General features: G+C 72.1%; 195 protein-coding genes, 5 tRNA genes and 4 pseudogenes (2 of these 204 only partly in view). 147 read left to right on the forward strand and 57 right to left on the reverse strand.

Translation table 11 applies throughout. The features are described from left to right. The 11 genes from B7R87_RS24140 to B7R87_RS24190 all read left to right on the forward strand — a co-directional run. Positions 1-626: the 3' portion of an ATP-binding protein gene (locus B7R87_RS24140; RefSeq protein ID WP_130585201.1), read on the forward strand. The gene continues 166 nt to the left of window position 1, outside the view; 626 of the gene's 792 nt are visible here — the last part of the coding sequence; its start codon lies off the left edge, out of view; it ends in the stop codon at positions 624-626. A 106-nt stretch (positions 627-732) separates the two neighbouring features. Further along, on the forward strand, positions 733-1,548 hold the full coding sequence (locus tag B7R87_RS24145; protein ID WP_006346427.1) for an enhanced serine sensitivity protein SseB: 816 nt from the start codon (positions 733-735) through the stop codon (positions 1,546-1,548). A gap of 382 nt (positions 1,549-1,930) precedes the next feature. Beyond that, positions 1,931-2,710 (forward strand): enhanced serine sensitivity protein SseB C-terminal domain-containing protein, encoded by a 780-nt coding sequence (locus B7R87_RS24150; RefSeq protein ID WP_006346426.1) that lies wholly within the window; start codon positions 1,931-1,933, stop codon positions 2,708-2,710. Between the two features lie 603 nt (positions 2,711-3,313). Beyond that, positions 3,314-4,318, forward strand: a complete 1,005-nt coding sequence (locus B7R87_RS24155) for an ABC transporter permease (protein WP_040914067.1) — start codon at positions 3,314-3,316, stop codon at positions 4,316-4,318. Positions 4,319-4,446: 128 nt separating this feature from the next. Then, positions 4,447-6,219, forward strand: coding sequence for an ABC transporter substrate-binding protein (locus tag B7R87_RS24160; RefSeq protein WP_040914066.1), 1,773 nt, complete (start codon positions 4,447-4,449; stop codon positions 6,217-6,219). A gap of 195 nt (positions 6,220-6,414) precedes the next feature. Then, complete coding sequence (locus B7R87_RS24165; RefSeq protein WP_006346423.1) at positions 6,415-7,389, forward strand: ABC transporter permease; 975 nt, start codon at positions 6,415-6,417, stop codon at positions 7,387-7,389. After that, positions 7,386-8,564, forward strand: a complete 1,179-nt coding sequence (locus B7R87_RS24170) for an ABC transporter ATP-binding protein (RefSeq protein ID WP_006346422.1) — start codon at positions 7,386-7,388, stop codon at positions 8,562-8,564. Before B7R87_RS24165 ends, B7R87_RS24170 begins: the two co-directional genes overlap by 4 nt. After that, complete coding sequence (locus tag B7R87_RS24175; protein WP_006346421.1) at positions 8,561-9,865, forward strand: ABC transporter ATP-binding protein; 1,305 nt, start codon at positions 8,561-8,563, stop codon at positions 9,863-9,865. Before B7R87_RS24170 ends, B7R87_RS24175 begins: the two co-directional genes overlap by 4 nt. A gap of 51 nt (positions 9,866-9,916) precedes the next feature. Next, positions 9,917-10,576 carry a trimeric intracellular cation channel family protein gene (locus tag B7R87_RS24180; protein WP_006346420.1) on the forward strand — a complete coding sequence of 220 codons (660 nt, stop codon included), beginning with the start codon at positions 9,917-9,919 and terminating at the stop codon, positions 10,574-10,576. A 66-nt stretch (positions 10,577-10,642) separates the two neighbouring features. After that, positions 10,643-11,488 carry a thioesterase family protein gene (locus tag B7R87_RS24185; protein ID WP_006346419.1) on the forward strand — a complete coding sequence of 282 codons (846 nt, stop codon included), beginning with the start codon at positions 10,643-10,645 and terminating at the stop codon, positions 11,486-11,488. 149 nt (positions 11,489-11,637) lie between these two features. Then, entirely contained in the window at positions 11,638-12,801 is a 1,164-nt protein-coding gene (locus tag B7R87_RS24190; protein WP_006346418.1) for a cysteine desulfurase family protein, read from the forward strand. Between the two features lie 241 nt (positions 12,802-13,042). Here the strand turns inward: B7R87_RS24190 and B7R87_RS24195 are convergent, their stop codons facing one another. Beyond that, entirely contained in the window at positions 13,043-13,696 is a 654-nt protein-coding gene (locus B7R87_RS24195) for an N-acetylmuramoyl-L-alanine amidase (RefSeq protein WP_130585218.1), read from the reverse strand. Positions 13,697-14,005: 309 nt separating this feature from the next. Between B7R87_RS24195 and mnmA the strand changes: the two genes are divergently transcribed. Continuing rightward, a complete protein-coding gene (gene mnmA, locus B7R87_RS24200) occupies positions 14,006-15,148 on the forward strand; it encodes a tRNA 2-thiouridine(34) synthase MnmA (protein ID WP_078902118.1) in 1,143 nt (380 codons plus the stop codon). Between the two features lie 62 nt (positions 15,149-15,210). On the opposite strand, the gene B7R87_RS24205 is transcribed toward mnmA, so the two are convergent. After that, positions 15,211-16,008, reverse strand: a complete 798-nt coding sequence (locus tag B7R87_RS24205; protein ID WP_130585200.1) for an alpha/beta fold hydrolase — start codon at positions 16,006-16,008, stop codon at positions 15,211-15,213. A gap of 179 nt (positions 16,009-16,187) precedes the next feature. Between B7R87_RS24205 and B7R87_RS24210 the strand changes: the two genes are divergently transcribed. The 9 genes from B7R87_RS24210 to gatB all read left to right on the forward strand — a co-directional run bounded on the left by B7R87_RS24210 (position 16,188) and on the right by gatB (position 27,351). Next, the gene (locus B7R87_RS24210; RefSeq protein WP_006346415.1) at positions 16,188-16,724 is read left to right on the forward strand and encodes an LOG family protein; all 537 of its coding nucleotides are present in this window, start codon (positions 16,188-16,190) and stop codon (positions 16,722-16,724) included. 230 nt (positions 16,725-16,954) lie between these two features. Further along, on the forward strand, positions 16,955-17,653 hold the full coding sequence (locus tag B7R87_RS24215; protein ID WP_006346414.1) for an SDR family oxidoreductase: 699 nt from the start codon (positions 16,955-16,957) through the stop codon (positions 17,651-17,653). 75 nt (positions 17,654-17,728) lie between these two features. Then, positions 17,729-18,748 carry a methionine synthase gene (locus B7R87_RS24220; RefSeq protein ID WP_006346413.1) on the forward strand — a complete coding sequence of 340 codons (1,020 nt, stop codon included), beginning with the start codon at positions 17,729-17,731 and terminating at the stop codon, positions 18,746-18,748. Positions 18,749-18,899: 151 nt separating this feature from the next. Further along, complete coding sequence (gene ligA, locus B7R87_RS24225) at positions 18,900-21,086, forward strand: NAD-dependent DNA ligase LigA (protein ID WP_040914064.1); 2,187 nt, start codon at positions 18,900-18,902, stop codon at positions 21,084-21,086. Positions 21,087-21,421: 335 nt separating this feature from the next. Next, positions 21,422-23,596, forward strand: a complete 2,175-nt coding sequence (locus B7R87_RS24230) for a putative bifunctional diguanylate cyclase/phosphodiesterase (protein WP_130585199.1) — start codon at positions 21,422-21,424, stop codon at positions 23,594-23,596. A gap of 192 nt (positions 23,597-23,788) precedes the next feature. Continuing rightward, entirely contained in the window at positions 23,789-24,085 is a 297-nt protein-coding gene (gene gatC / locus B7R87_RS24235) for an Asp-tRNA(Asn)/Glu-tRNA(Gln) amidotransferase subunit GatC (RefSeq protein ID WP_006346410.1), read from the forward strand. A gap of 7 nt (positions 24,086-24,092) precedes the next feature. After that, on the forward strand, positions 24,093-25,586 hold the full coding sequence (gene gatA / locus B7R87_RS24240; protein WP_006346409.1) for an Asp-tRNA(Asn)/Glu-tRNA(Gln) amidotransferase subunit GatA: 1,494 nt from the start codon (positions 24,093-24,095) through the stop codon (positions 25,584-25,586). Beyond that, positions 25,583-25,822, forward strand: a complete 240-nt coding sequence (locus B7R87_RS24245; RefSeq protein ID WP_006346408.1) for a hypothetical protein — start codon at positions 25,583-25,585, stop codon at positions 25,820-25,822. The genes gatA and B7R87_RS24245 overlap by 4 nt, the downstream gene beginning before the upstream one ends. A 17-nt stretch (positions 25,823-25,839) precedes the next feature. Beyond that, positions 25,840-27,351 carry an Asp-tRNA(Asn)/Glu-tRNA(Gln) amidotransferase subunit GatB gene (gene gatB, locus B7R87_RS24250; RefSeq protein WP_006346407.1) on the forward strand — a complete coding sequence of 504 codons (1,512 nt, stop codon included), beginning with the start codon at positions 25,840-25,842 and terminating at the stop codon, positions 27,349-27,351. 830 nt (positions 27,352-28,181) lie between these two features. Here the strand turns inward: gatB and B7R87_RS24255 are convergent. Continuing rightward, complete coding sequence (locus tag B7R87_RS24255; RefSeq protein WP_006346406.1) at positions 28,182-29,081, reverse strand: hypothetical protein; 900 nt, start codon at positions 29,079-29,081, stop codon at positions 28,182-28,184. Positions 29,082-29,421: 340 nt separating this feature from the next. On the opposite strand from B7R87_RS24255, the gene B7R87_RS24260 reads away from it, so the two are divergent. The 5 genes from B7R87_RS24260 (at position 29,422) to B7R87_RS24280 (ending at position 36,887) form a co-directional block, all read left to right on the forward strand. Next, positions 29,422-31,716 carry an MMPL family transporter gene (locus B7R87_RS24260; protein WP_130585198.1) on the forward strand — a complete coding sequence of 765 codons (2,295 nt, stop codon included), beginning with the start codon at positions 29,422-29,424 and terminating at the stop codon, positions 31,714-31,716. 2 nt (positions 31,717-31,718) lie between these two features. Then, complete coding sequence (locus tag B7R87_RS24265) at positions 31,719-32,303, forward strand: GNAT family N-acetyltransferase (RefSeq protein WP_040914058.1); 585 nt, start codon at positions 31,719-31,721, stop codon at positions 32,301-32,303. A 59-nt stretch (positions 32,304-32,362) separates the two neighbouring features. Next, positions 32,363-33,319, forward strand: coding sequence for a GNAT family N-acetyltransferase (locus tag B7R87_RS24270; RefSeq protein ID WP_006346402.1), 957 nt, complete (start codon positions 32,363-32,365; stop codon positions 33,317-33,319). Positions 33,320-33,531: 212 nt separating this feature from the next. After that, complete coding sequence (locus B7R87_RS24275; protein ID WP_006346401.1) at positions 33,532-33,714, forward strand: hypothetical protein; 183 nt, start codon at positions 33,532-33,534, stop codon at positions 33,712-33,714. Positions 33,715-33,806: 92 nt separating this feature from the next. Continuing rightward, a complete protein-coding gene (locus B7R87_RS24280; protein WP_130585217.1) occupies positions 33,807-36,887 on the forward strand; it encodes a helix-turn-helix transcriptional regulator in 3,081 nt (1,026 codons plus the stop codon). A gap of 100 nt (positions 36,888-36,987) precedes the next feature. Here B7R87_RS24280 and B7R87_RS24285 read toward each other — a convergent pair whose 3' ends face one another. The 3 genes from B7R87_RS24285 to B7R87_RS24295 form a co-directional block, all read right to left on the reverse strand. Beyond that, complete coding sequence (locus B7R87_RS24285) at positions 36,988-37,239, reverse strand: DUF6191 domain-containing protein (protein WP_130585197.1); 252 nt, start codon at positions 37,237-37,239, stop codon at positions 36,988-36,990. Positions 37,240-37,308: 69 nt separating this feature from the next. Continuing rightward, on the reverse strand, positions 37,309-38,481 hold the full coding sequence (locus B7R87_RS24290) for a PQQ-dependent sugar dehydrogenase (protein ID WP_100249077.1): 1,173 nt from the start codon (positions 38,479-38,481) through the stop codon (positions 37,309-37,311). 237 nt (positions 38,482-38,718) lie between these two features. After that, positions 38,719-39,732 carry an aldo/keto reductase gene (locus tag B7R87_RS24295; protein WP_040914045.1) on the reverse strand — a complete coding sequence of 338 codons (1,014 nt, stop codon included), beginning with the start codon at positions 39,730-39,732 and terminating at the stop codon, positions 38,719-38,721. 277 nt (positions 39,733-40,009) lie between these two features. On the opposite strand from B7R87_RS24295, the gene B7R87_RS24300 reads away from it, so the two are divergent. The 6 genes from B7R87_RS24300 (at position 40,010) to serA (ending at position 50,115) form a co-directional block, all read left to right on the forward strand. Further along, positions 40,010-40,945, forward strand: a complete 936-nt coding sequence (locus tag B7R87_RS24300) for a 2-hydroxyacid dehydrogenase (protein ID WP_006346396.1) — start codon at positions 40,010-40,012, stop codon at positions 40,943-40,945. 490 nt (positions 40,946-41,435) lie between these two features. Further along, on the forward strand, positions 41,436-44,273 hold the full coding sequence (locus B7R87_RS24305) for a putative bifunctional diguanylate cyclase/phosphodiesterase (protein ID WP_006346395.1): 2,838 nt from the start codon (positions 41,436-41,438) through the stop codon (positions 44,271-44,273). A gap of 369 nt (positions 44,274-44,642) precedes the next feature. Continuing rightward, entirely contained in the window at positions 44,643-46,502 is a 1,860-nt protein-coding gene (locus tag B7R87_RS24310; protein WP_040914036.1) for an acetolactate synthase large subunit, read from the forward strand. 29 nt (positions 46,503-46,531) lie between these two features. Further along, entirely contained in the window at positions 46,532-47,059 is a 528-nt protein-coding gene (gene ilvN / locus B7R87_RS24315; protein WP_006346393.1) for an acetolactate synthase small subunit, read from the forward strand. A 149-nt stretch (positions 47,060-47,208) separates the two neighbouring features. Next, entirely contained in the window at positions 47,209-48,210 is a 1,002-nt protein-coding gene (ilvC, locus tag B7R87_RS24320; RefSeq protein ID WP_006346392.1) for a ketol-acid reductoisomerase, read from the forward strand. 300 nt (positions 48,211-48,510) lie between these two features. Beyond that, positions 48,511-50,115: a phosphoglycerate dehydrogenase gene (gene serA / locus B7R87_RS24325; protein ID WP_006346391.1), complete on the forward strand. Its 1,605-nt coding sequence runs from the start codon at positions 48,511-48,513 to the stop codon at positions 50,113-50,115. A gap of 124 nt (positions 50,116-50,239) precedes the next feature. On the opposite strand, the gene B7R87_RS24330 is transcribed toward serA, so the two are convergent. Then, positions 50,240-51,811, reverse strand: coding sequence for an MFS transporter (locus B7R87_RS24330; protein WP_040914038.1), 1,572 nt, complete (start codon positions 51,809-51,811; stop codon positions 50,240-50,242). A 122-nt stretch (positions 51,812-51,933) separates the two neighbouring features. Here B7R87_RS24330 and B7R87_RS24335 point away from each other — a divergent pair, with 122 nt between their 5' ends. After that, on the forward strand, positions 51,934-52,527 hold the full coding sequence (locus B7R87_RS24335; protein WP_006346389.1) for a TetR/AcrR family transcriptional regulator: 594 nt from the start codon (positions 51,934-51,936) through the stop codon (positions 52,525-52,527). Positions 52,528-52,581: 54 nt separating this feature from the next. On the opposite strand, the gene B7R87_RS24340 is transcribed toward B7R87_RS24335, so the two are convergent. Continuing rightward, positions 52,582-53,805, reverse strand: a complete 1,224-nt coding sequence (locus tag B7R87_RS24340) for a PucR family transcriptional regulator (protein ID WP_130585196.1) — start codon at positions 53,803-53,805, stop codon at positions 52,582-52,584. Positions 53,806-53,995: 190 nt separating this feature from the next. Here B7R87_RS24340 and B7R87_RS24345 point away from each other — a divergent pair, with 190 nt between their 5' ends. The 4 genes and pseudogenes from B7R87_RS24345 to B7R87_RS33195 all read left to right on the forward strand — a co-directional run. Further along, a complete protein-coding gene (locus tag B7R87_RS24345; RefSeq protein ID WP_040914018.1) occupies positions 53,996-54,922 on the forward strand; it encodes a proline dehydrogenase family protein in 927 nt (308 codons plus the stop codon). A gap of 47 nt (positions 54,923-54,969) precedes the next feature. Next, positions 54,970-56,610: an L-glutamate gamma-semialdehyde dehydrogenase gene (gene pruA / locus B7R87_RS24350; RefSeq protein ID WP_006346385.1), complete on the forward strand. Its 1,641-nt coding sequence runs from the start codon at positions 54,970-54,972 to the stop codon at positions 56,608-56,610. Positions 56,611-56,844: 234 nt separating this feature from the next. Beyond that, entirely contained in the window at positions 56,845-56,985 is a 141-nt protein-coding gene (locus B7R87_RS34430) for a hypothetical protein (protein WP_006346383.1), read from the forward strand. Between the two features lie 139 nt (positions 56,986-57,124). After that, positions 57,125-57,547 (forward strand): annotated as a pseudogene (locus B7R87_RS33195) (site-specific integrase); the annotation flags it as partial. Between the two features lie 36 nt (positions 57,548-57,583). Here the strand turns inward: B7R87_RS33195 and B7R87_RS24365 are convergent. Then, entirely contained in the window at positions 57,584-58,576 is a 993-nt protein-coding gene (locus B7R87_RS24365) for a GlxA family transcriptional regulator (protein WP_006346381.1), read from the reverse strand. Positions 58,577-58,628: 52 nt separating this feature from the next. Between B7R87_RS24365 and B7R87_RS24370 the strand changes: the two genes are divergently transcribed. Further along, the gene (locus B7R87_RS24370; protein ID WP_006346380.1) at positions 58,629-59,024 is read left to right on the forward strand and encodes a cupin domain-containing protein; all 396 of its coding nucleotides are present in this window, start codon (positions 58,629-58,631) and stop codon (positions 59,022-59,024) included. A gap of 150 nt (positions 59,025-59,174) precedes the next feature. On the opposite strand, the pseudogene B7R87_RS34435 reads toward B7R87_RS24370, so the two are convergent. From B7R87_RS34435 to B7R87_RS24400, 7 genes and pseudogenes are all read right to left on the reverse strand, one after another. Continuing rightward, positions 59,175-59,610 (reverse strand): annotated as a pseudogene (locus B7R87_RS34435) (Tn3 family transposase); the annotation flags it as partial. Then, the gene (locus B7R87_RS33775; RefSeq protein ID WP_006346379.1) at positions 59,573-60,031 is read right to left on the reverse strand and encodes a DUF4158 domain-containing protein; all 459 of its coding nucleotides are present in this window, start codon (positions 60,029-60,031) and stop codon (positions 59,573-59,575) included. The pseudogene B7R87_RS34435 and the gene B7R87_RS33775, both read right to left, overlap by 38 nt. A gap of 201 nt (positions 60,032-60,232) precedes the next feature. After that, the gene (locus B7R87_RS24380; RefSeq protein WP_040914026.1) at positions 60,233-60,547 is read right to left on the reverse strand and encodes an ArsR/SmtB family transcription factor; all 315 of its coding nucleotides are present in this window, start codon (positions 60,545-60,547) and stop codon (positions 60,233-60,235) included. 115 nt (positions 60,548-60,662) lie between these two features. After that, the gene (locus B7R87_RS24385) at positions 60,663-61,187 is read right to left on the reverse strand and encodes an SRPBCC family protein (RefSeq protein WP_006346377.1); all 525 of its coding nucleotides are present in this window, start codon (positions 61,185-61,187) and stop codon (positions 60,663-60,665) included. A 211-nt stretch (positions 61,188-61,398) separates the two neighbouring features. Then, a pseudogene (locus B7R87_RS34305) lies at positions 61,399-62,191 on the reverse strand (lysophospholipid acyltransferase family protein); the annotation flags it as partial. Beyond that, positions 62,188-63,051: a phosphatidate cytidylyltransferase gene (locus B7R87_RS24395; RefSeq protein WP_130585194.1), complete on the reverse strand. Its 864-nt coding sequence runs from the start codon at positions 63,049-63,051 to the stop codon at positions 62,188-62,190. The gene B7R87_RS24395 and the pseudogene B7R87_RS34305, both read right to left, overlap by 4 nt. Continuing rightward, entirely contained in the window at positions 63,048-63,623 is a 576-nt protein-coding gene (locus B7R87_RS24400) for a CDP-alcohol phosphatidyltransferase family protein (RefSeq protein WP_130585193.1), read from the reverse strand. Before B7R87_RS24400 ends, B7R87_RS24395 begins: the two co-directional genes overlap by 4 nt. Before the next feature lie 100 nt (positions 63,624-63,723). On the opposite strand from B7R87_RS24400, the gene B7R87_RS24405 reads away from it, so the two are divergent. From B7R87_RS24405 to B7R87_RS24460, 13 genes are all read left to right on the forward strand, one after another. Then, positions 63,724-64,290, forward strand: a complete 567-nt coding sequence (locus B7R87_RS24405; protein ID WP_006346374.1) for a GNAT family N-acetyltransferase — start codon at positions 63,724-63,726, stop codon at positions 64,288-64,290. Positions 64,291-64,649: 359 nt separating this feature from the next. Beyond that, positions 64,650-64,781, forward strand: a complete 132-nt coding sequence (locus B7R87_RS34175) for a hypothetical protein (RefSeq protein ID WP_006346373.1) — start codon at positions 64,650-64,652, stop codon at positions 64,779-64,781. A gap of 96 nt (positions 64,782-64,877) precedes the next feature. Beyond that, positions 64,878-65,918, forward strand: coding sequence for a 3-isopropylmalate dehydrogenase (locus tag B7R87_RS24410; protein WP_006346372.1), 1,041 nt, complete (start codon positions 64,878-64,880; stop codon positions 65,916-65,918). Between the two features lie 272 nt (positions 65,919-66,190). Then, positions 66,191-67,273, forward strand: a complete 1,083-nt coding sequence (locus B7R87_RS24415) for a branched-chain amino acid aminotransferase (protein WP_006346371.1) — start codon at positions 66,191-66,193, stop codon at positions 67,271-67,273. Between the two features lie 208 nt (positions 67,274-67,481). Next, on the forward strand, positions 67,482-68,009 hold the full coding sequence (locus B7R87_RS24420) for a tetratricopeptide repeat protein (protein ID WP_040914011.1): 528 nt from the start codon (positions 67,482-67,484) through the stop codon (positions 68,007-68,009). 163 nt (positions 68,010-68,172) lie between these two features. Next, positions 68,173-68,853, forward strand: a complete 681-nt coding sequence (gene ureA / locus B7R87_RS24425; protein WP_006346369.1) for an urease subunit gamma — start codon at positions 68,173-68,175, stop codon at positions 68,851-68,853. Beyond that, positions 68,850-70,562, forward strand: a complete 1,713-nt coding sequence (locus B7R87_RS24430; RefSeq protein WP_006346368.1) for an urease subunit alpha — start codon at positions 68,850-68,852, stop codon at positions 70,560-70,562. Before ureA ends, B7R87_RS24430 begins: the two co-directional genes overlap by 4 nt. 28 nt (positions 70,563-70,590) lie before the next feature. Beyond that, positions 70,591-71,631, forward strand: coding sequence for an agmatine deiminase family protein (locus B7R87_RS24435; RefSeq protein WP_006346367.1), 1,041 nt, complete (start codon positions 70,591-70,593; stop codon positions 71,629-71,631). Positions 71,632-71,690: 59 nt separating this feature from the next. Continuing rightward, positions 71,691-72,728, forward strand: coding sequence for a hypothetical protein (locus tag B7R87_RS24440; protein ID WP_006346366.1), 1,038 nt, complete (start codon positions 71,691-71,693; stop codon positions 72,726-72,728). A gap of 125 nt (positions 72,729-72,853) precedes the next feature. Further along, positions 72,854-73,492, forward strand: a complete 639-nt coding sequence (locus tag B7R87_RS24445; protein ID WP_006346365.1) for a TetR/AcrR family transcriptional regulator — start codon at positions 72,854-72,856, stop codon at positions 73,490-73,492. Positions 73,493-73,643: 151 nt separating this feature from the next. Beyond that, positions 73,644-75,002, forward strand: a complete 1,359-nt coding sequence (locus tag B7R87_RS24450) for an MFS transporter (RefSeq protein ID WP_006346364.1) — start codon at positions 73,644-73,646, stop codon at positions 75,000-75,002. A gap of 295 nt (positions 75,003-75,297) precedes the next feature. Continuing rightward, positions 75,298-76,902 carry a citramalate synthase gene (cimA, locus tag B7R87_RS24455; protein ID WP_006346363.1) on the forward strand — a complete coding sequence of 535 codons (1,605 nt, stop codon included), beginning with the start codon at positions 75,298-75,300 and terminating at the stop codon, positions 76,900-76,902. A gap of 170 nt (positions 76,903-77,072) precedes the next feature. Next, positions 77,073-77,654: a DUF6309 family protein gene (locus B7R87_RS24460; RefSeq protein ID WP_006346362.1), complete on the forward strand. Its 582-nt coding sequence runs from the start codon at positions 77,073-77,075 to the stop codon at positions 77,652-77,654. On the opposite strand, the gene B7R87_RS24465 is transcribed toward B7R87_RS24460, so the two are convergent. The 3 genes from B7R87_RS24465 to B7R87_RS24475 form a co-directional block, all read right to left on the reverse strand. Then, positions 77,641-77,922 carry a DUF397 domain-containing protein gene (locus B7R87_RS24465; protein WP_006346361.1) on the reverse strand — a complete coding sequence of 94 codons (282 nt, stop codon included), beginning with the start codon at positions 77,920-77,922 and terminating at the stop codon, positions 77,641-77,643. The genes B7R87_RS24460 and B7R87_RS24465 overlap by 14 nt on opposite strands. After that, complete coding sequence (locus B7R87_RS24470; RefSeq protein ID WP_006346360.1) at positions 77,919-78,740, reverse strand: helix-turn-helix domain-containing protein; 822 nt, start codon at positions 78,738-78,740, stop codon at positions 77,919-77,921. Before B7R87_RS24470 ends, B7R87_RS24465 begins: the two co-directional genes overlap by 4 nt. Positions 78,741-78,901: 161 nt before the next feature. Then, positions 78,902-79,501 (reverse strand): YceI family protein, encoded by a 600-nt coding sequence (locus B7R87_RS24475; protein WP_006346359.1) that lies wholly within the window; start codon positions 79,499-79,501, stop codon positions 78,902-78,904. A gap of 227 nt (positions 79,502-79,728) precedes the next feature. On the opposite strand from B7R87_RS24475, the gene B7R87_RS24480 reads away from it, so the two are divergent. The 3 genes from B7R87_RS24480 to B7R87_RS24490 all read left to right on the forward strand — a co-directional run bounded on the left by B7R87_RS24480 (position 79,729) and on the right by B7R87_RS24490 (position 84,074). Continuing rightward, positions 79,729-82,056: a polysaccharide lyase 8 family protein gene (locus B7R87_RS24480; RefSeq protein ID WP_006346358.1), complete on the forward strand. Its 2,328-nt coding sequence runs from the start codon at positions 79,729-79,731 to the stop codon at positions 82,054-82,056. A gap of 154 nt (positions 82,057-82,210) precedes the next feature. Further along, positions 82,211-83,794 carry an acyl-CoA carboxylase subunit beta gene (locus B7R87_RS24485; protein ID WP_006346357.1) on the forward strand — a complete coding sequence of 528 codons (1,584 nt, stop codon included), beginning with the start codon at positions 82,211-82,213 and terminating at the stop codon, positions 83,792-83,794. A 61-nt stretch (positions 83,795-83,855) separates the two neighbouring features. After that, positions 83,856-84,074, forward strand: a complete 219-nt coding sequence (locus B7R87_RS24490) for an acyl-CoA carboxylase epsilon subunit (RefSeq protein WP_006346356.1) — start codon at positions 83,856-83,858, stop codon at positions 84,072-84,074. Positions 84,075-84,228: 154 nt separating this feature from the next. On the opposite strand, the gene B7R87_RS24495 is transcribed toward B7R87_RS24490, so the two are convergent. The 8 genes from B7R87_RS24495 to B7R87_RS24530 all read right to left on the reverse strand — a co-directional run bounded on the left by B7R87_RS24495 (position 84,229) and on the right by B7R87_RS24530 (position 95,668). Then, positions 84,229-84,810, reverse strand: coding sequence for a GTP-binding protein (locus B7R87_RS24495; RefSeq protein ID WP_130585192.1), 582 nt, complete (start codon positions 84,808-84,810; stop codon positions 84,229-84,231). Beyond that, positions 84,791-85,603: a DUF742 domain-containing protein gene (locus B7R87_RS24500; protein ID WP_078902113.1), complete on the reverse strand. Its 813-nt coding sequence runs from the start codon at positions 85,601-85,603 to the stop codon at positions 84,791-84,793. The genes B7R87_RS24495 and B7R87_RS24500 overlap by 20 nt, the downstream gene beginning before the upstream one ends. 112 nt (positions 85,604-85,715) lie before the next feature. Then, positions 85,716-86,129, reverse strand: a complete 414-nt coding sequence (locus B7R87_RS24505; protein WP_006346354.1) for a roadblock/LC7 domain-containing protein — start codon at positions 86,127-86,129, stop codon at positions 85,716-85,718. A gap of 10 nt (positions 86,130-86,139) precedes the next feature. After that, positions 86,140-89,664 (reverse strand): nitrate- and nitrite sensing domain-containing protein, encoded by a 3,525-nt coding sequence (locus B7R87_RS24510; RefSeq protein ID WP_040914003.1) that lies wholly within the window; start codon positions 89,662-89,664, stop codon positions 86,140-86,142. Positions 89,665-90,001: 337 nt separating this feature from the next. Beyond that, entirely contained in the window at positions 90,002-90,586 is a 585-nt protein-coding gene (locus tag B7R87_RS24515) for a GTP-binding protein (RefSeq protein ID WP_130585191.1), read from the reverse strand. Next, positions 90,567-90,968, reverse strand: a complete 402-nt coding sequence (locus tag B7R87_RS24520; RefSeq protein ID WP_040913992.1) for a DUF742 domain-containing protein — start codon at positions 90,966-90,968, stop codon at positions 90,567-90,569. Before B7R87_RS24520 ends, B7R87_RS24515 begins: the two co-directional genes overlap by 20 nt. Positions 90,969-91,093: 125 nt before the next feature. Next, positions 91,094-91,507, reverse strand: a complete 414-nt coding sequence (locus B7R87_RS24525) for a roadblock/LC7 domain-containing protein (RefSeq protein WP_006346351.1) — start codon at positions 91,505-91,507, stop codon at positions 91,094-91,096. Positions 91,508-91,516: 9 nt separating this feature from the next. Next, on the reverse strand, positions 91,517-95,668 hold the full coding sequence (locus B7R87_RS24530; RefSeq protein WP_130585190.1) for a sensor histidine kinase: 4,152 nt from the start codon (positions 95,666-95,668) through the stop codon (positions 91,517-91,519). 612 nt (positions 95,669-96,280) lie between these two features. Here B7R87_RS24530 and B7R87_RS33200 point away from each other — a divergent pair. The 9 genes from B7R87_RS33200 to B7R87_RS24570 all read left to right on the forward strand — a co-directional run bounded on the left by B7R87_RS33200 (position 96,281) and on the right by B7R87_RS24570 (position 100,185). Then, positions 96,281-96,454, forward strand: coding sequence for a hypothetical protein (locus B7R87_RS33200; RefSeq protein WP_164516019.1), 174 nt, complete (start codon positions 96,281-96,283; stop codon positions 96,452-96,454). A gap of 164 nt (positions 96,455-96,618) precedes the next feature. Beyond that, positions 96,619-97,404 carry a fumarylacetoacetate hydrolase family protein gene (locus B7R87_RS24535; RefSeq protein ID WP_006346348.1) on the forward strand — a complete coding sequence of 262 codons (786 nt, stop codon included), beginning with the start codon at positions 96,619-96,621 and terminating at the stop codon, positions 97,402-97,404. Beyond that, positions 97,397-98,884: a glutamate--tRNA ligase gene (gltX, locus tag B7R87_RS24540; RefSeq protein ID WP_040913980.1), complete on the forward strand. Its 1,488-nt coding sequence runs from the start codon at positions 97,397-97,399 to the stop codon at positions 98,882-98,884. Before B7R87_RS24535 ends, gltX begins: the two co-directional genes overlap by 8 nt. A 9-nt stretch (positions 98,885-98,893) precedes the next feature. Further along, positions 98,894-99,610 (forward strand): HAD family hydrolase, encoded by a 717-nt coding sequence (locus tag B7R87_RS24545; RefSeq protein WP_006346346.1) that lies wholly within the window; start codon positions 98,894-98,896, stop codon positions 99,608-99,610. 88 nt (positions 99,611-99,698) lie between these two features. Further along, a tRNA-Gln gene (locus tag B7R87_RS24550) sits at positions 99,699-99,770 on the forward strand. Between the two features lie 21 nt (positions 99,771-99,791). After that, positions 99,792-99,864 (forward strand) — tRNA-Glu (locus B7R87_RS24555). A gap of 63 nt (positions 99,865-99,927) precedes the next feature. Then, positions 99,928-100,000, forward strand: a tRNA-Glu gene (locus B7R87_RS24560). A gap of 16 nt (positions 100,001-100,016) precedes the next feature. Continuing rightward, a tRNA-Gln gene (locus B7R87_RS24565) sits at positions 100,017-100,088 on the forward strand. A 24-nt stretch (positions 100,089-100,112) separates the two neighbouring features. Next, positions 100,113-100,185, forward strand: a tRNA-Glu gene (locus B7R87_RS24570). Between the two features lie 181 nt (positions 100,186-100,366). Here B7R87_RS24570 and ndgR read toward each other — a convergent pair. Next, positions 100,367-101,083 carry an IclR family transcriptional regulator NdgR gene (ndgR, locus tag B7R87_RS24575; protein WP_006346345.1) on the reverse strand — a complete coding sequence of 239 codons (717 nt, stop codon included), beginning with the start codon at positions 101,081-101,083 and terminating at the stop codon, positions 100,367-100,369. A gap of 143 nt (positions 101,084-101,226) precedes the next feature. On the opposite strand from ndgR, the gene leuC reads away from it, so the two are divergent. The 4 genes from leuC (at position 101,227) to B7R87_RS24595 (ending at position 104,416) form a co-directional block, all read left to right on the forward strand. Further along, on the forward strand, positions 101,227-102,660 hold the full coding sequence (gene leuC / locus B7R87_RS24580) for a 3-isopropylmalate dehydratase large subunit (RefSeq protein ID WP_006346344.1): 1,434 nt from the start codon (positions 101,227-101,229) through the stop codon (positions 102,658-102,660). A 5-nt stretch (positions 102,661-102,665) separates the two neighbouring features. Beyond that, positions 102,666-103,259, forward strand: a complete 594-nt coding sequence (gene leuD, locus B7R87_RS24585) for a 3-isopropylmalate dehydratase small subunit (RefSeq protein WP_006346343.1) — start codon at positions 102,666-102,668, stop codon at positions 103,257-103,259. 114 nt (positions 103,260-103,373) lie between these two features. Further along, entirely contained in the window at positions 103,374-103,601 is a 228-nt protein-coding gene (locus tag B7R87_RS24590; RefSeq protein WP_006346342.1) for an SCO5555 family protein, read from the forward strand. Positions 103,602-103,765: 164 nt separating this feature from the next. After that, positions 103,766-104,416, forward strand: a complete 651-nt coding sequence (locus B7R87_RS24595; RefSeq protein ID WP_006346341.1) for an HU family DNA-binding protein — start codon at positions 103,766-103,768, stop codon at positions 104,414-104,416. Between the two features lie 176 nt (positions 104,417-104,592). On the opposite strand, the gene B7R87_RS24600 is transcribed toward B7R87_RS24595, so the two are convergent. Both B7R87_RS24600 and cofC read right to left on the reverse strand, forming a co-directional pair. After that, entirely contained in the window at positions 104,593-104,796 is a 204-nt protein-coding gene (locus B7R87_RS24600) for a hypothetical protein (RefSeq protein ID WP_006346340.1), read from the reverse strand. A gap of 9 nt (positions 104,797-104,805) precedes the next feature. Next, entirely contained in the window at positions 104,806-105,489 is a 684-nt protein-coding gene (gene cofC / locus B7R87_RS24605; RefSeq protein WP_006346339.1) for a 2-phospho-L-lactate guanylyltransferase, read from the reverse strand. A gap of 181 nt (positions 105,490-105,670) precedes the next feature. Here cofC and B7R87_RS24610 point away from each other — a divergent pair, with 181 nt between their 5' ends. From B7R87_RS24610 to B7R87_RS24620, 3 genes are all read left to right on the forward strand, one after another. Further along, positions 105,671-106,423 carry a lysophospholipid acyltransferase family protein gene (locus tag B7R87_RS24610; RefSeq protein WP_006346338.1) on the forward strand — a complete coding sequence of 251 codons (753 nt, stop codon included), beginning with the start codon at positions 105,671-105,673 and terminating at the stop codon, positions 106,421-106,423. After that, the gene (locus B7R87_RS24615) at positions 106,420-107,451 is read left to right on the forward strand and encodes an NAD(P)H-dependent glycerol-3-phosphate dehydrogenase (RefSeq protein WP_006346337.1); all 1,032 of its coding nucleotides are present in this window, start codon (positions 106,420-106,422) and stop codon (positions 107,449-107,451) included. The genes B7R87_RS24610 and B7R87_RS24615 overlap by 4 nt, the downstream gene beginning before the upstream one ends. A gap of 160 nt (positions 107,452-107,611) precedes the next feature. Then, entirely contained in the window at positions 107,612-108,769 is a 1,158-nt protein-coding gene (locus B7R87_RS24620; protein WP_006346336.1) for a D-alanine--D-alanine ligase family protein, read from the forward strand. Between the two features lie 30 nt (positions 108,770-108,799). Here the strand turns inward: B7R87_RS24620 and B7R87_RS24625 are convergent, their stop codons facing one another. Further along, positions 108,800-109,321 carry a DUF3515 domain-containing protein gene (locus B7R87_RS24625; protein WP_006346335.1) on the reverse strand — a complete coding sequence of 174 codons (522 nt, stop codon included), beginning with the start codon at positions 109,319-109,321 and terminating at the stop codon, positions 108,800-108,802. A gap of 20 nt (positions 109,322-109,341) precedes the next feature. Then, complete coding sequence (locus B7R87_RS24630) at positions 109,342-109,575, reverse strand: Lrp/AsnC family transcriptional regulator (RefSeq protein WP_006346334.1); 234 nt, start codon at positions 109,573-109,575, stop codon at positions 109,342-109,344. A 339-nt stretch (positions 109,576-109,914) separates the two neighbouring features. Between B7R87_RS24630 and B7R87_RS24635 the strand changes: the two genes are divergently transcribed. Together B7R87_RS24635 and thiD are read left to right on the forward strand one after the other, a co-directional pair. Then, positions 109,915-110,877, forward strand: a complete 963-nt coding sequence (locus B7R87_RS24635) for a thiamine-phosphate kinase (RefSeq protein WP_006346333.1) — start codon at positions 109,915-109,917, stop codon at positions 110,875-110,877. 32 nt (positions 110,878-110,909) lie between these two features. After that, entirely contained in the window at positions 110,910-111,725 is an 816-nt protein-coding gene (gene thiD, locus B7R87_RS24640; RefSeq protein ID WP_040913971.1) for a bifunctional hydroxymethylpyrimidine kinase/phosphomethylpyrimidine kinase, read from the forward strand. A gap of 152 nt (positions 111,726-111,877) precedes the next feature. Here thiD and rpmB read toward each other — a convergent pair whose 3' ends face one another. Beyond that, positions 111,878-112,063, reverse strand: a complete 186-nt coding sequence (gene rpmB, locus B7R87_RS24645) for a 50S ribosomal protein L28 (protein WP_003957616.1) — start codon at positions 112,061-112,063, stop codon at positions 111,878-111,880. 256 nt (positions 112,064-112,319) lie between these two features. Between rpmB and B7R87_RS24650 the strand changes: the two genes are divergently transcribed. The 9 genes from B7R87_RS24650 (at position 112,320) to mutM (ending at position 121,920) form a co-directional block, all read left to right on the forward strand. After that, the gene (locus B7R87_RS24650) at positions 112,320-113,945 is read left to right on the forward strand and encodes a DAK2 domain-containing protein (RefSeq protein ID WP_233169084.1); all 1,626 of its coding nucleotides are present in this window, start codon (positions 112,320-112,322) and stop codon (positions 113,943-113,945) included. A gap of 49 nt (positions 113,946-113,994) precedes the next feature. Beyond that, positions 113,995-116,223: an ATP-dependent DNA helicase RecG gene (gene recG, locus B7R87_RS24655; protein ID WP_006346329.1), complete on the forward strand. Its 2,229-nt coding sequence runs from the start codon at positions 113,995-113,997 to the stop codon at positions 116,221-116,223. A gap of 646 nt (positions 116,224-116,869) precedes the next feature. Further along, positions 116,870-117,472 carry a 16S rRNA (guanine(966)-N(2))-methyltransferase RsmD gene (rsmD, locus tag B7R87_RS24660; protein WP_006346328.1) on the forward strand — a complete coding sequence of 201 codons (603 nt, stop codon included), beginning with the start codon at positions 116,870-116,872 and terminating at the stop codon, positions 117,470-117,472. Between the two features lie 26 nt (positions 117,473-117,498). Further along, complete coding sequence (coaD, locus tag B7R87_RS24665; RefSeq protein WP_006346327.1) at positions 117,499-117,978, forward strand: pantetheine-phosphate adenylyltransferase; 480 nt, start codon at positions 117,499-117,501, stop codon at positions 117,976-117,978. 107 nt (positions 117,979-118,085) lie between these two features. Further along, positions 118,086-119,042, forward strand: a complete 957-nt coding sequence (locus B7R87_RS24670; protein ID WP_130585188.1) for an ATP synthase F0 subunit B — start codon at positions 118,086-118,088, stop codon at positions 119,040-119,042. Positions 119,043-119,220: 178 nt separating this feature from the next. Then, a complete protein-coding gene (locus B7R87_RS24675; protein WP_045852844.1) occupies positions 119,221-119,877 on the forward strand; it encodes a YceD family protein in 657 nt (218 codons plus the stop codon). Between the two features lie 2 nt (positions 119,878-119,879). Continuing rightward, positions 119,880-120,053 carry a 50S ribosomal protein L32 gene (rpmF, locus tag B7R87_RS24680; protein WP_003957604.1) on the forward strand — a complete coding sequence of 58 codons (174 nt, stop codon included), beginning with the start codon at positions 119,880-119,882 and terminating at the stop codon, positions 120,051-120,053. Positions 120,054-120,072: 19 nt separating this feature from the next. Further along, a complete protein-coding gene (rnc, locus tag B7R87_RS24685; RefSeq protein WP_006346323.1) occupies positions 120,073-120,930 on the forward strand; it encodes a ribonuclease III in 858 nt (285 codons plus the stop codon). A 135-nt stretch (positions 120,931-121,065) separates the two neighbouring features. Next, entirely contained in the window at positions 121,066-121,920 is an 855-nt protein-coding gene (gene mutM, locus B7R87_RS24690; protein WP_006346322.1) for a bifunctional DNA-formamidopyrimidine glycosylase/DNA-(apurinic or apyrimidinic site) lyase, read from the forward strand. 22 nt (positions 121,921-121,942) lie between these two features. Here the strand turns inward: mutM and B7R87_RS24695 are convergent, their stop codons facing one another. After that, on the reverse strand, positions 121,943-122,806 hold the full coding sequence (locus B7R87_RS24695) for a CAP domain-containing protein (protein ID WP_006346321.1): 864 nt from the start codon (positions 122,804-122,806) through the stop codon (positions 121,943-121,945). Between the two features lie 195 nt (positions 122,807-123,001). Here B7R87_RS24695 and B7R87_RS24700 point away from each other — a divergent pair, with 195 nt between their 5' ends. From B7R87_RS24700 to B7R87_RS24715, 4 genes are all read left to right on the forward strand, one after another. Further along, a complete protein-coding gene (locus B7R87_RS24700; RefSeq protein WP_045852843.1) occupies positions 123,002-123,283 on the forward strand; it encodes an acylphosphatase in 282 nt (93 codons plus the stop codon). Between the two features lie 405 nt (positions 123,284-123,688). Beyond that, on the forward strand, positions 123,689-123,907 hold the full coding sequence (locus tag B7R87_RS24705; protein ID WP_006346319.1) for a hypothetical protein: 219 nt from the start codon (positions 123,689-123,691) through the stop codon (positions 123,905-123,907). 377 nt (positions 123,908-124,284) lie between these two features. Continuing rightward, positions 124,285-127,866 carry a chromosome segregation protein SMC gene (gene smc, locus B7R87_RS24710; RefSeq protein ID WP_130585187.1) on the forward strand — a complete coding sequence of 1,194 codons (3,582 nt, stop codon included), beginning with the start codon at positions 124,285-124,287 and terminating at the stop codon, positions 127,864-127,866. 479 nt (positions 127,867-128,345) lie between these two features. Then, positions 128,346-129,767: a sugar porter family MFS transporter gene (locus B7R87_RS24715; RefSeq protein WP_006346316.1), complete on the forward strand. Its 1,422-nt coding sequence runs from the start codon at positions 128,346-128,348 to the stop codon at positions 129,765-129,767. Here the strand turns inward: B7R87_RS24715 and B7R87_RS24720 are convergent. Next, a complete protein-coding gene (locus B7R87_RS24720) occupies positions 129,680-130,762 on the reverse strand; it encodes an LLM class flavin-dependent oxidoreductase (RefSeq protein WP_006346315.1) in 1,083 nt (360 codons plus the stop codon). The two genes, B7R87_RS24715 and B7R87_RS24720, sit on opposite strands and share 88 nt — an antisense overlap. Positions 130,763-130,874: 112 nt before the next feature. On the opposite strand from B7R87_RS24720, the gene B7R87_RS24725 reads away from it, so the two are divergent. Continuing rightward, positions 130,875-131,423 (forward strand): DUF4231 domain-containing protein, encoded by a 549-nt coding sequence (locus B7R87_RS24725; RefSeq protein ID WP_107069927.1) that lies wholly within the window; start codon positions 130,875-130,877, stop codon positions 131,421-131,423. A 420-nt stretch (positions 131,424-131,843) separates the two neighbouring features. On the opposite strand, the gene B7R87_RS24730 is transcribed toward B7R87_RS24725, so the two are convergent. Then, on the reverse strand, positions 131,844-133,094 hold the full coding sequence (locus B7R87_RS24730; RefSeq protein WP_006346313.1) for a GNAT family N-acetyltransferase: 1,251 nt from the start codon (positions 133,092-133,094) through the stop codon (positions 131,844-131,846). 296 nt (positions 133,095-133,390) lie between these two features. On the opposite strand from B7R87_RS24730, the gene ftsY reads away from it, so the two are divergent. Then, positions 133,391-134,611, forward strand: a complete 1,221-nt coding sequence (gene ftsY, locus B7R87_RS24735) for a signal recognition particle-docking protein FtsY (RefSeq protein WP_130585186.1) — start codon at positions 133,391-133,393, stop codon at positions 134,609-134,611. A 66-nt stretch (positions 134,612-134,677) separates the two neighbouring features. On the opposite strand, the gene B7R87_RS24740 is transcribed toward ftsY, so the two are convergent. After that, positions 134,678-135,385, reverse strand: a complete 708-nt coding sequence (locus tag B7R87_RS24740; protein ID WP_006346312.1) for a bifunctional DNA primase/polymerase — start codon at positions 135,383-135,385, stop codon at positions 134,678-134,680. A gap of 481 nt (positions 135,386-135,866) precedes the next feature. On the opposite strand from B7R87_RS24740, the gene nsdA reads away from it, so the two are divergent. The 23 genes and pseudogenes from nsdA (at position 135,867) to B7R87_RS24855 (ending at position 160,493) form a co-directional block, all read left to right on the forward strand. Next, on the forward strand, positions 135,867-137,375 hold the full coding sequence (nsdA, locus tag B7R87_RS24745) for a transcriptional repressor NsdA (protein WP_040913948.1): 1,509 nt from the start codon (positions 135,867-135,869) through the stop codon (positions 137,373-137,375). Positions 137,376-137,808: 433 nt separating this feature from the next. Next, positions 137,809-139,203, forward strand: a complete 1,395-nt coding sequence (locus B7R87_RS24750; protein ID WP_006346310.1) for an ammonium transporter — start codon at positions 137,809-137,811, stop codon at positions 139,201-139,203. Then, positions 139,200-139,538: a P-II family nitrogen regulator gene (locus tag B7R87_RS24755; RefSeq protein ID WP_006346309.1), complete on the forward strand. Its 339-nt coding sequence runs from the start codon at positions 139,200-139,202 to the stop codon at positions 139,536-139,538. Before B7R87_RS24750 ends, B7R87_RS24755 begins: the two co-directional genes overlap by 4 nt. A gap of 93 nt (positions 139,539-139,631) precedes the next feature. After that, positions 139,632-142,190, forward strand: coding sequence for a [protein-PII] uridylyltransferase (locus tag B7R87_RS24760; RefSeq protein ID WP_130585185.1), 2,559 nt, complete (start codon positions 139,632-139,634; stop codon positions 142,188-142,190). Positions 142,191-142,331: 141 nt separating this feature from the next. Further along, the gene (gene ffh / locus B7R87_RS24765; protein ID WP_006346306.1) at positions 142,332-143,882 is read left to right on the forward strand and encodes a signal recognition particle protein; all 1,551 of its coding nucleotides are present in this window, start codon (positions 142,332-142,334) and stop codon (positions 143,880-143,882) included. Positions 143,883-144,068: 186 nt separating this feature from the next. Continuing rightward, positions 144,069-145,997, forward strand: coding sequence for an ATP-dependent zinc metalloprotease FtsH (gene ftsH / locus B7R87_RS24770; RefSeq protein WP_006346305.1), 1,929 nt, complete (start codon positions 144,069-144,071; stop codon positions 145,995-145,997). 595 nt (positions 145,998-146,592) lie between these two features. After that, the gene (locus B7R87_RS24775) at positions 146,593-147,186 is read left to right on the forward strand and encodes a hypothetical protein (RefSeq protein WP_040913943.1); all 594 of its coding nucleotides are present in this window, start codon (positions 146,593-146,595) and stop codon (positions 147,184-147,186) included. A 205-nt stretch (positions 147,187-147,391) separates the two neighbouring features. Beyond that, positions 147,392-147,829, forward strand: coding sequence for a 30S ribosomal protein S16 (gene rpsP / locus B7R87_RS24780; protein ID WP_006346303.1), 438 nt, complete (start codon positions 147,392-147,394; stop codon positions 147,827-147,829). A gap of 2 nt (positions 147,830-147,831) precedes the next feature. Further along, entirely contained in the window at positions 147,832-148,071 is a 240-nt protein-coding gene (locus B7R87_RS24785) for an RNA-binding protein (RefSeq protein ID WP_005311361.1), read from the forward strand. Between the two features lie 209 nt (positions 148,072-148,280). After that, the gene (gene rimM / locus B7R87_RS24790; RefSeq protein WP_006346302.1) at positions 148,281-148,880 is read left to right on the forward strand and encodes a ribosome maturation factor RimM; all 600 of its coding nucleotides are present in this window, start codon (positions 148,281-148,283) and stop codon (positions 148,878-148,880) included. Then, the gene (gene trmD, locus B7R87_RS24795; RefSeq protein WP_006346301.1) at positions 148,880-149,701 is read left to right on the forward strand and encodes a tRNA (guanosine(37)-N1)-methyltransferase TrmD; all 822 of its coding nucleotides are present in this window, start codon (positions 148,880-148,882) and stop codon (positions 149,699-149,701) included. Before rimM ends, trmD begins: the two co-directional genes overlap by 1 nt. Positions 149,702-149,829: 128 nt before the next feature. Continuing rightward, positions 149,830-150,180, forward strand: coding sequence for a 50S ribosomal protein L19 (gene rplS, locus B7R87_RS24800; RefSeq protein ID WP_006346300.1), 351 nt, complete (start codon positions 149,830-149,832; stop codon positions 150,178-150,180). Positions 150,181-150,269: 89 nt separating this feature from the next. After that, the gene (lepB, locus tag B7R87_RS24805; protein WP_130585184.1) at positions 150,270-151,214 is read left to right on the forward strand and encodes a signal peptidase I; all 945 of its coding nucleotides are present in this window, start codon (positions 150,270-150,272) and stop codon (positions 151,212-151,214) included. Beyond that, positions 151,207-152,325 (forward strand): annotated as a pseudogene (gene lepB, locus B7R87_RS24810) (signal peptidase I); the annotation flags it as partial. The gene lepB (B7R87_RS24805) and the pseudogene lepB (B7R87_RS24810), both read left to right, overlap by 8 nt. Continuing rightward, positions 152,246-153,400 carry a signal peptidase I gene (gene lepB, locus B7R87_RS24815; RefSeq protein WP_130585216.1) on the forward strand — a complete coding sequence of 385 codons (1,155 nt, stop codon included), beginning with the start codon at positions 152,246-152,248 and terminating at the stop codon, positions 153,398-153,400. The pseudogene lepB (B7R87_RS24810) and the gene lepB (B7R87_RS24815), both read left to right, overlap by 80 nt. A 104-nt stretch (positions 153,401-153,504) precedes the next feature. Next, positions 153,505-154,245: a signal peptidase I gene (gene lepB, locus B7R87_RS24820; RefSeq protein WP_006346297.1), complete on the forward strand. Its 741-nt coding sequence runs from the start codon at positions 153,505-153,507 to the stop codon at positions 154,243-154,245. Continuing rightward, positions 154,235-154,801, forward strand: a complete 567-nt coding sequence (locus B7R87_RS24825) for an NUDIX hydrolase (RefSeq protein WP_006346296.1) — start codon at positions 154,235-154,237, stop codon at positions 154,799-154,801. The genes lepB (B7R87_RS24820) and B7R87_RS24825 overlap by 11 nt, the downstream gene beginning before the upstream one ends. Before the next feature lie 55 nt (positions 154,802-154,856). After that, entirely contained in the window at positions 154,857-155,165 is a 309-nt protein-coding gene (locus B7R87_RS24830; protein WP_003965949.1) for a DUF2469 domain-containing protein, read from the forward strand. A gap of 269 nt (positions 155,166-155,434) precedes the next feature. After that, on the forward strand, positions 155,435-155,797 hold the full coding sequence (locus tag B7R87_RS24835) for a YraN family protein (protein WP_006346295.1): 363 nt from the start codon (positions 155,435-155,437) through the stop codon (positions 155,795-155,797). Beyond that, positions 155,797-157,410: a YifB family Mg chelatase-like AAA ATPase gene (locus B7R87_RS24840; RefSeq protein ID WP_006346294.1), complete on the forward strand. Its 1,614-nt coding sequence runs from the start codon at positions 155,797-155,799 to the stop codon at positions 157,408-157,410. The genes B7R87_RS24835 and B7R87_RS24840 overlap by 1 nt, the downstream gene beginning before the upstream one ends. Further along, positions 157,407-158,651, forward strand: a complete 1,245-nt coding sequence (dprA, locus tag B7R87_RS24845; RefSeq protein WP_006346293.1) for a DNA-processing protein DprA — start codon at positions 157,407-157,409, stop codon at positions 158,649-158,651. The genes B7R87_RS24840 and dprA overlap by 4 nt, the downstream gene beginning before the upstream one ends. A 377-nt stretch (positions 158,652-159,028) precedes the next feature. Beyond that, positions 159,029-159,865 carry an RNA polymerase sigma factor WhiG gene (gene whiG / locus B7R87_RS24850; RefSeq protein ID WP_040913937.1) on the forward strand — a complete coding sequence of 279 codons (837 nt, stop codon included), beginning with the start codon at positions 159,029-159,031 and terminating at the stop codon, positions 159,863-159,865. A 70-nt stretch (positions 159,866-159,935) separates the two neighbouring features. Beyond that, positions 159,936-160,493, forward strand: a complete 558-nt coding sequence (locus tag B7R87_RS24855; protein ID WP_006346291.1) for a TetR/AcrR family transcriptional regulator — start codon at positions 159,936-159,938, stop codon at positions 160,491-160,493. Between the two features lie 140 nt (positions 160,494-160,633). On the opposite strand, the gene B7R87_RS24860 is transcribed toward B7R87_RS24855, so the two are convergent. Continuing rightward, positions 160,634-161,233 (reverse strand): M23 family metallopeptidase, encoded by a 600-nt coding sequence (locus B7R87_RS24860; protein ID WP_006346290.1) that lies wholly within the window; start codon positions 161,231-161,233, stop codon positions 160,634-160,636. Between the two features lie 259 nt (positions 161,234-161,492). Here B7R87_RS24860 and rpsB point away from each other — a divergent pair, with 259 nt between their 5' ends. From rpsB to B7R87_RS24905, 9 genes are all read left to right on the forward strand, one after another. Beyond that, on the forward strand, positions 161,493-162,407 hold the full coding sequence (gene rpsB, locus B7R87_RS24865) for a 30S ribosomal protein S2 (RefSeq protein ID WP_130585182.1): 915 nt from the start codon (positions 161,493-161,495) through the stop codon (positions 162,405-162,407). A 188-nt stretch (positions 162,408-162,595) separates the two neighbouring features. Further along, on the forward strand, positions 162,596-163,432 hold the full coding sequence (tsf, locus tag B7R87_RS24870) for a translation elongation factor Ts (RefSeq protein ID WP_006346288.1): 837 nt from the start codon (positions 162,596-162,598) through the stop codon (positions 163,430-163,432). Between the two features lie 250 nt (positions 163,433-163,682). After that, a complete protein-coding gene (gene pyrH / locus B7R87_RS24875; protein ID WP_040913936.1) occupies positions 163,683-164,489 on the forward strand; it encodes a UMP kinase in 807 nt (268 codons plus the stop codon). A 157-nt stretch (positions 164,490-164,646) separates the two neighbouring features. After that, positions 164,647-165,204: a ribosome recycling factor gene (gene frr / locus B7R87_RS24880; protein WP_006346286.1), complete on the forward strand. Its 558-nt coding sequence runs from the start codon at positions 164,647-164,649 to the stop codon at positions 165,202-165,204. Further along, positions 165,204-166,442: a phosphatidate cytidylyltransferase gene (locus B7R87_RS24885; protein WP_130585181.1), complete on the forward strand. Its 1,239-nt coding sequence runs from the start codon at positions 165,204-165,206 to the stop codon at positions 166,440-166,442. The genes frr and B7R87_RS24885 overlap by 1 nt, the downstream gene beginning before the upstream one ends. A gap of 178 nt (positions 166,443-166,620) precedes the next feature. Continuing rightward, positions 166,621-167,727, forward strand: a complete 1,107-nt coding sequence (gene rlmN, locus B7R87_RS24890) for a 23S rRNA (adenine(2503)-C(2))-methyltransferase RlmN (RefSeq protein WP_006346283.1) — start codon at positions 166,621-166,623, stop codon at positions 167,725-167,727. Between the two features lie 269 nt (positions 167,728-167,996). Next, positions 167,997-169,106, forward strand: coding sequence for a thiamine ABC transporter substrate-binding protein (locus tag B7R87_RS24895; RefSeq protein WP_006346282.1), 1,110 nt, complete (start codon positions 167,997-167,999; stop codon positions 169,104-169,106). 62 nt (positions 169,107-169,168) lie between these two features. Next, positions 169,169-170,854 carry an ABC transporter permease gene (locus B7R87_RS24900; protein ID WP_391119251.1) on the forward strand — a complete coding sequence of 562 codons (1,686 nt, stop codon included), beginning with the start codon at positions 169,169-169,171 and terminating at the stop codon, positions 170,852-170,854. Next, the gene (locus tag B7R87_RS24905; RefSeq protein WP_006346279.1) at positions 170,854-171,882 is read left to right on the forward strand and encodes an ABC transporter ATP-binding protein; all 1,029 of its coding nucleotides are present in this window, start codon (positions 170,854-170,856) and stop codon (positions 171,880-171,882) included. The genes B7R87_RS24900 and B7R87_RS24905 overlap by 1 nt, the downstream gene beginning before the upstream one ends. Before the next feature lie 43 nt (positions 171,883-171,925). On the opposite strand, the gene B7R87_RS24910 is transcribed toward B7R87_RS24905, so the two are convergent. From B7R87_RS24910 to B7R87_RS24930, 5 genes are all read right to left on the reverse strand, one after another. Continuing rightward, positions 171,926-172,372 (reverse strand): nuclear transport factor 2 family protein, encoded by a 447-nt coding sequence (locus B7R87_RS24910; RefSeq protein ID WP_006346278.1) that lies wholly within the window; start codon positions 172,370-172,372, stop codon positions 171,926-171,928. Positions 172,373-172,461: 89 nt separating this feature from the next. Further along, the gene (locus B7R87_RS24915) at positions 172,462-173,595 is read right to left on the reverse strand and encodes a hypothetical protein (protein ID WP_130585180.1); all 1,134 of its coding nucleotides are present in this window, start codon (positions 173,593-173,595) and stop codon (positions 172,462-172,464) included. Next, positions 173,577-174,311, reverse strand: a complete 735-nt coding sequence (locus B7R87_RS24920) for an ABC transporter ATP-binding protein (protein WP_006346276.1) — start codon at positions 174,309-174,311, stop codon at positions 173,577-173,579. Before B7R87_RS24920 ends, B7R87_RS24915 begins: the two co-directional genes overlap by 19 nt. A 222-nt stretch (positions 174,312-174,533) precedes the next feature. Then, a complete protein-coding gene (locus tag B7R87_RS24925; protein ID WP_040913933.1) occupies positions 174,534-175,919 on the reverse strand; it encodes an aspartate aminotransferase family protein in 1,386 nt (461 codons plus the stop codon). Next, positions 175,904-176,419 carry an Lrp/AsnC family transcriptional regulator gene (locus tag B7R87_RS24930; protein ID WP_040913932.1) on the reverse strand — a complete coding sequence of 172 codons (516 nt, stop codon included), beginning with the start codon at positions 176,417-176,419 and terminating at the stop codon, positions 175,904-175,906. The genes B7R87_RS24925 and B7R87_RS24930 overlap by 16 nt, the downstream gene beginning before the upstream one ends. 202 nt (positions 176,420-176,621) lie before the next feature. Here B7R87_RS24930 and B7R87_RS24935 point away from each other — a divergent pair, with 202 nt between their 5' ends. After that, the gene (locus tag B7R87_RS24935; protein WP_006346273.1) at positions 176,622-178,058 is read left to right on the forward strand and encodes a gamma-aminobutyraldehyde dehydrogenase; all 1,437 of its coding nucleotides are present in this window, start codon (positions 176,622-176,624) and stop codon (positions 178,056-178,058) included. Positions 178,059-178,207: 149 nt separating this feature from the next. Here B7R87_RS24935 and B7R87_RS24940 read toward each other — a convergent pair whose 3' ends face one another. From B7R87_RS24940 to B7R87_RS24970, 7 genes are all read right to left on the reverse strand, one after another. Then, entirely contained in the window at positions 178,208-179,458 is a 1,251-nt protein-coding gene (locus B7R87_RS24940) for a serine hydrolase domain-containing protein (protein ID WP_130585179.1), read from the reverse strand. 236 nt (positions 179,459-179,694) lie between these two features. Further along, positions 179,695-180,396 (reverse strand): response regulator, encoded by a 702-nt coding sequence (locus tag B7R87_RS24945; protein ID WP_130585178.1) that lies wholly within the window; start codon positions 180,394-180,396, stop codon positions 179,695-179,697. Beyond that, positions 180,393-181,574, reverse strand: coding sequence for a sensor histidine kinase (locus B7R87_RS24950; protein WP_420341120.1), 1,182 nt, complete (start codon positions 181,572-181,574; stop codon positions 180,393-180,395). Before B7R87_RS24950 ends, B7R87_RS24945 begins: the two co-directional genes overlap by 4 nt. Positions 181,575-181,592: 18 nt before the next feature. Continuing rightward, positions 181,593-182,423 (reverse strand): SAM-dependent methyltransferase, encoded by an 831-nt coding sequence (locus tag B7R87_RS24955; RefSeq protein WP_006346271.1) that lies wholly within the window; start codon positions 182,421-182,423, stop codon positions 181,593-181,595. Positions 182,424-182,543: 120 nt separating this feature from the next. Next, positions 182,544-183,314: a glycerophosphodiester phosphodiesterase gene (locus B7R87_RS24960; protein ID WP_006346270.1), complete on the reverse strand. Its 771-nt coding sequence runs from the start codon at positions 183,312-183,314 to the stop codon at positions 182,544-182,546. 19 nt (positions 183,315-183,333) lie between these two features. Continuing rightward, entirely contained in the window at positions 183,334-184,368 is a 1,035-nt protein-coding gene (locus tag B7R87_RS24965) for an adenosine deaminase (protein ID WP_006346269.1), read from the reverse strand. A 331-nt stretch (positions 184,369-184,699) separates the two neighbouring features. Further along, on the reverse strand, positions 184,700-185,287 hold the full coding sequence (locus B7R87_RS24970; protein WP_063838380.1) for an NADAR family protein: 588 nt from the start codon (positions 185,285-185,287) through the stop codon (positions 184,700-184,702). 248 nt (positions 185,288-185,535) lie between these two features. Here B7R87_RS24970 and B7R87_RS24975 point away from each other — a divergent pair, with 248 nt between their 5' ends. The 8 genes from B7R87_RS24975 to B7R87_RS25010 all read left to right on the forward strand — a co-directional run bounded on the left by B7R87_RS24975 (position 185,536) and on the right by B7R87_RS25010 (position 195,747). Further along, positions 185,536-187,041, forward strand: a complete 1,506-nt coding sequence (locus B7R87_RS24975; protein ID WP_006346267.1) for a gamma-aminobutyraldehyde dehydrogenase — start codon at positions 185,536-185,538, stop codon at positions 187,039-187,041. A gap of 43 nt (positions 187,042-187,084) precedes the next feature. Beyond that, positions 187,085-188,332, forward strand: coding sequence for a polyamine ABC transporter substrate-binding protein (locus tag B7R87_RS24980; RefSeq protein WP_006346266.1), 1,248 nt, complete (start codon positions 187,085-187,087; stop codon positions 188,330-188,332). Positions 188,333-188,510: 178 nt separating this feature from the next. Then, a complete protein-coding gene (locus B7R87_RS24985) occupies positions 188,511-189,680 on the forward strand; it encodes an ABC transporter ATP-binding protein (RefSeq protein ID WP_006346265.1) in 1,170 nt (389 codons plus the stop codon). Further along, positions 189,677-190,627: an ABC transporter permease gene (locus B7R87_RS24990; RefSeq protein WP_006346264.1), complete on the forward strand. Its 951-nt coding sequence runs from the start codon at positions 189,677-189,679 to the stop codon at positions 190,625-190,627. Before B7R87_RS24985 ends, B7R87_RS24990 begins: the two co-directional genes overlap by 4 nt. Continuing rightward, positions 190,624-191,454: an ABC transporter permease gene (locus B7R87_RS24995; protein ID WP_006346263.1), complete on the forward strand. Its 831-nt coding sequence runs from the start codon at positions 190,624-190,626 to the stop codon at positions 191,452-191,454. The genes B7R87_RS24990 and B7R87_RS24995 overlap by 4 nt, the downstream gene beginning before the upstream one ends. A 37-nt stretch (positions 191,455-191,491) precedes the next feature. Then, positions 191,492-192,940 (forward strand): NAD(P)/FAD-dependent oxidoreductase, encoded by a 1,449-nt coding sequence (locus B7R87_RS25000; RefSeq protein ID WP_006346262.1) that lies wholly within the window; start codon positions 191,492-191,494, stop codon positions 192,938-192,940. Between the two features lie 151 nt (positions 192,941-193,091). Beyond that, a complete protein-coding gene (locus tag B7R87_RS25005) occupies positions 193,092-193,610 on the forward strand; it encodes a bifunctional DNA primase/polymerase (protein ID WP_130585177.1) in 519 nt (172 codons plus the stop codon). Positions 193,611-193,890: 280 nt separating this feature from the next. Then, positions 193,891-195,747 carry a chitinase gene (locus B7R87_RS25010; protein ID WP_006346260.1) on the forward strand — a complete coding sequence of 619 codons (1,857 nt, stop codon included), beginning with the start codon at positions 193,891-193,893 and terminating at the stop codon, positions 195,745-195,747. Here the strand turns inward: B7R87_RS25010 and B7R87_RS25015 are convergent. Continuing rightward, entirely contained in the window at positions 195,732-196,454 is a 723-nt protein-coding gene (locus B7R87_RS25015; RefSeq protein WP_332903360.1) for a phosphatase PAP2 family protein, read from the reverse strand. The genes B7R87_RS25010 and B7R87_RS25015 overlap by 16 nt on opposite strands. 530 nt (positions 196,455-196,984) lie before the next feature. Continuing rightward, a complete protein-coding gene (gene gabT, locus B7R87_RS25020) occupies positions 196,985-198,319 on the reverse strand; it encodes a 4-aminobutyrate--2-oxoglutarate transaminase (protein ID WP_006346258.1) in 1,335 nt (444 codons plus the stop codon). A 492-nt stretch (positions 198,320-198,811) separates the two neighbouring features. Here gabT and B7R87_RS25025 point away from each other — a divergent pair, with 492 nt between their 5' ends. The 11 genes from B7R87_RS25025 to B7R87_RS25075 all read left to right on the forward strand — a co-directional run bounded on the left by B7R87_RS25025 (position 198,812) and on the right by B7R87_RS25075 (position 216,961). After that, positions 198,812-201,133, forward strand: coding sequence for an ATP/GTP-binding protein (locus B7R87_RS25025; protein ID WP_233168920.1), 2,322 nt, complete (start codon positions 198,812-198,814; stop codon positions 201,131-201,133). Positions 201,134-201,333: 200 nt separating this feature from the next. Next, positions 201,334-202,953 (forward strand): PucR family transcriptional regulator, encoded by a 1,620-nt coding sequence (locus B7R87_RS25030; RefSeq protein ID WP_130585175.1) that lies wholly within the window; start codon positions 201,334-201,336, stop codon positions 202,951-202,953. 288 nt (positions 202,954-203,241) lie between these two features. After that, on the forward strand, positions 203,242-204,225 hold the full coding sequence (locus B7R87_RS25035; RefSeq protein ID WP_006346253.1) for an EamA family transporter: 984 nt from the start codon (positions 203,242-203,244) through the stop codon (positions 204,223-204,225). Between the two features lie 185 nt (positions 204,226-204,410). Next, a complete protein-coding gene (locus B7R87_RS25040; protein WP_006346252.1) occupies positions 204,411-205,856 on the forward strand; it encodes an aldehyde dehydrogenase family protein in 1,446 nt (481 codons plus the stop codon). A gap of 281 nt (positions 205,857-206,137) precedes the next feature. Beyond that, positions 206,138-208,087, forward strand: coding sequence for an acyl-CoA dehydrogenase family protein (locus tag B7R87_RS25045; protein ID WP_006346251.1), 1,950 nt, complete (start codon positions 206,138-206,140; stop codon positions 208,085-208,087). A gap of 469 nt (positions 208,088-208,556) precedes the next feature. Next, entirely contained in the window at positions 208,557-209,813 is a 1,257-nt protein-coding gene (gene dxr / locus B7R87_RS25050) for a 1-deoxy-D-xylulose-5-phosphate reductoisomerase (RefSeq protein WP_006346250.1), read from the forward strand. Then, complete coding sequence (locus B7R87_RS25055) at positions 209,810-211,111, forward strand: M50 family metallopeptidase (RefSeq protein WP_040913925.1); 1,302 nt, start codon at positions 209,810-209,812, stop codon at positions 211,109-211,111. Before dxr ends, B7R87_RS25055 begins: the two co-directional genes overlap by 4 nt. Before the next feature lie 177 nt (positions 211,112-211,288). Then, the gene (gene ispG / locus B7R87_RS25060; RefSeq protein WP_006346248.1) at positions 211,289-212,446 is read left to right on the forward strand and encodes a flavodoxin-dependent (E)-4-hydroxy-3-methylbut-2-enyl-diphosphate synthase; all 1,158 of its coding nucleotides are present in this window, start codon (positions 211,289-211,291) and stop codon (positions 212,444-212,446) included. 1,235 nt (positions 212,447-213,681) lie between these two features. Then, the gene (locus B7R87_RS25065) at positions 213,682-214,527 is read left to right on the forward strand and encodes a GNAT family N-acetyltransferase (protein ID WP_040913924.1); all 846 of its coding nucleotides are present in this window, start codon (positions 213,682-213,684) and stop codon (positions 214,525-214,527) included. Between the two features lie 92 nt (positions 214,528-214,619). After that, entirely contained in the window at positions 214,620-215,189 is a 570-nt protein-coding gene (locus B7R87_RS25070; RefSeq protein ID WP_006346246.1) for a GNAT family N-acetyltransferase, read from the forward strand. A gap of 74 nt (positions 215,190-215,263) precedes the next feature. Then, positions 215,264-216,961 carry a proline--tRNA ligase gene (locus tag B7R87_RS25075; protein ID WP_006346245.1) on the forward strand — a complete coding sequence of 566 codons (1,698 nt, stop codon included), beginning with the start codon at positions 215,264-215,266 and terminating at the stop codon, positions 216,959-216,961. A gap of 738 nt (positions 216,962-217,699) precedes the next feature. On the opposite strand, the gene B7R87_RS25080 is transcribed toward B7R87_RS25075, so the two are convergent. Genes B7R87_RS25080 through B7R87_RS25090 form a run of 3 tightly spaced genes read right to left on the reverse strand, consistent with a single transcriptional unit; the run spans position 217,700 to position 219,625 of the window. Continuing rightward, the gene (locus B7R87_RS25080) at positions 217,700-218,602 is read right to left on the reverse strand and encodes an aminoglycoside phosphotransferase family protein (protein WP_006346244.1); all 903 of its coding nucleotides are present in this window, start codon (positions 218,600-218,602) and stop codon (positions 217,700-217,702) included. 37 nt (positions 218,603-218,639) lie between these two features. After that, positions 218,640-219,095 (reverse strand): ferritin-like domain-containing protein, encoded by a 456-nt coding sequence (locus B7R87_RS25085; RefSeq protein WP_130585174.1) that lies wholly within the window; start codon positions 219,093-219,095, stop codon positions 218,640-218,642. Next, entirely contained in the window at positions 219,092-219,625 is a 534-nt protein-coding gene (locus B7R87_RS25090; RefSeq protein ID WP_408647310.1) for a hypothetical protein, read from the reverse strand. Before B7R87_RS25090 ends, B7R87_RS25085 begins: the two co-directional genes overlap by 4 nt. Positions 219,626-219,860: 235 nt before the next feature. On the opposite strand from B7R87_RS25090, the gene rimP reads away from it, so the two are divergent. The 8 genes from rimP to B7R87_RS25130 all read left to right on the forward strand — a co-directional run bounded on the left by rimP (position 219,861) and on the right by B7R87_RS25130 (position 228,054). Beyond that, positions 219,861-220,358, forward strand: coding sequence for a ribosome maturation factor RimP (gene rimP, locus B7R87_RS25095; protein WP_006346242.1), 498 nt, complete (start codon positions 219,861-219,863; stop codon positions 220,356-220,358). A gap of 2 nt (positions 220,359-220,360) precedes the next feature. Further along, a complete protein-coding gene (gene nusA, locus B7R87_RS25100; RefSeq protein ID WP_006346241.1) occupies positions 220,361-221,374 on the forward strand; it encodes a transcription termination factor NusA in 1,014 nt (337 codons plus the stop codon). A 184-nt stretch (positions 221,375-221,558) separates the two neighbouring features. Further along, positions 221,559-221,846 (forward strand): YlxR family protein, encoded by a 288-nt coding sequence (locus tag B7R87_RS25105; protein ID WP_078902105.1) that lies wholly within the window; start codon positions 221,559-221,561, stop codon positions 221,844-221,846. 148 nt (positions 221,847-221,994) lie between these two features. Next, positions 221,995-225,117 carry a translation initiation factor IF-2 gene (gene infB / locus B7R87_RS25110; RefSeq protein ID WP_130585172.1) on the forward strand — a complete coding sequence of 1,041 codons (3,123 nt, stop codon included), beginning with the start codon at positions 221,995-221,997 and terminating at the stop codon, positions 225,115-225,117. Between the two features lie 141 nt (positions 225,118-225,258). Then, positions 225,259-225,552, forward strand: coding sequence for a DUF503 domain-containing protein (locus B7R87_RS25115; RefSeq protein ID WP_006346237.1), 294 nt, complete (start codon positions 225,259-225,261; stop codon positions 225,550-225,552). A 60-nt stretch (positions 225,553-225,612) separates the two neighbouring features. Next, a complete protein-coding gene (gene rbfA / locus B7R87_RS25120; RefSeq protein ID WP_006346236.1) occupies positions 225,613-226,110 on the forward strand; it encodes a 30S ribosome-binding factor RbfA in 498 nt (165 codons plus the stop codon). Continuing rightward, positions 226,107-227,006, forward strand: a complete 900-nt coding sequence (truB, locus tag B7R87_RS25125) for a tRNA pseudouridine(55) synthase TruB (RefSeq protein WP_006346235.1) — start codon at positions 226,107-226,109, stop codon at positions 227,004-227,006. Before rbfA ends, truB begins: the two co-directional genes overlap by 4 nt. A 106-nt stretch (positions 227,007-227,112) precedes the next feature. Beyond that, positions 227,113-228,054: a bifunctional riboflavin kinase/FAD synthetase gene (locus B7R87_RS25130; RefSeq protein ID WP_006346234.1), complete on the forward strand. Its 942-nt coding sequence runs from the start codon at positions 227,113-227,115 to the stop codon at positions 228,052-228,054. A gap of 801 nt (positions 228,055-228,855) precedes the next feature. Here B7R87_RS25130 and B7R87_RS25135 read toward each other — a convergent pair. Further along, positions 228,856-229,821, reverse strand: a complete 966-nt coding sequence (locus B7R87_RS25135; RefSeq protein WP_130585171.1) for an ABC transporter ATP-binding protein — start codon at positions 229,819-229,821, stop codon at positions 228,856-228,858. A gap of 58 nt (positions 229,822-229,879) precedes the next feature. Next, positions 229,880-230,686, reverse strand: the 3' portion of a protein-coding gene (locus B7R87_RS25140; protein ID WP_130585170.1) for an ABC transporter ATP-binding protein. It continues 228 nt past the right edge of the window; the window shows 807 of its 1,035 coding nt (coding positions 229-1,035); its start codon lies beyond the right edge, outside the window; its stop codon occupies positions 229,880-229,882.

A 230,686-nucleotide genomic window follows, 5' to 3' on the forward strand; every position in this document is an offset into this window, starting at 1 on the left:
TCGTGGTGGTCTCCGGGCTGCCCGGCAGCGGAAAGTCCACCCTGATCAAAAGGGCGGTCGCCGCGGCGGGAGCCCGCCCGGCCGCCGGTTCCGGTTCGGGTTCCGTTTCCCCGGGCGGACCGGACGCTCCGGAGGGATCCGATACCGGGGCCGGTCCCGGTATCGCGACGGAAGCCGGTCCGGCCTGCGGAATCGACTCCCAGGACACCCGGGACCGCTGGGACGCGGCCGTGCCCCGCCTCCTCCCGTACGCCCTCTACCGCCCCTTCGTCCGCCTCGCCCACTACGCCGGGCTGCGCCGGGCGCTCCGGTCCGGCCGGTCCGTCGTGGTCCACGACTGCGGCACCCAGGCCTGGGTCCGGCGCTGGCTGGCCCGCGAGGCCCGCCGCAGAGGCACCGGACTCCATCTGATGCTGCTCGACGTCCCGCCCGAGGTGGCCCGCCAGGGCCAGCGGGAGCGCGGCCGCGGGGTGTCCGGATACGCCTTCGCCCGCCACCGGCGGGCCGCGGGCCGGCTGATCGCCGACGCCGAGGCCGGCCGGGCCCCGGCCGGCTGCGCGTCCGTGATCCTGCTGGACCGCCCCGCCGCGACTGCGCTCGACCGGATCGGCTTCACCGCGGGCTGACCCGCCCGGAGCCCTCTTCCGCCGCCCGTACCTCGTTCCCGTACCACTAGAGTCGTCGGCACACCGAGCGGGGACCCGGGGGGCCGGGGGGAGAGGGCGAACAGGGATGAACGTGGCGGAGCAACCGGACTCGCGACCGTACGGAGGGGCGCCCGGCAGCCCGTACGCGCCCTGGCCGGTCAACGAGCTGGAGGAGACCCTCGCCGCCTCCCTGGGCGACCCGGGCGCGGGCGCCCGGGTCGTCGAGGTGCTCGGCCGCAGCCCCGTCTGGGTGCCGCTGCCCAACGGCGGCGGGCCCGAGAGCAGGGAACTCGACCTGCCGATGGTCGAGATCGACGGCGCGGCCTACGTCCCCGTCTTCAGCTCCGAGGAGCAGTACCGGGCCTGCGTCGGCGAGCTGATGTCGTACACGGTCGCACCCGCCCGTGACTTCGCCCGCGGACTGCCGCCGCAGGTCGGCATCGTGCTCAATCCGGACGGGACCGTCGGGGTCCCGCTGCCGCCGGCCGCCGTCGCCGAACTCTGCAGGGCCGGGCACAGCCCGCTGGACGGCCCGGCGAGCGGCGGCCGGGTCCGGCTCTCCGAACCCGACTGGCAGGACGATCCGGTGGACTTCCTGGCGGCTGCGTCGGAGGAGTTCGGGGCGGTGGGCGTGGTGGCCACCGCGCGCCGGGCTCTGGCCTCCGTCGAGGGCGACGACCCCGCGCTCTTCATCGGCGTCCAGCTCTTCCCCGCCGGAACCCCGGAGGCCGTACTCGACGCCCTGGGCCGCGCCCTGGGCCGCTGCGCGGTTCGCTGGCCGGTGAACACGATCTTCCTGGACCTGACCGACGATCCGGTGGCCGACTGGTTCCGTACCTCGGTACGGCCCTTCTTCGAGGGCGAACTCCGTCTCCGCGGCGGCGCGGGGGCCCGTCTCTAGGCCGTGTCTGACAAATAGCGTCGTCCGCCCGTAGGGCGGGGCCTGCGGCGGTCGGTGCGTGCAATCGCAAGGCGGAGGGTTTCCCTCGTACTGGACGTACTCGGGAAATCCCGACAACGCTGGGGGCACCTCCCGTGCCCGAAGGGCACAGGGGGAGAGTGTGCGTGCCGGGCGTCGCGGGCCAGACGGGATTTGTCAGACACGGCCTAGATCCTGTCGGGGCAGCAGAAGGCCCCGCCGTACGGTCCGCGGGGAACCGGCCGACGACCCCGCCGCGTCGCGGAGGACGCCACCAAACGAAGGGGCGCGCCGTAAGCTGGGGGCGGTCCGGGCCGCGGCCCGGGGGTACGGACGACCGTTGGGACAAGAGGGGCGGGACAGGGTGAGCGCGTCAGGCACGGCCGCGGCCGGGCAGATCGAGCACATGCTCCGCCAGGTGACGCCGGGGCGCTACGACGCGTACGAGGCGCTCCTCTCGGCCCTCGCCGATCCGGCCGGCGGCCGGATCTGGATGCTGCTGTGGAACGGCCGTCCCGGCACGCCGGACGCCCAGTACGGCAATCTGGAGGTCGACGGCCACGGCTACGCGCCCGCCGTCACCTCCGCCCAGGAACTCTCCGCGTCGGGCTGGAGCCGTGCCCACGAGGTGGTCAGCGGGCTCGACATCGCCCGCGCCCTCTACCCCGACCGCTGGGGCATCTGGCTCAATCCGCATGCCCCCGGCGGCGGGGTCGGCATCCCGTGGACCGATCTGCGGCGGATCGCGACCGGGCTCGACCGGATGCCCGCAGGCCCGCTGCGGCTCTCCGAACCGGCGATCGACATCCCCCAGTTCTACGCCCTGCTGGCACGGAACGCCCAGCAGACCCCGGCGGTCCGCTCGCTGCGGCGAGCCTGGGTGCAGCCCGCGCTCGGCGCCCCCTATCTGGCCATCGGGCTGGACCTGTACGACACCAGCCGTCCGTCCGTGGACGCGGTGCGGGCCATGATGCAGCAGTCCATCGCGGCGGTGCCCGACGGGCTGCCGGTGTCGACGGTCGCGCTCTCCGACGAGTACGACCCGGTGGGGATGTGGCTGCTGGCCCATGCCCGGCCGTTCTACGACCGCGAGGCCCAGGCCGCCCCCGCCGGCTACGGCTACCCGCCCGCCGCCGGTCGCTGATCCCGTCTCCTCCACGGCGGTATGCCCGCCGGCTCCTCCGCGCTGCCGGGCTCCGGTCGGTGACCATACGGCCGGAGACCGTCCGGAACCCCCATCCTGCGACCGTTCCGGCCATCCGACGGGTGGCCGGTACACCGTGACCGGCCTGCGGACGGCCGAATGTCGCGCACCTGTTCGGGGAGCGCCGGAGTCCGCCGACCCGCCTAGGGTTTCCCCTCAAGATCAGGTTCATGGCAAGGAAACTGCGGATACGGCTTCCGGGGCGCCTTGGATTCTCAGGACCTCAACTGTCCGATAATCGGAAACTGGCTCAACTGCCCTGGGTACCAAGGGAGATGGCGTCCCGCTCAGCCGCCGATACCGTCCGGATAACGGATTCCCTCGCCATGCATCACGTTTGGGCAACCATTGGCCGGGAGGTCTGGCGAGTGATCGCAGCACCGTTGAAGACTCCCGCAGCAGGGGGACATTCGTCCCCGCGTGCCGCCGGGTCGAACGTACTTCTTGTACCAACTGCTCCACGTGCACCAGATGTTGTGAAAGAAGCCGCTACAGCGGCGGGTACGGGCCGGTCACCTCCGGCCGAGAGGGGTCCCCACCACGATGACGGCACCAATGCACGACACGAGCGCGGACGCGGAGAAGACCGCGACCGGCGAGGTCGCGGCGGCTGTAGTCAAGAAGTCTGTCGAAGGGCGGTCTCTGCGGCAGATCGCCTGGTCCCGGCTGAAGCGGGACAAGCTGGCGCTGGCAGGCGGCATCGTTGTCATCTTCCTCGTGCTCGTCGCGGTCTTCGCCCCGCTGATCGTCGACCTCTTCGGCCATCCGCCGAACAAGTTCCACCAGGACAAGCTGGACCCGCTGTTCAACACCCCGAAGGGCGACTTCGGCGGCATCAGCTCCGAGCATCTGCTGGGCGTCGAGCCGAACACCGGGCGCGACGTCTTCAGCCGGGTGGTCTACGGGGCCCGGATCTCGCTGCTGGTGGCCTTCCTCGCCGCGGTCGTGGCCGTGTTCCTCGGCACCCTCTTCGGCATCGTCGCCGGTTACTTCGGCGGCTGGGTCGACGCGATCATCAGCCGGGTCATGGACATGCTGCTCTCCTTCCCGCAGCTCCTCTTCATCATCTCCCTGGTCGCGGTGTTGCCCAACGACCTGTTCGGACTCACCGGGTCCAGCGTCAGAATCGCCATCCTGGTCGCGGTGATCGGCTTCTTCGGCTGGCCCTACGTCGGGCGCATCGTGCGCGGCCAGACCCTGTCGCTGCGCGAGAAGGAGTACATCGAGGCCGCCCGCAGCCTGGGCGCGGGCCGCCGCTACGTCCTCTTCAAGGAACTGCTGCCCAACCTCGTGGCCCCGATCACCGTCTACGCGACGCTGATGATCCCGACCAACATCCTCACCGAGGCGGCGCTCAGCTTCCTCGGGGCCGGTGTCCGCCCGCCGACCGCGTCCTGGGGCCAGATGCTCTCCACCGCGGTCAAGACCTACGAGTCCGACCCGACCTTCATGGTGATCCCCGGCCTGGCGATCTTCATCACGGTGCTGGCCTTCAACCTCTTCGGCGACGGCGTGCGGGACGCGCTCGACCCCAAGGGCACCCGGTGAGCACCCCCGGCGGCCCCGCCCGGCCGCCGCAGACAACAGAACGTGCCCCTGCCACACCTGTCAGGCGGCTCCCCGATGGTTTCCCGGCGTCGAGCAGGGACCGCGCTACTCCGGAGGTTGCAACAACCATGACTCCCCAACGTTCGTCGAGGCCCGGGCGTATCGCCGTGGCGGCCCTGGTCGTGGCCGCCCTCACGGCCACCGCGGCGTGTGGTGGCGGTGGCGACGACGACAAGGCAGGCGGCAAGGGCGCCGGCTTCAACGCCGGCGCCAAGGGCATCGCGAACCCGTCCACCAAGACGGGCGGCACCCTGAAGTTCATCGGCAAGCAGGATCTGGACTCGGCCGACCCGACCCGCCAGTACTACGGCATGGCCTGGGACTTCTCCCGCTTCTACTCGCGTCAGCTCGTCAGCTACGCCACCAAGCCGGGCGCCGCCGGTGCCGAGCTGGTGCCGGACCTGGCCGCCGGGAAGGCCGTCATCACCAACGGCGGCAAGACCTACACGTACAAGCTCCGGGACGGGATCACCTGGGAGGACGGCACCCCGATCACGTCCAAGGACATCAAGTACGGCATCCAGCGCGTCTGGGCGACGGACGTCCTGCCCGGCGGCCCCGCCTACCTGCGCCAGGTCCTCGACCCGGCCGGTGCCTACAAGGGCCCGTACAAGGACACCACCCCGGACAAGCTCGGTCTGAAGGCCATCCTGACGCCCGACGACAAGACCATCGTCTTCAACCTGCCCAAGGCCAACGGCGACTTCGAGCAGATGCTCGCCATGCCGGCCGGCTCCCCGGTGAAGCGGGAGAAGGACAACGGCGCGCAGTACCAGCTGAAGCCGTTCTCCTCCGGCCCGTACAAGTTCGAGAAGTACGAGCCGAAGAAGAGCATCAGCCTGGTCCGCAACGACAAGTGGAACAAGGCCTCCGACCCGATCCGCCCGGCCCTGCCGGACAAGATCACGGTCACCATCAACTCGAACATCGAGGCCATCGACGAGCTGCTCATCAAGGGCGAGTACGACGTCGACCTGAACGCCACGGGCATGGGCCAGGCCGGCCGTACCAAGGCGCTCAAGGAGCACAAGGACAACGTCGACAACATGACGACGAGCTTCGTCCGCTACGTCGACATCGTCAGCACCCTGGCGCCCTTCAACAACATCGAGTGCCGCAAGGCGGTCATCTACGCGACCGACTTCGCCTCCATCCAGCAGGTCCGCGGCGGCCCGCAGGCCGGTGGCGACATCGCGCCCAACATGCTGCCGAAGGACGTCAAGGGCTCGGACGACTACGACCCGTTCGGCGTGCTGGCGCGCAAGGGCAAGCCGGACACCGCCAAGGCCAAGGAAGCCCTGAAGGCCTGTGGCAAGCCGGAGGGCTTCTCCACCAACATCAGCGCCCGCAGCAACAACCCGGGTGAGGTCCAGGCCGCCGAGGCCCTCCAGGAGTCGCTGTCCGCGGTCGGCATCAAGACCCAGGTCGACCCGATCGACGGCGCCGAGTCGTCGAGCATCACCGGCTCGCCCGCGGTCGTCAAGCAGCGCAACCTCGGTCTGATCATGACCGGCTGGGGTCCGGACTTCCCGACCGGCCAGGGCTTCTCGCAGCCGATCATCGACGGTCGTTTCATCGCGGACAACGCGAACTACAACATGTCGCAGACGAACGACCCGAAGATCAACAAGTTCTTCGACGACGCGCTGCTGGAGACCGACCCCAACAAGGCCGGTGAGATCTACAAGCAGATGAACCACGCCGTCGCGGACCTCGCCGTCCAGATGCCGCTGGTGTACGAGAAGAACATCACCTGGCGCAGCTCGCGGCTGACCAACGCCTACTCCACCGCGGCGTACAGCGGTCGCTACGACTACGTCACCCTCGGCGTCGTCAAGTAGTCCACCGCACCCGAGGATCCCGGTGGTGACCCGCAGCCTCACGGCGCGGGTCACCACCGGCACCACCCCACCATCGCCCAACCCGCCAGTCCCGAAGGGCAGGTGATGGCCTCGGGCGGCGGCCGCGGAGTCCGAAACCCGGACCCCGCGGCCGCCGCCGGGCCGCGCACAGTGCTTGCTTACGTCATCCGGCGATTGTTCGCCGTCGCCATGATGCTGTTGGTCGTGACCCTGACGACCTTCGTCATCTTCTTCGTGCTCCCCAAGTGGGCCGGTTCCGATCCGGCGTATCTCTTCGCCGGAAAGCAGGCCGACCCCGCCGCGATCGAGGGCATCCGGAAGAAGCTGGGCCTCGCCGATCCGGTGCTGGTGCAGTTCTGGAACTTCGTCCAGGGCATCTTCGCCGGCCGGGAGTACGCCAACGGCACCGATGTCACCAAGTGCCCTGCCCCCTGCTTCGGCTACTCCTTCCGTACCGAACAGGCCGTATGGCCGCAGCTCACCGAGGCGATCCCGGTCACCCTGTCGCTCGCGGGCGGCGCCTGTCTGCTCTGGGTCGTCGGCGGTGTCGCCGCCGGTGTGGTCTCCGCACTGCGCCGCGGCACCCTCTGGGACCGGGCCGCGATGACGGTCGCCCTGGCCGGTGTCTCCCTCCCCATCTACTTCACCGGTCTGATCTCGCTGGCCGTTTTCAGCTGGCAGCTGGACTGGGTCAGCGGGGAGTACGAGGCCCTGGCGGACGACCCCGCCCAGTGGTTCCAGAGCCTGATACTGCCGTGGATCACCCTGGCCTTCCTGTACGCCGCGATGTACGCCCGGCTCACCCGCGCCACCATGCTGGAGATCATGGGCGAGGACTACATCCGGACCGCCCGCGCCAAGGGACTGACCGAGCGGGTCGTCATCGGACGGCACGCCATGCGCTCCACCTGGACGCCCGTCCTCACCCTGCTCGGACTCGACCTCGGGGCCCTGCTCGGCGGCGCCGTGCTCACCGAGTCCACGTACAACCTGCCCGGGCTCGGCAAGCTCGCCATCGAGTCGATCAGCTCCAAGGACCTTCCGCTGATCCTCGGCGTCACCCTCTTCGCCGCCCTGTTCATCTGTGTCGCGAACCTCGTCGTGGACATGCTGTACGCCGTCGTCGACCCGCGAGTGAGGATCGGATGACCGAGTCGAAGAAGTCCGAGGCCACCGAAGCCCCGACCACCGAAGCCGCGGCCGCCGAAGCCCCGACCACCGAAGCCGCGGCCGCCGAAGCCCCGGCGACCGCGCCCGGTGAGGTGGCCCCCGCGGGAGCTCCCGCGCCCACCGCGTTCCTGGAGGTCCGGGATCTGCGTGTGCACTTCCCCACCGACGACGGTCTGGTCAAGTCCGTCGACGGGCTGAGCTTCCGGCTGGAGAAGGGCAAGACCCTCGGGATCGTCGGCGAGTCCGGCTCCGGGAAGTCCGTCACCTCGCTGGGGATCATGGGCCTGCACACCGCGGGCCAGCACGGCCGCGGCAAGGCCCGGATATCCGGCGAGATCTGGCTGGACGGTAAGGAACTCCTGAGCAGCGACCCGGACGAGGTGCGCAAGCTCCGCGGCCGGCAGATGGCGATGATCTTCCAGGATCCGCTGTCCGCGCTCCACCCGTACTACACCATCGGCCGTCAGATCGTGGAGGCCTACCGGGTCCACCACGACGTCGACAAGAAGGCCGCCAGGACCCGGGCGATCGAAATGCTCGACCGGGTCGGTATCCCCCAGCCCGACAAGCGGGTCGACAGCTATCCGCACGAGTTCTCCGGCGGGATGCGCCAGCGCGCGATGATCGCGATGTCGCTGGTCAACAACCCCGAACTGCTGATCGCCGACGAGCCGACGACCGCGCTCGACGTGACCGTGCAGGCGCAGATCCTCGACCTGATGCGCGACCTCCAGAAGGAGTTCGGCTCCGCGGTCGTCATCATCACCCACGACCTCGGCGTCGTCGCCGAACTCGCGGACGACATCCTGGTGATGTACGGCGGACGCTGCGTCGAGCGCGGACCGGCCGAGCAGGTCTTCTACGAGCCGCAGCACCCCTACACCTGGGGTCTGCTGGGCTCCATGCCGAGGATCGACCGGGACCAGACCGAGCGGCTCATCCCGGTCAAGGGCTCCCCGCCCAGCCTGATCAACATCCCCGACGGCTGCGCCTTCAACCCGCGGTGCCCGTACGCCGACGTACCCAAGGACAATGTGACGCGCACCGTCCGCCCCGAACTCCAGGAGGTGGGCGGACGGCACTTCTCCGCCTGCCACATGTCCAAGGAGGAGCGGACGCGGATCTGGACCGAAGAGATTGCGCCCAAGCTGTGAGTGACAACGTGAAGATTCCCCAGCAGGCCGACCGGACCGGAGCGGACGACCGGCCCGAGGCACTGCTCCGGGTCGAGGGCCTGGTCAAGCACTTCCCGATCCGCAAGGGGCTGCTGCGGCGGCAGACCGGGGCCGTCCAGGCGGTCGACGGGCTCTCCTTCGACGTCCGTCCCGGCGAGACCCTGGGCGTCGTCGGCGAGTCCGGCTGCGGAAAGTCGACCATGGGCCGGCTGATCACGAGGCTGCTGGAGCCGACCGGCGGGCGCATCGAGTTCCAGGGGCACGACATCACGCACCTCGGGGTCGCGGGCATGCGTCCGCTGCGCCGGGACGTCCAGATGATCTTCCAGGACCCGTATTCGTCGCTGAACCCCCGGCACACCATCGGCACCATCGTCTCGGCGCCGTTCCGGCTCCAGGGCATCGAGCCCGAGGGCGGGGTCAAGAAGGAGGTCCAGCGGCTGCTGGGGCTCGTGGGGCTCAACCCCGAGCACTACAACCGCTATCCGCACGAGTTCTCCGGCGGCCAGCGCCAGCGCATCGGCATCGCCAGGGCGCTGGCCCTGAAGCCGAAGCTGGTGGTCGCGGACGAGCCGGTCTCGGCGCTGGACGTGTCGATCCAGGCCCAGGTGGTCAATCTCCTGGACGACCTCCAGGAAGAGCTGGGCCTCACCTATGTGATCATCGCCCACGACCTTTCCGTGATCCGTCATGTCTCGGACCGGATCGCGGTGATGTACCTGGGCAAGATCGTCGAGCTGGCGGACCGCAAGTCGCTCTACGAGTCGCCCATGCATCCGTACACCAAGGCACTGCTGTCGGCCGTTCCGGTGCCGGACCCGCGGCGGCGGGGTGTCAAGAGCGACCGGATCCTGCTCAAGGGCGATGTCCCCTCGCCGATCGCGCCCCCGCCGGGCTGCCGCTTCCACACCCGCTGCTGGAAGGCGACGGAGCTGTGCCGGACGCAGGAGCCGCCGCTGGTCGAGCTGCGCCCGGGGCAGCAGGTCGCCTGCCACCACCCGGAGAATGCGGAGGATGCCGAGAACGCAGCGGGCACCGGCGGGTCGACTCCCGGCGACAAGCTCCTGACGTCGGCGCGGGAGGCGGTCGAGATCGTCAGCGCGGTGCCGAAGGCGGCTGAGGGCAAGGACCCGGAGGCCGGAACCGGAACGGACCCCGGGGCCGGAGCCGCGACCGGCGGGACCACGGACGGGACCGCGGCCGGGACTGCGGCCGGGACCGAGGAGGAGACCACCGGCGGGACGGCCGCCGCCGACGGTCCGGAGGACACCGGGAAGTAGTCCGCGGCAGCGGAACCGAGCGGGCGCCGGACGAGGCGGCACAATCGTCCGGTGCTCCAAGAACTGTTCACGCCCTCCGTCCAGCATGCGCTCGACCTCGCCGGAATCTTCGTCTTCGCGATCTCCGGCGCCCTGCTCGCCGTCCGCAAGAACTTCGACGTCTTCGGTATGGCGGTGCTCGCCGAGGTCACCGCGCTGGGCGGGGGGCTGCTGCGTGATCTGATCATCGGGGCCGTACCCCCGGCCGCCTTCACCGACCTCGGGTACTTCTTGATGCCGCTGGTCGCCACGGTCCTCGTCTTCTTCCTCCATCCGGTCGTGGAACGCATCCAGGCCGGGGTCAATGTCTTCGACGCCGCCGGACTCGGTCTGTTCTGTGTCACCGGCACCACCAAGGCGTACGAGTACGGGCTGGGCCTCACCTCCTCCGCCGTCCTGGGCGTGGCCACCGCGGCGGGCGGCGGTGTGCTGCGGGACGTCCTGGCGAACGAGGCGCCGTCGCTGCTGCGCTGGGACCGCGATCTCTACGCGGTGCCCGCGATCGTGGGCGCAACGATGGTCGCGCTCTTCATCCGCTTCGACAGCCTGAACGCCTTCACCAGCTCACTGGCCGCGCTGACCGCCTTCGCCATCCGGCTGCTGGCGATGCGCTTCCACTGGCGGGCCCCGCGCGCCTGGAACCGCCGCTCCACGGCGACGGAGGAGATCTGAGCCGCCCTCCACCCACACCCGAAACAAAAGCTACCGCTTAGTATTGCCTTGCGGTACGGTGCGGCCATGGCACAGGCAGCACAGGCAGCGATAGGCAACAGCGAATTCGACCGCGACACCGCGGTGGTCCTGCGGGAACCCGGTGTCTACGACGCCCTCCTCTCGCCGGGCTGGACGATCCTGCACGCCGTCAACGGCGGCTATCTGCTGGGGCTGCTCGGCCGCGCCCTCGGCGACGCCCTGCCCCACTCCGATCCCTTCACCCTCTCCGCCCATTTCGTCAGCGCCTCCACCCCCGGCCCCGCGGTGATCCGGACCCAGACCGTCCGCACCGGCGGCACGCTCTCCACCGGGCAGGCCTCCCTCTGCCAGACGGACGCGGACGGCCGGGAGGTCGAGCGGATCCGGGTGCTCGCCACCTACGGCGATCTCGACGGTCTGACCGGAGACATCCGCACCTCCGCCATCCCGCCGGCCCTCCCTCCCCGTGAGCAGTGCGTCGGCCCCGCGGACGCCCCGGGCCTCGACCTCTCCCGGACCTGGGCGATTCTGGGCCGCCTCGACATCAGGCTGGACCCGGCCACCGTCGGCTGGGCGCTCGGGGCCCCCTCCGGCAAGGGCGAGGTGCGCGGCTGGTTCTCCCTCGCCGACGGCCGCGACCCCGACCCCCTGTCCGTGCTCGCCACGGTGGACTTCTTCCCGCCCACCTCCTTCGACCTGGGCCTCCCCGGCTGGACCCCGACCGTCGAACTCACCGCCCATATCCGCTGCCGCCCCGCCCCCGGCCCGCTGCGGGTCGCGATCTCCACCCGCAATCTGGCCGGAGGCTTCCTGGAGGAGGACGCCGAGGTCTGGGACAGCGCGGACCGGCTGGTGGCCCAGTCCCGCCAGCTGGCGAAGGCGCCCCGCTGAGCCGCCCGGACCGCCCCGGGAGCCCCCGGCGTTCCGGTCCGGAACGCCCCGGGCCGGCCGCCGTTCCCCGGCCCGGGGGGCCGTGCCGCCCCGCATACCCCTACGCGCCGCAGATGCACCCCCTCCCGTCCTCGTAGAATCGGGCCACCATGGCCTACCTCGACCACGCCGCGACCACTCCGATGCTGCCGGAAGCCATCGAGGCGATGACTGCCCAGCTCAGCGCGTTCGGCAATGCGTCCGCGCTCCACGCCGCCGGGCGACGGGCCCGCCGTACCGTCGAGGAGGCCCGGGAGGCCCTCGCCGACGCCCTGGGCGGCCGCCCCAGCGAGGTGGTGTTCACCTCGGGCGGGACCGAGGCGGACAACCTCGCCGTCAAGGGCCTCTACTGGCAGCGGCGCGACGCCGACCCCGCCAGGACCCGCATTCTGGCGAGTCCCGTCGAGCACCACGCCGTTCTCGACGCCGTCGACTGGCTGGGCGAACACGAAGGGGCCACCGTCGAGTACCTGCCCGTCGACGGCTACGGGCGGGTCCACCCCGAGGCCCTGCGCGAGGCCGTCGAGCGCAACCCCGACGACGTCGCCCTGGCGACCGTCATGTGGGCCAACAACGAGATCGGCACCGTGATGCCGGTCGCCGGACTCGCCGCCGTGGCTCATGAGTACGGCATCCCGATGCACTCGGACGCGGTCCAGGCCTTCGGCCAGCTCGATGTGAGCTTCGCCGAATCCGGGCTCGCGGCCATGACGGTCTCCGGCCACAAGATCGGCGGCCCCTACGGCATCGGCGCGCTCCTCCTGGGCCGCGACTACGCCCCGGTCCCCGTACTGCACGGGGGCGGCCAGGAGCGGCACGTACGCTCCGGGACGCTGGACGTTCCCGCCATCGCCTCTTTCGCAGTGGCCGGACGGCTGGCCGCCGAACGCCGTGAGGAGTTCGCGCGACAGATCGGCTCCCTTCGGGACCAGCTCGTCCGGGCCGTACTCGACGCGGTGCCGGACGCCGTCCTCGGTGGCGACCCCGAGGACCGGCTCCCGGCCAATGCGCATTTCTCCTTTCCCGGTTGCGAGGGCGACTCGCTGCTGCTGCTCCTGGACGCACAGGGCATCGAGTGCTCCACGGGGTCGGCCTGCACCGCCGGGGTTGCCCAGCCCAGCCATGTCCTCCTCGCCACCGGCACCGACCCCGACCTGGCGCGAGGGACCCTTCGCTTCACCCTCGGCCGCACCTCCACCACGGCGGACGTGGAGGCACTTGCGAAGGCGATCGGGCCGGCGGTCGACCGGGCCCGTACGGCGGGTCTGAGCTGAGCATCCCCCGCACCGCGGCCGTTCAGCACCGATTGGCGACCACACGCCACGACATGGCGACCCCACGCCACAACCGGAACAGGAACCCCCGCCCCCGCTGCCCCCGCACGGGGCCGGTTGCCCCCGCCCGGGCCCCGGGCCCGGGGCGGCCGACCCCGAACCGCCCGGGCTCAAGCCGCCCGGGCGCCCCGCCCGGGCCCCGGGCCCAAACCGTCCCGGGCCCGGGCGGAAGCCGTACCGGCTACTTCCCTGCCTCGGCCGCCCGCTGCGCCCGGGCCTCGGGCAGCGCCGCGCTCACCAGCTTCAGATAGCGCTCCCAGTCCCAGTGCGGCCCCGGGTCGGTGTGATCCGTCCCCGGCACCTCCACATGCCCGATGATGTGTTCGCGGTCCACGGGCAGCGCGTACCGGACGCAGATCCCCGCCGTCAGCTTCGCCGACGCCGCGTACATCTTGTCCGTGAAGTCCTGCGGCCGGTCGACGAAGCCCTCGTGCTCGATGCCGATACTGCGTTCGTTGAAGGAACGATTCCCCGCATGGAAGGCCACATCCAGCTCGCGGATCATCTGGGCCACCTTCCCGTCCTTGCCCACCACATAGTGCGTCGCGGCCCCGTGACCGGGGTTCTTGAAGACCCGCAGGGCCGTGGGGAAGCTCCCCTGCACCACATGGATGATCACGCGGTCGATGCGGTAGTCGTCGGGCCGGTCCGCGAGCCGCCAGTTCGCCCGCGCCGCGGCGGTCCACTGCGCGCCCGCGTGATCCAGCTCACCCTCCTTGCGCGGTTTCGTCATCCCCGGCACCCGCCACCACAGCCGGGCCAGCGAATCCTGTGCCAGCACTCCGCCGCCGACCAGCACGGCCGCGCCCCCCAGCAGCAGTCCCCGCCGCCCGATCCGGCGGCCCCCGCCGTCCCGGCCGTCGGCACCGCCCCCGCCTTCCGCCCGCCGGCGTCCCTCCGTACGGCGACGGCGCCCACGGCCGCCCGGCCGGTTCCCGCCGTCGCCACGCCGTCCGTCCGCCGCTTCGGCCGAGGCCGCCGCGGTCTCGGCGCCCCCGGCCGACGGTCCACTGCCGCGGCCCGTGCCGTCGTGACCACTGCCACTGCCGGGACGTCCGTTCTCGGGCTCTGCTTCGCTCTCCATGTCTCCTACGACGCATACTCGCGAGCTCTCGTTTCACGAGGACCGTACCCTGGTAGGGCTATGACTCAGACGACTCCTCATCGCCCCCTCCGGGTGCTCGCCGCCATGTCGGGGGGCGTGGACTCCGCCGTTGCCGCCGCCCGTGCCGTCGAAGCAGGTCACGACGTGACCGGCGTGCATCTCGCGCTCTCCGCGAATCCGCAGTCCTTCCGCACCGGCGCCCGTGGCTGCTGCACCATCGAGGACTCGCGCGACGCCCGCCGTGCCGCCGATGTGATCGGTATCCCCTTCTACGTCTGGGACCTCGCGGAACGTTTCCGCGAGGACGTCGTCGAGGACTTCATCGCCGAATACGAGGCGGGACGCACCCCCAATCCGTGTCTGCGCTGCAACGAGAAGATCAAGTTCGCCGCGCTGCTCGACAAGGCGCTGGCCCTCGGCTTCGACGCGGTGTGCACCGGTCACTACGCCACTGTCGTCACCGGCGCGGACGGCGGCCGCGAGCTGCACCGCGCCAGCGATATGGCCAAGGACCAGTCGTACGTCCTCGGAGTGCTCGACGAGCGCCAGCTCGCCCATGCGCTGTTCCCGCTGGGCGACACCCTCACCACCAAGGACGAGATCCGCGCCGAGGCCGAGCGCCGGGGTCTGGCCGTGGCGAAGAAGCCGGACAGCCACGACATCTGCTTCATCGCCGACGGCGACACCCAGGGGTTCCTCGCCGACCGTCTGGGCCGGGCGGAGGGCGATATCGTCGACGAGTCCGGCGCCAGGCTGGGCACCCACGACGGCGCTTTCGGCTTCACCATCGGCCAGCGCAAGGGGCTGCGCATCGGGCATCCGGCGCCCGACGGCAAGCCGCGGTACGTCCTCGACATCTCGCCGGTCAACAACACCGTCACCGTCGGCCCCGCGGAGGCGCTGGACGTGACGGAGCTGACCGCGATCCGCCCGCGCTGGTGCGGCGCGGCCCCCGAGGGCCCCGGCGCGTACACGGCCCAGTTGCGCGCCCACGGCGGCGAGACCCCGGTGACGGCCGTCGCCGTCGACGGTGAGCTGCGGGTCGTCTTCGCCGAACCGGTCCGGGGCGTCGCCCCCGGCCAGGCGATCGTGCTGTACGACGGCACTCGCGTGGTCGGCTCGGCCACGATCTCCGCCACCCGCCGGACCGCCGCCTCCGCCTCAGCCGCCCCCGTCGGCTGAGGCACCCCGGCCCCGGGCGCCCTGAGACCGGGCCGGGCACACCGCCCGTGCCCGGCCCGGTCTCAGGGCGCGAAGAACGTCTCCAGGACGGGGGCGAGCACATAGGGCGACACCTCGTCCGTCTGCCCCGTCAGCGTCCGGTGGTGGCCCCGCGGCAGCGCATCGGCCACCAGCTTCGCCGCCTCGCGCACCGGCCCGGGGCTGGCGCCGCCGTCCGCGACCATCACCCGTACCGGCACCTGCTGCAGCAGACGGTGCGGCACCGAGCCGTCGCCCGTGACCGCGTCGTCGTACGGAAGGGTGTGCGCCACCGCCTCCAGCCCGGACCACAGCGGCGAGCTGCGCATCCGCGCCACCAACTGGTCCGGCGTCCCGGTCCTGCGCAGATGGAGTGCCAGCGCGGCCCCCGCCTGCCCCCGGGCCACCAGCTCCCGGGTGCGGGCCACATGCGCGCCCGGCGCACGCCCGGGTCGTACGGCCGGATCGTACGGCGGCTGGTACACCGACAGATGGGCCACGGGTACGCCCGCGGCCGCCGCCCGCAGGGCCAGCGCGCCCCCCGACGCCGTACCGTGCACCCTGGCCCTGCCGCCCGCCGCTTCGATCACGGCGGCCAGATCTTCGATCTCCCGCTCCACGGCGTATCCCGCACGGTCTTCGCTGCCGCCCCGCCCGCGCCGGTCGTAGGTGAGGACGGTGAAGCGCGCCGCCAGCAGTTCGGCCAGCGGCGCGTCGCTCGCCGCGGTCGCCAGGGCGCCGCCCACCAGTACCAGCGGGGGGCCGTCGCCGCGCCGCTCGTACGCGAGCAGTGTCCCGTCCGCCGACCGCGCCCGTTCGAGCGTCCGGATCGTCTTGTCCATGCGAGTGCTGACCGGGCGGCGGCGTCCGACTCATCGCTGCGCGGAAAGTTTTTCCACGTCTTCTTCGACGGGCCTCCACCGGCACCCGGTATCAAGGCATTTGTGCGTTCTGTGCCTGCAGGCCGGGATGCCGGGGGAGCAGGGGAAAGCCCTGCCGGGGCGTCCCGTACGGTGACGCCATGAGAATCTGCGTCTTCCTCTCCGCGGCCGATCTCGACGAGCGGTACACGCGTCCGGCCCGCGAGTTCGCCGAACTGCTCGGCAAGGGGGGCCACACCCTGGTGTGGGGCGGTTCCGAGAGCGGACTGATGAAGGTCGTCGCCGACGGTGTCCAGGAGACGGGCGGACGGCTCGTCGGGGTCTCGGTCGACTTCCTCGCCGCCACCGCGCGGGCCGGTGCCGATGAGATGGTGATCGCCCGGGATCTGGCCGAGCGGAAGGCGCTGCTGCTGGCGAAGGCCGACGCCGTGGTGGTCATGGTGGGCGGTACCGGAACCCTCGACGAGGCGACGGAGATTCTGGAGCTGAAGAAGCACGGCCGTCAGAACAAGCCGGTGGTGCTGCTGAACACCGCGGGCTTCTACGACGGGCTGAAGACCCAGTTCCACCGCATGGAGGCGGAGGGTTTCCTTCCGGTGCCCCTTGCCGATCTGGTGTTCTTCGCCGAGGAGCCGGTCTCCGCGCTCGCGTACCTGGAAGAGGCACTCGGCCACTGACCAGGAGGCGTACGGAACCGGCCGGTCCCATCGGGCGTACGGAACCGACCGTTCCGCCGGGTGTACGGAACCGGCCGCCGACGTCAGGGGTACGGAACCGGGCACGGGCGCCGGGTGTACGGAACCGGGCACGCGCGTCAGGTGTACGGAACCGGCCGGTCCCGTCGGCGCAGGCAGGCGCGTGGAGCCGCTCCGGCGCCGGTGGCCCGGCCCGTCCGCGGAGTGCGAGCATGACCGTCATGACCACGCACCTGATCACCGGGGCCGGCTCGGGCATCGGCGCCGCCGTCGCCCAGCGGCTCCACGACCGCGGCGACGAACTCGTCCTGCTGGCCCGCGACGCCGGGCGCGCCCGCGAGATCGCGGCCCGCTACCCCGGCGCCCGCACCCTTGTGGCCGATCTCTCCGACCCCGACCGCATCTCCTGGGCCCTGTCGCACCAGGAGGTGCCGGACCGGATCGACACCCTGCTGCATATCGCGGGCGTCGTCGACCTCGGCCCCGTCGGAGAACTCACCCCCAAGGCCTGGCACCACCAGCTCAACACCAATCTGATCGCCCCGGCCGAACTGACCAGGCAGTTCCTGCCGCAACTGCGCATCACGCAGGGGCACGTCGTCTTCGTGAACTCCGGCGCCGGGCTCAACGCGCACGCCGAGTGGGGCGCGTACGCCGCCTCCAAGCACGGACTGAAGGCCCTTGCCGACTCGCTGCGCGCCGAGGAGCACGGCAACGGCGTCCGGGTGACCTCCGTCTACCCCGGCCGCACCAGCAGCCCCATGCAGGCGAAGGTCCACTCCCAGGAGGGGCGGGAGTACGACCCCGACCGCTGGATCGCCCCGGAGTCGGTGGCCACCACGGTCCTGACCGCGATCGACCTGCCCCGGGACGCCGAGATCAACGATCTGACCGTCCGCCCCGGCCGCTGAACCACGACCGGGCCCCGCCCGCCCCGGCACCGGTCCGGGGCGGGCCCGGCCCGCGCGGGCACGTACCCTTCCGGGGTGAGTGAGAAGAGTTCCGGAGTCAGCGACCAGAGCGGCCTCCCCCGGGGTGCCGCCACCGGAGTGGGATCCCTGCCCGGCGGCGACGCCCGCGAGGCGGCGAAGACCGTCACCGGGTCCTTCGAGGACTTCCCCCATCTGCCCGAACTGCCCGCCCGCGGCCCCGGCGCCGACATGATCGGCCGGACCATCGGGCTGCTCGTCGAGATGTACGCCCATGTCGAGCCCAGTGGCTGGCGGGTCGGTGACCGTCCCGGCCGGGACACCCGGCGGGCCCGCTCCTGGCTGGGCGAGGACCTCGACGCCCTGGAGGAGTTCACCCAGGGGTACGAGGGGCCGCTCAAGGTGCAGGCCGTCGGCCCCTGGACGCTCGCCGCCGCGCTGGAACTCCGCAACGGCGAGTCCGCGCTCGGAGACCCCGGTGCCTGCCGCGATATCGCGGACTCCCTGGCCGAAGGGCTCCGCGGGCATCTGGCGGAGGTACGCCGCCGGATCCCGGGCGCTCGGGTCGTGCTCCAGCTCGACGAACCCTCCCTCACCGCCGTACTGCGCGGCCGGGTCCGTACCGCCAGCGGCTACCGCACCCACCGGGCCGTGGACCGGCAGCTCGTGGAGGCCGGCCTGCGCGAGGTGATCGGGGGGGAGTCCGTCGTGGTCCACTCCTGCGCCCCGGACGTCCCCGTGGCCCTGCTGCGCCGGGCCGGGGCCGCGGGTATTTCCCTGGACTTCGGGCTCCTCACCGAGCGTGACGAGGAGGCGATCGGGGAAGCCGTGGAAGGCGGTACGACACTCTTCGCGGGCGTCGTGCCCTCCACCGACACCGGATTGTCGGACCCGGCAGGTAGCGTCATGGGTGTCAGGACGCTGTGGCGCAGGTTGGGGCTGAATCCGGGGACGCTGAGCGATTCCGTGGTCATTACCCCGACCTGTGGTCTGGCGGGTGCCTCACCGGCGTACGCCCGGGCCGCGCTCGCCCACTGCGCCCGGGCCGCGCGTTCGCTCGCGGACCACCCTGAGTGACGAAACGGGGGTGCCGGGGGCGGTCGCGCGCAGCGTGACGGGTGACCGGCCAGAGCCGGCGAATCGGGAGGACACGACGGTGACGGGCATCGAGCGGACGCAGCAGCCCGCGGACGGCGGCGCAGAGGACGCCTCGCGGGAGGGTACGGCCCTGGCGGAGGTGCAGGAGGGCTCCGGCCTGCCCGCGCAGGCGCGCGAGGAGCATGCGCGGCTCGCCGGGGAGATCGACGAGCACCGCTTCCGGTACTACGTGAAGGACCAGCCCGTCGTCAGCGACGGGGAGTTCGACGCACTGATGCGGTCCCTGGAGGAGCTGGAGGAGCGGTATCCGGCGCTGCGGACCCCCGACTCGCCGTCCCAGAAGGTGGCCGGCGCCTATGAGACGGACCTGGCGAAGGTCGAACACCGGGAGCGGATGCTCTCCCTCGACAACGCCTTCGACGAGGAGGAGCTGGCGGCCTGGGCCGAGCGGATCGCCCGTGACGTCGGCACCCCCGACTTCCACTTCCTCTGCGAACTGAAGGTCGACGGGCTCGCCGTCAACCTGACGTACGAGAAGGGGAAGCTGGTCCGCGCGGCGACCCGCGGCGACGGCCGCGTCGGAGAGGACATCACGCCCAATATCCGCACCATCACCGATATCCCCGAGCGGCTCCGGGGGGACCGGGTCCCCGAGCTGGTGGAGATCCGCGGCGAGGTCTACTTCCCCATGGACGCCTTCGAGGAGCTGAACGCCCGCCGGGTCGCCGCCGGGGAGCAGCCGTACGCCAACCCCCGCAACTCCGCCTCCGGTTCGCTGCGGCAGAAGGACCCCCGGGTCACCGCGACCCTGCCGCTGCACATGGTGGTCCACGGGATCGGGGCCCGGGACGGCTTCACCATCGACTGCCTCTCCCACGCCTACGAACTGCTGCATGAGTGGGGCCTGCCGACCGCCCGTCACAACAAGGTCGTCGACTCCCTCGACGGCGTCCGCGAGTTCATCGCCCACTACGGCAAGAACCGCCACTCCATGGAGCACGAGATCGACGGGGTCGTCGTCAAGCTCGACGAGATCCCGCTCCAGGGACGGCTGGGCTCCACCTCGCGCGCCCCGCGCTGGGCCATCGCCTGGAAGTATCCGCCGGAGGAGGTCAACACCAAGCTCGTCAACATCCGCGTCGGAGTGGGCCGCACCGGGCGGGTCACGCCCTACGCCCAGGTCGAGCCGGTGAAGGTGGCCGGGTCCGAGGTCGAGTTCGCCACCCTCCACAACCAGGACGTGGTGCGGGCCAAGGGCGTCCTCATCGGCGACACGGTCGTGCTGCGCAAGGCCGGTGACGTCATCCCGGAGATCCTCGGCCCGGTCGCGGACCTCCGGGACGGCTCGGAGCGGGAGTTCGTGATGCCCGCCGAATGCCCCGAGTGCGGTACGGCGCTGCGCCCCATGAAGGAGGGCGACGTCGATCTGCGCTGCCCCAACGCCCGTTCCTGCCCGGCCCAGCTGCGCGAGCGGCTGTTCTACCTCGCGGGCCGCAAGGCCCTCGACATCGACCACTTCGGCTATGTGACGGCCGCCGCCCTCACCAGACCCCTGGAGCCGGCCGAGCCGCCGCTGAAGGACGAGGGCGATCTGTTCGGCCTCGGCGTCGAGCAGCTGCTGCCGATCGTGGCGTACGTCCTCGACCAGGACAGCGGTCTGCCCAAGCGGGACCCGAAGACGGGCGAGGAGAAGACCGCCACCGTCTTCGCCAACCAGCAGGGCGAGGCCAAGAAGAACACCCTGGCGCTGCTGGAGAGCATCGAGGCGGCCAAACAGCGGCCCCTCGCCCGGATCCTCACCGGACTGTCGATCCGCCACGTCGGTCCGGTCGCGGCGGAGGCGCTCGCCCGGGAGTTCCGGTCGATCGACCGCATCGAGCAGGCCGGCGAGGAGGAGCTGGCCGCCACCGAGGGCGTCGGGGCGATCATCGCGGCCTCCCTCAAGCAATGGTTCGCCGAGGAGTGGCACCAGGAGATCCTCCGCAAGTGGCGGGCGGCCGGGGTGCGGATGGAGGAGGAGGGCTCCGACGAGGAGCAGGGCCCGCGGCCCCTCGAAGGCCTGACCGTCGTCGTCACCGGAACCCTGGAGAACTACACCAGGGATGGCGCGAAAGAAGCCCTCCAGAGAATCGGCGCGAAAGTGACCGGATCCGTTTCCAAGAAGACGGCGTTCGTGGTGGTCGGGGAGAACCCCGGCTCCAAGTACGACAAGGCGATGCAGCTCAAGGTCCCCGTTCTGAACGAGGACGGCTTCGTCGTCCTCCTGGAGCAGGGGCCCGATGCGGCTCGTGAGGCGGCAGTGCCGCAGGAGGCGTGATACGGGGGGCGTGCCGGGGGCGCGCGCTGGGCGCCCGCCTCCGGACGCACCGGGCGCACCCGGTGGGAACAAGACGTTCCGTGCACCGCAGGAACGACCGGTAACAGTCACCCGTTCAGCGCATAGCAGATGGATAAGGGTGACCCGGTCGCATTCGGGCAAGAGCAGGAGAGCGCCGCTCGTCGGAGCCCGCCGCGCCCTACTGTTGAGACGTGCGCCTGTCGTGCACGGCCGAGTGATGGGATTTCAGTCGTCGTGGCATGAGAACGGATTCCACGGGAATCACCGGAACCATCGCGTAACGATCGGCACCGCCGGCTGTGAGAGGGACGGGAATGGAACCGACCGAGAGCGCCGCCCCGGTCCCGAGGCTGCGGGGGATCGCCGCCCTGGCGGGTGGTCCGGCGGGCCTGTCGCCCGGACTGCCCGCGGCCACCGTGGCCGGTGCCGGAATCGTCGTCTGCGCCGGGGTCTTCGCCGCCGTGCGGGACGGCCGGGCGCTCTTTCCCGGCTCCACCGCCGGCTGGTCCCTCGCCGTTCTCACCGGAATCGTCGTCGGCCATCTCGTCGCCCTCGGCCGCGACCGCTCCTGGGGCGGTACGGGCTCCGGCGCCGCACTCACCCTCGCCGTGCTCCTCCTCTACGGCTGGGTCCCCGCCGTACTGGTCAGCCTCGCCGTCGTCGGGCTGGTCGGCGCGGTCCGGCGCAACCGGCGGCGGCCCGGTCTGCTCCACGGCTGCGCCGATGTCCTCGGCGTCGGGGCCGCGGGGTTCGTCCTCGCCCTCCTCGGCCGTCAACCCAGCGTGGAAACCCCCTGGTCACCGCTTGACTGGGGGATCGGGGCCGCGGTGGAAGTGGTCCTCGCTGCCGCCGCCTATCTCGCCGTCACCCGGCTGCTGCTGTGGTACGCGCGGATCCCGCAGGTGCAGGGAGTGCCCACGGTCGCCAGGACGGCGCTGCTGCGTCAGGGCCTGCTGGCCGTCGCCCTGCTGGGCATCGCCCCCCTCGTCTGTGTGGTCGCCGTCTCCCGGCCCCTGCTGCTGCCGCTGTTCGCGGTGCCGCTGATCGCCCTGGACTCCGCGCTCCGGATCGCCCGGCTGCGGGCCGAGGAACAGCTCAGGGACCCGCTGACCGGCCTGCCGAACCGCCAGTGGCTGCTGGAGCGCACCTGGACCGCCCTGGAGGACGCGGAGAGCAACGGTTCCCGGGCCGCCCTCGTCCTGATCGACCTCGACCGCTTCCGCTCCGTCAACGACACCCTCGGCCATCTCGCCGGGGACCGGCTGCTGCTCCAGATAGCGCAGCGGCTCCGGCCCGCACTGCCCCGCGGGGCCGAGGCCGCCCGGCTCGGCGGCGACGAGTTCGCGGTGCTGCTGCCCGTGACGGACTCCATCACCAGCGCCCAGCGGGTCGCCCGGCAGCTCGCCGCCGAGCTGTCCTCCCCGCTCGACCTCGACGGGCTCACGCTCGTCCTGGAGGCGAGCGCCGGGGTCGCCGTCTTCCCCGACCACGCGCGGGACGCGGAAGGGCTGCTGCGCCGCGCCGACGTCGCGATGTACCAGGCCAAGCGGGACCGGACCGGTGTCGAGGTGTACGAGTCCAAGCGGGACAGCAACACGCCCGACCGGCTGGGGCTCCTCGGCGATCTGCGCCGGGCCCTGGACGCCCGCGAAGTGGAACTCCACTACCAGCCCAAGGTCCGCTTCGACGGCCATGTCGCCGGACTGGAGGCGCTGGTCCGCTGGGTCCATCCCGACCGGGGGCGGGTGCCGCCCGACGAGTTCATCGCGATTGCCGAGTCCTCCGGTCTGATGCCGCTCCTCACGGAGTACGTCCTCGACACCGCGCTCGCGCAGGTGGCCAAGTGGCGTGCCCAGGGGCTGAACGTCCCCGTCGCCGTCAACGTCTCGCCGCGCGACGTCCACACCCCCGGGTTCGCGGGTCTCGTCGCCGCGCGCCTCGCCTGCCACGGGGTGCCCGCAGGGGCGCTCCAGCTGGAGATAACGGAGCATGTGCTCCTGGAGGATCCCCAACGGGCCGCCGACACCCTCGCCGGGCTCACCGACCACGGGGTGCGGATGTCCCTCGACGATTTCGGCACCGGCTACTCCTCCCTGGTCCATCTGCGCCGGCTCCCGGTCAGCGAGCTGAAGATCGACCGCTCGTTCGTGGCCCGGCTCGCCGTCGACACCCAGGATGCGGAGATCGTCCGCTGCACCGTCGACCTCGCGCACTCCCTGGGGCTGCTCGTCGTCGCCGAGGGCGTCGAGGACGACGAGACCTGGGAGCGGCTGCGGGACCTGGGCTGTGACGCCGTACAGGGCTGGCTGGTGGCCGCTGCGATGCCGCCGCACGAGACGACGGCCTGGCTGCGGGCCCGCGGCGAGCGCGGCTGGCACCGCCAGCGCGATACCGCCGACCCGGCGCCCCCGCCACCCGCCCAGCCTCCCGCCGAGACCCCGGCGGCCGCGAACGCCGGCCGGCGCCCCGGTGAGCCCCTGACCCCGTAGACCCGCGCCGAGGCCATGGGCCCACCGGGCCGGCGGGCGCCCGCGCGGCCCTCGGCAGCCCGGGTGTGCCCCGGTGCCCGGCCGGGGAAACACCCGGGTCACGCGATGCTCGTCAAACCGTTTCGTGAGCATGGGGCGCCGCCCCATAGGATTGGGCCAAACACCCACACTCACCCTGATGAGGATCTCCGCATGCCTGGCATCACGCGCGAGGAGGTCGCCCACCTCGCCCGGCTGGCACGTCTGGAGTTGTCCGGCGAAGAACTCGACCACTTCGCAGGTCAGCTGGACGACATCATCGGCGCGGTAGCCCGTGTCGCCGAGGTCGCCGACCAGGACGTACCCCCGACCTCCCATCCGCTGCCGCTGACGAACGTCATGCGCGCGGACGAGGTCCGTCCGTCGCTCACGCCCGCGCAGGCGCTCTCCGGCGCCCCCGCCCAGGAGCAGCAGCGTTTCAAGGTGCCGCAGATCCTGGGGGAGGACTAAGAACGTCATGACGGACATCATCAAGCTCACCGCGGCCGAGATCGCCGCGAAGATCGCCTCCGGCGAACTGACGGCCGTCGAGGTCACCGAGGCCCATCTGGCCCGGATCGACGCGGTCGACGAGAAGGTCAACGCCTTTCTGCACGTGGACCGGGAGGGCGCGCTCGCCCAGGCCCGGGCGGTCGACGCCAAGCGCGCGGCCGGGGAGAAGCTCGGCCCCCTCGCGGGCGTCCCGCTGGCCCTGAAGGACATCTTCACCACCGAGGGCATCCCGACCACCGTCGGCTCCAAGATCCTCGAAGGCTGGATCCCGCCGTACGACGCCACCCTCACGCGCAAGCTGAAGGAAGCGGACGTCGTCATCCTCGGCAAGACGAACATGGACGAGTTCGCCATGGGCTCGTCGACCGAGAACAGCGCCTACGGCCCGACCGGCAACCCCTGGGACCTCACCCGGATCCCCGGCGGCTCCGGCGGCGGCTCCAGCGCCGCCCTCGCGGCCTACCAGGCCCCGCTGGCCATCGGCACGGACACCGGCGGTTCCATCCGCCAGCCCGCCGCCGTCACCGGCACGGTCGGCGTCAAGCCCACCTACGGCGGGGTCTCCCGCTACGGCATGGTCGCCTTCTCCTCCTCGCTGGACCAGGGCGGTCCCTGCGCCCGTACGGTGCTGGACGCGGCCCTGCTCCACGAGGTCATCGCGGGCCACGACCCGCTGGACTCCACCTCCATCGACGCCCCGGTGCCCCCGGTCGTCGAGGCCGCCCGCAACGGCAGCGTCGCGGGGATGCGCGTCGGCGTGGTCAAGCAGTTCCGCGGCGAGGGCTACCAGGCCGGGGTCGTCCAGCGCTTCGACGAGTCCGTCGCCCTCCTCAAGGAGCTGGGTGCCGAGATCGTCGAGCTGGACTGCCCCTCCTTCGACCTCGCCCTCTCGGCGTACTACCTGATCGCGCCGTCCGAGTGCTCCTCCAACCTGGCCCGCTTCGATGCCATGCGCTACGGACTGCGCGTCGGTGACGACGGGACGAAGTCGGCCGAAGAGGTCACCGCCCTGACCCGTGAGGCGGGCTTCGGCGACGAGGTCAAGCGCCGGATCATGCTCGGCACGTACGCCCTCAGCTCCGGCTACTACGACGCGTACTACGGCAGCGCCCAGAAGGTCCGCACCCTGATCACCCAGGACTTCGAGAAGGCGTTCGAGCAGGTCGACGTGATCGTCTCGCCGACCACGCCGACGACCGCGTTCCCGATCGGGGAGCGCGCCGACGACCCGATGGCCATGTACCTCGCGGATCTGTGCACCATTCCGACCAACCTGGCCGGGAACGCCGCGATGTCCCTGCCGTGCGGACTGGCCCCCGAGGACGGTCTGCCGGTCGGCCTCCAGATCATCGCCCCGGCGATGAAGGACGAGCGCCTCTACCAGGTCGGCGCCGCCGTCGAGGCCGCGTTCGTGGAAAGGTGGGGACACCCACTGCTGGAGGAGGCACCGTCGCTGTGAGCGCATTCAGTAAGGCCAAGGGCTTCAAGAAGTCGAAGGCGGGCACGTACCTGTCCATCGGCACCACGGCGTTCGGCGTGCTCGGCGTCGTCAAGCAGGTGCGGAGCGCCCGCGACGAGCACGACACGCTGCGCCTGGTGGACGCCGTGATCACCGGCGCCGCCATCGTCACCGGCATCGCCCTGCTGGTGCGCGAGCTGAAGCGCATCGGCGACGACGACGTCCTGCTGGGCTGAGAGGGAAAGTTTCTCCTGTGACCATCACCGAACTGGTCTCGTACGACGCGGCCCTCGCCGCGTTCGACCCCGTCATGGGCCTGGAGGTCCATGTCGAGCTCGGTACGAAGACCAAGATGTTCTGCGGCTGCTCGACCGAGCTCGGCGCCGAGCCCAATGCGCAGACCTGCCCCACCTGTCTCGGCCTGCCCGGCTCCCTCCCGGTCGTCAACGCGATCGGGGTCGAGTCGGCCATCAAGATCGGCCTCGCACTGAACTGCGAGATTGCCGAATGGTGCCGCTTCGCCCGGAAGAACTACTTCTATCCGGATATGCCGAAGAACTTCCAGACCTCGCAGTACGACGAGCCGATCGCCTTCAACGGCTATCTGGACGTCCAGCTGGAGGACGGCGAGGTCTTCCGCGTGGAGATCGAACGCGCCCATATGGAGGAGGACACCGGCAAGTCGACGCACGTCGGCGGGGCCACCGGCCGGATCCACGGCGCGTCCCACTCGCTGCTCGACTACAACCGGGCCGGCATCCCGCTCATCGAGATCGTCACCAAGCCGATCACCGGTGCCGGGGAGCGGGCCCCCGAGGTCGCCCGCGCGTACGTCGCGGAGCTGCGCGAGCTGATCCGCGCGCTCGGGGTCTCCGAGGCGCGCATGGAGATGGGCCAGATGCGCTGCGACGTCAACCTGTCGCTGATGCCCAAGGGCACCTCCGTCTTCGGCACCCGCTCGGAGACCAAGAACGTCAACTCGCTGCGCTCGGTCGAGCGGGCCGCCCGGTTCGAGATCCAGCGGCACGCCGCCGTACTGGAAGCGGGCGGGACGATCATCCAGGAGACCCGGCACTTCCACGAGGAGGACGGCTCCACCACCTCGGGCCGGGTGAAGGAGGAGGCGGAGGACTACCGCTACTTCCCCGAGCCCGATCTGGTGCCGGTCGCTCCGGCCCGGGAGTGGGTCGAGGAGCTGCGGGGCACCCTGCCCGAGCTGCCGCGGCTGCGCCGCAACCGGCTCCGTGAGGAGTGGGGTGTCTCCGAGCACGATATGCAGTCCATCCTGAACGCGGGCGCGGTCGAGCTGATCGTGGCCACGACGGACGCGGGCGCCCCCGCGGACCAGGCGCGCAAGTGGTGGATGGGCGAGCTCGCCCGGAACGCCAACGAGTCGGGCCGGGCCCTGGACGAGCTGCCGATCACCCCGGCGCAGGTCGCCCGGGTGGCCGCGCTGGTCGCCGCCGGTGACCTCAACGACAAGCTGGCGCGCCAGGTCATCGAGGGTGTCCTCGCGGGCGAGGGCGACCCGGACACGGTCGTCGAGAAGCGCGGTCTGAAGGTCGTCTCCGACGACGGCGCGCTCGGACAGGCCGTCGACGACGCCATCGCCGGAAACGCGGCGATCGCGGAGAAGATCCGCGGCGGCAAGGTGGCGGCGGTGGGCGCGCTGGTGGGCGCGGTCATGAAGGCCACCCGCGGCCAGGCGGACGCGGCCCGGGTCAAGGAGCTGATCCTCGACCGGCTCGGCGTGACCGAGGGCTGACGGGCGCTGCCGCGCCGGAGCGGGTTTTCTGCGGAGGAGAAGGGCGGTCCCCCTCCAGGGACCGCCCTTTCGCCTGCCGCTGGGCGAGCGGGGGTACGGCCCCGGGCCCCGCCCGCGGGCCCCGGGCCCGTGCCGGGCCTGGAGGCCCGCCGGGCCCATGCCTGCGCCGGGCCCCGGCCCGCGGGCCCGTGCCGAGCCCCGCTGGTGCCGGGCCCGGAGGCCCGCACCAAGCCCGCGGGCCCGTGCCCGTGCCGCGCCTGCCGGCCCCGGCCTGTCGGGTCCATGCCTGCGCACGGCCCTGCGGGCGCCGGGACCCGCAGGCCCGTGCCCGTGCCGGTACTTGCAGGCCCGTGCCTGCGCCGGGCCTGCCGGGTCCATGCCTGCGTACGGCCCTGTCGGCGCCGGGACCCGCAGGCCCGCAGGCCCGGTTCCGTGCCGTGACCAACTGGCCCGTGCTCGCGGACCCGCCGGGTCCGTGCCCGCGCCGGGATCCGCTGGCGCCATGCCCGCAGGCCCGCCGGGCCCAGCATGCGTCGGACCCGTCCGTGTCAGGTCTGTGGGCCCGCAGGCGTCCGGGCCCGTGGTGGACCGGTTCGCTCCCCACGCCCGCGGGCCGTCCCGGGCGGCCGGGTGCCGGGGCCGTACCGGCGCGGTGCCCGTCCCCTCCGTGAGACGGGGGCCGGTCCCGGGCGTGCCTCACCGGGCCTCCGGCCGCCTGCCCGTGCTGCCGCAGGCCCGCGGGCCCTGGGCGGCCGGGTGCCGGGGCTGTACCGGCGGCGGTGCCCCCTCGTGACGCGGACCTCGTGACGCGGACCCCGTGACGCGGAGCGTCAGGTGCGGACGCCCAGGCCCGGGAGGAGCAGTGTGCCGCGGTCGCGGCAGCTGGCGTCGCGGACCCGGAGCTGGGACGGGGCCGAAGTGCCGCGGGCGTACAGCTCGGCGAGGACGGTCCGCGCCGCCTCGGCGGTATGAGGGCGGTCCGGATCGGGGAACTCCGCCTGCCACCAGCCCCGGTCGTGCGAGTGCCAGCCGCGGGAGCGCATCAGGTCACCGCGCTCCGGGGAGTCCCCGCCGTCCCGGTCGTCGACGGAGACCAGCAGGCCGTCCCCGCGGGCGTACGAGAGATGGAAACGGCGGCCCCGGTCCGCCGAACTGGTCAGCGTGAACGCGGCCCAGTCGTCGCCCACCTGCACCGGGAGCTGCTCCACCCAGGCAGCGAGCAGCAGTTCCAGGGCGCTCGCGAAGTGGTCGAGCCCGGCCACCGGCCGCCCGGTCGGATAGTCCGCCGGGGGCTCCCCGGGGCCGCTGCGGTCCAGACGCCACAGATACGGCAGCAGCCCGACGTCGTGCGGTTCGGCCGGGGACCAGGCGCCGCCCCAGTCGAACGAGCGCCGCTCGGCCGCTTCCAGCAGATCGGTGTCGTGGACGGAGAGCAGGGCCCAGGTCCCCGCCCCGCTCAGCAGCACCGTCCGCCGGGGGTCGCGCCAGCGGATGTCGGGCCCGCGCGCCGAACCCCCGTGGAGCGTCGGCTCACCGGTCCGGGCCACGATCGCCCCGTACACCGCGCCGAAGGCCTCCCGGCGGTCCCGGAGCGATGCACCCGGCTCGAAGGAGAGCACCGGCACCGGATCGCGGCCGATGAAGTCCCCGGGCGTCTCGTGCAGCGCACGGGCGAACGCGGCGGCCGTGCCCGGGTCCCGGATCAGCTGGTTGCCCCCCGTGGTCTCCATACCACCCATCGTGCCAGTCGCCGCCGACAGCGGCGCCGCCGCGCCCCGGTCCAACGGCCACCGCGCGCCCCGCCGTTCGCCCCCGGGGCCGACGGGCATCGGGTCCGTACCCGATGAACCGCGGCCGCGGAGGGACCCGGGAAGGGCGCCGGGGCAGCCGACGCTGTGAGGAAGCCCACGAAAAGTGCCCCAAAGGGGCAAACGATCACGTTTGGCTGGCAGAGTGCCCTCAAGGGCAGGGCCCGTTGCCCCGCCCGGACTTCTGTGAGCTTCTTCGCGTTCTTTGCGGGCTGTTCCCTCTCCCGGCCAAAGATCCACGAACCACCAGGGAGCACGTCCGTTGGCAGCCATCGCCCGGTGGTGCATCACGCACCGTCTCGCCGCCGTCCTCCTGTGGCTCGCCGCCTTCGCGGGCGTCGCCGCGGCCGCCGCCGTCGCCGGAACCGCGTACTCCACCGACTACGACGTCCCCGGCACCGAATCGAGCCGGGCCGTCGCGCTCGTCGAGGAGGGCTTCCCGGGCCCGACCGGCGAGGGCGACACCGTCGTCTGGCACAGCGAACGCGGCAGTGTCCGCGCCCCCGCCGTCCGGGAGCGGATGTCCGGTCTGCTCGACGAGGTCTCCGCCCTCGACGGTGTGGCCGCCGTCAACAGCCCGTACGCCGCCGACGGAGCGGACCGGATCAGCCCCGACGGCCGTACCGCCTACGCCGGGATCGTCTTCGACCGGCCCGCGGGCGACCTGCCCCGCTCCCAGATCACCCAGGTGCTGAAGGCCGCCGAAGCCGCGTCGGGGGACGGCCTCCGGGTCGAGGTCGGCGGCCCCGCCGCCGGGCTCACCGAATCGTCCCCCGGGCATCTGGCGGAGGCCGTCGGCGTGGCCGTCGCCGCGGTGGTGCTCTTCCTCGCCTTCGGCTCCCTCGCCGCCAGCCTGCTGCCCATAGCCACCGCGCTGGTGTCGGTGGGCACGGCGTACGCGGGCATCGTCCTGCTCGGCCATGTCATGACGGTGGCCGATTTCGCCCCCATGCTGGGCATGCTCATCGGTCTGGGCGTCGGCATCGACTACGCCCTCTTCATCGTCACCCGCCACCGCAGGGGACTGCGGTCCGGACTGCCCGTCGCCGAGGCGGCGCGGAATGCCGTCGCCACCACCGGCCGGGCCGTCGTCTTCGCCGGGGCGACCGTCTGCATAGCCCTCCTCGGCATGCTGATACTCCGGCTGGGCTTCCTCAACGGCGTCGCGATAGCCGCCGCGCTCACCGTCGTCCTGACGGTGGCCGCCTCCGTGACCCTGCTGCCCGCCCTGCTGTCGTACATCGGTCCCCGGGCCCTGAGCGGACGCGAACGGCGGCAGCTGGCCGAGCACGGTCCGCGCCCGGAGCTGCCCACCGGCTTCGCGGCCCGCTGGGCGGTCTTCGTGGAGCGCCGCCCGAAGCTGCTGGGGGTGGTGGCGCTCGTGGTGATGGCCGTACTGGCCCTGCCCGCGTTCTCCCTCCACCTCGGCACCTCCGACCAGGGCAACAACCCGGCGTCCTCGACCACCCGCCAGGCCTACGACCTGCTGGCACACGGCGGCCCCGGCCAGGGCGGGGGCGGCGGCTTCGGGCCCGGGGTCAACGGCCCGCTGACCCTGGTCGCCCGGATCGACGGCGGCGCCGACCGGGCGGCCATGGACCGGCTCCCGGAGGCGCTGCGTGGCGCGCAGGGCGTGGCGTCGGCGGGCCCGGTCGTGTACAGCGGGAACGGCGGTACGGCGGTCCTCACCGTCGTCCCCGACTCGCCCCCGCAGTCGAAGGCCACCAGCGAACTGGTCGACCGGCTCCGCACGGACCTGCTGCCCCGGGCGACCGCAGGAACGTCCCTGTCCGTCCTGGTCGGCGGGGTGACCGCCGGATACGACGACTTCGCCGAGGTCATCGTCGGCAAACTGCCGCTCTTCGTGGGCGCGGTCGTCGCCTTCGGCTGTCTGCTGCTGCTCCTCGCCTTCCGGTCCGTCGGGATCCCGCTGAAGGCGGCCGCGATGAACGTGGCGGCCGTCGCCTCGTCCTTCGGCGTGGTCGTGGCGGTCTTCCAGTGGGGCTGGGGCAGTGAACTGCTGGGGCTCGGCCGGGCCGGACCCATCGAACCCTTCCTGCCCGTGATCATGGTTTCGGTGCTCTTCGGCCTCTCCATGGACTACCAGGTCTTCCTGGTCAGCCGGATGTACGAGGAGTGGCTGGAGACCGGCGACAACCGGCGGGCGGTACGGGTCGGGCTCGCCGAGACCGGCCGGGTCATCAACTCGGCCGCGGTGATCATGATCTCGGTCTTCCTCGCCTTCGTCCTCAGCGGCGACCGGGTGATCGCCATGTTCGGCATCGCGCTCGCCGTCGCGGTCGCGCTGGACGCCTTCGTCCTGCGGACCCTGCTGGTGCCCGCGCTGATGCACCTGCTCGGCGGCGCGAACTGGTGGCTGCCCGGGTGGCTCGACCGCGCACTGCCCCGGATCACTATTGAGGGGCCGGATCTGCGCCGCCGTGCGAAGATCCCCGGGCAGCCGGACGTGCGGGCCGGAGCGGGGCGGCAGCCTGCCCACCCGGCTTCCGGCGCGCACGCGGGCGGCCCGTACGACGTACCACGAGGGAACGGATGATCATGTTTGCGATACCCCTTCAGGCCCGGGAGGGCGAGACGGCCGAGCTGCGGCCCCTGGAGCCGTGGCAGGCCGAGGAGTTCCTCGCCCACGTCGACCGGGGACGGGACTTCATCGGCCGGTACATCGGCTTCGCGGACGCCGCCGGGGACCTGGCGGGCGCCCGGACGCTGCTCCAGCGGTACGCGGACCGGCAGGCGGCCGACGGCGGCCGGATCTTCGGCATCTGGCTGGACGGGACCCTCGTCGGCGGGGTGCTCTTCGTCTCCCTCGACAGCGGTACGGGCACCTGCGAGGCCGGCTGCTGGCTGGAGCCCGCGGCCGTCGGGCGGGGGCTGGTGACCCAGGCCGCGCGGATCCTCGTCGACTGGGCCGTCGACGTGCGCGGTATCCACCGCGTCGAATGGGTCGCCGCGTCCGTGAACACGGCCAGCGTGAACGTCGCCCGGCGGCTGGGGATGCAGCGGGACGGCGTGCTCCGCGAGTCCTTCGTCCACCGCGGCGAGCGGTACGACATGGAGGTGTGGTCGGTGCTCGCGCCGGAGTGGCGCGAACTGCGCGCCGCGAAGGCGACGGCGGAGGGCTGAGCGGGGCCGTCCCCGTAAACCCGGTGGAGGGGCGGCCGGGCCGGTGCTGCAATGGGCGGATGACGCGTACCGCCCCCGCAGACAACACAGACAACACAGACAACACAGGCGGCACGGAAGACACAGACAGCGCAGACAACACAGGCAACGCAGACCCCGCCGGTCATCGCGCTGATGAGGCCGATGACGCCGATCATGCCGCCGGGGAACCCGGTCCGGCCGCCCTGCTCGACCTCTTCGACCGCCGGCTGCGCCGGGACGCCGTCGACGACACTCCGGGCTGCCGGATCGAACGTGTCGGGGAGGTCGTACGCCGGACCGGGCCCGACTGGAACGGCGTCCTGTGGTCGGCGCTCGACGAGAACACCGCCGACGCGGCGATCGCCGACGCGGCCGCCCACTTCGATGCCCTCGGAGTGGAAGCCGAGTGGAAGCTCTACTCCCACGACCGGCCCGCCGACCTCGCGGACCGGCTGCTCGCCGCGGGCTTCGTCCCGGAGGAAGAGGAGACCCTCATGGTCGCGGCCGTCGCCGGGCAGCCCCGGGAGGCCGTTCTGCCCGACGGCGTACGCCTCGTCGATGTCACCGACCCCGGGGGCGTGGAGCTGATGGACCGCGTCCACCGGGCCGCCTTCGGCGGGTCCTGGGACGGGATGCGCGAGCAGCTCCTGGGGCAACTGGGACGGGACACCACGGTGATGACGCTGGTGCTCGCCGGGGACGTACCCGTCTGTGCGGCCCGGATGGACCTGCACCCCGGCACCGGCTTTGCGAGCCTGTGGGGCGGCGGCACCCACCCCGACTGGCGCGGCCGGGGTATCTACCGCGCCGTCGTCGCCCACCGCGCCGGGACCGCCGCGGCCCGGGGCTACCGGTGGCTCCAGGTCGACGCGGGCCCGCAGAGCCGCCCGATCCTCGAACGCCTGGGCTTCCGGGCGCTGTCCACCACCACGCCGTATCTCCGCCCGGCGCCCCCTGCCCGGGCGGCCGCCACCGGGTCCCCGGCCGCAGACTGATACGACCCGAGAAGACCTGAGGAGCGCTGAGGGGTGCTTCTGAGGGGGTGCTTAGGGCCGGGACCCCCTCGGCCCGGGGCGGTCAGGGCCCTTCTAAGGCGTACGGCGCCCGGGGATACCGCAGTCGCCCGATGCGGCGGCACCGGCTGGGACCGGAGAGTAGTGGCACGGCGGAAAACCGCCGGAACCACCACCCGCAGAGGGAGCACCCCGTGTCCGATTACCTCTTCCACACCCACCCCGCCCTCCAGGCATCGGCGCTGCACCGCCAGGAGCTGATCCGCCGGGCCGAAGAGCACCGCCTCGCCCGGCGCGCCCGCCGCGCGGCCAGACAGGCTGCCAAGGACGAGGAGGGCCGGGTGACAGCGGCCGCCCGATTCACCGTCGCCGCCTGAGCAGCCGTCCGGTGACCGGGCGCAACTCCACCCCCGGTGGGCTGTCCACAGGGCAGCCCACCAGGGGTGTCTCCGTATCGGACGACTGTGCGATGCTCGGCGGCGTGGAGACCAGGTACGTCAGTCCGGTGTTCGTAGGCCGCGCCGGTGAGTTCTCGCTGCTCACCGGCGCGCTGAGCCGTGCCGCTGGGGAGGGCGGCGGGCCGCCCGGCGGGGATCCGCAGGCCCTGCTCGTCGGCGGTGAGGCGGGCGTCGGCAAGACCCGGCTCGTCGAGGAGCTGTGGGGGGAGGCCTGCCGCAGGGGAGCGGCCGTCGCCGTCGGTGGCTGTATCGAGATCGGCGCCGACGGACTGCCGTTCGCCCCCTTCTCGGCCGCGCTGCGCTCCCTGCGCAGGCTGATGCCCGAGGAGATGGCTGCCGCGGCCGCAGGCCATGAACAGGAGCTGGCCCGGCTGCTGCCCGAGCTGGGAGGGGCCCCGCGCGGCGAGGGCGGCCGTCACGGCGACGAGGAGCTGGCCCGGCTGTTCGAGCTGACGACCCGGCTGCTGGAGCGGATCTCCGCGGAGCGCACGGTCGTCCTCGTTCTGGAAGATCTGCACTGGGCGGATGCGTCGACCCGCCATCTGATCACCTATCTCACCCGCACGCTGCGCCGGGGCAGGCTCCTCTTCCTGGTGACGTACCGCTCCGACGACATCCACCGCCGCCACCCCCTGCGGCCGTTCCTCGCGGAGCTGGAGCGGACCCGGACGGTGCAGCGCATCGAGCTCACCCGGTTCAACCGGGCGGAGGTACGGCGCCAGCTCATCGGGATACTCGCCGCGGAGCCCGAGCCCACGATGGTGGACAGCATCTTCGAACGCTCCGACGGCAATGCCTTCTTCGTCGAGGAGCTGGCCCGCAGCCTGGCCCAGGGCAGCCCCTGCGGACTGCCCGACTCCCTCCGCGACATCCTGCTGGTCCGGGTCGAGGCGCTGCCCGAGCGCGCCCAGCGGGTGGTGCGGATCCTCGCCGAAGGCGGCTCCACCGTGGAGTACGGACTGCTGCTCGCCGTCGCCGGACTTCCCGAGGACGATCTGATCGAGGCGCTGCGGGCCGGCGTCGAGGCCCGTATCCTCCAGCCCACGGCCGACGGCACGGGATACCGCTTCCGGCACTCCCTGGCCCGGGAGGCCGTCAGCGACGATCTGCTGCCGCCGGAGCGCTCCCGGCTCAACCGGGCCTACGCCCAGGCCCTGGAGGCCGATCCGGCGCTGGTCCCGGAGGAGGAGCGGGCCATGCGGCTCGCCGGATACTGGTACCACGCGCACGATGCGGCGAAGGCCCTGCCCGCCGTGCTCGGCGCGGCCGTCGAGGCCCGTCGCCGCCACGCCTACTCGGAGCAGCTGTGGCTGCTGGAGCGGGCGATGGAGCTGTGGGACACCGTGCCCGACGGCATCCGGGACGAACTGCGCCCCATGGACTACGCGGAGGCGTATCCGCCGTGCGGCTGCGACCCCGAGAGCAAACCCCTGCGCTTCCTCGATCTGATCGCGGAGGCGACCGTTGCGGGGACGCTCAGCCGGGACCGTGAGCGGGCGCTGAAGATCGCCCGGCGGGGCCAGCGGCTGGCGCTCGGCGAGGGCGATCCGCTGCGCGCCGCGTGGTTCTGTATCCAGCGGGCGAAACTGGTGTCGGTGCTCGGCCGCGGCGACGGCCACCCGGAGCTGACCGAGGCCCAGGAACTGGTGCGCGGGCTGCCGCCGTCGGTGGTGCACGCCCAGGTCCTCACGGCGGTCGCCCACTGGTGCCGGGCGCACGCCCCCGGGCACGACGGCCTCGCCACCGCCGAACGGGCTGTGGAGTACGCACGGATGGTCGGTGACGAGGAGACCGAGCTGTCGGCCCGGCTCTCTCTCGGCGGCTTCCTCGCCGACGCCGGGCATATCGAGGAGGGCCTCGCCGAGATGTACGCGGTCAAGGACCGTGCCCTGGAGCTCGGCCTCCCCCATCTCATCGCCGGCAGCCATGCGAACCTGCCGCACACCCTGGAGAGCGTCGGGCGCTCCCAGGCCGCCGTGGCCCTGCTGAAGGAGGGCCTGGAGGTGGCCTCCCGCCACGGGCTGCTCGGCACCGAGGCCTGGGTACTGGTCAATCTCGCCGAGTCCTACTACACCCTGGGCCGCTGGGACGAGGTCCGTACCGCCGCCGAACGGGCCCTGGAGGTCGGCAACGGTCCCAAGCCCCGGGGCTGGGCCGCCTTCGTCCTCGCCCTGCTGGAACTGGGCCGCGGGGACATCGCCTCCGCGTCCCGGTGGATTCAGGAGGCCAGGTCCCACTTCGGTACCGAGGGCCCCACCCCGCAGAGCGGCCTCGGGATCGACACGGTCGCGATCGGGGTCGCCGCGGCGGAGGCCCGGATCGCCGACGCCCGGGCGCTCTTCTCCGCCGTCCCCGCGCAAGGTTTCGCGCCGGGCTCCTACCGCTACGCCTGGCCGCTGCTGCGGGCCGTGGCCACGATGGAGGCCGACGCCCGCGGGCTGCCCGCCGCCGAGGAAGGCCGGGAGGAGAGCCTCGACCGGATCGACGCTCTGGCCCGGGGGCTCGCCGCCACCGTCCCCCTCTGGATGGGCCATGAGCGCTGGGTCCGCGCCGAAGCGCGCCGCGCCCGGGGCGAGGACACCCCCGAGGACTGGGAGGAGGCGGGCACGGCCTTCGAGGAGGCCGGCTTCCCCTACGGGCTGGCGATGGTCCGCCACCGCTGGGCCGAGGCCCTGCTGCCCGCGGACCGCGACCGGGCCGCGCAACTGCTGCGCGCCGCCGCCCGCACGGCCGCCGAGCTCGGGGCGCGCCCGCTCACCGAGGACATCGCCCTGCTCGCCCAGCGCGCCCGGATCGGTCTCTCCCCGGAGCAGCCCACCGGGTCGCCGGGCGCCGATCCCGCCCCCGGGGCGCTGCTGGGACTCACACCCCGCGAGGAGGACGTCCTCCGGCTGGTCGCCGCGGGCCGCAGCAACCGCCAGATCGCCGAGGCGCTCTACATCTCCCCGAAGACGGCGAGTGTCCATGTCTCCAACATCCTGGGGAAGCTGGGCGTCTCGGGCCGCGGCGAAGCGGCCGCGGTGGCCCACCGACTCCGCCTCTTCCCACCGGAGCCGGAGCCGGAGCCTGAGCCGGTACCGGCAGTCGGCTGACCCACCCCGGGGCAGCGGTCCGCGGAGGAAGCCGGTCCGGCCGCGGGGGACTCCGGAGTCGGCCCGGCCCCCCGGCCACGGACGTCTCCCGGCGGTCGCTTCAGCGGGGCGACGGCGGGCGCTGACCGTCCGGGCGGGGGCTGCCGGGGCTGCCGGGCTCTGCCGCGGCCGGTGCCGCCCCGTCCGACGCTGTGCCGGGGAGACGTACGGTCACCCTGCCGGAGGCCAGGTCTATCGGACCGCGCGCGGGGTCCGCGGCACCCACGTCGACCCGGGTCAGCTCCAGTCTCTTCTGCTCGTCGTCGGTGTGCTTTCTCCCGGGCGCGAAGATCTGGTCGAGGATATTGAGCACGGTCGGTCCGTCCTTCCCTTTCCCGTCCCTTGCCTGTTCCGGCGGGCCCCTGCCCCGCACCGACCGGTGTCAGCGCACCTCCAGTCTCAGCACGCGATCGTCCCCCGACTTCGGTGAACCCCGGCCGTCCGTCTCACTGGTGATCAGCATCAGCTGGGCGCCGCCCGTCGCCAGAACGGTGCGCAGCCGGCCGTACTTCTCTTCGAAGAACGGCTGGGGGTCGGCGGAGGGTTCCGCTCCGGCGAGGGGGATGCGCCAGAGCCGTTCACCCCGGAGCCCGGCCATCCAGAGCGAACCCCGGGCGTAGGCGAGACCGCTCGGAGACGCCTCGTCCGTCTTCCACTGGGCGGCCGGGTCGACGAACGCCGGATCACCGGCCTTGCCTTCGACCTTCGGCCAGCCGTAGTTCTTCCCCGGCCGGATCAGATTCAGCTCGTCCCAGGTGTTCTGCCCGAATTCGGAGGCCCAGAGCCGTTTGCCGTCGTCCCAGGCCAGGCCCTGCACATTGCGGTGGCCCAGCGAGTAGACCAGCGACCCGGGGGTCGGATTGCCGGGGGCGGGCCGCCCGTCGGGAGTCATCCGCAGAATCTTGCCGCCCAGGGACTTCGGATCCTGGGCCAGCCCCGTCTCCCCGACCTCGCCCGTGCCCGCGTACAGCATCTTGTCCGGGCCGAAGGCGATCCGGCCGCCGTTGTGCACGACGCCCTTGGGGATGTCCCGCAGGATGGTGTCGGGGGCGTCGAGCTGCTGGCCCGCAGGTCTGCGCTCGTCGTACCGCAGACGGGCGATGCGATTGTCGGATTCGGTGGTGAAGTAGGCGTAGACCCGGCGGTCGGCGGCGAAGGAGGGCGAGAGCGCCAGCCCGAGCAGTCCGCCCTCGCCGCTGGCCGCGACACCGGGCACCTTACCGATCTCGGTCACCTTCCCCGTCTCCACGTCGACCCGGCCGATCGTCCCCTCGTCGCGCGAGGCGACCAGCAGATCGCCGTCGGGCAGCGCGACCGCGCCCCACGGCGACTTCAGCCCCGTCGTGACCGTCGCCACCACGGTCGCCGCCCCCTTGGCAGGGGGTGCCGGGGGCCCGGACGGCGAGGCGCTCGCGGCCGCACCCGGCGACGAGGCGCCCGGGGGTCCGGTCGTGTCCCTCGGGCCGTCCACCGGAATGCCGCCCGAGGAGGAGCACGCGGTGCCCGCCAGCAGTACGGCTGAGGCCAGCACGGCCCTCACACCAGCACGTCGCACGATTCCGATCCCTTCGACGGGCTCCAGCGGAGCGGGGGTATCTACCTTTCCTACACCGCCCGCGCCTCAGGGGTTCCCGATCTTCGCCCCCTCTTTTCTTCACGACCCCGACCGGCCCCGGCTGCCCCCGGCCACCCCTGCCCCTCCCCGACCACCGCTGCCTCTCCCCGGCCACCCCTGCCCCGCCTCGGCCGCTCCGTCGACTGCCCCGGGCCCGCCTCCCCGCACCCTCCCGGATCAGTCCCAGGACCCCAGGGCCGCCGGCAGCCCCCGGATCTCCGCCTCGTCGCGTTCCGTGAGCCGTACCCCCACCGCACCGGCGTTCTCCAGCGCCCACCGCTCCCGCTTCGCCCCCGGTACGGGCACCACGTGCCGCCCCCGCGCCAGCACCCACGCCAGAGCCACCTGCGCCGGAGTCGCCCCCGGCCCATGCCGTCCGGCTATCCGCCGCAGCCCGGCCACCAGCGGCTGGTTCGCCGCCATCATCTCCGCCGTGAACCGCGGGTGGCGGGCCCGCGGATCGTCCGGCTCGAAGCCGCCGCCCGGCGTGAGCGTGCCCGTCAGATAACCGCTGCCCAGCGGTCGCGCGGCCAGAAAACCCACGCCGCGCGTCTCGCACCACGGCAGCAGCTTCACCAGCGCCTCCGGCGACCAGACCGACAGCTCCGCCTGGACCGCGCCGACCGGGAACACCTGCTGGAGCCGTTCCAGCAGCCGGATCGTCGCCTCGTACGGATCACCGGGCACGGCACCGCGCCGGGGCCCGTGCGCCGCCCGTGCGTCCGCCGCGCACAACCCGAGCGCCCGCACCTTCCCGGCGGTCACCAGCTCCGCCATCGCACCCCAGGTCTCGTCGACCGGCACCTCCGGATCGGGCCGGTGCAGTTGGTACAGGTCGATCACATCGGTCTGGAGCCGCCGCAGCGACGCGTCACAGGCCCTGCGGACATACCCGGGACGCCCATTGGCCACCACATGCCCGTCGCCGACCAGCAGCCCGACCTTGGTCGACACAAAAGCATCCGCCCGGCGCTCTTTCAGGGCCCGGCCGATCAACAGCTCATTGGTGAACGGGCCGTACATATCGGCCGTGTCCAGCAGGGTGGAACCCGCGTCCAGTGCCGTGTGAACCGTCCGTACGGACTGGTCCCCGCGCCGCTGCGAGGCGGTGTACGCCCAGCTCATCGGCATACACCCCAACCCCACCGCACCCACCCGCAACGCCGCCGCGCCGATCGTCCTGCGCTCCACCCGCCCGTGCCCTCCGCTTCCCCTCGTCCGCCGCCGGACGCCCACCAAACTAACCAACTCCCTTGCCGGGCCTCCGCGCGCCGTCCCGGACCGGCCGCCCGGCGGCCGGATCCCGGCCCCGGCAGCGCGCCCCGCACCACCCCGAAGAACCCCCGGGGCGCCGGCCACCACAGGGCGGGTTCCACCGCGGACGGCAGCGCGAGCGCGCGTGCCGGGCCCCGGCCGGTCCCACGTGATCGGCCGGACACGTCCTAACCTCGTGACCATGACTGCTGATGTGTGGCTGCCCATACCTGCCGACGAGATCGACGGCCTGCCGCCCACCGGATCCTCCGGCCTCGTCTACCGCCACTGGGACGGCGAACAGGACTATCCGGCGGACCCAGCCGACTGTGTCTTCTACACGGTCCCCTATATGAGCGGGACGGAGACCGCGGTCCTGCCGATGCCCGCGATGTCGTCCGTCAAGGTGGTCCAGACACTCTCCGCAGGGACCGACCATGTCGAGCCGGGGCTCGGAAGCCTTCCCTCCGGCGTACGCCTCTGCAACGCCCGCGGGGTGCACGAGGCGTCCACGGCGGAGCTGGCGCTCGGCCTGACCCTGGCGTCCCTGCGCGGTATCCCCGGCTTCGTCCGGGGCCAGGACACCCAGGAATGGCGGGCGGGCTTCTATCCGGCACTCGCGGATCGCACCGTGATGATCATCGGCTACGGGTCCATCGGCGCGGCGATCGAAGACCGGCTCGCGCCCTTCGAATGCGCGCGGATCCTGCGCATTGCGCGCTCCGCCCGCACCTCCGCGCGCGGTCCGGTGCGCCCGTTCACCGATGCGGCCGCCCTGCTGCCCGAAGCCGATGTGGTGATCCTCTCCACCCCGTTGAACGAGCGGACGAAGGGGCTGGTGGACGCCGCCTTCCTGGCCCGGATGAAGGACGGCGCGCTGCTGGTGAACGTCGCCCGCGGCCGGGTGGTCGACACCGAAGCCCTGCTGGCCGAGGTACGGAGCGGACGGCTCACCGCCGCACTCGACGTCACCGACCCCGAACCGCTGCCGCCGGGCCATCCGCTGTGGCAGGCGCCGGGCGTGCTGATCAGCCCTCATGTCGGCGGATCCACCTCGGCGTTCCTGCCCCGGGCCAAGAAGCTGCTGGCCGCTCAGCTGACTCGGTTCGCGGCCGGTGAACCGCTCGACAACGTCGTTCTCACCCTCTGAAAGCCCGCCGGAACTCACCCGGAACTCTCCCGGGAATCGCCGAAATCGCCGAAATCGCCGTCCCGGCGGCGTCCCACCGTCCCCGGCCCCCCGGCCGGGGACCCCTCCGACCGGTGATAACCCGCCACCCCCATCCGGCCCGCCCCCGCCGTACTTGACGTCACAGCCGGAAACACTGCGAAGTCATCCGATCGCTCCGCGCGTCCTCACCCTCGTATGCAGTCACTGAGAGTAGAGGCGCTATGTCCCTGAGTGACGATCCTGGTGTAAAGTCCCGACTTGGGGGCCGCACCCGCATGGGGTGGTGCAGCGTGACGGCCCGACTGCCGAACGGATTTCGAGGGGGGCGACGGGCGATGTACGGCCAATGGCGACGGACCACGGATCCAGCACGGCGGGGGCGCCGGCGACGACCTTCGGCAAACGGCCCCGCACACCTCCCGGCTCCGGTGCCGGTTCAGCTGCCGGTGCCCGTCCCGGGAGTGGGCCGGTGACCGCCGGGGAGGCGGTGGCGGCCCCCCGGACGGGCCCCGTCGCGGGCGGTGTCGCCGCCCCCCTCCTCCTCGCCGTCGTCTGCGCCGGATACGCGGTCGGCGCGGTCCTCGGCTGGGGCTCCCGGGAACTGGCCCTGTTCATGGGCGATTTCGGACTGAGCGCCGCCGCGCTGGTCGCCGCGGTCTCCTGCTTCTGTTACGCACGCCGGCTGCCGTCCCGGCTCCGCCCGGCCTGGCTGCTGTTCGCGCTCTCCTCCCTCATGGCGGCGATCGGGAACGGCGTCTGGGGCTGGTACGAGGTGGTCCTGGACCGGCCGGTGCCCAGCCCGTCCGCCGCCGACGTGTTCTTCCTCTGCTTTGCGCCGCCCGCGATCGTCGGCCTGCTCGTCCTGGCCAAACGGCCGGTCACCCGGGCCGGCTGGTTCTGTCTCGCGCTCGACGCCTGGCTCATCGGCGGCTCCCTGCTCACCATCTCCTGGAGCCTGGCCCTCGCCCACACGGCACACGCCCAGGGGCAGAGCGTGGCACCCGCCGCGCTCGCCCTCGCCTATCCGATGCTGGACATCGTCCTCGTCAGCATGGTCCTGGCCCTGCACTTCCGGCGCTCCGGCGGCAACCGCTCCGCGGTCAACACCGCCGTCGCCGCCTTCGCCCTGACCGTCGTCTCCGACGCGCTGTTCACCTCACCGCTGCTCCGTGAGACCTACCGTTCGGGCCAGCTGCTGGACGCCGGCTGGTTCGCCGGTTCGCTGCTGCTCGCGTACGCGCCCTGGGGCGTGCGCAGACCGGCTGAGCCGCCGCGCCCGCCGCGCGGCCCGCTCCAGTCGACCCGGCCGGTCGCGGGCTCGCTGTCCGCGCTGACGCCCTATCTCGCCGCCGCCGTGTGCACACTGGGAATCCTCTACCACGTCGTCGAGGAGCGCCGGGTCGACCGGGTCGTGGTCATCACCGCCTGTACGGTCGTGCTCGCCCTGGTGGTACGCCAGGGGATCATGCTCGTCGACAATGTCTCCCTCACCACCGAGCTGGCCCAGAAGGAGAACCACTTCCGCTCCCTCGTCCAGGGCTCCAGCGACGTCATCATGATCGCCGCGCCCTCGGGAGTGCTGCGGTACGTCAGCCCCGCCGCATCCGGTGTCTACGGGCGCGACGCCGAGGAGCTGATCGGCTCCGAGCTGGCCTGTCTGCTCCACCCCCAGGACCTCGGCCGGGTCGTCCACGAGGTACGGCGCTTCCTCGCCGCCTCCCCGGCGGACGAGCCGACGATGCGGATCGAATGCCGCTTCCGCTCCGGCGGCGGCGAATGGCTCCACGTCGAATCCACCGTCAACCGCCACCAGGGCGGACTGATCTTCAACTGCCGGGACGTCACCGAGCGGGTCAGACTCCAGGCCCAGCTGCAGCACAGCGCCGAGCACGACCCGCTGACCGACCTGCCCAACCGGGCGCTGTTCACGGAGCGGGTCCGCCGGGGCATCGGCGGCCGCCGCTCCGGCGACACGGGCACCGCCGTGCTCTTCATCGACCTCGACGGCTTCAAGGGCGTCAACGACCGGCTCGGCCACCAGGCGGGCGACGAACTGCTGATCGGCGCCGCGCACCGGCTGGCCGAGTCCGTGCGGTCCGGGGACACCGCAGCCCGGCTCGGCGGTGACGAGTTCGCCGCCCTCATCCTGGGCGACGGCGCCCGGGACCGCGCCTCCCGGGAGGCCCAGGTCCTTGAGATCGCCGAACGGCTGCGCCTCACCCTCTCCCAGCCGTACCGCATCGACGGCCAGGACGTCCGGGTCGCCGCCTCCATCGGGGTGGCCTTCGCCGAACCGGGTATCGGGTCGTCCGATCTGATGCGCAACGCCGACCTCGCCATGTACCGGGCCAAGGCGGGCGGCAAGGACCGGGTCGAGCTGTACGCCCCCCAGATGCAGGCCGAAGTCGTCCGCCGCACCGAACTCGCCGCCCGGTTGCGCACCGCCCTCCACGAGGGCGAGTTCGCCCTGCTCCACCAGCCCGTGGTGAGCCTGGCCAGCGGCCGTATCGAATCGGTCGCCGCCCAGGCCCGCTGGCGCTCGGCGCACGGCATCCTCTTCACCCCCGGCGAATTCCTGCGGGTCTCCGGCGACGCCGACCGCGCCGACGAGCTGGGCCGCTGGCTGCTGGAGGAGTCCGTCGCCCAGGCCGCGGAGCGGGGCAGACTCGGACACCACACCCCGGTGACGGTCCGGGTCTCCAGCCGCCGCCTCCTCGACCGCTCCCTGCCTCCCGGCGGCATCGAGCGGATGCTGGCCCGGCACGGCCTGCCGTCCCGTGCGCTGATCGTCGAACTGTCCGACCCCGACCCCCGGCTCCGCCAGGACTCCCGGTCCTCCTTCGACGAACTGGAGCAGCGGCTGATGGCGCTGCGCAGAATCGGCGTCCGGATCGCCCTGGACGGCTTCGGCAGCGGCCACGGTGCGATCGACGCCCTGCGCCGGCTCCCCGTGGACATCCTCAAACTGGACCGCGGGCTGGTCGACGGGATCGTGGAGTCCTCCCGGCTGCACAAGATCACCAGCGGGCTGCTGAGAATCGCCGGCGATCTCGGGATGGAGTCCGTCGCCGAGGGGGTGGACCTGCCGGAGCAGGTGCTCGCCCTGCGGGCGATGGGCTGCACCCACGGCCAGGGCGCGGCCTTCTCCGGCGCCCTGGACGAGTACAGGCTGCGCCGTGCCCTGGTCAGAGACGACTGCCCGGTGCCGGGCGGGGCCGCCCTGCCGGTGCTGACGGGGGGTGCGGGCGGTGGCTCGTTCCGCATGCGCACCGGCTCACATAATGAGACGCGCGTCCCACCGGCTTGACAGTGACAGCGCGTCGGGGAGAGGGTCAGTGCCATGCGCACCCGAATTCTCGTACTTGGACAGCGCGTCGGCTGAGCGGGTTCTCCACCAGGACCCGTGGACACCTCCCGACGCGCTCCCCTCGCTTGCCTCACGGCACGAGGGGTTTTTTGTTGCACGGGCACCGGGCGGCGAACCGGAGCCAAGCGGCAGAAGGCCGAGCAAAACACCCTCGATACCGGCACCACCCCGCGACAGTCACCACCCCGAGACACTCCGCACCACCGAGACACTCCGCACCACCGTCTCGCCACCGCACCACCGTCTCACCAGCAGCACTCAGCAGCATCCCGCAGCACCCTTCAGCGAATCCTCCGCTTCGAGAAGAGAATGCCGATGACCGAGCAGGCCACCGGGGCCCCCCATCCCCAGCCGCGCGCCCGTACGGGCGGACAGCCGACCGTCGCGGTCGAGCACGTCACAGGCGCGCAGTCCCTCATCCGCTCTCTTGAAGAAGTGGGGGCGGACACCGTCTTCGGCATCCCCGGCGGAGCCATCCTCCCGGCCTACGACCCGATGATGGACTCCACCAAGGTGCGCCACGTCCTGGTCCGGCACGAGCAGGGCGCGGGCCATGCCGCCACCGGATACGCCCAGGCGACCGGGAAGGTCGGGGTCTGTATGGCCACCTCGGGCCCGGGTGCCACCAATCTGGTCACCCCGATCGCCGACGCGCACATGGACTCCGTCCCACTGGTCGCGATCACCGGCCAGGTCGCCTCGCACGCCATCGGTACGGACGCCTTCCAGGAGGCGGACATCGTCGGCATCACCATGCCGATCACCAAGCACAACTTCCTGGTCACCAAGGCCGAGGACATCCCGAAGACGATCGCGGAGGCCTTCCACATCGCCTCCACCGGCCGCCCCGGACCGGTCCTCGTCGACATCGCCAAGGACGCCCTCCAGGCGCGGACCACCTTCTCCTGGCCGCCCGCCCAGGACCTGCCCGGCTACCGGCCCGTCACCAAGCCGCACGCCAAGCAGATCCGCGAGGCCGCGAAGCTGATCACCGAGGCCAAGCGGCCGGTGCTGTACGTCGGCGGCGGCGTCATCAAGGCCCGTGCCACCGCCGAGCTGAAGGTCCTCGCGGAGCTGACCGGCGCCCCCGTCACCACCACCCTGATGGCCCTGGGCGCCTTCCCCGACAGCCATCCGCTGCACGTCGGCATGCCCGGGATGCACGGCTCCGTCACCGCCGTCACCTCCCTCCAGAAGGCCGATCTGATCGTCGCGCTGGGCGCCCGCTTCGACGACCGGGTCACCGGCAAGCTGGACAGCTTCGCCCCGTACGCCAAGATCGTCCACGCCGATATCGACCCGGCGGAGATCGGCAAGAACCGCACCGCCGACGTCCCGATCGTCGGTGACGCCCGCGAGGTCATCGCCGATCTCGTCCAGGCGGTGCAGGCCGAGCACAGCGAGGGCCGGCGCGGCGACTACACCGCCTGGTGGAAGGACCTCAACCGCTGGCGGGAAACCTACCCCCTCGGCTACGACCAGCCCGGGGACGGCAGCCTCTCCCCGCAGCAGGTCATCCAGCGCATCGGCCAGCTGGCCCCCGCGGACACCATCTACGCGGCCGGAGTCGGCCAGCACCAGATGTGGGCCGCCCACTTCATCAACTACGAGCAGCCCGCCACCTGGCTGAACTCCGGCGGCGCCGGGACGATGGGCTACGCGGTCCCCGCCGCCATGGGCGCCAAGGCGGGCGCCCCCGAGCGCACGGTCTGGGCCATCGACGGCGACGGCTGCTTCCAGATGACCAACCAGGAACTCACCACCTGCGCGCTCAACAACATCCCCATCAAGGTCGCCATCATCAACAACGGCGCCCTCGGGATGGTCCGCCAGTGGCAGACCCTCTTCTACAACCAGCGCTACTCCAACACCGTGCTGCACTCGGGCCCCGACGCCGTCGCCGGCGGACCGAGCGCCGGCACCCGCGTCCCGGACTTCGTCAAACTGTCCGAGGCGATGGGCTGCCACGCCCTGCGCTGTGAATCCCCCGAGGACCTCGACAAGGTCATCGCCGAGGCCAACGCGATCAACGACCGGCCCGTGGTGATCGACTTCATCGTCCACGAGGACGCCATGGTCTGGCCGATGGTGGCCGCCGGCACCTCCAACGACGAGGTCATGGCCGCCCGCGGGGTCCGTCCCGACTTCGGCGACGGCGAAGACGACTGAGCGCGCAGAGAGAGACGGAAGACCCACTCATGTCAACCAAGCACACGCTCTCCGTCCTGGTGGAGAACACCCCGGGCATCCTCGCCCGGATCGCCGCCCTCTTCTCCCGCCGCGGCTTCAATATCGACTCCCTTGCCGTCGGCGTCACGGAGCACCCCGACATCTCCCGCATCACCATCGTGGTCGGTGTCGAGGACCTCCCCCTGGAGCAGGTCACCAAGCAGCTCAACAAGCTCGTCAATGTGCTGAAGATCGTCGAGCTGGAACCCAGCGCCGCGATCCAGCGCGAACTGGTCCTGGTGAAGGTCCGGGCCGACAACGAGACCCGCTCCCAGATCACCGAGATCGTCCAGTTGTTCCGCGCCAAAACCGTGGACGTCGCACCCGAGGCCGTGACCATCGAGGCCACCGGGTCCAGCGACAAACTGGAGGCCATGCTCCGGATGCTGGAGCCGTACGGCATCAAGGAACTGGTCCAGTCCGGCACGATCGCCATAGGGCGTGGCGCCCGGTCCATCACCGACCGGTCCCTGCGCGCCCTGGACCGTACGGCCTGACGGCCCGACACCCGGTCCGCCCCGGCCGGGGGCCCGCGCCCCCGGCCATAGCATCCGGGGTCCGCGCCCGTATCGCGAGACCCCCCACCGCACCTTCCCCTCCCCGCCGTACGGTGGGACGCACCATCAGCACTCAAGGAGACATTCCAGTGGCCGAGCTGTTCTACGACGACGATGCCGACCTCTCCATCATCCAGAACCGCAAGGTCGCGGTCATCGGATACGGCAGCCAGGGCCACGCCCACGCGCTGTCGCTCCGTGACTCCGGCGTCGACGTCCGGGTCGGTCTGCACGAGGGCTCCAAGTCCAAGGCCAAGGCCGAGGAGCAGGGTCTGCGCGTCGTGACGCCCGCCGAGGCCACCGCCGAGGCCGACGTCATCATGATCCTGGTTCCGGACCCCATCCAGGCCCAGGTCTACGAGGAGTCCATCGCCCCCAACCTCAAGGACGGCGACGCCCTCTTCTTCGGCCACGGCCTGAACATCCGCTTCGGCTTCATCAAGCCCCCGGCCGGCGTCGACGTCGCGATGGTCGCGCCCAAGGGCCCGGGCCACCTGGTGCGCCGTCAGTACGAGGAGGGCCGCGGCGTTCCGTGTATCGCGGCGGTCGAGCAGGACGCCTCCGGCAAGGCCTTCGAGCTGGCGCTGTCGTACGCCAAGGGCATCGGCGGCACCCGGGCCGGCGTCATCAAGACCACCTTCACCGAGGAGACGGAGACCGACCTCTTCGGTGAGCAGGCCGTGCTCTGCGGCGGTACGGCGGCGCTGGTCAAGGCGGGCTTCGAGACCCTCGTCGAGGCCGGTTACCAGCCGGAGATCGCCTACTTCGAGTGCCTCCACGAGCTGAAGCTCATCGTCGACCTGATGTACGAGGGCGGCCTGGAGAAGATGCGCTGGTCGGTCTCCGAGACCGCCGAGTGGGGCGACTACGTCACCGGCCCGCGGATCATCACCGACCAGACCAAGGCCGAGATGAAGAAGGTCCTCGCCGAGATCCAGGACGGCACCTTCGCCAAGAACTGGATGGACGAGTACCACGGCGGTCTGAAGAAGTACAACGAGTACAAGACGCAGGACGAGAACCACCTGCTGGAGACCACGGGCAAGGAGCTGCGCAAGCTCATGAGCTGGGTCGACAACGACGAGGCCTGAGCCCGTCGCGAGGGGCCGGGACACGGCGCGTAAGCGCGGTGTCCCGGCCCCTCGCCGTTGCCGGAACCGGCTCTTCGGCCTCGTTGACCACTTCGTCCAGCCTCGGACGGGTGATCCTGCCGAGAAGGCACAAGACTCCGTGCCGGTCACCACTACACTTCTCAACAACACGCGTCAGGCCCACAGTGTCGTGCGTCTTCCACGCGGCTAGCCCCTCCACCGCCTGCGGCCGTCGGGACGGCCGTCTCCCGCCATGGCCCTCAGGCGCGGGCGGGACCCCTTGGACTTGTGAGGACTCACGTGAGCGCTGAGCTTGCCCGTAAACCCGTCGTACTCATCGCCGAAGAGCTGTCGCCCGCCACCGTGGACGCGCTCGGTCCGGACTTCGAGATCCGTCACTGCAACGGCGCCGACCGCGCGGAGCTGCTGCCCGCGATCGCCGATGTGGACGCGATCCTGGTCCGTTCGGCGACCAAGGTCGACGCCGAGGCCATCGCCGCCGCGAAGAAGCTGAGGGTGGTCGCCCGGGCCGGCGTCGGTCTGGACAATGTGGACGTCTCCGCCGCCACCAAGGCCGGTGTCATGGTGGTGAACGCCCCCACCTCCAACATCGTCACCGCCGCCGAACTGGCCTGCGGTCTGCTGGTCGCCACCGCCCGCAATATCCCGCAGGCCAACACCGCCCTGAAGAACGGCGAGTGGAAGCGCTCCAAGTACACGGGCGTCGAGCTGGCGGAGAAGACCCTCGGTGTCGTCGGGCTCGGCCGGATCGGGGTCCTGGTGGCCCAGCGGATGTCCGCGTTCGGGATGAAGATCGTCGCCTACGACCCCTATGTGCAGCCCGCGCGCGCCGCCCAGATGGGCGTCAAGCTGCTCTCGCTGGACGAGCTTCTTGAGGTCGCGGACTTCATCACCGTCCATCTGCCGAAGACCCCGGAGACCCTCGGGCTGATCGGTGACGAGGCGCTGCACAAGGTCAAGCCGACGGTCCGGATCGTCAACGCCGCGCGCGGCGGGATCGTCGACGAGGAGGCGCTGGCCTCGGCGCTGAAGGAGGGCCGGGTCGCCGGCGCGGGTCTGGACGTCTATGCGAAGGAGCCGTGCACGGACTCCCCGCTGTTCCAGTTCGACCAGGTCGTCTGCACCCCGCACCTGGGCGCGTCCACGGACGAGGCGCAGGAGAAGGCCGGTATCGCCGTGGCCCGTTCGGTGCGCCTGGCGCTCGCCGGTGAGCTGGTCCCGGACGCGGTCAACGTCCAGGGCGGTGTGATCGCCGAGGACGTGAAGCCGGGGCTGCCGCTGGCCGAGCGCCTCGGCCGGATCTTCACCGCGCTGGCGGGCGAGGTCGCGGTCCGGCTCGACGTCGAGGTGTACGGCGAGATCACCCAGCACGACGTCAAGGTGCTGGAGCTGTCCGCGCTGAAGGGCGTGTTCGAGGACGTCGTGGACGAGACCGTCTCGTACGTCAACGCGCCGCTGTTCGCGCAGGAGCGCGGGGTCGAGGTCCGGCTGACCACCAGCTCGGAGTCCCCGGACCACCGCAATGTGGTCACCGTCCGCGGCACGCTGTCGGGCGGCGAGGAGATCTCGGTCTCCGGCACGCTGGCCGGCCCGAAGAACGTCCAGAAGATCGTCGCCATCGGTGACCACGATGTGGATCTGGCGCTTGCCGACCACATGCTGGTCCTGCGGTACGAGGACCGTCCGGGTGTCGTCGGCACCGTCGGCCGGATCCTGGGCGAGGCCGGGCTGAACATCGCCGGGATGCAGGTGTCGCGGGCCGAGGAGGGCGGTGAGGCGCTCGTCGTGCTCACGGTCGACGACACCGTGCCGCAGCCGGTCGTCGCGGAGATCGCGGAGGAGATCGGCGCGGTCTCGGCGCGCTCGGTGAACCTCACCGACTGACCGCAGACCGAAACGCAACAAACGCAACGAACGCAGCGAACGCACCGGACGCCACCCCGTCCGTACGTCCCCGGGCCCGGCTCCCTCCCAGGAGCCGGGCCCGGGGACGTTCCGGTTTCCGCTGTCAGTGGTGCCCTGCCGCCGCGGACCGGTCCCCGCGCAGGAGTACGAGGGCGAGCAGCGCGCCCGCGAGCAGCAGCCCGCCGGTGGCGAGGGCCGCCAGCTGCATCCCGGCGACGAACGCCTCCCGGGCCGCGGTCAGCAGCGGTCCGCCCAGGGGCGCGGGCAGCTCCGCGGCGACGGCCGCCGCACCGCCGAGGGTCTCCCGGGCCGTCTCCAGGGTTCCCGCCGGAAGCCCGGCGGGGGCGGTGCCGTCGATTTCGGCGCGGTAGACGGCCGCCCCGGCCGAACCGAGGACGGCCATCCCGAGCGCTCCGCCGAACTCGGTCGCCGTCTCCAGCAGCGAGGCCGCCGAACCGGCCTTGGCGGGCGGGGCCGCCGTGAGGGCGTGGTCGTTCAGCAGCGCCATGGCCGAGACCAGACCGGCGCCGGTGACGGAGGTGCTGATCAGCAGCAGGGCGAGCTGGTCCGTGCCGATGAGGGAGAGGATGGCGAATCCGGTCGCCGCCGTCAGAAAGGCGCCCGTGACGACCGTCCGCCGGGACACGATCCGGGCGAGTGCACCGGCTGCGGGGGCGGCGGCGCCGACGGGCAGCGCCGGAACGATGCTCCACAGCGCCGCCTCCAAAGGGTCCAGGCCCAGCACCGACTGGAGGTACTGGGTGGCGAAGTAGGCCGTGCCCATCAGGGCGAAGACCCCGAAGAGCAGCAGTGCCGCGCTGCGGCCGAAGGCGGGACGGGCGAAGAGCTCCCGGCTGATCATGGCGTCCCGGCGGGTGCGCTGCCGGTGGACGAAGAGGGCGCCGACGGCCGCCCCGGCGGCCAGGGCAAGGAGGGCGGGGAGCCCGGGTCCTTCGACGGCGATCTCCTTGAAGCCGTACACGACGGGCAGTACGGCCCCGATGGACAGGGGCACGCTCAGCAGGTCGAAGCGGCCGGGGGACGGGTCCTTGGACTCCGGTACGAGGAGAGGTACGAGTACCAGCAGCAGCGCCATGGCCGGGACGTTGACCAGGAAGACCGAACCCCAGGGGAAGTGTTCGAGGAGCATCCCGCCCAGGACCGAGCCGAGGGCGACGCCGGTGGCGAGGGTGCTCGACCAGATGCCGATCGCCGTGGTGCGCTCGCGGTCGTCGCGGAACATGGTGCGGACCAGGGCCATGGTGCTCGGCATCAGGGTCGCGCCGCCGACGCCGAGCAGGACACGGGCGGCTATCAGGACGTTCGCGCTGTCGGCGAAGGCGGCCATGGCGGAAGCGGTGCCGAAGGCCGCGGCGCCGAACAGGAGCAGTCGGCGGCGGCCGATGCGGTCGCCGAGGGAGCCCATCGTCATCAGCAGCCCGGCCAGCGCGAAGGCGTAGCTGTCGAAAATCCACAACTGCTGGGTGCTGCTCGGGTTCAGCTCGCGGGTGATCTCCGGCACGGCGAAGTAGAGGACGGAGACGTCCATGGAGACCAGTAGGAGGGGGAGCAGCAGCACGGTGAAGGCGGTCCACTCGCGGCGGCCGGCGCGGGGCGGACCTTCCGGGGCGGTCCGAGGGGACGGACAGGGCGGACGGGACGGGGCGTTGGGCATGGCGAGGACCATACAAGCGTCTTAAACATCTGTCTATGACGTTTGTATGGGACGTTCGTATGGGACACATGTATGGGACGCTTGTCCATGGCGCCCGGCCCGGCGGCGGTACGCTGCCGCGCATGGGACACCGCGAGGATCTGCTCGAAGGCGCCAAGCGCTGCCTGCTGGAGAAGGGCTATGCCCGGACCACGGCGCGCGATGTCGTCGCCGCTTCCGGGACCAACCTCGCCTCCATCGGCTACCACTACGGTTCCAAGGAAGCACTGCTCCAGGAGGCGTTCCTCCGGCTGATGGAGGCGTGGGGGGACTCCGTCGACGAGCCGGAGGGGGCGTCCGGGGACGGGGGAGCGGGCGCGCTCCCCGGCGCCGGACCCGAGCGGTTCGAGATCGTCTGGGGGCGGATGGTCGCCGCGTTCCCCGCGCACCGCGCGCTCTGGCGGCTCCAGACCGAGGTGCTGGCCCGGCTCGACGAGGACGAGAAGCTGGCCGAGGCCCTGCGGAGCTGGCAGGCCAGGGGGCGGGAGGAGCTGGCCGGGCTGTTCCTCGGCGGTGACGTCTCCGGGCGGGACCCGGAGAAGGCGCGGGTGGCCGGGCTGTTCTTCCAGGCGCTGGTGGCCGGGGTGATGAGTCAGTACATCCTGGACCCGGAGAGCGCGCCCACGGCGGAGGACCTCACGGCCGGACTGAAGGTGCTGACCGGCGAAGGGAACTGACGCCCCGCCCGGTCCGTCCGGGCCCGGAGCCCACTTCCCCGTTCGGTCAGGGGCTCACAGCCGTGCCGTCTTCAGCACCATGTGCAGCAGCAGCCGGTGCTCCCCGTTCCCCAGGTCCAGGCCGGTGAGCTGTTCCACTCGCGACAGCCGGTAGTAGAGCGTCTGGCGGTGGATGCCGAGCGCGGCGGCCGTCCGGCTCGCCTGGCCCGCGCAGTCGAGGAACACCTCGGCCGTCCTGGCCAGTTCCCGGTGGGCCGGGTTCAGCAGGGGCCGGACCGCGGGATCGTCGGCGGCCGGTCCGTCGGCCAGGGCCGTCAGCAGGCGGTACGGGCCGATGGCCCGCCACTCGGTGATCCGCGGCGCCCCCGGATCGGCGTGCGCCGCCCGCGCCGCGGCACCGGCCTCGTACCACGCGGTGTTCAGCTGTACGAGCCCGGCGCGCGGCGCCGCGACCCCCGCGGTGGGTCCGGTGCGGCCGCCGATGAGCTGTTCGGCCACGGCGAGCGCGGGCCCGGTGGCGTCCGCGGAGCGCAGCCGTACCAGCGCCGCCAGGACCCGCGACGAGGGGGCTTCCGGCGCGGGGGTGTCCGCCGTACGGGTGGCGGGGGCGGCCTCCGGCGCGGCCGGGGCCCAGGGGACGGTCAGCGTGCACAGGGCGGCGACGCCCGGCAGCGACCTGGCGGACGGGGTGTCCGGCGCGGTCCACGGCGCCACGCACACCACCGCGTGCGGACCGTCCGTACCCCGGTCGGGCCCGCCCAGCGCCGTCCGCAGCGCCGCCACTGCCATGTCGTACTGCCAGCCCCGTTCGGCCGTCAGCGCCGCCCGCAGTTCGCGTGCCGTGTCGGTGTCGGCCCGCTCCTCGTCGGCGAGCAGGGTGCCGATCCGGCCCGCCACCTCCATGGCCGCCGCCAGCTGCTCGTCCGTCGGGCCCGGGACGGTGTCCAGCAGCCAGACATAGCCGAGGACGACACCCCGATGGCGTACGGGAAGGCAGAGCCGGTCCCGGTAGACGCCCGCGTCCGGGGCGGCGGGGATCCGGACCGGGCCGGTCGCCCGGGTGATGCCGAAGCCCTCGAACCAGGCGCGGACCGCAGGGGTGGAGCGGCGGGTCAGGATCGACCGGGTGCGCACCGGGTCCAGCTGGGCCTCGTCGAACGCGCTGTCGCTGTCGTGGGCGCCGAAGGCGATCAGGCCGAAATCGCGGTTCTCCAGCGTCGCCGGGGCCGCCAGCAGCGCCGAGATCTCGTCGACGAGGTCCTGGTAATCGCCCTTCACCCGGACATTCTGGCACGTCCCCCGTCTTCCTTCAGACAACTGTCTGAGATCCCGGCCACGGATGCGTGACAGGTGTCGATGGCCGAGGATCGGAGCGATCCTTAGATTTCACGGTGGTTCTTCGTGCCGTTCCGGACCGGTTTCCCCGCGGTCCGGCACGGCCTGCTCGTACATCTCCGTGGAGGTCCCCGTGCTGGGTCCCGTGATCCTCGCCGCGTCGCGCAGCGACAAGATGCGCCGTGTCATCTCGGCCGCTCCGGTCACCAAGCCTGTGGTGAACCGTTTCATCGCCGGTGAGACCGTGGACGAGACGGTTCCGGTCGTCCGGGACTCGGCCGCCCGCGGTCTGGAGGTCACCCTCGACGTCCTCGGTGAGGACATCACCGACGCGTCGGAGGCGCTGCGCGCCCGCGACGCCTATCTGGAGCTGATCGAGGCCCTCAAGCCGCTCGGCCTCGGTGAGCGCGCCGAGATGTCGGTGAAGCTGTCCTCCTTCGGCCAGGCGCTGCCCGGCGGCCACGATCTGGCGCTGAAGAACGTCACCCCGGTCGTCGAGGCCGCCGCCGAGATCGGCACCACGGTCACCCTCGACATGGAGGACCACACCACCGTCGACTCGACCCTGGCGATCCACGCCGAGCTGCGCGAGCGCTTCCCGCGTACGGGCGCCGTCGTCCAGTCGTACCTCTTCCGCACCGAGGACGACTGCCGGATGCTCGCCGAGGCCGGCTCCCGGGTCCGGCTGGTGAAGGGCGCCTACAAGGAGCCCGCATCCGTCGCCTACCAGAACAAGGCCGAGGTCGACAAGGCGTACATCCGCTGTCTGCGGATCCTGATGGAGGGCGAGGGCTACCCGATGATCGGGTCGCACGACCCGCGCATCATCTCCATCACCCAGGAGCTGGCCCGCCGGGCCGGCCGCAAGCTCGACGACTACGAGTTCCAGATGCTCTACGGCATCCGCGAGGCCGAGCAGGCGCGGCTGGCGGCCGAGGGCCACCGGATGCGCTTGTACATCGCGTACGGCACCGACTGGTACGGCTACTTCATGCGCCGTCTCGCCGAGCGCCCCGCCAACCTGGCGTTCTTCCTGCGCTCCCTCGCCACCCGCGGCTGACCCGGCCCCCGAACACGCACGTCACGAACGAAGGAGAGTCGGCACTCATGGACGCTGTCACCCAGGTCCCCGCACCGGTCAACGAGCCGGTCCACTCCTACGCGCCCGGCAGCCCGGAGCGCGCCCGCCTGGAGGCGAAGCTCAAGGAGCTGGCCGAGAACCCCGTCGAGCTGCCGATGACCATCGGCGGTGAGCGCCGGATGGGCGGCGGCGAGCGGGTCGACGTCGTGCAGCCGCACAACCACCGGGCCGTCATCGGCACCTTCGCCGGGGCCACCGAGCAGGACGCCCGGGACGCGGTCGACGCGGCCCTGGCCGCCGCTCCGGCCTGGCGCGCGATGTCCTTCGACGACCGCGCCGCGATCATCCTGCGCGCGGCCGAGCTGCTGGCCGGCCCCTGGCGCGAGACGCTGGCCGCCTCCACCATGCTGGGCCAGTCCAAGACCGCCCAGCAGGCGGAGATCGACACGCCGTGCGAGCTGGTCGACTTCTGGCGGTTCAATGTCGCCTACGCCCGTGACCTGCTCGCCGAGCAGCCCCCGGCGAACTCCCCGGGCGTCTGGAACCGGCTGGACCACCGTCCGCTGGAGGGCTTTGTCTACGCGATCACGCCCTTCAACTTCACCGCCATCGCGGGCAACCTGCCCACCGCCCCCGCCCTGATGGGCAATGTGGTGGTCTGGAAGCCGTCCCCGACCCAGACCCACTCCGCCGTGCTGCTGATGCAGCTGCTGGAGGAGGCCGGGCTGCCGAAGGGCGTCATCAACCTGGTCACCGGTGACGGCATCGCCGTCTCCGAGGTGGCGCTCAACCACCCCGCGCTGGCCGGTATCCACTTCACCGGCTCGACCCGCACCTTCCAGCACCTGTGGAAGACGGTCGGCGGCAACATCGAGAAGTACCGCTCCTACCCGCGGATCGTCGGTGAGACGGGCGGCAAGGACTTCGTCGTCGCCCACCCGAGCGCCGACCGCGCGGTGCTGAAGACCGCGCTGACCCGTGGGGCCTTCGAGTTCCAGGGCCAGAAGTGCTCCGCCACCTCCCGCGCCTACCTCCCGGCGTCGATCTGGAACTCCGGCTTCAAGGAGGAGTTCGCGGCCGAGGTCGACGGGATCGCCATGGGCGACGTCACCGACCTGTCGCACTTCGTCGGCGCCGTGATCGACGACCGTGCCTTCGCGAAGAACAAGGCCGCGATCGACCGGGCCAAGGCCGACCCGACCTGCGAGATCGTCGCGGGTGGCACGTACGACGACTCCGTCGGCTACTTCGTCCGCCCGACCGTGATCCTCTGCACCGACCCGGGCAACGAGGTCTTCACGGACGAGTACTTCGGCCCGATCCTCGCGGTGTACGTCTACGAGGACGAGTCGCCCGAGGGCTACGACGCGATGCTGGACCAGATGGAGTCGGTGTCCGCGTACGCCCTGACCGGCTCGGTCATCGCGAACGACCGCGCCGCCGCCGCGCACACGATGGAGAAGCTGCGGTACGCCGCGGGCAACTTCTACATCAACGACAAGTCGACCGGTGCCGTCGTCGGCCAGCAGCCCTTCGGCGGCGGCCGTGCCTCGGGCACCAACGACAAGGCGGGCGCGCCGCAGAACCTGATGCGCTGGACGCTGACCCGCGCCATCAAGGAGACGCTGGTGGCGCCGACCGAGTACGGCTACCCGCACATGGGCTGACCCCGCCCGGGCTCAGGCCCGGAGGGTCACCCCCCTCAGACACCGCCCCCGAACCGGCCCCCACGCCGGTCCGGGGGCGGTTTCCATTCCCCTTCGCGACGATGGGCGGCAGCGTACGGTGCTGTACATGAGGGACACTCTGCCGATCACCGAAGCGCGTGCCGTATTGGGGTCGCTGGTCCGCCGTGCGTCCCGGGCCCGCGAGCGCGTCACGATCACGGGCAGCCCGCAGCCGTGCTGATCAACCCACAGGAGTTGGCGGATCTGGAGGATGCTCTGGCCCTGGCCCTCTATCGGGAGCGCCTGAGGTCCGGCGGCACGGCGCCGGTGCCGCATGACCGGGTGCGTGCCCGCCTCGGGCTCGACCCCGGGTGATGTATTCGATCGTCCGGGACGAAGCCGCGATCGACTCGGCGGCTCGGTTGCGCATGGGCTACTTGAAGGGCTGCGGCAGTTGACGGACTCCGTCGGCCTTCTCGCCGTGCAGCCCCGGCCGGAAGGCACCCAGGAATACGGATCGCCTACGACGGCCCGCCGGTCCCGGCCTGGACGAAGCGGCTGGCGGTGCCGGACTCCGAGCGCCCGGCTCCTGCCCCGCCTGCTGCGCGGCCGTACCCGCGGACCGGCGTTCGTCACCCACCGCCGCCCCGGCCCGGGGAAGGTCGTCAGCCCGCGGGACGTGTGCCCGGACACCGGCCAGGCCCGCGCTCTGCTGGACGAGCACACTGCCGTGCGCGGGCCGGGAACCGGCTGGGACCTGCACGAGTACCGCCATTCCGCCCTCACCCACCTCGGTGAGCAAGGCGCCTCCCTGCTGATGCTGATGGCGAAGTCGCGGCATAAGAAGCCGGAGAACGTCCGTCGCTACTTCAAGCCCTCCCCCGAGGCGATCTCGGAGCTGACCAGCCTTCTCGCCCCCGGCGACAGCAGACGATGAAGCACACGTGGTTCGTCGCAAGGGGGATACCTGCCGTCAGTTCGCCTCCGGCCCGAACCGGCGCTTGTATGCCGACGGTGTGATGCCGGTCGCGCGGCGCATCAGCGTGCGCAGATTGGCAGCGGTGCCAAGCCCGCTGCGTCGCGCGACCACCTCGAACCGGGACTCACCTCGCTCGATCAACCGGCACGCCAGAGCAAGCCGTTCCCCCGTCAGCCACGCCAGCGGCGTCGTGCCCAGTTGCGCCTGGAAGCGGCGATGGAGAGTCGCCGGACTGACCGCCGCACGCGCCGCAAGGCCAGACACAGTGAGCGGTGAGTCCAACCGTTCCTGAGCCCAGGCCAGGACAGGCGCCAAGGACTCGTCCGGCAGGTCGGGCATGGGACGCTCCACGAACTGCCGCTGCCCACCGTCCCGGTGTGCCGCGAAGACCAGCCGCCGGCTCACAGAGTTGGCGACCTCCGCACCGTAGTCGCGGCGGACCACATGCAACCCAAGATCGAGCGCAGCTGCGCTGCCTGCCGCGGTGAGGATGTCACCGTCATCCACGAACAGCACGTCTGCTTCGAGCTGGACAGACGGGAAGCGGGCCCGGAAGGAATCCGCCCACTGCCAGTGCGCGGTGGCCCGGCGCCCATCGAGGACTCCGGCCTCGGCCAGTGTGAAGGCGCCGCTGCAGAAGCCGACCAGGCGCGCACCTCGGGCGTGTGCTCGGCGGACGGCATCGAGCACGGCGGGACGGCGGGGCACTTCGATGTCCGGGCGGTTGGGGACGATCAAAGTGTCCGCCGCGTCGGCCGCTTCCAGGTCGGCGACTCCCGTGAGCGTGAAGAATCCGTCTCGCATCAGAGTGCGGGGCTCGGGGGAGCAGAGCCTGAAGTCGTAGAGATCACGGCCGATCTCCGGTCTGCGCAGACCGAAGACCTCGGTCGCGCAGCCGAGCTCGAAGGGGTTCGAGTTCTCGTCCACGATCACGACGACCCGGTGTACGCCCGTCGCGTGAGCTGCGTGCGAGGATTCTTTCGCCATGTGCAATTCCTAGCACTCACAGCGGTCAAGCGAAACGGCTCAGGATGAGCCCATGAGCAGCGAACCCATCCCCCTCAGCAAGGCTCTGGCCTCCTTCGATGCCCTGTGGAGCCCCCGCATCGTCACGCGCGTCAACGACTACGACGTCCGCATCGCCAAGGTCGAGGGCGAACACATCTGGCACGTCCACGACGACACCGACGAGTTCTTCCTGGTACTCGACGGCGAGCTGCACATCTCCCTGCGCGAGCCCGACGGGGAGCGCACGGTCCTGCTCCCGGAGGGGGCGGTCTTCACCGTCCCCCGAGGCACAGAGCACAAGCCGTACGCTCCGTCCGGCGCCGCAATCCTCATGTTCGAGCCCACCGGGACACCGACCGTGGGCGATCGCCACGACGAGATCCCGGAGCACGTCGACTCAACAACCGGACACGAACTCAGCACCTGACCCGACAGGCTTCGGACACGCCACTGCCCATGGCGTCAGCCTGCCGCCGGGTCGGCTACGTTCGCCGACTGCCCGGCAAGAGCGGCGCGGGACTCAATCCTCGGCGGTGTCCGGATCGCGCAGGGGGCGTATTCCGCCAGGCAGGTCGGGAAGCCGGGCGGCGATCGTGACGTTCAGGTCCTTCAGGCGGGCCTCGCCGCCGGTGACCGAGGTGAACGCCTGGTCGGCGCCTGTTCAGGAGAACACCTCCAGCAGCACCTCGGGCAGGTCCACCCTCGGCAGCATCGCATGCACCGCGGCCCGCAGCTCCAGCAGGGGAGGCCGGTTCGGGCTCCGGCTCCAGGGCCGCGAAGTGCAGACGGCCGTCGTCGTCGAAGACGATCTGCGCATTGTCCGGGACTCGGGCGGCGACCTCCCGGTAGGTGCCGTCCAGCAGCGCGGCCCGCGCCGCCAGGTGCCTGCCCGCCTCCCCGGGTAGGTTCAGCGAGGCCGGCACGGTCGGTCGGGCCTGCTGCCACGCCTGCCCGGCCAGCAGCTTCGCCCGCGGGTCACCCCACTTCGAGGAGTTCTTCGCGAAGAAACGCCTTCGGCCCCTCGCCTGTCGTCCAGGCCCGTGCGTCCACCCACTCCCGCAGCTCGCCCTCCGCCTCGGCGAACTCCCGGTACTCCAGGACTCTCCGCAGCTCGCGCACGTGCTCCAGCCGGGTGTTCTCCCGCTCGCCGTACTCCTTCAGCACCGACGGATCGCCGATGTCGAGGTGCTCGGCGAGATACTCCACGACCTCCGGCGGCACGTCCGCCGGATCGTCCAGGAACACCCCGAGATACCGCGCGGTCGTGAGCTGGGCCGCGAACCCCAGGCGGTTGTGGGCCCGCCTCTTGGGCTCGATTGGCTCCCGGTCCGCGTCGTCCAGGAAGAAGAACCGCTCCAACTCCGTACGGGACGGCGCCCCGTGATACGCCGCGTACGCGGCAGCCTGCTCATCCGTCAAAAACTCGACCGGCACCCCGGACCTCCAGACAGTCGATCAACACGACTGCCGCAGGTTCATCCCTCACAGAACCCCAGGTCAAAGCAGACATCAGCGCCAAGCGGGCTTAGCGCCGGTTTTCGTTCCGATGTTCCCCAGCCCCCTCATCCCCCTCATCCACCTCGGCCGTCTCGGCCGAGTCGGCCCGGCCCGCCCCCCGACGGGCCGGGTGCCCGGTCAGTCCGTTCCCGGGGTCTCCGCGAGGCGTTTGATCGCGTCGAGACGGGAGTCCCAGTCGGACGCGACCCGGGTCATCCAGCGGGCGGCCGTCGTCAGCCGGTCGGGGCGGACCGTGAAACGGGTCTCCCGGCCGGCCCGGCGAGCGCCGACCAGACCGGCGCGGTCGAGGATGCCGAGGTGCTTCACGATCGCCTGGCGGCTGACGGGCAGTTCGGCGGCGAGGACGGTGGCGGTCGCGCTGCCGTGGTCCGCGAGGGCGTCGAGTATCCGGCGGCGCATGGGGTCCGCCAGCGCGGACAGCACTTCCGACATGGACTCGGACACGGCGTCCGCAGTCTCGGCCGTCGCCGCGGGGTCCGGTGGGTCGGCCCCGGGCGGCGGGCTCCCGCCGCCCGGAGGGCCGGTGCCAGTTGTCATGCGCTGATTCTCACCCGTCCGTTCCGGCGTCCTCGCAGGAGCCCCCGGCCGCACCCTCGGTCCTCCCGGTCTCGGCATAGGTCTTGATGTTGACGACCTGACCCTCCCAGCCGCCTTCGTGGCTCTCGTACGAGGCGGTGGCCCGGCGCTCCTCGGGGATCGACAGCGCGGCGAAGCCGGTCTCGACGACCCGCAGCCGGGTGCCGTCCCCGACCTGGGTGAGGGTGAACTCGACCAGGGTCGAATTGCCCTCCCCGGCCTGCTCGCCGGGGTACGCGGAAGCCCAGCGGTAGGCGAACCTGCGCGGCGGCTCCACCGTGACGATGGTGGTCGGGAACTGTCCGTGCTCGCCGTGGTCCAGGAACATCGTGCCCCCGGGGCGCAGATCCACCGGGGCCGGTTCGCCCAGCCCGAACCAGGCCCCCACGTGCTCGGGCTCGGTCAGCACCGCCCAGACCCGCTCCGGCGGCGCCGCGATGTCGATCTCCTTCTCGATGCGGTCCCGCTCCGGGGCCGCGGTGGTGTTCTCACTCATGGTCGTGCCTCCTGCTCCGGCTCCCTGAAAATGACGTGCTACCTCATGGTTGCACTTCGCCGGAGGTAGTGCAACCGATTGGTTGCTCTTTCGGGTGGAGGTCAGCCGCGGGCCGCCGCGATCAGGGACACCAGGAGCGCCAGCGGCGGTCCCCAGCGGGAGGCGGCGACCGTCGCCGCCCGGCCCTTGGGCGGGTCTGCATCCGCGTCCGCCGGACCGTGCAGCGCGGTCACCTCGGCGCGGGCCCGGTCCGGGCCGACCGACGGGTGCAGCGGCGCCCCGATCCGTACCCGGACCGGAGCAGGGCGGAGCCTGCCGTGCTTGGGCAGCAGCCGGTCCGTGCCGGTGATCCCCACCGGCACCACCGGAACCCCCGCCTCCGAGGCGAGTACCAGGGCACCGCGGTGGAACGAGCCGGGCACACCGTCGCCGCCACGGGTGCCTTCCGGGAAGAGCACCACCGCCCGCCCGGAGCGCAGTTCACCGGTCATGGCGAGGAGATCGCCCATGCCCCCGCCGGTCCGGCGCACCGGGAAACCGGCCGCCAGCCGGCGGCAGATCCGCCGCCGCCACGGCGAGGCGAACCAGTAGTCGGCCGCCGCGGCGATCGCGGGGGTGTGCCGGGCGTCCAGCGCGGCGAGCAGGGCCGCCGTATCGGCGTGGGAGCTGTGGTTGGCGACGACGACGCAGCCGCCGCGCGGCAGCCGCCCGCGGCGTTCGACACCGCCGGTGAGCTGGAGGACGTACCACCACAGGGCACGGCGCAGGGCGGCGGCGGTACGGGAGCGGGACGGCGCGCGGGTCCCGCCGGGGGAGGCCGGGGGAGCGGAGGCCGGGCCGGGACGCGCGTCCGGGGCGTACGGGCCGGTGCCGATGCCGGGATACGCGTCCGGGCCGGAGCCGGGGCCGGAGCCCCGGGCCGGGGTGCGGGCCGGGCCGGAGCCGGAGTCGGTGCCCGTCTCCGGGAGTCCGTCGCCCCCGTCGGGCGACCCCGTCGCCGTCATGCCGTCACCACCGCGGCCAGCAGCAGCGCGGGCAGCAGGGAGTCGATACGGTCCAGCAGACCGCCGAAACCGGGCAGCCAGTCACCCGCGTCCTTGACGCCCGCCTCCCGTTTCACCATCGACTCCAGCAGATCGCCCAGGACACAGCCGGCCAGCACCGCCGCCCACAGACCCGGGGAGAACGCCCCGACCGCGAGCAGCACCGACCCGGTGGCCAGCGCGGCACCGGCCACCCCGGCCCAGGTCTTGTTCGGGGAGAGCGGCGACAGCGGACGGGCCAGCGGGCCGCGCCGCCCCAGCGCCGTACCGCCGCACCACGCGCCGACGTCGCCCAGCGCCACCGCCAGACCCACCGCGACCGCGGTCTCCCCGAGCGTCACCAGACCGGTGAGCGCCAGCGGGATCCACAGCAGGCCGAAGGCCGTCCGGGCGGTCCGGGTGAATCCCGACGCGCCGTCACCCGACAGCAGCGACGGCAGCGCCGCCGCAAGCAGCAGCACCCCGGCGGTCCGCGCGTCCAGAGCGGACGGCGCCTGCCACGCCAGCCCCGGCAGCACCACCGCCGCGGCCGTCAGCACCGCCTGATCGGCCCGGGACAGCCCCGCGAGGCGTACGTATTCGGCCACCGCGATCACCCCGAGCCCGGCCGCCAGCGCGAACGCCCCGCCCGCGCCGAGGAACAGCGCCCCCAGGAAGACCGGTGCCGCGATCGCCCAGGTCCGCCAGCGGCGGCGCAGTTCGGTACGCATCCGGATCCGCGCGGGCAGTGCCGCCACCGCCAGCCCGCTCGCCCCCAGCGCCCCCGCGACCAGCGGTATCGCCCGTCCGAAGGCCTCGCCCGCCACCAGAGCGCCGCTCATCGGGCCAGCTCCTTCCGGAGCCGGGCCAGCCGCAGCAGCGCGGTCAGCGCCGAGCCCGCGGCCAGCACCGCCAGCACCGGTACGGCCCAGCCGGATGCCGCCGCCACGACCACCAGCAGACAGCGCTCCGTCTTGCCGACAGGACCGCCGTTCAGCCGCGGGGCCCCGGCCGCCGCGCCCGCCAACGACACCCACGAGGGGAGGGTCGCGGCGAGCCCGGCGACGGCCACCAGCCACAGCGGGGCGAGCGTCAGAAACCCGGCCAGCACCAGCAGATCCGCAGCCCGGTCGCCCAACTCGTTGTGGAGTGCGCCGCGCGGGCCGGTGCGGCCGGTGTCCCGGGCGACGGCGCCGTCGAGATTGGCGCAGGCCAGCCGGGCCGCGAGCAGGACCGCGACCGGCAGTGCGGCCAGCGGCGCGGGCAGGAAGGCGAGGGCCGCGGCGGCACCGGCGGCGCAGCCGACACCGGCGGCCGTGAGGGCGTCGGGGGACACCCCGCGCCGAACCAGTACGCCGCGGACCCCGGCGAGCCGGGACGCGTACCAGGGCTTGAGAGCGTAGAGGCCGTTCATGGCGCCCACTGTTCTCCGATGGCCGGATTTCCGTCATGGGGTGCATACTCAGATCGAAAATTGAGTACGGCCCCGGGGCGCCGGGTGTCAGGCTGCCGCCATGTCGCAGCCTTCTTCAGCAGCCCCCGCCGCCGGTCCCGCCGCCCCCGTCGTCGTCCACACCTTCCGGCTCACCCCCGCCGAACGCGCCGAACTCCGCGCCTTCCTGCACGACGCCTTCGAAGGGGACTTCTCCGACGAGGACTTCGAGCACGGTCTCGGCGGAATGCACGCCCTGATCCGCGACCCCGAAGGCGCGCTCGTGGCGCACGGCTCCGTCGTGATGCGGCGGGTCCTGCACGGCGGGCGCTGGTACCGCGTCGGATATGTGGAGGCCATGGGCGTCCGCGCCGACCACCGCCGCCGGGGTCTCGGCGGCGCGGTGCTGGCTGCCCTCGAAGAGATCGTGGCCAAGGCCTACGACTTCGGCGCGCTCTCCGCGTCCGAGGACGGCGAGAAGCTCTACCGCTCGCGCGGCTGGCGGCAGTGGGCCGGGCGGATCGAAGGGGTCGCCCCCGAGGGGCTGGTCCGGCTCGCCGAGGAGGAGGGGTCCACCTATGTATGGGGCCGGATCCCGGCCCCGGAGGACGCGCTCGCCTTCGACTGGCGCGACGGCGACGTCCTCTGAGCCGTACGTCCTCTGAGCCGTACGCCCTCTGAGCCGTACGGCTCCCGGCTCCCGGCTCCCGACCTCGTACGTCCTCCGGCCGTGCCCCGCGTTCATACCTTCGGGTGAGTCCGGGGCTCTGCCGCACACCGCCATGACCTGCGGGTTCCATGATCTCCGTCTCAGATAGTAGGAAGTCCGACTACTTGTGGAGACAGGGGCGCGTCGCTGCCTTAACTTTGTAGGAGCCGAACGTCCCGCTGAACCAGCGATGGGCGGTCCGGGCCCGTGCCCCTTCTGCAGGCGACCCCTGCGCGGCACGCCCCCGCCCCCACCCGGCGTCCTCTCGACATCCCCGTGATTCCCAGGAGTCGGTCACCATGTCCGCTGAGACCGTTCGCCGCGTCCGCGTCCGCCACCCCCGTACCACCGAGTCCGACCGCCGCAACGCGGCCGCCGCCCTCCAGCGCGCGCTCGACCGGCGCGACAACGGCGGTTCCACGGGACACTGACCTCCCCGGTCCGCCGTCAACCGCCCCGGCGGCGGCCCCTGTCCAGTAAGTGGACAGTCCGTGTCATGGGGTGGGATGGCGAGTAGGGTGCCCTTCATGCCCCGCAGCCTCAACATCGCAGTCATCCCCGGCGACGGCATCGGCAAGGAAGTCGTCGCCCAGGGACTGAAGGTCCTGACCTCCGTCCTCCCGCAGGACGTCAAGCTGGAGACCACCGAGTACGATCTCGGCGCCCAGCGCTGGCACCGCACCGGGGAGACCCTCCCGGAAGCGGAGCTGGAGGCCCTCAAGGGGCACGACGCGATTCTGCTCGGTGCCATCGGCGATCCCTCCGTGCCCTCGGGCGTCCTGGAGCGCGGTCTGCTGCTGAAGCTGCGGTTCGCCTTCGATCACTACGTCAACCTGCGGCCGTCGAAGCTCTTCCCGAACACGGCGACGCCGCTGGCCGGCCGTCCCGAGATCGACTTCGTGGTGGTCCGTGAGGGCACCGAGGGCCCGTACACGGGCAACGGCGGCTCCCTGCGCACCGGTACGCCCGCCGAGGTCGCCACCGAGGTCAGCCTGAACACGGCGTACGGCGTCGAGCGCGTCGTCCGCGACGCGTACGAGCGCGCCAACGCCCGCCCCCGCAAGAAGCTGACGCTGGTCCACAAGAACAACGTCCTCGTCTACGCGGGACATCTGTGGAAGAACATCTTCGACCGGGTGGGCCAGGAGTACCCCGAGGTCACCACCGACTATCTGCACGTCGACGCGGCGACGATCTTCTTCGTCACCCAGCCGGAGCGCTTCGACGTCATCGTCACCGACAACCTCTTCGGTGACATCCTCACCGACCTTGCCGCCGCCGTCACCGGCGGAATCGGCCTGGCGGCCTCCGGCAACATCAACCCGACGGGCGCCTTCCCGTCGATGTTCGAACCCGTCCACGGCTCCGCCCCCGATATCGCGGGGACCGGCAAGGCCGACCCGACGGCGACGATCCTCTCCGTCGCCCTCCTCCTGCGCCACCTCGGCTTCGACGCCGAGGCCGCCCGTATCGAGGAGGCCGTCTCCGCCGACCTGGCCGAGCGCGACGGAAGCTTCCGCACGACGGACGAGATCGGCGACGCGCTCGCGGTACGCGTAGCGGACTGACCCGACGAAGCTCACGAAGCCGCCGGGTCGCACACAGCGCCCGGCGGCTTCTTCCGTGCGGCCTCCGGGTGCCTCCACCATCAGACCAACAGCAGCCGGACCGCACCCCCACCCCGTACCACCCGTTTCGGGTCGCCGCCCCCGGGGGCGATAATCGAACCGGGCCGTGGTCCACGGGAATGCTCGGACGTCCTAGCACCGTATTAGCACCGTATGCGGGCGCCGGGGTGAGCGTGTGCGGTCCGCCCATCAACGGTGAAGGAACTGCACTCATGACGACGATCGAGCTGAAGCCCTCCGCTAACCCGCTGTCCGCGGCCGAGCGCGAGGCGATCCTGGCGGACCCCGGGTTCGGCCGCCACTTCACCGACCACATGGTGACGATCAGGTGGACCGAGGGCCGCGGCTGGCACGACGCCCAGCTCACGCCGTACGCCCCGCTCTCCATCGACCCGGCCAATATGACCCTGCACTACGCGCAGGAGATCTTCGAGGGCCTCAAGGCGTACCGCCGTCCCGACGGCTCCGTCGCCACCTTCCGCCCGCAGGCCAACGCCGAGCGCTTCCAGGTCTCCGCCCGCCGGCTCGCGATGCCTGAGCTACCGGTCGAGACCTTCATCGAGGCCTGTGACGCCCTTGTCCGGCAGGACAAGGACTGGGTCCCGGAGCACGGCGGCGAGGCCTCCCTCTACCTCCGGCCGTTCATGATCGCTGCCGAGGTCGGTCTCGGGGTCCGCCCGGCCAACGAGTACCTCTTCATCGTCATCGCCTCCCCGGCCGGGCCGTACTTCGCCGACGGCGTCAAGCCGGTCTCGGTCTGGCTCTCGGAGAACTACGTCCGCGCGGTCCCGGGCGGTATGGGCTTCGCCAAGACCGGCGGCAACTACGCGGCGTCCCTGCTCGCCCAGGCCGAGGCCGCGGAGAAGGGCTGCGACCAGGTCGTCTGGCTGGACGCGCTGGAGCACCGCTGGGTCGAGGAGATGGGCGGGATGAACCTGTACTTCGTGTACGGGGACAAGATCGTCACGCCCGAGCTGACCGGGTCGCTGCTGGCCGGGATCACCCGTGACTCCCTGCTCACCCTGGCCCGCGATCTCGGCTACGAGTCCGTGGAGGGCCGGATCTCCACCGAGCAGTGGCGGCGCGACACCGAGAACGGCACCCTGACCGAGGTCTTCGCCTGCGGTACGGCTGCGGCGATCACGCCGGTCGGCCGGGTCAAGTCCACCACCGGGGAGTGGCTCCAGAGCGGTGGCGAGCCCGGCGAGCTGACCATGCAGCTCCGCAACAAGCTGCTGGCCATCCAGACCGGTGCGGAGGCCGACGAGCACGGCTGGATGCACGAACTCGGCTGACCTCGCGGAAATACGCATGCCCCCGTCCCCGCCGACCGGTGAGGATGGGGGCATGATCATTTCCGGGAACACGGGAACGGGAGACGGCGGCCACCGTCGTGACGGCGAGAGCACCGAACCCAGCGAGAACCGCGAGAACCGCGAGAACCGCCAGAGCACCGAGAGCACCGAGAGCACCCAGAGCACCGGGACCGGTGACGGCGTCCGGGTGCCGGGTCCGGAATCGTCCGGTCCGCGCGACCGGGAGCTGGCCGTGGCGATCGGACTGCGCGACAGCGGCGAGCCGGTGGCCCGCGAGGAGGCCCGCCGCAGGCTGGTGGCGCTGGCGGACCGGCTGCCCGATGACGCCGAGGTCGCGTACCACACGGCCTGGGCCCACGACGTCCTGGAACGGGAGGCCGAGGCGGTTCCGTACTACGAACGTGCCCTGACCGCCGGTGCCCCGTCGCTCACGGAGGCCGACCGCTGCGAGGCGTACCTCGGACTCGGCAGCACCTATCGGGTGCTCGGCCGGTACGAGGACGCCGAGCGGACCCTGCGTGCCGGTGTCGCCGCCTTCCCCGGGCACGGCGGGCTGCGGACTTTTCTGGGCATGGCCCTCTACAACACCGGTCGCCACGAGGAGTCCGTACGGCTCCTGCTGGACCTGCTCGTCCGGACCAGCGGCGACCCCACCGTCCGGGCCTTCGGCCGGGCCATCACCGCCTATGCGGAGGACCTGAACCGGACCGTGTGAATCGGTTGGTCCGAGCCGGACGGTCCGAGCCGCGGACGGGGTCCGGGCCCCTGGCGGGTCCTCGCCCACCGCACCTTAGAGCGGTGCTCGAAAACACTCCCGCCGATCCTTCTCATCGCCGCGCCCACTGTTTAGAGTGACGCTCAAAAGGAGGTACGGCGGAATGCGACTCACCCCAACGGAGCGGGACCGGCTGCTGCTCTTCGGCGCGGCCGAGCTGGCCCGGGCGCGCCGGGCGCGCGGTCTGAAGCTGAATGTGCCCGAGGCGACCGCGCTGATCGCGGACACGGTGTGCGAGGCGGCCAGGGACGGCCGCCGGCTCGTCGAAGCCGTCGAGGCGGCCCGGTCCGTGCTCGGGCCCGACGACGTACTGCCCGGAGTGGCCGATGTGGTGACCGAGGTCCATGTGGAGGCGGTCTTCGACGACGGCTCCCGGCTCGCCGTGGTCTCCGACCCGATCGGCGGCACCGCGGGCCCCGCCGCGCCCGGCGCGATCCTGCCCGGCCCCGCGGACCCCGCCCCGGAGCCGGACACGGTGCTGACCGTCCGCAACACCGCCGAGGTGCCGATCAGCGTCACCTCCCACTTCCACTTCTTCGAGGCCAATCCGCGCCTCGACTTCGACCGTTCGGCGGCGTACGGCATGCGGCTGTGCGTACCGGCCGGTTCGTCCGTCCGCTTCGACCCGGGCGGCAGCGCCGAGATCGGTCTGGTCCCCATCGGCGGCGCCCGGATCGCCATCGGCTTCGCGGGTCTGGTCGACGGGCCGCTGGACGCGCCCGGCGCAAAGGACGAAGCCCTGCGCAGGGCGGCGGCCTGCGGCTATTTGGGGGCGGACCGATGAGCGCGGCACCCCGTCCGGGCGGCGGGATCGACCCGTACGAATACGCCTCGGTCCACGGCCCGCGCGCCGGGGACCGGGTGGTGCTGGGCGATACCGGGCTGGTGGTCCGGGTCGAGTCCGACTCCCAGCACCCGGGTGACGAATTCCTCGCGGGCTTCGGCAAGACCGCCCGCGACGGACTGCACCTCAAAGCCGCGGCCGTCCGCGAGACCTGCGACGTCGTCATCAGCAACGTTCTCGTCATCGACGCGGTCCAGGGCATCCGGAAGGTGTCGATCGGGATCCGCGAGGGCCGGATCACCGGGATCGGCCGGGCAGGCAATCCGGACACCCTCGACGGGGTCGACGTGGTCACCGGCACCGGCACCACGATCGTCTCGGGCGAAGGGCTGATCGCCACGGCCGGTGCCGTGGACACCCATGTCCATCTGCTCTCCCCGCGGATCATGGAGGCTTCCCTGGCCTCCGGCGTCACCACGATCATCGGCCAGGAGTTCGGCCCGGTCTGGGGCGTCGGCGTCAACTCGCCCTGGGCCCTGAAGCACGCCTTCGGCGCCTTCGACGCCTGGCCGGTGAACATCGGCTTCCTGGGCCGCGGTTCCTCGTCGCATGCGGCGCCCCTGGTGGAGGCGCTGGCCGAGGGTGGGGCCTGCGGTTTCAAGGTCCACGAGGACATGGGCGCCCACACCCGCGCCCTGGACACCGCCCTGCGGGTGGCCGACGAGCACGACGTCCAGGTCGCCCTGCACAGCGACGGGCTGAACGAGTGCCTGTCGGTGGAGGACACCCTGCGGGTGCTGGAGGGCCGGACGATCCACGCCTTCCACATCGAGGGCTGCGGCGGCGGGCACGTCCCCAACGTCCTCAAGATGGCGGGCGTACCGAACGTCATCGGCTCCTCCACCAATCCGACGCTCCCCTTCGGCCGGGACGCGGTCGCGGAGCACTACGGCATGATCGTCTCGGTCCACGATCTGAAGACGGACCTGCCCGGCGACGCCGCCATGGCCCGGGACCGGATCCGGGCCGGGACCATGGGCGCGGAGGACGTCCTGCACGATCTCGGGGCCATCGGCATCACCTCGTCCGACGCCCAGGGCATGGGCCGCGCCGGGGAGACCGTGCGCCGCACGTTCGCCATGGCGGGCAAGATGAAGGCCGAGCTGGGCCCGCTCGCGGGCGACGGCCCGCACGACGACAACGCCCGCGTACTGCGCTATATGGCCAAGCTGACGATCAACCCGGCCATCGCGCACGGGCTCTCCCACGAGATCGGCTCCATCGAGACCGGCAAGATGGCGGACATCGTCCTCTGGCAGCCGCGCTATTTCGGTGCGAAGCCGCAACTGGTCCTGAAGTCGGGTTTCCCCGCCTACGGCGTCACCGGCGATCCGAACGCGGCCACCGACACCTGCGAACCGCTGGTGCTCGGACCGCAGTTCGGGGCGTACGGAGCGACCCCGGCCGACCTGTCGGTCGCCTTCGTCGCCGGGGCTGCCGTCGCGGCGGGCAACGATCTGCTGCCGACCCGCCGCCGCCGGGTCGCGGTCCGCGGCACCCGCGGCATCGGCCCGGCCGATCTGCTGCTCAACTCCCGGATCGGAGATGTCGCCGTGGACGCCCGCAGCGGTCTGGTCACCCTCGACGGCGACCCGATCCGCTCCGAAGCCGCCGAATCGGTCTCCCTCAACCGCCTCTACTTCCTCTGACACCCCGCAGCACCACTGGAGTAGCCCGATGTTCCGTATGCCGCCCGAGTGGGCGCCCCATGAACGCACCTGGATGGCCTGGCCCGGCCCCAACCCCACCTTCTCCGACGGTGACGAACTCGACGGTTCCCGGCGCGCCTGGGCCGCCGTTGCCCGCGCCGTCCGCCGCTTCGAACCGGTCACGATGGTGGTCGGCCCCGGGCAGAGCGCCGGGGCCCGGGCCCTGCTCGGCCCGGACGTCGATCTCGTCGAACGGGAACTCGACGATGCCTGGATGCGGGACATCGGGCCGACGTTCGTCAGCGACGGGACCCGGCTCGCCGCCGTGGACTGGGTGTTCAACGGCTGGGGCGCCCAGGAGTGGGCCCGCTGGGAGCACGACGCGAAGATCGCCCGTGCCGTGGCGGATCTCGCGGGCGTCCCCGTCCACGGTTCTCCGCTGGTCAACGAGGGCGGCGGTATCCATGTCGACGGAGAGGGCACGGTCCTGCTGACCGAGACGGTCCAGCTCGGCCCGGAGCGCAATCCGGGCTGGACCAGGGAGCGGGCCGAGGCCGAGATCCACGCCCGGCTCGGCACCACCAAGGCGATCTGGCTTCCGCGGGGCCTGGCCGCCGACTATCCGCCGCACGGCTACGGCACCCTCGGCCATATCGACATCGTCGCCGCCTTCGCGGGCCCCGGGGTGATCGTCGCCCACACCCAGCCCGACCCGGCCCACCCCGACCACGTCCCCTGCGCCCGGAACGTGGAGTTCCTCCGTACCCAGACGGATGCGAAGGGACGGCCGTTCGAGGTCGTCGAGGTGCCCGCGCCCACCGCCGTCCGCGGTGAGGACGGCCACTGGGCCGACTACTCGTACATCAACCACTACGTCTGCAACGGCGGTGTGGTGCTCTGCGCCTTCGACGATCCGCGCGACGAGGAGGCGGCGGCGATTTTCCGGCGGCTCTACCCGGACCGCGAGGTCGTTCTGGTCGACGCCCGGACGATCTTCGCCGGGGGTGGCGGGATCCACTGCATTACCCAGCAACAGCCCGCGGTGGACGGGGACAGCAGGGGAGAATGAGGCGGTGGACGGCCCCCGGGGTACGGAGGGGGCCGTTCCTCCACTGGAGGTGAGTGAGCATGTCCCCAATCGCAGACGGCTCCGGGGCGGTTGCCCCCGGCAGTACGGACCGCGCCGAGTTCGAGGCGGACACCCGGGCCCACCGGCAGCTGTACTGGACCACCGAGCCCGCGGAGCTGATCGCGACCGTCACCGGGCATATCGCGGCGGGCCGGACCCTGCAGGCCGGAGCCGGTGACGCCGCCGGTGCGGATGCTCCCTCCGAAGAGGGCGGTACGGACGGGGCTGCGGACGGTGCCGGGACGGCGGCGGCCCTCGCCGAGAGCCTGCTGCTCGTGGGACGGCTCGAACTCCTCGGCCGCCATGACCCGGAGGCCGCCCGCCCCGTCCTCCAGGAGGCGCGTACGACGGCCGTCGCCGCCGGTGAACCACTGTTGGCGGCTGCCGCCCTCGGTCTGCTGGCGCTGGTGCCCGCCGACGGGCGGACCGGGGCGGCGGCCGAGTCCTTCACCGCGGCCCGGTCCCTGCTCGCGCACGCCGGTACCGGCGCCGCCGGGCTCCTCGACTGGCTGGAGGCCATCGAGGCCGAGCGCGCCACCCGGGACGGGGAGCACGAGAGGGCGATCCGGCTGATCTCCCGGGTCGAGGGGGCCCGGGTCCGGTCGGAGGACCGGCCGTTCCCGCTGTGGCTCGACTGGTGCACGACGGCCCGGATCGGCATCCTCAAGGGCCGGATCCAGCTCGCCGCGGGTCTGGTGGCGCAGGCCAGACGTACCCTGCTCTACGCGATGGCGACGGTACGCCCCGACGACCACGGCCAGCGGTCCCTGATCTACGCGGGCCTCGCCGCCGTCGAAGCCGCGGACGGCCAGGCGTACGAGTCCTGCGGTTACGCCTGCCGGGCGCTGGAGCACATCGAGGCGGGCGGCGACGTGATGGGCGTCCGGGGCGGTCTGGAGGAGTATCTGCACGACTCGTGCGTGCAGGACCTCTACGAGAGCCTGGCGTTCTCCCCGGCCGAGTCCGTGACCCCGGCCGACATCAGCGAGGTCACCCGCCGGGGCACGGGTGCCGGGCGGGCCCCGGGAATCCGGTAGAACGTACGGGTGAATCACTTGCCGGGGGCGCCACTGCGGGCGCGTGACACGGGATCGTCGGACAGCGGTACGAGGCGCGGTACGAGGCCGGCCGGGCCGGTCGGGTCGGTCGCGAGGTCCGGCCGGTGACCCCGCCCGCCCGGCGCCGCAATATCGCCCCGCCCCGCGAGTCCGTCCTCGCCGCGGCCATGGCCACCATCGCGGAGCACGGGCTCGACGCGCTCACCATGGCCGGTCTCGGCCGGGACGTCGGCATGAGCAGCGGCCATCTCCTCTACTACTTCGGCACCAAGGACGAACTCCTGCTGCGGACGCTGGAGTGGAGCGAAGGACGGCTCGGCGCCGAACGGGCCGCACTGCTCGCCCGGCAGGCGCCGGCCGCCGAGAGGCTGACCGGCTATGTGGAGCTGTACGTCCCCGACGGGCCGCGCGATCCGCACTGGACGCTCTGGCTGGAGGTGTGGAACCGCTCGGCCGGGGCGGCGGAGTCCGCGCGGGCCCGGCAGTCCGCGATCGAAGGCGCCTGGCACCGGGATCTGGTCGCGCTGCTCGCGGAGGGCATCTCCCACGGCGAGTTCCGCAGGGTCGACCCCGACCGTTTCGCGGTCCGCCTGCGGGCTCTCCTCGACGGCCTGAGCGTCCATGTGACGGTCGCCCTCCCGGGCACCAGCCGCCACCAGTCCCTGGCCCACGTCAGCGAATTCCTGACGGATTCCCTCCTGCCGCTTAACTCTGCCGAGCAGGGGCGCGAGGAGGGCATTTAGGGGCGCGAGGAACTGCGCGAACAACCCCAACGGCGGGACAGCCGTACACAAGGCTCAAAAGAACGGCGCTCCGTGTGTAGCTCGCAGTAAACGTGACGCACACCAATGCGCCCCCTTGAAGCGGCCCAGCCGCTCGCGGCACGGTGCCCGCATGTCCCAAGGCCCCTGGAAGAAAATCTACGTCGGCTCCGCAGGAAACCTCGTCGAATGGTTCGACTGGTTCGTCTACGCCAGCTTCGCCACCTACTTCGCCGGCGCCTTCTTCCCCGAAGGCAACGACACCGCCAAGCTCATGAACACCGCCGGCATCTTCGCCGTCGGCTTCTTCATGCGCCCGGTCGGCGGCTGGCTGCTCGGCCGCGTCGCGGACCGCAGAGGACGGAAAACGGCCCTGACCCTCACGGTCACCCTGATGTCCGCCTCCGCCGTGCTGATCGCCGTCGCCCCCACCTACGCCGTCGCCGGATACGGCGGCGCCGCCGTGCTGCTGATCGCCCGGCTGCTCCAGGGGCTCTCCGTCGGCGGCGAGTACGCGGCCAGCGCCACCTATCTGACCGAGGCGTCCGCGCCCGGTCGCCGCGGTCTGGCCTCCAGCTTCCAGTACGTCTCCATGACCGCGGGCCAGATCCTGGGCCTGGGCATCCTGCTGACCCTCCAGAGCACGATGTCCGACGAAGCGCTGCACAGCTGGGGCTGGCGCATCCCGTTCGTCGTCGGGGCGCTCGGCGCTGCCGTCGTCTTCTATCTGCGGCGCGAGATGCTGGAGACGGAGGTGTACGAGCAACTGGACGGCCCGGACGGCCCCGACGGCCCACAGACGGCCGCCGCGGAGAACGGCACCATCCGCGCGCTGCTGGCCCACAAACGCGAGGCGTTCCTCGTCGTCGCGCTGACCATGGGCGGCACCGTCGCCTACTACACGTACACCACCTATCTGACGAAGTACCTCTCCAACTCCGCCGGGCTCCCCAAGCAGACCGCGACCCTGGTCTCCTTCTGCGCGCTGATCGTCTTCGCCTGTCTCCAGCCGCTCGCGGGCGCGCTCTCCGACCGGATCGGCCGCCGCCCGCTGCTGATCACCTTCGCCCTGGGGTCCACCTTCCTCACCGTCCCGATCATGACCCTGCTGAAGCAGGCGGGCTCCTTCTGGCCCGCCTTCGGGCTCTCCCTGCTCGCCCTGGTGGTGATCACCGGCTATACGTCCATCAACGCCTGTGTGAAGGCGGAACTGTTCCCGACCGGGGTCCGCGCGCTGGGCGTGGCCCTGCCGTACGCCGTCGCCAACGCTCTCTTCGGCGGCACCGCCGAGTATGTGGCGCTCTGGTTCAAACGCTCCGGCGCCGAGTCCGGCTACTACTGGTACGTCGCGGGCTGCGCGGCGGTCTCCCTCGTCGTCTATCTCACCATGCGGGAAACCCGCGATATCGACCTCGCCACGGTGGGCAAGGGACACACCGCAGCCCCGGCCCCGGCACCCGCAACAACCCCGGCGCCCGGTCCCGCATCGTGAGACAGCAGGGCGGCCCGCCGGATCCCTGTGGCAGGATGCGACCGTGCCTACTCTCGCCATGATTATCGGCAGCAGGTGCGCCGGTCCGCAGTGACGGCCCCGTACGCGAATCCGTACGACGCCGCCACCGTGTCCCCAGACCCGCGCGCAGACCTCTCGCATCCGCGAGGGGTTTTTTTGATTCTCCACTCCGTTTCCGGCCCCACCCCCCGCCGGAAACGGACAGCGCGAGAGGATAGGGACAAGTGGAGCCAGAAGTTCCGGGAGCCACTCATTCGACAGGAGCAGAACCAGCATGACGACGAAGCCGACGACGGACGACAGCTTCCACGTCTTCGACACCACACTCCGTGACGGCGCGCAGCGCGAGGGCATCAACCTCACGGTCGCGGACAAGCTGACCATCGCCCGGCACCTGGACGAGTTCGGCGTGGGGTTCATCGAGGGCGGCTGGCCGGGGGCCAACCCGCGGGACACGGAGTTCTTCGCCCGCGCCCGCCAGGAGATCGACTTCAAGAACGCGCAGCTCGTGGCCTTCGGCGCCACCCGCAGGGCCGGGGCCACCGCCGCCGAGGACCCTCAGGTGCAGGCGCTCCTGACCTCCGGCGCGCCCGTGATCACCCTGGTCGCCAAGGCCCACGACCGCCATGTCGAACTGGCGCTCCGCACCACCCTCGACGAGAACCTGGCGATGATCCGGGACACCGTTTCCCATCTGCGGGAGCAGGGCCGCCGGGTCTTCGTCGACTGCGAGCACTTCTTCGACGGCTACCGCGCCAACCCCGCCTACGCCAAGGCCGTCGTCCGCGCCGCCGCCGAAGCCGGCGCCGATGTCGTCGTGCTCTGCGACACCAACGGTGGCATGCTGCCCGCCCAGATCCAGGCCGTGGTCGCCACGGTCGTCGCGGACACGGGTGCCCGGCTCGGCATCCACGCGCAGGACGATACGGGCTGCGCCGTCGCGAACACCCTCGCCGCGGTCGACGCGGGCGCCACCCACGTCCAGTGCACGGCCAACGGCTACGGCGAGCGCGTCGGCAACGCCAACCTCTTCCCGGTCGTCGCCGCGCTGGAGCTGAAGTACGGCAAGAAGGTGCTGCCCGAGGGCGCGCTGGCCGAGATGACCCGGATCTCCCACGCCATCGCGGAGGTCGTCAACCTCACCCCCTCCACCCACCAGCCCTACGTCGGCGTCTCCGCCTTCGCCCACAAGGCCGGACTGCACGCCTCCGCCATCAAGGTCGACCCCGACCTCTACCAGCACATCGACCCCGAGCTGGTCGGCAACACCATGCGGATGCTGGTCTCCGACATGGCGGGCCGCGCCTCCATCGAGCTGAAGGGCAAGGAGCTGGGCATCGACCTCGGCGGCGACCGGGAACTGGTCGGCCGGGTCGTCGAGCGGGTCAAGGAGCGGGAGGCCCAGGGCTACACCTACGAAGCCGCGGACGCCTCCTTCGAGCTGCTGCTGCGCGCCGAGGCCGACGGGCGGCCCCCGCGCTACTTCCGTACGGAGTCCTGGCGGGCCATCGCGGAGGACCGCCCCGACGGCAGCCACGCCAACGAGGCCACGGTGAAGCTCTGGGCCAAGGGCGAGCGGATCGTCGCCACGGCCGAGGGCAACGGCCCGGTGAACGCCCTGGACCGGGCCATGCGGGTCGGTCTGGAGCGGATCTACCCGCAGCTCGCCAAGCTGGAGCTGGTGGACTACAAGGTCCGCATCCTGGAGGGCCGGCACGGCACCGAGTCCACCACCCGGGTGCTGATCACGACCGGTGACGGCAAGGGGGAGTGGGCCACGGTCGGCGTCGCGGAGAACGTGATCGCCGCCTCCTGGCAGGCGCTGGAGGACGCGTACACCTACGGGCTGCTGCGCGCGGGCGTCGAACCGGCGGAGTAGTCGGCCGAGCAGCCTCCCGACCGCCCGTACACCGGCGAAAGTCGGCCAAAGTACGGGCGGGCGGGAGTGCGTGTGCGGGGCACGGGGATACGCTCCCCGGCTGTCCCACCGTGATCGTTCCGGGGCTCCGGAACGGACCGCGGCCCCGGTATGAGCAAAGGCGTCCCCGTATGCGAGTCCTTGCCTCCGTTCCCTTCGAGCACGTCCTGACCACCTTCACCCGGAACCATCCGTACGTTCCGGACGAGGCGGGCAACACCAACGACGATGCCGAGGAGAACCTCTGCCACGCCCAGCTCGAATTGGGCCACTGGCACCATGTGCGGCTCGACCGCTCCGAGGTGCTGGACGTGGTGCTGCCGTGGCATACGGGGGAGTACGGCGAGACCGAGCTGATCGCCCCGGAGGGCACGACGGTCGCGGCGGCGGTGGCCCGGCTCCGGGCACTGGGGCAGTCGTACGGGCGGAGCAATCCGGACTGCGCGGCCCGGCTGGCGCACCATGCGGAGGCACCGATGACGCCGGTCTATCTGTCGTCCCGCGCGGTGCCGGGTCCGGACTACGAGCGGCTGGCGGTACGGGAGGGGCTCATCCATCTCGACGGGCTGCACCGGCTGCTGGCCTGGGAGCTGTCCGGGCGGCTCGCGGCGGGCGCGATGGTGGAGGCGTATACGGCGAGCGCCGCCCGGAGCCATGTCGGCCAGGTCCGGACGGCGCTCGGTACCACGGGGGAGGGCGTCAGCGGGCGCTGACGAACGCCTTCCAGGCGGCGGGGGCGACGCTCAGCATCGGACCGTCCACGACCTTGGAGTCCCGGATGTGGACGGCGGCGTGGTGGGCCGCGATCTCGACGCAGGCGCCGCCCTGGTCGCTGCTGTAGCTGGACTTGTACCAGTCGTACGCCACCTCGACGCAGGCGCCGCCCTCGCTGCCGCTGTAGCTCGACTTCCGCCACTCGTAGGCGATCTCGACGCAGGCGCCGCCCTCGTCGCCGCTGTAGCTCGACTTGAACCAGATCATGTCTCTCCTAGCAACGCGTCCAGCAAGTCCATGCTCTCCCCGGGGGAGAGGGCCTGTGAACGCAGCATCCCATACTTCGTCAGAAGCACACTGGCTTCATCGGGATCATCGACCAGGAAGCTGACCCGCTGCCCTTCCACATAGGCGAGTTGGTCGTGGTCCGGGGTTTCCAGCAGCACCATGGGGCCATCGAGACCGGCATGGCGCTCGACCTGGGTCGGCATGATCTGGAGCCCGAGAAAGGGGAGTTCGGCGACCTGCCGCAGATGTTGGTTCTGGTCGCGGAGCACCCGCTTACCGCCGACCGGGCGGTACAGGACGGACTCCTCCAGCAGGAAGTTGCACATCGGCCGGGGCTTCCGCCGCAGCACTTCCTGTCGCTCCAGCCTGGCCTGGACCCACTCCTCCAACTCGTCCTCGTCCAGCGGGGGATAGAGATTGGAGAAGACCGCCCGCATGTAGTCGGCGGTCTGGAGCAGCCCCGGGACCACTTGGTTCTCGTACCAGAGCAGGTTCAGGGCCTCCTGTTCGTAGTCCACGAAGTCCTGAGCGAAGAGCGGAAAGCGTTCCCGCTGCGGGACGTTCTTCACCCCGGACGCCAGGGCCCCCTTCGTATGGAGGAGTTCGTCCAGCCGCTCCGCGAGATCCAGTTTCAGCGCCCTGCGCCCCTGTTCGATGGAGGCGATGGTTTCGACGTCGAGTTCGAGTTCCTCGGCCAACTGGGCCTGGGTGTACCCCGCGGCCTTCCGCAGGGTGGCCAGTTGCGCTCCGAGAACGTGCCATGAGGTGCCCCGCTTGGGGCGTTTCGCGTTTTGCATGGTTGCTTCATTTCCCACTACGGCACGCGATCGACCGGAAACTCCGCGTACAAAAAAACTGTACGGGTGCTGTACGTGTCCCGGACACGACAGAGCGCGCCCACCCCGTCGGGGTAAGGACGCGCTTCTGTCGGTGCTGGACGAGCAGGCCGTCAGGCTGGTCAGGCCTTCTTGATGGCGGAGATGTCGAGGTTGAGCTTGACCTTGTCGCTGACCATGACGCCACCGGTCTCCAGAGCGGCGTTCCAGGTCAGACCCCACTCGGAGCGCAGGATGGTCGCGGAGCCCTCGAAGCCGACCCGGTGGTTGCCGTAGACGTCGGTCGCGGCGCCGTTGAACTCCAGGTCGATGGTGAGCGGACGGGTCACGTCCTTGATGGTGAGGTCACCGAAGAGCCGGTAGTCGTCGCCGCCGGCCGCTTCGGCGCGGGTGGAGCGGAAGGTCATCAGCGGGAACTGCTCGGCGTCGAAGAAGTCGGCGCTGCGGAGGTGGTTGTCGCGGTCCGCGATGCCCGTGTCGATGCTGTTGATCCGCACGTCGATGCTGGCGCTGGAGTCGGCCGGGTCGGCGCCGTTCAGCACGAGCGTGCCCTCGTAGTCGTCGAAGCCGCCGCGGACGTTCGTGACCATGGCGTGCCGGACCGTGAAACCGATCTGGCTGTGCGCCGGGTCGATCGTGTACTCACCGGACAGCGCGGCGAGCGCGGGGTCCACGGGGGCGGCGGACTCGGCGGTGTCGGACTTGCGGTTGAAGATGCCCATGACGAACTCCTGAGGGGGGTGGTGGCGAGGTTGTTTAAGCTTCAACGAGAACGACTGTAGCGAAATTCCGTTGAAGCTTCAACATCTTCGGCGGGATTCACCCGGACGGCCCTCTGCGACGGCGTCCGGGCGGGGTGCAAGCGCTTTCAGTATCGGCGCCGGACCCGTTGTCGTCCCGGCGACACCCTGCTAGCGATGGACACGTCCCTACGCCTCCGGAGGTCCCCGTGCCCCAGCCGCTCTGGTCCCGCCGGTCCTTCGTCACGGCCGCCGGAACCGCCGGGGCGCTCGCCGCCCTGGCCCCCGCGGCCCCGGCGCCCCCGGACCCGTACGAACTCCTCCGGAACCGCTGGCTGGAGATCAGCCTCGGCAGCGGCTACGACCCCGCCGCCGAGCCGTACGCCTCCCGGATCGCGGAGACCACCCGACTCGCCGCCGTCCACCGCGCCGCCCTGGCCCCCGGCCCCGGCTCCCTCTGGCCCGACCTGCCCTTACTCCCGCCCGCGCCGCCCGCCCACATCACCCGGAGCTTCGCCCGCCTCTGGGTGATGGCCCAGGCGTATACGTACGGAACCGGCGACGGATCCGGGCTCCTCGCGGACACCGTCCACGGCCTCGGCCACGTCACCGCCCTCGCCTACCACCCCGGCAACGAGCCCCGCGGCAACTGGTGGGAGTGGCGCATCGGCAGCCCACGCCTCCTGATGGACCTCGTCGCCGTCCTCCACGACCACCTCTCCGCCGACGCGATCGCCACCGCCTGCGCCGCCGTCGACCACTTCGTCCCCGACAGCCTCCTCACCGACTACTCCGGCATCTCCACCGGCGCCAACCGCGTCGACCTCTGCCGCTCCACCGCCCTGCGCGGGATCCTCGGCCGCGCCCCCCAGCGGATCGCCCTGGCCCGTACCGCGCTCTCCCCGGTCTTCCCGTACGTCACCGAAGGCGACGGCCTCTACGCCGACGGGTCGTACGTCCAGCACACCCGCGTCCCCTATACCGGCACCTACGGACAGGTCCTGCTCGACGGGCTCGCCCGGCTCTTCGCCCTGCTCGACGGCTCCCCCTGGGAGATCACCGACCCCGCCCGCCGCAACGTCCTCGACAGCGTCGACCGCGCCTTCAGCCCGCTGATCCACAACGGGCTGATCATGGACAGCGTCAACGGCCGGGCGGTCAGCCGGGGGCTGGGCCGCGACGACGACCGCCGGATCCTGCGCGGCGACCACTACCACGGGCACGCCGTGATCGCCGCGATCGCGCTGCTGGCCAGGGGTGCCCCGCCCGCCGACCGCGACCGCTGGTACGCCCGGATCAAGGGCTGGGCCGCCCGTGACACCACCGGCTCCCTCCTCATCTCGCCCCGGCACGGCACCGCCGATCTGGCCCGCCTCGCCGCAGCCGCCGCAGCCCCCGTCCCGACCGCCCCCCGAGCCACCGGCCACACCCTCTTCGCCGCCATGGACCGGGCCGTGCACCGCCGCCCCGGCTGGACCGTGAACATCGCCATGGCCTCGGACCGCACCGCGTACTACGAATGCGGGAACGGCGAGCACCCGCGCGGCTGGCACACCGGCGCCGGAATGGTCCTCTGGTGGCCCGAGCACAGCCTCGGAGACCAGTACACGGACTGGTTCTGGCCCACCGCCGACCCGTACCGGATGCCCGGCACCACCGTCTCCACCCGGCGGCTCGCGGACTTCGCGGGCGGAGAGTGGGGCGAACCGCGGCCCGCAGCGCGCTGGGCCGGGGGTGTCACCGACGGCACGTACGCCGCCGTCGGCCAGGATCTGCGGGGGCTGGGCTCCACCCTCCGGGCCCGCAAGTCCTGGTTCTGCGCCGACGACGCCGTCGTCTGCCTGGGCGCGGGCATCAGCTGCACCGACGGCGTCCCGGTCGAGACCGTCGTCGACCACCGCAATCTCGGCGCGTCCGGCCGGGCCCGCTACCGGTACGGCGCCCGCTGGGCCCATCTGGAAGGCCACGGCGGCTGGGTCCTGCCCGGCGGCACCCGCCGGCTCCACAGCCGCCATGAGGACCGCGCCGGAGCCTGGGCCGATATCAACACCGGCGGCAGTGCCGAACGGGTCACGCGCCGCTACCGCACGCTCTGGCTGGACCACGGCACCGACCCGGTCGATGCCTCGTACCTCTATCTCCTGATGCCGGCCGCGAGCCCCGCCCGCACCGCCGCCCGGGCCGCCGACCCGCACTGGCTGACCGTCCTCGCCAACGACGCGCGCTGTCAGGCGGTGGCCCTCGCCTCCCTCGGGCTGACCGCCGCGAATTTCTTCGCCACCGGAACGGTTGGCCCGCTGACCGCATCGGCGCCCCTGAGCGTCCTGATCAGGGAGCAGGGCCGCGAAGCCGCCCTGTGGCTGGCGGATCCGGAACGCTCCCGCTCACCCGTGGAGATCGTCTGGCGGCGGCCCGTACGCGCTGTGGAGAGCCGGGACCCCGCCATCGAGGTCCTCGCCACCGGCGCCGCCGTTCGGCTGAGACTCCACCCCGGCACGGCGGGCACGAGCCGCGGCTGCCGGATGGCACTCGGCTGAACGGATTATGGGATTCCTACAAACAACAGTGGTCCCCGGCTGGCGACTGGGGTGATGCGCCCGAGGCTTCTGTGAGGGATTCACAGGAGAATCGGTCCGAGACTGTACGGAGTGAACGGCGGAAAAATTGCGCCCCTGTCCTTAGGGTCGATACATGACCCTTGTCGACGAGACCCCCAGCGAGCCCACCGACGCACGCGGGCGCGTGGCCGAGCTGCACGACCTGCGGGAGCGGGCGGTCCGCGGACCGAGCGACCGCGCGACCGAGGCGCAGCACGCCAAGGGCAAGCTGACCGCGCGCGAGCGGATCGCGCTGCTGCTGGACGAGGGCTCCTTCCACGAGGTGGAGCAGCTCCGCCGGCACCGGGCCACCGGCTTCGGCCTGGAGGCCAAGAAGCCGCACACCGACGGTGTCGTCACCGGCTGGGGAACGGTCGAGGGGCGGACGGTCTTCGTCTACGCCCACGACTTCCGGATCTTCGGCGGTGCGCTGGGCGAGGCCCACGCCACCAAGATCCACAAGATTATGGACATGGCGATCTCGGCGGGCGCGCCGCTGGTGTCGCTGAACGACGGCGCGGGCGCCCGGATCCAGGAGGGCGTTTCGGCGCTCGCCGGTTACGGCGGCATCTTCCAGCGCAACACCCGGGCGAGCGGTGTCATCCCGCAGATCTCCGTGATGCTCGGCCCGTGTGCGGGCGGCGCCGCCTACTCGCCCGCGCTCACCGACTTCGTCTTCATGGTCCGCGAGACCTCCCAGATGTTCATCACCGGTCCCGACGTGGTGAAGGCCGTGACGGGTGAGGAGATCACCCAGAACGGCCTCGGCGGTGCCGACGTCCACGCCGAGACCTCGGGCGTCGCCCACTTCGCGTACGACGACGAGGAGACCTGCATCGCGGAGGTGCGGTACCTCCTCTCGATGCTGCCGCAGAACAACCGGGAGAACCCGCCGCACGTGGCGGCCACCGACCCGGTCGACCGCCGCTCCGACGTCCTGCTGGACCTGGTGCCCGCCGACGGCAACCGTCCGTACGACATGCACAAGGTCATCGAAGAACTCGTCGACGACGGCGACTTCCTGGAGATCCACGAGCGCTGGGCCCGGAACATCGTCTGCGCCCTGGCCCGCATCGACGGCCAGGTCGTCGGCATCGTGGCCAACCAGCCGCAGACCCTCGCCGGGGTCCTGGACATCGAGGCCTCCGAAAAGGCCGCCCGCTTCGTCCAGATGTGCGACGCCTTCAACATCCCGATCGTGACCCTGCTGGACGTCCCCGGCTTCCTCCCGGGCGTCGACCAGGAGCACGGCGGGATCATCCGCCACGGCGCCAAGCTCCTCTACGCCTACTGCAACGCCACCGTGCCCCGGATCTCCCTGATCCTGCGCAAGGCCTACGGCGGCGCGTACATCGTGATGGACTCCCAGTCCATCGGCGCCGACCTGACCTACGCCTGGCCGACCAACGAGATCGCGGTCATGGGCGCCGAGGGCGCCGCCAATGTGATCTTCCGGCGGCAGATCGCGGACGCCGAGGACCCCGAGGCCATGCGGGTGCGGATGGTCAAGGAGTACAAGTCCGAGCTGATGCACCCGTACTACGCCGCGGAGCGCGGACTGGTCGACGACGTCATCGACCCGGCCGAGACCCGGGCCGTACTCGCCGCGTCCCTGGCGATGCTCCGCACCAAGCACGCCGATCTGCCGTCCCGCAAGCACGGCAACCCGCCGCAGTGACCCGCCTCAGCAAGCCGCGCAGCAACCGACCGGACCCCACCGCGAAAACGGAGCACACACGATGAGCACCCAGGCCGTCCGAGCCACGGACCCGTCCGTCCTGCGCGTGGAGAAGGGCCACTGCGAGCCCGAGGAGCTGGCCGCGATCACCGCGGTGCTGCTGGCCCGCGCCGCCGCCGCGCCGCAGGCCACGGACGGCGCCCACGGCCGTACCGCCGCGCCCTGGAGCCGTCCCGAGCGGCAGCGGGCCTTCCAGGTCTCCCACAGCTGGCAGGGCTGACCGCCCCACGCCGTACTGAGCGCGCCCCGGCCCCGGATCCTTCCGGGGCCGGGGCGTTCTTCGTACCCGCGACCGGCCCGCGACCGTTCCTGCGGGAAACACAGAGCCCCCGTACCCCTCCGGCGAGGGGGACGGGGGCCGCATACGTCTTCGACTACCGCAGCCGTGCCATGAGGGCGTGTTCGACGAGGGTGATGAGGGCGCTCTTCGCGTCGGCGCGATGGCGGGCGTCGGTGGTGATGATGGGGGTGTCGGGTCCGATCTGGAGGGCTTCGCGGACTTCTTCGGGGGTGTAGGGCTGGTGTCCGTCGAAGCCGTTGAGGGCGATGACGAAGGGGAGGCCGCTGTTTTCGAAGTAGTCGACGGCGGGGAAGCAGTCGGCGAGGCGTCGGGTGTCGACGAGGACGACGGCGCCGATGGCGCCGCGGACGAGGTCGTCCCACATGAACCAGAAGCGGTCCTGTCCGGGGGTGCCGAACAGGTAGAGGATGAGGTCCTGGTCGAGGGTGATGCGGCCGAAGTCCATGGCGACGGTGGTGGTGGTTTTGTCGCCGGTGTGGGTGAGGTCGTCGATGCCGGCGGAGGCGCTGGTCATGACGGCTTCGGTACGCAGCGGGTTGATCTCCGAGACGGCGCCGACGAACGTGGTCTTACCCACGCCGAAACCACCCGCCACCACGATCTTCGCGCTGGTGGTTGAGCGAGGCGCGCCGCCGCTAGAGCTTGCGAAGTCCACTGAGCACCCTTTCGAGCAGTGTCACGTCTGGCTGACCGCCGGCGGTGTCGTCCCCGCCGGGCTGGTGGATGGCGACGAGTCCGGCCTCTGCCAGGTCGGCGACGAGGATCCGGGCAACGCCGAGGGGAATGGAGAGCAGTGCCGAGATCTCGGCGACCGACTTGATCTCGAAACACAGCCGGCAGATCCGCTGATGCTCGGGCAACTGGCCCTGGAGCCTCGACGGATCTGCGGTGGTACTGACCAGGGCCTCGATGGCGAGCTGGTAGCGCGGCCGGGTCCGGCCGCCCGTCATGGCGTACGGCCGCACCAGCGGACTGGGCCCGCCCTGTCCGGGCGCGGGCTCCGGCCTGCGGCGCCCCGGAGGCCGCTGCTGGTAGGGCCGGGGCTGGCCGGGCTGCTGGGCCGGGCCCGGCACCCCGTGCCGCCCGCCGGGCCGGCCGTAGCCGCCCTGCCGGTCGTACTGATCGTGCGGTTGGTGCGGTTGGTGCGGTTGGTGCGGTTGGTTCGGCTGATGGGGCTGGTGAGGCTGATGCGGTGGCTGGGGCGCCCCCGGATCGTACGGCCCGGGACCGCCCGCCTGCTGCGCCCCGTACCGGGGATCGTACGAAGCATCGTACGAAGGCTCGTACGGCTGCCGGTACGGCTCCTGCGCCGGCTCGGGCGCGGACCACGAAGGACGGCCGTCCGCTCTGCCCGGGGCCGGGGGAAAGGGGTAGCCGTGGTGGGAGTGCTCGCCTTCCGGCTGCTGCGCACCGCCGTCATAAGGGCGTTCGCCCGGTGGTGTTGCCACGTGTCCTCCTCCGACTGCGCGTGCCGTTCGCTGTCCCTGTGAAGCCGCCACTGCCACCGCACCCTAATGGTGCGGTGGCACAAGGGGCCCTGTCCGCCGGTAGGTTGACCGGTCAGTTGAGCAGACTGCCCTGGAGTTCCGCCCGCAGGTCGGGGGTGAGCACATTGCCCGCCCGGTCCACCAGAAGGGCCATCTCGTAGCCCACCAGACCGATATCGGCCTCCGGGTGGGCCAGCACGGCCAGCGACGAGCCGTCGGAGATGGACATGATGAAGAGGAAACCCCGCTCCATCTCGACGACCGTCTGGTTGACGGCACCGCCCTCGAAGATGCGGGAGGCACCCGCGGTCAGCGAGGTCAGTCCGGAAGCGACCGCCGCCAGCTGATCGGCACGGTCACGGGGGAAGCCGTCGGACATCGCCAGCAGGAGTCCGTCGGCGGAGACCACCACCGTGTGGGACACCCCGGGGGTGTTGTCCACGAAGTTGGTGATCAACCAGTTCAGATTCTGCGCCGCCTGGCTCATCGGGCTCACACTAACGCTCCTGGTTGTAGGTACTGCCCGGACCACCCTGGTGATCGTAGGTGCCCGGTCCGTTCGTGTCCGTTCCCGCGCTGCGCCCCCGCTGGACGCCGCGGCGCAGATTGCTCAGCCTGCCACGAACGTCCTCCGGGGCGCGCGAGATCTGCGGAAGCCCGTGCTGAGGTGTCTCCTCCGCGGTGCCCTCGACGAGGTTGGCCTTGGGCACCCGGCGCGGCAGCCCGGACGAGGTGACCCCGCCCGCCTTCGGCTCCCGCAGCTTCTCCGCCCGCTGCCAGCGCTCGTCGTTGGCCGACCGCCAGTCCTGCGCACCGTCGTCCGCGGCCCCGTTGCCGCTGTCGGTGACCGCCTCGGGCCGATCACCCTGCGGCGCCTGCGGGACCTGCTCCCCGGACGGCTGCCACTGCTGCTGCCGCTGCACGTCCTGCTCGGGCCGCGGGCGCAGGGCGCCGCGGCGGGGCAGACCGGCGTCGGTCAGCTCGTGACCGCTGCTCGGAGAAGGTCCCGGACGCTCGAAGCCTACGCTCTCCGCACCCGTGCTGGTGGCGCCGTGGCCGGATTCCGATTCCCCGCGGTACTCCGGTTCGTACCCGCCGGAAACAGCGTTCGGATCCGGCCAGTCGTCCTGCTGGCGACGGGTGTTCCAGGCGTTCCCGTACGGCTGCTCACCCGTCGCCGAATCCGGGAAGCCGGATTCCGGATAGCTGCCTGCCGGGTGCTGGGAGCCTTGTGCCGCATGGGCGGCCGGGGAGTCCGGAGCCGTTCCGGCTTCGGGCAGGGCGGCCTGCCCCTGGGACGGGTACGGATCCTGGTACACCGGCATCGGCTGGGTGTGGTGCGCCTCGCCGCCGGGGTAACCGCCGGACGGGTAGCCGTCGTACGTCTGCTGTCCGGATCCGTACGGAGCCGTGGTGCCGCTCGGGTCGGCCGCCGGGAAGGCGGCACCGGAGCCCGGGGCCGCGTACGGATCCGCGACCCCGCCCTGGGCGGGGAAGCCGTCCGCGGGACCGGCCGCCGGGAAGGCGTCGGCACCCTGGCCCTGACCCTGCGCCTGACCCTGTCCGAGGCCCTGGTTCTGGCCGTGGCCCTGCGCCTGGCCCTGCGTCTGGCCCGGGAACGCGTTCTGCCCGTAACCGTCGTACGGCTGCGCCGCCGCGGGCTGCTGATAGCCCTCCGCCGGTTCGGCGGCCGGCTGCTGCTGCGGGTTCCGGGGCTCCAGCGCCGCCCGCCGTCCGCCGCGAGCCAGGGAGCGGCCCACCGGGTCGATACCGCGCCCGCCCGACTGCGGCTGCTCGTAGCGGGAGTCGTCGAAACCGAGTTCGGCAGCGGTCCGCACCGGCGCGGACGGGACCTGGGCCGGACCCCGGCCGCCCTCCTGCTCCGGCATGATCCCCGAGACCGTGAAGTCGCCCTGGGGCACCGGCTCGCCGCCACCGCCGTGGGTGATCGCGTCCGGGAGCATCACCAGCGACGTGGTGCCCGCCTGCTCGCCCGAGGGGCGGAGCTGGACCCGGATACCGTGCCGGTCCGCGAGGCGGCCGACCACGAAGAGGCCCATGCGCTGGGAGACGGCGGCGTCCACGATCGGCGGGTTCGCCAGCTTGTGGTTGATGTCCGCGAAGTCCTCCGCGGTCAGCCCGATGCCCTTGTCGTGGATCTCGACCATGATCCGGCCGTCGGGCAGCCGGGTCGCGGTGACCCGCACCTTGGTCTGCGGGGAGGAGAAGGTGGTGGCGTTCTCCAGCAGCTCCGCCAGCAGATGCACCAGGTCGGTGACCGACTGGCCGTGGATATCCGTCTCCGGTACGCCGGACAGCTCGATCCGCTCGTACGACTCCACCTCGGACGAGGCCGCCCGCAGCACATCGACCAGCGGAACCGGCTGGTTCCAGCGGCGGCCGGGCTCCTCGCCCGCGAGGACCAGGAGGTTCTCGCCGTTGCGGCGCATCCGGGTGGCCAGATGGTCCAGCCGGAACAGATTGTCCAGCTGCTCCGGATCGGCCTCGTTGTTCTCCAGCTCGGTGATCAGCGTGAGCTGGCCCTCGATGAGCGACTGGTTGCGGCGGGAGAGATTGGTGAAGATTGCGTTGACGTTGCCCCGCAGCATGGCCTGCTCGGCGGCGAGCCGGACCGCCTCGCGGTGGATCTGGTCGAAGGCGCGGGCCACCTCGCCGATCTCGTCGCGGGTGTCGATCGGAATCGGTTCGACCCGGGTGTCGACCCGTCCGGGCTCGGTCCGGGAGAGCTGGTCGACCAGGAGCGGCAGCCGCTGCTCCGCGATGGCGAAGGCGGCCGAACGCAGCTCCCGCATCGACCGGCTCATCTGCCGGGCCACGGCACCGGCCAGCACGAAGGAGGCGAGCAGGGCGATCACGACGATCGCGCCGTTGAGGATCGCGTCCCGGCGGGCGTCGGCGGAGATCGACGAGGCCTCGGCCACCGCACGGTCCACCAGTTCGGTCTCGACCTGGAGGTAGCCCTCGAACTTGGCGGTGGCGACGGCGGTCCACGTCTGCGCCGTGATGCCCGCGGCCGCCAGATCCTCGGGGGACGCCCCGCTGCCGATCCGCTGGGCCATCCCGCTGAACACGGTGCCGTCGGGACCCGCCGCCGTGGTGGCGCCGGACTCCTGGAGCCGCTGCGCGCCCTGCTCGGCGGCCTTGCGCATCGAGCCCTTCAGCAGCTCGACATCCGCCGACGTACCACCGGACTGGAATTCCGCGATCGCGATCTGTTCCAGATAGTTGTACGAGTTGAACGCCGTGACCTGCTTGTCCCGGACGTTCTCACGGCTGTTGGGGCGCACCAGAAGATGGATGCCGATGGACCGCTGGAGCGACTCCGCGGCCTTCGCCAGCTGAACCGCGTAAACGGTCCTGCCGTAACTGGTGACATTGCCGGTGCCCAGACCCAGCTCATTGGCGAACGCCATCAGCGAGTGCTGGACCTGGACATAGCCCTCTTCGGTGCCGACCGGGTCGGTGGCGGGGCGATAGGCGTTCGCGCGCAGATCGGCGAGCTTCTTCTCCTCGCCCCGGAAGATTTCGAGACGCCGCTCCAGACCGTGCCCCGCGGGCACGTTCCGGGTGGCGCGGTCGAACGCGGCCTTCGCCGCGTCCGTGGTGGCGCGCACCTTCTGCACGGCCTCGTTGGGCGTGGGCGACTTCAGCAGCGGCTCGGCCGTCAGGTCCCGCTCGTTGAGGAGGGCCGCGCCGTACTCGGACGCGGCCCGCACTATCTTCGCCGTCTGCTCGGCGTCCTTGGCTTCGTCCCAGGTGTCGATCGACCCGCTGACCTGGAAGCCGCCCATGAACAGACCGACCAGCACGGGCAGCAGCAGGATCGCGTTCAGCCGGGTCGGCACGGACCAGTTGCGCGGGGAGAACCGGCTGGTACTCCCGCCGCCCGGGGCGGGGGAAGCGGGCTCCGGCTCCTCGCCGGGCGACGCCTCCGCACGCGACGGCGGGGTGAAATTGCCCCGCGCCTGCTGCTCTGCGGAGCCTGTGCTGCTTCGCCTCACTCGACCAACAACCTCTCGGCGCCGACACCCATGCTGTGCCGTGTTTCGTTCTGAGCCGTACTACTCGGAAGTTCGTCGAATTTCAGCACGCGGACCGGGTCCGTTCCAAACAGTTGGAATCAGCCATTCCGCGTCGCCGGAGCGCGCGATAAAACGGGCATAAAGAGCGAGCCCCTTCAAAAGTCGTGCGTTTCGTGAGCGCAGGGACACCGGGTGACCGCATCGGGTGTCCGCAGGACCCCAATTCCATGTCGAAACGTTATGAACATGCGGGCGGACCGTGTCAAAGGACACAGTCCGCACCTGCTTGGTTACGACAACTACCGTATCGCAGCGTCTACTTGAGCCGTGCCATGAGGGCGTGTTCGACGAGGGTGATGAGGGCGCTCTTCGCGTCGCCGCGGTGGCGGGCGTCGGTGGTGATGATGGGGGTGTCGGGTCCGATCTGGAGGGCTTCGCGGACTTCTTCGGGGGTGTAGGGCTGGTGTCCGTCGAAGCCGTTGAGGGCGATGACGAAGGGGAGGCCGCTGTTTTCGAAGTAGTCGACGGCGGGGAAGCAGTCGGCGAGGCGTCGGGTGTCGACGAGGACGACGGCGCCGATGGCGCCGCGGACGAGGTCGTCCCACATGAACCAGAAGCGGTCCTGTCCGGGGGTGCCGAACAGGTAGAGGATGAGGTCCTGGTCGAGGGTGATGCGGCCGAAGTCCATGGCGACGGTGGTGGTGGTTTTGTCGCCGGTGTGGGTGAGGTCGTCGATGCCGGCGGATGCGCTGGTCATGACGGCTTCGGTACGCAGCGGGTTGATCTCCGAGACGGCGCCGACGAACGTGGTCTTACCCACGCCGAAACCACCCGCCACCACGATCTTCGCGCTGGTGGTCGATCTCGGAGCCGTACCGCCGCTAGAGCTTGCGAAGTCCACTGAGCACCCTTTCGAGCAGTGTCACGTCCGGCGTACCGCCGGCGTCGCCGTTGCCCGGCTGGTGGATCGCCACCATGCCGGCCTCCGCCAGGTCCGCCACCAGGATCCGGGCCACGCCCAGCGGCATCGACAGCAGCGCCGACACCTCCGCGACCGACTTCACCTCACGGCACAGATGGCAGATCCGCTGGTGCTCGGGGAGCAGCCCGCCCAGCAGCGACGGATCGGCGGTGGTACTGACCAGGGCCTCGATGGCGAGCTGGTAGCGCGGCCGGGTCCGGCCGCCCGTCATGGCGTACGGCCGCACCAGCGGCTGGTCACCGTCCACTCCGTAGTCGGTTTGGACACCGTACGGATCATGTGAGGCGGGTGGCGGGGTCATGAAGTCCTCCGGGCGGGACAGCAAGTGGATGGCGTGCCGTCGGTGCGGCCGGTGGGGGCGGTGGCGACCGGGGCGAGGTCTGACGGGCGCGATGGCGCGGGCTGGGGAACCGGGAACCTGGTGGCTCAGTGCAAGAGGCTTCCCTGGAGCTCGGCACGGAGATCCGGGGTGAGCACATTGCCCGCCCGGTCCACCAGCAGGGCCATCTCGTAGCCCACCAGACCGATATCGCACTCGGGGTGCGCCAGCACGGCCAGCGACGAACCGTCGGAGACGGACATCAGGAAGAGGAAACCCCGCTCCATCTCGACGACCGTCTGACTGACGGCACCGCCCTCGAAGATGCGGGAGGCACCCGCGGTCAGCGAGGTCAGTCCGGAAGCGACCGCCGCCAGCTGATCGGCACGGTCACGCGGAAATCCTTCGGACATGGCCAGCAGAAGACCGTCGGCGGAGACCACCACCGTGTGGGACACCCCGGGGGTGTTGTCCACGAAGTTCGTGATCAACCAGTTCAGATTCTGCGCCGCCTGGCTCATCGGGCTCAACTAACGCTCCTGCTGGTGTGTGGGGCCGAGGTCGAAGCTGCCGGTCGACGAGCCGTTCTGCTCGCGCCCCTGTTGGATGCCGCGCCGGAGGTTGGTGAGCCGGCCGCGGACGTCGTCCGGTGCACGCGAGACGGAAGGACCGCCTTGGCTGCCGTACTGCTGTGCCGTGCCCGCGACCAGATTGGCGCGCGGGACGCGACGAGGCAGACCGGACGTGGTGACACCACCCGATGCGGGCTTCCTGACCCGCTCGGCCTGGCGCACCAGCTCGTCGTTGGGGGAGGACCGCCAGCCGGCGTCGGCCGGACCCGCCTCGGGACCGCCGGCCGGAGGCACCGGGGCCTGCGGCGAGGGCGCCGCGGCACCGGCCGTACCGAACTGGCCCGTCTGGCCCGTCTGGTCGAACCCGCCGGGGTGGCCGGACTGCTGCCCGCCCCGGTCGTACGGGAGCGGACGGCTGTCCTGGAACCCCTGGGGGCCCTGAGCGCCCTGCCCGTCCCGGCCGATCTGCGGCATCGGCTGGGTCTGCTGGACGACGGCCTCGTGGGACGGTTCCCCGGCGCCCGGCCGGTCCTGCGTCCCGCTGCGGTCGGCGGCGTGCCGGCCAGCCTGGTCCTGCGCACCCGGGTACTGCGGAGCCGAGTTCTGCGGAGCCGGATGCTGCGGGGCCGAGTGCTGGGCACCGGGGTTCTGGGCACCCGCGTTCTGGGCGCGGAACCAGTCCGTCTCCAAGGTGTCGTACAGCGGCGTACCGCCGTCACCGGGGGCGGGCGGCAGCGCCTCGTGGCGCGGCTGCGGAGGCAGCGCGTTACGGGCGGGACCGGACTGCTCCTCGTAGCCGCGGGGCGCGGGCGCACGGCCCGGCTCGGGCGGCTGCGGCGCACCCGTCCGCGGGCGGGCGAACTGCCCGGCGGACGGCGGACCGGCCGGATCACCGAAGCGGGGGCCGCGGTCCGTGCTGTCCGCACCGTCCGTGGTGTTCGTGGTGTTACGGGTGCCCTGCGGCGGAGCGAACAGGTCCGCAGCCGGGGCGGGCCGGGTGGGCCCGCCGCCCGGGGCGGGCGGCCCGAACACATCGTTGCGGACGTACTGGCCGGGCGGGGTGCCCGGCGCCGCCTGCGGGGAGGCCGGGGCCTCGAAACCGCCCGGGGCGAGACCCGAGGGGGCCTGCCGGACCGGGGGAGCGCCGTACTCCTGGCGCGGGAACTCCGCCGACCCGCCGGGGCCCTGAGGGGTCCCCGGGTCGTCGTGACCGCGCACCGCGTCGGCACCACGGCCGGGCAGACCGCCCGGACCGTTCTGTCCGCCCGCGTTCTGACCGGGCTGACCGGGCTGACCGTTCTGACCGGGCTGGCCGGGGCGGTTGTTCTGACCGGGATAGCCGCCGGGGCGCTGGTCGCTGCCCCAGCTCGGGCCCGCGGGACGGCCGCGGCCCGCGTCCGGAAGCTCGTTGCGCGCCGGGACCGGACGGCCGTCGGCACCGAGCCGCGGCAGGGCCGCGGTGTCACCGGGGGCCGCCGGGGCGGACCCGCCGCGCTGGGCGCCGCGGTTGCCGAAGGCACCGGCGAGACCGCCGCCGCCCTGCGGGCGTCCGCCGCCGGGGGCACCGTCACGGGACGGCAGCGCCGCCCGGGAACCCGCACCCGCGCCGGCACCGACCTGGCCGCGCGGCGCACCCGCGCCGAGCGGCCCGCCGGACGGGGCGCCCGGTCCGCCGGGACGGCCGCCGTTCGCGGCACCGCCGGGGCCGGAGCCCAGGGGGCCGCCGCCGTTCGGCGGAGACGTCCGGCCGGGGGCACCGGCACCGGCGGGCGCGCCCGGTGCGACCGGGGGCTTGCGCCCGCCCTGGGCCACGTCCACGGGCAGCATGACCAGCGCGGTCGTACCGCCGGACTCCGAGGGACGGAGCTGGATGCGGATGCCGTGCCGCAGGGACAGCCGGCCGACCACGAACAGACCCATGCGGCGGGATACCGAGACGTCCACGGTCGGCGGCGAGGCCAGCCGCTCGTTGATCGCGGCCAGGTCCTCGGGCGAGAGGCCGATACCGGTGTCGTGGATCTCGACCAGCACCCGGCCGTCGGGCAGGGCGTGACCGGTGACCCGGACCTTGGTCTGGGGGGAGGAGAACGAGGTGGCGTTCTCCAGCAGCTCGGCGAGCAGGTGCACGAGGTCGTTGACGACCCGGCCGGCGACCTCGGTCGCGGGGACCGCCGCCAGCTCGATGCGCTCGTACTGCTCCACCTCGGACGCCGCGGCGCGCAGCACGTCGACCAGGGGCACCGGACGGGTCCAGCGGCGGCCGGGCTCCTCGCCCGCGAGGACGAGGAGGTTCTCGCCGTTCCGGCGCATACGGGTCGCGAGGTGGTCCAGCTTGAAGAGGGACGACAGCTGGTCCGGGTCGGCCTCGCGGGACTCCAGCTCGGAGATCAGCGACAGCTGGCGCTGGATCAGACCCTGGGAGCGGCGCGAGAGGTTGGTGAACATCGCGTTGACGTTGCCCCGCAGCAGGGCCTGCTCGGCGGCGAGCCGGACCGCCTCGCGGTGCACCTCGTCGAAGGCCGCGGCCACCTTGCCGATCTCGTCGCGGGAGTGGACACCCACGGACTCCACCGAGGTGTCGACGTCCTCCGGGTCCGACTCGGAGAGCTGCTTGACCAGCTCGGGCAGCCGCTCCTGGGCGACCTTGGTGGCAGTGTCCTGGAGGCGGCGCAGCGACCGGATCATGGAGCGCGCCACGATGAAGGCGCCCACCAGCGAGACCCCGAGGACGAGGAAGATCAGCGCACCGTTGATGATCGCGTCGCGCTTCGACTCCTCGCGCAGCTCGCGGGCCTTCGCCTCCAGATCGTCCAGGAGGGAGGTCTCGATGAGCTTCATCGCGTCGATGCGCTGGCTGTAGGCGTCGGTCCAGTCCAGGTGCGACTGCGTCTTCTCGTTCCGCAGGACGTTGGCGTCCTTGAAGACCCGGTCGGCGAAGGTGACCACGTTGTTGATCTCGGAGCGGTTCTCCATGGGCGACAGCACTTCGGCTGCGTCGCCGTCCAGGGACTCGTACGCGTTGCTGAACTTGTCCAGGGCGTTGTCCATGCCCGCCTGTGCGGCCTGGCCGTAGAGCCGGTCCGCCTCGGAGAGACTGCCGCCCTTGGCCCCGCCGCCGCCCGGCAGCGCGGCCGCGATCACCGCCTGCTGGATCGAGGCGTACTCCTTGGCGGCGGCGAAGGCGGACAGCGCGCGGGCGCGCTTGATCATGTCCTGGTTGTTGGTCGCCTGGGCCATCTCCGAGGAGAGGTCGAGCAGCGAGTTGATCAGCTGGTGGTACGCCTCGATGGTCAGGGCGTGGGAGTTCCGGTTGACGTACGCGTCGTCCCGGATCTCGTTGATCTTGTTGAGCTGCCCGTAGATCTGTCCGAGCGTGGTGCGGAAGGCGTTGATCGTGTCGTCGCCGTCGACGATGTTGACGCCCACACCCGCTTCGAGGAACATCTTCGCCGCTCGGTCGGTGGCCGCGCGGGGCTCGGTGACCTTGAAGTCGCCGGCGTTCGGGTTGTTCGACAGCGGCCCGGCCGTGGTGTCCCGCTCGTACTGGAGCGCGATGGCGAGCTTGCTCGCCTCCTGGGACATGTCGGTCAACAGCTGCATGTGTTCCAGCTGTTCCATGCGGTCCATGGACTCGTTGATCCGCAGCCCGCCCAGCGCCGTCGCGGCGACGACGGGGAGGGTCAGCAGGGAGACCAGACGGGTGCTGATGCGCCAGTTGCGCAGGGCCATCCGGGAGCCGGTGTCCACCTGGGCCGGGGATCCGTCGGACTCGCCGTCGCCGGACGCCGGGCCGGGGACGGCGGAGGTGCCGCCGCCCGAGGGGCCCTGGGGTCCCTGCGGACCGCCGGGTCCGCCGGAGGGGGCGCCGGGCCTGCCGCTGCCCTGGGCGGGGGAGCCGCCGGGGCCGGAGGGCGGGCCGGGACGTGCGCCGGGACGGCCGGGGTTCCGGTCACCACCGGGTGCCGTAGGGCCCTGGGCCGGGTTCTGAGCCGGATTCTGGGCGTGCTGGATGTGCTGGGGCGAGGAGCCGTGTTCGGCCCCGCCGCGCGGTTCCTGTCCCGCCGCGGCTTCCCCTCGGCCCTGGGGGTCCCTCTTGAAACGTCCCTGCACTAGCGTCGCAACCTCTGAACCAGGCGTTCCGCTGCCCTACGACTGGTACGGCGGCAGAACGGTGTCGGTGTCTGGCGAGGCGCGGATCCGCGCCTCTGGTGGTGTGAGTACCGGCGCTCTCCCCCTTTCCCGCCGCCGCTCGGCGCTGCGTTGCGCCGCTTGCGCGCCGGACTGTGTCTGCGGCGGTGCGTGGAATTCCAGCACAGTGCCGGATCTCCAACAAGGGCCGCGTACCGTGCTGTGACCTGGGTGACACGGTGTGAGTACCGAGTCACGAATCGTTGAAAGACTTACGGTGTGAATCGGACTTTCACGGATGAGTCACCAGGGTGTGGGGAGTGAGTGACCCATGCCCAGGTCGTTGTGATCGGGAGCGGAATCGCCGCTTCAGGTAGGCAATGTCCGTTTCGCTGGTTGAATTTGACGGTATGTAATGTCCAAAAACAGCGACTTTGGCCGGACGTTGGTGAGGAAACTCACACCAGTCACACATGTCCTCCACGGCTTTGCCAGGATTCGGATGTTTAACCTGTCGCGTTAGGCAAGAGCGCCTCTGTTGTAAAGCGCCGCCCCGAACGGGCGGCCCTACGCCGATGGGTCTGAAGACAGCCGATGAAGACGACCATGCTGCTCCGCACGATAGCCAACCCCCGCCGCACCACCCTGATGCATCTCAAGGACGCCGGTGAGCTGGCGGCTCCGGAGCGGCAGGAGCACTCCCTGGACCTCCCGACGAGCACGGCCAACCCGCGCCGCACGGTCCTCATGGAGGCCCCGGCCTCCTGACGCCGGCCCGCAGCACCCTCCCCGAGCCCCGGGGGCCGCCCCGGCAGCCCCCGGGGCTCGGCCGTGCGCCGGGCGGCCCGGCCCGCCGCCGCGTTAGCCTGGAGCGTCAGACTCCAGCAGTGTCATCAGCGACATCATCGGCAACAGAGGGGCAGCGGCTTCCCGTGCGCATCGCCAGGTTCTCCATCGACGGCCACGTGGCCTTCGGCGCGGTCGAGGGCGAGGCCCCCGACGGGCTCGTCCTCGACATCATCAAGGGCGTTCCGTTCGCGGACTTCGAACTGTCCGGCACCAAGGTCCCCCTGGACAAGGTCCGGCTGCTGCCGCCGGTGCTCCCCAGCAAGGTGGTGGCCTTCGGGCGCAACTACGCGGCGCACGCGGCGGAGCTGGGCAACGAGCCCCCCGCCGAGCCCTTCGCCTTCATCAAGCCGTCCACCTCGGTGATCGGCCCCGGCGACGCCATCGCCTATCCCTCCTTCTCGGCGGAAGTCCACTACGAGGCCGAGCTGGCCGTGGTGATCGGCCGGATGTGCCGGGACGTGCCGCGCGACCGGGTCAAGGACGTCGTCCTCGGCTTCACCTGCGCCAACGACGTCACCGCGCGTGACGTCCAGCTCCGGGAGAAGCAGTGGGCCCGGGCCAAGGGCTTCGACGGCGCCTGCCCCCTCGGCCCCTGGGTGGAGACGGACATCGACCCCGCCGCCGCGGGCGACCTGACCATCCAGTGCACGGTCAACGGCGAACAGCGCCAGCTCGGCTCCACCAGCGAGATGATCCACCCGGTCGAGGACCTGATCGTCAACATCTCCGAGGCCATGACGCTGCTGCCCGGCGATGTGATCCTCACGGGCACCCCGGCCGGAGTCGGACCGCTCAACGTCGGCGACGAGGTCGCCGTCACCATCCAAGGCATCGGCACTCTCACCAACAAGGTGATCAAGCGTGGCTAACGCGAACGTCCGCGTACGTTTCTGTCCCTCGCCGACCGGCAACCCCCATGTGGGCCTGGTCCGCACCGCCCTCTTCAACTGGGCCTTCGCCCGCCACCACGGCGGCACCATGGTCTTCCGCATCGAGGACACCGACGCGGCCCGGGACTCGGAGGAGTCGTACCAGCAGCTGCTCGACTCGATGCGCTGGCTGGGCCTGGACTGGGACGAGGGCCCCGAGATCGGCGGCCCCCACGCTCCGTACCGCCAGTCGCAGCGGATGGACCTCTACGCGGACGTCGCCCGCAGGCTGCTGGAGGCCGGACACGCCTACCACTGCTACTGCACCACCGAGGAGCTGGACGCGCGCCGCGAGGCCGCCCGCGCCGAGGGCCGCCCCTCCGGCTACGACGGCCACTGCCGCGATCTGACCGCGGAGCAGAAGGCCGCCTACGAGGCCGAGGGCCGTGCGGCCATCGTCCGCTTCCGGATGCCCGACGAGCCGATCACCTTCACCGACCTGGTCCGCGGCGAGCTGACCTTCACCCCGGAGAACGTGCCCGACTACGGCATCGTCCGGGCCAACGGCGCCCCGCTGTACACCCTGGTCAATCCGGTCGACGACGCCCTGATGGAGATCACCCACGTACTGCGCGGCGAGGACCTGCTCTCCTCCACCCCGCGGCAGATCGCGCTCTACAAGGCGCTGATCGAACTGGGCACGGCCAAGGAGATCCCCGCTTTCGGGCATCTGCCGTACGTCATGGGCGAGGGCAACAAGAAGCTCTCCAAGCGGGACCCCCAGGCCTCCCTCAACCTCTACCGCGAGCGCGGCTTCCTCCCCGAGGGCCTGCTGAACTATCTGTCGCTGCTCGGCTGGTCCTTCTCCGCCGACCAGGACGTGTTCTCCGTCGCCGAGCTGGTGGAGAAGTTCGACATCGCGGACGTCAACGCCAACCCGGCCCGCTTCGACCTCAAGAAGGCCGAGGCCATCAACGCCGACCACATCCGCCGCCTGGACGTGAAGGCCTTCGCCGAGGCCTGCGAGCCCTGGCTGACCGCCCCGTACGCCAACTGGGAGCCGGAGCGGTTCGACCGGGCCGCCTGGGAGGCGATCGCCCCGTACGCCCAGACCCGGCTCACCGTCCTCTCGGACATCACCGCCAACGTCGACTTCCTCTTCCGCGACGAGCCCGTCGACGACGAGGCCTCGTGGGCGAAGGCGATGAAGCCGGGCGCGGCCGAGCTGCTGGTCACCGCGCGCGAGAAGCTCGCCGCGGCCGACTGGAGCAGCCCCGACGCGCTCAAGGAGGCCGTCCTGGCCGCCGGCGAGGCCCACGGCCTCAAGCTCGGCAAGGCCCAGGCCCCGGTCCGGGTCGCGGTCACCGGCCGCACGGTCGGACTGCCGCTCTTCGAATCCCTCCAGATCCTGGGCACCGACCGGACCCTGGCCCGGATCGACGCGGCCCTGGCCAAGCTGGCGGCCCAGCCCGCCGCATAGTCTGCGGGCATGACGATTCGCGCGGTCCTCTGGGACATCGACGACACGATCTTCGACTATCGCGGCGCCGATATCGCGGGAATGCGCGAGCATCTGCACGCCGAGGGCCTGCTCGACGGAGAAACCTCCGTGGAGCAGGCCCTCGGCCGTTGGCAGCGGGCCACCGCCCTGCACTGGGCGCGCTTCGCGGCGGGCGAGGTCGACTTCCCCGGGCAGCGCCGCGACCGGGTCCGTACCTTCACCGGTCTCGGACTGGACGACGCCGAGGCCGACGCCTGGTTCGGCCGCTACATCACCCACTACGAGGCCGCCTGGTCGCTCTTCCCGGACACCGTGCCCGCCCTCGACAGCCTGGCCGGCTACCGGCACGCGGTCCTGTCGAACTCCGCCTCCGAGGTGCAGGAGCACAAACTGCGGACACTGGGGGTACGGGACCGCTTCGAGGCCATGGTCTGCGCGGCCGACCTGGGCATCTCCAAACCCGCTGCCGAGGCCTTCCACGCCGCCTGCGAGGCCGTGGGGCTGGCACCGTACGAGGTGGCGTACGTGGGGGACGAACCCGATATCGACGCCCGCGGGGCCGTCGAGGCGGGCCTGCGGGGAATCTGGCTGGACCGCACCGGCCGCGGCGGACGGCCGGAGCTGGTCAGGATCACCGGTCTCGGCCAGTTGCCCGGCCTGTTGGCGGGGGATACCCGTTTTGGAGCGCCGTCCACCTTCGGGTAATGTTCTTCCTGCGCCGCCCGAGAGGGCCGAAAGGCCCGGCAGGAAGGCGCAAGCCGAGCAGATCCCCCGCAGGGGGGTTGCGCTCCGGTGGCCTATGGTGTAATTGGCAGCACGACTGATTCTGGTTCAGTTAGTCTAGGTTCGAGTCCTGGTAGGCCAGCTCGCAGAGCTTATCTGCAAAGCCCCCGTTGTGTAGCGGCCTAGCACGCTGCCCTCTCAAGGCAGTAGCGCCGGTTCGAATCCGGTCGGGGGTACAGATCCTTCCCGCGTACGCATCATCGGGTAGCTCCCGGTGCGCACGATGCAGGATCGCTAGGGCCCCCGTTGTGTAGCGGCCTAGCACGCCGCCCTCTCAAGGCGGTAGCGCCGGTTCGAATCCGGTCGGGGGTACTGGTCTAAACCACCATGGGCTATGGTGTAATTGGCAGCACGAGTGATTCTGGTTCATTTAGTCTAGGTTCGAGTCCTGGTAGCCCAGCACGGTCCCATGGACCTCAGATTTGCCCCCGTTGTGTAGCGGCCTAGCACGCCGCCCTCTCAAGGCGGTAGCGCCGGTTCGAATCCGGTCGGGGGTACAAGAGGAGCAGGCCCTCCGCGTCAGCGCGGAGGGCCTGCTCCTTTTCCGTGCCCCCCGCGTGCTGTCGACGGGGGAGATACGAACTCCCCGCCCCGGCCACCGGATCGCGACGGCGGGCGACCGGGGGCGGGGCGGGGAGACGGAAACGAGAAAGGGCAGGGAAGGGCGGGAGGGCCGGCTCAGCCGTTGCGGCGCAGCGCCTCGCTCAGCCGGGCCGCCGCGTCGATCACGGCCTGGGCGTGCATCCGCCCCGGGTGCCTGGTGAGCCGTTCGATCGGTCCGGAGACCGAGACGGCGGCGACCACACGGTTGGACGGGCCGCGCACGGGCGCGGAGACCGAGGCCACCCCCGGCTCCCGTTCGCCGATGGACTGGGCCCAGCCCCGGCGCCGGACGCCGGACAGGGCGGTCGCGGTGAAACGGGCGCCCTGAAGGCCCCGGTGCAGCCGCTCGGGCTCCTCCCAGGCCATCAGGATCTGCGCCGACGATCCGGCCTTCATGGTGAGCGTGGAACCGACCGGCACGGTGTCCCGCAGTCCGGACAGCCGCTCCGCGGCCGCCACACAGATCCGCATATCGCCCTGGCGCCGGTAGAGCTGGGCGCTTTCGCCGGTCACGTCCCGCAGATGCGTGAGCACCGGTCCCGCCGTCGCCAGCAGCCGGTCCTCGCCCGCCGCGGCGGAGAGCTCGGACAGCCGCGGACCGAGGATGAACCGGCCCTGCATGTCCCTCGCCACCATCCGGTGGTGTTCCAGTGCCACGGCCAGTCGGTGAGCCGTGGGCCGGGCGAGCCCGGTGGCCGCGACCAGCCCGGCGAGGGTGGCCGGACCGGACTCCAGTGCGCTCAGAACCAGAGCCGCCTTGTCGAGAACGCCGACGCCGCTAGAGTTGTCCATGAAACGATATTCGCGTCTCACACTGTGAAACGCAAGTTCAATTTTCCGGAGAACCCGACAGTCTGTAGGGGCGGGCCGGGGAGCACCGGGCCCGCACCCGAATATCCAGTAGGCCGGCACCGTGGCCGGGCGGAGGTAAAGCGATGGGTAGGACACTGGCGGAGAAGGTCTGGGACGACCATGTCGTCCGGCGCGCCGAAGGTGAGCCCGACCTGCTCTACATTGATTTGCACCTGCTGCACGAGGTGACCAGCCCCCAGGCCTTCGACGGCCTCCGGATGAGCGGCCGCACCGTGCGCAGGCTGGACCTCACCATCGCCACCGAGGACCACAACACCCCCACCCTCGACATCGACAAGCCGATCGCCGACCCGGTCTCGCGCGCCCAGCTGGAGACGCTGCGCCGCAACTGCGCCGAATTCGGGGTACGGCTCCACCCGCTCGGCGATATCGAGCAGGGCGTCGTCCATGTGGTGGGACCGCAGCTGGGACTGACCCAGCCCGGCACCACGGTGGTCTGCGGCGACTCGCACACCTCCACCCACGGCGCCTTCGGCGCGCTGGCCTTCGGTATCGGCACCTCTCAGGTGGAGCATGTGCTGGCCACCCAGACCCTGCCGCTGGCCCGCCCCAAGACCATGGCGATCACCGTCGAGGGCGAGCTGCCCGACGGTGTCACCGCCAAGGACCTGATCCTGGCGATCATCGCGAAGATCGGCACCGGCGGCGGCCAGGGCTATGTCCTGGAGTACCGCGGCTCCGCCATCGAGAAGCTCTCGATGGAAGCCCGGATGACCATCTGCAACATGTCCATCGAGGCGGGCGCCCGGGCCGGCATGATCGCCCCCGACCGCACCACCTTCGACTACCTCCAGGGCCGCCCGCACGCCCCCGAGGGCGCCGACTGGGACGCGGCGGTCGCCTACTGGGAGACCCTGCGCACCGACGACGACGCGGTCTTCGACGCCGAGGTCGTCATCGACGCCGCCGCGCTCTCCCCGTTCGTCACCTGGGGCACCAACCCCGGCCAGGGCGCCCCGCTCTCCGCCGCGGTCCCCGACCCGGCTTCGTACGAGGACGCTTCGGAGCGACTGGCCGCCGAAAAGGCCCTGGAGTACATGGGGTTGAGCGCCGGACAGGCGCTGCGCGACATCCATGTGGACACCGTCTTCGTAGGCTCCTGCACCAACGGGCGGATCGAGGACCTGCGCTCCGCCGCCGCCGTCCTCGACGGCCGCAAGGTCGCCGACGGGGTCCGGATGCTGGTCGTCCCCGGCTCGGTCCGGGTCGCCCTCCAGGCCGTCGAAGAGGGCCTGGACAAGGTCTTCACCGCCGCGGGCGCCGAATGGCGGCACGCGGGCTGTTCGATGTGCCTCGGCATGAACCCCGACCAACTGGCGCCGGGCGAGCGCTCCGCGTCCACGTCCAACCGCAACTTCGAGGGCAGGCAGGGCAAGGGCGGCCGCACCCATCTGGTGTCGCCGCAGGTCGCAGCCGCCACCGCGGTGGTGGGCACACTGGCCTCCCCGGCCGACCTGTCCGATATCGACGCCGCCCGTACGCCCGCTGGAGTCTGATCACCATGGAAGCTTTCACCACCCACACCGGCCGGGCCGTCCCGCTGCGCCGCAGCAATGTCGACACCGACCAGATCATCCCGGCCCACTGGCTGAAGAAGGTCACCCGCGACGGCTTCGAGGACGGGCTCTTCGAGGCCTGGCGCAAGGACTCCGAGTTCGTGCTCAACCGCCCGGAGCGGCAGGGGGCGACCGTCCTGGTCGCCGGCCCCGACTTCGGCACCGGCTCCTCGCGTGAGCACGCCGTCTGGGCGCTCCAGAACTACGGCTTCAAGGCCGTGATCTCGGCCCGCTTCGCCGATATCTTCCGCGGAAACTCGCTGAAGAACGGCCTGCTGACCGTGGTCCTGCCGCAGGAGACCGTCGACGCCCTGTGGCAGCTGACGGAGAGCGACCCCACCGCCGAGGTCACCGTCGACCTGGAGGCGCGCGAGGTCCGGGCCGCCGGGCTGACCGCCCCGTTCGAGCTCGACGAGAACGCCCGCTGGCGGCTGCTGAACGGGCTGGACGACATCAGCCTCACCCTTCAGAACGAAGCGGACATCGCGGCCTACGAGGCCTCCAGGCCCGCCTACAAACCCAGCACTGTTCAGGTCTGATCGGGTCTGATCAGGGCTTATCCTCGACTGCGCCCCCCACCGTCCGGTGGGGGGCGCAGTCGTCTGTTGAGGGCCCGCCGGGCGACAACTCGCCCCAGATGGCACAATCGGTGCATGGAACGCGACAATCAACTCGACCTGTACGGGGTCGTCGCGGCCCGGTTGAAGGAAGCGCACACCGTAGTGCGCACACTGCAAGTCCCGGAGGGCGCAAGGACGGCGCTCTCCCGGAAGCTGCTGGTCATCACGGCTGCGGCGAAGCACGATCTCCCGGACGCGGCACGGCGTCTGGACCGCTTGATGCGGGACATCGACGAGGGTCGAATCCCCGGCGGCGACTGACATCCCGGCTCGCGAAGGAGCGGCATGCGGAGACAAGAGCGGTCGATTTCATTGCGGCACTAGGGTGATTAGCCCGTTTCGTGTTTGATTTGCGGTATATATCTGCCTAACGTGCGAAAAAGCCTGGACAGATTCGGTCCGGCAATGTCTCCGAAGGGGAAGACGTGAACAAGGCGCAGCTCGTAGAAGCGATTGCCGACAAGCTCGGCGGCCGCCAGCAGGCCGCCGATGCGGTCGACGCGGTGCTTGACGCGATCGTCCGCGCGGTCGTCGGCGGAGACCGGGTCTCGGTCACCGGCTTCGGTTCGTTCGAGAAGGTCGAACGCCCGGCCCGCTATGCCCGCAACCCTCAGACGGGTGAGCGGGTCAGGGTCAAGAAGACCTCCGTCCCGCGCTTCCGCGCAGGCCAGGGCTTCAAGGACCTGGTCAGCGGGGCCAAGAAGCTGCCGCGCGGCGGCGAGGTCTCCGTCAAGAAGGCCCCCAAGGGCAGCCTCTCGGGCGGCGCTTCCACCCGGACGACGGCCAAGGCCGCGGCCAAGAAGGCCACCGCCAAGAAGGCCGCCGCGAAGAAGACCGTGGCGAAGAAGGCGGCACCCGCCAAGAAGGCGGCGGTGAAGAAGACCGCGGCCAAGAAGGCGACGACCACCAAGAAGGCCGCGGCGAAGAAGACCACGGCCAAGAAGGCCGCCCCCGCCAAGAAGGCGACCGCCAAGAAGACCGCTCCGGCGAAGAAGGCGACCGCCAAGAAGGCCCCGGCCAAGAAGACGACGGCGCGTACGACCGCCGCCAAGAAGACCACCGCGCGCAAGCGGTAGGTCGGCCGGCCCAGGCCGCCACCGGTAAGCGGCACCCGCCGCACAGGCCACTCACGCGCCGGGCCGGGCTCCTCTGGGGGAGCCCGGCCCGCGGCGTGTCCGGAGTCCCCCGTACGGGCGTTCCCGCAGGGACGGGATCCACACGGCCCGGCGGCGCTGCTTTTCCCGGACCCGGCCTAGAACGTCTGGAGCGTCACCAGGGTGATCCGCAGCCCGGCGCCCCGGCCCTCGGTCTCGATGCGGACCCGCTGACCGGGCCGCAGCAGCCGCAGCCCGCCCGCGTCGAAGGCGGCGGCGTCGAACTCCACCGGCGTGCCGTCGTCCAGCAGCACACTGCCGCGGCGGGTGTCGGGGTCGTATGTGTACGAGGTCGCCTGCATACCCGCAGCCTAACCCTCCACCCGCAGGCGGACCCGGGCCAGTCCGGCCGTCGTATGCGGCCCCACGCCCAGGCGCAGCGCGGCCGCCAGATCATCGGGCGTATCGACGTCGCGGCGGACCGAATCCACGTCCCGCAGCCGGAGCTCCACCGCCCCCGACGCGGTGTGCCGGCGGCGCGACGCACCCCCGAACGCGGGCCGCAGCCCGGCGCCCGGCGCGGCCGTCAGCAGGGTCGTCCCGATATCCGCGGCATCCGGCAGGAAAGAGCGCGGGAAACGGGCCGCACGCTCCAGGACCCGGGCCAGTTCCCCGGGCCGCAGCGCCGGAAGATCCGCGTTCAGCGTGGCCACCGCCGCGTCCGGGCGCCGCAGCCGTACCGAATGCGCCCCGTGCGCCAGCGCCGCATTGAGGCCCGCACCCGGCGGATCGGACAGGATCCGGGCCCCCAGCGCCGCCAGCTCGGCCCCGGCGACCTGATCGTCCGTGACAACGACCACATCCCGTACGGCCGGACAGTCCAGCGCCGCGGTCACCGTGTCCTGGGCGAAGGCGAGCACCACCTCGGGCCGTACGGCCGCGGCGACGGCACCGGCGAGGCGGCTCTTGGCCACGGCAAGGGGTTTGAGGGGGATCACCAGGGACCAGTGGGCCCGTGCATCGCTGTCCAGGGCGGCGCTCCGTCCGTGTGTCATCGGACCCCATTGTCGCCCGGCCCCGGCGCACGGCGGGGCGCGCCCCGGTGACCGGGGCGTACGGTGTGCTCGACAGACCGGAGGGCCGGGGCGACACTTGATCCCCGCCACCGGGCGGCAGCCCGGTGACCGGCGAGTCCGTCCGGGGCTCGTACGCGTCCGCAGAAGAAAGGGTGTCCGCGTGTCCCGCCGAAAAATCGGCTTCTGGTACCGCCTGGCGGCGGTCATCGCCAAACCGCCGCTACTGGTTCTGTTCAAGCGGGACTGGCGCGGCGCGGAACACATTCCGGCCGACGGCGGATTCATCACCGCGGTCAATCACAACTCGTATCTCGACCCCCTTTCGTATGCGCACTTCCAGTACAACACCGGACGCGTCCCGCGCTTTCTCGCAAAGGCCCCGCTGTTCTCCACGCCGTTCGTCGGGATGATGCTCCGCGGCACCGGGCAGATCCCCGTCTACCGCGAGAGCACCAATGCCCTCGACGCCTACCGGTCCGCCGTGGACGCCATCGAACGGGGCGACTGCGTCGCCTTCTACCCCGAAGGCACCATCACCCGTGACCCCGGGACCTGGCCCATGGCGGGAAAGACCGGCGCCGCCCGGATCGCCCTGGAGACCAAGGTGCCCGTCATCCCGGTCGCCCAGTGGGGCGCGAACCTGGCGATGCCGCCGTACGCCCGGGAGAACAAGGTCCGGCTCTTCCCCCGTAAAACCCTGATCGTGCAGGCCGGGCCGCCCGTCGACCTGAGCAGGTTCTACGATCGGGAACCGACGCCCGAGGTGCTGCGCGAGGCCACGGAGGCCATCATGAGCGCCATCACCGGCCTCCTGGAGGAGGTCCGCGGCGAGAAGGCACCGGACCGGCCGTGGGACCACGGCAAGGCCCGGGAAGAACAGCGGCGCAAGGCCGCAGGGGAAGGAAAGCAGTGACAGACTCGGCCCACCACGCCGACCGGCCCGTCAAGGCAGCCGTCTTCGGAACCGGCTCCTGGGGCACCGCCTTCGGCACGGTCCTCGCGGACGCGGGCTGCGAGGTCACCCTCTGGGGGCGGCGCCCCGAACTGGCCGAGGCCGTCAACACCACCCGTACCAACCCTGACTATCTGCCCGGAATCGAACTCCCCGCCGGGCTGCGGGCCACCACCGACCCCGCCGAGGCACTGGACGGCGCCGACTTCACGGTGCTCGCCGTGCCCTCGCAGACCCTGCGCGCCAATCTCGCCGCCTGGACGCCCCTGCTGCCCGCCGACACGGTGCTGGTCTCCCTGATGAAGGGCGTCGAACTGGGCACCACCAAACGGATGAGTCAGGTGGTCGAAGAGGTCGCCGGGGTGCCCGCGGAGCGGGTCGCCGTGGTCACCGGACCCAACCTCGCCCGGGAGATCGCCCAGCGGCTGCCCGCCGCCGCGGTCGTCGCCTGCCGGGACGAGGAGGTGGCACGGCGCCTCCAGTCCGCCTGCCACACCCAGTACTTCCGCCCGTACACCAACACCGACGTCGTGGGCTGCGAACTCGGCGGCGCGGTGAAGAACGTCATCGGTCTCGCGGTCGGCATCGCCGACGGCATGGGCCTCGGGGACAACGCCAAGGGCTCCCTCATCACCCGCGGTCTCGCCGAAACCACCCGCCTCGGGCTCGCGATGGGCGCCGACCCGCTGACGTTCTCCGGACTCGCCGGACTCGGCGACCTGGTGGCCACCTGCTCGTCCCCGCTCTCGCGCAACCACACCTTCGGGCTCAACCTCGGCAAGGGCATGACGCTGGAGCAGACCATCGCGGTCACCAAGCAGACCGCGGAGGGCGTCAAGTCCTGCGAATCGGTGCTGGACCTGGCCCGCCGCCACGGCGTCGACATGCCCATCACCGAGACCGTCGTCGGCATCGTCCACGACGGCAAGCCCCCGGCGGTCGCCCTCAAGGAACTGATGTCGCGCAGCGCCAAACCCGAACGCCGCTGACCCGCCTGCGGCGCGGTGGAGTGTCCCGGGGGCGGCGCCCCCGGGACCCCGCCCGACCACCGCGGCGCAGCCGGTACCGCGAGCAGCGCCCCGTACCTTCCACCCACCCCGGCGGAGCCGCCCTGGCGGATGACGGTTCGCACGGTAGTCTCAGGGCGATATGAGCACCGAGAACCTCCCCCAGACCCCCGATCCGCAGGGCCGTAAGCCGCGGGTCGCCGTCGTCTTCGGCGGGCGCAGCTCCGAGCACGGGATCTCCACGGTCACCGCCGGCGCCGTACTCCGCGCCATCGACCGGACGAAGTACGACGTCATCCCCGTCGGCATCACGCTCGACGGACGCTGGGTGCTGACCGCGGACGAGCCCGACCGGATGGCCATCACCGACCGGCGCACCCCGAACGTGGCCGAACTGGCCGACGGGGCCTCCGGGGCCGTGGTGCTCTCCGCCGAACCCGGCAACCGCGAGCTCGTCTACAGCGAGCCCGGCGCCGTCCCCAAGGCCCTCGGCGAGGTCGACGTCGTCTTCCCGGTGCTGCACGGCGCCTACGGCGAGGACGGCACCCTCCAGGGCCTGCTGGAGCTGGCGGGAGTACCGTACGTCGGCTCCGGCGTCCTCGCCTCGGCCGTCGGCCAGGACAAGGAGTACATGAAGCGGATCCTCGTCTCCTACGGGCTGCCCGTCGGACCGTACGAGGTCATCCGCCCCCGCGACTGGGAGCGCGACCCGGGCGCCGCCCGCAAGCGGCTCCTCGGCTTCGCCGACGAGCACGGCTGGCCGCTGTTCGTGAAGCCCGCCCGGGCCGGTTCGTCCATCGGCATCACCAAGGTCGAGTCCGCCGAAGGACTCGACGCCGCGATCGAAGCGGCCCGCCGCCACGACCCGAAGATCATCGTCGAGGCGATGGTCCGCGGCCGTGAGATCGAATGCGGGGTGCTGGAGTTCGAGGACGGGCCGCGGGCCAGCGTCCCCGCCGAGATCCTGGTCGACCAGGACGGGCAGTTCTACGACTTCGACGCCAAGTACATCGACTCCGCCGACGGCATCGTCCCCGCCCGGCTCACCGAGGAGGAGACCGCCGAGGTCCGCCGGCTCGCCGTCGAGGCCTTCGAGGCGACGAGCTGCGAGGGCCTGGTCCGCGCCGACTTCTTCCTGACCACCGACGGCCGGTTCGTCATCAACGAGATCAACACCATGCCCGGTTTCACCCCGATCTCCATGTACCCGCGGATGTGGCAGGAGACCGGGGTCGGCTACCCCGAACTGGTCGACCGGCTCATCGCAGCTGCGCTGCGCCGCACCACCGGCCTGCGCTGACCCGGACCGCCCGCCCCGCGCGGGCGGCCGTCACGGCAGTTCGAGCGTGGCCGGCACGGTCTCCTTCACCGCGCCGGCCAACTGGGCGAGCGGGGTGGCGTCGTTCGCGTACCGCCCGTCCATCGACACCTCGACGTACGTCTCGCGGTACGTCGTCGTGAAGCGCGTACCGTCCCCGGTCCGCTCCAGCATCCAGTTGACCCCGTCGGCCTCCACCGCCTGGGCCGCGGGATCACTCATCCCCGCGGGCCGGGGGACGCCGCAGCGCAGTACGATCGCGGCGTCGCCCCAGCCCGCGGTCAGCTTCGACGCGGGTTCGGGGTCGGAGCGGTCCTGTCCGCCGACCGCCTCCGGAAGCTGCCCGTCCAGTGCCTCGCAGAGCGCCGACTCCCCCTCCGGAGGGCGGGGGACGGCGACCTCGGCCCGGTCCGCGGAGCATGCGGTGACGGCGAGCAGCACGGCCGCGGACAGGGCGAGACGCAGGGACGGCGCCGCGGAGCGGAAGCGGGGACGGCCGTGGGAGCGGAAGCGGGACCGGCGGGCGGAAGTCACCGGCCAAGCGTAGACGGGGGCTACAGGTGGACGACCGGGCAGGTGAGTGTGCGGGTGATGCCTTCCACCTGCTGGACCTTGGCGACCACCAGACGGCCCAGCTCGTCCACCGTGTCCGCCTGGGCCCGCACGATCACGTCATAGGGGCCGGTGACGTCCTCGGCCTGCATCACTCCCGGGATCTTGCCGATGGTCTCGGCGACGGCCGACGCCTTGCCGACCTCGGTCTGAATCAGGATGTACGCCTGTACCACGGAACCTCCAGGGCGGCCCTGGGTGTGCTTCCCCGGTCAACGGTGCCCTCGGCGCCGCCGGCGACTCGGGTGGGGAAACCCCAGGGGGGAGAAAGAGACGCCACGGTATCGCGTCGCCACGGGCGACGGGGAGACCCGCGCGCCGGGAGGCGTCCGTAGTGTGGCGTGCGTCGAGCGCACGTTGACGCGTCCCTTGACGGTACCGAGCCCCCCGGCGCCCCGCGACCGGGCCGGTCCGGCCGCGGAACGGCGCGTCCCGCGGCGGCGCGCGGCGAACGGCACCACAGCACGACAGCCCGGCCGGGTGGTCCGGCGGGACGACGGAGAGGTGAGACTCGGGTGAAGGGCACTGTGGGCGAGTTGGGAGAGTTCGGCCTGATCAAAGAGCTCACCTCCCGGCTCACCTCGACCCCCGCGGTCCGGATCGGACCCGGTGACGACGCGGCCGTGGTCGCCGCGCCCGACCGCAGGGTGGTGGCGAGTACCGACATCCTGCTGGAGGGCCGGCACTTCCGCCGGGACTGGTCGACCGCGTACGACGTGGGCCGCAAGGCCGCCGCGCAGAATCTGGCCGACATCGCCGCCATGGGCGCCGTCCCCACCTCCCTCCTCCTCGGTCTGGTCGTCCCCGCCGATCTCCCCGTCACCTGGGCGACCGAGCTGATGGACGGCATTCGCGACGAATGCCAGGTCGCCGGGGCCGCGGTGGTCGGCGGTGACGTCGTACGCGGAGAGGTGATCACCCTCGCCATCACCGCGCTCGGAGATCTCCGCGGCCACGAGCCCGTCACCCGCGGCGGGGCCAGGCCCGGTGACGTCGTTGCCTACACCGGCTGGCTGGGCTGGTCCGCCGCGGGTCACGCGGTGCTCTCCCGCGGCTTCCGCTCACCCCGCGCCTTCGTCGAGGCGCACCGGCGGCCCGAGCCGCCCTACCACGCGGGCCCGGCGGCCGCCGGGCTCGGCGCCACCGCGATGTGCGACGTCAGCGACGGTCTGATCGCCGACCTCGGCCATATCGCGGAGGCCAGCAAGGTCCGGATCGACCTGCGCTCCGGCGCCATCGACATCCCCAGCCAGATGCACGACATCGGGCAGGCCGTCGGCGTCGACCCGGTCCAGTGGGTGCTCACCGGGGGAGAGGACCACGCGATCGTCGCCACTTTCCCGCCCGACGCCAAACTCCCTGCCCGCTGGAAGACCATCGGGGAGGTCCTCAACCCCTCGGGCGCCCCCCAGGTCACCGTCGACGGCATCCCCTGGCACGGCGGCAGCGGCTGGGACCACTTCGGAGACGGATCGTGACCCCGCCCACCCCGCCCGTCGTGCCCATCGAGCTGTGCGCGCCCCGCGCGCCTTTCGTGCCGCCCAGGGTGCTGACCGTCGCCGGATCCGACTCCGGCGGCGGCGCCGGCATCCAAGCCGATCTGAAGACCATGCTCGCCCTCGGAACCCACGGCATGAGCGTCATAGCCGCGGTGACCGCGCAGAACTCCGTCGGTGTCCAGGGCTTCTGGGAGCTGCCCGCCGAAGCGGTACGCGCCCAGTACCGCAGCGTCGTCGACGATATCGGCGTCCAGGCCGTCAAGACCGGCATGCTGGCCTCCGCAGGACTGGTGGAGACCGTCGCCGCACTGCTCGCGACCACCGACGCGCCCGTCGTCGTCGACCCGGTCGGGGTCTCCAAGCACGGGGACTCCCTGCTCGCGGACTCCGCCCTCGATTCCGTACGCCGGACCCTGCTGCCCCTCGCCACCGTCGCCACGCCCAATCTCGACGAGGTCGCCCAGCTGACCGGGGTCGTCGCCGGGGACGAGACGGGGCTGCGGCGGGCCGCCGACGCCGTCCTCGGCTTCGGGCCGCGCTGGGCACTGATCAAAGGCGGGCACCTCGCGGGCGACGCGGTGGACCTGCTCACCGACGGCACCGAAGTGCACTGGTTCCGCGCCCCCCGCCTCGACAACCGGCACACCCACGGCACGGGCTGCACGCTGGCGTCCGCGATCGCCGCGGGCCTGGCCAAGGGCCTCGGGGTGCCGGAGGCGGTGGCGGCGGCCAAGGAGTACGTCACGGGCGCGATCGCGGCGGGCTTCCCGCTGGGCGCCGGGATCGGCCCGGTCCACCACGGCTGGCGCGGGACCGCTCCGCGCTGACCGGCCGGTACGGGGCCCGAGGGGTCCCGTACCTCCGGCACCGTCCCGGAGTGGTACCGGCACCACGGCAAAAAGACCAGGCGGCCCACCTCGAAAGGTGGGCCGCCTGGTCAGGCAACCGGGGGGCTGCGCTAGCGACGGGGCGTCCGCTGTTAGCGCGAGACCTTGCCGGCCTTGATGCACGAGGTGCAGACGTTGAGCCGCTTCGGCGTCCGACCGACCACGGCACGCACGCGCTGGATGTTCGGGTTCCAGCGACGGGACGTACGGCGGTGCGAGTGGGAGATGTTGTTGCCGAAGCCCGGCCCCTTGCCGCAGACGTCGCAGTTGGCAGCCACGGGTCACTCCAAAGACTTCAGATGCACGTACAGTGAATTCCGGCGAGCCGGAAATCAGAAGCTGACTCGGTGGCTTTGCCGGGGGATGGTCGCCCGATGTTCATCAGGCAACCGGAGCAGCATACAACGGCTCCGCCCTTTCAACGAAACTACCATGCCTCCCCCGCTGCCGGACCGGCTCCCCGCGGGGACGGCGGGCCCGGGGGCTACCCTGCGGTGCGACCGCCCCCACGCCCGTACCGAGGAGGATCCCCAGGTGCCGCAGAAACTCGACGCCGCAGCGGTACGGGTCTGGTGCGCGGGGGCCCTGGAGGCGCTGGGCCGGGAGCGCGAGGAGATCGACGCGATCAACGTCTATCCGGTCGCGGACGGTGACACCGGCACCAATCTGTATCTGACCGCCGAATCCGCGGCCACGGCCGTGGAGGCGGTGTTCGCGGCCCACGAGTCCGGCCCCGGCCGGTTCGGCGCCGCCGGGGAGCCCGAGACGTCCGCGGTGATCCGGGCGATGGCGCACGGGGCCCTGCTGGGCGCCCGCGGGAACTCCGGCACCATCCTCGCCCAGCTGCTGCGCGGTATCGCGGAGCGCGTTGCGGAGGGCGGCGGCGTCGCCGAGGCCCTGGACCGGGCGGCCGTCCTGGCCCGGGAGGCCGTGGCGCACCCGGTGGAGGGCACCGTCCTGACCGTCGCGGACGCGGCCGCCGCCGGTGCCCGGGCGGCCGGACCCGGCGACGCGGCCGCCGCCCGCGCCGCCTACGAGGCCGCCCGCGAGGCCCTGGCGGCGACCCCGGACCGGCTCGACGTGCTGGCGCGCGCCGGGGTCGTCGACGCCGGGGGCATGGGGCTCCTGGCGGTGCTGCGGGCCCTGGTCGCCGCGGTCACCGGCGAGACGCCCACCGCACCCGCCCGCGGCCCCGTTCATGGTCACGTTCACGGCCCGGTGTCCGCTCCCGCCGGAGCGTGCGACCTCGAAGGCCCCGCCTTCGAGGTGATCTATCTCCTGGAGGCAGACGATCCGGCGGTCGCCGTACTGCGGGCCCGGCTGGACGCCCTGGGGGAGTCCCTGGTGGTCGTCGGCGGCGACGGCCTGTGGAACGTCCACGTCCACGTCGACGACGCGGGCGCCGCCGTGGAGGCGGGAGTGGAAGCGGGCCGCCCGCACCGGATCCGGATCACCCATCTCGCCGGGGCCACCGCGCCCGTACCCGAGCAGGTCCAGCGGGCGGTCGTGGTGGTCGTGCCCGGGGAGGGGCTCGCCGGGCTGTGCGCGCAGGCGGGCGCCGTGACCGTGCTGGCCCGCCCCGGGGAACCGCCCGCCAGCGGCGAACTCGTGGACGCGATCCGCCGCGCCCACGCCCGCGAGGTCGTCCTCCTGCCGAACTCCGCGGAGCTGCGGCACACCGCCGCGGCCGCCGCCGAACAGGCCCGTACCGAAGGCGTACGGGTCGCCCTGGTCCCCACCCGCGCCGCCGTCCAGGGCATCGCCGCCCTCGCGGTCCACGAGCCCGCGCGCCGCTTCGACGAGGACGTCGTCGCCATGACCGCGGCGGCCGGGGCCACCCGTTACGCGGAGCTGGCGGTCGCCGAACACCGCTCGTGGACCACTGCGGGCGTCTGCCAGGCCGGTGATGTCCTGGGGCTGATCGACGGCGATGTCGCCGTCATCGGTACGGACCTCACCGCCACCGCCGTCGCGGTCCTGGACCGGATGCTGGCCGCGGGCGGCGAACTGGTGACCCTGGTCCTCTCCGCCGACCTGCCCGACGGCCCCGGGACCGCCGCACGGCTGGAGCGGCATGTGCGGGATGCGCATCTGGCGGTGGACACGGTCGTGTACGAGAGCGGTCACGGCGCGAGCCCGCTGCTCATCGGGGTGGAGTGACACCCTGGGGGAGGGGCGGCGGCCCCGATTGTCGGTGGCGTGGTGTGCAATGGATGCCGTGTCCGTCCTGAGTGAACCCCTCAAGAAGACGCTCGGCCCCGCCACCGCGAAGGTGCTCGGCGAGCAGCTCGGTCTGCACACCGTCGGGGATCTGCTGCACCACTATCCGCGGCGGTACGAGGAGCGGGGCCAGCTGACCCGGCTCTCCGAGCTGCCGCTCGACGAGGACGTCACGGTGGTCGCCCAGGTCGCCGACTCCCGCGTCCACACCTTCAACGGCGGCCGCGGCAAGCGCCTGGAGCTGACGATCACCGACGGCAGCGGCCGGCTCCAGCTCGTGTTCTTCGGCCGCGGCGTGCACAAACCCCAGTCCGAACTGCCGCCCGGCAGCCGCGCCATGTTCGCCGGGAAGGTGTCGGTCTTCAACCGCAAGCTCCAGCTCGCCCATCCCACCTACGCCAAACTGGGCGCGGACGGCACCGAGGCGGCCGAGGGGGCCGACTCCTCCGCCGTCGAGTCCTGGGCGGGCGCCCTCATCCCGATCTACCCCGCCTGCAAGGGCATGGAGTCCTGGAAGATCGCCAAGGCGGTGGACGCGGTGCTGCCGAGGGCCGGAGAGGCCGTCGACCCGCTGCCCCCCGCGCTCCGCGAGGGCCGGGGCTTCGTCCCGCTGCCGGAGGCCCTGCTCAAGGTCCACCGGCCGCAGACCAAGGCCGATATCGAGGACGCCCGCGCCCGGCTCAAATGGGACGAGGCCTTCGTCCTCCAGGTCGCCCTCGCCAGACGGCGGTACGCGGACGCCCAACTCCCCGCGGTCGCCCGCCGGCCCGCGCCGGACGGACTGCTCACCGCCTTCGACGCCCGGCTCCCGTTCACCCTCACCGAGGGCCAGCAGAAGGTCACCGCCGAGATCTTCGGTGATCTGGCCACCGAACACCCCATGCACCGGCTGCTCCAGGGCGAGGTCGGCTCCGGCAAGACCCTGGTCGCCCTGCGGGCGATGCTCGCCGTCGTCGACGCGGGCGGCCAGGCCGCGATGCTCGCCCCCACCGAGGTACTGGCCCAGCAGCACCACCGTTCCATCGTGGAGATGATGGGCGACCTGGCCGAAGGCGGCATGCTGGGCGGCGTCGAACACGCCACCAAGATCGTGCTCCTCACCGGCTCGATGGGCGTACCGGCGCGGCGGCAGGCCCTGCTGGACCTGGTCACCGGCGATGCGGGCATCGTCATCGGCACCCACGCCCTGATCGAGGACAAGGTCCGGTTCCACGACCTCGGTCTGGTCGTCGTCGACGAACAGCACCGCTTCGGGGTGGAGCAGCGGGACGCGCTGCGCTCCAAGGGGCAGCAGCCGCCGCATCTGCTGGTGATGACGGCCACCCCCATCCCGCGGACGGTCGCCATGACGGTCTTCGGTGATCTGGAGACCTCCGTCCTCGACCAGCTCCCGGCCGGGCGCTCCCCGATCGCCAGCCATGTGGTGCCCGCCCAGGACAAACCGCATTTCCTCGCCCGGGCCTGGGAGCGGGTCCGGGAGGAGGCAGGCAAGGGACACCAGGCGTACGTGGTGTGCCCGCGGATCGGGGACGAGGCCGACGAGAAGCCGTCGAAGAAGCAGTCGGGCCCGGAGGCGGGGCCCGCCGAGGGCGCCGACGGCAAACGGCCCCCGCTGGCCGTCCTCGACGTCGCCGCCGACCTCGCCGCGGGCCCGCTGGCGGGGCTCCGGGTCGAGGTGCTGCACGGCAGGATGCCCCCGGACGACAAGGACGACGTCATGCGCCGCTTCGCCGCGGGCGAGGTCGACGTCCTGGTCGCGACGACCGTGATCGAAGTCGGGGTGAACGTCCCCAACGCCACCGCGATGGTGATCATGGACGCGGACCGGTTCGGCGTCTCCCAGCTGCACCAGCTGCGCGGCCGGGTCGGCCGGGGCTCGGCCCCCGGGCTCTGTCTCCTGGTCACCGAGGCACCCGAGGCGAGCCCGGCCCGATCCCGGCTCGCCGCCGTCGCCGCCACCCTCGACGGCTTCGAGCTGTCCCGTATCGACCTCGAACAGCGCCGTGAGGGCGATGTCCTCGGACAGGCGCAGTCGGGCGTCCGCTCCTCCCTGCGGATGCTCGCCGTCATCGACGACGAGGAGATCATCGCGGCGGCCCGCGAGGAGGCCGTCGCCGTCGTCACCGCCGACCCCGGTCTGGACGCCCTCCCCGAACTGCGCATCGCACTGGACGCCCTGCTGGACGAGGAGCGCGAGCAGTATCTGGACAAGGGCTGAACCGTCTCCGCCGTACCCTGCCGGATTCGCGTACCGCTCCGGCCACCGCTGTGCCCTCCAGGCGCCGCGCCCCTGGGTCCGGTGGCCCGGGTGGGGGTTCCCCCGGCGAAGCCCGGGCACATGGACACGCGCCTGGGCCCGGCGCCCCGGGCGTCCGTCCTCCGCCTGGCGATCCACGGCACCGGACTTTCCCCCCCCCCGTGCCCAAGGGCGTGGGTGGGGGTGCCGCCGGGTGAAGCCCCAGGGCCGCCGCTCGCTGATCCGGCCTGGTCCACGAGAGACTCCCCGTGTCGCGCCCGCAGAGTCCCGCCGATGAGGCGTGGGCCCGGCACACGGACGCTCCCCCTGGGCCCCTTCGGGCACGGGGCCACTCCCACCGGGCGGTAGCCCTTGTCGGCACTTCCCGGGTGCTCCCCGCAGCTCTCCGGGCGCAGGGGCGCAAGGCATCTCCGGCCCGCGGGGTCCGCGGCTCGGCGGACGGCGCGAGGTACTCCGGCACGCCCCGACAGGGCGCCCGCCGCCCGGCCGCGCGGATCCCGGTGGGGAGCTGAGAGACTGATCACGGCGGCCGGTTCCCGCAAACCGCGGCCTCCGACCCGCCCCGCTCCGACCCGCCCCGCCTTTCCCACCGACTCCGAGGACCGAGATGACCCGCGTGATCGCCGGCACCGCCGGCGGACGCCGCCTCGCCGTTCCCCCAGGCACCGGCACCCGCCCCACGTCCGACCGGGCTCGCGAAGGACTCTTCTCCACCTGGCAGGCCCTGCTGGGCACGGTGGAGGGCATCCGGGTCGCCGATCTCTACGCGGGCTCCGGGGCGGTCGGCCTGGAGGCGCTCTCCCGTGGCGCCGCCCACGCACTGCTGGTGGAAGCCGACGCCCGGGCCGCCCGGGTGATCCGGGAGAACGTCCGCGCCCTCGGGCTGCCCGGAGCGGAGGTCCGTACCGGCAGGGCCGAACAGATCGTCGCCGGACCGGCCCCTACCGCCCCCTACGATGCCGTTTTCCTCGACCCCCCGTACGCCGTCGTCGACGATGATCTACGGGAGATCCTCCTCACACTCGCCGCCCAGGGGTGGCTGACCGAGGACGCGCTCGTCACCGTGGAACGGAGCACCAGGGGCGGAACCTTCCGCTGGCCGGCCGGCTTCGAGCCGCTGCGGTCCCGTCGTTACGGCGAGGGAACGTTTTGGTACGGTCGCGCCGCCTCTGTCTGCGACGAGGCATCCACGTGCGAAGACGCTTCATGACCGGACCGGAGAGCGAGGGACTTCCAGTGCGCCGCGCAGTCTGTCCGGGGTCGTTCGACCCCATCACCAACGGCCACCTCGACATCATCGCCCGGGCCTCCAAGCTGTACGACGTCGTCCACGTCGCGGTGATGATCAACAAGTCCAAGAAGGGCCTGTTCACCGTCGAGGAGCGGATGGACCTGATCCGCCGGGTGACCGGCGAGTACGGGAACGTGGTCGTCGAGTCCCACCACGGCCTGCTGGTCGACTTCTGCAAGGAGCGGGACATCCCCGCCATCGTGAAGGGCCTGCGGGCCGTCAGCGACTTCGACTACGAACTGCAGATGGCCCAGATGAACAACGGCCTGTCGGGCGTCGAAACCCTGTTCGTCCCCACCAACCCCACCTACAGCTTCCTCTCCTCCAGCCTGGTCAAGGAGGTCGCGGCCTGGGGCGGCGACGTCTCCCATCTGCTCCCCCCGCCGGTCCACGAAGCGCTCCGCCGCCGCCTCGCCGAGAAGTGACGGCGAGCCGCGGCCCGCGGCCCGTACAGTCGTCTGCGCCAGTCAGTCAGTCGGCTGCGCCAGTCCCGACAGCGCGCGACGACGCGTGCGGAAAGCGGCGGACCACGGTGGACGTGCAGAAGAAGCTCGACGAGATCACGGCAGCCGTGACCGGCGCCCGGGCCCTGCCCATGTCGGCGTCGTGCGTCGTCAACCGGGCCGAGCTGCTGGCCCTGCTCGACGAGGCGAGGGCCGCGCTGCCGGGCTCCATCGACCGGGCCCGGGAGCTGATCGGCGAGCGGGAGCGGACGGTCGCCAGAGCCCGTGAAGAGGCCCGGCAGATCCTCCGGGACGCCCACACCGAACGCGGCGAACTGCTCTCCGGCAGCCGGGTCGCCCTCGACGCGCGGGCGGAGGCCGAGCGCATCCTCGATGAGGCACGCAGGGCCGCCGAGGAGATCCGCGCCGAGGCCGACGACTACGTCGACGCCAAGCTGGCCAACTTCGAGGTCGTCCTCACCCGCACCATCGGCTCCGTCGGCCTCGGCCGCGAACGGCTGGCCGCCGGGGCCCCGGACGGTCCGCAGGACGGCGGCCCGCTGCCGCCCGGCGGGGCCGGGGCCTACGCGGACGCCACCCTCGGCGCCTTCGAGGAGGTGCTCACCCGGACCCTCGACGCGGTGGGACGAGGCCGGACCACCCTCCAGGGCCGGACGGCCGGAGACGCCCCGGGGGAGCGGTTCCCGCTCAGTGACCCGGCGGCCTCGGCGGCCTCGGCGGCCTGGGCCGACCCGGCGGACCCGGCCCCCGAGCGGGCCACCAGTGACGCCGAGTATCTGGCCGGTCTGGCGGAACCGGCCGGACCGTCGGCGGGATCCGCCGTACCGGAGCCCTTCGGACCGGGGTACGGGGCGGCGCCCGCGATCCCGGCACAGCAGCCGGCCCCGTACGGAGCGCCCGCCCGCCCCCTGGACACGGTCCGGGTCCCGCCCCCGCCCTCGTACGAGCCCGCGCACCGGCCCCGGCCGGAAGAAACGTATAAAATTCATGAAACGGGCGAATCCTATGGCCCGGGAGGCCGCTGAGGGCGGTCGCCCCGGCGGAACGGTCCCGACCCCGGGGGCCGGATTGGGCCGACGGCGCCCGGTCCAGTATCCTGGTTCTTCGGTCGCGCCTCGTTCGCGATCCCGGCTGCCCGCTTCCCCCCTCGCTGGGGACGTCAGCCCCATCCCCCGAAGCATCAGCCCGGTGCATCGGCACGACGTGAAAGCAGGAACAGCCCTGAACGCCCGCCTCGACCACCGCAACCCCCTCGTGTTCGACACGCACGAGCTGGGCCGGCGTCCCGGCGCGCTCCAGCGGCTCTCCCGCACCGTGTCGGCGCCGAAGGACCTGGGCATCGAGGAGGTCGTCGGAGTTCCCGAGGGCGACTCCGTCGAGCTGGAGCTCCGTCTGGAGTCGGTCATGGAAGGGGTGCTTGTCACAGGCACCGCCCGTGCGTCGGCCGAGGGGGAGTGCGTAAGGTGTCTGGAGCCGCTGCGCCTCGATGTCGCTGCGGACTTCCAGGAGATGTTCACGTACCCCGACACCGATGACCGGATCCGCGGCGCCGCCGCGGCGCCCGGCGACGATGCCGAGGACGAGAACGTCGTCTTCCTCAAGGACGGCCTGTTCGACCTTGAGCCCGTGCTGCGTGATGCGGTGGTGCTCGCACTGCCGATGCAGCCGGTGTGCCGGGAGGACTGTGCCGGACTCTGCCCTCAGTGCGGAATCCGGCTCGACGACGACCCGGACCACCACCACGATGCCACCGACATTCGTTGGGCGGCACTGCAAGGACTCGCCGGCACCATGAGGGACGGCGAGAAGGACAACATGGGCGGCGCCGACGCCGGCGTCGACGAGAAGCAGGAGAAGTAGCCGTGGCTGTTCCGAAGCGGAAGATGTCGCGCAGCAACACGCGCCACCGCCGGTCGCAGTGGAAGGCTGCGGTCCCCACCCTGGTTTCGTGTGAGCGTTGCCAGGAGCCCAAGCAGCAGCACATCGCGTGCCCGAGCTGCGGCACCTACAACAAGCGCCAGGTCCTCGCGGTCTGAGCGGCTGGTGAGAGGCCTGATGTCAGAGCTGTCCAACGCCGGTGACGGAAAGCCGGCGGACAACGCCGACGCAGTCAACGCAGCCTCGTCCCACACGCTTCTGGAAGGGCGGCTCGGCTATCAGGTCGAGTCCGCCCTTCTGGTGCGTGCGCTGACCCACCGCTCGTACGCGTACGAGAACGGGGGGCTGCCCACCAATGAGCGCCTGGAGTTCCTCGGGGACTCCGTCCTCGGCCTGGTGGTCACCGACACCCTTTACCGCAGCCACCCCGATCTGCCCGAGGGGCAGCTCGCCAAGCTGCGGGCCGCGGTCGTCAACTCCCGGGCACTGGCCGGGGTGGGCCGCGGGCTCGACCTGGGCTCCTTCATCCGGCTCGGCCGGGGTGAAGAGGGCACGGGCGGCCGGGACAAGGCGTCCATCCTCGCCGACACCCTCGAAGCGGTGATCGGCGCGGTCTATCTGGACCGGGGACTCGACGCGGCGTCCGAGCTGGTGCACCGGCTCTTCGACCCGCTGATCGAGAAGTCGTCCAACCTGGGCGCGGGACTCGACTGGAAGACCAGTCTCCAGGAGCTGACCGCCGCCGAGGGACTCGGGGTCCCGGAGTACCTCGTCACCGAGACGGGTCCGGACCACGAGAAGACCTTCACTGCTGCTGCCCGCGTCGGTGGTGTCTCGTACGGCACCGGTACCGGCCGCAGCAAGAAGGAAGCGGAGCAGCAGGCCGCCGAGTCGGCCTGGCGGGAGATCCGCGCCGCTGCCGACGCACGGGCGGCCGCCGAATCCGGTAAGTCTCCGGAAGCGGAAGCCGCCGACGGCCCTGCTGAGAGTGATGGGAGCGGGGCGGACGACGGCCAGGAATCGGCCCGAGCCTGATCCCCGGCCGCTCCCGTAGCGACGCACGGCACGTCGAGCCCCCGTCCGGCCCGGTCCGGACGGGGGCTCGATGCTGCTCACCGCCCGTTCGGAGGTACCCTGCGGGCGTCGGCAAGAGCGTATCCGGAGGACTCCGTGCCCGAACTGCCCGAGGTCGAGGTCGTACGCCGAGGACTCCTGCGCTGGGTCACCGGGCGGACGATCGCCGAGGCACAGGTCCTCCATCCGCGCGCCGTCCGCCGCCATCCGGCCGGGCCCGTGGACTTCACCGCACAGCTGACCGGGCAGAGCCTCGGTCTCGCCTGCCGCCGCGGCAAGTACCTGTGGTTCTCCCTGGGCCGGACCGGCAGCTCCCTCCTCGGCCATCTGGGGATGAGCGGCCAGCTGCTGGTCCAGCCCGAGGGCACACCCGACGAACGGCATCTGCGGATCCGGATCCGCTTCGACGACTCCATCGGCACCGAGCTGCGCTTCGTCGACCAGCGCACCTTCGGCGGGCTCTCGGTGCACGAGAACACCCCCGACGGGCTGCCGGACGCCATCGCGCACATCGCCCGCGACCCCCTCGACCCGGCCTTCGACGATCCGGCGTTCCTGAACGCGCTCAAGCTGCGGCGCACCACCGTCAAGCGGGCGCTGCTGGACCAGTCGCTGATCAGCGGGGTGGGCAATATCTACGCGGACGAGGCCCTGTGGCGGACCAGGCTGCACTACGACCGCCCCACGACGGCCCTGACCCGGCCGCGGGCGACCGAGCTGCTCGGTCATGTACGGGATGTGATGACGGCGGCCCTCGCGGAGGGCGGCACCAGCTTCGACAGTCTGTACGTCAACGTCAACGGCGAATCGGGCTACTTCGACCGGTCGCTCGACGCCTACGGGCGGGAGGGTGAACCCTGCCGGCGCTGCGGTTCACCGATGCGCCGCCGGCCGTGGATGAACCGGTCCAGCTACTACTGCCCGCGCTGCCAGCGCCCGCCGCGGCTCTGAACGGCTCGGCGGCCCCGCGGGGTCAGTAGCCGAAGTTCTGCGTCCACCAGGGGCCGCCGCCGCCCAGCCGGACACCGACGCCGAGGGTCTTGTAGTCGCAGTTGAGAATGTTCGCGCGGTGCCCGTCGCTCTTCATCCAGGCGTCCATCACGGCTTCCGCGTCCGCCTGGCCGCGGGCGATGTTCTCGGCGGCCAGGTTCTTCACGCCCGCCTGCTTCGCCCGGTCCCAGGGCGAATCGCCGTCCGGGTCGGTGTGGTCGAAGAAACCACGGGTCGCCATGTCGTCGCTGAAGTTCCCGGCGAGGCGGGCGAGAGCGGCGTCGTAACGCAGCGGGCTGCAGCCGACCTTGGCGCGCTCCTGGTTCACCAGCTCCAGCACCTCCGCCTCCATCGCGGTCTCCGTCGTGGAGGCGGCCTTCCGCTTGGGCTCAGCGGTGCGGGTGGGGGAGGGGGACGAGGCCCGCTCGGGGGTGACGGTCCGCGGCTCCTGCGACCGGGGCGCGGGGACGGACGGGGTCCGGGACTCGCCGGCCCGGCCGGCCGCCGGGCCGGTCTTCTTCTCCGCCGGTGCGGTGGACGGCGCCTTGCCGGGGGTGCCGGTCGGGGAGGTCGACGGCAGATGCGGGGCGGCGGGACCGGTCGGGGTGCCGGTCGCCGGACCGGTCGGCCGCGCTCCGGCGTCGCCCTGGGTGTTCAGCGTCGGCCGGCCCTCGGTGCGGACCTCGCCGCCGGGGGAGGCGTCCCCGCCGGTGACGAAGGTGTCGCCGCCCGGCAGCAGCCCGGAAGCGACGGCCACGGCACCCATGGCCACGGCGGCGGAGGCGCCCAGCAGCCCCGTCCGCAGGGGCGCGCCCCTGCGCTTGCCGGTGCTTCGATGACGTCCCATCTGGCTGTGCCTTCCTTTTGCCGTGGAGTTGCCGTGGAGTCCGGAGTAAGCCGAACACATCGCTTACCGGACTCCATCCGGGCAAAACCGGAAACAGGCTCGCCCGAACGGGTGACGTTCGTTGCGAGGGGACTGTACGCCATGAGCCCTGGGACGGAAGTGCTCCGTGACTGATCCGGAGGCTACGGTGACGCCATGAACGATGCCGCACGACTGACCGCCTGGGTACGCGGGCGAGTACAAGGAGTGGGCTTCCGCTGGTTCACCAGGGCAAACGCTCTGGAGATCGGGGGGCTCACGGGATTCGCCCTCAATCTCGACGACGGCAGGGTGCAGGTCGTGGCCGAGGGGTCGCGTGAGAATTGCCACCGTTTGCTGGAGTGGCTTCGCTCCGGCGACACACCCGGACGCGTCGACGGTGTGACTGAGATCTGGGACACTCCGCGCGGTGGTTACGACGGATTCGCGATCCGCTGACGGGCACCCCGCCGGAGACCCCTCCGGCCACTCGCACGGCGGATGCGCTCCGGCGCCCCCGGCCCCCGCTCAGGGTGGAAAGCTCCTGGTGGTTGCCAATATCGGCGGTACGTGCCAGGCTGCGCCCCAGTACGGATGATCTCCACGCCCCCGGGCCCCGGAAGGCCGCCCGCGCCGCCCCGTGAGCGGCCGGACGCACACCGGTTCGGCCGCGCCAGCGGGGCGTGATCGTGTTGACCGTCAAACTTTTTGGTGAGACTCTGGAAGCCCCGCGCACCCCGACTGTCCGGCAGTAGGAACCGCAGCGAGACCAGAGCAGTCACCGCCACTGCCGAGCACCAGCGGGTGCGAATCCCACGACCCACACCGCATCGGTCGGTCACTCAGTGTGGAGGACCATCCATCATGGCAAAGGCGCTTCTCGGTTACGTCGGCGGTTCCGACCCGCGACTCCTCGCCGAGATGCGACGGCTTCAGCAGCGCGTCCAGGACCTCGAATCCGAACTCGTACGGATCCAGTCCGAGAACGACGCGCTGAGCGCTGCCGTTGCTCAGCACCCCGGCGATTCGCTGCTCGACAGCATCGACATCGACGTACCGCAGGCGGAGCCCGCGCTCACCTGAGCACGGAGATCCGCCGGAGATACACCGCGCAAAGATATGCAAGGGACGCCTCGGCGTCCCTTCTTTCTTTCCGCTGCATTTTCTCCGCTGCTTTTCTCTTCGCAGTGTCCGCTGTGGCTCTCCCCCGGCTTTCCCGTCGCGTCTTTTCTACTGCGTCTTTTCTGCCGTCCGTCCCGGTGCTTTCACCGAGGTCTTTCCGCTGTCCTTCCCCCGCTGTCCGCCCCTGTCGTCCGCAGCTGCGGGCCCCCGGCCCGCGCCCCCGCGCCGACGACTGCTCCTTACCCACTGTGTGCCCTGCGCCTCCTACGGTGAAACCGCAGGAGAACCACGGGTGGCCACCGGTCTCCCGAGCGGTACGGAAGGTAGAGTCCGGCTGCGTGCACCTCAAGGCCATGACCCTGCGCGGGTTCAAATCCTTCGCCTCGGCCACCACCCTGCGGTTCGAGCCGGGCATCACCTGTGTCGTGGGCCCCAACGGCTCGGGCAAGTCCAATGTGGTGGACGCCCTCTCCTGGGTCATGGGCGAACAGGGGGCGAAATCGCTGCGCGGCGGAAAGATGGAAGACGTCATCTTCGCCGGTACCACCGGGCGCCCCCCGCTCGGCCGCGCCGAAGTCTCCCTGACCATCGACAACTCCGACGGCGCTCTCCCCATCGAATACGCCGAGGTCACCATTACGCGGATCATGTTCCGCAACGGCGGCAGCGAGTACCAGCTCAACGGCGACACCTGCCGACTGCTCGACATCCAGGAACTCCTCTCCGACTCCGGTATCGGCCGGGAGATGCATGTCATCGTCGGCCAGGGGCAGCTCGATTCCGTACTCCACGCCGATCCGATGGGCCGCCGGGCCTTCATCGAAGAGGCCGCGGGCGTGCTGAAGCACCGCAAGCGCAAGGAGAAGGCGCTGCGGAAGCTGGACGCGATGCAGGCGAACCTCGCCCGGGTCCAGGATCTGACCGACGAACTCCGGCGGCAGCTCAAACCGCTGGGCCGGCAGGCCGCGGTCGCCCGCCGGGCCGCCGTCATCCAGGCCGATCTCCGCGACGCCCGGCTGCGGCTCCTCGCCGACGATCTGGTCCGGCTTCGGGAGGCCCTGCGGTCCGAGATCGCCGACGAGGCCGCTCTGAAGGAGCGCAGGGAGAGCACCGAGCGGGAGCTGAAGGAGGCGCTGGCCCGGGAGGCGGCCCTGGAGGACGAGGTGCGCCGGCTCGCGCCCCGGCTGGAGCGGGCCCAGCAGACTTGGAACGAACTCTCCCGGCTCGCCGAACGCGTCCGCGGCACGGTCTCCCTCGCCGACGCCCGGGTCCGCAGCGCCACCGACCGGCCCGCGGAGGAGCGGCGCGGCCGGGACCCGGAGGACATGGAGCGCGAGGCCGCCCGGATCCGCGAGCAGGAGGCCGAACTGGCGGCCGCGCTGGAGGCGGCCGAACGGGCCCTGGAGGACACCGTCGAGCACCGGGCCGAACTCGAACGGCAGTGGGCCGCCGAGGAGCGCCGCCTCAAGGACGTCGCCCGGGCGATCGCGGACCGCCGTGAACAGCTCGCCCGGCTCGGTGCCCAGGTCATCGCGGCACAGGGCCGGGCCGCCGCCGCCCAGGCCGAGATCGAACGGCTGGCCGCCGCCCGGGACGAGGCACGGGAGCGGGCGGTCACCGCCCAGGAGGCGTACGAGGAGCTGCGGGCCGAGGCCGACGGCCTCGACGCGGGCGATACCGAACTCGGCGAACGCCACGACACCGCCCGCCGCGAGCTGGCCGGGGCCGAGGACGCGCTCACCGCCGCCCGGGACGCCCAGTCCGCCGCCGAACGGGAACGGGCCGCCGTCGCCGCCCGCCGCGACGCCCTCGCGCTCGGGCTGCGCCGCAAGGACGGCACCGGGGCGCTGCTGGCCGCCCGGGAGCAGCTGACCGGGCTGCTGGGACCGGCGTCCGATCTGCTCTCCGTCACCCCCGGGTACGAGATCCCGGTCGCCGCCGCCCTCGGCGCGGCCGCCGACGCCGTCGCCGTGGCAGGCCCTTCGGCCGCCGCCGACGCCCTGCGGCTGCTGCGGAAGTCCGAGGCGGGCCGGGCCGCGATACTGCTCGGCGACGCCCCCGACGCCCCCGAGGGCTCTGCTGCGGGACCGGACCGGATCACCGGCGGGCCGCCGCGCGTCGCCGATCTGGTGCGCGGCCCCGCCGAACTGATGCCCGCCGTCCGCAGGCTCGTCCGGGACACGGTCGTCGTCGGCACCCTGGAGGAGGCCGAGGAACTCGTCTACGCCCGCCCCGGGCTGACCGCCGTCACCGCCGACGGCGATGTTCTGGGCGCCCATTTCGCCCAGGGGGGTTCGGCATCGGCGCCCAGTCTGCTGGAGGTCCAGGCCTCCGTCGACGAGGCCACGGCCGCCCTCGCCGGACTCGACGTCCGCTGCGCCGAACTGACCGAGGCCCGGGAGCGCGCCGCCGGGAGGCGTACCGCCTGTGCCGCGCTCGTCGAGGAGCTGGGTGAGCGCCGCCGTACCGCCGAACGGGAGAAGTCCGCCTTCTCCGGCCGCCTCGGAGGGCTCGCCGGGCAGGCCAGGGCCGCCACCGGCGAGGCCGAGCGCACCGACGCGGCCGTCGCCAGGGCCCGGGAGGCGCTGGAGCGGGCCCGTACCGACGCCGAGGAACTCGCCGCGAAACTGGCCGCCGCGCAGGAGGACGTCCCCGGGGGTACGGAGACGGAGGAGCCCGACACCCAGGTACGGGACCGGCTCGCGGCCGACGGGGCCAACGCCCGGCAGACCGAGATGGAGGCCCGCCTCCAGGTCCGCACCCACGAGGAGCGGGCGAAGGGCCTCGCGGGCCGGGCGGACGCCCTGGACCGGGGGGCGCGCGCCGAGCGCGAGGCGCGGGTCCGTGCCGAACGGCTCCGCGACCGGCTGCGCCACGAGGCCGCGGTCGCCACGGCCGTCGGTGCCGGAGCCCGGTGTCTCCTGGCCCATGTCGACGTGTCCCTGGGCCGGGCCGCGGAGGAACGTACCGCCGCCGAGGGCGCCCGGGCCGAACGGGAGGCCGGTCTCGGCCGGGCCCGGGCCCGGGGCCGCGACCTCAAGGGAGCGCTGGACCGGCTGACGGATTCGGTGCACCGGGGCGAGGTCCTCGGAGCCGAGAAGCGCCTCCGGATCGAACAGCTCGAAACCAGGGCGCTGGAGGAGCTGGGCGTCGAGCCCGCGGGCCTGATCGCCGAGTACGGCCCCGACCAGCCCGTACCGCCGTCCCCGCCCGCCGAGGGCGAGGAGCTGCCGGACGACCCCGAGCACCCCCGCAACCTGCCCCGGCCCTTCGACCGGGCCGGGCAGGAGAAGCGGCTGAAGGCCGCGGAGCGGGCGTACCAGCAGCTCGGCAAGGTGAACCCGCTGGCGCTGGAGGAGTTCGCGGCGCTGGAGGAACGCCACCAGTTCCTCTCCGAGCAGCTCGCGGACCTGAAGAAGACCCGGACCGATCTGCTGACAGTGGTCAAGGAGGTCGACGAACGGGTCGAGCAGGTGTTCACCGAGGCGTACCGGGATACGGCACGGGAGTTCGAGGGCGTGTTCTCGCGGCTCTTCCCCGGCGGTGAGGGGCGGCTCGTGCTCACCGACCCCGAGAACATGCTCACCACCGGTGTGGACGTCGAGGCCCGGCCGCCGGGGAAGAAGGTGAAACGGCTCTCCCTGCTCTCCGGCGGTGAGCGCTCGCTGACGGCAGTGGCGATGCTGGTCTCCATCTTCAAGGCGCGGCCCAGCCCCTTCTATGTGATGGACGAGGTGGAGGCGGCGCTCGACGACACCAACCTCCAGCGGCTGATCCGGATCATGCAGGAGCTCCAGGAGTCCTCACAGCTCATCGTGATCACCCACCAGAAGCGGACGATGGAGGTCGCGGACGCGCTGTACGGGGTGTCCATGCAGGGCGACGGGGTCTCCAAGGTCGTCAGCCAGCGCCTGCGCTAGGGCCGCGGGGCCCGGAGGAGCGAGACACGGCGGTCGGTCTCCGCGGGTGAGCGCCTCCGCGTTCAGGGGCGGCGGGCCGCGCCTTACCGAGGTGCCTTACGAACGAACCGGGTACGCCCGCCTTCACGACCGCGGCCGGCGGACCCGCACGCACCGGCCCGCCCGCCGGTGTTCACGGCGCGTCGGCGGCCGCGGGCTCCGGCACGGCCGGACCCGGGAGGAGCGGGATCCCCGCCGTACCGGAGACCGGAGCTGCTCCCGGCCGTGCCGGACCCGTCTCGGCCCGGCCCGGGTCCCGCCGTACCGCGTCGGGACCCAGCCCGGACCGCCTCCGCGGCCCCGCGCGGGGCGAGCCCGTCGGCGGTCCGGCCGTCCGCCGGGGCCTGCCGTGAACACTGAAGCAGCAGCTCAAGTGGTGGGCGGGCACGAGGTGTGCGCCACTTGAAGGGCTCCCACCGGAGTCGGCCCCAGGAGTAGACGTGTCCAGCACCGCGCAGCCACCCACCCCGCCGGGGTCCGCTTCCGACCATCCCGAACACCTCGGCCATGTCGTCTTCATCACCGCCGCCGCCGCGATGGGCGGCTTTCTCTTCGGCTACGACAGCTCGGTCATCAACGGTGCCGTCGAAGCCATCCGCGACCGCTACGCCATCGGCTCCGCCGAACTCGCCCAGGTCATCGCGATCGCCCTGATCGGCTGTGCGATCGGTGCCGCCACAGCGGGCCGGATCGCCGACCGTATCGGCCGGATCGCCTGTATGCGGATCGCCTCCGTCCTCTTCACCGCGAGCGCGATCGGCTCGGCCCTGCCGTTCGCCCTGTGGGATCTGGCGATGTGGCGCATCATCGGCGGTTTCGCGATCGGCATGGCGTCGGTGATCGGACCCGCGTACATCGCCGAGGTCTCCCCACCCGCCTACCGGGGCCGGCTGGCCTCGTTCCAGCAGGCGGCGATCGTCATCGGTATCGCCGTCTCCCAGTTGGTGAACTTCGGCATCCTGCAGATCGCGGACGGGGACCAGCGCGGCGAGATCGGCGGTCTGGAGGCCTGGCAGTGGATGCTCGGCGTGATGGTGGTGCCCGCGCTGCTGTACGGACTGCTCTCCTTCGCCATCCCCGAATCGCCCCGCTATCTGCTGTCCGCGGGCAAGACCGAACGGGCGCGGAAGGTCCTGACGGAGGTCGAGGGCGAGCACATCGACCTCGACCGCCGGGTCGCCGAGATCGAACAGGCGATGCGCCGGGAGCACAAGTCGACGTTCCGGGACCTGCTCGGCAGCCGGTTCGGGTTCCTGCCGATCGTCTGGGTCGGTATCGGACTCTCCGTCTTCCAGCAGCTCGTCGGCATCAACGTGGTGTTCTACTACTCCACGACGCTCTGGCAGTCGGTCGGTATCGACCCCTCCGGCTCCTTCTTCTACTCCTTCACCACGTCCATCGTGAACATCGTCGGTACGGTGATCGCGATGGTGTTCGTCGACCGTATCGGCCGCAGGCCGCTGGCGCTGATCGGCTCCGCCGGAATGGCGATCGCCCTCGCCTTCGAGGCCTGGGCCTTCTCGGCACCCCTGGTCAACGGCAAACTGCCCAGCGTGGAGGGTGCGGTGGCCCTGGTCGCCGCCCATGTGTTCGTACTGTTCTTCGCCCTGTCGTGGGGCGTCGTCGTCTGGGTGCTGCTCGGCGAGATGTTCCCCAACAAGATCAGGGCCGCCGCCCTCGGCGTCGCCGCGTCCGCGCAGTGGATCGCCAACTGGGCGATCACCGCCAGCTTCCCGAGCCTGGCGGACTGGAACCTCTCGGCCACGTACATCATCTACGCCTGCTTCGCCGCGCTCTCCATCCCCTTCGTGCTGCTCTTCGTCAGGGAGACCAAGGGCAAGCCGCTGGAGGAGATGGGCTGAGCGCCCGTCCCTTGCCCGGGCCGCCCGAGGCGGGGCACCACCTCGCGGCACAGCAGCCGGAGCGACCGCCAGCCCTCCTCCTCCGGCATGCCGCCGCACAGCGGATGCAGGACCAGCGACTGCGCCCCGGCGGCCAGGGCCACGCACTCGTCGGGTGTCACGACCCGGTACACGCCCTCGGCGCGCAGCTCCGCGACCGTCGTCGCTCCCGACCGGACGGCGGAGCGGATGTCCGGCGACGACCAGGAGGCGTAGGTCCGGGCCTCGTGCAGGAAGTGCTCGCCGTGGACGGCCCAGGTGCGGTCCGGATCGTCGGAGACGTGCAGCAGCGGAGTCACCGGTTCCGGCATGGTGGTCCAGCCCTTGGTGCCGTACCGGGCCCGCTGTCCGTCGTAGTACGCCACCAGGTCCGGCAGATGGGCGCTGGGGAAGAACGGCAGTCCGAGGCGGGCCGCGCGCCGGGCGGCCGCCCGTGACGAGCCGCCGACCAGGAGCAGTGGACGGGGGCGGGTGTACGGACGCGGGGTGACCCGTACCGTACGGCCGCGGTACGCGAACGGCTCCCCGGTCCAGGCGGCGAGCAGCGTCTCCAGGATTTCGTCCTGGAGCCGGCCGCGGCGGGCCCAGGGCACACCGGAGCGTTCGTACTCCTCGCGCCGGTAGCCGATGCCCAGAACGGTGACCAGCCGTCCGGAGCCCAGCAGGTCGAGGACGGCGATGTCCTCGGCGAGCCGCAGCGGATCGTAGAGCGGGCCGACGGCGGCGGAGACGGTGACCGTGATCCGGCGGGTGGCGCCCAGGACCGCCCCGGCGAAGACGAACGGCGAGGGCAGCCAGTTGTTCTCGGCGCCGTGGTGCTCCTCGGTCTGGACGGTGGCGATCCCGTGCCCGTCGGCGTAGACCGCCATGTCCAGCGCGGTGCGGTAGCGGCCCGCGAGCGCGCCGGGGGACGCGCCGGGGGCGACGAGATTGACGCGGACGATGGTGAAGGTCATGGCGCGCTGCCTCCGCTCCGCCGGTCGCAGGTCCGGCGCGCGCACCGTAAATGACGGATCGTCAGATGTGAAGGGCGGCGACGCCGGGAGGCCGGTGGGGCAGCATGGGCGCATGCCGACGATTCCCCGAGAACCCTCCGGGCCGGAGCCGCTGTTCGTACAGCCCGGCATACCGGACCCGGCCGCGCCGACGGTCCCTGCGCAGCCCGGAACCGCAGGCGCGGGGGCGGACGAGGCCGTACTGGCCTATGCCGGTGAGCAGCTCGCCTGGTACGCGCGGACCCGCGACCGCAGCCGCCGCAAGCACCAGGCCACCGAACTGACCGCCCTGCTCACCGGGGCGGCCACGGTGGTGGCGGCGGGCATCCAGGCGCCCGCGGCGATCACCGCGTCACTGGCCGGAGCCGCCGTCTTCATCGGGGGCTTCCGTCAGGTCTTCCACCACAACGAGCGGTACGTACTGGCCGCGGAGGCCTGGTCACGGCTGCATCTGGCGATCCGGCGCCACCGCCTCGTACCCGAGGATGCACGGGACGAGGAGGCGCGGCGCCGGCTGCTGGAGGAGGTCGAGGGCGCGACCACGGCGGAGCTGCAGAACTGGGCTGCCGGGCAGCGCGGCGGGGGAGCGGCCCTGCCGCCGGGCGGCGCGCCTTCCGCGTAGCGGTACGGCCCGGGCCCGTACCTCCGGGCCGGAATGCGGACCCCTTGCGGTCCGGGAATCCGAGGCCCGCGGCCCCCGGACCTCCGAGGCGTCGGGCCGGGGCCTTCGGAGTGCGGGCCCAGGACTCCGGCCCGGGTGCGGCCCGCCACCTCGGGCGGCCCCGTGGGCCGCGCGGGCGCCGGACCGTGTCCGGCACATCCCGTCCGGCCCGCACACTCGGCCCCTGTGCCCTGCGGGCACGGGCGGGACGCCCTCCCGGCTGGGCGGCGCGATGTGCCGGAAGCGCCCTGGAGCCGATGTCCCTTCTGTACGACCCGGCCCCGGGTCCCCACCGGCGGGGACCCGGGAACCAGCCGCCGGACCGGCCCGTTCACCGGGAGCGTTCACGGGATGCGCCTGGGCCCCCGCCGGAGGTGTCCGTCAGAACTCGTCCGTCGTATGCGGCAGCAGCTCCGTACGGGAAGCCGCGCCCAGCGCCGCCGCCGCGCCCGCCGTGTGCTCCGTGACCAGACCGGCCCGCACCAGCTCCGCCGGGTCGAGATCGCCGAGATAGCAGGCCGCCAGCTCACGGACGTCGAGCGTCAGATCGGGCGCCGCGTCCGTCCGCTCCACCCGGGCCGCCCGGCCCGTACCGCCCGGCGAAGCGTCCGGGCCGACGACCAGCCGGTACCGGCCCGCGTTCTCCGCCACCCCCGCGTCGGTCACCTCCAGCACCACGTCGACCGGCGCCGACCAGGCGCGTCCGGCCAGCGCCCCCGGTACGTCCACCAGCCGCAGCCAGAGCGCGGGAAACTCCTGTACGACACTGATCTGGTCCCGGTCGGCGGTGAACCGCAGCAGCGGATCGTCCAGCGGCCGCCCCCACGCCCGCACCTGGTCGACCAGGTCGACCGAGGTCACATAGCGCCACAGCGCCGCCGCCACCGCGGGCGATTCGGCCTCCAGCTCACCGATGTGCAGCTTTCCCCGGCCCTCGCCGTCGGACGCGGTCCGGTAGATGACGTACCCGGCGGGCGGCTCGCCCGCCTCGCCCAGCACCACCACCCGCGGCGGGCTGAGGTCGTCGTCCTCCTCGTCCTCCGGCCGCAGGATGTGCGTACGCCACCAGAAGTCGTCCCGCGCAACCCGGCCCGCCCGCCCGGACCGGGCCGCCGCATGCGCCGCGCCCACGACCTCAGGCGCCTCGTCCGGCGACACCAGCCGCAGGGGCCGCTCGTCCGGGTCGATCCGCAGCGCCAGCGGATGCTCCGTGTCGATCTCCACCGTGTACGAACGGGTCGCCGGCTCGAAGCCGAAGCGCCCGTAGATCCCCGTCTCCGACACCCAGAGCGCGGCCAGCGGCATCCCCCGCCCGGCGCACCGCCGCATCAGCTCCGCGATCATTCCGCTGAGCACTCCCCGTCTGCGGTGCGTCGGAGCCACGGAGACGAAGGTCACACCCGCGCACTCCAGCTCCCCGCCCGGCACCGACAGCGACAGCGGATGCGCCGCCAGCAGCCCCACCAGATGCTCGCCCTCGTAAGCGCCGACGACATCGCAGTGCTCCAGGATCTCCCGGTGCAGCTTCCGTGTCTCCCCCTCGGCGTCCTTCTCCAGAAACACCAGATAGTGCAGGTCCAGGGCGCGGTCCAGATGCGCATCCGGAATGGTCCGATATTCCACAACGGTCATGCCGGGGACGCTAACCCGGCCGTCCCGGGCGGGTCATCCGGATTTCTCCCCACCGGATCCGGTCCGCCACCGGCTCCTCCCGAGGACGCCCGTACCGCGCCCCGTACCGTGCCGCCTACCGCCCCCGGCCCGGACCCCCGGCCGCCCCGTACGCGTCCCCGCGCGTCCCGCGTCCCGCGTCCCGCGTCCCGCGCCCCGGACCCCGGCCCCGTGCCGTCCCCCGGCCGGAGCCGCCGCCGCCGGTCCCGGGCGCGCCCGGCGGACCCGGAGGGGGTGTGCCCGATACTGGGTGGGTTATGGAAATCGTCATCCTTGCTGTAGTCATCGCCCTGGTCGCGGTCGGCGCCATCAGCGGGCTCGTGATCAGCGGCCGCCGTAAGAAGCAGTTGCCGCCGTCGGCCCCGCAGAGCACTCCGACCATCACCGCTCCGCCCGCCGAGCCGCACGTCGGCGACGAGGCGGAGACACCGCGGGAAGAGCCGCGCCGCACCATCGAGGAGGTCGGCCTCCCGGAGGCCGGAGCCCCCGCCGAGGCGCCGGACGAGGCCGCCGCACCGGCGCCCGCCGAGACCGCCCCCGAAATCGAGGTCCCCGAACCCACCGCGGGCCGGCTGGTCCGGCTGCGCGCCCGCCTCGCCCGCTCCCAGAACTCCCTCGGCAAGGGCCTGCTCACCCTGCTGTCCCGTGAGCATCTCGACGAGGACACCTGGGAGGAGATCGAAGAGACCCTCCTCATCGCCGACGTCGGCGTCGCCCCCACCCAGGAGCTGGTGGAGCGGCTGCGCGAGCGGGTGCGCGTCCTCGGCACCCGTACCCCCGACGAACTGCGCGCCCTGCTCCGCGAGGAGCTGCTCACCCTCATCGGCACCGACTTCGACCGCGCGGTGAAGACCGAGAGCGGCGTCGACACCCCCGGCGTCGTGATGGTCGTCGGCGTCAACGGCACCGGCAAGACCACGACCACCGGCAAGCTCGCCCGGGTCCTGGTCGCCGACGGCCGCTCGGTCGTCCTCGGCGCCGCGGACACCTTCCGCGCCGCCGCCGCGGACCAGCTCCAGACCTGGGGCGAGCGGGTCGGCGCCCGTACCGTACGCGGACCCGAGGGCGGCGACCCCGCGTCCATCGCCTTCGACGCGGTCAAGGAGGGCATTGCCGAGGGCGCCGACGTCGTCCTCATCGACACCGCCGGACGGCTGCACACCAAGACCGGGCTGATGGACGAGCTGGGCAAGGTGAAGCGCGTCGTCGAGAAGCACGGCCCGCTCGACGAGATCCTTCTCGTCCTCGACGCCACCACCGGACAGAACGGACTCGTCCAGGCCCGGGTCTTCGCGGAGGTCGTCGACATCACCGGCATCGTGCTGACCAAGCTCGACGGCACCGCCAAGGGCGGCATCGTCGTCGCCGTCCAGCGCGAGCTGGGCGTGCCCGTGAAGCTCGTCGGACTGGGCGAGGGCCCGGACGATCTCGCGCCCTTCGAGCCGGAGGCGTTCGTCGACGCCCTCATCGGCGACTGACCCGCCGGCGCCCCCGGGCCCGCCGTCCCGCAGCGGCGCGGCGGCCGGGCCGGGGGCGGGGGCCGCTCAGGACGTACGGTCCCCCGCGCAGCCCTGCACCGCGGAGCGGTGACAGCTGTACGCCAGTGTCCCCAGCAGCAGCCGGGCCTCCGGCGGCGCAGCGGCCGTGTCCAGCGAAGGCGGACGCAGCCAGTCGACCGGGCCAAGACCCGCGAACTCCGACGGCGGGGCGGCGATGTACTCGTCCGGACCCGGACAGTGCAGGTCCAGATCGGCGTCGTCCCAGCCCATCCGGTACAGCAGCTCCGGCAGCGCGGACGCGGCACCCGGCGCCACGAAGAACTGACAGCGCCCGTCCGGCCCCGCCGTGACCGGCCCCAGCGGCAGCCCCATCCGCTCCATCCGCACCAGTGCCCGGCGCCCGGCGTCCGCCGCCACGTCGAGTACGTCGAAGGAGCGCCCCACCGGCAGCAGCACGGCCGCCCCGGCCACCGCGGCCCAGGCCTCGCCCACCTCGTCGAGCGTGGCACCCGCCGGGATCTCCGCGGCGAACGGCAGCGGATGCACCCCGGGGGAGGCGCACTCCGCGCCGCCGCACGGGCATGCGCCCCCGGCCACCGCCCCGGCGCCCGGCACCACGGCCCAGCCCCACAGCCCGGTGTACTCCGCCACAGCCGTCACCGCACGCTCCGCCGCGCGTCCGCGACGCCGAGAGCCGGGCCGGGCGGACCGGATGTCCCGGATCCCCCGGCTGCCGCCGATCGTGAAGCCCATGCCCCCTCCAACGTCATCTGCTCGCCGGTGGTTACGACCCGAAGTGTCCTCGTGACACAGCGTCGCAACCGGTGAAGGTTCGAGGGCGCACCGAGGTGCGAGGGGGAGTGAACTTCACGCCACGCGCCGACGGGTGCACCGATCCGCCGTCTTCGGCCCGCCCACTGTCAAGTGAATCGCGCCCGGCGACAGGGGAGTTCATTCGAAGGGGTGGCGAATGGTGGCGTTTCTGGATTCCGGCGCGCCGAGCGGTGATCGTAGGATTACTTTCGGTGCCCGACCCCCGGGACAACCTGGGACAGTGTGTGCCGTTGGACCTGCCGGGGCCGCCCCGTTCACCTGTGTGGATTCGGTCGACCTTTCTGCAAGTTCCGTACATAAGGCCTCCGGTCACGGCATCCTGGCAGCGGCCGGCGGGGGATTCCGGCCGACGGCTTCCGATTTCAGGCCCGGGGTTTCCGGTTCGGGCCTCATGAGCCCGATGAATGGGGGCGTACCAGTGGACGGCAGCGGAACCGGTGCGAACACCGGAACCGGCAAGCGCCCGAACGAGATGCTCGGTTCGTGGTTCGTACGCAGCGGCTGGTCCAAAGGAGAACTGGCCCGGCAGGTCAACCGCCGGGCCCGGGAGATGGGTGCCCACCACATCAGCACCGACACCTCCCGGGTGCGCCGGTGGCTGGACGGCGAACAGCCGCGCGAACCGATCCCCCGTATCCTCTCCGAACTGTTCTCCGAACGGTTCGGCACGGTCGTCGCCGTCGAGAGCCTCGGGCTGCGCACGGCACACCAGACCCCCTCGTCCTCCGGGGTCGACCTGCCGTGGGCGGGGCCGCAGACCGTCTCCCTCCTCAGCGAGTTCTCCCGCAGCGATCTGATGCTGGCCCGGCGCGGCTTCCTCGGTACGTCGCTGGCGCTGGCCGCCGGGCCCGCCCTCGTCGAACCGATGCAGCGCTGGCTGGTGCCGGCCCCCGGCGGCGAACCGGCCGCCCCCGGCGCCCCGGCCCCCGGACCGCAGTCCGCCCACCGCCCGCCCCGGCTCTCCGGCCCCGAACTGGAACTGCTGGAGTCCACGACGGTCATGTTCCGCCAGTGGGACGCCCAGTGCGGCGGCGGGCTGCGGCGCAAGGCGGTCGTGGGCCAGCTCCACGAGGTCACCGACCTCCTCCAGGAAGCCCATCCGGAGCGCTCCGCGGCCCGCCTGTTCACCTGCGCCGCCGAGCTGGCCGAGCTGGCCGGCTGGATGAGCTACGACGTCGGCCTCCAGCCCACCGCCCAGAAGTACTTCGTCCTCGCCCTGCACGCCGCCAAGGAAGCCGGGGACAAGCCGCTCGGCTCGTACATCCTCTCCTCCATGAGCCGCCAGATGATCCACCTCGGCCGGCCCGACGACGCCCTCGAACTCATCCACCTCGCCCAGTACGGCAGCCGGGACTGCGCCACCGCCCGTACCCAGGCCATGCTCTACGCGATGGAGGCCCGCGCCTACGCCAACATGGGCCAGCCCAGCAAGTGCAAACGGGCCGTCCGGATGGCCGAGGACACCTTCGCGGACGCCGGTCTCGACGGCGAACGCGAACCGGACTGGATCCGCTTCTTCACCGAGGCCGAACTGAACGGCGAGAACGCCCACTCCTACCGCGATCTCGCCTATGTCGCCGGGCGCAGCCCGACCTACGCCTCCCTTGCGGAACCCCTGATGGGGCGGGCGGTCCGGCTCTTCCGCGACGATCCGGTCCACCAGCGGTCCTACGCCCTGAATCTGATCGGCATGGCCACCGTCCATCTGCTGAAGCAGGAGCCCGAACAGGCCACCGAACTGGCCGGGCAGGCGCTGACCGTCGCCCGCCGAGTCCGCTCCGAACGCGTCAACAACCGGCTCCGCAAGACCGTCGACACCGCGGCCCGGGACTTCGGCGACGTCGCCGAGGTGCTCGACCTGACGGACAAGCTGACCGCGCAGCTTCCGGAGACCGCGCGGGCCGTCTGAGACCGGCCGGCCGGGGGAGCGTCCACCCCCGGCCCTCGCCTCCCGGGCAGATCCCCGGCTCCTGGCTCACGCCTCCCTGGCGGGCCCGAGGGGTCCGTATGCCGTTCCCGCCGACAGGGCACACCCGCCCCGGGCCGGCCCGCGGCGCCGTCCGGGCTCCGCCACCGCCCGTACCGGCCCGTATCCGCTCCGTACGGAACGCCGCACCCGCCCCGGGCCCGATCCGTACCCCCAGAGCCCGGCGGCGGCCGTTCATGACCGCGTAACACGGCCGCCCCCTTCGTCACCGGCGCGAAACAAGCGGCCCCATCACCCGAAACCGCACCACGCCACTCTCGTCGTCCATGCCCCCCACGTCCCCCGGGCGGGCCCGTCCCCGGCCCCGCCCTCAGGTCCCACCGCACGCGGCCGCACCGACGACGAGGAGACGCCGATGCCCGAAGGCATCACGACGCTAGCTGCGGAAGCCCCGGCACTGTCCGCCGCCAACACCGGCTTCCTGCTCATCTGCTCCGCCCTGGTGATGCTGATGACACCCGGACTCGCCTTCTTCTACGGAGGCATGGTCCGGGTGAAATCCACCCTCAACATGCTGATGATGAGCTTCATCAGCCTCGGCATCGTGACCCTCCTGTGGGTCTTCTACGGCTTCGGCCTCGCCTTCGGCACCGACCACGGCGGCGTCATCGGCTGGTCGTCCGACTACGCCGGGCTGAGCGGTATCGGCGTCACCGAACTCTGGGACGGCTACACCGTCCCCGTCTATGTCTTCGCCGTCTTCCAGCTGATGTTCGCGGTGATCACACCCGCCCTGATCAGCGGCGCCCTCGCGGACCGGGTCAAGTTCGGCGCCTGGGCACTCTTCATCACCCTGTGGGCCACCGTCGTCTACTTCCCCGTCGCCCACTGGGTGTGGGGCGCGGGCGGCTGGCTGTTCGAGATGGGCGTCATCGACTTCGCGGGCGGCACCGCCGTCCACATCAACGCCGGAGCCGCCGCCCTCGGCGTCATCCTCGTCATCGGCAAGCGGGTCGGCTTCAAGAAGGACCCGATGCGGCCCCACAGCCTGCCGCTGGTGATGCTCGGCGCCGCACTCCTGTGGTTCGGCTGGTTCGGCTTCAACGCCGGATCGTGGCTCGGCAACGACGACGGCGTCGGGGCGGTCATGTTCGTCAACACACAGGTCGCGACCGCCGCGGCGATGCTCGCCTGGCTGGCGTACGAGAAGCTCCGGCACGGCGCCTGCACCACCCTGGGCGCCGCGTCCGGCGCCGTCGCCGGACTGGTCGCGATCACCCCCGCGGGCGGAGCCGTCTCCCCGCTCGGCGCCATCGCCGTCGGCGCGATCTCCGGTGTGCTCTGCGCCTGGGCCGTCGGACTGAAGTTCAAACTCGGGTACGACGACTCCCTCGACGTCATCGGCGTCCACCTGGTCGGCGGTGTCGCGGGCTCACTCCTCGTCGGCTTCTTCGCCACCGGAGGCGTACAGTCCGACGCCAAGGGCCTGTTCTACGGCGGCGGTCTCGAACAGCTCGGCAAGCAGGCCGTCGGGGTCGGAGCCGTCCTCGTCTACTCCCTGGCCGTCTCGGCCGCCCTGGCGTTCGTCCTCCACCGGACGATCGGCATGCGGGTCGACGAAGAGGTCGAGATCTCCGGCATCGACCGGCACGAGCACGCGGAGACCGCGTACGACTTCAGCGGCGCGGGCGGCGGCACCGGCACCCGGACGGCGGCAGCCACCGCCCCGGGAACCGGGGATTCCGGTGACCCCGATGAATCCGAGGACCGGCTCGTGACCGTGGACAGCACCAGGAAGGTGGACGCATGAAGCTCATCACCGCCGTCGTCAAACCGCACCGGCTCGACGAGATCAAAGAGGCGCTCCAGGCCTTCGGGGTCCACGGCCTCACCGTCACCGAGGCCAGCGGTTACGGACGCCAGCGCGGGCACACCGAGGTCTACCGCGGCGCCGAGTACACCGTCGACCTCGTCCCCAAGATCCGGATCGAAGTCCTCGCCGAGGACGACGACGCCGAACAGCTCATCGAGGTCGTCGTGAAGGCCGCTCGCACCGGCAAGATCGGAGACGGGAAGGTGTGGAGCGTCCCCGTCGACACGGCCGTCCGCGTCCGCACCGGCGAACGCGGGCCCGACGCCCTCTGAACCGCCCGGGACCCCGGGGCCGTGCGCCCGTGCACGGCCCCGGGGACCGGGCGTTCCGAACGGCGGCGGGAACCAACGGAGGAGGTACCAGCGGTGCGGAGCCACGACACACCAACGGCGCGGACGGACCCGCCCCCGGCGCCCGGAACCGGACCGGCCGGTTCGCACGCCACCCCTGCGACCCCTGCGCGGGCGCCGGACCCGGCAGGCCCGGCGCCCGGGGCCGCCGAGCCCGCGGCCGGATACGCCGCCGCCCGGCTGCACCTGCTCAACGACCCGCACACCCCGGGAGCACCCCGCCGCGCCGCCCTCGCCGCCCTCACCGACCGGTGGCTCGGCCACCTGATGCGCGCCGCACAGCGGGACACCGGGGTAACCGGCTCCGCACTGGTCGCCGTCGGCGGCTACGGCCGGGGCGAACTCTCCCCCCGCAGCGACCTCGACCTGCTCCTCCTCCACGACGGCACCGCCGACCCCCGCGCCGTCGCCGCGCTCGCCGACCGCATCTGGTACCCGGTCTGGGACCTCGGCCTCGCCCTCGACCACTCCGTACGGACCCCCGCCGAGGCCCGTACCACCGCAGGCGCCGACCTCAAGGTCCACCTCGGACTCCTCGACGCCCGGCCCGTCGCCGGAGACCCCGGACTCGTCGCCTCCCTGCGCACCACCGTCCTCGCCGACTGGCGCAACCGCGCCCCCGGACGCCTCCCCGAACTCGCCGAACTCTGCCGGGAACGCGCCGAACGCCACGGCGACCTCCACCACCTCCTCGAACCCGACCTCAAAGAGGCCCGCGGCGGACTGCGGGACGCCACCGCACTGCGCGCCGTCGCCGCCTCCTGGCTGGCCGACGCCCCGCGCGACGGACTCGCCGAAGCCCGCCGCACCCTCCTCGACACCCGCGACGCCCTCCACCTCACCACCGGACGCGCCGGCGACCGGCTCGCCCTGGAGGACCAGGACCAGACCGCCGCCCGGCTCGGCGTCCTCGACGCCGACGCCCTGCTCCGCCGCGTGTACGAGGCCGCCGGGACCATCGCCTACGCGGGCGACGTCACCTGGCGCGAGGTCCACCGGGTGCTGCGCGCCCGCAGCACCCGCCGCCGGATCCGGACCGTCCTCACCGGCGGCGCCCGGCGCACCGAACCCGAACGCACCCCCCTCGCCGACGGCGTCGTCGAACACGACGGGGAGGTCGCCCTCGCCCGTACCGCCCGGCCCGAACGCGACCCCGTGCTCCTGCTGCGGGCCGCCGCCGCGGCCGCCCAGGCCGGGCTGCCGCTCTCCCCGCACGCCGTCCGCAGACTCGCCGCCACCGCCCCGCCGCTGCCCGTACCCTGGCCCGCCGAAGCCCGCGAGGAGTTCGTCACCCTCCTCGGCGCCGGCGAACCCACCGTCGCCGTCTGGGAAGCCCTGGACGCCGAAGGCCTGATCACCCGGCTGCTGCCCGACTGGGAACGCGTACGCCACCGCCCGCAGCGCAACGCCGTCCACGTCTGGACCGTCGGCCGGCACCTGGTGGAGACCGCCGTCCGGGCCGCCGCGCTCACCCGCCGCGTCCACCGTCCCGATCTCCTCCTCGTCGCGGCCCTGCTGCACGACATCGGCAAAGGATGGCCCGGCGACCACTCGGAGGCCGGGGAGACCATCGCCCGGGACACGGCCGCCCGGATGGGCTTCGATGCCGCCGACGCGGCCGTCGTCGCCACGCTCGTACGCCACCATCTGCTGCTCGTCCAGACCGCGACCCGGCGCGACCCGGAGGATCCGGTCACCGTACGGACCGTGGCCGAGGCCGTCGGCACCATGGGGACGCTCCAGCTCCTCGTCGCCCTCACCGAGGCCGACGCACTGGCCACCGGGCCCGCTGCCTGGTCCGGCTGGCGGGCCCTCCTCGTCGACGACCTCGCCGAACGCACCGGTGCCGTCCTCGAAGGCGCCGCCCCGGCCGCCGCCTCCGCACCGGGCGCCGAGGAGGAACGGCTCGCCGTCGAGGCGCTGCGTACGGGTGGGCCCGTGCTCGCACTCCGTACCCACGGCGACGGCGACGGCAGCCCGGGAGCCGAGGACGGCGGAGCGCCCGAACCCGTCGGCGCCGAACTGCTGATCGCCCTGCCCGACCGGCCCGGCGTCCTGCCCGCCGTCGCCGGGGTACTCGCCCTGCACCGGCTCACCGTCCGTTCCGCCGACCTGCGCGAGCTCACCCTGCCCGCCGCCGGAACGGGCGCCGTCCTCGTACTCAACTGGCGGGTGGCCGCGGCCTACGGCGCCCTGCCGCAGCCCGCCCGGCTCCGCGCCGACCTCGTCCGCGCCCTCGACGGCTCCCTCGGCCTCCGGGCCAGGCTCGCGGAACGCGACGCCGCCCGGCCCCGCCGCCGCGGCGCCGAGCCGCCCCCGCCCCGGGTGACCGTCGCCGCCGACGCCTCCCACCGCGCCACCGTCCTCGAAGTCCGCGCCCCGGACGCCCCCGGACTGCTGCACCGCATCGGGCTCGCCCTGGAGGACGCGGGCGTACGGGTCCGCAGCGCCCACGTCAGCACGCTCGGCGCCAACGCGGTCGACGCCTTCTACCTCACCGCGGACGGCGGCGGACCGCTCTCCGCCGACGCCGCGGAAGACCTCGCGCGTACCCTCGCACAAGCCCTGCGCTGAGCCCCGCGGCAACGCCTCCGGACGGTCCGGACCCCGGGCCGACCGGGGCCGGGGGTGCCGGAGCGGGCAGGCACCCGCCGGGGCCGGATACCCTGGAGGGCGATTCCCTGTTGCCCCCGACCTTGAGGACCGACGAGCGCCGTGTTCGATACTCTCTCCGACCGCTTGGCGAACACCTTCAAAACCTTGCGGGGCAAGGGTCGTCTCAGCGAGGCGGACATCGACGGCGCGGCCCGCGAGATCCGGATCGCGCTGCTGGAGGCGGATGTCGCCCTCCCCGTGGTCCGGGCGTTCATCGCCAATATCAAGGAGCGGGCGCGCGGCGCCGAGGTCTCCAAGGCGCTGAACCCCTCCCAGCAGGTCATCAAGATCGTCAACGAGGAGCTGATCGGCATCCTCGGCGGCGAGACCCGCCGGCTCAGGTTCGCCAAGCAGCCCCCGACCGTGATCATGCTCGCCGGTCTCCAGGGCGCCGGTAAGACCACGCTGGCCGGAAAGCTCGGCAGCTGGCTCAAGGCCCAGGGCCACTCCCCGCTGCTGGTCGCCTGCGACCTCCAGCGCCCCAACGCGGTCAACCAGCTCTCCGTCGTCGCCGAACGCGCCGGTGTCGCCGTGTACGCGCCGCAGCCCGGCAACGGCGTGGGCGACCCGGTCCAGGTCGCCAAGGACTCCGTCGAGCACGCCCGCGCCAAGCAGTACGACGTGGTCGTCGTCGACACCGCCGGCCGCCTCGGCATCGACCAGGAACTGATGCAGCAGGCCGCGGACATCCGCGACGCCGTCTCGCCCGACGAGATCCTCTTCGTCGTCGACGCCATGATCGGCCAGGACGCGGTCAACACCGCCGAGGCCTTCCGCGACGGCGTCGGCTTCGACGGCGTCGTGCTCTCCAAGCTCGACGGCGACGCCCGCGGTGGTGCCGCGCTCTCCATCGCGCACGTCACCGGCCGCCAGATCATGTTCGCCTCCAACGGCGAGAAGCTGGACGACTTCGACGCGTTCCACCCGGACCGTATGGCGTCCCGCATCCTCGGCATGGGCGATGTGCTCTCGCTGATCGAGAAGGCCGAGCAGACCTTCAGCCAGGAAGAGGCCGCCAAAATGGCCTCCAAGCTGGCGAGCAGCAAGGGCAAGGACTTCACCCTCGACGACTTCCTGGCCCAGATGGAGCAGGTCCGGAAGATGGGCTCCATCTCCAAGCTGCTCGGCATGCTGCCCGGTATGGGCCAGATGAAGGACCAGATCAACAGCATCGACGAGCGCGACGTCGACCGCACCGCCGCGATCATCAAGTCGATGACCCCGGCCGAGCGGGCCGAGCCGACCATCATCAACGGCTCCCGCCGGGCCCGGATCGCCCGCGGTTCCGGTGTCGAGGTCAGCGCCGTCAAGAGCCTCGTCGAGCGGTTCTTCGAGGCCCGCAAGATGATGTCCCGGATGGCCCAGGGCGGCGGAATGCCCGGCATGCCGGGGATGCCGGGCATGGGTGGCGGGCCCGGCCGGCAGAAGAAGCAGCAGAAGCAGGCCAAGGGCAAGCGCCGCAGCGGCAACCCCATGAAGCGCAAGGCGGACGAGCAGGCCGCCGCCGAGCGCCGGGAGCAGGCCGCCCAGGGCGGGGCCTTCGGCCTTCCCGCCGGGGAAGCGGACCAGCCCTTCGAGCTGCCCGACGAGTTCAAGAAGTTCATGCACTGACCAAGCCTGTCGGCCGGGCCCGCGGGCCCGTGCCCGCGGCGGCCGTCCGGTCCTTCCGGGCGCCGCCCGGACGGAGGGACGGCGTCCGCATCCCGGCCGGTCACGGCCCGGCAGCCCCACGGGGTTGTCCACAGGTGGTTTTCCACAGGGGATGCCGACGCCGTCCTTCTGTCTTAACGTCCCCGTATGAGCAACCCCGCGCCGCCGCGCCGGGCGCCCGACGACCCCTGGCGCTCCGAGGGCACCCCGCCGACCCCGCCGCCCCGGCGGAAGATGCCCGGCGGCTGGTGGGGGCTGCTCGTCGCGGCGGCGGTGGTCTATCTCATCGCGAGCCTGGTGCTCTCGCAGTTCCGCAAGGGCGGCGAAGAGCCCACCGTCTCGTACACGGAATTCAGCAAACAGGTCACCGCGGGCAATATCTCCAAGATCTACTCCAAGGACGAGGCGATCGAAGGAGAGCTCAAGAAGAAGGCCCCGGTCCCCGGCGGCGACGGCGACTACACCAAATTCAGGACCCAGCGGCCCGCCTTCGCCACCGACGACCTCTGGGGCGAGCTGACCGGGCGGGGCGTCACGGTCACCGCCGAGCCGGTCGTCCAGAAGACCAGCATCTGGTCCTCCCTGCTCTTCGCCTTCCTCCCGATCCTGCTCCTCATCGCCGTCTGGGTGTTCGCGGCCCGGCGGATGGGCGCGGCCCTCGGCGGCGGTGGCGGGCTCCTCGGCCGCAAGGAGCCTCCCAAACCCGTCGAGCTGCTCCCCGGCAAGAAGCGCACCACCTTCGCCGACGTGGCCGGTATCGACGAGGTCGAGGGCGAGCTCAACGATGTCGTCGACTTCCTCAAGAACCCCGGGGCCTACCGCCGGATGGGCGCCCGGATGCCCGGCGGCGTCCTGCTGGCGGGACCGCCCGGCACCGGCAAGACCCTGCTCGCCAGGGCCGTCGCCGGAGAAGCCGGGGTGCCCTTCTTCTCCGCCTCCGCCTCCGAGTTCATCGAGATGATCGTCGGAGTGGGCGCCGGACGCGTCCGGGAGCTGTTCTCCGAAGCCCGCAAGGTCGCCCCCGCGATCGTCTTCATCGACGAGATCGACACCATCGGCCGGGTCCGCGGCGGCGGCGCCGGACTCGGCGGCCACGACGAACGCGAACAGACCCTCAACCAGATCCTCACCGAGATGGACGGCTTCACCGGATCGGAGGGGGTGGTCGTGCTGGCCGCCACCAACCGCGCCGACGTCCTTGACCCGGCCCTCACCAGACCCGGCCGCTTCGACCGGATCGTCCAGGTCTCCCCGCCCGACCGGCCCGGCCGCGAAGCCATCCTCACCATCCACACCCGGGAGATCCCGCTCGCCCCCGATGTCGACCTCACCCGGATCGCCGCCGCCACCCCCGGAATGACCGGGGCCGATCTCGCCAATCTCGCCAACGAGGCGGCGCTCCTCGCCGTCAAGCGCCGCGAGGACGCCGTCACCCAGTCCGATCTGACCACGGCGCTGGAGAAGGTCCAGCTCGGCGCCGAACGGCCACTGGTGCTGAGCGCGGAGGACCGGCGGCGCACGGCGTACCACGAGAGCGGCCACGCCCTCCTCGGGATGCTCCAGCCCGGGGCCGACCCGGTCCGCAAGGTGACGATCGTGCCCCGCGGCCGGGCCCTGGGTGTCACGCTCTCCACCCCGGAGGCCGACAAGTACGCGTACACCGAGGAGTATCTGCGCGGCCGCATCATCGGAGCGCTCGGCGGAATGGCCGCCGAACAGCTCGTCTACGGGGTGGTGACCACCGGCGCCGAGAGCGATCTGGAGCAGGTCACGGGCCTGGCGAGAGGCATGGTCGGCCGCTGGGGGATGAGCGAACGGGTGGGGCGGCTGACCGCGGTCCCCGGCGATGCCCAGGTGCCGTACGGACTCTCCGCCGCGCCCGCCACCCTGGACTCGGTCGACCACGAGATGCGGCGGATCGTGGACGAGTGCTACGAGGAGGCCTCGCGGCTGCTGCGGGAGAACCGCCACCGGCTGGACGCGCTGGCGCAGGCCCTGCTGGAGCACGAGACGCTGGAGGAGGAAGCGGCCTACCGGGCCGCGGGGATCCCCCGGCTCGCCAAGAGCGACGGCTGAGCGGCATCCCCACCCGCGCCTGTACCCGCCGCCGGGTGTCGCGGACCGTACCGGAGCCGTACACAGGGCGTACACAGGCCGTCCATGGCGCGGAAACAGCCGGGACACCGGGGAGAAACGGGAAAAGGGCCTTTTCGGGCGGGCCGTTTCGGTACGGTGTCCGGAGTCCGGACGCCGAGCCGGGAACCCAGCCGGACCTGCGGGCGCGGCCGGGAGCCGGCGGCGGCCGATCCGGACCGGCGTGCGACCGCTCCACGGCGCCCCCGGAACCGCCCGGCGCCCGCCGGATGCCCCCCGGTTCGCAGGCGCAGGCCGGGCGCATCCGGCGAGCGCCCGGAGGCCCCGGAGCGCCGAGAGCGCCTGCGGGAGTCCGGGGGAGCCCGGCGCGCGAGCCGTGGGGCGATGTTTCGCACCAGTTCGGCATGTACCGCCGTACGAGGTGCTACGTACCACCTTGATGCCCACTGGGAGCCTTCTCCGCAGATCGGCGTACCCGCCCTCGTCGGGACGCATCAATGCCAACTGACGGGTACGTGCAAAATATTTGGGATGCCCCGTAATGGAACCGTGGGCCGCCCAGGCTCGTTATCACGACGTGAGCACGACACCACCTGTTCTCGCCGCAGAGCTGGCACAGGCATGGGCCGACATTCAACGGCACCACGCCGAGCTGCCGGATCTCGCCGCGCCAGAGTCCCTGATCGGAGAGTCGTCGTCCGCCTGCGGCGGCGAGCTGTCCTTCGAGCGACTGCTCCACGAGGCAGTCCACGGCATCGCCGCCGCACGAGGTGTCCGCGACACCTCCCGCGCCGGCCGCTACCACAACCGCAGATTCCTGGCGATCGCCGAGGAGATGGGCCTCGACCACGCCGACGAGCCGCATCCCAGCAGCGGCTTCTCGCTGGTCGTGCTCAGCCCGGAGGCCAAGAGGCGGTACCGCCCCACGATCGAACGGCTGCAGCGCGCCCTCAAGGCGCACACCGTCGCCACGGCGTCCGACACCAAACGCTCCTTCCGCGGACCGGCCGCCCGGCACGGCTCCTCGGGCGGCGGCGTCCGGGTGAAGGCCGTCTGCGACTGCGGCCGCAACGTCCGGGTCGTCCCCTCGGTCCTCGCCCAGGCGCCCATCGTCTGCGGCGGCTGCGGCAAACCCTTCCGTATCCCCGAACCGGTCGCCGCGGCGAGCTGACCCCGGCCCGGCCGCCTGACGGGGGCGGCGCAGGTCCGGGGGGCAGCGCGTCATCGGCGTGTGGCACAATGGCAAGCTGTACTCGACGGCCGCACAGGACCCCTCTCTCCTCCGGCTGACGCGTCCATCGGGCACCCCGAGTACCGCAACCCCACGTGGCATCCCGTTGTGCCCAACCACGTCAAGACCAGGAGACACCACTTCCGTGGCAGTCAAGATCAAGCTGAAGCGTCTCGGTAAGATCCGTTCGCCTCACTACCGCATCGTCGTCGCCGACTCCCGTACCCGCCGTGACGGCCGGGCCATCGAGGAGATCGGCCTGTACCACCCGGTGCAGAACCCCTCGCGCATCGAGGTCGACTCGGACCGCGCCCAGTACTGGCTTTCCGTCGGCGCCCAGCCGACCGAGCCGGTTCTCGCGATCCTGAAGCTCACCGGCGACTGGCAGAAGCACAAGGGCCTGCCGGCCCCGGCGCCGCTGCTGGTGGCCGAGCCGAAGGCCGACAAGCGCGCCGCGTTCGACGAGTTCGCCAAGACTCTGGAGGACGGCGAGCCCAAGGGCGAGGCCATCACCCAGAAGGCCAAGAAGTCCGACAAGAAGGCGGACGAGGCGGCTGACGCTGCCGAGTCGACCGAGGCCTGAGCATGCTCGAGGAGGCTCTTGAGCACCTCGTCAAGGGCATCGTCGACAACCCCGACGATGTCCAGGTCGCCTCGCGCAACCTGCGTCGCGGGCGCGTTCTCGAAGTCCGGGTCCACCCCGACGACCTCGGTAAGGTGATCGGCCGCAACGGCCGCACCGCGCGCGCTCTGCGCACCGTCGTGGGCGCCATCGGCGGCCGTGGTATCCGCGTCGACCTTGTCGACGTGGACCAGGTTCGCTGAACAAGAGCAGTACCGGCTCGGGCCGGGGGAGGGCCACCACCTCCCCCGGCCCGAGCCGTCTCGGTGTCCGGGGCCGTACCGCAGGCCGTCCGGCGGACCGGCCCCGGCGGCCGTAGCGTCGGTACCGCGGCGCTCCGGCGCCCGCCCGGCCGGGCCGGAGGCGGATCCCCGGACCCGACCCGGGTCTCAACCACAGGAGAGGCAACGAAGTGCATCTGGTAGTCGCCCGGATCGGCCGTGCCCACGGCATCCGGGGCGAGGTCACCGTCGAGGTGCGGACGGACGAGCCCGAGCTGCGGCTCGGCCCCGGAGCCGTACTGGCCACCGATCCGGCGAGCACGGGCCCGCTGACCATCGAAACCGGACGGGTGCACAGCGGCAGGCTGCTGCTGCGCTTCGCGGGAGTGAACGACCGCAACGGCGCCGAGGCCCTCCGCAACACCCTGCTCATCGCGGACGTGGACCCGGAAGAGACCCCCGAGGACCCCGACGAGTACTACGACCACCAGCTCGTCGACCTCGACGTCGTCCTCACCGACGGAACCCCCGTCGGCCGGATCACCGAGATCAGCCATCTGCCCTCGCAGGACCTGTTCATCGTGGAGCGGCCCGACGGCGACGAGGTGATGATCCCCTTCGTCGAGGAGATCGTGACCACCATCGACCTCGGTGAACAGCGCATCGTCGTCGACCCGCCGCCCGGCCTCCTCGACGACCGCGCGGAAATCGCCTCGGCCCGCGAAGCCGAGGCTGCCCCGGCCGGCGGCCCCGACGGTCACGGTCAGGGGCCCGCGAAGGACGGCGCCTGATGCGGCTCGACGTCGTCACGATCTTCCCCGAGTACCTGGAACCGCTGGACGTCTCCCTCGTCGGCAAGGCGCGCGCCCGCGGCCGGCTCGACGTCCACGTCCACGACCTGCGCCACTGGACGTACGACCGGCACAACACGGTCGACGACACCCCCTACGGCGGCGGCCCCGGCATGGTCATGAAGACCGAGCCGTGGGGCGAGGCACTCGACTCCGCGCTCGCCGACGGCTACGAGGCCGGGGCCCACGACCCCGTCCTCGTCGTCCCCACCCCCAGCGGCCGCCCCTTCACCCAGCAGACCGCCGTCGCCCTCGCCCGGCAGCCCTGGCTGATCTTCACCCCGGCCCGCTACGAGGGCATCGACCGCCGGGTCACGGACGAGTACGCCACCCGGATGCCGGTCCACGAGGTCTCCATCGGTGACTACGTCCTCGCGGGCGGCGAGGCCGCGGTCCTGGTGATCACCGAGGCGGTGGCCCGGCTGCTCCCCGGCGTCCTCGGCAACGCCGAATCCCACCGGGACGACTCCTTCGCGCCCGGCGCCATGGCCAACCTGCTGGAGGGGCCCGTCTACACCAAGCCCCCGGTCTGGCGCGGCCGGGCCGTCCCCGAGGTGCTGACGGGCGGCCACCACGGCAAGGTCGCCCGCTGGCGCCGCGACGAGGCGCTGCGCCGTACCGCCGCCCACCGGCCCGATCTGCTGGAGCGCTGCGATCCGGCGGAGTTCGACCGCAAGGACCGCGAGATCCTCTCCCTGCTGGGCTGGGCGCCCGAGCCCGACGGCCGATTTTGGCGCGGGCCGGAGGCCGTGGAAGAATAGGCCGCTGCCGTACGTCCGGCGTGCGCCCCTGCCACAGGGGGACACGACGCCCGCTCCGACGGGACGGCCCCTGAACTCATCCCTCTCCCGCCGATGACCTGTGGCATCGGTGAAGAAAGCAGACGAACATGTCGCACGTGCTCGACGCCGTCAACGCCGCTTCCCTGCGGTCCGACGTCCCCGCCTTCCGTCCCGGTGACACCGTGAACGTCCACGTTCGCGTCATCGAGGGCAACCGCTCCCGTATCCAGCAGTTCAAGGGTGTCGTCATCCGCCGTCAGGGCGCCGGCGTCAGCGAGACCTTCACGGTCCGCAAGGTGTCCTTCTCCGTCGGTGTCGAGCGGACCTTCCCGGTCCACAGCCCGATCTTCGAGAAGATCGAGCTGGTCACCCGCGGTGACGTCCGCCGCGCCAAGCTGTACTACCTCCGTGAGCTGCGCGGCAAGGCCGCGAAGATCAAGGAGAAGCGCGACAACTGAGCCGTCGGCCCGGCGGTCCCCGAGGGACCGGTGGGCCGGGGCTCACGCCTCGCAGGGGTCCATAGCGCGGCCGGATAGGCTCGTCCGCGATGGACACCGAGAACACACGCACGGAGCGCGACCGCTCTTCCGCAACCGACCGCCCGGACCCCGTCCCGGCGGCGGAGCCCGGCACTGCCGCCGGGACCGTGGAAGAGGGGCCGCGCTCCAGGCGTTTTCCGGGGCTTGCGCGGGTAGCGGGACTGCTGGGCGGCACCTGGCGCCGGTCGGCGCTGCTGGCGGTCGTCTGTCTGGGGGCCGTCCTGCTGGTCAGCCGGTTTGTGGTGCAGCCGTTCCACATCCCCAGCGGTTCCATGGAGCCGACGCTGCGGACCGGGGACCGGGTGCTGGTGAACAAGCTGGTGTACGGACCGGACGCGGAACCGGAACGAGGCGATCTGATCGTCTTCGACGGTACGGGGTCGTTCGTACGGGAGGGAGCGGCGGCCAACCCGGTCCAGGAGGCGGTCCGCGGCGCGTTCGCGGCCGTGGGGCTCGCCGAGCCCGCCGAGACCGACTTCGTGAAGCGGGTGATCGGCGTGGGGGGCGACCGGGTGGTCTGCTGCGACAAGGAGGGCCGGATCACGGTGAACGGCACCGCGCTCGACGAGCGCTATCTGCACCCCGGTGACGCGCCTTCCGATGTGGCCTTCGACATCGTCGTCCGCCCGGGCACCCTGTGGGTCATGGGCGACCATCGGAGCGACTCCCGCGACTCCCGCGACCATCTGGGCGACCCCGGCGGCGGCATGGTGCCGGTGGAGAACGTGATCGGGCGGGCCGACTGGATCGCATGGCCCGCCGGGCGCTGGGGCTCCCTGGAGGGTACGGATGCCTTCGCCCGGGTCCCGGACGCGCCCGAGGGGTCCGCGCCCGACGCCCCGGGCAGCTGGAGCGGGGGCGGCCCCGCCCCCTCGACGGCACCGGGCTCACCGGGGGCGCCCGGAGTGCCGTCCCCCGGCGGGGGAGCCGCGGACGGACGGCCCCATGGGTAGGCGGGGGCGGCCCCCCGGCCGGCGTACGGACGCCCCGCTGCCCACCGGAACCCGCCCCACCGACGGCTCGCCCGGCTCGCCCGCCCTGCCAGGCCCGTCCGGCATGCCCGCCCCGTCCGGCCGTGCCGAGCGCCGTCGGCTCGCCCGCAAGGTACGGCGCAGACGGCGGCGGTCGGCGCTGAAGGAGATCCCGCTGCTGGTCGGCGTGGCCCTGCTGATCGCGCTGGTGCTCAAGACCTTCCTCGTCCAGGCCTTCGTGATCCCCTCGGGGTCGATGGAACAGACGATCCGGATCGACGACCGGGTGCTGGTGGACAAGCTGACCCCGTGGTTCGGCTCCGAACCGGAGCGCGGGGACGTGGTCGTCTTCAAGGACCCCGGCGGCTGGCTCGCAAGCGATCAGGCGCTGCCCGGGAAGAAGGACGACCCGATCGTCGTCAAACAGATCAAACAAGGGCTCACCTTCATCGGACTGCTGCCGTCGGAGGGCGAGCAGGATCTGATCAAACGGGTCGTCGCGATCGGTGGCGACACCGTGGCCTGCTGCGACAAGGACGGACGGGTCACCGTCAACGGCGTCCCGCTCATCGAGTCGTACATCAATCCGGGAAACGTTCCTTCGGCCCGTGCCTTCGAGGTGAAGGTGCCGAAGGGGCGGCTGTTCGTGATGGGGGACCACCGGGCGGACTCCGCGGACTCCCGGGCCCATCTCGACGAGGAGGGGCAGGGCACGGTCGCGGTCGACGAGGTCGTCGGCCGGGCCGTGGTGATCGCCTGGCCCGTACGCCACTGGACCCGGCTCGACGGGCAGGAGGTCTACTCCTCCGTACCGAACGTACAGACGGACGAGGGGGCGGCCACAGGTCCGTCGCATACCCTGTCGTCCCAGGACCACAAAGGAATGGCCGTCCTCCCGAGCCCTGCGGAACTCTCGCTCGTTATGGGAGTGACGGGTCTGCTCGTCCTGCGGAGACTCCCGGGGCCTGCGGGTGGACGGTTCACACACAGACTGAGGAGTTGATGTGGGGGACGTGGCGGTCGGCGCGCGGTCCGGACACGAGCAGCCGGAGGACAGGCCCGAGGGCCCCGACGGGCCCCCCGGGGCCCCGGGAGCTGCCGGGTCCCCGGCTGCGTCGGCGTCCGCCGCGCCGCCGGTGGCCACGTCCTCCGTGGCCGCTTCGTTGAAGAGCGGCGACGGAGAGCAGGCGGCAGGCGGTGCGGGCGGACCCGGCGGGCCGCTCGGACCGGGCGCGCCGCGCGACGGCGGCTCGGGCGGCTCCGGCGGCGGTGCCTCCGTACCCCCGTCGTCGGACGGCTCCTCGTCCGGAGGCTCCTCCGGTACGGGTGAAGGCGAAGACGACGAGGACGAGACCCGCCCCCGCGCCCAGCGATCGTTCTGGAAGGAACTGCCGATCCTGATCGGCATCGCCCTGGTGCTGGCCCTGCTGATCAAGACCTTCCTGGTCCAGGCGTTCTCCATCCCCTCGGACTCCATGCAGAACACCCTCCAGCGCGGTGACCGGGTGCTGGTGGACAAGCTGACCCCGTGGTTCGGCTCCGAGCCGGAGCGCGGCGAGGTCGTCGTCTTCCACGATCCGGGCGGCTGGCTGGAGGGCGAGCCCACGCCCGAGCCCAATGTGATGCAGAAGTTCCTCAGCTTCATCGGCCTGATGCCGTCGGCCGAGGAGAAGGACCTGATCAAGCGGACGATCGCCATCGGCGGCGACACCGTGGAGTGCAAGAAGGGCGGGCCGGTCAAGGTCAACGGCGTCGCGCTCGACGAGCCGTACATCTTCCCCGGCGACACCCCCTGCGACGACCAGCCCTTCGGTCCGCTGACGGTCCCCAAGGACAAGATCTGGGTGATGGGCGACCACCGCTCCAACTCCCGGGACTCCCGCTACCACACCGAGGACGTCAACGGCGGCTTCGTCCCGGTCGACAAGGTCGTCGGACGCGCCGTGGTGATCGCCTGGCCGCTGAACCGCTGGGCGACCCTGCCGATCCCCTCGACGTACGACCAGAAGGGCATCAACGAGCACGCCGCGGCCCTGATCAGCTCCTCCGCACCGGCGGCCATGGGCGCGCTCGGCGCCGTACCGCTGGTGCTGTGGCGCAGGCGCCGGCTGATCGCCCGCGAGACCGCGGCGCAGATCACCGCGGGAAGGACGCCGGAAGCCCCGTAAGGGGGCCGCAGCCCGGGATACCGCCCGATAGGGTGCCGTCCCGGGGCAGGGCGCGCGGGATCGCCGCGCGCCCGGACGCCCCCGCGAGCCGGGGGAGCGCTGGGATGGCAACAGGACGTACGGACGACGGCCACGGCCGGCTCGGCAGCAGACTGTCGGGGCTGGCCGTGGCCGTCGGCTGTGTGCTCTTCCTCGGCGGCTTCGTCTGGGGCGCCCTGCTCTACCAGCCGTACCAGGTGCCGACGGACTCGATGACCCCGTCCGTGGGCGTCGGCGACCGGGTGCTCGCCGAGCGCATCGACGGGGACGAGGTACGGCGTGGGGACATCGTGGTGTTCCGGGAGGCCGCCTGGGGCGACGCACCGATGATCAAACGGGTGGTCGGCGTCGGCGGTGACACCGTCGCCTGCTGCGGCCGGGACGGGCGGCTCACGGTCAACGGGACGGCCGTCGACGAACCGTACGTCCGCGGCGGCGGACCCGCGTCGCCCACCGGCTTCAGCACCACCGTCCCCGAGGGGAAGCTCTTTCTCCTCGGCGACGAACGCGGCAGCTCCCTCGACTCCCGCACCCATCTCCAGGACGCCGCCGGAGGAGCGGTACCCCGCTCCGCGGTGGAGGCCCGGGTCGACGCCGTCGTCTGGCCCCTGCCCGGATCCTTCCCGGAGCGGCCCGGGGCCTTCGGAGACCTGCCGGGCGGAATCTCCCGCCCCGGGCCGCTGGAGCCGCTGCTGTGGGCCATGGCCGCCGGCACCGTGCTGATCTTCGGCGGATCGGCGTACGGCCCGGCCGCCCGGAAACTCGGCGGAAAGCGGCGCAACAAGGCGGCGACCGGTGTCCGCTGAACCGAACCCGGCCCCGGAACCGAACCCGGCCCCGGAACCGAACCCGGCCCCGGAACCGGACCCGGGCACTCCGGGCGGGCCCCGGAGGGCCGCCCGTGTCGTCCTCCTGGACCCCGACGACCGCATCCTGCTGATCCACGGACACGAGCCGGACCATCCCGCCATCAGCTGGTGGTTCACCCCCGGCGGCGGACTGGAGAGCGGCGAGACCCATGAACAGGCCGCCCTCAGAGAACTGGCCGAGGAGACCGGAATCACCGATGTACGTCTCGGCCCCGTCATCTGGCGGCGGCACTGCTCCTTCCCCTTCGACGGACGCCGCTGGGAACAGGACGAGTGGTACTACCTGGCACGTACGGCGCAGATCACGACGAGGCCCCGGGGCCTGACCGACCTGGAACGGCGCAGCGTCACCGGGCTGAGGTGGTGGACCTCCGCCGAACTGTCCGCGGCGCATGAGACGGTGTACCCGACCAGGCTCGCCGAGCTGCTGCGCACATTGCTCGACGAGGGCCCTCCGCGGACGCCGGTGGTCCTCGACCCCGAAATCGCCTAGGGGCGGGAGCCGCTGGCGCACAATGGGGGGACGCACGGCTGAAGGGGAACATGCCATGAGCGCCGAGGACCTCGAAAAGTACGAGACCGAGATGGAGCTGAAGCTCTACCGGGAGTACCGGGACGTCGTCGGGCTGTTCAAATACGTGATCGAGACCGAGCGCCGCTTCTACCTCACCAACGACTACGAGATGCAGGTCCACTCGGTGCAGGGAGAGGTCTTCTTCGAGGTCTCCATGGCCGACGCCTGGGTGTGGGACATGTACCGGCCGGCGAGGTTCGTGAAACAGGTCCGGGTCCTCACGTTCAAGGACGTCAACATCGAAGAGCTGAACAAGAGCGACCTCGAACTCCCGGGCGGCTAGACCGGCTCCGGTGGTTCTTGTGGCTCCTGCGGATCTCGCCGGGCTCGGGTGATAGCGGAACCGGCCCGGCCGGGGGACCCCCCGGGCCGGGCTTCCGCCGGGGACCCTCCCGCCCCCTCCCGACCCATCCCAGCCTCTCCCAACGCCTCCGCACGGCCACCGGCTCACCCGCACGGGTGAGCAGCTTTTCCACAACCCGCCGGTTATCCACCAAGATCCACACGCCGGCGGGCGGCACGTCACCCTCGGTGCCAGGAGGTGGTGCCGAGATGAACGCCACAGGGGCACTCGGACAGTACGGCGAGGACCTCGCGGTACGGCTGCTGGCCGATGCCGGAATGACGGTCCTCGCCCGCAACTGGCGATACGGACGCACCGGCGAGATCGACATCGTCGCCCGCGACGGCGACACCGTGGTGGTCTGCGAGGTCAAGACCCGAAGGGCCGGCCCCTTCGAGCACCCGATGCAGGCCATCACACCCACCAAAGCCGCCCGGCTGCGGCACCTGGCCGAAGGCTGGCTGGAGCGGCACGGCGGACCACCACCGGGCGGCATCCGCATCGACCTCGTCGGCGTACTGCTGCCCCGGCGCGGAGCCCCCGTCGTCGAACACGCCAAGGGGGTGGCCTGATGGGATTCGCCCGCGCCTGCTCCGTCGCCCTCGTCGGGGTCGAAGGCGTCGTCGTGGAGGTCCAGGCAGACCTCGAACCCGGCATCGCCGCCTTCACCCTCGTCGGACTCCCCGACAAGAGCCTCACCGAGAGCCGCGACCGGGTCAGGGCCGCCGTCGTGAACTCCGGAGCCGAATGGCCCCAGAAGAAACTGACCGTCGGCCTCAGCCCCGCCTCCGTCCCCAAGGGCGGCAGCGGATTCGACCTCGCCGTCGCCTGCGCCGTCCTCGGCGCCGCCGAACGCGTCGACGCCCGCGCCATCGCAGACCTCGTCCTCATCGGTGAACTGGGACTCGACGGACGCGTCCGGCCGGTCCGCGGAGTCCTGCCCGCCGTCCTCGCCGCCGCCGAAGCCGGCTACCGCCAGATCGTCGTCCCCGAACAGTCCGCCGGTGAGGCGTCCCTCGTCCCCGGCGTTTCGGTCCTCGGCGTCCGCAGCCTCCGCCAGCTCATCGCCGTCCTCAACGACGAACCCGTCCCCGCCGAAGAACCCGTCTCCGACGGCCCCGACCCCATGCTCGCCGGACTGATGGTCCCCGGCGCCGGAGTCGGCACCGGACTCGCCAACTGCCCCCAAGGCCACCGCGACCTCACCGACGTCGCAGGCCAGCACCTCGCCCGCACCGCCCTGGAGATCGCCGCCGCCGGCGGACACCACCTCCTGCTCTCCGGCCCGCCCGGCGCCGGAAAGACCATGCTCGCCGAACGGCTCGCCGGCATCCTCCCGCCCCTGACCCGGCGCGAATCCCTGGAAGTCACCGCCGTCCACTCGGTCGCCGGGATCCTCCCGCCCGGCCAGCCGCTCGTCCGCCGCGCCCCCTACTGCGCCCCGCACCACTCTGCGACCATGCCCGCCCTCGTCGGCGGCGGCAACGGACTGCCCCGCCCCGGAGCCGTATCCCTCGCCCACCGTGGGGTCCTCTTTCTGGACGAAGCGCCAGAATTCACCGTCAAAGCCCTCGATGCGCTCCGGCAACCCCTGGAGTCCGGCCAGGTCGTCATCGCCCGCAGTGGCGGAGTGGTTCGGCTCCCCGCCCGCTTCCTGATGGTCCTCGCCGCCAACCCCTGCCCCTGCGGCCGCCACTCCGCCCAGGGCGGCGGCTGCGAATGCCCGCCCGCCGTCATCCGCCGCTACCAGGCCCGGCTCTCCGGACCCCTGCTCGACCGGGTCGACCTCCGGGTCCGGGTCGACCCCGTCCACCGTGCCGACCTGATGGGTCAGGGCGGCCGTGGAGAGTCCAGCGCCGCCGTCGCGGACCGCGTCCAACAGGCCCGCAGCCGCGCCGCCGACCGTCTCGACGACACCCCCTGGACCGTCAACAGCGAAATCCCCGGCCATGAACTCCGCACCCGCTGGCCTGTCGAACCCGGCGCCCTGACCGGCCCCGAACGCGATATGGAACGGGGACTCCTCACCGCCCGCGGACTCGACCGCGTCCTCCGCGTCGCCTGGACCATCGCTGACCTCGCGGGCCGCGACCGCCCGGAACCCCGGGACGTCGACCTCGCCCTCGAACTCCGCACCGGAGTACCCCGCGGCACCACCATCCCCACCGGGGGAGGCCCGCGATGACCGGCCACGACCCCCACCACCCCGCACCCGCCGGAACCGGACCTGCTTCGGTTCCCGTTCCCGGACACCGGCACCCGCCCGACGACCGGGACCGCATCGCCCGCGCCGCACTCACCCGCATCATCGAACCGGGCGACCCCCGGGCCGGACAGTGGCTCGACCGGCTCGGCGCCGGTGAACTGCTCGACCGGATCACCACCTCCACCGACAGCCCCCACGGCGAATCCCCACTCCCCGGCGCCGGCCCGCGCAGACTCGCCGCCTACCGGGCCCGCGCCGCCACCGCCGACCCCCACCGCGACCTGGACACCATCACCGCCGCCGGCGGCCGCTTCATCTGCCCTGGTGACCCCGACTGGCCCACCCAACTCGACGACCTCGGCCCCACCCGCCCCATCGGGCTCTGGACCAGAGGACAGGCCCCCCTCAGAACCTGGGCCCTGCGCTCCGTCGCCGTCGTCGGCGCCCGCGCCTGCACCCCCTACGGCACCCATATGGCCACCACCCTCGCCACCGGCCTCGCTGAACGCGGCTGGGTCGTCGTCTCGGGAGCCGCCTTCGGTATCGACGGCGCCGCCCACCGCGGCGCCCTGGCCGCCGACGGTGCCACCGCCGCCGTACTCGCCTGCGGCGTCGACGTCTGCTACCCCGCCGGACACACCGAACTCCTCCGCCGCATCACCCAACAAGGAATCGTCATCGGTGAGCTGCCACCCGGCGACCACCCCACTCGCAGCCGCTTCGTCCTCCGCAACCGCGTCATCGCCGCACTCACCCGGGGCACGATCGTCGTGGAAGCCACCTACCGCAGCGGCTCCCTCGTCACCGCCCGCCACGCCCGCGAACTCGGACGCCACGTCATGGGCGTTCCCGGACCCGCCACCAGCGCCCTCTCCGCCGGAGTCCACGAACTGCTGCGCGCCGAAGGCACCCTGGTCACCGACGCGGACGACGTGATCGAAATGACCGGCCGGATCGGTGAACTGACACCCCGGCGACGCGGACCCGTCCACCCGGAGGACTTCCTGGACCCCGAAAGTGCCCGAGTCCTCGAAGCGCTCCCCGCCCGCGGCAGCGCCCACCCCGCGAATCTGGCCACCGCAGCGGGAACGACCACCGACAGAACGCTCGCCAGACTGTACGAACTCCACGCGCTGGGATTCGTCGAACGCACGGGGGAGAACTGGACCCTGGCCCCCCGCGCACATCACGAGTCGAACACGCGGCGAGGCGGTCCTTGATCCGGGGCATTCGGGTGAAAAAGTGATGGGGGGCGACCTCCGCCGGGCCGTCCGCCGCATCCGGCGACCGGCGTACGCCGTCGCAACACCGGCACCCGGACACCGGAGCAACGGAACCCTGCGCGCGCGGTCGCCCACCGACCTTCGCCCACTGCGACCATTCAGTCACGCTACGCTCACCACCTCCGGCTACGGCACCCGCACCCCGACGCCGCCCGCTCCATACCCCCCACCCACCCGCTCGGCTTACCTCCGCCCCACCCGCTCGACATCCCCCACCCACCCGCCCGGCTTACCCCCGCCCCGCCCGCTCCCCCGCTCCACCGTCCGTCCCTCGCACCGAGTCCCCTCAACAGCAGAACGGCTCAAGGCAACGCATGCCCCAGCACACCCCCGGGTCTGATCGCGCGCCAATGCCCCCCGCTGCCCGTGGCGCCGCGCGGCCCCCCGCCCCCTCGTCGCTCGATGAGTTGTGGCAGTCGTACAAGGCCACCGGGGACGAGCGCCTGCGCGAACAGTTGATCCTGCACTACTCACCCCTGGTGAAGTACGTGGCCGGCCGGGTCAGCGTCGGCCTGCCCTCCAACGTCGAACAGGCGGACTTCGTCTCCTCCGGAGTCTTCGGACTCATCGACGCCATCGAGAAGTTCGACATCGAGCGGTCGATCAAGTTCGAGACGTACGCCATCACCCGTATCCGCGGCGCGATGATCGACGAACTCCGCGCCCTCGACTGGATCCCCCGCTCCGTCCGCCAGAAGGCCCGCGCCGTCGAACGCGCCTACGCCACCCTCGAAGCCCAGCTCCGCCGAACCCCCAGCGAAGGCGAAGTCGCCTCCGAAATGGGCATCGGCATCGACGAACTGCATGCCGTTTTCAGCCAGTTGTCCCTGGCGAACGTCGTCGCCCTCGAAGAACTGCTCCATGTGGGCGGCGAGAGCGGCGACCGGCTCAGCCTCATGGACACCCTGGAGGACACCGCTGCCGACAACCCCGTCGAGGTTGCCGAGGACCGGGAGCTGCGCCGGCTGCTCGCCCGCGCCATCAACACCCTCCCGGACCGGGAGAAAACCGTCGTCACCCTCTACTACTACGAGGGCCTCACCCTCGCCGAGATCGGCAATGTGCTCGGTGTCACCGAGAGCAGAGTCAGCCAGATCCACACAAAATCCGTCCTCCAGCTGCGGGCGAAACTGGCCGACGTCGGACGCTGACGGCGAATCGACCCATCCTCTTGCGCCGCATCCGTAAAGTGGGAGGGTGCCCAGGATTCGAGCGGCCTCCGTGGCCGAGCACCGGACCATGCAGCGCGACGCACTGCTCGACGCCGCGCGCTCCCTGCTGTCCGAAGGCGGCACGGAAGCGCTGACCTTCCCCGCCCTCGCCGAACGCACCGGCCTCGCCCGGTCCTCCGTCTACGAGTACTTCCGCTCCCGCGCGGCCGTCGTCGAGGAACTGTGCGCCGTGGACTTCCCCGTCTGGGCGGCCGAGGTCGAGGCCGCCATGGAACGGGCGGACGGCCCCGAGGGCAAGGTCGAGGCCTACGTCCGCAGCCAGCTGAACCTGGTCGGGGACCGCCGCCACCGGGCCGTCGTCGCCATCTCCGCAGGAGAACTCGACGACGGCGCCCGTGAGAAGATCCGCGCCGCCCACGGCGGTCTGATCGCCATGATCGTCGAAGCCCTCGCGGAACTCGGCCACGAACAGCCCCGGCTCGCCGCCATGCTGCTCCAGGGCATCGTGGACGCCGCCGTACGCCGGATCGAACTCGGCACGGCGGACGATCCCACGGTGATCGCGGACGCAGCGGTCTCCCTCGCCCTCCACGGCGTCCGCCCCTGACCCTCCCTCCGGGGCCCCCTCCCCCCCGCCCCCTCCCCGCCCCCCTTTTTTTCGTTGTGTGTGCCGTCAGTGGTGCCGTGCGTGGGGTATCCGCGCCGGTGGGTGGTGTCTTTCGGCGCGGGGTGTCCCGGTGGATGTGGTCATCGGTGCGTTCGGTGTCCCGGGTGGCCGGTCCGGGGGTGGTGGGGTGGTGTGTGGGGGAGCAGTCGGGAGGGTGGGCGGTGGAGGAGTGAGAGCGGGTCGAGGTAGTCCCGGGCACGGAGCAGTCCCCAGTGGAGGCAGGACGTGCGGCAGTGGCGTGGGGTGGCGGAGACCCGGGCGACGGGTCGGCCCGCGGTGACGCGGGTGCCGGCGGGGTGGAGGGCGTCGACCGGTTCGTGGGTGATGCGCAGGGGTGGGTCGCCGGTGCCGTCGAGGGTGAGGACGAGTACTCCGCGGCCGGCGATGCGGCCGCTGAAGGAGATCCGGCCGGTTCCGGTGGCCCGTACTTCGGTGCCGGGTGGTGCGGCGAGGTCCACTCCGCGGTGGCCGGGTCCGTAGGGAGAGGTGGGCGGGGTCCAGCCGCGGATGATCCTCGGGTGGGGCACGGGCCAGACCCGGCCGTCACTCATGGTGACCGAGTGGCGGGTGGTGCGTGGCGGCTCGGGTGGGGGATGGGGTGGGCCGGCCGGGCCGGCGGTCACGGAAGGTGACAGCAGGACGGGGAGCAGGGCGAGGGTGGTCAGTGCGGTGCAGGTCATGGGAGGAGGGTGCACCGGGGGGCGGGATGCGGGTGGATCATGGCGCGGTTCTGTGGACAGCCGTTCGGTTGTGGACAACGCCGTCACCCGGCACCGTCCGGGTCCCGTACACTTCTTCTGGCGATCCGGGTCACCGGGTCGACTTCGCACGCCCCGCCATCGTGCAGCCCTTACGGCTCGGTGGCCGCGCCCCTCGGTCCTTCGCGGCAGGCGCATCGGGGCGTCAGGACATCAACCGAGAATCCAAGGAGATACGGCCATGGCCGTCGTCACGATGCGGGAGCTGCTGGAGAGCGGCGTCCACTTCGGTCACCAGACCCGTCGCTGGAACCCGAAGATGAAGCGCTTCATCTTCACCGAGCGCAACGGCATCTACATCATCGACCTGCTCCAGTCGCTGTCGTACATCGACCGCGCCTACGAGTTCGTCAAGGAGACCGTCGCGCACGGCGGCTCCATCATGTTCGTCGGCACCAAGAAGCAGGCCCAGGAGGCGATCGCCGAGCAGGCGACCCGCGTGGGCATGCCGTATGTCAACCAGCGCTGGCTCGGTGGCATGCTGACCAACTTCTCCACCGTCTACAAGCGTCTGCAGCGCCTCAAGGAGCTGGAGCAGATCGACTTCGAGGACGTGGCCGCCTCCGGCCTGACCAAGAAGGAGCTGCTCGTCCTCTCCCGTGAGAAGGCGAAGCTGGAGAAGACCCTCGGCGGCATCCGCGAGATGCAGAAGGTGCCGAGCGCCGTCTGGATCGTCGACACCAAGAAGGAGCACATCGCCGTCGGTGAGGCGCGCAAGCTCCACATCCCGGTCGTCGCGATCCTCGACACCAACTGCGACCCGGACGAGGTCGACTACAAGATCCCCGGCAACGACGACGCGATCCGCTCCGTCACGCTGCTGACCCGTGTGATCGCCGACGCCGTCGCCGAGGGCCTGATCGCCCGTTCCGGTGTCGCCACCGGTGACTCCAAGCCGGGCGACAAGGCCGCCGGTGAGCCGCTCGCCGAGTGGGAGCGCGACCTCCTTGAGGGCGAGAAGAAGGCCGACGACGCCGAGGCCGAGAAGCCGGCCGAGGCTGCCGCCGAGGCCCCCGCCGCCGAGGCCGCTGCTGAGGCCCCCGCTGCTGAGGCCCCCGAGGCCGAGAAGCCGGCCGCGGACGCCGAGCAGGCCTGACCGCCGCAGAGCACGGCAGGTGAGGACGGCGGGGGCGGTGCCAGGAGCACCGGCCCCGCCGTCCGCCCCCGGATCCGTACCGGCCCCGCCCCGGGCCGGCTGCCCGGGCCGCGCGGCTCGCGCCGTCCGGCCCGTACCGGATCCGTCTCGACTTCGACTTCCGACCTTTCGAGGAAAGATTCAAGGACATGGCGAACTACACCGCCGCCGACGTCAAGAAGCTCCGTGAGCTGACCGGCGCCGGCATGATGGACTGCAAGAAGGCCCTGGACGAGGCCGACGGTAACGTCGACAAGGCCGTCGAGCTGCTGCGCGTCAAGGGCCAGAAGGGCGTCGCAAAGCGCGAGTCCCGCACCGCTTCCAACGGCGCCGTCGTCTCCCTCATCTCCGAGGACAAGACGACCGGTGTGCTGCTGGAGCTGAAGTGCGAGACGGACTTCGTCGCCAAGGGTGAGAAGTTCCAGGCCGTCGCCAACGCGCTCGCCGCGCACGTCGCCGCCACCTCCCCGGCGGACCTCGACGCGCTGCTCGCCTCCGAGATCGAGGCCGGCAAGACCGTCCAGGCGTACGTCGACGAGGCCAACGCCAACCTCGGCGAGAAGATCGTCCTCGACCGCTTCGCGCAGTTCTCCGGTGCGTACGTCGGTGTCTACCTGCACCGCACCATGCCGGACCTGCCGCCGCAGGTCGGCGTGCTCGTCGAGCTGAGCGCCGAGAACGCGGACGTCGCCAAGGACGTCGCCCAGCACATCGCCGCCTTCGCGCCGAAGTACCTGTCCCGCGAGGACGTCCCGGCCGATGTCGTCGAGAACGAGCGCCGGGTCGCCGAGGCCACCTCCCGCGAGGAGGGCAAGCCCGAGGCTGCCCTGCCGAAGATCGTCGAGGGCCGGGTGAACGGTTTCTTCAAGGAGGTCACCGTTCTGGAGCAGGCCTTCGCGAAGGACAACAAGAAGTCCGTCCAGAAGGTTCTCGACGAGGCCGGTGTGGAGCTGAAGCGCTTCGCCCGTATCCGCGTCGGCGCCTGACCCGGACGCAGGAACGCCGGTACCCGCGTCCCCGAAGCCGCCCGGAGCGGTGGCACGGGGGCGCCGAGTACGCGGTCGATCCGTCGGCCCGCTAGGGTTTCCCACGCAGTCACAGGCCGCGTGGGCCCCGGACGGTGCCGTTGCGCCCGGAGCGCCGGACGACCGCAGATCTGACGAGGAGGCCATTGCCGACAGGGACACCAGTACCCACCGGCGATGGCCTTCCTCGTATGTGCACGAGGAGATCTCCATGAACAAGGGCGCGGACGCCACCCAGGCGGTTGGCGACAACAGCGACCACGACCACGACGGGAAGCACGACGTGAACGAGCCCGGTGCCGGACGCTTCATGCTGAAGCTCTCCGGAGAGGCCTTCTCCGGCGGGACGGGCCTCGGAGTGGACCCCGACGTCGTGCACGCCATCGCCCGCGAGATCGCGGCCGTCGTCCGGAGCGGCGCCCAGATCGCCGTCGTCATCGGCGGCGGCAACTTCTTCCGCGGCGCCGAGCTCCAGGTGCGCGGCATGGACCGGGCCCGCTCCGACTACATGGGCATGCTCGGCACCGTGATGAACTGCCTCGCGCTCCAGGACTTCCTGGAGAAGGAGGGCATCGACTCCCGGGTCCAGACCGCCATCACCATGGGCCAGGTCGCCGAGCCGTACATTCCGCTGCGGGCCGTACGCCATCTGGAGAAGGGCCGTGTGGTCATCTTCGGCGCCGGTATGGGCATGCCGTACTTCTCCACCGACACCACCGCCGCCCAGCGCGCCCTGGAGATCGACGCCGAGGCCCTGCTGATGGGGAAGAACGGGGTCGACGGGGTCTACGACGCCGACCCGCGGACCAACCCCGACGCGGTCAAGTACGACGCGCTGGAGTACGGCGAGGTCATCACCCGGGACCTCAAGGTCGCCGACGCCACGGCGATCACCCTCTGCCGTGACAACGCCCTGCCGATCCTCGTCTTCGAACTGCTGGCCGCGGGCAATATCGCCCGAGCGGTACGTGGTGAGAAGATCGGCACGCTCGTCAACAGCAAGGGCACCCGAGCCTGAACCGGGGGGTGTCCCGGGCGTCCCGGAACGGATGCCCGAGGATATCCGGGGATGGACAAAGCCCTGCCGGTCGGACACCGTGCAGGGAAGACGCGACAGGTTCCGCCCGACCGGGCAGTTGTCAGCCGGGCCTACTCAAGACACGCAGGAGCAAGTGGTGATCGAAGAGACCCTCCTTGAGGCCGAGGAGAAGATGGAGAAGGCCGTCCTGGTTGCCAAGGACGACTTCGCCGCGATCCGCACCGGACGCGCGCACCCGGCGATGTTCAACAAGATCGTGGCCGACTACTACGGCGCGCTGACCCCGATCAACCAGCTCGCCTCCTTCTCGGTGCCCGAGCCCCGGATGGCCGTGGTCACGCCCTTCGACAAGACGGCGCTGCGCAATATCGAGCAGGCGATCCGCGACTCCGACCTCGGTGTCAACCCGAGCAACGACGGCAACATCATCCGTGTGGTGTTCCCGGAGCTGACCGAGGAGCGCCGCCGCGAGTACATCAAGGTCGCCAAGGCCAAGGCCGAGGACGCGAAGATCTCCATCCGCGCGGTCCGCCGCAAGGCCAAGGAGACCATCGACAAGCTCGTCAAGGACGGCGAGGTCGGCGAGGACGAGGGCCGCCGTGCTGAGAAGGAGCTCGACGACACCACCGCGAAGTACGTCGCGCAGGTGGACGAGCTGCTGAAGCACAAGGAAGCCGAGCTGCTCGAAGTCTGATGAACGACGCTTCCTGGGGGGCCCCGCAGCGGGCCGACTACGTCGGGGGGTGGCGTCCGCAGGACCGGGGCCCGCTTTCGGCGGGTCCCGCGTACGACGGGCACGACGCACAGCAGACTCGGCCCATGCCCATCGTGCCGGACTTTCCCGACGCAGGTAGAGACGCCGGCGGTCCCGGTGACCGTGACCGCCGGAACGACAGTGGCCGGGGGGCCGCCGAGCCGGGCCGCCCCCTGTTCCGCGATGAGCTCCCGCGGGAGCCCGCACCGGCCGGGCCGCAGCCCCCGCCGGCCGGCGGTCCCGGGGATCCCCGCGGCGGCGGGCAGGCTCCCGGCGGTCCGAACGCACCCGGTGCCGCCGGACATCCGGCAGCTCCGGCAGCGGCGGGCCCCGCGGACACCGCAGGGGCGGCGAAGGCGAAGAAGCGGGCCGGGCGTGATCTGCGCGCGGCGATAGGGGTCGGGGTCGGCCTCGGCGCGGTCATCGTCGCGTCGCTCTTCGTGGTCAAGGCCGTCTTCGTCGGCGTGATAACGGTCGCCGTCGTGGTCGGACTGTGGGAACTGACCTCCCGCCTCCAGGAGCGCAAGGGCATCAAGGCCCCGCTGGTGCCCCTGGCGGTCGGAGGCGCGGCGATGGTCGTCGCCGGGTACGTGCGCGGCGCCGAGGGCGCCTGGGTCGCCACGGCCCTCACCGCCCTCGCGGTCCTGGTGTGGCGGATGACGGAGCCCCCCGAGGGCTATCTGAAGGACGTCACGGCGGGCGTCTTCGCCGCGTTCTACGTGCCGTTCCTGGCGACCTTCGTGTCGATGATGCTCACCGCCGACGACGGGGCGCAGCGGGTGCTGACGTTCCTCCTCCTCACCGTGGTCAGCGACACCGGCGCGTACGCGGTCGGCTGGCGCTTCGGCAAACGGAAGCTGGCGCCGAGGATCAGCCCCGGGAAGACCCGGGAAGGACTGCTCGGCGCGGTCGGCTTCGCCATGGTCGCGGGCGCCCTGTGCATGCAGTTCCTCATCGACGGCGGTGCCTGGTGGCAGGGGATCCTGCTGGGCCTCGCGGTCGCCGTCACGGCGACCCTGGGCGATCTGGGCGAGTCGATGATCAAACGGGATCTCGGCATCAAGGACATGGGCACCCTGCTGCCGGGCCACGGCGGCATCATGGACCGCCTGGACTCGCTGCTGCCGACGGCGCCCGTGGTGTGGCTGCTGCTGGTGGTGTTCGTCGGGGCCGGTTAGGGACCGTGCCGTACGCGGGCCGGGACCCCGGCCGCGTACCGTCCAGAGGTACGGCCGGACCGGCCGCGGCTCCGACAGCCCCCGGTGACCTGCAGTTTTGCCGGGAAGGGCTCGTTATCCACAGGATGGCGGGCCCTTCTCCGTACCGTCTGAGAATCTCTGCGACACTGGATGGACCATGCCCAAGCCCGGAGAACTCACTTTCATCGCGCCCCGCGGAGCCAAGAAGCCCCCGAGGCACCTCGCCGACCTCTCGCCCGCCGAGCGCAAGGACGCCGTCGCCGCGATCGGCGAGAAGCCGTTCCGCGCCCGCCAGCTCTCCCAGCACTACTTCGCGCGGTACACCCACGATCCGGCGCAGTGGACGGACATTCCGGCCGCCGCGCGGGAGAAGCTCGCCGCGGAGCTGCTGCCCGAGCTGATGTCGGTGGTGCGGCACATCTCGTGCGACGACGACACCACCCGCAAGACCCTCTGGAGACTGCACGACGGGACCCTCGTCGAATCGGTCCTGATGCGCTACCCGGACCGGGTGACGATGTGCATCTCCTCCCAGGCGGGCTGCGGGATGAACTGCCCGTTCTGCGCCACCGGACAGGCCGGTCTCGACCGGAACCTGTCGACGGCGGAGATCGTGCACCAGATCGTCGACGGTATGCGGGCGCTGCGGGACGGCGAGGTCCCCGGCGGGCCCGCCCGCCTGTCGAACATCGTCTTCATGGGCATGGGCGAGCCGCTGGCGAACTACAAGCGGGTCGTGGGCGCCATCCGGCGGCTCACCGACCCCGAGCCGGACGGCCTCGGACTCTCGCAGCGCGGGATCACCGTCTCCACGGTCGGTCTGGTCCCCGCGATGCAGCGCTTCGCCGACGAGGGCTTCAAATGCCGGCTCGCCGTCTCGCTGCACGCCCCCGACGACGAACTGCGCGACACCCTGGTGCCGGTCAACACCCGCTGGAAGGTCCGCGAGGTCCTCGACGCGGCCTGGGAGTACGCGGAGAAGTCCGGCCGCCGGGTCTCCATCGAGTACGCGCTGATCCGCGACATCAACGACCAGGCATGGCGGGGCGACCTGCTCGGCAGGCTCCTCAAGGGCAAGCGGGTCCACGTCAACCTCATTCCGCTGAACCCCACCCCCGGATCCAAGTGGACCGCTTCACGGCCGGAGGACGAGAAGGCGTTCGTCGAGGCCATCGCCGCCCACGGGGTGCCGGTGACGGTGCGGGACACCCGCGGCCAGGAGATCGACGGGGCCTGCGGACAGCTCGCCGCCGCCGAGCGGTGACGGACCGGACACATTGCGGGACCGCCCCTGCCATGGCGGGATCCGCGCCTTGTAGTCTGGCCTGAACATTTGCATATTTCCGACAGGGGAGCGCCACAGCGCTGAGAGTGCGGTACCCACGGGGCCGCAGACCCTCTGAACCTCGCCCGGGTCATTCCGGGTAGGAAGTTCGGTCTTTCACTCAAGCTGTTGCGCCCTGCCCGGATTCCCTCGGGGGATCCGGGCAGGGCCGCGTCTCTTCCTGGCCTTCACCAGGAGGAATTCGACCAGTGAGCAGTAGCAGTACCAGGAAGCGCGCGGCCGCCGCGCTGGCCGCCGCACTCGGTGTGACCGTCCTCGCCGCCTGCGGAGGGGACTCCTCCGCAAAGAAGGAGCAGGGCTCCGGCGGCGGCAAGGGCTCGAAGACCGTCACGCTCGTCAGCCACGACTCCTTCGCCGCCTCCGAGGACGTCCTCAAGGAGTTCACCCGGCAGACCGGCTACACCGTCAAGATCCTCAAGAGCGGTGACGCGGGCGTCGCGCTCAACAAGGAGATCCTCACCAAGGGCTCCCCGCAGGGCGACGTCTTCTTCGGCGTCGACAACACCCTGCTCTCCCGCGCCCTCGACAACGGCATCTTCACCCCCCACGAGGCCAAGGGGCTCGACCGGATACCCGCGGCGGTCCGCCTCGACGGCGACAAGCACCGGGTCACCCCCGTCGACACCGGCGACATCTGCGTCAACTACGACAAGAAGTACTTCGCCGACCGCAAGCTCGCGCCGCCCGTCACCTTCGACGACCTGATCAAGCCCGAGTACCGGAACCTGCTGGTCGCCGAGAACGCGGCCACCTCCTCACCCGGCCTCGGCTTCCTCCTCGGCACCGTCGCCCGCTACGGCGAGGACGGCTGGCAGGACTACTGGAAGAAGCTCAAGGCCAACGGACTCAAGGTCGTCGACGGCTGGGAAGAGGCCTACAACCGCGAGTTCTCCGGCTCCGCAGGCGGAAAGAAGGAAGGCGGCGACCGGCCGCTGGTCGTCTCCTACGCCTCCAGCCCGCCCGTCGAGGTCCTCTTCGCCGAGCCGCAGCCCAAGGAGGCACCGACCGGTGTCGCCACCGGCACCTGCTTCCGGCAGATCGAGTTCGCCGGACTGCTGAAGGGCGCGAAGAACGAGGCCGGCGGCAAGGCGCTGCTGGACTTCCTCGTCTCGGCGCCGTTCCAGCAGGACCTGCCGCTGAACATGTTCGTCAACCCGGTCGTCGAAGGGACCAAGCTCCCCGAACTCTTCACCCGCCACGGCGCGAAGATCACCGACCCGGCGACGCTGCCGCCGGACACCATCACGAAGAACCGGGAACAGTGGATCCAGAAGTGGTCGTCGACCGTCGTCAAGTGACGGCCGGAGGACCGGCCCGCACGGACCGGGCGGCGGCAGAGAACCGCCGCCCGGTCCGTGCGGTGCGCGCCCTCCGTACCGGGACCGCGGCACGGCTCGCCCTGCTGACCCTGCCCACCGTGTTCTTCGCGGTCTTCTTCGCCTACCCCGTGGCCGCCATCGTCGGCCGCGGGCTGCGCTCCGGCGGCACCTGGCAGTTCGGGCGGATCACCGAGGTCCTCGGCCGGGACGATATCGCCGGGGTCCTCTGGTTCACCACCTGGCAGGCGCTCGCCTCCACCGCGCTGACCCTGCTGATCGCCCTGCCCTGCGCCTATGTCACCGCCCGCTACGCCTTCCCCGGGAAGAAGCTGCTGCGGGCCGTGGTGACCGTGCCGTTCGTGCTGCCGACGGTCGTCGTCGGCACCGCGTTCCTCGCCCTGCTGGGCCGCGGCGGACTCCTCGACGAGACCTGGGGCATCCGGCTCGACACCACGGTCTGGGCGATCCTGATCGCCCATGTCTTCTTCAACTACGCCGTCGTCGTCCGTACCGTCGGCGGACTCTGGGCCCAGCTCGACCCCCGCCAGGAAGAGGCCGCCCGGGTCCTGGGCGCCGGACGGTTCACCGCCTGGCGCACGGTGACACTCCCCGCGCTCGCGCCGTCCGTCGCCTCCGCCGCCCTGATGGTCTTCCTGTTCACCTTCACCTCCTTCGGCATCGTGCAGATCCTCGGCGGCCCCGGCTTCGCCACCCTGGAGGTCGAGGTCTACCGGCAGACCGCGCACCTGCTGGACCTGCGCACCGCCGCCGTCCTCACCCTCGTGCAGTTCGCGGCCGTCGGCGCGGTGCTCGCCGTCCACGCCCGGACCGTACGGAAGCGGGAGACCGCCCTGCGGCTGGTCGACCCGCGGCACACCGCGCACCGGCCCCGCGGCGCCCGCCAGTGGGCCCTGCTGGGCGCCGTGCTCACCACCGTCGCCCTGCTGGTGCTGCTGCCCCTCGGGGTCCTCGTGGAACGCTCCCTGGCCACCCCCCGCGGCTACAACCTGGACTACTACCGGGCGCTCGGCCGGCTCGACGAGAGCGGCGGCGCCTTCCTCGTCCCCCCGGTGCACGCCGTGGTGAACTCCCTCCAGTACGCGCTGGCCGCCACCGCGATCGCCGTCGTCATCGGCGGACTCGCCGCCGCGGCCCTCGCCCGGCGCGGCGGCCCGGGCGGCGCCGGACGGCTGCTGCGGGGCTTCGACGCGCTGCTGATGCTGCCGCTCGGGGTCTCGGCGGTCACCGTCGGCTTCGGCTTCCTGATCACCCTCGACGAACCGCCGCTCGACCTGCGGGCCTCGTGGATCCTGGTGCCGCTGGCCCAGGCCCTGGTCGGAGTGCCGTTCGTGGTGCGGACCATGCTGCCGGTGCTCCGCGCCGTCGACGGCCGGCTGCGGGAGGCCGCGGCCGTCCTCGGGGCGTCCCCGCTGCGGGTGTGGCGGGAGGTCGACCTCCCCCTGGTGCGGCGGGCCCTGCTGATCGCCGCGGGCTTCGCCTTCGCCGTCTCCCTCGGCGAGTTCGGCGCCACCGTGTTCATCGCCCGGCCCGACGAACCGACGCTGCCGGTCGCCGTCGCCCGGCTCCTCGGCCGGCCCGGCGAACTCAACTACGGGCAGGCGATGGCCCTCAGCACGATCCTGATGGTGGTGTGCGCGGTCGCGCTGCTGTCACTGGAGCGAATCCGCTCCAGGACCACCACGACCGCAGCGACCGGGGAGTTCTGATGCTCGGACTCGACGATGTGACCGTACGGTTCGGGGACCGGGCCGCCCTCGACGCTGTGGACCTCACCGTCGCCGCCCACGAGACCGTCTGCGTCCTGGGCCCCAGCGGCAGCGGCAAGTCCACCCTGCTGCGGGTCGTCGCCGGGCTCCGCCGCGCCGACCGCGGCCGGGTCCTCCTCGGCGGCGAGGACCAGACCGGCGTACCGGTGCACCGCCGCGGCGTCGGCCTGATGTTCCAGGACCACCAGCTGTTCCCCCAGCACGACGTCGCCGGAAACGTCGCCTTCGGGCTGCGGATGCGCGGCACCAACCGGGCTGCGCAGCAGCGCCGGACCGCCGAACTGCTGGAGCTGGTGGGGCTGCCGGGCGCCGGGGGACGTACGGTGTCCTCCCTGTCCGGCGGCGAACAGCAGCGGGTGGCACTGGCCAGGGCCCTGGCCCCGGAACCGAAGCTGCTGATGCTCGACGAACCCCTCGGCCAACTCGACCGCGGACTGCGGGAGCGGCTCGTCGTCGAACTGCGGGCCCTGTTCGGCAGGCTCGGGACGACGGTCCTCGCGGTCACCCACGACCAGGGCGAGGCGTTCGCGCTCGCCGACCGGGTGGTGATCATGCGGGAGGGGCGGATCGCGCAGACCGGGGCACCCCTGGAAGTGTGGCAACGCCCGGCGGACGCGTTCGTCGCCCGGTTCCTCGGCTTCGACAACATCGTGGACGCGGAGGTCCGCGACGGGACCGCCGACACCGTATGGGGCCGGATACCGCTGCCCGCCGGGGTGCCGGACGGCGCGTACGAACTGCTGGTCAGGCCCGCCGGGGTACGGCTGACGGATCCCGGTACGGGCCGCGGGCCGCGCTGCACCGTGGAGTCCCGGACCTTCCGGGGCAGCCATGTCGCCGTGCGGCTGCGCCCGGAGAACGGCCCGGTGCTGGAGGCCGAGACGGGGCCCCGGGACGCCCCGGAGCAGGGTGCGCGGGTGGGCGTGGAATTCGCCCCGGACGAGATCGTGGTGCTGGGCCGCGACTGACCGGTCGGGGCGGCCACCGCGAAACGGAACGGGAGCCGCCGCCTCAGTGGTCGGCCGCCGGACCGGGGGCACAGGCCGCGGCGACGGCGAGGCTGTCCTCGATGACCCGGAAGCGGACGATCAGCCCGTCCGCGACGGTGAAGTGCAGGGCGAACGGCGAGGTGAACCGGATGCCCGTGGCCCGGACCGTACCCGCGAGGGTGCCGGTGACGACCGCGTCGGGGCCGGTGACGACGACCACGTCGATCCGGGTGCCCGCGGGATCGTTCTCCTGGCCCGCCGCCAGCTCGCGCCAGTGGCCGGCGATATCGGCCCGGGTGGACCGGGGCCGGATCCACGGCACGGCGGGGTTCGGCGCGATGTACCAGTCGACCTCCGCGGCGTACAGCTCCGCGATGCGCTCGGGTGAGCCCGCCGCGAGCCGGACCAGGAACTCTTCGACGACGGCGCGGGTGGCCGCGGTGACGGTGTCGGTGTCGGTGTCGGTCATGCTGGTCTTCCCTTCGGGCGGGCCGGACGGCCGGTTCCTGTGGGAAGGATCCTGCCGGGCGGCGCGCGGAGGGTCGATTACCTCCGGGGTCATCCCTCCAGCGGGACCGCCGCGAGAGCCGCCACCGTCCACGTCAGGGGGGCGAAGACGGCCAGCAGCGCCAGGGCCCGCAGCGCCGCGGCGGAGCGCAGGGCCCCGGCCGGGGCGCCGAGGCGGCGCAGTTCGGTACGGGTCGGGGTGCGCAGGGCGCGGGCCTCGGCCGCGGCGACCAGCAGCGTCGCCGTCGTACAGCCGATGACCAGGGCCGCACCGAGACCGGTGAGCGGGCCGAACGGGCGGGAGCCGCCGCCGGACAGGGCCACGGCGGCCGCCGCGGCCGATGCGACGGCGCACACCACCCCCAGCGGGCGGCCGATCCGGCGGGCCTCCGCCATCAGGACCCGCCCCGCGAGCAGGCGTACGGCGCCGGGGCGGGCGGTCTGGAGCAGCCGGCCCGCGGCGTGGGTGAGCGCGGGGCCCGCGACGGCGAGCCCGGCCGCGGTGAGCGCCCAGCCGGCCAGCATGCCCGCCGGGTCGGAGCCGGCGCCGTCCGCGCCGGAGCGGGCCGCGTAGGTGCCGATCGCCAGACCGGCCGTGGTCAGGGCGCAGCCCCACGGCAGCCCGCCGGGCGCCGTCTTCGGTACGGGCGGTTCCGCCGGGTCGGGGGTGTCGGCCGAGGCGCGGGCCCGCAGCGCGAGGGCGGCGGCCACGGTCGCCGTCAGGGGGAGCAGCGTCAGCAGGGTCAGCGCGGCGGCGAGCGGCAGCGGCCGGTCGGCGGCGAGGAGTTCGGCGCCCGCCCCGTCGAACGGCAGCCCGGTCAGATCGCCCCGCAGATGGAGGACGAGGAGCAGGGCGACGGTGCTGCCGAGGGTGGCGGCGAGGGCGGTGGAGGAGGCGGCGAGCGCGGCGAGCCCGGCGGGTCCGAGACCGACGGCGGACAGTCCGGTACGGGGCCGGGTGCCGGGGTCGGTACGGGCCACGGCGACCGCGAAGTGCACCGCGGCGGCCAGCGGTACCAGGCACCACGAAAGCCGGGGCAGCGCCGCCGGGTCGCCCGGGTGCGCGAGCGCGTACGTCAAGGCGCTGAGCAGGAGGAAGCCGACCCCGGCCGAGGCTGCGGCGACCAGCAGCCGCCGCAGCAGTGCGAGGGGCCCGGCGCCGCGGGCTAGACGGAGAGCGAGCACGCGGCCAGGCCTTCCGTGCCGGCGGCGGCCGGGGTGTCGGCGCGCCGCCCGTCGAGCAGGGTGATCACGCGGTCGGCAACCGCCGTGACCTGCGGGTCGTGGCTGGCGAGCAGGACCGTGATCCGGTGCGAGCGGGCCGCTGCCAGCACCGTCCGCAGGACCTGTGCCGCATCCGCGCGGTGCAGGGTCGCCGTCGGTTCGTCGGCGAAGAGCACGGCCGGTTCTGCGACCAGGGCCCGGGCGGTCGCGGTCCGCTGGCGCTGGGTCTGCGTCAGCGCGTGCGGGCGGAGCCGGGCGGCCGCGGCGATGTCGAGCCGCTCCAGCCACTCCAGGGCGGCGGCCTTGGCCCGCCGGTGCGGGACGCCGCGCAGCAGCAGCGGCAGGGCCGCGTTCTCCCAGGCGGTCAGCTCGGGGACGAGGGACGGCTCCGGGCCGATCCAGCCGAAGCGTTCCCGGCGGAGCCGTTCCCGCTGCGGGGCGGGCAGGGTGTGCAGGGGCGTGCCGTTGAACCAGACCTCGCCCCCGGTGGGGACCGACTGCCCGGACAGACAGCGCAGCAGGGTGGTCTTCCCGGCGCCGCGCGGGCCACCGACCGCGAGGATCTCGCCCTCCCGCACCCCGGCGTCGATGCCGGTGAGGGCGGGGGAGCCCCGGTGGCTGTGGTGCAGCGAGCGTGCCCACAGGACGTCGCCGTCCGGCGGAGTCGGAGTCTCCATGGCGTACCCCTCGCCTCTGATCGGTTGCGGCGGCCCCGGCCGGCCCGGTTTGCCCCGTACGGGCGGACGAGGCCGTGGGAACGGTCCCCGGCACGCACGCCAGGGAACAACCCTTGGGCAGAGGGCCGCGGGGGCCGGGGAACCACACGGCCCGGGTACGCGCCATCCACTCGGATGGGCGTACCCGGGCCGTTGTCCGGGCGGCGCGGGGCCGTCAGGGGATCAGAGCTTGGTCCAGGCCTCGGTGAGGACCGTGCGGAGCACGCCTTCGATCTCGTCGAAGGTGGACTGGTCGGCGATCAGCGGCGGGGCGAGCTGGATCACCGGGTCGCCGCGGTCGTCGGCCCGGCAGTACAGGCCGTTGTCGAAGAGCGCCTTGGAGAGGAAACCGTAGAGCACGCGCTCCGTCTCCTCGTCCGTGAAGGTCTCCTTGGTGGCCTTGTCCTTGACCAGTTCGATTCCGTAGAAGAAGCCGTTGCCGCGGACGTCGCCGACGATCGGCAGGTCGTACAGCTTCTCCAGGGTGGCCTTGAACGCGCCCTCGTTGTCGAGGACGTGCTGGTTGAGGCCCTCGCGCTCGAAGATGTCGAGGTTGGCGATGCCGACGGCCGCGGAGACCGGGTGGCCGCCGAAGGTGTAGCCGTGCAGGAAGGTGTTGTCGCCCTTGTAGAACGGCTCGGCGATCTTGTCCGAGACGATGCAGGCGCCGATCGGGGAGTAGCCCGAGGTCATGCCCTTGGCGCAGGTGATCATGTCGGGGATGTAGCCGAACTTGTCACAGGCGAAGGTGGTGCCGAGGCGGCCGAAGGCGCAGATGACCTCGTCGGAGACGAGCAGCACATCGTACTGGTCGCAGATCTCGCGCACCCGCTGGAAGTAGCCGGGCGGCGGCGGGAAGCAGCCGCCGGCGTTCTGCACCGGCTCCAGGAAGACCGCGGCGACGGTCTCCGGGCCCTCGAAGAGGATCTCCTGCTCGATCTGGTCGGCGGCCCAGCGGCCGAAGGCCTCGGGGTCGTCGCCGTGGATCGGGGCGCGGTAGATGTTGGTGTTGGGCACCTTGTGCGCGCCGGGGACCAGCGGCTCGAAGGGGGCCTTCAGGGCCGGGAGGCCGGTGATGGACAGGGCGCCCTGCGGGGTGCCGTGGTAGGCGACCGCGCGCGAGATGACCTTGTACTTGGTGTGCTGGCCCTGCAGCTTCCAGTACTGCTTGGCCAGCTTCCACGCGGTCTCGACGGCCTCGCCGCCGCCGGTGGTGAAGAAGACCTTGTTGAGGTCGCCGGGTGCCTCGTTCGCCAGCCGCTCGGCCAGTTCGACGGCCTTGGGGTGGGCGTAGGACCAGACCGGGAAGAAGGCCAGCTCCTGCGCCTGCTTGTAGGCGGTCTCGGCGAGCTCGACCCGGCCGTGTCCGGCGTTGACCACGAAGAGGCCGGCGAGGCCGTCGATGTAGCGCTTGCCCTGGTCGTCGTAGATGTAGGTGCCCTCACCGCGGACGATGGTGGGGACGGGGGCGTTCTCGTACGACGACATGCGGGTGAAGTGCATCCACAGGTGGTCGTAGGCGGTCTTGGAGAGGTCGCTGCGGTCGCTCACGGCTATCGGGTTCCCCACATGTAGGTCTGCTTCTTGAGCTTGAGGTAGACGAAGCTCTCGGTGGACCGCACACCGGGGAGTGCACGAATCCGCTTGTTGATCACTTCGAGCAGGTGGTCGTCGTCCTCGCAGACGATCTCCACCATCAGGTCGAAGGAGCCCGCGGTCATCACCACGTACTCGCATTCGGCCATGGCCGTCAGCGCCTCCGCCACGGGATCGAGGTCGCCCTCCACCCGGATGCCGACCATCGCCTGGCGGCGGAAGCCCACGGTGAGCGGGTCCGTCACGGCGACGATCTGCATGACGCCCTGGTCGAGCAGCTTCTGTACGCGCTGGCGCACCGCCGCTTCGGAGAGGCCGACGGCCTTCCCGATCGCGGCATAAGGACGGCGTCCGTCCTCCTGGAGCTGTTCGATGATCGCTAGGGACACGGCGTCGATCGCCGGGGACTGGATGTTCCCGGCGGATCCGTTCCTGGAGTCTGCGCTTCGACTGGCCACAGCTTCACAATGCACGGGACTCCTCCGTCACGCAAGCCCTTCACTGATGAAATTCGTTGTTGAGTGACCTCATGAGAACTAAATCCGAAGGTGGTGTGGGTCGGGGCTGTCGAAAGCGTCACTGGACGGTTTAGGGTGGACTGCACTGGGTGGACCCTCACCCGGGCACGGAAAACAGCCGCCTGACAAGGCCGTCAGATCTGGAGGGGTGGCAACAGTGACCACCGAGCCGCGTCGACTGCGCAACTACATCAACGGGGAGTTCAGGGACGCCTCCGACGGGCGGACCATCGACGTCGTCAACCCGGCCACCGGCGAGGTCTACGCGACCTCCCCGCTCTCCGGCCAGGCCGACGTCGACGCCGCCATGGAGGCCGCCGCCGCCGCGTTCCCCGCCTGGCGCGACGCCACCCCCGCCGAGCGCCAGAAGGTGCTGCTGAAGATCGCGGACGCCTTCGAGGAGCGGGCGGAGGAGCTGATCGCGGTCGAGTCGGAGAACACCGGCAAGCCGCTGGAGCTCGTCCGTACCGAAGAGATCCCGCCCATGGTCGACCAGATCCGCTTCTTCGCGGGTGCGGCCCGGATGCTGGAGGGCCGCTCGGCCGGCGAGTACATGGAGGGCATGACCTCCATCATCCGCCGGGAGCCGGTCGGCGTCTGTGCGCAGGTCGCGCCCTGGAACTACCCGATGATGATGGCCGTGTGGAAGTTCGCCCCGGCGCTCGCCGCCGGTAACACGGTCGTCCTCAAGCCGTCGGACACCACCCCCGCCTCCACCACCCTGATCGCCGAGATCATCGGCGCGATCGTCCCCAAGGGCGTCTTCAACGTCCTCTGCGGCGACCGGGAGACCGGCCGCGCGATGGTGGAGCACCCGACCCCCGCGATGGCCTCCATCACCGGCTCCGTCCGCGCCGGAATCCAGGTCGCCGAATCCGCCGCCAAGGACGTCAAGCGCGTCCACCTGGAGCTCGGCGGCAAGGCGCCGGTCGTCGTCTTCGAGGACACCGACATCGCCAAGGCCGTCGAGGACATCGCCGTCGCCGGCTACTTCAACGCCGGCCAGGACTGCACGGCCGCGACCCGCGTTCTGGTCCAGGAGTCCATCCACGACGAGTTCGTCGCCGCCCTCGCCGCCGCCGCGGCCGAGACCAAGACCGGCGCCCCGGACGAGGACGTCCTCTACGGCCCGCTGAACAACGCCAACCAGCTGGCGCAGGTCTCCGGCTTCATCGAGCGGCTGCCCGCGCACGCCAAGGTCGAGGCGGGCGGCCACCGCGTCGGCGACAAGGGCTACTTCTACGCCCCGACCGTGGTCTCCGGCCTCAAGCAGGACGACGAGATCGTCCAGAACGAGGTCTTCGGCCCGGTCATCACCGTCCAGTCCTTCACCGACGAGGCGCAGGCGCTGGAGTGGGCCAACGGCGTCGAGTACGCGCTGGCGTCGTCCGTCTGGACCAAGGACCACGGCCGCGCGATGCGGATGTCCAAGGCGCTCGACTTCGGCTGTGTGTGGATCAACACCCACATTCCGCTGGTCGCCGAGATGCCGCACGGCGGCTTCAAGAAGTCGGGCTACGGCAAGGACCTGTCGGGCTACGGCTTCGACGACTACACGCGCATCAAGCACGTCATGACGTCCCTGGACGCGTAGCCGCACGCGCGGGCGCCCGTGCGCGGGTGCGTGCGCCGCGGATCCGAGGGGGCGCGGGCCACTACGGCCCGCGTCCCCTCGCGGCGTCCACAGCCGGGCGACCGGGCACGGGAACACCCCCGCCCCCGCGTCGGCTGCGGAAGGGTCCGTCAGCGGAGCGCCGCCGGAGGCGGGCAGCCGCCCGGCACCGGCGGCTCCGGAGCACCGAACGCGGCGAAGGCCACACCGTCCGACACCGGATTCCGCCGCGCCGACTTGGCGTCCGTCGCGTTCACGCTCAGGACCAGCGTCCGCGACAGCTCCCGGTCCGCCGCGACCAGCGTGCCGTAGCCGTACCGGCCGCCCGACTTCCCCCAGACCTCCCGCCCGCCCAGCCGTACCGCCGACAGGCCCGCGCCGAACACCGCCGGAGCGCAGGTCGTGTGGTCGGGCACCCGGGGCAGCGTGAACATCTCCTCCAGCAGCGGCCCCCGCACCACCCGGCCCCGGAACAGAGCCACCAGAAACCGCTCCAGATCACCCGTCGTGGAGATCAGATCACCCGCCGCCCAACCGTCCGACGGATGCCACAGCGTCACGTCCCGCAGTTCCGCGGCCGCTCCCGGCCCGGTCCGCAGGGTCTGGTAGCCCCGGTTGTGCGGCCCCCGTATCCGGACGTCGTCCCCGGGCAGATAGGTGTCCCGCAGCCCCAGCGGCCGGATGATCCGCCGGGTGATCTGCCGTTCGTAGCTGTCACCGGTGACCCGTTCGATCAGCAGACCGGCGACCGTGTACCCCATGTTGTGGTACTTCTGCCGGGTCCCCGGGGCGAACTCGGGCCGCTGCGCCACACCCCGGCGGACCGCCTCCCGCGGATCGCGCGCCTCGAAGCGGCGCGCATACGCCTCCTCCGGAGTGCCCGGACCCTCCCCGGCGGCGGGAATGCCGTGGGTGTGGTTGAGCAACTGCCGTACCGTCACGGCGCCGTATCCCGCGGGGATCAGTTCCGGCAGATACGAGCGGACCGGGGCGCCCAGGTCGATCCGGCCCTCCCCGGCCAGCTGGAGGACGGCTGCGGCGACGAACACCTTCGTCACCGACCCGGCGCGGAACCGGCCCCCGGGAACGGCGGGCCGGCCGCTCTCCAGATCGCGGACGCCCGCGCTGCCGTGCCAGACCCCGTCCCGGCCGCCGACGCGGACCAGCGCGGCCGTCGCATGCGGAGCCGGGAGACCACGGAGCGCGGCGGAGAGCGCGGCGCCGTCCGGCGGGGAAGCCCGGCCCACCGCCGCCGGAAGACCGGAAGCGGCGGACACGGGCGGCGCCCCCGCCGCACCGCCCGCGACCGCGAGGGCGAGCACACCGGCGAGCACGGTCCGGCGGGTCGAGGCGCGGCCGGGCCGCGGACGGACGGGATTCATGGTCGACTCCTGGCTTCGGGACAAGTCCGGGACAGGTCCAGGACGGGTCCAGGACGGGTTCGAGACGGGTTGTGGGCAGGTTCGGGACGGGTTCAGGGCAGGTTCGGGACGGGTTCGGGACCGTTCTTCGCGGTCGGAACCATCCTCCTGACCAGGGCGTCCCTGCGGATCCCCGGAGCGGGGGAGTTACCCGGGGGATCTTCTCGCCCGCGCGGGGGAGACCGTACGAGCCCGGCTCACCCGCCCGGGGGAGCCGGCGGCGCCCCCGCCGCACCGGCCCGCACCAGACCCGTCTCATAGGCGCAGATCACCGCCTGGACGCGGTCCCGCAGCCCCAGCTTCGCCAGCACATTCCCCACATGCGTCTTCACGGTGTGATCGCTGACCGACAGCTCCCGCGCGATCTCCGCGTTCGACAGCCCGCGGGCCAGCCGGAGCAGTGTCTCCCGCTCCCGGCCGGTCAGCGCCGCCAGCCGCCGTCCGGCCCCGGCCCCGGCCCCAAGCCCGCCCGGCCCCGGGGTACGCGTATACGCCTCGACCAGACGGCGGGCCACCGAGGGCGCCAGCAGCGACTCGCCCGCGCTCACCACCCGTACCGCCTGCACCAGATCGTCCCGCCGGACGTCCTTCAGCAGGAAACCGCTCGCACCCGCGTGCAGCGCCTCGTACACGTACTCGTCCGTATCGAAGGTCGTCAGCATCACGACCCGGCACTCCGTACCCGAGACGATCTCCCGGCAGGCGGCGATCCCGTCCGTGCCCGGCATCCGGACGTCCAGCAGCGCCACCTCGCCGCCGTGGGCCCGGACCGCCGCCACCGCGGCCGCTCCGTCACCCGCCTCCGCGACCACCTCGATATCCGGCTGGGCGTCCAGGATCATCGCGAACCCGCTGCGCACCAGCTCCTGGTCGTCGGCGACCACCACCCGGATCGTCACCCCGGCACCCCTTCCTCCGCGGGGCGCAGCGGCAGCCGCACCCGTAGCTCGAAACCGCGGCCACCGGGACCGGAGCCGGTGCGGACGCTGCCGCCGTGGGCCGCCGCCCGCTCCCGGATCCCGATCAGCCCCTGCCCGCCGCCGCCCGGCGACGGGCCGCGGCCGTCGTCGGTGACCACCACCGTCAGCAGCGGTCCGTCCAGCACCAGCCGGACCACGGCCGAGCCCGCCCCCGCATGCCGGACCGTGTTCGTCAGGGCCTCCTGCACCACCCGGTACACCGTCGCCCCGACCCCGGCCGGCAGCCCGGCGGCCGCACCGCCGTCCTCGTACGACACGCGCAGACCGCTCTCCCGCACCCGCGCCACCAGCTCCGGCAGGGCGCCCGCGCCGGGCAGGGGCGCCCGCGGTCCGCCGGGCGGCCCGTCCCGCAGCACCCCCAGCATGTGCCGCAACTGCACCATCGCGTCCCGCCCCGTCCCGGAGATGGCGTCGAACGCCGCCACGGCACGCTCCGGGGCCGTACGGACCGCGACCGGCCCCGCCTCGGCCTGAACGACCATCAGGCTCACCGCATGGGAGAGGACGTCGTGCATCTCCCGGGCGATCCGGGCCCGCTCCCGGGCGGCCGCCTGCTCCGCCTCGATGCGGTTGGCCCGCTCCAACTGGGCCGCCCGGCCCTCCACCGCCGCCAGATACGCCCGGCGGGTGTCCGCGAACCGGCCGAAGACGAAGGCCGCGCCCAGGACGAAGAGGGTGAACAGCAACTCCCGGGGATCACCCCCGCGCAGTACCGCCACCGATGCCACCACGGCCGAGGCCGTGGCGACGGCGGTCACCGAACGGACCCGCGGCGGGCAGAGCGCGGCGACCGTGTAGAAGGCGATCAGCACGGCGTACGGCAAGGGCTGCCCGGGGCCGTCGACGGCCGCACCGTACACCGCCCCCACGGCCAGCACCCCGGCCAGCGCCCCGACCGGCCGGCGGCGCCGCCACAGCAGCGGGACCGCCGTCAGCAGGGTGACCAGATACGCCGTCCACGTCGCCTCCGGCAGGTGCGGCGCCCGCGGGACGACGAACGGGATCGTCGTCGCCGCCATCACCAGCAGCACCACGCCCGCGTCCACCGCCCGGGGGTGGTGCCGGTCGTACCTGCCGAGCCGCCCCGCCCACTCCACCGCTGTCCGTCCCCCGGGTCAGGGCTTGCGGCCGACGGCGCCGTACTGGGCGACCACCGGCGGCAGCGAGCCGTCTGCGGCCGGCCTCGGACGCCAGCGGGAGCAGGACACCAGACCCGGGTCGAGGAGCTCCAGACCGTCGAAGAACGACCTGATCTCGGCACCCGTGCGGGCCCTGATCGGCGGGGTCGCGTTCTCGTTCCAGAACGCCATCGCCTCCGCGTTGCCCTCGCCGCCGAGCTCCAGCGTCGGATGGGTCAGCACGAGATAGCTGCCCGGCGGCACCGCGTCCATCAGGGTCCGCACGACATCGCGCGCCACGTCCGTGTCCAGCACGAAGTTCAGGATCCCCAGCATGATCACGGCGATCGGCCGGTCCGGGTCCAGCGTCGGACGCAGCGAACCCACGATGGACCGCGGATCGTGCGCGTCCGCGTCCAGATACTCCGTACGGCCCTCGGGCGACGAGGTCAGCAGGGCACGGGCGTGCGTCAGCACGATCGGATCGTTGTCGACGTACACGATCCGGGAGTCCGGGGCGATGCCCTGGGCGACCTCGTGCGTGTTGTTGGCCGTCGGCAGGCCCGTACCGATATCGAGGAACTGGCGGATGCCCGCCTCGGCGGTCAGGAAGGTCACCGCCCGGCCGAGGAACGCCCGGTCGGCGCGGGCGACCTCGCCGATGCTCGGATACAGGCCGGTGACGTGGTCGCCGACGGCACGGTCGACGGGATAGTTGTCCTTGCCGCCCAGCCAGTGGTTCCACACCCGGGCGTTGTGCGCCACGTCGGTACGGATCCGCGGGTCGCCGTTGGGGTTCTGCGGGACCTGGGGGCTGTTCGGGCTCATCGCGCTCCTCGCTGCTGGCTGCCGGTTGCCGGTTGCGGTGCCCGGGGGGCCGTCGAGGGGCCCGGGCCGGTCCTTCTCCTGCGGTCCTGCCGTGCGGTGCCGGTCCGTACGGTGCTGTGATCATCGCGTACGGCGGCGGTGCGCGGCGCCCGGCGGCGGGGCGTCGAGGACCGACCGCAGCACGGCGACCCGGTTCGTGGTGATCGAGTCCACGCCCGCCGCGACCAGCGCGCGCATCGTCCGGCGGGTGTCCGCGGTCCACGCCGAGACCAGCAGCCCGTCCGCATGGACCCGGTCCGTCAGCGCCCGGCTCACCAGACCGAAGCGGTAGTTCAGGGTCCGCGGCCCGAGCGCGTCCAGCAGCACCCGGCGCGGCGGGGCCAGCGAGGTCCAGGTGAGGGCGATCTCCGCGGCCGGATCCGCCTCCCGTACCGCGAGCATCGTCGCCGGGCCCGCGCAGTAGTACGCCCGGTCCGCCGCACCGCAGACCCGTACGGTGTCCACCACCGCGCGCACCGCGGCACGGTCGGCACCGGGCAGGTCCAGCATCACCCGGCAGCCGCCGTCCGCCCCGAGCAGCTCCAGCGCCTCGGCCAGCGACGGCACCCCGCCGCCCGTCAGCTCCGCGACCCGGGCCCTGGTCAGTCCGGCGAGCCGGACGTCGTGCCGCCACAGGCGTTTCAGCGTCGCGTCGTGCAGCAGCACGGGCACCCCGTCCGAGGTGAGCCGCACATCGACCTCCACCGCCGAAGCGCCGTGCGCCACGGCGGAGCGGAGCGACGCCAGGGTGTTCTCACGGACGCGGTACGGATCGCCCCGGTGCGCGACGGCGGCCACGGTGCGCCGCCGGGCTCCGTCCGCGGTTCCCGGCGGCCGGGTGCTGGTCGTCATCGGTTGCCGCCGACCGGGGTCAGGCGCGGGGGGCCGTGAGCCAGGCGGTGGTGTAGGCGTCGATCTCGCCGGCGATCCTGGCCTTGCCCGCCTCGTCCAGGAAGCTCGCCGTGACCGCGTCCTTCGCCAGCTCCGCGACCCCGCGCTCGTCGAGGCCGAGGAGGCGGGCGGCCACTGTGTACTCGGTGTTGAGGTCCGTACCGAACATCGGCGGGTCGTCGCTGTTGACCGTGACCAGCACCCCGGCCTCGGCGAGCTGCCGGATCGGGTGGAGTTCGAGATCGGTGACGGCCCGGGTGGCGATGTTGGAGGTGGGGCAGACCTCCAGCGGGATGCGGTGCTCGGCGAGATGGGCCACCAGCTCCGGGTCCTGGACCGCGCTGGTGCCGTGGCCGATGCGCTCGGCGCGCAGCTCGGTGAGGGCGTCCCAGATCGTCTGCGGGCCGGTGGTCTCGCCCGCGTGCGGAACCGAGCGGAGACCGGCCGCGATCGCCCGGTCGAAGTACGGCTTGAACTGGGGGCGGGGCACCCCGATTTCGGGGCCGCCGAGACCGAAGGAGACCAGCCCCTCGGGCCGCAGGTCGACCGCGAGCCTGGTGGTCACCTCGGCGGCCTCCAGACCGGCCTCGCCCGGGATGTCGAAGCACCAGCGCAGTACGACCCCCAGCTCGGCCTCGGCGGCCGTCCGGGCGTCCTCGATGGCGGCCATGAAGGCCTTCTCGTCGATGCCCCGGCGGACTGAGCTGTAGGGGGTGATCGTCAGCTCGGCGTACCGGATGTTCTGCCGGGCCATGTCCCGGGCGACCTCGAAGGTCAGCAGCCGGACGTCCTCGGGGGTGCGGATCAGGTCGACGACGGAGAGGTAGACGTCGATGAAGTGCGCGAAGTCGGTGAAGGTGAAGTACTCGGCGAGGGCCACCGGGTCGGTGGGGACCCGGGAGTCCGGGTGCCGGGCGGAGAGTTCGGCGACGATGCGCGGTGACGCCGAACCCACGTGGTGGACGTGCAGCTCGGCCTTGGGGAGCCCGGCGATGAACGGGCGCAGATCGGACATCGGCGCATCTTCTCCTGTGATCGGCTGATCGGTGGTACGGGCCCCGGCGGGGCCGGGTTCATCGTAGGCCGAGGGCGGATGCGGGTCGCGTCCGATCGGGGTGATTACGGGGATTTGCCGTCGCAGGCGGGCGGCGGAGGCCGCGGCGCGGGGCCCGCGGGCCGGGGCGTACGGGCGGCTCCTCCCGGCTCCGGGGCCGCTTCCGGGGCCGCGGCGTCCCGGAAGACGGTGGTCGCCCGTGGGCGTCGGCAGCAACGGGCCGACCCTCGACCCGCGCCGCCGGGCCCCGGACCCCCGCGGCGTCCCGAAGAAGACCGCCCCCCCACGTACATCAGGCCGTGGGCTGTCGCGCGCGCAGTTCCTCCCGGGCCTCCATCAGCGCGAATCCGAGCAGATTGAGCCCGCGCCAGCGCAGGGGATCCGCCGCGCGCTCGTCGTCGGCCGTCAGCCCGATGCCCCAGATGCGGTCCTTCGGGCTCGCCTCCACCAGCACCCGCTCCCCGGTGCCCAGCAGAAAGGCCCCCAGCCCGGGGTGCTGGGCGAACTTGTGCACATTGCCGGTGCGGACGATCCCCGAACGCTCGCGGCGCCACACGTCCTCGTCGAAACCGCGCACCAGACCGCCGGCCCGCTTCGCCTCCGCGGGATGCGTGGCGTCCAGCGCCATGCGCTCGGCCTCCGGGTCCCCGAAGAGCCGGGCCTTCGACGCCATCATCCAGTGCTCCGCGGTTGCGTAACGCACCCCGTCGACCACGAAGGGTGAGTGCGCCCACTGGCTGAGGCAGCTCGCCGACACCTGTCCGTCGGGGCGCGGGACGGCACCCCAGAAGAACATGTACGTGACCCGCTCACCGGCTCTGACCTGCGCGATCAGCTTGTCCCTGTCCATGCACGCAAGTCTGCCAGCCGCCACGGACATTGCGTAGCGGTATTACGCGCGGGACACGACACATGGTCGACCGATTCCGTCGCGTAATCAAAAGGCAACTACGGAATCCCTTGTTGGTGACGTATGGCTCTGTCAGGATCGGCACTCACCTCCCGCTTGTTCAACATTCGAGCGGTGATGGAGTGGACAACGGCGGACGGAGCGCGTGCAATTGCACGCCAGCGACATACGACGGTATTCACTCGACGGCATTCGGGCCGGGACTTACGGAGAGCGTCATGGGTAACCGATTCCAGGTGCTGGACCGCTTCGCGGACGGCGCGCAGTACATCGGCGGGCAGTGCGGGCCCGGCAGCTCAGGGCGTACCCAGCGGATCGTCGACCCGGCCAGCGGTGACACCGTCCACCGGTACGAGCTCGCGGGGCCCGCCGACGTCGACGCCGCGGTTGCCGCCGCGAGCGCCGCGCTGCCGGGCTGGGCGGGCGCGTCCCCCGCAGAGCGCTCCGATGCACTGCACCGCTTCGCCGCCGTCCTCACCGAGCGGGCGGGCGACTTCGCCCGGGTCGAGTCCCTGCAGTGCGGAAAGCCCATCAAGCTCTGCACCGAGTTCGACGTGCCCGGCACCATCGACAACACGGCGTTCTTCGCGGGCGCCGCCCGTCACCTCCAGGGCCAGGCCGCCGGTGAGTACAGCGGTGACCACACCTCGTACGTCCGCCGGGAACCCATCGGGGTCGTCGGTTCGATCGCCCCCTGGAACTATCCGCTCCAGATGGCCGCGTGGAAGATCCTCCCGGCGATCGCCGCGGGCAACACCGTGGTGCTCAAGCCCGCCGAGATCACCCCCCTGACCTCGCTGATGTTCGCCTGGGCCGCGACCGAGGCGGGTATTCCGGCGGGTGTCGTCAATGTGGTCTCCGGGGCCGGCCACGACGCCGGTGAACGTCTCGTCGGCCATCCGGACGTCGCCATGGTCTCCTTCACCGGCTCCACCGCCGTCGGCAAGCGGGTGGCCGAGCTCGCCACCTCCTCCGTCAAACGGCTCCACCTCGAACTCGGCGGCAAGGCCCCCTTCCTCGTCTTCGACGACGCCGACCCCGAGGCGGCGATCCAGGGAGCCGTCGCCGCAGCCCTGATCAACTCCGGCCAGGACTGCACCGCCGCCACCCGGGTCTATGTCCAGCGCCCGCTGTACGAGCAGCTGCGCGAGGGCATCGCGGACACCATGGCCGGGGTCCGCCTCGGTGACCCCTTCGACCCCGCGACCGATCTCGGGCCCCTGGTGTCCCACACCCAGCGCGACCGTGTCGCGGGTTTCGTGGACCGTGCCCGGGCCTACGCCACCGTCGTCACCGGCGGCGAGGCACCCAAGAACGAGGGCGCCTACTATCTGCCGACGCTGATCGCCGACGCGCCCCAGAACAGCGAGATCGTCCAGTCCGAGATCTTCGGCCCGGTGCTGGCGATCCTGCCCTTCGACTCCGACGACGAGGGCATCGCCCTCGCCAACGACACCCCTTACGGGCTCGCCGCCTCCGCCTGGACCCGCGACGTCTTCCGCGCGAACCGGGCCACCCGGGACCTCAGGGCGGGCTGCGTCTGGATCAACGACCACATCCCGATCATCAGCGAAATGCCGCACGGCGGCTTCGGCGCCTCCGGCTTCGGCAAGGACATGTCGTCGTACTCCTTCGAGGAGTACACCCAGGTCAAACACGTCATGTTCGACAACACGGCGGTCGCGGCGAAGGACTGGCACCGCACGGTCTTCGGGGACAGATAGCCGGGTTCCGAGCCCGGCTGACCCATGGGAAAGGGCACAGCGTATGAACCACCACGAGCCCGAGGGCCTGTCCGCCCCTCAACTGGCGGCGATACGGCGCACGCTCACCAGCGGCCGGGGCGCCCTGACCCGGCGCTCGACGCTCCGGGCACTGGGCGCCGGAGTGCTCACCGCAGGCGGTGCCGCAGCCCTCGGCGCCTGCGGTATCCCGCCCGCCAAACGGGAGGGCGGGGCGGAGGACACCGACGACCGCTCGGCGAAGGAGAAGACCGTCGTCTTCTCCAACTGGACCGAGTACATGGACATCGGTGACGACAAGAAGTCCCGGCCCACCCTGGACGCCTTCACCCGCCGCACCGGGATATCGGTCAAGTACACCGAGGACATCAACGACAACGTCGAGTTCTTCGGCAAGATCCAGCCGCAGCTCGCCGCCGGCCAGTCGGCCGGCCGCGATCTGATCAACGTCACCGACTGGCTGGCCGCCCGGATGATCCGCCTCGGCTGGGTGCAGAAGCTGGACCCCGCACTGCTGCCGAACGCCTACGCCAACCTGTCCCCGCAGTTCCGCCGCCCCGACTGGGACCCGGGCCGGGCCCACTCGTACCCCTGGACCGGTATCTCCACCGTCATCGCCTACAACAACAAGGCGACCGGCGGGAAGAAGGTCGACTCGGTGAGCCAGCTCCTCGACGACCCCGCACTCAAGGGGCGCGTCGGCTTCCTCACCGAGATGCGCGACACCATCGGCATGACCCTCCTCGACCTCGGCAAGAAGCCCGGCAGCTTCACCGACGCCGACTTCGACGAGGCCGTCGGACGGCTGCAGAAGGGTGTCGACCGGAAGCAGATCCGGCGCTTCCACGGCAACGACTACACCGCCGACCTCTCCAAGGGCGATCTCGCCGCCTGCGTCGCCTGGGCCGGTGACGTCATCCAGCTCCAGGCCGACAACCCGGACATCCGGTTCTCCATCCCCGCGGCCGGCTACATCACCTCCACCGACAATCTGCTGGTCCCGGCGGGCGCCACGCACCGGGCCAACGCCACCCGGCTGATCGACTACTACTACGAACGCCCCGTGGCCGCCCGGCTCGCCGCCTACATCAACTACGTCTGCCCGGTCGAGGGCGTCGGCGAGGAGCTGGCCAAGATCGACCCGGCGCTGGCCGGGAACACCCTGATCGTCCCGGACAAGGCCATGGCGGCCAAGTCCCAGGCCTTCCGCTCCCTCAGCAGCGAGGAGGAGAAGGCGTACGAGGAGAAGTTCGCCAAGCTCATCGGCGCCTGACGCACGCCGCCCCGCCCGGGCGCCCCGGCCCCGGGCCTGTGCACCCCGGCCCCGGCGCACCCCGGCCCCGGCCAAAACGGCCCCCGGCTCCGGCCGACGGCCCCCGAACCGCCGACGGCCCCGGCGAACACCCGGCCCCGCACCACCCGCTCTCCGACGACCCCTGGGACCGCGACCCATGACAGACACCACCGACACCACCGGCGGCGACGTCCGCCTGACCGGGATCAGCAAGGCGTACGGCTCCTTCACCGCCGTCCACCCGCTCGACCTCACCGTCCCGAACGGTTCCTTCTTCGCCCTCCTCGGCGCCTCCGGCTGCGGAAAGACCACCACCCTGCGGATGATCGCCGGACTGGAGGACCCCTCCACCGGCACCATCCGCCTCGGCGACCGGGACGTCACCGGCCTCCCGCCGCACAAGCGCCCGGTCAACACCGTCTTCCAGAGCTACGCCCTCTTCCCGCATCTGACGATCTTCGAGAACATCGCCTTCGGACTCCGCCGCCGCGGGATCCGGTCGGTGAAGAAGCAGGTCGGCGAGATGCTGGAGCTCGTCCAGCTCGGCGATTTCGCCGCCCGGCGCCCGCACCAGCTCTCCGGCGGCCAGCAGCAGCGCGTCGCCGTCGCCCGGGCACTGATCAACCACCCCCGGGTCCTCCTCCTCGACGAGCCGCTGGGCGCCCTCGACCTCAAACTCCGCAGGCAGATGCAGCTGGAGCTCAAACGCATCCAGACCGAGGTCGGGATCACCTTCATCCATGTCACCCACGACCAGGAGGAGGCCATGACCATGGCCGACACCGTCGCGGTGATGAACGGCGGCCGGGTCGAACAGCAGGGCGCCCCCGCCGAACTGTACGAACTGCCGCGCACCACCTTCGTCGCCAACTTCCTCGGCAGCTCCAATCTGATCGAAGCCACCGTCACCTCGACGGCAGGCGGCGAGATCGCCGTCACCGCCGGAGGAACGAAACTGCGGCTGCCCGCCGACCGCTGCGCCGGTACGCCGGCCGCCGGGGAGAAGCTGCTCGCCGGGGTGCGGCCCGAGAAGATGTCCCTGGTCCACGCCGACGACGCGGCCGGGATCGACGCCTCGCGGAATCGTTTCACCGGAACCATCCGGGCAGCCGGGTTCATCGGGGTCTCCACCCAGTACATCGTCGACAGCCCGGCGGGCGGCACCCTGGAGGTCTACGTCCAGAACCTCGAACACGACACCCGGCTCACCCCCGGCGCCGAGGTCGTCCTGCACTGGAACCCGGCCCACACCTTCGGGCTCGACCCGGACCGGGGCACCGACGAGGGCACCCCGCGCACCGTCGAAGCGGCGGAGGCCGCCGGATGAGCGCCACCACCGCACCCTCCGCGGCCGGGGCGCCCCCGGGAGACCCCGCCGCGGACCCGGGGCCCGTCGTCCACAAGCCGTCCGTACGCCGCAGGCTCGTCCCGTACTGGCTGCTGCTCCCCGGCATCCTCTGGCTGCTGGTCTTCTTCGCCCTGCCGCTGGTCTACCAGGCCTCCACCTCCGTCCAGACCGGCTCCCTCGAAGAGGGCTTCCAGGTCACCTGGCACTTCGCGACCTACTGGGACGCCCTCGGCGAGTACTGGCCGCACTTCGTGCGCTCGGTGCTCTACGCGGGCACCGCCACCCTGCTCTGTCTGCTGCTCGGCTACCCGCTCGCCTATCTGATCGCCTTCCGGGCCGGCCGCTGGCGCAATCTGCTGCTGGTCCTCGTCATCGCCCCGTTCTTCACCAGCTTTCTCATCCGCACCCTGGCGTGGAAGACGATCCTGGCCGACGGCGGCCCGGTCGTGGACGTCCTCGACACCGTCGGCTTCCTCGCCGTCACCGACTGGCTGGGAATGACCGACGGCTCCCGGGTCCTCGCCACCCCGCTCGCGGTCGTCACCGGTCTGACGTACAACTTCCTGCCGTTCATGATCCTGCCGCTGTACACCTCCCTGGAGCGGATCGACACCCGGCTCCACGAGGCCGCCGGGGACCTCTACGCCACCCCCGCCACCACCTTCCGCAAGGTCACCTTCCCGCTGTCCCTGCCGGGCGTGGTCTCCGGAACCCTGCTCACCTTCATCCCCGCCAGCGGCGACTACATCAACGCAGAACTGCTCGGCTCCACCGACACCAAAATGGTCGGCAACGTCATCCAGTCGCAGTTCCTGAGAGTGCTCGACTACCCGACCGCGGCCGCGTTGTCGTTCCTGCTGATGGCCGTCGTGCTCATCATGGTCTCGGTCTACATCAGGCGGGCCGGAACGGAGGACCTGCTGTGACGACCCCCCGGAAGACGGGCGGCGGCCCCGGGGCGATCGCCGCCTGGCTGCGGCGGAACGCCGTGGTCCTCGCGGGCCTGGCCACCCTCGCCTATCTGATCCTGCCCAATGTCGTCGTGATGGTGTTCTCGTTCAACAAGCCCGCCGGGAAGTTCAACTACTCCTGGCGCGAGTTCTCCACCGACGCCTGGCAGGACCCGTGCGGCGTGGCCGGTCTCTGCGGTTCGCTCACCCTGTCGCTGCGGATCGCGTTCTTCGCCACCCTCGGCGCCACCGTCCTCGGCACGATGATCGCCTTCGCCCTGGTGCGCTACCGCTTCCGGGCCCGGGGCGCCGTCAACTCCCTGATCTTCCTGCCGATGGCGATGCCCGAGGTCGTCATGGCCGCGTCCCTCCTCACCCTCTTCCTCAACCTGGGGGCGGAGCTGGGACCGCTGACCGTCCTGATCGCCCACACCATGTTCGCCCTGAGCTTCGTGGTCGTCGCGGTCAAGGCCCGGGTGCTGTCGATGGACCCGAGACTGGAGGAGGCCGCCCGCGATCTCTACGCCGGGCCCGTGCAGACCTTCCTCCGGGTGACCCTGCCGATCGCCGCACCCGGTATCGCGGCGGGCGCCCTGCTGGCCTTCGCGCTCTCCTTCGACGATTTCATCATCACCAACTTCAACTCCGGCAACACCGTCACCTTCCCCATGTTCGTCTGGGGATCGGCCCAGCGCGGTACGCCGGTCCAGATCAACGTCATCGGCACGGCCATGTTCGCCATCGCCGTACTGATCGTGGTCGTCGGCCAGTTCGTCGCCGGCCGACGGCGTAAAACCGTCTGATGTTCCTTAAGGAGTGGAAACCATGGCCCCTGGTGCCATGACCGCAGCACCCCCGGCCGCCCCCGGCGACCGTGCCGCCACCGCCCGGGCGGCCCGGTCCCTCGCCGGAGCCCGGCCCGTCTCGTACTGGCTGGACGATCCGGACCGGCCCGCCGCCCTCCCCGCACTCAGCGGCGACGAACAGTGCGATCTGCTGGTCGTCGGCGGCGGCTACAGCGGACTGTGGACCGCGCTGATCGCCAAGGAGCGCGACCCGGAGTGGGACGTCGTCCTCATCGAAGGCCGGGAGACGGGCTGGGCCGCCTCCGGCCGCAACGGCGGCTTCTGCGCCGCCTCCCTCACCCACGGGCTCGGCAACGGCATCGCCCGCTGGCCCGGCGAGATCCACCGGCTGGAGGAGCTGGGCGCCCGCAACCTCGACGCCATCGAGGAGGCCGTCGGCAGATACGGCATCGACTGCGATTTCGAACGCACCGGCTCCATCGACGTCGCCACCGAGCCCTACCAGGTCGAGGAGCTGGAGCAGGCGTACGAGGAGGCGCGGCGGCACGGCATCGACGGCCTGGAACTGCTGGACGCGGCGGCGGTACGGGCCGAGGTCGACTCTCCGCTCTTCCTCGGCGGACTGCGGGACCGCGACGGTACGGCGATGCTCCACCCGGCGAAACTGGCGTGGGGGCTGAAGCGGGCGTGCCTGGAAGCGGGCGTACGGATCTACGAGAACACCCCCGGCCTCCGGCTCGCCCCGGCCCGCTCCGGCCCCCGGATGGCGGTCCGCACCCCGTACGGCCGGATCTTCGCCCGGCACATCGCCCTCGGCACCAACGTCTTCCCCTCGCTGGTCAAGCGGGTCCGCCCGTACACCGTCCCGGTCTACGACTACGCCCTGACCACCGAACCCCTCACCGAGGAGCAGCTCGCCTCCGTCGGCTGGCGCGGCCGCCAGGGGCTCGGTGACACGGCCAACCAGTTCCACTACTTCCGGCTCACCGCCGACCACCGGATCCTGTGGGGCGGCTACGACGCGGTGTATCCGTACGGCGGCCGGATCAGCGCCGAGATGGACCACCGGCCGGAGACGTACCTCAGACTCGCCGAACACTTCTTCCAGTACTTCCCGCAGCTGGAAGGGGTCCGCTTCAGCCACGCCTGGGGCGGGGCGATCGACACCTGCTCGCGCTTCTCCGCGTTCTACGGCACGGCGCACGGCGGGCGGGTGGCGTACGCCGCCGGGTACACGGGCCTCGGGGTCGGGGCCACCCGCTTCGGGGCGGAGGTGATGCTCGACCTTCTCTCGGGGCGGCGGACCGAGCGGACCGAACTGGAGATGGTGCGCACCAAACCGTTGCCGTTCCCGCCGGAGCCGGTGGCCTGGGCCGGGATCGGGCTCACCCGATGGTCGCTGGCGCGGGCCGACGCCCGGGGCGGGCGGCGCAACCTCTGGCTGCGGACCATGGACCGGCTCGGACTCGGCTTCGACAGCTGACGGTACGGCCGCTGCCGAAGCCGGGTCCGAGCCGGGTGACGCAGTTCACTACTGATTGGTAGCCAAAGTCGCGTCATAGCCGGGGCCCGTCCCCTTCTCCCTCGTGAAACAGCGTCCGACTGGACGACACAGACGAGAGGAAGGCGGCACGATGACCGGATCACGGGACAAAACGGCGGTGGAGTGGCTGGTGTCGGCGGCACCCGACCCCGACGCCTGCCGACGGGAGTGGGAGCGCAACCCCCTCGGAGTGGCCCTGCTGCCCGCGGGGCGGCGCTGGGACGTGCTGATCGTCCCCGGGGAGCTGGGACATCCGGCCCTCGACGTGCTCGTCCGGCTGACGGACCGGCCGGGACCCGTACTCGCCGACTTCGGAGACGTCCGGATGGGGTTCTTCGTGCCCGCCGGGACCTCGGCGCGCTGGGTCGGCACCGGGATCCGCGGCGCCGGGCGCGGAACGTGGGTCGTCGTCCCCCACCCGGGACGGGGCACCGGCGGCGGGATGCGCTGGCTGGTGCGGCCGGACGGTTCGGGCGCCCTCAACGATCCGGTACTGCTCGAACTCGCGGTGCACGAGGCGGCGTCGGCGCTCGCCCGGGACGGGCGGGACGCCGCCGAACGGAAGCCGGGCCGGGTGCCGGGACCGCCGGCGCCGGGGGAAGAGCGGTGAGAAGGGGGCGGGAGGCGGGCCGGGTGGCCGCCCCCGGGGCGCGGGGGCGGTACCGCGTGGGTGCGGCCGCCCCGTACCGCTCTCCTTACCGGACGCCGTACCGGACCCCCTGTCGGACGCCGTACCGGACCCCCTGTCGGACGCCGTACCGGACCCCCTGAGGACCCCCGGCCGCGGTCCACTTCGGGCCCTTTCGTGCCGGAAGCCTTGACAAGACTATTGGTCTGGACCAAATTGGCCCTCCCTCGCGCTTCCATCCCCCCACTCCTTGGAGGCAGTTGTGGTACGCGCACGCGCCGGAACCACCGGGAGCCGCCGCAGCAGACGCCGGGCCCGCACCAGGCTCGGCAGATTCCTCGCCGCCACCACGGCGGCCGCCCTCACCGTCACCGCCCTGGTCACCTCGGCGACCACCGCCCGCGCCGCCGACGCCGAACTCGCCGTCAACGGCGGCTTCGAGGCCGGGCTCAGCAACTGGACCTGTTCCGCGAACACCGGCACCACCGTCACCGCCCCGGTCCGTACGGGCGCCGCCGCCCTCAAGGCCACCCCCGCGGGCTCCGACAACGCCCGCTGCAGCCAGACCGTCAACGTCCAGCCGGGCTCGCAGTACACGCTCAGCGGCTGGGTCCAGGGCGGCTACGTCTACCTGGGCGTCACCGGCACCGGCACCACCGACGTGTCCACCTGGACGCCCGCCGCGGCGAGCTGGCAGAAGCTCTCCACCACCTTCCGCACCGGCCCGGCGACCACCTCCGTCACCCTCTACACCCACGGCTGGTACGGCACGCCCGCCTACCACGCCGACGACATCTCCCTCTTCGGCCCCTCCGGCGGGCCGGTCACGATCCCCACCGCCCCGACCGGTGTGACCGCCGGATCCCCCGGCTCCACCTCCGTACCCCTGGCCTGGAACCCCGTCTCCGGAGCCACCGGCTACCACGTCTACCGGGGCGCCGACCGGGTCGCGTCCTCCGCATCGGCCTCCGCCTACGTCAGCGGACTGACGCCGTCCACCACGTACGACTTCGAGGTCACCGCCGTCAACAGCGCGGGCGAATCCCCGCGGTCGGCAGCCGTACGGGTGACCACCACCAGCGGCGGAGGCGGTGACGGCGGGCTGCCGCCGCACGCGCTCGTCGGCTATCTGCACACCAGCTTCGCCAACGGCTCCGGCTACACCCGGATGGCCGACGTCCCCGACTCCTGGGACGTCATCAACCTCGCCTTCGGCGAACCGACCTCCGTCACCTCCGGCGATATCCGCTTCAGCCTCTGCCCGGTGACCGAGTGCCCGAACGTGGAGTCCGTCGCCGACTTCAAGACCGCCGTCAAGGCGAAGCAGGCCGCGGGCAAGAAGGTCCTCATCTCCATCGGCGGCCAGAACGGCCAGGTGCAGCTCGGCTCCACCGCCGCCCGGGACGCCTTCGTCACCTCGGTCTCCCGGATCATCGACGAGTACGGTCTCGACGGCCTCGACATCGACTTCGAGGGCCACTCCCTCTCGCTGAACACCGGGGACACCGACTTCCGCGCCCCGACCACCCCCGTGATCGTCAATCTGATCTCGGCGGTCAAGACGCTGAAGGCGAGGTACGGCGCCAAGTTCGTGCTCACCATGGCGCCGGAGACCTTCTTCGTCCAGCTCGGCTACCAGTTCTACGGCTCGGGACCCTGGGGCGGCCAGGACCCGCGGGCCGGCTCGTATCTGCCGGTCATCCACGCCCTGCGCGACGACCTCACCCTGCTCCATGTGCAGCACTACAACTCGGGTCCGATCATGGGCCTCGACAACCAGTACCACACGATGGGCAACGCGGACTTCCACATCGCGATGACGGACATGCTGCTCACCGGCTTCCCGGTGGCGGGGAACACCGCGCGGGTCTTCCCGCCGCTCCGGCCCGAACAGCTCGCCATCGGCATGCCCGCGTCCACCCAGGCGGGCAACGGACACACCCCGCCCGGCGAGGTCAACAAGGCTCTCGACTGCCTCACCAAGAGGGTCAACTGCGGCTCCTACCAGACCCACGGCACCTGGCCCGCGCTGCGCGGACTGATGTCCTGGTCGATCAACTGGGACCGCTTCAACCAGTTCGAGTTCTCCCGGAACTTCGACGCCTACCGCTGGAGCTGATCCCCGGGACGCGGCGGGTCAGCCGGTGGACCTGTCGGCGGGCTCGTTGACGGGTTCGTCGGCGGGCTCGTCGGCGGGAACAGCAGCAGGAGCAGCGCGCCGAACAGGCACCAGCTGCCGATGACGTCCAGCGGCCAGTGATAGCCGCGCAGCACCAGACCGATGCCCGTCGCCAGGGTCAGCAGCCCGGCGGCGGGCATCGCCGCTGCCCGGGCCGCGGGCGGCAGCGCGGGGCGCAGCAGCAGGGCCGCGGCGCCGAAGGCGACGAGGGCGGTGGCCGCATGTCCGGAGGGGTAGTAGCCGGTCGCCTCGGTCAGCGGCCCCGGCCGGTCGAGGAGCGCTTTGAGCGGGACGACCAGGGCCGGTACGGCGGCGATCGCGAGGACCGCGTGCAGCATGGCGTACCCCCGCTCTCGGCGCGGTGTCGTGAGCGCGCGGTTGACGGGGTCCGGGCGCCACGCGGTGTACAGCAGGGCCGCGGCCAGCACCGGCAGCGCGATCCCGAGACTGCCGAGGTCGGCGAGGAGTTCGGTGACCGGGCGCGGCCCCCGTCCGGCGACGGCCCGGGAGATCCGCTCGTCCAGCGCGCGCAGCGGTCCGCCCGCCGTGACCTGCCAGGTGACCAGGGCGAAGAGCAGCAGCAGTACGAGGGCGGCGGCGAGCCGCCGGGGCCGGGAGGCGCCCGGCAGTCCGGGGAAGCGCGGCACACGCAGCAGACACAGCAGACGCGGAAAGGCCGGCTGCCTCGGAACAGGGGGGGTAGTTCCGAAACAGCCGGCCGGACCGGGCCGCCGCGCGCCCCGGGGGGTTTGGGGCGAGCGGCCATCCGATCGGTGAGGAGTCCCGGAACCCAGGGCTCCGGTGCCGTGCGCAAAGGCACGCGAGGAACAGTGCTGGGGATGCGCCGTTCCCGGGTCGCCCGCGGAGAACCGCGGGCGGGGTGTTTCTCTCATCCTGCAGAAACCGTACGGCAGTGGTCGGACGGGGGACAGGCGGATCGCGATCCCGCCACAGCTTCTTCACAGGCCCTGACGGTTGCGGTCCGCCGGGGCGCGGCCGTGGCGAAGGCCCTGGCGAGCGGGGCTCGCCAGGGCCTTCAGCCGCTGGTCACGGGGCTGTCCGCCGGACGCCCACGGCACGGGGCCGGGGGCGTCCGGCCCATGACCGGCGGCCGCTTCGGGGCCGGTGGACCGGGAACCGACAGCCGCTTCGGGGCCGGCGGTCCGGGGCCGTCTGCTCAGAGCGCGGCGAACGCCTGCTCCAGAATGTCCAGGCCCTCGTTGAGCAGGTCCTCGCCGATCACCAGCGGCGGCAGGAAGCGCAGCACGTTCCCGTAGGTGCCGCAGGTCAGCACGAGCAGGCCCTCGGCGTGGCAGGCCTTGGCGAGCGCCCCGGCCTCGGCCGCGGCCGGCTCCTTGGTGGCGCGGTCCTTGACCAGCTCGATGGCGATCATGGCGCCGCGGCCCCGGATGTCACCGATGACGTCGTACTTCTCGGCCATCGCCGCGAGGCGGGCCTTCATGACCTCTTCGATGCGCCGGGCCTTGGCGTTGAGGTCCAGTTCCTTCATCGTCTCGATGGAGCCGAGCGCGCCGGCGCAGGCGACCGGGTTGCCGCCGTAGGTGCCGCCGAGGCCGCCCGCGTGCGCGGCGTCCATGATCTCGGCGCGGCCCGTCACGGCGGCCAGCGGCAGACCGCCCGCGATGCCCTTGGCGGTGGTGATCAGGTCCGGGACGATGCCCTCGTCCTCACAGGCGAACCACTGGCCGGTGCGGCAGAAACCGGACTGGATCTCGTCGGCGACGAACACGATCCCGTTGTCCTTGGCGAACTGCGCGATCGCCGGCAGGAAGCCCTTGGCCGGCTCGATGAAACCACCCTCGCCCAGGACCGGCTCGATGATGATCGCGGCGACGTTCTCGGCGCCGATCTGCTTGCTGATCTGGTCGATGGCCTGCGCGGACGCCTCGGCACCGGCGTTCTCGGCACCGGTCGGCCAGCGGTAGCCGTAGGCCACCGGCACCCGGTAGACCTCGGGAGCGAACGGGCCGAAGCCCTGCTTGTACGGCATGTTCTTGGCCGTCAGCGCCATGGTGAGGTTGGTGCGGCCGTGGTAGCCGTGGTCGAAGACGACGACGGCCTGGCGCTTGGTGTAGGAGCGGGCGATCTTCACCGCGTTCTCGACGGCCTCGGCGCCGGAGTTGAACAGCGCGGACTTCTTCGCGTGGTCACCCGGGGTCAGCTCGGCGAGCGCCTCCGCGACCTCCACATAGCCCTCGTACGGCGTCACCATGAAACAGGTGTGGGTGAAGTCGGCCAGCTGGGCGGAGGCCCGGCGTACCACGGCCTCGGCGCTGGCGCCGACACTGGTCACGGCGATGCCGGAGCCGAAGTCGATCAGCCGGTTCCCGTCGACGTCCTCGATGATGCCGCCACCCGCACGGGCCGTGAACACCGGCAGCACGGAGCCCACACCGGCGGCGACCACGGCGGTCCGGCGGGCCTGGAGCTCGACCGACTTCGGGCCGGGGATGGCGGTGACGACGCGGCGCTCCTGCGGAATCGCAGTCATGAGGGGCTCCTGGGGGTGCTCGGGAGTGGGGGTGCTCGGCGGTACTGCTCAGCGGTTCTGCCGGCTCGTGCTGAATCGTTCTGATCGGAATCGTTCGGACTCGTCATGCGCAGGTTAGGGCCGGGGGAGGGGGGTGGGCATGCGCCGTTCGGGAGTGTTGGCGGCGGTCCCCTTGTCCGCGCCGGACATAGCGGCGCCCGGCGGGACGGCGGGACGGCTGAGGGCTTCCGGTACAGGGACGGACACCCGCGCTTCGGACGTCCCCGGACACGCTCCGGGCGTGCGGCGGGTGTCCGGGTGGGGCGGATCGGTGAACTCCCCGCCCCGGGGCACTAGATTGGGCCCGCACGGAGGCGGGCCTGGCTGGTCAGGGGGCAGCGGTTCATGGACAGGGATTCCTCGGGTACCTCGGGTGCTCACGACGCGTACGGAACGCCGGGAGGGTACGGCGCGCACGGAGCGGGTCCACGACCCGCGCCGCTGCCGCCGCCGATGCCCGCGCAGCCCCCCGCACCCGGCCCTGCGGAGGACCGGGCCCGCCCTGCCGTGCCCCCTCCCGCTGCCCCTGCCGTCCCCGCGGTTCCGGGGCACGCCCCCGTCACCCGCCCGGCCGTCGCCGACTGGCTGCGCACCCCCCGCCCCCCGGCGGCCCCCGGCATCTGGCGCCCGGGCCATGTCCCCCGCCCGGACGAGGCCCCCGACCTGGTCCCCGGCCGCCAGCTTCTCAGCGGGGCGCTGATCGCGTTCCTGGTGGGGTGGCTGCTGTGGTCGCTGCTGTGGAACGGGTTCCTGGAGGGGTGGTGGATCTTCATCGACAACTGGTGGCTGCTGCCGTTGAAGTGGCTGACCCCCAATGAATGGACCAGCCCACGGTCCGGGAACTTCGGCGTCTTCGTCGCCCTGACCAACGTCTACTACGGCATCCTGCTGTGCCTCATCTCCGTCGGTATGGGCCGGGTGGGGAACTGGGCCGAGGTCTGGCGCCGCTACGGAGCACCCCTGTGGCCTCTGTTCGTCCTCATTCAGAGCGTGTGGTTCGACCTGCGTGACATCGGCGAGGCATTCTCGCCGCCGCGGTCCTGGCCCGTTTATGCGTCCAACGTTCACTACCTGCTGCTCGCGCTGGCCGTTGTCGCGGTGGTCACCAGGGCCGGGACCTGGCCGGTCGCCCGGCGTCTGCCCCGCCGGGCGGAGGCCGGGCGACCGCCGGCCGCCACCGGGCCGGAATCGGACCCCACCACCTGGCCCGAACTCCGCGCCGCCGGTCTCGGTGACGCCGCCGAGAGCCTGGCCCGGGCGGTCCACGGCGGCACCCTCGGTGATGTCGACTACGCGCGGATCCGCCGCGCCTGGCAGGGGGTGAGCGCCCGTCCCGACCGGCTCGCGGCCTTCACCGGCGCCGTCCGCGACCACGGCCCCGCCGCCTGCGCACACCCCTCCGGCGTCCGGGACCTCCCGGTCCGCAGCGCCCTGCACGACCTCGCCACCGGGCAGGTGCGGATCGGCACGGCGGTCGACAACGAACGCAATCCCTACGCCCGCCGGACCACCGGCGTCGCCCTCGACCCCGCCCTCCTCGGCACCTCCCTGCTCGCCGTCGGCCCCTCCGGCTCCGGCAAGAGCGTCCGGCTGATGCGGCCGGTCGTCGAGTCGCTCTGTCTGCACGCCCTCGCCAACCGCGCGGCCGTCGTCGCCGTCACCGCGTACGGCTCCGGGCTCGCCCCGGACGACGCCTTCGACCTGGTGATCGCCGTGGGCCGCCCCGGGGCGACCCACGACCTCGACCTGTACGGCGGCTCCGACGACCCCGACGAGGCGGCCCGTACCCTCGCCGAAGCACTCGTGGGCGACCTCGCCGCCACCCTCCCCGGCGGTGACGGCAGGCGGGCCGCGACCGCGCTGGCCCAGCTGATCGGCCCGTACCGCAGTGTCCACGGCCGCTTCCCGGCCGTCCCGGAGCTCCGGGAGCTGCTGAGCGGCTCACCCGCCGCGTCCGGCGCCCTGCGCACGGCCCTGGAGGCGCGGGGCGGCCCAGAGGCCGCTGCCCAGCTGCGGGAGCTGGACGCCCGGGAGCGGCAGTCGGCGCGCGCCGACGACATCGGCGTGCTCCTCGCCGAGCGGATCGCGTTCCTGGACCGGCCCGCGTTCGCCGGTTCCTTCCGTACCGACGGCAGCGGACGCCAGTTCTCGCTGCGCGCCGTCGAGCATCCGCTGCGGGTCCGGATCGACCTGCCCGAGCGCGGCCACGCCGAAGCGTCCCGGATCGTGGCCCGGCTGGTGCTCGCCCAGTTCACGGAGGCTGCCCCGGCCCGGTCCGACCGGTCCCTGTTCGCCGCGCTGGTCCTGGACGACGCCGCGTACACCGTCACCGCGGACTCCGTCCGGGCCGTCCAGCGGCTGCGCTCCGCCAACGCGGGGGTCGTGCTCGCGCTGCGCACCCTGGAGGACGTCCCGGAGCCGCTGCGCGGGCCGCTGCTCGGCGCGGTGGGCTGCCGGATGGCGTTCTCGGGGCTCGCGCCGTGGGACGGCAACCGGTTCGCCGAGGCCTGGGGCACCGAGTGGGTACAGACCCGGGACGTCACCAACCGGCAGATCATCTCCGACGAGCCGCTGACCAAGGCCCTGCACATGATGCGCCGCCTGGTCACCGGGCGGGCGGCGACCGCGGAGGCGGTCACCGTCCGCGAGGTGGAGCGGGCCCGCTGGTCCGCCTCCGATCTGGCGCACCAGGTTCCCGCCGGGCATGCGGTGCTCTCGCTGACGACGGTCGGGGGCGACCATACGCCGCCGCTGCTGGTGGATCTCCGGACCTGATCCGCCGCGGCATCACGGCAGGCGGCCCCCGGACGCCGCCTGCCCACCACCGCCCGGTCGACCCGTCCCGGGCTGCCGTACTGCTACGACCTGGCAGAATCGGAGCAGGCCGTTCATACGCGACGGCGCAATGCCTGTTGCCTCTCCCGCGCGCCGCCGTATCCCGTCCGGCGCCCCCTCCCCGAAGGGCCCACGGTCCCATGCCCCTCACGCTCGCCGCGCTGGTCCAGCACTCCGCGCTCAAGCTCACCGTCCGGGCGGGCGAGGACGAGCTGGACCGGGAGGTGCGGTGGGCGCACGTCAGCGAGCTGGCCGATCCCGTGCCGTATCTGGAGGGCGGGGAGCTGCTGCTCGTCACCGCGATCAGGCTCGACGTGCACGACCCCGAAGCCATGCGGCGCTATGTCCGCCGGCTGACGGAAGCCGGGGTCGTCGGGCTCGGATTCGCCGTCGGCGTCCACCACGACGCCGTACCGGACGCGCTGCTGGAAGCGGCGAGGGAAGCGGACTTTCCGCTGCTCGAAGTGCCCCGGAAGACACCGTTCCTCGCCATCGGCAAGGTGGTCTCGGCAGCCATCGCGGCCGATCAGTACCGTGCGGTGACCGCGGGCTTTGCGGCCCAGCGGGAGCTGACCCGCGCCGCGCTCGCGGGCGGCCCCGGTGCGGTCCTCGCCCGGCTCGCCGGCTACGTCGACGGCTGGGCGGCGCTCTACGACACCTCCGGCGCCGTCGTCGCCGCCGCACCCGACTGGGCGGCCCGGCGGGCGGCCCTGCACTCCGCCGACGCCGAACGGCTCCGGGAGCGGCCCGCGCCCGCCAGCGTCGTCGTCGCCGACACCGGCACCGGGAACGACCGCGTCGAACTCCAGTCCCTGGGCACCGGACGCCGGGTCCGCGGTGTGCTGGCGGTGGGGACCGGCGCACCCCTCGGTACGGCCGAGCGGTACGCCGTCCATGCCGCCATCGCCCTGCTCACCCTCGCCACCGAACGGACCCGCTCCCTCCGGCACGCCGAGCGGCGGATCGGCGCTGCCGTGCTGCGGATGCTGCTGGCCGGGCACCCGGACGACGCCCGCTCGGTCGCCGGAGACCTGTACGACACCCTCCTCGACGCCCCCTTCCGGGTGCTCGTCGCCGAACCCGCCGACCCCGCGGCGCCGGACGCCGACGAGGTCCTCGGGAATCTGGCCGAGTCGCTGGAGTCCGCCGCATCGCGGGCGGGCGAGCCCGTCATCGCCGTACGGGAACCGGCCGGCCGGCTGGTGGTGCTGGCCGCCGACGGGGGAGCGGCCCTGGAGTCCTGCGCTGGTACGCACCCGGACCAGCCCGCGCAGCCCGCGCAGGCCGGGGTATCCCCCGGCGACGGTGGAGAGCCGCCGCTGCACCTCGGGCTCTCCGCCGCCACCCCGGCCGGTCCGGGCCCCGCCGCCGCGCCCGCCGCCCTCCGCCAGGCCGAACAGGCGCTGTCCGTCGCCCGGCGCCGGGGCCTGGCCGTCGTCGAACACGGCGAACTGGTCGCGGGCTCCGTCCTGCCCCTCCTCGCGGACGATGCGGTACGGGCCTTCGCCGACGGGCTGCTGCGGCCCCTGTACGAGCACGATGCCACCGGCCGCGGCGATCTCGTGGCGTCCCTGAGGGCCTGGCTCTCCCGCCACGGACAGTGGGACGCGGCGGCGGCGGACCTCGGAGTGCACCGCCATACGCTCCGCTACCGGATGCGGCGCGTGGAGGAGATCCTCGGCCGCTCCCTGGACGATCCCGACGTCCGGATGGAGCTCTGGCTCGCCCTGAAGACAACGGAACCCCCGCCCCGCGCCTGACCCGGCCTCCCGGCGCCCCGGTCCCCAACGGCCCTGGTGTACGAAAGCGCCGCGCCGCCCCCTGACCAGCCCCGCAGCCGCCCCCGCGCCCCAGCCGGTGCCGCATGCCCCTCATCCCCCGGTTTCTGCCCGATGACGGGCAGAACTCTTGGCAGCAACACCTGTCAGTACCTAAAGTCCTCGTCGTTGCTGACGTTCGGTCCGCTCGGGACCGCTCCGTCGCCCTCCCCTCCGTTCCCGGACGCCCGGCCGCCCCGGACGCGTCCGAGCGCCCCGTGAAGGACCTCGATGACCCGACCCGCCCCCGCCGCGAGCCTGCCCGCCGCCGGTACCGAACCGGCCCTCCCCGCAGGCACCGACTCCACGGGCACCGCCCCCACCGGACGCCGGATCACCGGCGCCGTCTGGGGCGCCCTCGCCATCGTTTACGTCGTCTGGGGCTCGACCTACCTCGGCATAGCCATCACCGTCGAGACCCTGCCGCCGTTCCTCTCGGCCGGAGCCCGGTTCGCGCTCGCCGGAGTGCTCCTCGGAGCGATCGTCGCCTGGCGGCAGGGCCCCGCCGCCCTCAAGGTCACCCGGGCGCAGCTCGGCTCCGCCGTACTCGTCGGACTGCTGCTCCTGCTCGGCGGCAACAGCCTCGTCGTCCTCGCCGAGACCGCCATCCCCTCCGGGCTCGCCGCGCTCCTCGTCGCCATCGTGCCCGCCTGGGTCGTCGTGCTCCGCCGCGCCTCCGGCGAGCGGCCGGGCGGCCGGGCGTACGCCGGTGTCGCCATCGGCCTCGCCGGGCTCGCGGTCCTCACCCTGCCCGGACTCAGCGGCGACGTCCGCCTCTGGGGCGTACTGATCGTGATCGCGGCCACCGTGAGCTGGTCCGTGGGCTCCTTCTTCTCCTCCCGGATACCGATGCCGGGCAACCCCTTCACCGCCAGCGCGTACGAGATGGTCGCGGGCGGCATCGGCTGCGCCCTGGTGGGGCTCGGCCGCGGCGAGCACGTCGGCTTCTCGGTCGACGAGGTCTCCACCCGTTCCTGGCTGGCCCTCGCCTACCTGGTGCTCTTCGGCTCGCTGGTGGCGTTCACCGCCTACGCCTGGCTGCTGCACTCCGCGCCGCTGTCGCTGGTCGCCACCTATGCGTACGTCAACCCGGTCGTCGCGGTCTTCCTCGGCGCCGTGTTCCTCAGTGAGCCCGTCACCTGGCCGATCCTCCTCGGCGGCGGGATCGTGGTCGCCGCGGTCTGTCTGATCGTGAGCACCGAACGCCGCCGCTGAACCGCGCCCCGGCCCCCGGCCCGGAGATCCCGCCCGGAGCCCCGCGTCGCCCCGTACCTCCATGGCTACACCAAAGCGTCGGGTCCCGGGGCCCGACCACTCCACCCCGGACAAACGACCCCGCGGCCTCCCGCACCTACCGTGGGACCGCACACCCCCAACTCCTACCTCGGAAGGGCCGGGACATGACCTCCACCCACGCCTTCTGGCTCGCCGGCCGCCAGGCCACCGGTGAGACCTCGTTCGACGTCACCAACTCGTGGGACGGACGGCTCGTCGGCACGGTCTCCGTACCGACCGAGGAGCAGGTCGAGGAGGCCGTCGCCGCCGCCTACGCCGTACGGGACGAATTCGCCGCGACCCCCGCCCATGTCCGGGCCGCCGCCCTCGACCACGTCTCGCGCCGGCTCGCCGAGCGCACCGAGGAGATCGCGCAGCTCATCTCCGCCGAGAACGGCAAGCCCATCAAGTGGGCCCGCGGCGAGGTCGGCCGCGCCGTGTCCGTGTTCCGGTTCGCCGCCGAGGAGGCCCGCCGCTTCAACGGCGGCGACGCCCAGCGGCTGGACACCGACGCCGGAGGCACGGGCCGGCTCGCGCTCACCCGCCGGGTGCCGCGCGGCGTCGTCCTCGGCATCGCGCCGTTCAACTTCCCGCTGAACCTCAGCGCCCACAAGGTCGCCCCGGCCATCGCCGTCGGCGCGCCGATCATCCTCAAGCCCGCCCCGGCGACCCCGATCTCCTCGCTGGTCCTGGGCGAGCTGCTGGCCGAGACCGACCTCCCGGCCGGTTCCTGGTCCGTGCTGACCGTCCCCAACGAGCGGATGCCCGCCCTGGTCCAGGACGAGCGGCTGCCCGTGATCTCCTTCACCGGCTCCGGCCCCGTCGGGTACGCGATCATGGACTCGGTGCCGCGTAAGCACACCACCCTGGAGCTGGGCGGCAACGGCGCCGCCGTCGTCCTCGCCGACTGGTCATCCGAGGCCGATCTGGACTGGGCCGCGAGCCGGATCGCGACCTTCTCCAACTACCAGGGCGGCCAGTCCTGCATCTCCGTCCAGCGGGTGATCGCCGACGCCTCCGTCTACGACCGGCTGCTGCCGAAGATCGTCGCGGCCGTCGAGGCCCAGGTCACCGGCGACCCGTCGGACGCCGCCACCGATGTCGGCCCGCTGGTCAGCGAGGACGCCGCCCGCCGGGTGGAGTCCTGGGTCGACGAGGCCGTCGCCGCGGGCGCCGCCCTGCTGGCGGGCGGCAAGCGCGACGGCGCCACCTATGCGCCGACCGTGCTCGCCGACGTCCCGGCCGGGACCACGATCTCCTGCGAGGAGGTCTTCGGCCCGGTGCTCACCGTCACCCGGGTGGACGGCGAGGAAGCCGCCTTCGCGGCCGTCAACGACTCCAAGTACGGTCTGCAGGCGGGCGTCTTCACCCACGACGTCCGGACCGCGTTCCGCGCCCACCGCGCCCTGGAGGTCGGCGGCGTGATCGTCGGCGACGTACCCTCCTACCGTGCGGACCAGATGCCGTACGGCGGCGCCAAGCAGTCCGGCGTCGGCCGTGAGGGCGTCGCGTACGCCATGGACGACTACACCTACGAGCGGGTGCTGGTCCTCACGGGCCTGGCCCTCTGAGACCCGCTCCCTTCAGGCCCGGCGGCCGGAGCCCTGCTGTGCGGGGGCTCCGGCCGCCGTGTTTCCGCTGTGTTCTGCGGGTTCCGTCCCCCGCGCGCCGGGACCGCCCGGGAAGCCGTCCCCCGACCGGATCCGGCGGGATGGTGCACCCGCCGGGGATCGGGTAGGACGAAAGGTGTACGAGGGAGTACGAGGCAGTAGCACCGGCCGGTAGCGAGCCCGCGCCCGCCCGGCCGCACCCGACGACGCCCGCACCACGACACCGCGGCGAGGTGGACCTCATGACCGCACCACTGGAGAAGGACCGGCCCCCCAGGGTCACCGAGCGGGAGGCCCGGCAGGTCGCCGAGGCCGCCCGCGAACAGGACTGGCGCAAGCCGAGCTTTGCCAAGGAGCTGTTCCTCGGACGGTTCCGGCTCGACCTGATCCACCCGCACCCCCTCCCCGCGGGCGAGGACGTCCGGCGCGGCGAGGAGTTCCTCTCCAGACTCCGCGCCTTCTGCGAATCCTCGGTCGACGGCGCGCGGATCGAACGGGAGGACCGGATCCCCGACGAGGTCATCGACGGGCTGCGGGAGCTCGGCGCGCTCGGCATGAAGATCGACCCCAAGTACGGGGGCCTCGGCCTCACCCAGGTCTACTACAACAAGGCGCTCGCCCTCGTCGGCTCCGCCAGCCCCGCGATCGGCGCCCTGCTCTCCGCGCACCAGTCCATCGGCGTACCGCAGCCGCTGAAGCTCTTCGGCACCCAGGAGCAGAAGGACGCCTTCCTGCCCCGGCTGGCCCGCCACGACATCTCCGCCTTCCTGCTCACCGAGCCGGACGTGGGCTCCGACCCGGCCCGGCTGGCCACCACGGCCCTGCCGGACGGCGATGCGTACGTCCTCGACGGAGTGAAGCTGTGGACGACCAACGGCGTCGTCGCCGACCTCCTGGTGGTGATGGCCCGGGTGCCGAAGTCGGACGACCACCCCGGCGGGATCACCGCCTTCGTCGTCGAGGCGAACAGCGAAGGCATCACCGTCGAGAACCGCAACTCCTTCATGGGGCTGCGCGGTCTGGAGAACGGCGTCACCCGCTTCCACCGGGTCCGGGTCCCGGCGGCCAACCGGATCGGTCCCGAAGGGGCGGGCCTGAAGATCGCCCTCACCACCCTCAACACCGGCCGGCTCTCCTTGCCCGCGATGTGCGTCGGCGCAGGGAAGTGGTGTCTGAAGATCGCCCGCGAATGGTCGGCCGTCCGCGAGCAGTGGGGCCGGCCGGTCGCCCGCCACGAGGCCGTCGGCGCGAAGATCTCCTTCATCGCCGCCACCACCTTCGCCCTCGAAGCCGTCGTCGACCTCGCCTCCCAGCTGGCCGACGAGGACCGCAACGACATCCGTATCGAAGCCGCGCTCGCCAAGCTGTACGGCTCCGAAATGGCCTGCCTGATGGCCGACGAACTGGTCCAGATCCGCGGTGGCCGGGGCTTCGAGACCGCAGAGTCGCTGGCCGCCCGCGGCGAACGGGCCGTCGCCGCCGAACAGCTCCTGCGCGATCTGCGGATCAACCGCATCTTCGAGGGCTCCACCGAGATCATGCACCTGCTGATCGCCCGCGAGGCCGTCGACGCCCATCTCAAGGTCGCGGGCGGGCTCATCGACCCGGACACATCCCTGGGCGACAAGGCGAAGGCGGGCGCCCAGGCGGGGGCGTTCTACGCCCGCTGGCTGCCGCAGCTCGTCACCGGGCCCGGGCGGCTCCCCACCTCGTACCAGGAATTCCACCCCGACGGCCATCCCGACCTGGGCACCCATCTGCGGTACGCCGAACGCGCCTCGCGCCGGCTCGCCCGCGCCACCTTCCTCGGCATGGCCCGCTGGCAGGGCCGGATGGAGACCAAACAGGGCTTCCTCGGCCGGATCGTCGACATCGGCGCCGAGCTGTTCGCGATGAGCGCCGCCTGTGTCCGCGCGGAGCTGCTGCGCGGCGGCGGGGCCGGCCACGGCCGGGAGGCGTACCAGCTGGCCGACGCGTTCTGCCGGCAGTCCAGGCTGCGGGTGGAGGAGCTGTTCGGACGGCTCTGGAAGAACACCGACGACATCGACCGCAAGGTTGTCGGCAAGGTGCTGGCCGGTGCGTACACCTGGCTGGAGGAGGGCGTGATCGACCCCAGCGGGGACGCCCCGTGGATCGCCGACGCCACCCCCGGCCCCTCCCGCCGCGAAAACGTCCACCGCCCGATCCCCTGACGTCGGCGTCCGCCGCCCGGCGGGGCACAGCAGAGGGCCGGGGGCCGATCCGGCCCTCAGCCCTCAGCCCTCAGCCCTCGGCCCTCAGCCCCCGGGGCGGCCGGGTGTCCGGTTCCGGACTGCTCCCGCACACGAATCCGCGTCCGGCCCCCCGCCGGTACGGGACGCGGATCCCCGCCCGGGCGGCACAGGCAGCCGAACCCGCGCCCTGCGGGTGGGCGTACGGCCCCGGAAACCGGTTACCCGGGAAGCCGGCCTTCCGCCCCGGGCGGCCATGAGCGGTAGCCGCGGGTTCCCGACCCATCGCGTCGAACGGGTGCGGTACCGGCCGCAGGAGGCGCTCTGCACGCGGCTGTACGGCCCCCGGAAACCGGCCTCCGGGGCCGAATCCGCTCGCCCGGCCGCCCCGCCGCGCCGCCGACCGACCCGCGCTGGTCCCCGTCGGCGGTATTGCGGACACAATGGGGGCATGAGCGACAGCCCATCCCCCCTCGCCGATCCGCACACCGTCTTCGCGCCCGACCCGGGCACCGGTCCGCGGGACCTCGTCGTCCTCGGCTCGACCGGCTCCATCGGCACGCAGGCCATCGACCTCGTGCTGCGCAACCCGGACCGGTTCCGGGTGACCGCGCTCTCCGCGGCGGGCGGCCGGGTCGGTCTCCTCGCCGAGCAGGCCAGGACGCTGCGGGTGGCGGCCGTCGCGGTGGCCCGGGAGGACGCCGTACCGGCCCTGCGCGAGGCACTGTCCGCCGAATACGGCAGCGAGCCGCAGCCCGAGATCCTCGCCGGGCCCGCCGCCGCCGCCGAACTGGCCGCCACCGACTGCCACACCGTGCTCAACGGCATCACGGGCTCCATCGGCCTGGCCCCGACGCTCGCCGCGCTGAAGGCCGGGCGCACCCTCGCCCTCGCCAACAAGGAGTCCCTGATCGTCGGCGGGCCGCTGGTCAAGGAGCTGGCCCGGCCCGGTCAGATCATCCCCGTGGACTCCGAGCACGCCGCGCTCTTCCAGGCGCTGGCCGCCGGCACCCGCGCCGATGTGCGCAAGCTGGTGGTCACCGCGTCCGGCGGCCCCTTCCGCGGCCGTACCCGCGCGGAGCTCGCCGCCGTCACCCCCGCCGACGCCCTGGCGCACCCCACCTGGGCGATGGGCCCGGTGATCACGGTCAACAGCGCCACCCTGGTCAACAAGGGCCTCGAAGTCATCGAGGCACATCTGCTGTACGACATCCCCTTCGACCGTATCGAGGTCGTCGTCCACCCCCAGTCGTACGTCCACTCCATGGTGGAGTTCAGCGACGGCTCCACCCTCGCCCAGGCCACCCCGCCCGATATGCGCGGCCCCATCGCCATCGGCGTCGGCTGGCCCGAGCGGATCCCGGACGCCGCCCCCGCCTTCGACTGGACCAAGGCCTCCACCTGGGAGTTCTTCCCGCTGGACACCGAGGCCTTCCCCTCCGTCGGACTCGCCCGCCACGTCGGCGAACTCGGCGGTACCGCCCCCGCCGTGTTCAACGCCGCCAACGAGGAGTGCGTGGACGCGTTCCTCGCCGGAAAGCTGCCGTTCAACGGAATCATGGATACGGTCACGGAGGTCGTCACCGAACACGGGGTGCCCGCGAGGGGAACCCGGCTGACGGTCGAAGACGTCCTGGAGGCGGAGGACCGGGCCCGCGCCCGGGCCCGGGAACTGGCGGCGAAAGCCACGGCGGAGGCGCGCGCATGACGATGTTGTTGACGGTGCTCGGCATCGCGATGTTCGCGATCGGGCTGTTGTTCTCCATCGCCTGGCACGAACTGGGCCATCTGTCGACGGCCAAGCTGTTCGGCATCCGGGTACCGCAGTACATGGTCGGTTTCGGGCCGACCCTGTGGTCCCGGAAGAAGGGCGAGACGGAGTACGGCATCAAGGCCGTCCCCCTCGGCGGCTACATCCGCATGATCGGCATGTTCCCGCCGGGCGCCGACGGACGGGTCGAGGCCCGCTCCACCTCCCCGTGGCGCGGCATGATCGAAGACGCCAGGACCGCCGCGTACGAGGAACTGGAACCCGGCGACGAGAACCGGCTCTTCTACACGCGCAGGCCGTGGAAGCGCGTGATCGTGATGTTCGCCGGGCCCTTTATGAACCTGGTGCTCGCCGTCGCGATCTTCCTCGGCGTCTCGATGACCTTCGGCTTCTCCACCCAGACCACCGAGGTCGCCGGGGTGCAGCAGTGCGTGATCTCGCAGAGCGCCGACCGCGACACCTGCGCCGCGGGCGATCCCGTCTCGCCCGCCCGGGCCGCCGGACTGCAGACCGGCGACAGGATCACCGCGTTCAACGGCACACCGGTGAAGGACTGGGCCACCCTCTCCGACCGGATCCGCGACACCATCGGCCCGGCCACCATCACCGTCGAGCGCGGCGGACAGGAAGTCGTCCTGAACGCGACCCTCCGCGAGAACATGGTGGCCAAGAAGGACTCCGACGGCGAGGTCGTCCCCGGCGAGTACGTACCGGCCGGCTATCTGGGCTTCGCCGCCAAGACCGAGATCCTCCCGCTCTCCCTGGGCGCCTCCGTCGACCGCATGGGCGACATGCTCCAGAACGGCGTCGAGTCGATCATCGCGCTCCCCGCCAAGGTCCCCGACCTGTGGAACGCCGCCTTCGCCGACGCCGAGCGCAAGGACGACTCCCCGGTCGGCGTGGTCGGCGCGGCCCGGATCAGCGGCGAGGTGATGACCCTCGACGCACCCGCGCAGAACCTCTTCGCGATGTTCCTGATGCTGCTCGCGGGCTTCAACCTCTCCCTCTTCCTCTTCAATATGCTGCCGCTGCTGCCGCTGGACGGCGGCCATATCGCGGGGGCGCTCTGGGAGTCCGTACGGCGCCGGATCGCCCGGCTCTTCCGGCGGCCCGACCCCGGCCCGTTCGACGTGGCCAAGCTGATGCCGGTCGCCTATGTCGTCGCGGGCATCTTCATCTGCTTCACCCTGCTGGTTCTGGTCGCCGATATCGTCAATCCGGTCAAAATCACCTGATCGGCGGTTGACCTAGGGAAACCGGCTACGGCGGCCGAGCGCACACACGCTCGGCCGCCGTCACCTTCGGGCGGTTCGGGCGCGCGATGTGCTCGCGTCAACCCCGGTGCCGTAACCTCGATGGCCTGAGCCCGCCGTTCTTCGGGGCCACGTCCACACCATGGGGTAGCACTGCTGATGACCGCGATTTCTCTCGGTATGCCTTCCGTTCCGACCAAGCTCGCGGACCGCCGCGTGAGCCGGAAGATCCAGGTCGGATCAGTCGCCGTCGGCGGGGACGCGCCCGTCTCGGTCCAGTCCATGACCACCACCAGGACCTCCGACATCGGCGCCACCCTCCAGCAGATCGCCGAGCTGACCGCGTCCGGCTGCCAGATCGTCCGGGTCGCCTGTCCGACCCAGGACGACGCCGACGCCCTCGCCGTGATCGCCCGCAAGTCCCAGATCCCGGTGATCGCCGACATCCACTTCCAGCCGAAGTACGTCTTCGCCGCGATCGACGCCGGCTGCGCGGCGGTCCGGGTCAACCCCGGCAACATCAAGCAGTTCGACGACCAGGTCAAGGAGATCGCCAAGGCCGCGGGCGAGGCGGGCACCCCGATCCGGATCGGCGTCAACGCCGGCTCCCTGGACCGCCGTCTGCTCCAGAAGTACGGCAAGGCCACCCCGGAGGCGCTGGTCGAGTCCGCGCTCTGGGAGGCGTCCCTCTTCGAAGAGCACGGCTTCCGCGACATCAAGATCTCCGTCAAGCACAACGACCCCGTCGTGATGGTCAACGCCTACCGGCAGCTGGCCGCCCAGTGCGACTACCCGCTCCACCTCGGCGTCACCGAGGCCGGTCCGGCGTTCCAGGGCACCATCAAGTCCGCGGTGGCGTTCGGCGCGCTCCTCAGCGAGGGCATCGGCGACACCATCCGGGTCTCCCTCTCCGCCCCGCCCGCGGAGGAGGTCAAGGTCGGCATCCAGATCCTCGAATCGCTCAATCTGCGCCAGCGGCGTCTGGAGATCGTCTCCTGCCCCTCCTGCGGCCGCGCCCAGGTCGACGTCTACAAGCTCGCCGACGAGGTCACCGCCGGTCTGGAGGGCATGGAGGTCCCGCTGCGGGTCGCCGTCATGGGCTGTGTCGTCAACGGCCCGGGCGAGGCGCGCGAGGCCGACCTCGGCGTCGCCTCCGGCAACGGCAAGGGCCAGATCTTCGTCAAGGGCGAGGTCATCAAGACCGTCCCCGAGTCGAAGATCGTCGAGACCCTGATCGAAGAGGCGATGAAGATCGCGGAGCAGATGGAGAAGGACGGCGTCGCCTCGGGCGAACCGACGGTCGCCATCGGCGCCTGACCCCCTGCGGGGGGAGCATCGCAGGGCCCCGGCCCCTGAGCCCGGGTTTCTCCGCCCGGGAGGCGGCCGCCGTGGCGGTACCTGCCACGGCGGTGGCCGTACGCGGCCGGGCCCTCTCACGGGTCTCCCGGGCTCCAGCCGTTCCGAGTCCGGTGCGGCCGGCCCCGGGCACGGCCGAACGGACCGCCCCGGGCCCGCCGCGCGGCACCGCCGGGCTCGATGCCGCTGTTTCCGGGCGCCGCGACCGCCCCTCCGGTACCGCCCGGAAACGGCTCCACGGGGCGGACGCGGACCGGGGCACGGTCGCTTTGCGGCCCCGCGGGGCTCGTGCCGGGACAGCCGGACGGGTCGGAGCCCGGGTCGCCTGGCGGTCGGCAGCACCCGGCGCCGCCGGTTCGGGGTCGGGGACGCCCCGGGACCGCCCGGACCGCCGTCCGGTGTGGGCTCCACGGAGCGGAGCCCCCCCGGCGGACGCAACCCCGGGCGCGGGACCGTCGCGGGATTCCGGAGTCGCCCCGGAGACGGGGTATCCCGGAACCGCAGGGCCCGGGAGCCGGTGTCGCCGGGCTGCTCCGGCGGCGACCAGGAGCCTTCAGACCCCGGCGCTGGTGCCTCGCCCGCCGGGGCTCGGCACCGGGACAGCCGGTCGGCTCGGGGCACGATCGCCTGGCGGCCTCGCAGGGCTCGGCACCGGGACAGCCGGTCGGGTCGGGGCACGGTCGCTTTGCGGCCCCGCGGGGCTCGGGACGTGGGACAGCCGGTCGGGTCGGGGTACGGCCGTCTTGCGGCCTTGCGGGGCTCGGGAGGCGGGACAGCCGGTGGGCTCGGGGCATGGCCGTCTTGCGGCCCCGCAGGGCGCGGCACCGGACAACCGGACAGGCCGGAGCTCTGGTCGCCCCGCCGCCCGCAGGGCTCGGCACCGCCGGTTCCGGGTGCCGGGACCGCCCCCCGAAGCGCCCGGACCGCCGTCCGGTGACGGCCCACGGAGCGGAGCCACCCCCCCCGGCGGACGCCGACCGGCCCCGAGCACGACCGGATTCCCCGTGCCGCCGACAACCGGAAACCCGCGGCCGCACGGGGCGCGGAGAGCATCCCCGTACCGCCCCCGCCGCCGGAACTCCCGCGTCCCGTACCGCCCGCATCCGCGACCGCGGACCGGTGTTCGTGCGCTCGGCACCCGCGGCACCCGGCGGGTACAGTGCGGAGATCAGCAGACCGTACGGTGAGGCCCCTTCGTGTTGACGCAGACCACCACCCGGGTCCTCGAACCCAGCGACCTCGGCGCCGCGCTCGCCGTGCTGGAGAGCGAGCCCGTGGAGAATGCTTTTGTCACCTCACGGGTCCAGGTCGCCGGGCTCGACCCCTGGCGCCTCGGCGGCGAGATGTGGGGCTGGTACACCGAAGGACGGCTCCGCTCCCTCTGCTACTCCGGCGCCAACCTCGTCCCCGTCTGCGCCACCCCCGAGGCCGTGCGCGCCTTCGCCGACCGGGCCCGCCGCACCGGCCGCCGCTGCTCCTCCATCGTCGGCCCGGCCGGGCCGACCGCCCAGCTCTGGCGGCTCCTCGAACCCCACTGGGGCCCCGCCCGCGATATCCGCGCCCGTCAGCCGCTGATGGTGACCGAGACGACCGCGCCCGATATCGAACCCGATCCGCACGTCCGCCGCATCCGCAAGGACGAGATGGAGGTGATCATGCCCGCGTGCGTGGCCATGTTCACCGAGGAGGTCGGAGTCTCCCCGATGGCGGGCGACGGCGGCCTCCTCTACCAGGCCCGGGTCGCCGAGCTCGTCGGCTCCGGCCGCTCCTTCGCCCGCATCGACGGCGGCCGGGTCGTCTTCAAGGCCGAGATCGGCGCGGCCACCACCCAGGCCTGCCAGATCCAAGGCGTCTGGGTCGACCCCGAGTACCGCGGACGCGGGCTCTCCGAGACCGGGATGGCCGCCGTACTGCGATACGCCCTCGCCGATGTCGCCCCCGTCGTCAGCCTGTACGTCAACGACTACAACACCCCGGCCAGGGCCGCCTACCGGAGGGTCGGCTTCCGAGAGGTCGGCGCGTTCATGAGCATCCTCTTCTGAGCCCCGGTCCGGCCCGCTCCCGGCCCTCCCGCGCCACCCGCGGCACGGAAACCGCAGCCCGTCGCACCGGCCCGGGCCAGTAGGGTGCGCGCATGGCATCCGACCTCGGGGGCGTCCCCCACCTCCCCGCCGCCACCATCGAGCCGGTCGACCTCGCGGCCCGGCTCGACGAGGCCCTGATGGTGCAGGCACTCGCCTTCGGACTGACCCATGCCGAGGTCGAGGTCCGCCGCCCCATCGTCCAGCGCCATCTGCACCAGCCGGGCGCCCGCGCCCTCGCCGCCCTCACCGACACCGGACGGCTCGTCGGCTTCGTGTACGGAATGCCCAACAGCCGCGCCCACTGGTGGTCCACCGTGGTGGAGCCGTACCTCCGCACCACCGGCAGCGAACCCTGGCTGGACGACTCGTTCGTCATCACCGAACTGCACGTCCACCCCCGCTTTCAGGGGCGGGGCCTGGGGCGCGGTCTGATCACCGCCATCACCGACGGCGCCGCCCAACCCCGCTCCATCCTGTCCGCCATCGACACCGAATCCCCGGCCCGCGCCCTCTACCGGAGCCTCGGCTACCGGGATCTCGCGCGCCGCGTCCACTTCCCGAGCGCACCCCGCCCGTACGCCGTGATGGGCGCCCCGCTGCCGCTGTCGCGCGGCAACTGATTTCCGCCTGCCCCCGCCGCCCGGCTAACCTCCTGCCCATCACCTTCTTCAGGTCGTTCACGCAGGAGATTCCCATGGCAGCCCAGGTCCAGCGCATGTCCCGTCTGATGGTCAAGACACTGCGCGACGACCCGGCAGACGCGGAGACCCTCAGTCACAAGCTCCTGGTCCGCGCCGGGTACGTCCGGCGCAACGCGGCCGGCATCTGGTCCTGGCTGCCGCTGGGCAAGGCCGTCCTCGACAACATCACCCGGGTCGTCCGCGAGGAGATGGACGCCGCGGGCGCCCAGGAAGTGTCGCTCCCCGCGCTGCTGCCGAAGGAGCCCTACGAGGCCAGCGGCCGCTGGGACGAGTACGGCGCCGAGCTGTTCCGGCTCAAGGACCGCAAGGGCGCCGACTACCTCCTCGGCCCCACCCACGAGGAGATCTTCACCCTGCTGGTGAAGGACCAGTGCTCGTCCTACAAGGACCTGCCGGTCGTCCTCTACCAGATCCAGACGAAGTACCGCGACGAGGCGCGGCCCCGTTCGGGCATCCTGCGCAGCCGCGAGTTCCTGATGAAGGACTCGTACTCCTTCGACACCACCGACGAGGGCCTGGCCGAGTCCTACGCGCTCCACCGCGAGGCGTACATCAAGATCTTCCGGCGGCTCGGGCTCGACCACCGCATCGTCTCCGCCGTCTCCGGCGCGATGGGCGGCTCGGCGTCCGAGGAGTTCCTGGCGCCCGCCGCGGCCGGCGAGGACACCTTCGTGCACTGCACCTCCTGCGACTACGCCGCCAACACGGAAGCCGTCACCTTCACCGTGCCCGCCGCCGAGACGGCGGAGCACCCGGCCGTCGAGCGGCTGGACACCCCGGACACCCCCACCATCGAAACCCTCGCGGCCCACCTCGGGGTGCCCGCCTCGGCGACCCTGAAGAACCTCCTCGTCAAGGTCGACGGCGAGATCGTCGCCGTCGGCGTCCCCGGGGACCGCGAGGTCGACCTCGGCAAGCTCGCCGAGCACCTCGCCCCCGCCGAGGTCGAACTGGTCACCGCCGACGACTTCACCGGCCGCCCCGACCTGGTCCGCGGCTACGTCGGCCCCCAGGGCCTCGACAAGGTCCGCTACCTGGCCGACCCGCGCATCGCCGCCGGTACGGCGTGGATCACCGGCGCCAACGAGGAGGGCTTCCACGCCCGCAACGTCGTCGCCGGCCGCGACTTCGAGGTCGACGAGTACCTGGACGTGGTCGTCGTCGAGGAGGGCGACCCCTGCCCCAAGTGCGGCCACGGCCTCAAGCTGGACCGCGCCATCGAGATCGGCCACATCTTCCAGCTGGGCCGCAAGTACGCGGACGCCTTCCAGCTCGACGTCCTCGGCCGGAACGGCAAGCCCGAGCGGGTGACGATGGGCTCGTACGGCATCGGGGTCTCCCGTGCCGTCGCCGCACTCGCCGAGCAGACCGCCGACGAGCAGGGCCTGTGCTGGCCCGCGGAGATCGCCCCCGCGGACGTCCACGTGGTCGCCGCGGGCAAGGCCGCCCAGACCGAGTTCGCCCTCGAAGCGGCCGAGCAGCTGGCGGCGGCGGGCCTGCGGGTCCTGGTCGACGAGCGCCCCGGGGTCTCCCCGGGCGTCAAGTTCACCGACGCGGAACTGATCGGCGTCCCGAAGATCCTGGTCGCCGGCCGCAGGGTGGCCGAGGGCGTGGTGGAGCTGAAGGACCGCCGCACGGGTGAGCGCGAGGAGCTCCCGCTGGCGGAGGCGATCGCCCGTCTCTCGTCGTAGCCCCCGGGCCCGGGGGTGGTCGTGCCCCGGGGGTGCGGGCGCGTTGGGCCGCGGGCGCCGGTGTCCCTGCTCCCGCGGGGTGCGCGCCCTGCCCGGTGCAGGTCTCTTGTGCGGTTGAGTCCCGCACTCCGTGGTGTAGGTCACCGGTCCTGCCGGGTTCGGCTGGGTCGGTGGCCTCCGGGCTCACCTCCTCGCGGCCTGCGATGCACTGCCCTCCGGCAAACCGTGCTTGTCGCAGGTCCACTGCGGGGGCGACCCTGCACCCCCCTCCCACGTGATCCCGACCTGATCAGCCCGCGAGGTCCCCGGTGATGTCGCGCGTCACCGGGGAGGCGGAACTCTCCTGATCACCGCCCGGGGAGATATCCCCTTCTCGGGGCACAGGCACCCCCTGATCTGCGGGGACCGCTTGGTGGGTGACCGGGCGGACTCCTTGTCTCCGGGGTCAAGTCGGGTGATCTCCGGAGGGGGGTGCAGGGTCGCCCCCGCAGCCATGGGCGACAAGACCGGACGCGCTTCGGGGCAGTGCATCGCCCGTGGCGAGGAGGTGAGCCCGGAGGCCACCGACCCGGCCGCACCCGACAAGACCCCGCGCCTACCCCACGGAGTAACGCAACTCGACCACCGGAGGACCCGCACACCGCAGGGACGGGCAGCCCAAAAAGGGGCGCGAGGAACTGCGCGACCAGCCCCCACCGGCCCGCAGCCGGAAAACGCACCGCGCCCTAGCGGGACGCGCTACAGCCAGGACGCGAACTCCAGCAGCGGTTCCGCTTCCCGCGCGCGGTCCGCGCGCATCGCCGCGACCGCCGCCGTCACCGTGCGGAACAGCGTCCAGCCGAGGACCCGGTCCCGGTCCAGGTCCAGCGAGTCGGCGAGGCGCCCCACCCGGCGGCGGGCCGTCGAGGGGCCCGCGGTGGTGGCGACCAGGTCCTCCGCGCGGTCCCGGGCCAGCCGCGCCAGGTCGTAGGCCCGTTCCCCGACGAGCGGTGAGGGCCCGACCGCGAGCCACGGGGCCCGGTCACCGGCCAGCACCTTGCCCTGGTGGAAGCAGCCGTGCAGCAGGAAGGCCTCGGGTTCCCCGGCGGCCAGCAGCTCCTCCCGTACGGCAAGGGCCGCGTCGATCAGGGGCGCCACGGTGTCGCCGGGGTCCGCGGCCCGCAGACGCTCCGCCGCGGCGGCTGTGCGGTCCGCCACGGACGGGAGGCCGTGCCCGGGAGGCGGCGGGGCCCAGAGCCTGCGCAGGGTGCCCGAGGCCTCCAGGACGGCTTTGGCTTCGGGCAAGGAGCGTACGGACACTTCGGGGTGGAGCCGTTCCAGCAGCAGACCGGTGGGGCCCGCGTCGCCGAGGAGCCGGACGGCCCCGGAGCCGTCCCAGGTTTCCAGGGCGGTCCGTTCGTGGCCGGTCGCGGCCGACGGCGGGGCGAGTTTCAGGGCTGCGGGGGTGCCGTCGGGGAGGTGTACGAGGACGACGAGGCTGCCGCGGCCGCCGGGTGCCACCACCCGCTCGACGACCAGTCCGGTCTGTTCGACCGTGCGGGCGAGCAGCTCCGGCAGCCGGGTGAGCCAGAGTGCGTCTTCCTGTGTGCTGTCGCCTTCGGCGAGCGCCCGCACCAGACGCCGGGGCGCTTCGAAATCCATGCCTGTGCGACTTCCTCTCATGCCCGTGTGGGCACTCCTACGCTCCGGCCGGTCGGCCGGTGGCCGCCGAACGCTCGACGAGCCCAGGAAAGGCTACGCCGGTGCCGCTCCAGCGCACGGACCGCACCGCCGCCTCCCGCAGTGCGGCCGCCGCTTCGGTCCGCAGGGCCCCCTGCGCGGCCCTGACCAGGTCGGAGCAGGCGCCGGCGGTCCGGTCCTCCAGATGGGCCGCGAGGCGCCCGGCGGCTGCGGCGTCCGGTACGGGGAAGGGCAGGGCGTAGGCAGGTGCGGCGGCCACGGGGGTGCCGCCGAGGTCGCGGACGGCCCGGATCAGGGCGTCCCGGCGGGCCCGGTGCGCGGTGTGGGCGGCCCGGGCCTCGGGCTGCCGGGCCGTGCCGATGCGGGCGCCGACGACTCCGTACCCGTACACCGCCGCGTGTTCGGCGGCGAGCGCCGCCTGGACGGCGGCCAGCGGTTCCCGGTCCCTGCTCATCGGCCCTCGCCCCCGGGCGCGGACGCGGCGGGGCGGGTCAGCAGATAGGCGTTGGCGGCTCCGGCCGCGGCCACCGACGCGAGCAGCCGTGCCAGTTCGGGTCCGGCTCCGGCGAGGGCGGTGGTGTGGGCGGCGGAGGACCGGCGCTCCGTGGCGGCCAGCTCCGTGAGCGCCGCCGCGGGATCGGGCGGGACCACCGCCGGGGCTCCTCCGGCCCCCGCGGGGGCGCCGCCGAGGGCGGTGGCGTGCGCGGCGGACGCGGCCCGCAGTGGCGCCAGCCGTCCGGCCAGCGCCGGATGTGCGGCGATCACCGCGTCGTACCGGTCCCGGAGCGCTCCGCCGGATGCGGCCAACCGTTTCCTCAGGGCCGTGTCCGCCGCCGCCGAGACCTCGGACGAACCCGGCGCGCTTCCGCGTTCACGCGCCCCCTCGGCACCGTGCGCGCGGTCGCGTCCGCCCGGCTCCGACGGCTCACCCGAGCAGCCCGAGAGCGCCCCTGCCACCACCGCACCTGCTGTCGCGCCCGTCACTGCGAGCGCTCTTCGTCTCGTCGTTCCCGGGCGCCTCACGCGTCTCTCCCTTAATCCGTCGGTGGTTCCGTGATGATCATCGCCGCAGGCGAGCGTACCCGCGGGTCCCCCTCGGGTGGACGGCAACACCCTTCCGGACCGGATACCCTTTGATCTGACACGCGACCATCCGTGACGGCACCCCGCACGGACGCGACGGACCCACAACAGCACACGCGGCCGAGGAGTCACCCGGATGAGCACCACCCAGAGCGAGAGGCTGCGAGCGCTGCTGGATCCGCTCGTCAGCGCCGCCGGACTGGATCTCGAAGAGATCGAGGTGACCCGGGCGGGCCGTCGCCGTCAGCTGAGAATCGTGGTCGACTCCGACGAGGGCGTCACCCTCGACGCCTGTGCCGAGCTGAGCCGTGACATCTCCGGCGCGCTCGACGCCTCCGATGTGATGGGCGAGGAGGAGTACACCCTCGAAGTCGGTTCGCCCGGCGCCGACCGCCCGCTGACCGAGCCGCGCCACTATGTGCGCGCCGCCGGCCGTCTGGTGAAGTTCCGCCTCCACGAGGGCGACGACTTGGTCGCCCGGGTGCTCGCCGTGGACGAGGACGGGGTGGACGCCGAGGTTCCGGGGGTCAAGGGTCGCAAGCCGACCGCCCGCCGGATCGCCTTCGGCGAGATCGCCGGGGCGCGTGTCGAGATCGAGTTCAACCGCAAGGACAAGAAGGAAGAGGAGGCGTAGCCGTGGACATCGACGTAAAGCTCCTGAAGGGCTTGGCACAGGAGAAGGAGATTCCCTTCGACCTGCTGGTCGAGGCGATCGAGTCGGCCCTCCTCATCGCGTACCACCGCACCCCGGACAGCCGCCGCCAGGCCCGGGTCGTGCTGAGCCGGGACACCGGCCATGTGACCGTCTGGGCGAAGGAGGACCCGGCCGACGTGCCGGAGGGCCAGGAGCCCAAGGACTTCGACGACACCCCGACCGACTTCGGCCGGATCGCCGCGACCACGGCCCGCCAGGTCATCCAGCAGCGGCTGCGGGACGCCGAGAACGACGTCACCTTCGGCGAGTACGCCCGCCGGGAGGGCGATATCGTCTCCGGCCAGGTGCAGCAGGGCAAGGACCCGAAGAACGTCCTGGTCAAGCTGGACGACAAGCTGGAGGCCATCCTGCCGGTGCAGGAGCAGGTCCCCGGCGAGGAGTACACCCACGGGCTGCGGCTGCGCACCTATGTCGTCCGGGTGGCCAAGGGTGTGCGCGGTCCGTCCGTCACCCTCTCCCGCACCCACCCGAGCCTGGTGAAGAAGCTCTTCGCGCTGGAGGTCCCCGAGATCGCGGACGGCAGCGTCGAGATCGCCGCCATCGCCCGCGAGGCCGGCCACCGCACCAAGATCGCGGTCCGCTCCACCCGGTCCGGGCTGAACGCCAAGGGCGCCTGCATCGGCCCGATGGGCGGCCGGGTCCGCAATGTGATGGCCGAACTGCACGGCGAGAAGATCGACATCGTCGACTGGTCGGACGACCCGGCCGAAATGGTGGCGAACGCGCTCTCCCCGGCCCGGGTCAGCAAGGTGGAGGTCGTGGACCTCGGGGCCCGTTCGGCCCGGGTCACCGTCCCCGACTACCAGCTCTCCCTGGCGATCGGCAAGGAAGGGCAGAACGCCCGGCTCGCCGCGCGCCTCACCGGCTGGCGCATCGACATCCGCTCGGACACCGAGCAGCCCGCCGATGCCCCCACGGAGCAGAACGGCCGCTGACCCGCACGACAGGCTCCGTACCCCGGCCCCCCGGGGCTACGGGACTGCGGGATCACGGTCCGGTGGTCCACCGGCTCCGGCCGGAACGGCACCCCGCGGCCACCCACCGTGGCCGAACGAGACAGATGAGTGTTCGATTTTTGCCCCAAACGGGTGAGGTCGCTATGGGGAGGTAGACTTAGCCGTGTCTGGCCGGACGCATGTCGGCGCATGCCCAGAACGTACGTGTGTGGGCTGCCGCGAGCGGGCGGCCAAGAGCGACCTTCTGCGCATCGTGAGAATCGGGGACGAGTGCGTCCCCGATGATCGCGGTACGCTGCCCGGCCGGGGTGCGTATGTACACCCCGCCGTGGTCTGTCTCGACCAGGCGGTCCGCCGCCGGGCGTTTCCCCGGGCCCTCAGGTCCGAGGGCCCGCTCGACACGGCCGCACTCCGTCTGCACGTGCAGGCGGTGACGGAGCAGGACGAGTAAGAAGAAGTACGGCACGGGACCCCGTGCGGTCAGGTACCTCGCGAGTCGGAAGTAGGTCGAGATTGCGATGAGCACTCGATGAGTACGCGATGAGTACGCCCATGAAGTAGCGACGGTCCGGCGGTAATCCGGACCTCAAAGGAGCGAAGTGGCTAAGGTCCGGGTATACGAGCTCGCCAAGGAGTTCGGTGTGGAGAGCAAGGTCGTCATGGCCAAGCTCCAGGAACTCGGTGAATTCGTCCGTTCGGCGTCCTCGACGATCGAGGCGCCGGTTGTGCGCAAGTTGACTGATGCGTTGCAGGGGTCCGGCTCCGGTGCCGGCAAGACCGCTGCCAAGCCGGGTGCGCCCCGTAAGGCCGCGCCCACCCCCGCCGCCCCCCGACCGGGCGGCCCCACCCCCGGCGCGCCCGGTTCGGCCGCGCCCCGTCCCGCTGCCCCCAAGCCCGGCGCCCCGGCCCCCCGGCCGACCGCCGCCGAGGCCCCCGGCAGCACGTCTTCCCCGGCAGCGCCGGCCGGCCCGCGTCCGGGCCCGAAGCCCGCGTCCCGGCCCGGTCCGGTCACGCCCGTGCCCGCGGCGGAGTTCTCCGCCCCGGCGCCCGCGCAGCCGGCCGCCCCGTCGGCGCCTGCCGCGCCGTCCGCACCTGCCGGGAACTCCGGTCCCCGGCCCGGTGCCCCCGGCCCGCGTCCCGGCGCCCGCCCCGGCCAGTCCGGCGGCGGCCAGGGTGCCCCGCGCCCCGGTGGCGAGCGCCCCGCGCGCCCCGCGGCCGGCCAGGGTGGCCCGCGTCCCGGCGGTAACCGTCCGGCCGGTCCCCGTCCAGGCAACAACCCCTTCACCTCCGGCGGCTCCACCGGCATGGCGCGCCCGCAGGCGCCCCGTCCCGGCGGCGGCCGTCCCGGTGGTGCTCCGGGCTCCGGTGCCCCGCGTCCGCAGGGCGGCCCCGGCGGCGCCCCGCGCCCGCAGGGCCAGGGTGCTCCCCGTCCCACGCCCGGCGCGATGCCGCGTCCGCAGGCCCCCCGCCCCGGCGGCGGTCCCGCGGGCAACCGCCCGAACCCGGGCATGATGCCTCAGCGTCCGGCCGCGGGCCCCCGTCCCGGCGGCGGCCCCGGTGCCCGTCCCGGTGGTGGCGGCGGCGGTCGTCCCGGCGGTCCCGGTGCCCGTCCCGGCGGTGGCGGCGGCGGCGGCTTCGCCGGCCGTCCCGGCGGCGGTGGCGGCGGCGGTCGTCCCGGTGGCGGCGGCGGCTTCGCCGGTCGTCCCGGTGGCGGTGGCCCCGGTGGCGGTGGCGGCGGCTTCGGCGGTCGTCCCGGCTTCGGTGGCCGTCCCGGCGGTCCCGGCGGCCGTGGTGGCACGCAGGGCGCCTTCGGCCGTCCCGGCGGACCGGCCCGTCGTGGCCGCAAGTCGAAGCGGCAGCGGCGCCAGGAGTACGAGGCCATGCAGGCCCCGTCGGTCGGCGGCGTGATGCTGCCCCGCGGCGGCGGCGAGACCATTCGCCTGTCGCGCGGTGCATCCCTCACCGACTTCGCGGAGAAGATCAACGCCAACCCGGCGTCCCTGGTCGCGGTCATGATGAACCTCGGCGAGATGGTCACTGCCACGCAGTCCGTCTCCGACGAGACCCTCCAGCTCCTCGGCGGCGAGATGAACTACACGGTTCAGATCGTCAGCCCGGAGGAGGAGGACCGCGAGCTCCTGGAGTCCTTCGACATCGAGTTCGGCGAGGACGAGGGCACCGAAGAGGAACTGGTCTCCCGTCCGCCGGTCGTCACGGTCATGGGCCACGTCGACCACGGAAAGACCCGACTGCTCGACGCGATCCGCAAGACCAACGTGGTCGCGGGCGAGGCCGGTGGCATCACCCAGCACATCGGTGCCTACCAGGTCGCGACCGAGGTCAACGGCGAGGACCGCCGGATCACCTTCATCGACACCCCGGGTCACGAGGCGTTCACCGCCATGCGTGCCCGTGGTGCCAAGTCGACCGACATCGCGATCCTCGTGGTGGCGGCCAACGACGGTGTGATGCCCCAGACGATCGAAGCGCTCAACCACGCCAAGGCGGCCGACGTGCCGATCGTGGTCGCGGTGAACAAGATCGACGTCGAGGGCGCGGACCCGACGAAGGTGCGCGGCCAGCTCACCGAGTTCGGTCTGGTGGCCGAGGAGTACGGCGGCGACACCATGTTCGTCGACATCTCCGCCAAGCAGGGCCTCCACATCGAGGAGCTGCTGGAGGCCGTCGTCCTCACCGCCGACGCCTCCCTCGACCTGCGCGCCAACCCGAACCAGGACGCCCAGGGCATCGCGATCGAGTCCCACCTCGACCGCGGCCGTGGCGCCGTCTCGACGGTCCTGGTCCAGCGCGGAACGCTCCGCATCGGCGACACCATGGTCGTGGGCGACGCCTACGGCCGGGTGCGGGCCATGCTCGACGACAAGGGCGAGAACGTGGAGGAGGCCGGTCCCTCGACCCCGGTCCTCGTCCTCGGCCTCACCAACGTCCCGGGCGCCGGCGACAACTTCCTCGTCGTCGACGAGGACCGCACCGCCCGTCAGATCGCGGAGAAGCGCGCCGCTCGCGAGCGCAACGCCGCGTTCGCCAAGCGGGTGCGCCGCGTCTCCCTTGAGGACCTCGACAAGGTCCTCAAGGCGGGCGAGATCCAGCAGCTCAACCTCATCATCAAGGGCGACGCGTCCGGATCGGTGGAGGCCCTCGAATCCTCCCTGCTCCAGCTCGACGTCGGCGAAGAGGTCGACATCCGGGTCCTGCACCGCGGTGTCGGTGCGGTCACCGAGTCGGACATCGACCTGGCCATGGGCTCCGACGCCATCGTCATCGGCTTCAACGTCCGCGCGGCCGGCCGTGCCTCGCAGATGGCGGAGCGCGAGGGCGTCGACGTCCGGTACTACTCGGTGATCTACCAGGCCATCGAGGAGATCGAGGCGGCCCTCAAGGGCATGCTGAAGCCGGAGTTCGAAGAGGTCGAGCTCGGTACGGCGGAGATCCGCGAGGTCTTCCGCTCGTCCAAGCTGGGCAACATCGCGGGTGTCCTCATCCGCTCCGGCGAGGTCAAGCGGAACACCAAGGCCCGTCTCATCCGCGACGGCAAGGTCATCGCGGAGAGCCTCAACATCGAGGGTCTGCGCCGCTTCAAGGACGACGTCACCGAGATCCGCGAAGGCTTCGAGGGCGGTATCAACCTCGGAAACTTCAACGACATCAAGATCGACGACGTCATCGCGACGTACGAGATGCGCGAGAAGCCGCGCGGCTGATGCGCTGCAGTCGGCCGGGGCCGGTCGGCGGGAGAAATTTCCGTCGATCGGCCCCGGCCGCTGCGTGTACGGTTCCGGTGTCCCTGCCGAACACCGGCAGGAGCCCTTGAACCCGAACCGGCGGGACATCCGGATAACTCCATGTATGTGGGAACGCTGTCCTTCGATCTGCTCCTCGGCGACGTACGGTCGCTGAAGGAGAAGCGCTCCGTGGTCCGTCCGATCGTCGCCGAGCTCCACCGCAAGTTCGCGGTGAGCGCGGCGGAGACCGGCGACCAGGACCTCTACCGAAGGGCCGCGATCGGCCTCGCGGTGGTCTCCGGCGACACCGGACATCTGGCCGACGTACTCGACCGGTGCGAACGCTTCGTCGCCGCCCGGCCGGAAGTGGAACTGCTCTCGGTTCGACGCAGGCTCCACAGCGACGAAGACTGAAGTGGAACGCCCACCACGGACATCGTGGCGGGGCACAGCAGGTAAGAAGGAGAAGGACCAGTGGCCGACAACGCGCGGGCGAAGAAACTGGCGGACCTGATCAGGGAAGTCGTCGCCGAGAAGCTACAGCGCGGTATCAAGGACCCGCGGCTCGGCTCGCACGTGACCATCACCGACACCCGGGTCACCGGCGATCTGCGGGAGGCCACGGTCTTCTACACGGTCTACGGCGACGACGAGGACCGGGCCAGCGCCGCAGCCGGGCTCCAGAGCGCCAAGGGCGTCCTGCGCAGCGCGGTCGGCGCCGCGGCGGGCACCAAGTTCACCCCGACGCTGACCTTCGTCGCGGACGCCCTCCCGGAGAACGCCAAGACCATCGAGGACCTCCTCGACCAGGCCCGCGCCTCGGACGCCCGGGTCCGCGAGGTCTCCTCGGGAGCCGCGTACGCCGGTGACGCCGATCCGTACCGCAAGCCCGAAGACGACGCCGACGACGCCGCCGAAGGCGACGACGGCGCCACCGACGGTGACCGCAGCGGGGGCTCCGCGTCCGCATGACCCAGCGCACCCCCGCACCCGACGGCCTGGTCATCGTCGACAAGCCGTCGGGCTTCACCTCCCATGACGTCGTAGCCAAAATGCGCGGTATCGCCCGCACCCGCCGGGTCGGCCACGCAGGCACCCTCGACCCCATGGCGACCGGCGTCCTCGTCCTCGGCATCGAGCGGGCCACCAAGCTCCTCGGCCATCTCGCGCTCACCGAGAAGGAGTACCTGGGCACGATCCGGCTCGGCCAGAGCACCGTCACGGACGACGCCGAAGGCGAGATCACCGCCTCCGCCGACGCCTCGGGTGTCACCCGCGAGGCGATCGGCACCGGAGTCGCCGCCCTCAGCGGCGCGATCATGCAGGTGCCGTCGAAGGTCAGCGCCATCAAGATCGACGGCAAGCGTTCGTACGCCCGCGTCCGCGGCGGCGAGGACTTCGAAATCCCCGCCCGACCGGTCACCGTCTCCTCCTTCCGGGTCTACGACGTCCGGCCGGAAACCGCCGATGACGGCACCCCCGTCCTCGACCTCGTGGTCTCCGTCGTCTGCTCCTCCGGCACCTACATCCGGGCCCTCGCCCGCGATCTGGGCGCCGGTCTCGGCGTCGGCGGCCATCTGACCGCCCTGCGGCGCACCCGCGTCGGCCCCTACGGACTGGACGCGGCCAAGACCCTCGACCAGCTCCAGGAAGAGCTGACCGTGATGCCCGTCGCCGAAGCCGCCGCCGCGGCTTTCCCCCGCTGGGACCTCGACGCCCGGCGGGCCGGGCTGCTCGTTAACGGGGTACGGCTCGACATGCCCGCCTACGACCGCTCACCCGTGGCCGCCTTCGGCCCCGACGAACGGTTCGTGGCACTCGTCGAGGAGCAGAAAGGCAAGGCGAAGAGCCTCGCGGTCTTCGTCTGAGGCCCCGAGGGGGCGGCCGGTGGCGGCCGGGGGGCGTGGGCATGGCAGTCTTAGACCTGCGAATACTGGTCTTGAACAACTGATGGTTCGGCGAGGAGCGGTCACAGTGCAGCGCTGGCGTGGCTTGGAGGACATCCCCCAGGACTGGGGGCGCAGCGTCGTCACCATCGGTTCCTACGACGGTGTCCACCGCGGCCACCAGTTGATCATCGGGCGGGCGGTGGAGCGGGCCCGAGAGCTGTCCGTCCCCTCCGTCGTGGTCACCTTCGACCCGCACCCCAGCGAGGTCGTCCGCCCCGGCAGCCACCCGCCGCTCCTCGCGCCCCACCACCGGCGGGCCGAACTGATGGCCGAACTGGGGGTGGACGCCGTCCTCATCCTCCCCTTCACCGCCGAGTTCTCGAAGCTCTCGCCCGCCGACTTCATCGTCAAGGTCCTCGTCGACAAGCTCCACGCCAGGACCGTCGTGGAAGGCCCCAACTTCCGCTTCGGCCACCGGGCCGCGGGCACCGTGGACTACCTTGCCGAACTGGGCGCCACCTACGACTACGACGTCGAGGTCGTCGACCTCTACGTCAGCGGCGAGGCGGGCGGCGGCGAACCCTTCTCCTCCACCCTCACCCGCCGGCTCGTCGCCGCGGGCGACGTCGAAGGCGCCCGCGAAATCCTCGGCCGCCCCCACCGCGTGGAGGGCATCGTCGTCCGCGGCGCACAGCGCGGCCGCGAACTGGGCTTCCCCACGGCCAACCTGGAGACCCTGCCGCACACCGCGATCCCCGCGGACGGCGTGTACGCGGGCTGGCTCACGGCGAACGGCGAGCGGATGCCGGCGGCGATCTCCGTCGGCACGAACCCGCAGTTCGACGGCGTCGAGCGGACGGTCGAGGGGTACGCGATCGACCGCGTCGACCTCGACCTGTACGGGCTGCACGTCGCGATCGACTTCTTCGCGTACGTGCGCGGCCAGGAGAAGTTCGCGTCGGTGGACGAGCTGCTGGTGGCGATGGGCCGCGACGTCCAGCAGTGCCGGGAGATTCTGGGCATGTAGCCGGGGCGCCTCCCGCCGCGGGGGGCCTCGGGGTGCGGGGCGCGCCGTTGGTGGTTTCGGTTGCGTGTCCGGCCGCGGGCCGTGGCTGGCTGGTCGCGCAGTTCCTCGCGCCCCTTCATGGTGTCCCCGCCCCTGCGGTGTGCGGGGTCTTTCGCGGTCGGGTCGCGTTACTCCGTGGTGTAGGCGCGGGGTCTTGTGGGGTGCGGCCGGGTCGTGGGCCTCCGGGCTCACCTCCTCGCCGGCGGCGATGCACCGCTCCACGGGGAGCCCTGCTTGTCGCCACCGGCTGCGGGGGCGACCCTGCACCCCCCTCCGGAGATCACTCCGACTTGACCCCCGGGACGAGGAGTTTCCTCGGTCACCCACCACGGGGTGGAGGGGCTTTCAGGGGTGCCTGTGCCCCGAGAAGGGGAAATCTCCCCGGGCGGTGATCAGGAGAGTTCCCCCTCCCCGGTGACGCGCAACGACACCGAGAACCTTGGGCGACTGATCATGCGGGGATCACGTGGGAGGGGGGTGCAGGGTCGCCCCCGCAGCAGGCTGCGAAAAGACCGGACGCGTTTCGGGGCGGTGCATCGCAGTCTGCGAGGAGGTGAGCCCGGAGGCCACCGACCCACCCGCACCCGGACAAGACCGGCGACCTACACCACGGAGCAACGGTCACCCAATCTTTCAGCCCCGCCGGCGCTTGAGGCGCAGGAGCGCCCGCACCTTGCGGGCAACGGCACCCCCGGGGGCCCGGGGGCCCAATGCGCCCGCACCCCGCGGGCAACGGCACCCCCGGGGCCGGGGCCCCACCCTTCACACAAGGTGGCATGCCACCCCGTCGCCCCGCACCGGAGCCGGCTGCTCCGTCACGCAGCGGGCCGCCACCCCCGCCTCCTCCGCCGCCCCCGCGGCTCCCGCGGCCAGCGCCGGGCAGCGGGCGTGGAAGCGGCAGCCCGGGGGGATGCGCGCCGGGTCCGGGGGTTCGCCGGTGAGGACCGCCGGTGGCAGCGGCGACTCCGGGAGGACCGACAGCAGGGCCCGCGTATAGGGGTGGCGCGGTTCGGTGAGGACCGTCTCCACCGGGCCCGACTCCACCACCCGCCCCAGGTACATCACGGCCACCCGGTCCGCGATGTTCCAGGCCAGCCCCAGATCGTGCGTGACGATCAGCGCGGAGAGCCCCGGTTCGGTGCGGAGCCTCAGGAGCAGGGCGAGGATCTCGCCGCGTACCGAGGCGTCGAGGGAGGCCACCGGTTCGTCCGCGACGATCAGCGCCGGTTCGAGGACGAGCGCGCCCGCGATGACGACCCGCTGCCGCTGTCCGCCGGACAGTTCGTGCGGGTAGCGCAGGAAGAAGCGTTCCGGCGGGCGGAGCCCGGCGAGGGACAGGGCCCGGGCCACGGCCGCCCGCTCGTCCCCGGGTGCCCGGTGCACCCGCAGGCCCTCGGCGACCGCGTCGTACACCGTGTGCCGGGGGTTGAGGGAGCCCGTCGGGTCCTGGAGGACCAGTTGGGCGCGGCGCCGGTAGGCCTTGAGGGCCCGGGGCGTGTAGTCGAGCGGCCGGCCGTCGAAGGAGACCGTGCCCGATGTCGGTCGTACGAGCCCGAGCAGCGCCCGCGCCAGTGTCGTCTTGCCGCAGCCGGACTCCCCGACGAGGGCGACGATCTCGCCCGCGCCGACCGTCAGATCGACCCCGTCGACGGCGCGTGCGACGGGCCCTCCGCGCCGCCCGGGAAAGGCGATGTGCAGATCCTCGGCGCTCAGGAGTGCGTGGGTCACGGGAGGCGGCCTTTCTGGAGGGCCGTGCGGATGCGTACCGCGCTCAGGAGTGCGTGGGTCACAAGGGGGCTCCTTTCTCCAGGGCCGCGCCGCGATCCGCCGCGCCGCGATCCGTCGCGCCCCGTTCCCCGGGAGCCGTAACGACACACGCCACCCGGTGCCCGCCACCACCGGCGAGCACCGGCTCCCCGTCGGCGCACGCCTTCACTGCCGCCGCGCATCGCGGCCGGAACGTGCAGCCGCCGGGCAGTGCGGCCGGATCGGGCGGGTCCCCGGGCAGTCCGCGTGGCGCCAGCCGGGACGCGGGGTCCCCGACCCGCGGGAACGCCGCGGCCAGCGCCCGCCCGTAGGGGTGGCGGGCCGCGGTGTGGACCGCCCGCGCCGGGCCGTCCTCGACGATCCGGCCCGCGTACATCACCGCGAGCCGGTCGCACGTGTCGCCGAGCACCGCAAGATCGTGACTGATCATCATCAGCCCGATGCGCTGCTCGGCGACGAGCTGTCCGATCAGCCGCAGGATCTGCGCCTGGATCATGACGTCCAGCGCGGTCGTCGGTTCGTCGGCGATGATCAGCTGTGGATCGCAGGCGAGCGCCATGGCGATCATCACGCGCTGCCGCTGTCCGCCGGAGAGCTCGTGCGGATAGGACCGGGCCCGGTCGGTGGGCAGCCCCACCTGCCGCAGCAGGGTCGCGACCCGCTCCCGGGCCTCGGCCTGCGTCATCCGCCGGTGCAGCAGCAGGGGTTCGGCGATCTGGTCACCGATGCGGTGGACCGCGTTGAGGGAGTGCATCGCGCCCTGGAAGACCAGGGACGCCCCGGCCCAGCGGACGGCCCGGAGCCGCCCCCAGCGCATCGTGAGGAC

This window comes from Streptomyces tsukubensis, assembly GCF_003932715.1.
GTDB lineage: Bacteria > Actinomycetota > Actinomycetes > Streptomycetales > Streptomycetaceae > Streptomyces > Streptomyces tsukubensis.

Coding starts and splice junctions, on each gene's coding strand:
- B7R87_RS24145 (WP_006346427.1), top strand. CDS start 733: ATGAACGTGGCGGAGCAACCGGACTCGCGACCGTACGGAGGGGCGCCC.
- B7R87_RS24155 (WP_040914067.1), top strand. CDS start 3,314: ATGACGGCACCAATGCACGACACGAGCGCGGACGCGGAGAAGACCGCG.
- B7R87_RS24160 (WP_040914066.1), top strand. CDS start 4,447: ATGACTCCCCAACGTTCGTCGAGGCCCGGGCGTATCGCCGTGGCGGCC.
- B7R87_RS24170 (WP_006346422.1), top strand. CDS start 7,386: ATGACCGAGTCGAAGAAGTCCGAGGCCACCGAAGCCCCGACCACCGAA.
- B7R87_RS24185 (WP_006346419.1), top strand. CDS start 10,643: ATGGCACAGGCAGCACAGGCAGCGATAGGCAACAGCGAATTCGACCGC.
- B7R87_RS24190 (WP_006346418.1), top strand. CDS start 11,638: ATGGCCTACCTCGACCACGCCGCGACCACTCCGATGCTGCCGGAAGCC.
- mnmA (WP_078902118.1), top strand. CDS start 14,006: ATGACTCAGACGACTCCTCATCGCCCCCTCCGGGTGCTCGCCGCCATG.
- B7R87_RS24205 (WP_130585200.1), bottom strand. CDS start 16,008: ATGGACAAGACGATCCGGACGCTCGAACGGGCGCGGTCGGCGGACGGG.
- B7R87_RS24210 (WP_006346415.1), top strand. CDS start 16,188: ATGAGAATCTGCGTCTTCCTCTCCGCGGCCGATCTCGACGAGCGGTAC.
- B7R87_RS24215 (WP_006346414.1), top strand. CDS start 16,955: ATGACCGTCATGACCACGCACCTGATCACCGGGGCCGGCTCGGGCATC.
- B7R87_RS24230 (WP_130585199.1), top strand. CDS start 21,422: ATGGAACCGACCGAGAGCGCCGCCCCGGTCCCGAGGCTGCGGGGGATC.
- gatC (WP_006346410.1), top strand. CDS start 23,789: ATGCCTGGCATCACGCGCGAGGAGGTCGCCCACCTCGCCCGGCTGGCA.
- gatA (WP_006346409.1), top strand. CDS start 24,093: ATGACGGACATCATCAAGCTCACCGCGGCCGAGATCGCCGCGAAGATC.
- B7R87_RS24255 (WP_006346406.1), bottom strand. CDS start 29,081: ATGGAGACCACGGGGGGCAACCAGCTGATCCGGGACCCGGGCACGGCC.
- B7R87_RS24265 (WP_040914058.1), top strand. CDS start 31,719: ATGTTTGCGATACCCCTTCAGGCCCGGGAGGGCGAGACGGCCGAGCTG.
- B7R87_RS24270 (WP_006346402.1), top strand. CDS start 32,363: ATGACGCGTACCGCCCCCGCAGACAACACAGACAACACAGACAACACA.
- B7R87_RS24280 (WP_130585217.1), top strand. CDS start 33,807: ATGCTCGGCGGCGTGGAGACCAGGTACGTCAGTCCGGTGTTCGTAGGC.
- B7R87_RS24310 (WP_040914036.1), top strand. CDS start 44,643: ATGCCGATGACCGAGCAGGCCACCGGGGCCCCCCATCCCCAGCCGCGC.
- ilvN (WP_006346393.1), top strand. CDS start 46,532: ATGTCAACCAAGCACACGCTCTCCGTCCTGGTGGAGAACACCCCGGGC.
- B7R87_RS24330 (WP_040914038.1), bottom strand. CDS start 51,811: ATGCCCAACGCCCCGTCCCGTCCGCCCTGTCCGTCCCCTCGGACCGCC.
- B7R87_RS24335 (WP_006346389.1), top strand. CDS start 51,934: ATGGGACACCGCGAGGATCTGCTCGAAGGCGCCAAGCGCTGCCTGCTG.
- pruA (WP_006346385.1), top strand. CDS start 54,970: ATGGACGCTGTCACCCAGGTCCCCGCACCGGTCAACGAGCCGGTCCAC.
- B7R87_RS24365 (WP_006346381.1), bottom strand. CDS start 58,576: ATGGCGAAAGAATCCTCGCACGCAGCTCACGCGACGGGCGTACACCGG.
- B7R87_RS24370 (WP_006346380.1), top strand. CDS start 58,629: ATGAGCAGCGAACCCATCCCCCTCAGCAAGGCTCTGGCCTCCTTCGAT.
- B7R87_RS24380 (WP_040914026.1), bottom strand. CDS start 60,547: ATGTCGGAAGTGCTGTCCGCGCTGGCGGACCCCATGCGCCGCCGGATA.
- B7R87_RS24385 (WP_006346377.1), bottom strand. CDS start 61,187: ATGAGTGAGAACACCACCGCGGCCCCGGAGCGGGACCGCATCGAGAAG.
- B7R87_RS24395 (WP_130585194.1), bottom strand. CDS start 63,051: ATGAGCGGCGCTCTGGTGGCGGGCGAGGCCTTCGGACGGGCGATACCG.
- B7R87_RS24400 (WP_130585193.1), bottom strand. CDS start 63,623: ATGAACGGCCTCTACGCTCTCAAGCCCTGGTACGCGTCCCGGCTCGCC.
- B7R87_RS24405 (WP_006346374.1), top strand. CDS start 63,724: ATGTCGCAGCCTTCTTCAGCAGCCCCCGCCGCCGGTCCCGCCGCCCCC.
- B7R87_RS34175 (WP_006346373.1), top strand. CDS start 64,650: ATGTCCGCTGAGACCGTTCGCCGCGTCCGCGTCCGCCACCCCCGTACC.
- B7R87_RS24410 (WP_006346372.1), top strand. CDS start 64,878: ATGCCCCGCAGCCTCAACATCGCAGTCATCCCCGGCGACGGCATCGGC.
- B7R87_RS24415 (WP_006346371.1), top strand. CDS start 66,191: ATGACGACGATCGAGCTGAAGCCCTCCGCTAACCCGCTGTCCGCGGCC.
- ureA (WP_006346369.1), top strand. CDS start 68,173: ATGCGACTCACCCCAACGGAGCGGGACCGGCTGCTGCTCTTCGGCGCG.
- B7R87_RS24430 (WP_006346368.1), top strand. CDS start 68,850: ATGAGCGCGGCACCCCGTCCGGGCGGCGGGATCGACCCGTACGAATAC.
- B7R87_RS24435 (WP_006346367.1), top strand. CDS start 70,591: ATGTTCCGTATGCCGCCCGAGTGGGCGCCCCATGAACGCACCTGGATG.
- B7R87_RS24440 (WP_006346366.1), top strand. CDS start 71,691: ATGTCCCCAATCGCAGACGGCTCCGGGGCGGTTGCCCCCGGCAGTACG.
- B7R87_RS24450 (WP_006346364.1), top strand. CDS start 73,644: ATGTCCCAAGGCCCCTGGAAGAAAATCTACGTCGGCTCCGCAGGAAAC.
- cimA (WP_006346363.1), top strand. CDS start 75,298: ATGACGACGAAGCCGACGACGGACGACAGCTTCCACGTCTTCGACACC.
- B7R87_RS24460 (WP_006346362.1), top strand. CDS start 77,073: ATGCGAGTCCTTGCCTCCGTTCCCTTCGAGCACGTCCTGACCACCTTC.
- B7R87_RS24465 (WP_006346361.1), bottom strand. CDS start 77,922: ATGATCTGGTTCAAGTCGAGCTACAGCGGCGACGAGGGCGGCGCCTGC.
- B7R87_RS24470 (WP_006346360.1), bottom strand. CDS start 78,740: ATGCAAAACGCGAAACGCCCCAAGCGGGGCACCTCATGGCACGTTCTC.
- B7R87_RS24475 (WP_006346359.1), bottom strand. CDS start 79,501: ATGGGCATCTTCAACCGCAAGTCCGACACCGCCGAGTCCGCCGCCCCC.
- B7R87_RS24485 (WP_006346357.1), top strand. CDS start 82,211: ATGACCCTTGTCGACGAGACCCCCAGCGAGCCCACCGACGCACGCGGG.
- B7R87_RS24490 (WP_006346356.1), top strand. CDS start 83,856: ATGAGCACCCAGGCCGTCCGAGCCACGGACCCGTCCGTCCTGCGCGTG.
- B7R87_RS24505 (WP_006346354.1), bottom strand. CDS start 86,129: ATGAGCCAGGCGGCGCAGAATCTGAACTGGTTGATCACCAACTTCGTG.
- B7R87_RS24520 (WP_040913992.1), bottom strand. CDS start 90,968: ATGACCCCGCCACCCGCCTCACATGATCCGTACGGTGTCCAAACCGAC.
- B7R87_RS24525 (WP_006346351.1), bottom strand. CDS start 91,507: ATGAGCCAGGCGGCGCAGAATCTGAACTGGTTGATCACGAACTTCGTG.
- B7R87_RS33200 (WP_164516019.1), top strand. CDS start 96,281: ATGAAGACGACCATGCTGCTCCGCACGATAGCCAACCCCCGCCGCACC.
- B7R87_RS24545 (WP_006346346.1), top strand. CDS start 98,894: ATGACGATTCGCGCGGTCCTCTGGGACATCGACGACACGATCTTCGAC.
- ndgR (WP_006346345.1), bottom strand. CDS start 101,083: ATGGACAACTCTAGCGGCGTCGGCGTTCTCGACAAGGCGGCTCTGGTT.
- leuC (WP_006346344.1), top strand. CDS start 101,227: ATGGGTAGGACACTGGCGGAGAAGGTCTGGGACGACCATGTCGTCCGG.
- leuD (WP_006346343.1), top strand. CDS start 102,666: ATGGAAGCTTTCACCACCCACACCGGCCGGGCCGTCCCGCTGCGCCGC.
- B7R87_RS24590 (WP_006346342.1), top strand. CDS start 103,374: ATGGAACGCGACAATCAACTCGACCTGTACGGGGTCGTCGCGGCCCGG.
- B7R87_RS24600 (WP_006346340.1), bottom strand. CDS start 104,796: ATGCAGGCGACCTCGTACACATACGACCCCGACACCCGCCGCGGCAGT.
- cofC (WP_006346339.1), bottom strand. CDS start 105,489: ATGACACACGGACGGAGCGCCGCCCTGGACAGCGATGCACGGGCCCAC.
- B7R87_RS24620 (WP_006346336.1), top strand. CDS start 107,612: ATGAGCACCGAGAACCTCCCCCAGACCCCCGATCCGCAGGGCCGTAAG.
- recG (WP_006346329.1), top strand. CDS start 113,995: ATGGATGCCGTGTCCGTCCTGAGTGAACCCCTCAAGAAGACGCTCGGC.
- rsmD (WP_006346328.1), top strand. CDS start 116,870: ATGACCCGCGTGATCGCCGGCACCGCCGGCGGACGCCGCCTCGCCGTT.
- rnc (WP_006346323.1), top strand. CDS start 120,073: ATGTCAGAGCTGTCCAACGCCGGTGACGGAAAGCCGGCGGACAACGCC.
- B7R87_RS24695 (WP_006346321.1), bottom strand. CDS start 122,806: ATGGGACGTCATCGAAGCACCGGCAAGCGCAGGGGCGCGCCCCTGCGG.
- B7R87_RS24700 (WP_045852843.1), top strand. CDS start 123,002: ATGAACGATGCCGCACGACTGACCGCCTGGGTACGCGGGCGAGTACAA.
- B7R87_RS24705 (WP_006346319.1), top strand. CDS start 123,689: ATGGCAAAGGCGCTTCTCGGTTACGTCGGCGGTTCCGACCCGCGACTC.
- B7R87_RS24720 (WP_006346315.1), bottom strand. CDS start 130,762: ATGACCTTCACCATCGTCCGCGTCAATCTCGTCGCCCCCGGCGCGTCC.
- B7R87_RS24725 (WP_107069927.1), top strand. CDS start 130,875: ATGCCGACGATTCCCCGAGAACCCTCCGGGCCGGAGCCGCTGTTCGTA.
- B7R87_RS24730 (WP_006346313.1), bottom strand. CDS start 133,094: ATGACCGTTGTGGAATATCGGACCATTCCGGATGCGCATCTGGACCGC.
- ftsY (WP_130585186.1), top strand. CDS start 133,391: ATGGAAATCGTCATCCTTGCTGTAGTCATCGCCCTGGTCGCGGTCGGC.
- B7R87_RS24740 (WP_006346312.1), bottom strand. CDS start 135,385: ATGGGCTTCACGATCGGCGGCAGCCGGGGGATCCGGGACATCCGGTCC.
- nsdA (WP_040913948.1), top strand. CDS start 135,867: ATGAATGGGGGCGTACCAGTGGACGGCAGCGGAACCGGTGCGAACACC.
- B7R87_RS24750 (WP_006346310.1), top strand. CDS start 137,809: ATGCCCGAAGGCATCACGACGCTAGCTGCGGAAGCCCCGGCACTGTCC.
- B7R87_RS24755 (WP_006346309.1), top strand. CDS start 139,200: ATGAAGCTCATCACCGCCGTCGTCAAACCGCACCGGCTCGACGAGATC.
- ftsH (WP_006346305.1), top strand. CDS start 144,069: ATGAGCAACCCCGCGCCGCCGCGCCGGGCGCCCGACGACCCCTGGCGC.
- B7R87_RS24785 (WP_005311361.1), top strand. CDS start 147,832: ATGCTCGAGGAGGCTCTTGAGCACCTCGTCAAGGGCATCGTCGACAAC.
- trmD (WP_006346301.1), top strand. CDS start 148,880: ATGCGGCTCGACGTCGTCACGATCTTCCCCGAGTACCTGGAACCGCTG.
- rplS (WP_006346300.1), top strand. CDS start 149,830: ATGTCGCACGTGCTCGACGCCGTCAACGCCGCTTCCCTGCGGTCCGAC.
- lepB (WP_130585184.1), top strand. CDS start 150,270: ATGGACACCGAGAACACACGCACGGAGCGCGACCGCTCTTCCGCAACC.
- lepB (WP_006346297.1), top strand. CDS start 153,505: ATGGCAACAGGACGTACGGACGACGGCCACGGCCGGCTCGGCAGCAGA.
- B7R87_RS24830 (WP_003965949.1), top strand. CDS start 154,857: ATGAGCGCCGAGGACCTCGAAAAGTACGAGACCGAGATGGAGCTGAAG.
- B7R87_RS24835 (WP_006346295.1), top strand. CDS start 155,435: ATGAACGCCACAGGGGCACTCGGACAGTACGGCGAGGACCTCGCGGTA.
- B7R87_RS24840 (WP_006346294.1), top strand. CDS start 155,797: ATGGGATTCGCCCGCGCCTGCTCCGTCGCCCTCGTCGGGGTCGAAGGC.
- dprA (WP_006346293.1), top strand. CDS start 157,407: ATGACCGGCCACGACCCCCACCACCCCGCACCCGCCGGAACCGGACCT.
- whiG (WP_040913937.1), top strand. CDS start 159,029: ATGCCCCAGCACACCCCCGGGTCTGATCGCGCGCCAATGCCCCCCGCT.
- B7R87_RS24860 (WP_006346290.1), bottom strand. CDS start 161,233: ATGACCTGCACCGCACTGACCACCCTCGCCCTGCTCCCCGTCCTGCTG.
- rpsB (WP_130585182.1), top strand. CDS start 161,493: ATGGCCGTCGTCACGATGCGGGAGCTGCTGGAGAGCGGCGTCCACTTC.
- tsf (WP_006346288.1), top strand. CDS start 162,596: ATGGCGAACTACACCGCCGCCGACGTCAAGAAGCTCCGTGAGCTGACC.
- pyrH (WP_040913936.1), top strand. CDS start 163,683: ATGAACAAGGGCGCGGACGCCACCCAGGCGGTTGGCGACAACAGCGAC.
- B7R87_RS24885 (WP_130585181.1), top strand. CDS start 165,204: ATGAACGACGCTTCCTGGGGGGCCCCGCAGCGGGCCGACTACGTCGGG.
- rlmN (WP_006346283.1), top strand. CDS start 166,621: ATGCCCAAGCCCGGAGAACTCACTTTCATCGCGCCCCGCGGAGCCAAG.
- B7R87_RS24905 (WP_006346279.1), top strand. CDS start 170,854: ATGCTCGGACTCGACGATGTGACCGTACGGTTCGGGGACCGGGCCGCC.
- B7R87_RS24910 (WP_006346278.1), bottom strand. CDS start 172,372: ATGACCGACACCGACACCGACACCGTCACCGCGGCCACCCGCGCCGTC.
- B7R87_RS24920 (WP_006346276.1), bottom strand. CDS start 174,311: ATGGAGACTCCGACTCCGCCGGACGGCGACGTCCTGTGGGCACGCTCG.
- B7R87_RS24940 (WP_130585179.1), bottom strand. CDS start 179,458: ATGAATCCCGTCCGTCCGCGGCCCGGCCGCGCCTCGACCCGCCGGACC.
- B7R87_RS24955 (WP_006346271.1), bottom strand. CDS start 182,423: ATGAGCCCGAACAGCCCCCAGGTCCCGCAGAACCCCAACGGCGACCCG.
- B7R87_RS24960 (WP_006346270.1), bottom strand. CDS start 183,314: ATGACGACCAGCACCCGGCCGCCGGGAACCGCGGACGGAGCCCGGCGG.
- B7R87_RS24965 (WP_006346269.1), bottom strand. CDS start 184,368: ATGTCCGATCTGCGCCCGTTCATCGCCGGGCTCCCCAAGGCCGAGCTG.
- B7R87_RS24970 (WP_063838380.1), bottom strand. CDS start 185,287: ATGTCCGTGGCGGCTGGCAGACTTGCGTGCATGGACAGGGACAAGCTG.
- B7R87_RS24975 (WP_006346267.1), top strand. CDS start 185,536: ATGGGTAACCGATTCCAGGTGCTGGACCGCTTCGCGGACGGCGCGCAG.
- B7R87_RS24980 (WP_006346266.1), top strand. CDS start 187,085: ATGAACCACCACGAGCCCGAGGGCCTGTCCGCCCCTCAACTGGCGGCG.
- B7R87_RS24985 (WP_006346265.1), top strand. CDS start 188,511: ATGACAGACACCACCGACACCACCGGCGGCGACGTCCGCCTGACCGGG.
- B7R87_RS24990 (WP_006346264.1), top strand. CDS start 189,677: ATGAGCGCCACCACCGCACCCTCCGCGGCCGGGGCGCCCCCGGGAGAC.
- B7R87_RS25000 (WP_006346262.1), top strand. CDS start 191,492: ATGACCGCAGCACCCCCGGCCGCCCCCGGCGACCGTGCCGCCACCGCC.
- B7R87_RS25005 (WP_130585177.1), top strand. CDS start 193,092: ATGACCGGATCACGGGACAAAACGGCGGTGGAGTGGCTGGTGTCGGCG.
- gabT (WP_006346258.1), bottom strand. CDS start 198,319: ATGACTGCGATTCCGCAGGAGCGCCGCGTCGTCACCGCCATCCCCGGC.
- B7R87_RS25025 (WP_233168920.1), top strand. CDS start 198,812: ATGCCCGCGCAGCCCCCCGCACCCGGCCCTGCGGAGGACCGGGCCCGC.
- B7R87_RS25030 (WP_130585175.1), top strand. CDS start 201,334: ATGCCCCTCACGCTCGCCGCGCTGGTCCAGCACTCCGCGCTCAAGCTC.
- B7R87_RS25035 (WP_006346253.1), top strand. CDS start 203,242: ATGACCCGACCCGCCCCCGCCGCGAGCCTGCCCGCCGCCGGTACCGAA.
- B7R87_RS25040 (WP_006346252.1), top strand. CDS start 204,411: ATGACCTCCACCCACGCCTTCTGGCTCGCCGGCCGCCAGGCCACCGGT.
- B7R87_RS25045 (WP_006346251.1), top strand. CDS start 206,138: ATGACCGCACCACTGGAGAAGGACCGGCCCCCCAGGGTCACCGAGCGG.
- dxr (WP_006346250.1), top strand. CDS start 208,557: ATGAGCGACAGCCCATCCCCCCTCGCCGATCCGCACACCGTCTTCGCG.
- B7R87_RS25055 (WP_040913925.1), top strand. CDS start 209,810: ATGACGATGTTGTTGACGGTGCTCGGCATCGCGATGTTCGCGATCGGG.
- ispG (WP_006346248.1), top strand. CDS start 211,289: ATGACCGCGATTTCTCTCGGTATGCCTTCCGTTCCGACCAAGCTCGCG.
- B7R87_RS25070 (WP_006346246.1), top strand. CDS start 214,620: ATGGCATCCGACCTCGGGGGCGTCCCCCACCTCCCCGCCGCCACCATC.
- B7R87_RS25075 (WP_006346245.1), top strand. CDS start 215,264: ATGGCAGCCCAGGTCCAGCGCATGTCCCGTCTGATGGTCAAGACACTG.
- B7R87_RS25080 (WP_006346244.1), bottom strand. CDS start 218,602: ATGGATTTCGAAGCGCCCCGGCGTCTGGTGCGGGCGCTCGCCGAAGGC.
- B7R87_RS25085 (WP_130585174.1), bottom strand. CDS start 219,095: ATGAGCAGGGACCGGGAACCGCTGGCCGCCGTCCAGGCGGCGCTCGCC.
- rimP (WP_006346242.1), top strand. CDS start 219,861: ATGAGCACCACCCAGAGCGAGAGGCTGCGAGCGCTGCTGGATCCGCTC.
- B7R87_RS25115 (WP_006346237.1), top strand. CDS start 225,259: ATGTATGTGGGAACGCTGTCCTTCGATCTGCTCCTCGGCGACGTACGG.
- truB (WP_006346235.1), top strand. CDS start 226,107: ATGACCCAGCGCACCCCCGCACCCGACGGCCTGGTCATCGTCGACAAG.